Origin of the sequence: Rhodococcus sp. JVH1, from assembly GCF_000280725.2 — a bacterium.
Taxonomy (GTDB): Bacteria; Actinomycetota; Actinomycetes; order Mycobacteriales; family Mycobacteriaceae; genus Rhodococcus_F; species Rhodococcus_F jostii_A.
In genome coordinates this window covers 633064-863749 of record NZ_CP166289.1, presented here as the reverse complement: position 1 = coordinate 863749, position 230686 = coordinate 633064, and the positions used below count along the sequence as shown (strand labels likewise).

Below are 230686 nucleotides of genomic sequence, written 5' to 3'. Positions count from 1 at the left end.
ACGACGGCCCATTTGCCGTTGTCGACGCGCCGGGTCAGCAGCACCCGGCCGTCGGCGTCGCGCACCACGACACTGACCCCGGACAGCCACAGCGGCGCAGTGCCGACGTGGCCGCGCAGGGCGGTGACGAACTCGGGGACAGGCACCGGGCCTCCTAGCCGACGTAGCCGTTCAGCGTGTTCCGCAGGTCGGTGAGCATCGCGCGCGCGGCGACGACACCGTTTCCGCCCCACACGTCACCCTCCACAGCGAAGACCCGCTTGTCGGAGGCCGCCTCGAGGTCTTCCCATGCCTCACCGGACATGACGTCCTCCGCGTGCGCGGTGCCCTCCTCGCCGTGCAGGACGGCGTAGATGAGGTCGCCCTCGGCCTGGTCGATGTCGGATTCGGTGATCGGTTCGGTGACTGCGCCGTCGAGGTTCTGATAGGCGGGCCGCCGCACTCCGGCGTCGGTGAGCACCTGGCCGGCGAACGTGGCCGGACCCTCGACCTCCATGCTGTCGGCGTCGAATCGGACGACGGACGCCTGTGTCTGCGCGGCATCGATGTCGACGCCGAGCTGCTTGGCGTCCTGCTGGTACTGCTCGAGCGCGGCCGTCGCCGCGTCGGCCCGGCCCAGGGCGTTGCCGGCGAGAAGGAACTGGGCCTTCCAGTACACGGGGTCGGAGCCGACGAACACGGTGGGCGCGATGGGGGAGAGCGCGCCGTACAGCTGGTCGGACGCCGGACTCGATCCGAGGATCAGGTCCGGGTCCGCCTGCGCGATCTTGTTCACATCCGGGGCGTCGACGGATCCGACGCTCGGGATCTCGGAGATGCCCGTGCCGAGGTAGCCGGGCTGAGGCGAGTCCCCGTCGACGGTCGCCGCGCCGACCACGTTTTTCCACAGACCGAGTGCGCACACCGCGTCCAGTGCGGCGCTGTCGAGTACCACGATCCGCTGCGGATCGGACGGAACGTCGCTCTCGCCCTTCGTGTGGACCACCCGGTGCGTCGAGCCGGCCGCGAGTGCGGCGTCGACCGGGGCCGGCTCGGCGCAGGCGGTCGTGGTGTCCCGCTCGATGCCGACCACACCGGCTCCGGCGATCTGCGTGGTGGTCCGGACGATGGACGCTGCGGGATCGTCGTCGGACGGTTGAGAGCAGCCGGCGACTGCGAGCACAGCGACGGCGACGAGACCGGTGGACGCGCGGCGGGCGGAAAACCTACGAGGGGACAATTCGGCGACTTCCTGTGTGTGCGGGCGCGTTCAGGTTAGCCGCTGTGCTTGTCCACCCCGAACGTGTCCGACAGGTCGTCGAGGATGAGGTGCGCACCCTGGATGCTGACCGGCGACATCCAGCGGGCGTCGTCGACGTCGATCTTGCGTCCCTTCAGCGTCTGCCACAGCGGGCTCTCCAGGAACGGCTTCGCCGCTTCGGCGCTCTTGCCGGCCGGGTCCTGCCAGGTGCTGACGAAGATGGCGTCGCCCTCCGCCTCGCTGATCAGCTCGGGGCTGATGGCTTGCATGATGTTGTCGGGGTCGGCCGGATCGGGGCCCTGGCTCTGCGGACGAGCGAGCCCGGCGTCCGAGAGCACGATCCCGCTGAACGAGGTCGTGCGGTAGAGGCGTGCCGTCGGCTCGCCCGCGAACCGCACGACCGAGATCACCGGATTCGACGCCGTGTCGTTGATCTCCGCGCCGACGGCCGCGGCCCGCTCCTCGTAGGTGCCGATCTTCTGCTCCGCGAGTTCTTCCTTGCCCAGTGCCTTGCCGACGAGACGGATGTTGTCCTTCCACGTGGGCCCGGTCGTCTCGGTGAAGATGGTCGGCGCGATCGCGGACAGTTGCTCGTAGTTCTTTCCGTCGCGCACCTCGGCGGAGATGATCAGGTCGGGTTGCAGCGCGGCGATCTGCTCGAGGCTCGCGGTGCTGACCTTGCCCACCGACTCGGCTTCCGCCGCGAACTCGTTCCGCGAGGAGCCGAGGTAGTCGGGGAGGCCGGGTTCGCGGTAGTCGACGTATCCGACGAGTGGCGCTTCGAGGAGGAGGACGGCGTCGGTGAAACTGTTGTCGAGTGCCACGATGCGCTGCGGTGCGGCCGGGATCTCGGTGCTGCCGCGAAAGTGGTCGACGGTGCGGGGGAACTGCCCGGTCGACGACGTGGTGCCGGACGCGGCGGGGGAGTCGTCGCCGCTGGAGCAGGACGTGATCGAGAAAGTGGCTGCAGCGGCGAGTGCGACCGCGCCGGCGACTACCCGGCGTCGGGAGAGAACGTTCACATGGAGCTCCTGATCGAAAGTTAGGTGAGCGAAACCTTAGCACCGCGGTTGCGGCGTGTCGGAGCCTCCGTGGATCCGCATCGACCGGTCACGTGCGACACGCCGGACCGCGTGACAGTGAGCACTCCCCGGCGCGACAAACCGCAGGTCGCATCCGCCACAATTTGCTCTGAGTCCGGGTAAGTACGACAGTGGGTAGGACCCAGTCGGAGGCCGCTCAGGGCACGGTCTACGATTCGATGAGCGCAAGCCAGAGACCGTTCGCCTCGCAGCCCGGGGACGGACGCGCATTCAGGAGGATCAGTGACTGCCGTAGCGCCCCAGCCAGTCCCCGCGATAGCTGCAGCCAGGCCTTACCCGCCGCGGCAGGGACCCAAGGGCTCGTTCATCTTCAAAATGATTACGACCACCGACCCCAAGGTGCTCGGAATCATGTACTTGACGACCTCGATCGCGTTCTTCCTCATCGGTGGTCTCATGGCCCTGATGATGCGCGCCGAGCTCGCTGTGCCCGGTATGCAGTTCTTGTCGAACGAGCAGTTCAACCAGCTGTTCACGATGCACGGCACGATCATGCTGCTGCTGTACGCGACGCCGATCGTGTTCGGGTTCGCCAACTACATCCTGCCGCTGCAGATCGGCGCCCCCGACGTGGCGTTCCCGCGACTCAACGCGTTCAGCTACTGGCTGTACGTGTTCGGCGCGATCATCACCACCGCAGGCTTCATCACCCCCGGCGGTGCCGCGGACTTCGGCTGGACCGCCTACACGCCCCTGACGAGTGCACTGCACTCCCCGGGCGTCGGCGCCGACCTCTGGGTCATGGGCCTCGCGGTCGCCGGCCTCGGCACCATCCTCGGTGGTGTCAACATGATCACCACCGTCATCTGCCTGCGTGCCCCCGGCATGACCATGTTCCGCATGCCGATCTTCACGTGGAACATCTTCATCACCAGCATCCTGATTCTGCTGGCGTTCCCTCTGCTGACCGCTGCATTCATGGGCCTGTTCGTGGACCGTCACCTCGGTGGCCACATCTTCGACCCGGCCACCGGCGGTGTGCTGCTGTGGCAGCACTTGTTCTGGTTCTTCGGCCACCCCGAGGTGTACATCATCGCGCTGCCGTTCTTCGGCATCGTCTCGGAGATCTTCCCGGTCTTCAGCCGTAAGCCCGTGTTCGGATACAGCGGCCTGGTCTACGCGACCCTGGCGATCGCCGCGCTCTCCATCGCGGTGTGGGCGCACCACATGTACGCCACCGGCGCCGTGCTGCTCCCGTACTTCTCGTTCATGACGTTCCTGATCGCCGTTCCTACGGGTGTGAAGATCTTCAACTGGATCGGAACCATGTGGAAGGGGCAGTTGACGTTCGAATCGCCGATGCTGTTCTCCATCGGCTTCCTGATCACGTTCCTCTTCGGTGGTCTGTCCGGCGTCATCCTCGCGAGCCCGCCGCTGGACTTCCACGTCACGGACACCTACTTCGTGGTCGCCCACTTCCACTACGTGGTCTTCGGCACCGTCGTGTTCGCCACGTACGCGGGCATCTACTTCTGGTTCCCGAAGATGACCGGACGCATGATGGACGAGCGTCTCGGCAAGTGGCACTTCTGGACCACGTTCATCGGCTTCCACGGCACGTTCCTCGTCCAGCACTGGCTGGGTAACGAAGGTATGCCGCGTCGTTACGCCGACTACCTGCCCTCGGACGGCTTCACATTCCTGAACACCTTCTCGACGATCTTCGCGTTCGTCCTCGGTGCCTCGACGCTGCCGTTCATCTGGAACGTCTTCAAGAGCTACCGGTACGGCGAAGTCGTGACCGTCGACGACCCGTGGGGTTACGGCAACTCCCTCGAGTGGGCCACCAGCTGCCCGCCGCCGCGGCACAACTTCACCGAACTGCCGCGCATCCGCTCCGAGCGTCCCGCGTTCGAGCTGCACTACCCGCACATGGTCGAGCGGATGAAGGCCGAGGCGCACGTCGGACCGGGCCACGGTGGCAAGCAGGCCAGCACTGTGCTCGAGAAGGAACGCCACGAGCCGCTGACCGTCGGCGACGAAGGCGACCCCGGAACCGACACCGGCCGCTGACACATCAGTTTCGGAAAGGCCCCGCCCCCACACCGGGCGGGGCCTTTCGGTTGGCACAATGGGTGCCGGACAAGCCGCGCGAGCAACATGATCGGAGTACATCGGTGGGTGCAGCTGACACCACTGTTCTGGTGACCGTGACGGGCCCCGACCGACCCGGCGTCACCTCGGTGCTCTTCGGGTCGCTCTCCCGCCACGACGTGAGCCTTCTCGACGTGGAGCAGGTGGTGATTCGTGGGCGTCTGACCCTCGGTGTCCTGGTGGCCTGCCCCGAGAACGGGGAAGCGCTGCAGGAGGAACTCGAAGAGGCGATGGCCACCGTCGGGATGTCGGTGGACGTCGAGATCGGTGCCGATCCCGGCAGGCAGTCGCTGTCCACCCACGCCGTGGTCGTGCTCGGTAGTCCGGTGTCGGCTCGCGCACTGCGTTCGGTGGCGCGGGAGATGGCGACCCTCGGGGTCAACATCGACTCGATTCGCGGTGTCGCCGACTACCCGGTGACGGGCCTCGAACTTCTCGTGAGCGCTCCCGGCTCGGCGGAGGCGGACAAGAGTCTGCGCACCGTACTGGCAGAAGTGGCCGTGCGCGAGAACGTCGACATCGCCGTCGAGCGCGGGGGACTGGCCCGGCGCGCCAAACGGCTCATCGTGTTCGACGTCGACTCGACCCTCGTCCAGGGCGAGGTCATCGAGATGCTCGCCGCCCGGGCGGGCGTCGAGGACGAGGTCCGCGCCGTCACCGAAGCGGCGATGCGCGGCGAAATCGACTTCACCGAATCCCTGCATCAGCGGGTCGCAACGCTCGCCGGCCTCGACGCCTCCGTGATCGACGACGTCGCGGAAAACCTGGAACTGACACCGGGTGCCCGCACCACCATCCGGACGCTGCGCAGGCTCGGCTTCCACTGCGGCGTGGTGTCCGGCGGTTTCCGGCAGGTCATCGAGGGCCTGGCCCACGAACTGGAATTGGACTTCGTGCAGGCCAACACGCTGGAGATCGTGGACGGCAAGCTCACCGGCCGGGTGATCGGCGACATCGTGGACCGGGCCGCGAAGGCGACCGCACTGCGCAAGTTCGCCGCTCAGGTCGGGGTCCCGATGGAGCAGACGGTGGCGGTCGGCGACGGCGCCAACGACATCGACATGCTCAACGCGGCCGGACTGGGAATCGCGTTCAACGCCAAGCCCGCTCTGCGGGAGGTCGCGGACACCGCTCTGTCGCACCCCTTCCTCGACGCGGTGCTGTTCATCCTGGGGGTCACCCGAGACGAGATCGAGGCCGCCGACGCGGTGGACGGCGTGGTGCGGCGCGTCCCGCTGTCGTGACGGAATCGCGCCGCGACGCGGCCGCCGGGGAGACCGGTGACGACGCCCTGTGGGCGGCGCGTCACGCCGTCCTCGCGGCCGGATACGGCGGCCGGCCGGATCCGGACGACCCGGCGCAGGTTCTCGCCATGCCGATCGTGCTGCACATTCCGAAGGCCGACCCCCCGCCGCGTAGTGCTCTGCTCGAGGCTGCGGCGACCGCGGCGGTGGCGTTGTGCCTCGACTCTCGCGTCGGCCCCGACGAGACGGGCGCGCCCGGACCGTGGCAGGAGGATTACCGCGCCTGGATCGGGTCCCGGATCCGCAAGGTGTCGCGGCGTGCGCGGGGAGCGGGGTGGCGTGCGGCGCAGGAGGTCGACGGGATCACCGTCGACGTCGAAGGTGCGCAGGCCCGCGCACTCGTGCCCGTCGCCGTCGGCGCACTCGACCCCCGCATCCGGAAGTTGCAGATCGGCGGCACCGATCTCGATCACGACGACCCCGGGGAGATCCCGGACGGGATTCCGGTGCTGTGGATCAACTCCGCCCTGGACATGACGGTGGGGAAGGCCGCGGCGCAGGTCGGTCACGCGTCGATGCTGCTCGCCGGTGCGATGACCACGGAGCAGGCACGCGCGTGGGCGGCCACCGGCTACCGCTGCGCCGTGCGGGATGCCGACGTCGGACTGTGGGAAGAGCTGACCATCGAGGTGGTGCGGGGCAGGGCGGTCGCGGTGCGCGACGCCGGTTTCACCGAGGTGGCTCCCGGATCGATGACCGTGATCGCCTGCCCCTGAGCGTCGACGCCTCGTCGGTCCAGTGCCTGCGTGGTGGCTATGGGATGCGGCAGGTTTTCCCGGAACACTGACGGTCATGCTCGCTCGACGCCTGATCGCACTGTTCGCCGGACTGTGGCTGTACGGCTTCTCGATGGCCATGATGATCACCGCCGGTCTCGGCCTCGACCCCTGGGATGTGTTCCATCAGGGGGTCGCGGATCGCACGCCACTCAGTTTCGGTGTGGTGACCGCGCTGACCGGTGTCGTGGTACTCGCACTCTGGATCCCGATCCGTCAGAAACCGGGATTCGGCACGATCGCCAATGTCGTGGTCATCGCCGTCTCGGTGGACACGTCGCTCGCGTTCCTCGAACCCGCCGACTCCCTTTTCGTGCGGATCGTGGTGATGCTCGGTGGCGTGGTCCTCAACGCGCTCGCCACCGTGCTGTACATCGGTGCGGGGATGGGCCCCGGACCGAGGGACGGTCTCATGACCGGTCTGGTCGCGCGGACCGGGCTGTCGGTGCGTGTGATCCGCACGTCGATCGAGGTGACCGTGCTGGCCACCGGCTGGTTGCTCGGCGGCACCGTCGGGGTGGGCACCGTCGTCTACGCGCTGGGCATCGGCCCGCTCATCCAGCTGATGATGCGCTTCGGCGGCATCTACCCGACCGCACGGAAGACGAGCAGCGTCGGACCGGACAGTGCGATCGTGGAGTCTCCCGAGATCGGGCCGCCCGGCGCGGGTGCGCCGTCGGGCGATGTCGAGTCGAATTCGGCGAGCACTGTCCCGTAGAACCATTCGGGGCAGCCCAAAGTGATCACGGCGGGTCCGCCCGAGTGGAAGACGAGAAGCCAACTGTCGTCGGTGAGCTGGCGCCCGTCCTCGGTGTGGGAGCGGATGTCGGATCCGTCGATCCACGCCTGGAGGGTGCGCCTGGAGTCGTCGTACCACGCGGGGTCGTCCATCTCGGCGCCGTCGGCGCCGAACCACACGAGGTCGGGATGGCCGGTGGGTGTGCGCCTGCCCTCGAAGAATTCCGGCTGGCGCAGGGCAGGGGAGGCGCGACGGAGGTCGAGGGCGCGGGTGACGAACGCGGTGAGAGTCGTGTCCCCGGTGCTCCAGTCGAGCGGCCAGGAGTCTTCACGCGGGGTGTCCTCGGGGACGCAGTACGCGTTGTTGTTGCCGCCGAGGGTGTGACCGAATTCGTCGCCGGCGGTGAACATCGGCGTGCCGGTCGACAGCGCGAGCGTGGCCAGGAGCGCGCGGACGTGCCGGGACCGCGTCTCGATGATCGACGGATCGTCGGTGGGGCCTTCGACGCCGTGGTCGACGGAGTCGTTGTGATCGGCGCCGTCCCGGTTGTCCTCGCCGTTGGCCTCGTTGTGTTTACGGACATACGACACGAGGTCCGCGGCGGTGAACCCGTCATGCGCAGTCACGAAATTGACGGACGCCCACGGCCGCCGGTTTCCGAACAGATCCTCGGAACCCGCCACCCGGGAGGCGAGATCGCGCACCCCGGTGCCGCCGTTCCAGAAACGTCGAACGGTATTGCGGTACTTGTCGTTCCATTCCGACCACTGGACGCCGAAGTGCCCGACCCGGTATCCGTCCGACGTGGCATCCCACGGTTCGGCGATCAGTTTGCACCGGGAGAGAACGGGATCCGCCGTGATCGCGGAGAAGATCGAAGCGCGGGAATCGAATCGGCCGCCACCGGGCCGGCCGAGAGCGGACGCGAGGTCGAACCGGAAGCCGTCGACCCCCATCTCGTGCGCCCAGTAGCGCAGGCTGTCGCCGATCATCCGGACGACGACGGGCGACTGTGCGTCGACGGTGTTCCCGCAACCGGTGATATCGATGTCGCGACCGTCGGAGTCGAGTAGGTAGTAGCCGGGGGCGTCGAGGCCGCGCCAGCTGAGGCTGATGCCGTCGACACCCTGTTCGCAAGTGTGGTTGTACACCACGTCGAGGATGACCTCGATCCCCGCGGCGTGCAGAGCGTCGACCATCGTGTGGAATTCGGTGATCTCCTCACCGGGCACCACCGCATAGCCCGGGTGGGGGGCGAAGAACGCCGCGGTGGAGTACCCCCAGTGGTTGCGCATGCCCCGCGAGCGGACGGTGGCCTCGGAGACGTACGCCTGGACGGGAAGCAGTTCGACCGCGGTTACGCCGAGGCGGACGAGATGGCCGACGACGGCGGGTTCGGCGAGACCCAGATACGTTCCGCGGTACTGCGGAGGCACGTCGGGGTGCCGCGCGGTGAACGATCCCACGTGAAGTTCGTAGACAACGGTTTCCTCCCACGGCCTTTCGATCCGCGGTCCGCTCGTGCGGGCGTGGTCGGCCGTGACCACCGACAGCGGTGTGTGGCCCAGGCTGTCGACGCGTGACGGGCCGCCGAACGGGTCGCCGTCGTGGGAGACGAGTGCGTCGTGGTCGCCGAGTTTTCCCGTGATGCGGGTCGCCCACGGATCCAGAAGCAGCTTGGCGGGGTTGAGGCGCACGCCGCGTGCGGGGTCCCAGCGTCCGTGCGTGCGGTAGCCGTAGCGCTGTCCCGCGCCGACGCCCTCGACGATGCCGTGCCAGATGCCGTACGTCCGCTGGACCAGATCGATCCGCATCTCGTCGCCGTCCCCGGAAATCAGGCACACCTGTACCAGTTCGGCGTCGGGAGCGTGAACAGCGAACTGCGTTCCGGTGCCACGCACTTTCGCTCCCAGGGGAAACGGTGATCCGGGCAGCCGCAGACTCGGCGGGAGCGACGACATCTCGCCGGGGTGCGAATCGATGTGAGGCGACACGCAACTGATCCTGCCGTGAATGCTCGGAAGATGTGCGGGAAGATGGGTGCGTGCATGAACCTGATCCTGATCTCCTCATCGAATTCGACGACGTTCTCCTCCGCCGCGGGGGCAACACTCTGGTGGGCCCGGTCACCTGGAAGGTGGAACTCGACGAACGATGGGTCGTCCTCGGACCGAATGGGGCAGGAAAGACGTCGTTGCTCCGGATCGCGGCCGCCGAACTGCATCCCACGAGCGGAAGCGCCTACCTTCTCGGCGAACGGCTCGGCCGCGTCGACATCAACGAACTGCGACCGCGGATCGGACTGTCCTCCTCGGCGCTCGCCAACCGGGTGCCGTCCGAGGAGATCGTGACCGATCTCGTCGTCTCCGCCGGCTACGCGGTGCTCGGGCGCTGGCGTGAGCGCTACGACGACATGGACACCGACCGTGCCGTCGAGATGCTCGAGAGCCTCGGCGCCGAGCACCTCGCGAAGCGCACGTACGGCACCCTGTCCGAGGGGGAGCGCAAACGCGTCCTCATCGCCCGTGCGCTGATGACCGACCCGGAACTGCTGCTGCTCGACGAGCCCGCCGCCGGTCTCGATCTCGGCGGGCGCGAGGAACTCGTCGCGCGCCTCACCGACCTCGCCGCCGACCCCGACGCCCCCGCGACGGTCCTCATCACCCACCACGTCGAGGAGATCCCGCCGGGATTTACTCATGCACTGCTCCTCAAGGAGGGGGAGGTGGTCTCGCAGGGGCTCCTGGATCAGGTCATCACGGCCGAGAACCTCAGCGAGGCGTTCAGCCAGTCCATCAGCCTCGACAAGGTCGACGGCCGCTTCTTCGCGCGGCGGACCCGCGTCCCCGGCGCGCACCGGCGGGGCTGAGGACCGGCGGTCACTCCGGGGGACCGACTGCGACCCGCGTCACCCGGCGGCGTAGGTTCCGAGACATGGTCTCGAAGCAAGAGCAGGCGCCCCGCGACAGTACCGACGTGGCACCCAAGGACGCGTCCACGGTCATCCTCATCCGTGACGCCGCGGCAGACGCCGCGGCGCCCGGCATCGAGGTGTTCCTCCTCCGCCGGGTGAAGGGGATGGCGTTCGCCGGCGGCATGACCGTGTTCCCCGGTGGCGGCGTCGACCCGTCGGACGCCGACGCCGAGGTCGACTGGGCGGGACCGTCCGTCGACTGGTGGGCCGCGCGGTTCTCCACCGACGCTGCGCGCGCGAAGGCACTCGTGTGTGCGGCGGTGCGCGAGACGTTCGAGGAATGCGGCGTGCTCCTCGCGGGACCGAGCGCGGACACGGTCGTGGCGGACACGTCCCGTTACGCGCAGTCCCGCACACAACTCGAGAAGCGCGAACTGTCGTTCAGCGACTTCCTGAAGCGCGAGAACCTCGTCCTGCGCGCCGACCTGCTGCGCCCCTGGGCCAACTGGATCACCCCGGTCGGCGAGGGCCGCCGCTACGACACGCGGTTCTTCGTGGCCGCCGCACCGCACGGCCAGATCGCGGACGGTGCGACGTCCGAGGCCGAGGAGGTGCGGTGGCAGAGTCCGGCTGCGGCGCTCGCGCACTGGCAGGGCGGCGGAAGCATCCTGCTGCCGCCGACGTGGAGTCAGCTCACGGCGCTCAGCGCGTTCGGCTCGGTCGCGGAGGTGCTGGCCGCGGAGCCGGAGATCCCGGTGATCCTGCCGACCCTGATCACGGACGAGGAGCAACTCCGCGTGGAGTTCCCGGGGCAGGACGGCTACTACGAAGCCGGTCCGCACCCGTGGGCGTCCCGCGACTGATCGGGATGCGGCGGGCCGCGAAACCGGGTCGGAGGCAGACAAGTAGCCTTTTGCCTCATGGCTGAGTTTGTCACTCTCGAGGTATCCGAAGGCATCGGCACGATCCGGCTCGCGCGCCCCCCGATGAACGCCCTGAACCGTCAGGTTCAGCAGGAGTTGCGGGCAGCGGCGCGGGCGGCGACCGTCGACGCCGACGTGAAGGCCGTCATCGTCTACGGCGGCGAGAAGGTCTTCGCTGCGGGCGCGGACGTGAAGGAAATGTCCGAGATGACCTTCGGGCAGATGTCCGACGTGATCGGCGACCTGCAGTCGGATCTCGCGGCGGTCTCCGAGATCCCGAAGCCCACCGTCGCCGCCATCGCGGGGTACGCGCTCGGCGGCGGCCTGGAGGTCGCGCTGTCGGCGGACCGACGTATCGCGGGCGACAACGCCAAGCTCGGTGTGCCGGAGATCCTGCTCGGCGTCATTCCCGGCGGTGGCGGCACCCAGCGTCTGGCCCGGCTGATCGGACCGTCCAAGGCCAAGGATCTGCTGTTCACGGGCCGGTTCGTCGACGCCGAGGAGGCCCTCGCGATCGGGCTGGTCGACGAGGTCGTGGCGCCGGACGACGTGTACGAGGCTGCCCGTCGGTGGGCGTCGCAGTTCACGAAGGGTGCGGGCCGTGCCCTGGCCGCGGCGAAGGCCGCCGTCGACCGTGGGCTGGACGTCGACCTCACGACAGGGCTCGCGGTGGAGCGTCAGCTGTTCACCTCACTGTTCGCCACCCTGGACCGCAAGATCGGGATGGAATCGTTCATCGAGAACGGCCCAGGTAAGGCTCAGTTCACGGGCGAGTAGTCTGGAGCCCGAAACTAGAACCTGTTCACTCTTACCAGCGAGTAGGATTTGCCGCATGACTGCAAGCGCCCATGACGACCCAGCTCCTCATCCGCACGCCACCGCCGAAGAGGTAGAGGCCGCGCTGAAGGACACCAAACTCGCCCAGGTGCTCTACCACGACTGGGAAGCCGAGACGTACGACGAGAAGTGGTCGATCTCGTACGACGAACGGTGCATCGACTACGCGCGCGGACGTTTCGACGCCGTCGCGGGCGATCAGCCGCTGCCCTACGAGCGGGCGCTCGAACTGGGCTGCGGCACCGGATTCTTCCTCCTCAATCTCATGCAGGGTGGAGTCGCGAAGACCGGTTCGGTCACCGATCTGTCGCCCGGCATGGTGAAGGTCGCCCTCCGCAACGCCGAGGGCCTGGGATTGTCCGTCGACGGCCGCGTCGCCGACGCCGAAACCATCCCGTACGAGGACGACACGTTCGACCTCGTCGTGGGACACGCTGTCCTTCATCACATCCCGGACGTGGAGCAGTCGCTGCGCGAGGTCCTGCGCGTCCTGAAGCCGGGTGGGCGTTTCGTCTTCGCCGGTGAGCCGACCACGATCGGCAACTTCTACGCCCGCTGGCTGGGTCGCGCGACGTGGGAGGTCACCACCCGGGTCACCAAGTTGCCGTTCCTCGCCGACTGGCGTCGCCCGCAGGCGGAACTGGACGAGTCCTCCCGCGCGGCCGCGCTCGAGGCCGTCGTCGACCTCCACACGTTCGATCCGAGCGACCTCGAGAAGATCGCGAAGTCGGCAGGCGCCGAGCAGGTTCACGCGGCCACCGAGGAATTCGCCGCCGCCTTGCTCGGGTGGCCCGTCCGTACGTTCGAGGCTGCTGTCCCCCCGGAGAAGCTGGGCTGGGGCTGGGGGCGTTTCGCGTTCACCGGATGGAAGACCCTCAGCTGGGTCGACGAGAAGGTGCTCCGGCACGTGGTGCCGCGGGGATTCTTCTACAACGTCATGATCACCGGCGTGAAGCCCGGCAACTGAATTGGGTTATGCGTTCACTGCCGGGGACGTCGAGTTCCTGCAGAGCCCGGACGGGGCAGCCGCTCTCGCGGAAGTGGACCGCTTCGCACTGACCACGTCTACGCGCCTGGCCGACATCGGCCGGGCGCGTGCGCGTTTCGGCTTACACGTGGCGTTGCTGGTGGAGACCGTGCTGTTGCGGCGGAAGGCGGTCGCCAAACTTCCCGGCACCGAAAACTGGTTATTCACCGACGACGCCCTGCAACAGGCGACACCGCGTGCGGTCGCCGCGCATCGTGCGATCCGGTTGAGGGACCGGGACGTCCACGACGTCACGTGCTCCATCGGTGCCGAACTGGACGCGGTGGTCGGGACGGCCGCGACGGTGATCGGAAGCGACCTCGACCCGGTCCGGCTCCTGATGGCGCAGCACAACGTGCCCGGAGCGGCCGTTGTCCGCGCGGACGCGCTCGTCCCGTGCACCCGCGGCACCGTCGTGCTCGCGGACCCGGCGCGACGGTCCGGCGGCAGGCGAACACACGACCCGGCCGCGCTGGAACCGCCGCTGCCGGATCTGATCGACGCGTACCGCGGACGGGATCTCGCGGTGAAGTGCGCTCCCGGACTCGATTTCGACCGAGTCGGCTGGGACGGCGAGGTGGAGGTGGTGTCGCTCGACGGCGGCGTGCGGGAGGCGTGCCTGTGGTCGCCGGGACTGTCCGGAGCCGGTGTCACCCGGCGGGCGAGCGTCCTCGGCTCCGACGGCACCGCGTGGACGGTGACGGACGCCGAGGACGACGACATCCCCGAACGCGCACCGGGGGAATGGATCGTCGACCCGGACGGGGCTGTCGTGCGTGCGGGCCTGGTGCGGCACTACGCGGCCCGGCACGGACTGTGGCAGCTGGATCCCCGGATCGCCTATCTCACCGGCGATTCGGTTCCGGACGGTGTGCGGGGCTTCCGCATTCTCGAGCAGGTGAAGTATTCGGAGAAGTCGCTGCGGCAGGAGCTGGCGCGTCACGACTGCGGTGTGGCGGAAATCCTCGTGCGGGGCGTCGACGTCGATCCCGCGGTCCTGCGTCCGAAGCTGAAGCTGCGCGGAAGTCGTTCGCTCAGTGTGGTGATCACACGGATCGGCCGTGCAGGCGTCGCGTTCATCTGCGCTTCGCGCCCGTGAGTACTTGTTAACCGCCGGACGTTGACAAGTACTCACGGGTCAGCGGAGGACGAACAGCTCCCCGAGCAGTGTCGGCGTCAGGACTTCACCCTTCGGCCCGACGGACGTGCCGACCGTGAAGCCTTTCGCGCCGGGCAGGGTCTCCTGGTCGAGAGTTTCGCCGGTCCCGGTGTCGAACGTGAGCATCGCCAGCCCGTCCGTACCCTCGCGGACCACCGCGTAACCGGTCGACCCGGCTGTCTGCGCCGGGACGCCCAGCTGCAGCAGATCCTTCCGCTCCCAGACCAGTTCGGCGTGATCGCCCTTGTCCTGCAACGCCAGGAGGTGGCCGTCGAGTCCGCCCGCGGGGATGATCAGGCCGTCCGCGGACGTCGACGGGCTGCCGGCGGCGGCGTACCCGATGTCGTAGCTCCACTTCGGATCACCCGTCGCGGAATCGATCGCCCACAACGTGCCCCAGTTGTCGTTGGTGTAGACGACGGAGCCGTCGGCCGACAGGTCGGGGCTGGACGCGCTACCGCCCGGCAGCGCATCGCTGGACCACTCCTGGGTGATGGCGGGGTTGTCGCCGCCGGAGTACTTCATCGAGACGAGTTCCGCCGCGGGAGCGCCGGGCGCGAAGAACGTGAAGTAGAACTTGCCCGACTCGAGGTCGATGGCCGGCATGTTGGCCACCGGGCAGTCGGGTGCGCCGAAGAAGCAGCCGCTGAGGCCCTTGTCGTCGGGCAGGATGTCGACGTTCGCGCCCTCGGCGACGGACGGCGGTGGGACGAGATCGTACGGTGCCACGACTTTCTGGCCGGTCTGCGTGTCCACGACGTTGATCTGGCCGAGCTGGGTGATGAAGAGGAGATTGCCGTCGCCGGTGAACTGTGCCGACAGCGGCGTCCCGACCACCGGTGTGCGCCAACGCAGCTGGCCGTACTCGTTGAACGAGTTGATGGCGCCGTTCTCGCCCACGTACACGTTGGCGGCGCCGTCGACGATCGGCGTGGACGCCACGACACCCGGCGCGAGCTGGCGGCACCAGCGTTTGCGGCCGCTGTCCATCTGGTAGGAGAAGAGGTTGCAGCCCTTCTCGGTGCGGGCCGTGATGAAGATCTGGCCGCTGGCGGCCACGGATGCGTAATTCGCCACCGGACCGCCCAGCGGGCGCGACCAGGCGAAGGAGAGGTCGCGGGAACCGGTGACGGGGCTGGTGTCGCTGTTGCGGGCGTCGGCGTGCATGCCGGGCCACCCGCCTGCGGAGAAGATGTCGTCGACCTGCGTTCCGCTGCTGCAGCCGCTGAGGACGACAGCCGAGATCGTCGCCAGCGCCAGTACTGACGAACGTAGGACCCGCCGCATTACTTCTCCTCGTCTTCGATAACGCTCGGCCCAGAGACTATCCCGCCGAGGCTGCGCCGATCGGCACACCCCGATGCGGGTGTCGGAGTCCGGACACACCCGCACGAGGGCGCGAGCCGTGAACGTAGGCTGACAGGCTATGACGAGCATGTGGGGCGCACCGTTGCGTACGAGGTGGCGAGGATCCCGGCGGAGCGACAGCGAGCAGGCCCGCTTCCTGACACGCGACTCGCTGCGCTGGGTGCTGGCGAACAAGGCGTACACGCCGTGGTACCTGGTGCGGTACTACCGGCTCGCGAAGTTCAAGCTGGCCAACCCGCACGTGATCCTGCGCGGCATGGTGTTCCTCGGCAAGCGGGTGGAGATCCATTCGACCCCGGACCTGTCGCGGCTCGAGATCGGCCGCTGGGTACACATCGGCGACGGCAATGCGATCCGCTGCCACGAGGGTTCGCTGCGCATCGGCGACAAGGTGGTCTTCGGCAAGGACAACGTCGTCAACACGTACCTCGACATCGAGATCGGCGCGTCGACGCTCGTGGCGGACTGGTGTTACATCACCGACTTCGATCACCGCATGGACGACGTGAACGTCCCGATCAAGGATCAGGGCATCGTGAAGGGCCCGGTCCGCATCGGACCCGACACGTGGGTGGCGGCCAAGGTCACGGTCCTGCGCAATACACGGGTGGGGCGAGGCTGTGTCCTCGGCGCGCATGCCGTCGTGAAGGGTGACATCCCGGACTTCAGCATCGCCGTCGGTTCGCCGGCCAAGGCCGTGAAGAACCGCAAGGCCGAGTGGGAGGCGGGCGCGTCCGAACGCGCGAAGTACATCGCCGCCCTCGAGGACATCGCCCGGAAGAAGGCGGCGCAGGAGAACTGACCGCCGCGGTGGCATAGTCGGCGTCATGACCGTGTCGGACAGGGAACTCGAGGAGTGCATCCGGGCGCTCCTCGATGCCCGGGCCGACAGCGCGAGCATCTGCCCGTCGGACGTCGCGCGCGCCGTCGCCCCGGACGACTGGCGGCCCCTGATGGAACCGGTGCGGGAGGCCGCCGGGCGCCTGGCCGATGCCGGGGAGGTCGAGGTCACCCAGAAAGGTGCCGTGGTGGATCCGCGATCGGCACGGGGGCCGATCCGGATCCGGCGGACCCGCACGGACTGAGGGCCACGTCAGCGACCGGGCAGCGGACGCTCGGGAATCTCCGGCCTCGCCAACGGGTGCCGCACGCGACGCTTGGCGCCCGCGTAGACGTGGACGGTGTCCTCGGCCACCTTGTGCCAGTCGAAATCCGCGGTGAGACGGTCACGGGCGGCCACCGCGCGCTGCTGGGCCCCGGCCGGGTCGTCGAGGACCTCCCGGACCGCGGACGTGAGCCCGGTGACGTCGCCCGGCTGGAACGACATGCCGGTCTCCCCGTCGACGACCGCTTCACCGAGGCCGCCGGCGGTGGACGCCACGAGCGGGGTGCCGGAGGCCGCGGCCTCGAGTGCGATGATCCCGAACGGCTCGTAGCGGCTGGGCAGGACGATGGCGTCGGCGCCGTGCAGCCACCCGAGCAGTTCGAGGTGGTCGAGGTTGCCGAGGAAGTTCACGGCACGGGCGACGCGATGGGTGCGGGCCTGCTGGTAGAGCCAGGTGAACTGGGTGCCCTCCCCGGCGATCGACAGCGTGGTCCCGGGGTGGCTGCGGCGGATGCGGGGGAGCGCGGCGATGGCGTCCTGCACACCCTTCTCGTATTCGAGGCGGCCGACGAACAGGAGTTTCGGCGGTCCGGACCGCGGCGCGCGCTCGCGGAAGCTCCAGGTGGTGAGGTCGATTCCGTTGCGGATCACCGTGATCGGCGGAAGCTGCGGACCGTAGAGGGTGGTCACTTCGTTCTGCATCGACGCGGAACAGGTGATGAGCGCATCGGATTCGTTGGCCAGCCACCATTCCACCGAATGCACCTGCCGGTTGATCCGGCCGGACACCCAGCCGCTGTGCCGCCCGGCCTCGGTGGCGTGGAGCGTGGAAACCAAAGGGACGTCGTAGAATTCGGCCAGCGCGATGGCGGGATGCGCCACCAGCCAGTCGTGTGCGTGCACCACGTCCGGCTGCCAGCCCTCCCCGACACCCGGCTTGTGCAGGGCCACGCCGGCGCGCACCATCGCGTGCCCCATCGCGAGTGTCCACGCCAGCATGTCCTCGCCGAAGACGAAGTGCGCGGGGTCCTCGGCGACGGCGACCACCAGGACGCCGTCCTCGATGTGGGTGACGGTGGGATGGGTGGAGGCGTCGGTGCCCGACGGCCGCCGCGACAGCACCACCACTTCGTGTCCGGCTGCCGCGAGTTCGGTGGCCAGGTGGTGGACGTGTCGGCCGAGACCTCCGACCACGACGGGTGGGTATTCCCACGACACGATCAGGATCTTCACGACGCCCCTCCCTCGGTGCCCGTCAGCCGATGGTCCCTGCCGGGCAGACGCCGCGCGTCGAGTCCGGGGAACAGGCCGTCGGCGCGGTTCCATCCCTCTGCGAGCCGGTTCGCGGTCGCGTCCTTGCCCGCCGAGACCGCGGCGGCGATCTCGCGGGTGGCGTGCGCGTGCTTGTGCGCCCGGTCGCGGGCATATCCGGCGGCCGAATCCTTGCTGACCATGAACGCCCAGTCGCTCGACACCGTCATGAGTGCCTCCCGCAGGATCTGGTCGTTCACGCGGTTCCGGAGCGCGGGGCGTCCGGGGGCGGTGTCGGCGTCGTGGGTCTTGTCGACGGTGTCGAGGGCGGTCGCGACCACCTCGGCGTTGAGTTGCACCAGGTCCGAGACCTGATCGCCGGCCCACACCCGCCAATCCTTGCCGGATCCCCACGACGAGTTCTCGAGTTGGACGGGTTCGCCGACGTAACCCTGCCTGCGGGCGTCGTCGAGGGTGCCGACCCGAATTCCGGCCTCGGGCAGCGCTCGCAGCACCTTCTCGAGCCATTCGGGGCCCTCGTGCCACCAGTGCCCGAACAGTTCCGTGTCGAACGCGGCGACGACGAGCGCGGGCCGTCCGTTGCGCTGGGATTCGTCGCGCAGTCGCTTGCGCACGGTGGCAACGAAGTCGGCCACGTGCCGATCGACCGCGGCCGTCGCGAGAGCCGGGTCGTACGGCGCCTTGTCGGCCGAGTCGACGGTGCGTCCGGTGACCCGGGCCGGTTTGAGACCCGTGGCGTGGTCGTACGTGTGGAAATCGCGGTAGGCGCCGTGCCCGGGATAGCCCGACTTCGGCGACCACACCCGGTAACTCACCTGCAGGTCGCGTCCGAACGCGACCACGTCGGACTCACGGACCGGCCGGCCGAGCGACGTGTCGCCGCGCAGGGCGGGGCCGTCGACCATGAAATGTGTGACGCCCGCCCCGGCGTATCCGGTCTCCATGCCGGGGGTGTACCCGCATTCGGGTCCCCAGATACCTGTCGGTGTGCAGTTCCACCGTGCGGCGGCGTCGGCGAGCCCCTCGTGGAGGGAGAAGGCGCGCAACCGCGGGTCGAGCAGCGGCTGGAACGGGTGGGCCAGCGGCCCGCCGAGCAGTTCGAACGCCTCGCGGTCGAGAAGGTCGCGCAGTACCGGTGAGCCGCCGTGCCGCCAGCGCAGCTCGAAGTCGGCGAGTGCGGCGGCGGACGCGCGGTGCTCGCGGGCACCGAGATCGCGGTGCGCGTCGTCGGGCATGCCTGCCGCCTCGTGGGCACGGATCTGCCAGTTCCCCAGCCAGTGGTGCATTCCCGCCAGGCAGTGCGGATCATCGAGCTGAGCTGCGAGAACGGGGGTGATGCCGAGGGTCAGCAGATGCGAGCGACCCTCGTCGGACAGCCGCCGCAACATCGCGGTGAGGGGGAGGTACGACGCCGCCCACGACTGGTACAGCCACTCCTCGCCCACAGGCCACCGGCCGTGGTTGGCGAGCCAGGGCAGGTGGGAGTGCAGGACCAGGCAGAACATGCCCGGTTCCGTCGCGTCGCCCGCTCCGGTGCGGTTGTCGGATTCGGTCACCGAACAGGATCCTTCACCGCGACGGCCACCAGGTCGAGGCTGTCGTCGATGTCGCCCTCGTGCAGGGCGAAATCGTCGACGGTGATGCCCTCGACGTCGCGGGTCAGTTCGTCGGGCCAGGGTTCACCGGCCAGTGCGCGGTCGATCTGAGCGCCGATGAACGAGCCGCCGTGCTTCGCGTCGAGGGATTTCAGCCGGTCGCCGTGACGGACGCCGGTCATGAGGGCGACCCTGAAGCCGGCCTCTTCCAGGAGCTCGGTCAGCTCGGCCGCGTCGAGTTCGCGGGTGTGGAACGGATTGAGGGGTGTGTCGCGGCCCGGCGAGAAGGTGATGCGGTTGGGGGTGCTGACGAGCAGTTCTCCGCCGGGCGTCAGCACCCGGAAGCACTCGCGGAGGAATTGGGCCTGGTCCCAGAGGTGTTCGATCACCTGGAAATTGACGACGGTGTCGACGGATTCACCGTCGAGGGGAAGTTCCGCGAGGTTGCCGTGCAGCATCTCGACGCGGGGGTACCGCGCACGCACGTGCTCGACCGCGGAGATGTCGTAGTCGAGTCCGGTGACGGTCCGTGCCACATCGGCAATCATGTTGGCGCCGTAGCCTTCCCCGGATCCGGCCTCGAGAACCCGGCGTCCCGCGCAGCGGGGGAGGAGGTCGCGGTAAACCACCTCGTGACGCCGGAACCAGTAGTTCTCCTCGGGGATCCCGGGCACGGTCCGCTCGCCCGTGAGGGGCAGTTGCTCGTCTCCGGTCGATGGCAATTGCTCGTGACCGAGCGGGGGCAGCGGTGCGTCCTCGCGGTCGCCGACAAATGATTCGCTCACCGCAGCGAGGTTAGTGCCACCGGCAAGGTCGCTCGTCCAGGTGGTCTACATCACAGGGATGAAATGTACTTTCGGCCGTTATGGTGAACGAGACTTTCACGCAAGTTACCGACCGGTAACTTAACGTGGGGTAATCTGTCGCAGAGCCATCGTGCGACGAAATATCGACAACGAGAGCTCGGCCCACGCGGAGCAACTCACGATAACCACGCAAGAACACACAGGAGGTCGACGAAGACCCATGACGAACATCGTTGTTTTGATCAAGCAGGTCCCCGACACGTGGTCCGAGCGCAAGCTGACCGACGGTGACTACACGCTTGACCGCGAGGCCGCCGATGCAGTGCTCGACGAGATCAACGAGCGCGCCGTCGAGGAAGCGCTCCTGATCAAGGAGGCTCAGGGCGGCGAGGTGACCGTCCTCTCCGCAGGTCCGGACCGCGCCACCGACGCCATCCGCAAGGCCCTCTCCATGGGTGCCGACAAGGCAGTGCACATCAATGACCCGGCCCTCCACGGCTCCGACGCGGTGCAGACCGCATGGACCCTGGCCGCGGCACTCGGACAGATCACGTTCGAGAACGAAGAGCCTGCCGACCTGATCATCGCCGGTAACGAGGCCACCGACGGCCGCGTCGGCGCCGTCCCGGCCATCATCGCCGAGTACCTGGGCATCCCGCAGCTCACGCAGCTGCGCAAGCTCACGGTCGCCGACGGCACCGTCACCGGCGAGCGCGAGACCGACGAGGGCGTCTTCGGCCTCGAGGCGAGCCTGCCGGCCATCGTCAGCGTCACCGAGAAGATCAACGAGCCCCGCTTCCCCTCCTTCAAGGGCATCATGGCCGCGAAGAAGAAGGAAGTTCTCGTCTACACGCTGGCCGACCTCGGTGTCGACCCGGAGACCGTCGGTGTCGCCAACGCGGGCTCCACCGTCACCGCCTCCACCCCCAAGCCCCCGCGTACCGCTGGTGAGCGCATCGTCGACGAGGGCGACGGCGGCAGCAAGATCGCTGCCTACCTCGTGGGCCAGAAGATCATCTGATCGCGCCCCTCTACCGACCAGCAGACACATACAGGGAGAGTTAGACATGGCAGAAGTACTGGTGCTCGTCGAGCACGCAGAGGGTGCGCTGAAGAAGGTCAGCACCGAACTCATCACCGCCGCTCGCGCGCTCGGTGAGCCGGCCGCAGTGGTCACCGGTCCCGCCGGTACCGCCGACAAGCTGGCCGAGGGCCTCGCCGCCGCAGGCGCGGCCAAGATCTACGTCGCCGAGTCGGACGACATCGACGGCTACCTGGTCACCCCGAAGGTCGACGTGCTCGCGTCGCTCGTCGAGTCGGCCGCGCCGGCTGCGGTCATCACCGCCGCCAGCGTCGAGGGCAAGGAGGTCTCCGGACGTCTTGCTGCCCGCATCGGCTCCGGCCTGCTCGTCGACGTCGTCGACGTGAAGTCCGACGGCAGCGCCGTGCACTCCATCTTCGGTGGCGCGTTCACCGTCGACGCCAAGGCCAACGGCGACGTCCCGGTCATCTCGGTTCGTCCGGGTGCCATCGAGGCGAAGCCCGAAGCGGGCGCAGGCGAGAAGGTCTCCGTCGAGGTTCCGGCCCAGGAAGAGGGCGCCGTCAAGATCACCTCGCGTGATCCGATCGTCGGTGGCGACCGCCCCGAGCTCACCGAGGCGACCGTCGTCGTCTCCGGTGGCCGCGGTGTCGGCAGCGCCGACAAGTTCACCGTCGTCGAGGAACTCGCCGACTCGCTGGGTGCCGCTGTCGGTGCCTCGCGTGCCGCGGTCGACTCGGGCTACTACCCGGGCCAGTTCCAGGTCGGTCAGACCGGTAAGACGGTCTCCCCGCAGCTGTACATCGCGCTCGGCATCTCCGGTGCGATCCAGCACCGCGCCGGTATGCAGACGTCGAAGACCATCGTCGCGGTGAACAAGGACGAGGAAGCCCCGATCTTCGAGATCGCGGACTACGGCATCGTCGGCGACCTGTTCAACGTCGCGCCGCAGCTCACCGAGGCTGTCAAGGCCCACAAGGGCTGATTCTCGACCGACGGCGGCCCCGCTCCCTTCGAGGGAGCGGGGCCGCCGTCGTATCTTCCGTCGTTCATCCGGGCTGCATCGACACGACACCCGGGCGATGCCCTCACGCCGCCCCTGCTCGGTAAACCTGCGCCATGACAACTTCGTCAGTTCTCCGCGCACCGAGTGAGACCGCCGATTCTGTTGTAACCGCGCCCCGATACTCCCTGGTCGTCTCGTCCGACCGTGAACACCGCGTTGCGGCCCAGAGGCTGCGCTACCGCGTGTTCGCCTCCGAACCCGGATTCTCCGTCCCCGCGCACGCCGACGCCCTCGACGCCGACCGGTTCGACGACTTCTGCGACCACCTCCTGGTCCGCCACGAGGCGACCGGCGAGTTCGTCGGCTGCTACCGCATGCTCCCGCCCGACGCCGCTGCCCAGGCCGGCGGCTACTACACCGCCACCGAATTCGACATCTCCGCTCTGGACCCCGTCGGCAACCGCATCGTCGAGATGGGCCGGGCGTGCGTCGACCCCGACCACCGCTCCGGTTCGGTGCTGAGCCTGATGTGGGCAGGCATCCTCCACTACCTGCAGCTCACCGGATACGAGTGGGTCATGGGATGTGTCTCCGTGCCGATGCGGGAGCATCCGGACGCGGTGGCCGGTTCCAACGTCCGCGGGGTGCGCGACCTGCTGCTCCGCAAGTACGGCAACGACCCGGCCGCGCGGGCCGTGCCCAGGAACCCGGTGCGCGTCGACGGGCGGTCGCTCGACGAGATCGCGCCGCCCGCCCGCCCGACCCTGCCGCCGCTGCTCCGGGGCTACCTGCGCCTCGGGGCCAAGGTGTGCGGTGAGCCCGCGCACGATCCGGAGTTCGGTGTGGCCGATTTCGTCGCCCTGCAGGGACTGCACGGGGCCAACGAGCGGTACCTCGAACGCCTGCGGTCGGCGTCGGCCACTCTCGAGGCGGGGGCACAGGCATGAGCACGGCCCTGTCCGAGTCGACCGAGGTGACCGTGCACTCGTGGATGCCGTCGAGTCCGTGCGGCGCGGGGTGTCTGCCCGCGGAGGCGAACGGAGTGTCGATGCCGACCGTGGTCGTTCGGTGGTGCCTGGTGGTGTCGGCCCTGGCGACCGCGCCGCTCCTGACCGCCGGATGGTTGCTGCCCCGGTCGTGGCGGACCGGTCTGCAGCGGCGGTACGCGGCGATTCTGTTGCGCTGCGTGGGAATTCGCCTCCTCGTCGTCGATCATCGCGGAAAGCGGCGCCACACCGGCGGGATCCTGGTGGTGGCCGGCCACGTGTCGTGGACCGACGTGCTGGTGCTCAGCGCGCTCGCGCCGGCGAACTTCGTCGCCCGCGGGGATTTGCTGGACTGGCCGGTGCTGGGGTCGCTCGCGCGTCGGATGAGGGTCGTTCCGATCGAGCGGCAGAGCCTGCGGGCGCTCCCGGCGACGGTGGCGACGACAGCGGGCAGGCTGCGCGCCGGCGAACGAGTCGTGGCGTTCCCGGAGGGCACCACGTGGTGCGGACGGGCGTACGGGGGATTCCGGCCCGCGCTGTTCCAGGCCGCGATCGACGCGGAATGCCCGGTCCAGCCGATCTCGCTGCGGTACACCGGCCGGGGCGGGGAGCTGACGACCGGGCCCTGCTTCGTGGGCGAGGAGACGATCGGTCAGTCGGTCCGGCGCATCATCCGACAGAAGGGGGTCACCGCGGAGGTGCGGCTGGCGCCGATCGAGTATCCGGGGGAGTGCCGCCGCGATCTGGCGGCCCGGTGCGAGCGCGCCGCGCGAGGCGACGAACGGATCGATCTCGCAGCGCACGACATCCTCGATCCGCTGCAGGGTGTGGTCGGGACGGCGGCCGCGGGCATCGAGGCGGCGGAGCGTCTCGTCGCCTGAGCTATCCTGGTCACGTCATGACCTCTGCCCGCAGTGCCGATCACCCCGTCTACCTGGACCACGCAGCCACCACTCCCATGGTGCCCGCGGCCGTCCGGGCGATGACCGACATCTTCAGGACCGTGGGCAATGCGTCCTCGCTGCACGGTTCCGGGCGCGCCGCCCGCCGTCGCATCGAGGAGGCCCGCGAGTCCATCGCCGCCGACCTCGGTGCCAGGCCGTCCGAGGTCATCTTCACCTCCGGTGGCACCGAGAGCGACAACCTCGCCGTCAAGGGCATCTTCTGGGCCCGGCGCGACGCCGACCCGGGCCGGGTGCGGATTCTCGCCAGTTCCGTCGAGCACCATGCGGTCCTCGACGCGGTGGAGTGGCTCGAGAAGCACGAGGGTGCTCGGGTCACATGGCTGCCCGTCGACGAACTGGGCCGGGTGTCCCCGCAGACGCTGCGCGACGAACTCGCGGTCCACGCGGACGAGACGGCCCTGGTCACGATCATGTGGGCCAACAACGAGGTCGGCACGATCATGCCGATCACCGAACTCGCCGCCGTCGCGGCTGAGTTCGGTGTGCCGATGCACAGTGACGCCGTCCAGGCTGTCACGCACATCCCGGTGGACTTCGCTGCGAGCGGGCTGTCCGCGCTGAGCATCGCCGCGCACAAGGTCGGCGGACCGCAGGGCGTCGGTGCGCTGCTGCTCGGACGGCAGGTGCCGTGCGTGCCGCTGCTGCACGGCGGGGGACACGAACGCGACCTGCGTTCGGGTACCCCGGACACGGCGGGTGTCGTCGGTATGGCGGCCGCCCTGCGCGACACGACCGCCGACGTCGATGCCCGCGCGACGGAACTGGCCGTCCTGCGCGACCGCCTGATCGAGCGCGTGGGCGAGATCGTTCCCGACGCCGTGCTGAACGGGCCGGTGGGCAGCGCACGACTGCCGGGCAACGCCCACTTCACGTTCCCCGGCTGCGAGGGCGATTCACTGCTGATGTTGCTCGACGCCGCCGGGATCGAGTGTTCGACCGGCTCGGCGTGTACCGCCGGGGTCGCTCGTCCGAGCCACGTCCTGACCGCGATGGGCGTGGATTCCGCGACCGCGCGGGGGTCGTTGCGCTTCTCGTTCGGGCACACGTCGGCGATCGCGGACGTGGATGCAGTCATCGCGGCACTGCCGCAAGTTGTGGAGCGGGCCCGCGCCGCCGGGCTCGCCGGTGTCGGAGCGCGTGGAGGGGATCGTTGATGCGAGTACTGGCGGCCATGAGTGGCGGCGTGGATTCCGCGGTGGCGGCGGCACGGGCGGTCGCAGCCGGACACGACGTGGTGGGCGTGCATCTCGCGCTGTCCGCCGAGCCGGGCACGCTGCGGACCGGATCCCGGGGCTGCTGCTCCAAGGAGGACGCCGGTGATGCCAGGCGTGCCGCGGACGTACTCGGAATCCCTTTCTACGTCTGGGATTTCGCCGACCGCTTCAAGGAAGACGTGATCGACGACTTCGTGGCGTCGTATGCCGCGGGGGAGACCCCCAACCCGTGCCTGCGGTGCAACGAGAAGATCAAGTTCGCGGCGCTCGCGGACCGTGCGATCGCCCTCGGGTTCGACGCGGTGGCCACCGGCCACTACGCGCAACTCGAGAACGGCGTGCTGCGCCGTGCCGTCGACGCGGACAAGGATCAGTCGTACGTGCTCGGTGTGCTCACCGCCGAGCAGCTGTCGCGGGCGATGTTCCCGGTGGGTGACACCCCGAAGGACCGGATCCGGGAGGAGGCCGCCGAACGCGGCCTCGCCGTGGCGAACAAGCCCGACAGCCACGACATCTGCTTCATCCCGTCCGGCGACACCCGCGCATTCCTCGGCGCCCGCATCGGTGTCCGTCCGGGCAGTGTGGTCGACGCCGATTCGGGTGAGGTGCTGGCGGAACACGAAGGCGTGCACGGTTTCACGATCGGTCAGCGGAAGGGTCTCGGCGTCCAGGGTCCCGCCGCCGACGGGCAACCGCGGTACGTGACGTCGATCGAACCCGACACCGGCACCGTCCGTGTCGGTTCCGCCCGCAACCTCGAGGTGCACGCGATCACGGCGGACCGCGCCGTGTGGACGTCCGGGAGCACGCCGGTCGGACCGGTCGAATGCACCGTGCAGGTCCGGGCCCACGGCGGTCTCGCCGAGGCTGTCGCGGAAGCGGTCGACGGCGGCATCGCCATCTCCCTTCGAGAGCCGCTCACCGGTGTCGCGAAGGGGCAGGCCGTCGTCCTGTACCGGACCGATCCGGCAGGCGACGTCGTGCTGGGCAGCGGAACGATCTCGGGTACCGACGCACGTCCGAACACACAGTGACGCAGGGTATCTCACTGGCCGGTGCCGTCACCGGCGTCGGCTCGTGGCCGGGCACCGATCCGCGTGAAGCCGCCACGATTGTCCTCGGCGAACTCGGCAGGCTCCCGCACCTGGTCGAGTTGCCCGCCCGCGGGCTCGGCGCCGACATGATCGGCCGCGCCAGCGCTCTGCTCGTGGATCTGCAGCTGGACGTGTCCACGACGGCCTACCGGGTGGTGCAGCGTCGCGGTTCGGTCGCCAAGAGGGCGACCGACCTCCTGAACCAGGATCTGGACGCGCTCGAGGAGGCGTGGGACAGTGCGGGCCTCGTCGGCGCCGACCACGTGGTGAAGGTGCAGTCGGTGGGCCCACTCACGCTGGCGGCCGAGGTGGAACTCGGCACCGGCCGGCGTGTGCTCACCGACCCCGGTGCGGTGCGCGACTTCGCCGAATCGCTGGGCGAGGGGCTCGCGCGGCACGCCGCGGAGGTCACCCGACGTCTCGGCGCGCAGGTGTTGGTCCAGTTCGACGAGCCGCGTCTGCCCGCCGTGCTGGCGGGAACATTGTCCGGTCGATCGCGGCTCGAGACCGTGCGGGCGATGCCGGAACCGGAGGCTCTCGCCGTGCTCGAGGCCGCCCTCGCCGGCTGCGGCGCGGTGACCATGGTGCATTGCTGCTCCGCGGATCTGCCCACCGACCTTCTGCGACGCAGCAGTGCCCGCGCGGTCGGTCTGGACGTGTCACAGCTGGCGTCCACGGACCTGGACGGTATCGGCGAGTTGCTCGACGCGGGCAAGGAGCTCGCGCTCGGCCTCGTCCCGACCACCGTTCCCGCCGTGCCTGCCACGTGGCGCGACCTGGCTCGACCTGCGGTGACGCTGATCGACCGGCTCGGATTCGCCCGCACGACGCTGCGGACCCAGGTCGCGGTGACGCCCGCCTGCGGGCTCGCGGGCGCCGACGCGTCCTGGAGTCGGGAGGCGCTGAAGTTGTGCGCCGAGGTGAGCAGCGCGTTCACCGACGACCCCGAATCGCTCTGAGTCCGGCATTCGGTGTCGGCCGGACCGGTTAATCTTCGGTAGTGAGTGAATCGACCGAAGCCCCGACACCGGCCCCCGGACACGTCCGGGAGCATTGGAACGAGCTGGCCGAGGAAGTGCGGCAGCACCAGTTCCGCTATTACGTCCGCGACGCGCCCATCATCTCCGACGGCGAGTTCGACGTGCTGCTGGGCGAGCTGAACGACCTCGAAAACCAGTACCCCGACCTGCGGACGCCCGATTCGCCGACACAACTCGTCGGCGGCGGGTTCTCCACCGACTTCGCCTCCGCCGATCATCTCGAGCGGATGCTCAGCCTCGACAACGTCTTCGCCACCGACGAACTGCGCACCTGGACCAGCCGGGTGGAGCAGGAGACCGGGCCCGACCTGCACTACCTGTGCGAGGTGAAGATCGACGGGGTCGCGCTGAACCTGGTCTACGAGAACGGCCGGCTCGTCCGGGCCGCCACGCGCGGCGACGGCCGGACCGGTGAAGAAGTGACGCTCAATGCGCGGACCATCGACGACATTCCGGAAAAGCTCACCGGCACAGACGAATACCCCATCCCGGCACTCCTCGAGGTGCGCGGCGAGGTGTTCTTCCGGCTCGAGGACTTCGCCGCACTCAATGCGGCGCTCGTAGAGGAAGGCAAGGCGCCGTTCGCGAATCCCCGAAATTCCGCGGCCGGGTCGCTGCGGCAGAAGAATCCGGCCGTCACGGCCCGCAGGCGCCTCGGGATGATCTGCCACGGCCTCGGCCGGAGCGAAGGATTCGAGCCGGTCTCCCAGTACGACGCGTACACGGCTCTGGCGGCGTGGGGCCTGCCGGTGTCGACCCACACCGCCCGCGTCACGGGCGCGGACGCCGTCGTGGACAGGGTGCAGTACTGGGGCGAGCACCGGCACGACGTGGAGCACGAGATCGACGGTCTGGTGGTCAAGGTAGACGAGATGTCGCTGCAACGCCGGCTGGGGTCCACGTCGCGGGCGCCGCGCTGGGCGATCGCCTACAAGTACCCGCCGGAAGAGGCCACCACCAAGCTCCTCGACATCCGGGTCAACGTCGGTCGCACCGGCCGGGTCACCCCGTTCGCCTACATGGAACCGGTCACGGTCGCCGGCTCCACGGTCTCCCTCGCCACCCTGCACAACGGCTCCGAGGTCAAACGCAAGGGCGTGCTCATCGGCGACACGGTCGTGCTGCGCAAGGCCGGCGACGTCATCCCCGAGGTCCTCGGACCCGTGGTCGACGCCCGGACGGGCGACGAGTACGAGTTCGTGATGCCCACCCACTGCCCGGAGTGCGACACACCGCTGGCCCCCGCCAAAGAGGGGGACGCGGACATTCGCTGCCCCAACCAGCAGTACTGCCCCGCGCAACTCCGGGAACGCGTGTTCCACGTGGCGGGCCGCGGCGCATTCGACATCGAGGTCCTCGGTTACGAGGCCGCCACGAGCCTGCTCGAAGCCAAGGCGATCGGCGACGAGGGCGACCTGTTCTCGCTCACCGAGGACGATCTGCTCAAGACGTCGCTCTTCCGGACCAAGGCCGGCGGCCTGTCGGCCAACGGCCGCAGGCTGCTCGACAACCTCGATTCCGCCAAGGACAAGCCGCTGTGGCGGGTGCTGGTCGCGCTGTCCATCCGCCATGTCGGTCCCACGGCGGCGCGTGCGCTGGCCGGTGAATTCGGGTCGCTCGCGCGGATCCGGGAGAGCTCCGTCGAGGAACTCGCGGCGGTGGACGGGGTCGGCGGCACCATCGCCGCGGCTGTCGCCGAGTGGTTCGGCGTCGACTGGCACCAGCAGATCGTGGAGAAGTGGTCCGCGGCCGGGGTTCGCATGGAAGACGAACGCGACGAATCGATTCCGCGCAACCTCGAGGGACTGTCGATCGTCGTGACGGGGTCGCTGGAGACGTTCTCGCGCGACCAGGCGAAGGAGGCGATCCTCATCCGGGGCGGTAAGGCCGCGGGTTCGGTGTCGAAGAAGACGGCATTCGTGGTGGTCGGCGAATCGCCGGGCTCGAAGCACGACAAGGCCGTCGAACTCGGAGTGCCGGTCCTCGACGAGGACGGGTTCCGCCGACTGCTGGAGGGCGGACCGGACGCGGTCGCGGACTCCGGAGTGTGATCGGAACCTCACGCTCGCATTTTGGGCGGCGTGAGCAGTCCTGTCATAGTTCTGGACATGATCGAGATTCGGAATGCGACGCCGGACGACTACGAGGCCGTCGGTGACCTCACGGTGATCGCCTACGTGGGTGGCGGATTCGTCGAGGCGCACGATCCGTACACGAACCGGTTGCGCGACACCGCCGAGCGGGCGGAGAAGGCGGATGTGCGGGTGGCCGTGAAGGAGGGCCAGATCGTGGGTTCCGTTACGATCGCGGATCCGGCCTCGCCGTACGCCGACGTCGCGCAGCCGGGTGAGCTCGAATTCCGGATGCTCGCCGTGACACCCGACGCCCGCGGTTCCGGGGTCGGGTCGGCGCTCGTGCGGCACGTCCTGGACACGGCGTACGACCGCGGCGACCGCGCGGTCGTGATGTCCACCCAGCCGGACATGGAAGATGCCCGCCGGATCTACGACCGGAACGGTTTCGTGCCTGTGCCCGAACGCAATTGGGCGCCCGTTCCGGGTGTCGAGCTCACCGTCCTGGTCCGCGAGCTCGTCTGAGACGACCACCCCCGGACCTTTCGGCCCGGGACGGTGGTCAGCTCAGAACCGTCGCGATGATGCCGGCGAGGTAACCCAGCCGGGCGATCTCGGACGGACGGAACTCCGGGCCGCCGGGGCGGCCGAGCATCAGCACACGGCCGGTGGTCCCGAGGGGAGCCGCCGCGAGTGTGGTGTTCATGTCGCGCCACACCTGCGGCACCCAGTCGCCTTCGCCGTCGAGCGCCGTGGGCTTCTCCAGCGGCATCCACGGGATCTCGGTGGCATGGGTCTCGGGAGCTCCCGAGCTGCCGACCACACGGTATGCGCCGTGCGGGCCGAGGTCGGCCACCACGGACCAGCCGACCCGGAGCACGCGCGGCGCCCCGTCGACGAGGACCTGCAGTCGATCGTCCGCCGCGGTGGCGACCTGGTCGATGAGCTCGAGCTCGCGGTGGGTGTCGAGAATTCCGGCGTACGGCCGGATGGAGTCGACGGTGACGCCGGGCAGGTTCTCGGCGGCCGTGATGAGGGTGTCGGGGAGCGATCCCGGCTCGACATCGACCACGAGGTCGTCGATGGCGAATCCGGCACCCCGTTCCACCACGTCGAGCGACAGAATGTCAGCACCCACCGAGCCCAGGGCGACGGCGAGAGAGCCGAGGCTACCGGGACGGTCGGGGAGCTGGACGCGAAGCAGATACGACACGTGCGTCCCTTTCACCACGAGATAGACGCGGGAGTACCTGCGACCCCCGTCGCTCACCATCCTTGCACTTTCGTTCCCGAGTATGCGGTCCCCCCTGCGGCTTCGCCGGGGACGGGACGGGGACGTGCAGGTCGCGCTCGATTCGTGACACTGCCGATACGGATTCGCCTCGTCCGCGAAACACGACAGCCCAAACATGGGTGCATGAACACCACGGCAACGGGAGTGACGACGTCCGTCTCGCGGCGGGTGGCGGCGGGCCGGGAACAGGAATTCCTGCGCTGGACGGACGCCGGGATGGCAATGGCGGGCACGTTCCCGGGGTTCCTCGGCGGGGGATGGCTGCGCGCGGCGACCGACCCCGAGCAGTACCACGTGGTGTACCGGTTCGCGGACGAGGACACTCTCGACGCGTGGACGACGTCGCCCGCCAGGAAGGTGTGGGTGGGCAGGGGGACAGGTCTCGCGCAGGACACGGTCACGCACCGGCTGACCGGGGTGGAGGGCTGGTTCGAACCGCAGTCGACGCTCACGCACGCCGTTCGGGTCACGCCGCCACCGCCGCGGTGGAAGCAGGCGGTTACCATCTGGCTCGGCTTCTTCCCGATCTCATTTCTCATCGCGCTGTTCGTCACCCCTCGGCTCTCGGCCCTGGACGTGGTGACCCGCACCGTGGTGGCGTCGGTCGTCACGACTCCGGTGATGGTCTTCGTGGTTCTGCCGTTCCTGACGGGCAGGTTGCGGCGCTGGCTGCACGGCTGATCGGGCCACGCTCTAGGCTGGGACCCACTTGTGTACGTCCGAACCGAAAGGGGCCCCGCGGTGCCTGCCATCTCCCGTGACGAGGTCGCGCACCTCGCGCGGCTGTCTCGACTCGCCCTGACCGATGCCGAGCTCGACGAGTTCGCCGGTCAGCTGGACTCGATTCTCAGCCATGTGAAGGTGGTCACCGAGGTACCCGCCGAGGATGTTCCGCCGATGGCGAACCCGAACGCGGTCACCAACGTGACCCGTCCCGACGTGATCGTTCCCGGCCTGACTCCCGAGCAGGCGCTGTCCGGCGCACCGGCTGTCGAGCAGGGTCGCTTCGTTGTCCCGCAGATCCTTGGAGAGGGCGAATGAGCGCCGAACTGACCACTCTCGACGCCGCAGATCTCGCGTCGAAGATCCACAGCCGTGAGGTGTCGTCCGTCGAGGTCACCCAGGCGCACCTGGACCGCATCGCCGCGGTCGACGGTGACCTGAACGCCTTCCTGCACGTGGCAGGCGAGCAGGCCCTCGTGTCGGCGAAGGAAGTGGACAGCAGCCTCGCCGCAGGCAATGCGCCTGCCTCCCCGCTCGCGGGAGTTCCGTTGGCGCTCAAGGACATCTTCACCACCACGGACATGCCCACCACGTGCGCGTCGAAGATTCTCGAAGGCTGGATCGCACCGTACGACGCGACGCTCACGAAGAAACTGCGCGAGGCCGGCATCCCTATCCTGGGAAAGACCAACCTCGACGAGTTCGCGATGGGTTCGTCCACCGAGAACTCCGCCTACGGCCCCACCCGCAACCCGTGGGACACCACGCGCATCCCGGGCGGTTCGGGCGGCGGCAGTGCCGCGGCCCTCGCGTCCCGGCAGGCCCCGCTCGCGATCGGCACCGACACCGGCGGCTCGATCCGTCAGCCCGCCGCCGTCACGGCGACGGTCGGCACCAAGCCGACGTACGGCACGGTCTCCCGTTTCGGCCTGGTGGCCTGCGCGTCCTCGCTCGACCAGGGTGGTCCGTGCGGCCGCACGGTCCTCGACACGGCGCTGCTGCACGAGGTCATCGCCGGGCACGACCCGCGCGACTCCACGTCGATCGACGCGCCCGTGCGTCCCGTGGTGGCGGCTGCGCGTGAGGGTGCCGGTGGCAACCTGAAGGGCGTGAAGGTGGGTGTGGTCAAGGAACTGCACTCCGACAGCTACCAGCCCGGGGTCATCTCCTCGTTCGATGCCGCCGTCGCGCAACTCACCGAACTCGGTGCCGAGGTGGTCGAGGTGTCGTGCCCCAACTTCGAGTACGCGCTCGCGTCGTACTACCTGATCCTGCCGAGCGAGGTGTCGTCGAACCTCGCACGCTTCGACGGGATGCGGTACGGCCTGCGCATCGACGAGGGCGACATGAGCGCCGACCAGGTGATGGCCGCGACGCGCGCCGCCGGCTTCGGCCCGGAGGTCAAGCGCCGCATCATGATCGGTACCTACGCGCTGTCGTCCGGCTACTACGACGCATACTACGGTCAGGCGCTCAAGGTGCGGACGCTCATCGCCAGGGACTTCGAGAAGGCGTACGAGAAGGTGGACGTCCTGGTGTCGCCCACCAGCCCGTTCACTCCGTGGAAGCTGGGCGAGAAGGTCGGCGACCCGCTCGCGATGTACCTCTCGGATCTGTGCACGCTGCCCACCAACCTGGCGGGGCACTGCGCGATGTCGGTTCCGTCGGGACTGTCCGCTGACGACGGTCTGCCGGTGGGACTGCAGATCATGGCACCCGCGCTGGCCGATGAGCGGCTGTACCGCGTCGGCGCCGCCTACGAGGCCGCACGCGGTCCGATCGGCTCGCCGAACTAGGGCGTGTCTCCCAATGATTTGGGGTGTTGTGCTGCAGACTCTTCGCTGTGGCAGACGTTGTTAATCGGTTTGAGGTGTTGACGGACAAGCAGTGGGAGTTGCTTGCGCTGCTGTTGTCCAGTTCGGATGGGCTGCGGGGGCGGAAGTTCCAGAACAGCCGGCTCGTGGTGGAGGGGATGCTCTACCGGCTGCGTACCGGGCTCCCGTGGCGGGATCTACCTGCGCATTTCGGCCCCTGGAAGACGGTGTGGAAACGGCACCGACGCTACGCCGGGGATGGAACGTGGGATCGGGTACTCATAGCCCTGGCGGCGATGGCCGATGCCGGTGGCGACCTGGATTGGGCGGTGTCGGTGGATTCCACCGTGGTGCGGGTGCACCAGCACGGCGCCAACGCCGCGCGTGACACAGGGGGATCTACCGAATTACACGAATCTGCTTGACGAACCGGTCGATCACGGCATCGGCCGGTCCCGCGGCGGGCTGACCTGCAAAGTCCACCTGGCATGCGATGGCGACGGACGTCCCTTGTCGGTGCTGGTGGGTCCTGGCCAGGCAGGCGACAGCCCGATGTTCGGCCCGCTCCTGGAGGGCATCTGCGTGCCGCGCATCGGTGGCGGCGCACCCCGCACGCGCCCGGACGAGGTCCGTGCCGACAAGGCGTACACATCCAAGGCCAATCGAGAACTGCTACGCAGCAAGGGCATCAAGGCGGTCATTCCCGAGAAGTCCGATCAGGTGGCCAACCGCAAGAACAAGGGCAGCACGGGCGGTCGGCCACCGAACTTCGATGCCGAGTCGTACAAGGGCCGCAACGTGGTGGAAAGGGCCTTCAACAAGGCAAAACAGTGGCGAGCGGTGGCAACCCGGTATGACAAGCTTGCGCTGACTTACCAGGCTGGATTCCTTCTCGCCGGCATCGTCGAATGGCTCAAACTATTGGGAGACATGCCCTAGGAGCAGTCGGGCAGGGCGGTGCCCTGCTCGTTGCCGTAGCGGTGTCCGTGGCCGGCCGCGAAGTTCAGCGCGGACACCAGGTCGACACTCGTCTGCAGGAACGTGATGCCCGGAATCCATTGGGGTACCGGCGCATCGCGTACTGCGAGCGAGAGGTCGGGTCGGTGCACGATCAGGTCGGGGGACCACCACACCACCGGGTCGGACGTGTTCGCCAGCACCGTCGCCCCGTCGGTCAGGACGGAGCCGGCGGGCGGGCCGGCCCACAGTGCGCCGCAGACTTGCTCGCGCAGTTGGTCGGCGTCGGTGAAAATTGCACTGCCGCCGACGGATCCGAGGCTCTGGCCGTAGACGTACAGTGCCGGGCGCAGGAGGTCGGGGAGGTCGGCGATCCGCTCGGCGACGGCATCGAACAACGCGGCCGCCGATTCGTCTGCGGCGGAACGTCCGAACACGAACGTGATCCAGCTCGGCAGGTACGAGTACTGCATGCCGACGATGGCGACGTCGTCGGCGAAGCGTTCCTCGAATCCCTCGGCGGCGTTCTCGTCGATCCACCCCGAGCCGGTGGGCACCGTGACGACGATGGCGGCCCGGGTGAATCCGCCGGCTCGCTCGAGTTCCGAGACTGCCAGTGCTGCACGCGATTCGACGTCCGGCGCCGAATCCATCCCCACATAGGTACGGATGGCGGCCGACTGCTCGCCCGCCGCCACGAACCGTCGTCCCTGGCGACCGAGCGACTCCCAGCTGATCGCGGAGTCCGGGCTGCCGGACAATTCGGCGGACATCGGCCGGTGCAGAGACACGTCGACGAGCGCGTTGGAGTCGCTGTAGGAACGCGACATCATTCCCCACAACGCCGGTCCGGCAACCAGTTGCAGTGCGGTCGCGAGAACGACGGCGGTGGTGGGGCTGCCGATCCAGCCGAGACGGCGGGCGACCGTGCCGACGATGCTGCCGATGCCGGCGAACAGCAGGAACGTCAGCGCCGCCCCGATGATCGCCTGCATCCAGTGGTCCGGCCCGATGCCCGGCATGCCCATGGCGGCGCGCAGCGAATCCTGCCAGTGGTCGGCGAGCACGATCGCCCAGGTCACGACGATCATGGCGCCGATCAGCACCAGCAGACGCACCGAGTCCCGCGGAGGGTGGTGGCCGCGCGAACGGGTCGCGAGGTACCGCAGACGGCGGGCGAGGACGACGAACCCGAAACCGATCACGGCGAGGACTCCGGTGAACAGAGCCTGCGTCAGCGCACTCCGGGGGAGCAGTGAGGGAGCGAGAGACGCGAGTGTGACGGCGGTGACGACGATCGTGGAGGAGACGCGGGGGAGAGCGGAGACCGGGATCGTCGTGGCCAGTGTGCGGCGCAGGGCATTCGGCTTCGTGCGCGAGCGACAGTGCACCGTGCTCCGTCCGGGACCGGACAGAGCGGTGATGGTCATGCGACGGCTCCGACCGGATGCGGCCGGCGGCGGATCGACCAGGCCGCGCCTGCGAGGAGCGCGACACCGACACCGCCGGCCAGTGCGTACGGGAGCCCGGACTCGGTGACCGGTGCCGAATAGCCTTGGCGCCAGCTGTTTCCGGTGACGAAGGTGGTCGCGACGTTCGCCATCACGAAGCACTGCGCCCGTGCCTGCTCGTCGGCGCGGGTGTCGCATGCCGCGTGCATGCGTTGATCCAACTGCGCGTCGAGGCTCTGCCGCGCCCAGGGACCCAGGTCCTCGCCGGACCGTGACGCGTACCGCAGAAGGTCGTAACCGAGGTCGTGCGCCTTGCACGACGTGTCGAACTCGAGGGGCAGCGGCACGGGGGACGAGCAGTCCCCGCCGGGATTGGCGAGCATCCCGTCGATCGGCACGGGGGTGTACCCCATCACGTCGGCGAAGTCCGCGGGAATGGAGTCCTCGGAGATCGCGGCCGGTGCGGTGAGGGTGTGCACCGCGGCGGAGGCGGCGGCGTTCTCGTGCCGGGGCGTGCTCGCCGCGCCGGTGCCTGCGAATCCTGTCGTGGTCAGTAGTGCGGTTGCGGCGCACGCCACCGCGGCCCAGGTCGTCCTCCGTGTCCCCGTCTTTCGCATGACGAGAACGTTATGAATTCGTGTTGCGCAGCCACATCACCCCGGAGACCGGTTAGATCCCTGGCTTCGTGGTGCGAGGGAGCCCCGATCTCATACTGCGGGGCTACGCCGACATGGGACCGGGGTATGAGGACACTCCGTGACCACGGTTTCTACTGTCGACAGTGTGATGGCGAAGACGCGTATCCGGAGAGCCGCCGAGGGTCAGTGGTTGAACGTGGCAATCGTCGTGGTCACCGCGATCCTGTTCGCCGTGGCGTGGCCGACGCTGCAGCTGACCCACCAGGTCAGTCCTCCCATCCAGCCGTTCGTGGCGGCGCTCGCGACGTTCCCGTTTCTGCTCATCCGGTCGAATCCGGCGCTGGCCTGGGCTGTCTCCGCGATCTCGGCGCTGGTGATTCCGCGCGTCTTCGCACTGCAGGACGGCTACGACTACCCGTGGCAGGTGGTCCACATCCTCGTGATGCTCGCCCTGCTGGCCGCCGTCAGCATGCGGGCCGCGATTCCGGTCGTCGGTGTGGCATGGATCTCCACCGTCCTGCTGTTCCTCGCCGACACCCCGGGCACCAACGGCCGCGGGTGGGCGGTGGGTCTGACCGCGATCGTCGTCTTCGGCCTGCTGATCCGGTGGCTGGTGCTCTCTCGCAGGCAACTCGCACAGCAGGAGGAGCTGAGCGAGCTCGAGCGCACTCGCCGGACGATCCTCGAGGAGAAGGCACGCATCGCCCGGGACCTGCACGACGTCGTCGCGCACCACATGTCGATGGTCGTGGTGCAGGCGCAGAGCGCGCCGTACCGCATCGCCGACATGTCCGACGAGACGCGGGCCGAGTTCGAATCGATCGGAGCCGCCGGCCGCGCCGCGCTGAACGAGGTGCGCGGACTGCTCGGAGTGTTGCGCAGTGACGGCCAGGTGGCCGAGCACGCACCCCAGCCCGGGGTTCAGCAGATCAGCGAGCTGCTCGAGGGCAGCCGCAGGGCCGGCATGCCAGTCTCCTGGCATGTCGACGGCGACCCGACGCTCGTGTCGGAGTCGGTCGGGCTCGTGATGTACCGCATTCTGCAGGAATCCCTCGCCAACACGGCCCGCCACGCGGCGGGCGCCGCGGTGGAGGTGAAGATCGCGTACGAGTCGCCGATCGCGTCGGTGTCGATCGTGAACGGCCCGCCGAGGCGGAGTCTCGTCTCCGCCCTGACCAGGCACGAGTCGACCGGCGGCAACGGCATCATCGGTATGCGTGAGCGTGCGCAGGCAGTCGGGGGCATACTCACCACCCTCTTGCACGACAACGGCGGATTCGAGGTCCACGCCGAGTTCCCGCTCGCCTCCGCCTAGGCTGGCTGGGTGGCCATCACCGTGTTCATCGCCGACGACCAGGCTATGGTCCGGCAGGGCTTCGGAGCCCTGCTCGCCTCACAGCCCGACATCAGTGTCATCGGTGACGCTCCGGACGGGGTCGTGGCGGTGAGCGAGGTCCGGCGTCTGCGACCCGACGTGGTCCTGATGGACGTCCGTATGCCGGAGATGAACGGACTCGACGCGGCCCGCATCATCCTGTCGGCCGGTTTCGACCCGCCGGTGCGCGTGCTCATGCTCACCACGTTCGACGTCGACGACTACGTGTACGAGGCGCTGAGCATCGGGGCCAGCGGCTTCATGCTCAAGGACGCGCCCGCGGAGGAACTCATCCGTGCGGTGCGGGTGGTCGCGGACGGCGAGGCACTGCTCGCGCCGACCGTCACCCGGCGTCTCATCGCCGACGTGACCAGCCGCCGCAGCACGGCGCGCCGAAAACCGGCCGCGCTGTCGGCGCTGACGCCCCGCGAACGCGAGGTGCTCGAACTCATCGCCCGCGGCATGTCCAACACCGAGATCGCGGAGCGCCTGTTCGTTGCTGAGCAGACCGTCAAGACGCACGTCGGCAAGGTGCTGTCGAAACTGGATCTGCGCGACCGCGCTCAGGCAGTGGTCCTGGCGTACGAGAGCGGTCTCGTCACACCCGGGTGAGTGAACCGGCCGGTCCGAGGTGCTCGAACACGGTTCGAGCGGCAAGATGTGTAATGAGAACCACCATCACCACACGAGACGACGAGGGGTGCTTGGATGCGGATCGGAATGCTCACCGGAGGCGGCGACTGCCCCGGACTGAATGCGGTGATCAGGGCGGTGGTTCGGACCGCCGCCGGCCGATACGGCAGCTCGGTGGTGGGATTCCGTGACGGCTGGCGCGGCCTGCTCGAGGATCGCAAGGTCGTGCTGTCCAACGACGACCGGATCGATCGCATCCTCACCCGGGGCGGCACCATCCTCGGCACCGCGCGGGTCAACCCGGACAAGTTGAAGGCCGGTCTCGACCAGATCCGGCAGACTCTCGACGACAACGGCATCGACGCGCTCATCCCGATCGGCGGGGAGGGCACGCTCACGGCCGCGAGTTGGCTCGCCGAGAGCGGGGTGCCCGTGATCGGGGTTCCGAAGACGATCGACAACGACATCGACTGCACCGACGTGACGTTCGGTTTCGATACCGCGCTGTCCATCGCGACCGATGCGATCGACCGGCTGCACACCACCGCCGAATCCCACCAGCGGGTGATGCTCGTCGAGGTGATGGGCCGGCACGCGGGCTGGATCGCGTTGCACTCGGGGCTCGCGACCGGTGCGCATCTCACTCTCGTTCCCGAGGTCCCGTTCGACGTCGGCGAAGTCTGCTCCCTCGTGAAGAAGCGTTTCCAGCGCGGCGATTCGCATTTCATCTGCGTCGTCGCCGAAGGCGCCACTCCGACTCCGGAGTCGATGAGTCTGCGGGAGGGCGGTATCGACGAGTTCGGCCACAAACGATTTACCGGTGTCGCACAGCAGCTGGGCGACGAGATCGTCCGCCGCATCGGCAAGGAGGTGCGGACGACGGTGCTCGGGCACGTGCAGCGGGGCGGAACCCCGACGCCGTACGACCGGGTGCTCGCCACCCGCTTCGGGGTGCACGCCACCGACGCGGTCCACCGCGGCGACTTCGGCAACATGGTGGCCCTGCACGGCACGTCGATCGACCTCGTGCCCCTCGAGGAGGCGACCCGGCGCCTCAAGACGGTGCCGAGGGAGCGGTACGAGGAGGCGGCCGCATTTTTCGGTTGACCGCGTTTTTCGGCGAACGCCCGGACGCATAAACTCTGGGGCATGACTGCTGTCGATGCTCCGGACCTCCTCGACTACGACGATGTGCTCGCCAAGTACGAGCCTGTTCTCGGCATGGAGGTGCACGTCGAGCTCGGCACCGAAACGAAGATGTTCTGCCCGTGCCCCACCGAGTTCGGCGCCGAGCCGAACACGCAGGTGTGCCCGGTGTGCCTCGGCCTGCCCGGGTCGCTGCCCGTCGTGAACGAAGCGGCGGTCGAGTCCGCGATCCGGATCGGGCTCGCACTGAACTGTTCCATCACGCCGTGGGGCCGGTTCGCGCGGAAGAACTACTTCTACCCCGATCAGCCGAAGAACTACCAGATCTCCCAGTACGACGAGCCGATCGCCACCGACGGCCACCTCGACGTCGTTCTCGACGACGGCACCACGTGGCGCGTGGAGATCGAGCGCGCGCACATGGAAGAGGACACCGGAAAGTCGCTGCACGTCGGCGGCGCGACCGGGCGCATCCACGGTGCCAGCCACTCACTGCTCGACTACAACCGTGCCGGGGTCCCGCTGGTCGAGATCGTCACCAAGACCATCAGCGGTGCCGGTGCCCGCGCCCCCGAGGTGGCCCGCGCGTACGTCACCGCGCTCCGCGACCTGCTGAAGTCGCTGAACGTGTCCGATGTTCGCATGGACCAGGGTTCGATGCGCTGCGACGCCAACGTGTCGCTGATGCCGATCGGGGCGACCGAACTCGGCACCCGCACCGAGACGAAGAACGTCAACTCCCTCAAGAGCGTCGAGGTGGCGGTCCGGTACGAGATGCGCCGCCAGGCAGCTGTGCTGGAGGCCGGCGGTGAGGTGATCCAGGAGACCCGGCACTTCCAGGAGGCCGATGGGACCACGTCGCCGGGCCGCCGTAAGGAGACCGCCGAGGACTACCGCTACTTCCCGGAGCCCGATCTCGAGCCGGTCGCGCCCAGCGCGGAATGGATCGAGGAACTGCGTGGCACCCTGCCGGAGCTGCCGTGGGTCCGCCGTGCCCGGATCCAGGCCGACTGGGGCGTCTCCGACGAGGTCATGCGCGACCTCGTCAACGCCGGCGCCCTCGACCTCGTCATCGCCACCGTCGAGGCCGGCGCCTCCCCGGAGGCCGCGCGGTCCTGGTGGGTGTCATACCTGGCGCAGCAGGCCAACACCCGCGGGGTGGAACTCGCCGAGCTGCCGATCACCCCGGCTCAGGTCGCGCAGGTCGTCGCGCTGATCGACAGCGGGAAGCTCAACAACAAGGTGGCCCGCCAGGTGGTCGACCACGTCCTCGAGGGTGAGGGCGACCCCGAGCAGGTCGTCGCGAACCACCCCGAGCTCGTCGTCGAACGCGACGACACGAAGCTGAAGGCGGCTGTCGAGGAGGCTCTGGCCGCGAACCCCGACATCGCCGAGAAGATTCGTGGCGGCAAGGTCGCGGCCGCGGGCAAGATCGTCGGCGACGTGATGAAGGCCACGCGTGGTCAGGCTGACCCGGCCCGTGTCAAGGAGCTGGTCATCGAGGCCTGCGGCTGAATCCCTTCTGCACCAACGGGACGCTCGTTCGGTTGAACCGAACGAGCGTCCCGTTCGTTTCGACGGGGCGGGCGGTCAGTCGAATCCGCCGCCACCGGAGGGCAGGGGCATCTTGATCACACGGTCGTCGTTGGGTCCGGGCTGACCGGCCGTCTTGTTGACGGTGCTCACCCAGATGAGACCGTCGGGTCCGAGCGCGGCGCCGCCGAGTTGGCCGTACCGGTCCTGGACGATGACACCGGGGGCGGTGGTCACGGCTCCCGTGCCGGGGTCGGCAGCGAGTGCGGACATGGCCTTCGCGGTGCTCAGTGACACCGCCACGACGTCACCGGCGGCGACGCAGCCGCCGACGCCGGGGCGCTCCGGCCACGTCCACACCGGCGACGACACGGCTCCGTCGGCGCTGACCCGCAGCAGCCGATCCTCCAGCGGGGTGTGATCGGTGACCCACACGGCCACCCCGGGGTCGACGCACACCCCACCGGCGGTCCCGATGCCCGACAGCACGACCTGAGGGCGCGGCTGCGCCGGCGTCGGTGCGGGCGACAGGGCGGTGACCTTCAGCAGTTTCCCGGCGAGGGACGCCGGATCGGCGGCCGCGGCGGCGTTGCCCGCGTTGCCGGTCAGGACCATCAGTTCGTCGCCCGAGAATTCGAGCGATCCCGCATTGCCCGCGTCGCCGCGCGGGATCCCGCCGAGAACCTCCTTGGCGGAGTCACCCGGTGCGATCCGCACCACCCGGTTGTCGGTCGGGGTGGTGACGTAGGCGTAGATGAGGTTGTCCTCGACGAAACTCGGCGACAGCGCGATGTCGAGGAGTCCGCCGTCGGTGCTGCCGTCGACGTCGACGTGCGCGATCTCCTTGGGGGTTTGGCCCTGGGCGACCTGCAGGATGCGTCCGGTCCGGCGCTCGGCGACGAGGGCGGTGGCCCCGTCGGGGAGGACGACGAGTCCGCCGGTGGTGTCGAGGCAGGTGGCGATCACGCTGGGGTCGGGATCCTGGCACGGTCCCAGCGGACCGCTCGGTGGCGGGGTGGTCGTCGTGGACGGCGGCGGGTTCTCCGGTTCCACCTCGGCGCCCGAGGCACCGGTCGGCTCGGGTGTGAACGGGGAGGACGCGGAGTCGTCGAATTTCGCGCATCCGGCGGCGAGGACCGCCGTCACGCACAGTGCGGACATCGCCATCTTGCGGGACGCCGTGCGGCGCCGCCCACCCACCATCATGATGGAGACGTTACGGAAGAGTGCGAGGTCGCCGCCACGCCGGTTCCGCCTACCAGCGATGTCCGGCCGGTCGACCTAGGCTTGACGGTGTGACTGACATGCGGAAAGACCCCAGCGAGTCGTCGGACCAGGGTGCTGCGGACCAGAGCGCCTCACCCGGCTACGGCAAGGTCTCGAGCCCTTACGACCTTCCCACCGAGCGCTTTCCGTCGGCCACGCCGACGTCCGGTTCCGCGGGGCAGCGTCTGCCGCACACCGATGACGAACTCGACTACGGCGATGCGCGCGGCGGGGGTCTCCCCACCGAGCAGATCCCCGCGTACCGGCAGTCGGCGGCGTCCGAGATGTCGGACCAGCCGACCCAGGTGATTGGCGCGGGTTCCGGCGCGTCCCTCGGGGCGACGGCGGGTGATCCGTCGACCGACCAGATCGGCGAGGGCGACGTGAAGATCGGCCGCGGCACCCTGGACCTCGGACTGCTGGCCCTGCGACTCGCGGTCGGCGGAACGGCACTCGTGCACGGTCTGCAGAAGCTGACGGGGATGTGGAACGGTCCGGGACTGGACGGGTTCGAAGAGGTGCTCGTGAACTCGGGGTTCCAGCAGGCGAAACTGCTCGCGATTCTGGGTGCCATCGGTGAGGTCGCGGGCGGTGCACTGCTGATCCTCGGCCTCGTCACCCCGCTGGCCGCGGCCTCGGTGCTGGCCGTGATGATCAATGCGTGGGCGTTCCGGCAGATCGCGGAACCGGGGCTCGAGTACTTCGCGCCCGCAGGCACCGAGTACGAGACGCTGCTGGGTGTGTGCGCCGGCGTGATCATTCTTACCGGGCCGGGACGCATCTCGCTCGACGGTCGCCGGGGCTGGGCGACGCGCCCGTTCATCGGGTCGTTCGCGGCGCTGATCCTGGGCGTCGCCGCCGGTGTCTGCGTGTGGATCTTCCTGAACGGTGCCAACCCGCTCATCTGAGCGTCTTTTCCATACACGACTGCGCCGCACCCCCGGATCGGGAGTGCGGCGCAGTCGTTTTCGTTCGAGCTCAGCGTTGGACGAGTTCCGGGATGTTCTCCTCCTCGGGCGGGCCCGCCTGGGCGGCGAGCTTCTGTCCGAGGACCGACTTGCGCCGGCCGTAGGCGAGGTAGACGACGACACCGAGGGCCATCCACACGAGGAACCGGATCCAGGTCTCGACCGACAGGTTCAGCATCAGCCATCCGCAGGCCAGGACGGCGAGGATGGGGACGAGCGGGACCAGCGGAACGCGGAATCCGCGGGGCAGGTCGGGACGCGTGCGGCGGAGGATGATGACGCCGATGCAGACGAGGACGAACGCGAAGAGGGTGCCGATGTTCACCATCTCCTCGAGCGTGCCCATCGGGAAGAAGGCGGCGAGGAGTGCGACCACGGCGCCGACGAACAGGGTGATGCGGACCGGGCTGCCGTTCTTGCCGGTCTTGGCGAGACCGCGGGGCACGAGTCCGTCGCGGGACATGGCGAACAGGACGCGGGTCTGGCCGAGCATCATCACCATCACGACGGTGGTGAGGCCCGCGAGCCCGCCGAAGTTGATCGCGGTCTGGGCCCAGGTGATGCCGTGTGCCTCGAAGGCGGTGGCGAGGGTGGCGCTGCTGTCGCCGACGAGCGGGCTACCGGTCTTGAGGTCGGTGTACTTCACCATGCCGGTGAGCACGAGGGTGACGGCGACGTAGAGCACGGTGACGATGGCGAGCGAGCCGAGAATGCCGCGGGGGAGCGCCTTCTGCGGGTTCTTGGTCTCTTCGGCGGTGGTGGCGACGACGTCGAATCCGATGAAGGCGAAGAAGACGAGGCTCGCTGCGGCGAGGAGGCCGTACCAGCCGTAGCTGCTGCCGTCGGCTCCGGAGAGGAAGGAGAAGAGGGTCTGGTGCACACCCTGCGCGGCGCTCTCGTTGCTCTCGGCGGGCGGGATGTACGGGGCGTAGTTCTCCTTCTTGATGTAGAAGACGCCGACGGCGATGACGAGGAGGACGACGGCGATCTTGATGGCCGTGATGACGGCGGACACGCGCGAGGACACCTTGGTCCCGATGGCGAGCACGATCGTGATGCCGCCGACGATGATCAGCGAGCCCCAGTCGAAGTCGACGGGACCGAGATGGGCTGTGGTGGATCCGCTGAACCCGAGGACGTTGCCCAGATACAGCGACCAGCCCTTGGAGACGACGGCCGCTGCGAGGGCGAATTCGAGGATGAGGTCCCAGCCGATGATCCAGGCGACGAACTCGCCGAAGGTGGCGTAGGAGAATGTATACGCACTGCCCGCGACGGGGACGGTGGATGCGAACTCGGCGTAGCAGAGGGCGGCCAGGCCGCACGCGATGGCGGCGAGGACGAAGGCGAGCGAGATGGACGGCCCGGCGACGTTGCCTGCAGTCCGGGCGGTGAGCGTGAAGATGCCGGCGCCGATCACGACGGCGACACCGAAGACGGTGAGGTCCTTCGCGGTGAGTTCCCTCCGCAGCCGGGTGTCGGGTTCGTCGGTGTCCGCTATCGATTGCTCAACGGATTTCGTTCGCCAAATGCCGACTCCTGGCATGTGTCGCTCCTTGGTTGTGTTCCCGATGGCCTCGTGGGCCGGAGATGTTCCGGTGGTGCTGCCGATTGTGATGTAGGTCTCAACGGCCAACTGAGGGAACCACTACTGAGCGCCGTGTGCAAGAAGCGCGGGCTCAACTGATCAATTCGATCAGTAGAACCTGTTCTTGGGTGTCGTCGCCTGAGCGAGTTGATCACCCGTGAGCGCGGTCACATCCGCGGCGGAATTCTGTCGTCGCACCGACGACGGAAGCCGGGTGCCGCGGCAGGAAGCTCCTGCTGCGGCACCCGGCTGCGTGTCTGTTCGGTGCGCCCGGTACGAGTGCGTCAGGGGACCTGACGGACCGCGCCCTTGTCTGCGGACGTGGCCAGCGCGGCGTACGCCCGCAGGGCGGTGGTGACGGTGCGTTCGCGGTTCACCGGCTGCCACGGACGCTCGGACGACTCCATCTTCGCCCGGCGCTCGGCGAGCACCGCGTCGTCGACGAGGAGCTTCAGCGTGCGGGTCGCGATGTCGATGAGGATCTGGTCGCCGTCCTCCACCAGGCCGATGGCGCCGCCGCTGGCGGCCTCGGGGGAGATGTGGCCGATGGACAGTCCCGAGGAACCGCCGGAGAATCGGCCGTCGGTGATCAGCGCACACTTCTTTCCGAGGCCGGAGCCCTTGAGGAATGCGGTGGGGTGCAGCATCTCCTGCATGCCCGGTCCGCCTGCAGGACCCTCGTAACGCACGACGAGGACCTCACCGGGCTGGATCTTCTTCCCGAGGATCACCGACACCGCCTCTTCCTGAGACTCCACGACGCGCGCGGGTCCCTGGAAGTGGAACAGGTCTTCGTCGATGCCCGCCGTCTTGATGACGGCGCCGTCGACGGCGATGTTTCCGCGCAGCACGGCCAGGCCGCCTTCGACCGTGTGCTTGTGCTCGAAGTCGCGGATGCAACCGTTGGCGGCGTCCGTGTCGAGCGACGACCAGCGGTTGTTCGTCGAGAACGGTTCGGTGGTGCGGACACCGCCGGGTGCGGCGTGGAAGAGTTCGACTGCCTCGTCGGATGCCTTGCCGGACCGGATGTCCCACGTGTCGAGCCACTCGTCGAAGCTCTCGGTGTGCACGGTCGAGACGTCGCTCTCGAGCAGGCCGGCCCGGCGGAGTTCGCCGAGGATGGCGGGGATTCCGCCCGCCCGGTGCACGTCCTCCATGTGGTAGTCCGAGTTGGGGGAGACCTTCGACAGGCACGGCACCTTGCGGCTGATCTCGTCGATCTTGTCGAGGTCGAAGTCGTAGACCTCACCCTCCTGCGCGGCCGCGAGGGTGTGCAGGACCGTGTTGGTGGAACCGCCCATTGCGACGTCCAGTGCCATCGCGTTGCGGAATGCGGCGGGCGTCGCGATGTTACGGGGAAGGACGGAGTCGTCCTCGTCCCGGTAGTACCGCAGGGCGGCTTCGACGACGGTGGTGCCCGCGCGGGTGAACAGCGCGCGACGGGCCTCGTGGGTGGCCAGCGTGGAACCGTTGCCCGGCAACGCCAGACCGAGCGCCTCGGTGAGGCAGTTCATGGAGTTCGCGGTGAACATGCCCGAGCACGACCCGCACGTCGGGCAGGCGCTGCGCTCGACCTCGGACAGACCTTCCTCGTCGACCTCGTCGTTGGCGCTCGCCGAGATCGCCGTGATGAGGTCGGTCGGTGCCTGGGCGACACCGTTCACCACCACCGCCTTGCCGGCCTCCATCGGGCCGCCCGACACGAACACGGTCGGAACGTTCAAACGCAATGCGGCATTGAGCATTCCGGGAGTGATCTTGTCGCAGTTGGAGATGCAGACGAGTGCGTCGGCGGTGTGCGCGTTGACCATGTACTCGACGGAGTCGGCGATGATCTCGCGGCTGGGAAGGGAATACAGCATGCCGCCGTGTCCCATCGCGATGCCGTCGTCGACGGCGATCGTGTGGAACTCGCGAGGTACACCACCGGCGGCGCGGACGGCGTCGGCGACGATGTCGCCGACGTTCTTCAGGTGGACGTGCCCGGGAACGAACTGCGTGTACGAGTTCGCGATCGCGACGATCGGCTTCCCGAAGTCGGAGTCGGTCATTCCGGTGGCGCGCCACAGTGCGCGGGCGCCTGCGGCATTTCGTCCTGCGGTGGTGGTTCGGGACCTCAGCGGGGGCATGAGCGTATTCCTTAGTCAGCGTACGGAAGTACTGACAAACGCTACTCGCGCACTATTCCCCGTCTGTGTCCGGCCGGTTCTTCACCGGCTGCCCGCCGTTCGATCCCGCATCGGCGTGGTGGGCTGCTTCGTCCGCCGCGGCGGCTGCCGCGTAAGGGTCGGTGATGCGGCCGCCGCTCGCCTCGGCGATGTCGGGAAGCCGGTCGAACGTGACGACGGGAAGGGTCACCTCGCTCCCGTCCGTCAGCGTCGCCCGGGCCCAGCCGCGCTTGGGGAAGCGGAATCCCGTGATCTCGGACCACGCCAGCGAGCGGCCGCCGAACAGCCGGCGCACTTCGAGTCCATCGGGCGTGACGGTGGTGCGCACCCGCGCGACCCAGGCCACCGCGACGATCGGGGCGATCACGAGCCAGCCGAAGGCGGCGGGCCAGCCGAAGATGGGGAACGACACGGCGAACAGGAGGAAGGCGCATCCCAGATAGGCCAGGGGAGAAATCCGGATGACCTGCTTGGGCGGGTTCGTGGTGTGGGATGATGATTCTGGTGGCACGGGCTGCTGCGAGGTTGACACCTCTACATCTTCGCACCGCAGCCGATGTATCTCATATTCTGGGACGGCCGACTCACCAAGTTGACTGTTCACTATTAGCGCGCCTACCGTCGAGCGCGTGAAACAGAATGAGTTGCTCGTAATCGGCCGGCGCGTCGTCGCCTGAGTCGATTCCTTCAACTCGCCAGATAACGACGCGCCACCCTCGTACAGCATCAGCTGACGGGGGTTTTTTGTTGCCCGGAGCCAGAATCAGAGGATTTCCCAGTGAGCGCACCAACCGCACGGCCTCAACCCACGCCGCGCAAGTCGGGGGCAGCAAGCCCGACGACCGCGGCCGCCGCGACTCAGACCGGTAGCCGCCGCCAACTCGCCCCCGAGCGGGTCAGCGGCGCCCAGTCCGTGGTCCGAGCCCTCGAGGAGCTCGAGGTCGACACGGTATTCGGCATTCCGGGTGGTGCCGTTCTGCCTGTCTACGACCCGCTCTTCGACTCGAAGAAGGTCCGGCACGTGCTCGTCCGTCACGAGCAGGGCGCAGGCCACGCCGCCACCGGGTACGCCCAGGCGACCGGCAAGGTCGGCGTCTGTATGGCGACGTCCGGTCCCGGTGCGACCAACCTCGTGACGCCGCTCGCCGACGCGCAGATGGACTCCGTTCCGGTCGTGGCCATCACCGGCCAGGTCGGCCGCAGTCTCATCGGCACGGACGCGTTCCAGGAAGCCGACATCTCCGGCATCACGATGCCGATCACCAAGCACAACTTCCTCATCACCGACGGCGTCGACATCCCCCGGATCATCGCGGAGGCCTTCTACCTCGCCTCCAGCGGTCGTCCCGGCGCGGTGCTCGTCGACATCCCGAAGGACGTCCTCCAGGCGCAGACCACGTTCTCGTGGCCGCCGGAGATGCGGCTGCCCGGATACCGTCCCGTCACCAAGCCGCACGGCAAGCAGGTCCGCGAGGCGGCCCGCCTGATCGCCGACGCGAAGCACCCGGTGCTGTACGTCGGTGGCGGCGTCATCAAGTCGGAATCGTCTCCGGAACTGCTCGAACTGGCCGAGCTCACCGGCATTCCGGTGGTCACCACCCTCATGGCGCGCGGCGCGTTCCCGGACAGCCACACGCTGAACTGCGGCATGCCCGGCATGCACGGCACGGTCGCGGCGGTGGCGGCACTGCAGCGCAGCGACCTGCTGATCACGCTCGGTGCGCGCTTCGACGACCGCGTCACCGGTCAGCTCGATTCGTTCGCCCCCGATGCCAAGGTCATCCACGCCGACATCGACCCGGCGGAGATCGGCAAGAACCGGTACGCGGACGTCCCGATCGTCGGCGACTGCAAAGAGGTCATCGTCGAACTGATCGAGGCGATCAAGGCCGACCTGGCCACGGGAACCACGCTGGACCTCACCGAGTGGTGGGCGTACCTCGACGGAATTCGTCGCACGTACCCGCTCAGCTACGACCGTCCGTCCGACGGGGCGCTGTCCCCGGAGTACGTGATCCAGGCGGTCGGCAAGCTCGCCGGTGCCGACGCGATCTACTGCGCCGGCGTCGGACAGCACCAGATGTGGGCGGCGCAGTTCGTCAACTACGAAAAGCCGCGCACCTGGCTGAACTCCGGCGGTCTCGGCACGATGGGCTACGCCGTTCCCGCCGCGATGGGCGCCAAGATGGGCATGCCCGACACCGAGGTGTGGGCCATCGACGGTGACGGCTGCTTCCAGATGACCAATCAGGAACTCGCCACCTGCGCGCTCGAGGGCATCCCGATCAAGGTTGCGCTCATCAACAACGGCAACCTCGGCATGGTGCGCCAGTGGCAGACGCTGTTCTACGACGAGCGCTACTCCAACACCAACCTCGGCACGCATGGCGCAATCCGCATCCCCGACTTCGTCAAGCTGGCGGAGGCGTTGGGCTGCCACGGCATTCGCGTCGAGCGCGAAGAAGACGTCGAGGCGGCGATCCGTGAGGCGCAGGCCATCAACGACAAGCCGGTGGTGATCGACTTCATCGTCGGCGCCGACGCCCAGGTGTGGCCGATGGTCGCTGCGGGCACGAGCAACGACGAGATCATGGCGGCGCGGGGCATCCGTCCGCTGTTCGACGACGACGAGGCGGCCGCCGAGCCGGCCGTCATTCACGAGGCCATGGAGCGCGAGCAGCGTTCGGGCACGGCCGCAGCGGCCGGGGAGGAAGATCAGTGAGCACCAGCCACACCCTCAGTGTTCTCGTCGAGGACAAGCCGGGCGTGCTGGCCAGGGTGGCCGCGCTGTTCTCGCGTCGTGGGTTCAACATCGAGTCGCTCGCCGTCGGTGGCACCGAGCTTCCCGAGATCTCCCGCATGACCATCGTCGTGACCGTCGACGAGTTCCCGCTCGAGCAGGTGACCAAGCAGCTCAACAAGCTCATCAACGTCATCAAGATCGTCGAGCAGGACGGTGAGGCCTCCGTCGCCCGCGAGCTGGTGCTCATCAAGGTGCGAGCCGACGCCAGCGTGCGCACGCAGGTGATCGAGACGGTGAATCTGTTCCGCGCCAAGGTGATCGACGTCTCCCCGGAGTCGGTCACGATCGAGGCGACTGGAACGCGATCCAAGCTGGATGCGCTGCTGCGGATGCTTGATCCGTACGGTATCCGGGAGATCGTGCAGTCCGGGGTCGTGGCCGTGGGACGGGGGCCGAAGTCCATCACGGCCACTCGCTAGTACTTTAGATACGCAAATCCAAGAAAGAGGTTGAACTGTGGCAGTCGAGATGTTCTACGACGACGATGCCGATCTGTCGATCATCCAGGGCCGTAAGGTCGCTGTGATCGGTTACGGAAGCCAGGGCCACGCGCACTCGCTGAGCCTGCGCGACTCGGGCGTCGATGTGCGTATCGGCCTCAAGGAAGGCTCGAAGTCCCGCGCGAAGGCCGAGGAGCAGGGCCTGACCGTCGGTACCCCCGCCGAGGTCTCCGAGTGGGCCGACGTGATCATGGTGCTCGCACCCGACACCGCGCAGGCGTCGATCTTCACCAATGACATCGAGCCCAACCTGAAGGACGGCGACGCGCTGTTCTTCGGACACGGCCTCAACATCCACTTCGACCTGATCAAGGCTCCGGAGTTCGTCACCGTCGGCATGGTCGCCCCCAAGGGCCCCGGCCACCTGGTGCGGCGTCAGTTCGTCGACGGCAAGGGTGTTCCCGCGCTCATCGCGATCGACCAGGACCCGAAGGGTGAGGGCCAGGCCCTCGCGCTGTCCTACGCCAAGGGCATCGGCGGCACCCGCGCCGGCGTCATCAAGACCACGTTCAAGGAAGAGACCGAGACGGACCTCTTCGGCGAGCAGGCCGTGCTCTGTGGCGGCACCGAGGAACTGGTCAAGACCGGTTTCGAGGTCATGGTCGAGGCCGGCTACGCGCCCGAGATGGCGTACTTCGAGGTGCTGCACGAGCTCAAGCTCATCGTCGACCTCATGTACGAGGGTGGCATCGCCCGCATGAACTACTCGGTGTCCGACACCGCGGAGTTCGGTGGCTACCTCTCCGGCCCGCGCGTCATCGACGCCGGCACCAAGGAGCGCATGAAGGCGATCCTGGCCGACATCCAGTCGGGTGAGTTCACCCGCCGCCTCGTCGCCAACGTCGAGAACGGCAACACCGAGCTCGAGGGCCTGCGCAAGGCCAACGCCGAGCACCCCATCGAGGTCACCGGCAAGAAGCTGCGCGACCTGATGAGCTGGGTCGACCGGCCGATCACCGAAACCGCCTAGGTTTCACTGCTTTTCTGTTCCACCGAACCACCGGCCCGATGCCGCATCGGTCTCGTCAGAGGCCCCCGATGTGACATTGGGCCGGTGTTGTTTCGTGTCCGATTCCGTTGTTGCAGGCGTCCACTATGTGGTATTGCAGACCAGGATGCGGTTTCCCTGTCAGGGCGGACTAAGCTGTGTGTGGTTAAAACACCCCCACACCCACCTATTCAGGGAGTTTGCACGTGAGCCAGCCAGGCCGTCCTGTAGTTCTGATCGCCGACAAGCTCGCGCCGTCCACCGTCGAGGCATTGGGCGACGGTGTGGAGGTGCGATGGGTCGACGGACCTGATCGCCCGGCCCTGCTCGCGGCGGTGCCCGAGGCCGACGCGATCCTCGTCCGTTCCGCCACCACCGTGGACGCCGAGGTCCTGGCGGCCGGTACCAAGCTCAAGATCGTCGCCCGGGCCGGCGTCGGCCTCGACAACGTCGACGTGGCCGCCGCCACCGAGCGTGGTGTCATGGTCGTCAACGCGCCGACCTCCAACATCCACACGGCAGCCGAGCACGCCGTCGCACTGATGCTCGCCACCGCGCGCCAGATCCCCGCGGCCGACGCCACCCTGCGCGACCGTGAATGGAAGCGCAGCAAGTTCAACGGCGTCGAGATCTTCGGCAAGACCGTCGGCGTCGTCGGCCTCGGCCGCATCGGCCAGCTGTTCGCGCAGCGGCTCGCCGCGTTCGAGACGCACGTCATCGCGTACGACCCCTACGTGTCGGCCGCCCGTGCCGCGCAGCTCGGCATCGAGCTCGTCACCCTCGACGAACTGCTCGAGCGCGCCGACCTCATCTCTGTGCACCTCCCCAAGACTCCCGAGACCAAGGGACTGCTCGGCACGGAGAACCTGGCGAAGACCAAGAAGGGCGTCGTCATCGTCAACGCCGCCCGTGGCGGTCTGATCGACGAGGCAGCGCTGGCCGAGGCCATCAAGTCGGGTCACGTGCGCGCCGCGGGCCTCGACGTGTTCGAGACCGAGCCCTGCACCGACAGCCCGTTGTTCGACCTGCCCGAGGTCGTCGTGACGCCGCACCTCGGTGCCTCCACGAGCGAGGCTCAGGACCGCGCCGGAACCGACGTCGCGAAGTCCGTACTGCTCGCTCTCGCAGGCGATTTCGTTCCCGACGCCGTCAACGTGTCGGGTGGCGCCGTGGGCGAGGAAGTTGCCCCGTGGCTCGAGATCGTCCGCAAGCAGGGTGTGCTCATCGGGGCCCTGTCGGGTGAACTGCCCGTCAACCTCTCGGTCGACGTGCGCGGCGAGCTGGCCTCCGAGGACGTCGAGGTGCTCGCGCTCTCGGCTCTGCGCGGTGTGTTCTCCGCCGTCATCGAGGACGCGGTCACGTTCGTCAACGCTCCCGCACTCGCGGAAGAGCGCGGCGTCACGGCCGAGGTCACCAAGGCCGCCGAAAGCCCCAACCATCGCAGCGTGGTGGACCTGCGCGCCGTGTTCGGCGACGGCAGCGTCATCAACGTCTCGGGCACGCTGACAGGCCCGCAGCAGGTCGAGAAGATCGTCAACATCAACGGCCGCAACTTCGAACTGCGCGCCGAGGGTCTCAACCTGGTGGTGAACTACACCGATCAGCCCGGCGCGCTGGGCAAGATCGGCACGCAGCTCGGCAACGCCGGCATCGACATCCAGGCTGCGCAGCTCAGCCAGGACGCCGAGGGCGAGGGTGCGACCATCCTCCTCCGCGTCGACCGGGAGGTGCCGAGCGAGGTGCGGGACGCGATCTCCACCGCCGTCGGCGCCACCAAGATCGAGCTCGTCAACCTGGCCTAATCCCCACTGTGCGCGTGTCACGACCCCCGTTGTCGTGGCACGCGCACAGCTCTATGTGAAGTGAGGCGTTCATGAAGCTTGCGGTCATTCCGGGTGACGGCATCGGTGTCGAGGTCACGGCCGAGGCACTGAAGGTGCTGCGGAAGCTCGTACCCGATCTCGAGACCACCGAGTACGACCTCGGTGCCCGTCGATACAAAGCCACCGGGGAACTGCTCCCGGATGCCGATCTCGCGGCGATCCGCGAGCACGACGCGATTCTGCTGGGCGCCATCGGCGACCCGTCGGTGACGCCGGGTGTGCTCGAGCGGGGGCTGCTGCTGAACATGCGATTCGCGTTGGATCATCACGTGAATCTGCGTCCGTCGCAGCTCTATCCGGGGTCGAAGTCGCCGCTCGCGGCGCAGCCGGACATCGACTTCGTGGTCGTGCGCGAGGGCACCGAGGGTCCGTACACCGGCAACGGTGGCGCGATTCGCGTCGGCACCCCGCACGAGATCGCGACCGAGGTGTCGATCAACACGTGGTTCGGTGCCGAGCGGGTGGTGCGGTACGCGTTCGCGCTCGCGCAGACCCGGCGTAAGCACGTCACCCTGATCCACAAGACGAACGTCCTCTCCAACGCCGGTGCGATCTGGACGCGTGCCGTGGAGACGGTGTCGGCCGAATACCCGGACGTGGAGACGGCGTACTGCCACATCGACGCGGCCACCATCTACATGGTCACCGATCCGTCGCGATTCGACGTGATCGTCACGGACAACCTGTTCGGCGACATCATCACCGACCTCGCGGGTGCGGTCACGGGAGGCATCGGACTGGCGGCGTCGGGGAACATCGACGCGTCGGGGACGAACCCGTCGATGTTCGAGCCGGTGCACGGCAGCGCCCCGGACATCGCCGGCCAGGGGATCGCGGATCCCACGGCGGCCATCCTGTCCGCGGCGCTGCTGCTGCGTCACCTCGGCCGGGACGGCGATGCCGCGCGCATCGAAGCTGCCGTCGAGGCCGATCTGGCGTCCCGCGGCGACTCGCCGGTCGTCACGTCGGAGGTCGGCGACCGGATCGCCGCCGCCCTCTAGGACCGCGATTCGATCTTGTCTCCCTCGATCCCTGTGGCCCGGTCTTCGGACCGGGCCACGGGGATCAGTGGTATCGAGGCTGCCGGAAATGCCGCAGCTATGGCGAAAGTCACCGGGAAACCGACGATTCCGATCAGTGCGCCGAACACCGGGGGAACGATCGAGGCCGCGACGAACTGACCGGTGTTCTGGACACCGAGCGCGCGTCCGCCCCAGAACGGGCCCGCGATCTCGGCGACCGCGGTGAAGGCGAGGCCGTTCGGTGCCACCGTCGCGACCGACGCCGCGAGCAGCGCCACGATCGCCACCGGTGTATCCATCGCATCCGTCACGGCGAGCGCCACCATGGACACTCCGCCGGCGAGGGCGACCCAGCGAAGCGGACGCATACGACTGCCCACCACGTCGGACCAGAAACCGACTCCCATCCGGCCGAACGCGCCGAGGATCTGGGCGAACGTCACGATCAGGCCTGCCGCCGTTGCTTCCCAATGCCTTTCGGAGATCAGCCACACGAGCGCGTAGGTCCACACCGTGTACTGGGGCACGACGAGCAGCACCGAGACGGCGTGGATGCGCCACAGTGTGCTGCTGTCGCGATACGGATTCGCGAGCATGCCGAGATCCGCCGCGGCGCTTCGGCTCGGCCTGGGCGGATCGACAATCCAGAGTGCACAGGCCAGCGCGGCGGTCGCGCACAGGATGGCGGGCAGCGCGAGCGCCCATCCGATGCCGTGGTCGTGTGCGACCGAGGGCAGCGTCAGCGCAGCGCAGGCAATGCCGAGCGGCAGCGACATCTGCCGGATACCCATCGCCAGTCCGCGGCGCTCGGGCGGGAACCATCCGACGACGACGCGTCCGCTCGCGGCATTCGCCGAGGCGGCCGCCATGCCGCCGAGCAGCAGGAAGGCCGCGGTGGCCGTGAGTGATCCGGACAGGGCCGCGCCGATTCCCGCAGCCGCCGTGGCCGCCATCCCGGCGGCCAGCACTCGGCGTTCGCCGTAGCGATCGGCGAGGGCGCCCCACGCGATCAGCGTCAGCATGACTCCGAGGGTGGGTGCGGCGACGAGGAGTCCGGTGCGGGCGAGGCTGAGCCCGTGATTCTCCTGGAGTTCGGGGATCAGGAAGGCGACGCCGTTGACGAAGACCGCCTGTGCGGCCTGGGCGAACATCCCGAGGGTGAGCATCCACCATCTGCGGGCAGTTCCGACGGCGGACGGCGTGTCGATCGATGCAGTCATGTCATCTCAATATCTAGGATTGCAGTCTCATATATTGGGGAGCATACGGAGTCTATACCCCGCGTCCCCCGGCGTCCCGGCACGGCGGTGAACCCGGGCCGATAGACTCGGCGCCATGCGTCTTGGTCGAGTGGCAAGTCCCGATGGTGTTGCGTTCGTCAGTATCGAGGGGGACGAGGAGTCCCGGATCGCGAAGGAGATCGCCGAGCACCCGTTCGGCACCCCCACTTTCACCGGCCGGAGTTGGCCGCTCGCCGACGTGCGACTGCTGGCACCGATCCTCGCCAGCAAGGTCGTCGCGATCGGAAAGAACTACGCCGCCCACGCCGCCGAGATGGGGGGAGAGGCGCCGGCCGATCCTGTGATCTTCCTCAAGCCCAACACCTCGATCGTGGGCCCCGACGCCGCAATCGTCCTGCCGAAGTCCTCCAATGAAGTTCACTACGAAGGAGAACTCGCGGTCGTCATCGGGCGCCCCTGCAAGGATGTGCCCGCAGCCAAGGCCCTCGACGTGGTGCTCGGGTACACCGCCGCCAACGACGTGACGGCCCGTGACCACCAGCGCCACGACGGGCAGTGGACGAGAGCGAAGGGCCACGACACGTTCTGCCCACTGGGACCGTGGATCGAGACCCAGCTCGACGCGTCCGACGTCGACATCACCACCGAGGTGGACGGAGTGGTGAAGCAGCGGAGCAACACTTCGCTTCTGCTGCACGACATTCCGAAGATCATCGAATGGGTGTCGGCCGTCATGACGCTGCTCCCGGGCGACGTCATTCTCACGGGTACCCCGGAAGGCGTCGGTCCGATCGTGGACGGCCAGAGCGTGAGCGTGACCATCGGTGGCATCGGCACCCTCACCAATCCGGTGACCGCCAAGCGCTGACGGCTCTCGTGTCGACATCGGGAGCGGACTAGCCTGTAGGAGTCCGTTTTCCCAGCGTCGACCCAAGTGAGCCATGACCACAAGCGAAGTTCGCGTCCGTTTCTGCCCGTCGCCCACCGGAACCCCGCATGTGGGGCTCGTCCGAACCGCCCTGTTCAACTGGGCGTTCGCCCGTCACAACGGTGGGTCGTTCGTGTTCCGCATCGAGGACACCGATGCTGCCCGTGACAGCGAGGAGTCGTACCAGGCGATCCTGGACGCGCTGCGCTGGCTCGGATTGAACTGGGACGAGGGCCCCGAGGTCGGGGGACCGTACGAGCCCTACCGTCAGTCCCAGCGACGGGACCTGCATCTGGACGTCGTCGCGAAACTGCTCGCGGCGGGCGAGGCGTACGAGTCGTTCTCGACGCCCGAGGAGGTCGAGGAGCGGCACAAGGCGGCCGGCCGCGATCCCAAGCTCGGCTACGACAACTTCGATCGTGATCTGACGCCGGATCAGCGACAGGCGTTCCTCGACGAGGGCCGCAAGCCAGTGGTCCGGCTGCGGATGCCGGACCACGACCTGACGTGGGACGACCTCGTGCGCGGCGAGACGACGTTCAAGGCCGGAACCGTTCCCGACTTCGCCCTCACCCGCGGCAACGGGATTCCGCTGTACACGTTGGTCAACCCGGTCGACGACGCGTTGATGAAGATCACACACGTGCTGCGCGGCGAGGACCTGCTGTCGTCGACGCCGCGGCAGCTCGCCCTCTACGAGGCGATGCAGCGGATCGGCGTGGCCGATTTCACTCCGAGGTTCGGGCATCTGCCGTTCGTCATGGGGCAGGGCAACAAGAAACTGTCCAAGCGCGATCCCGAGTCGAACCTCTTCATCCATCGAGACCGCGGTTTCGTTCCGGAGGGATTGTTGAATTACCTGGCGCTGCTGGGCTGGGGCATTTCCGACGACCACGACGTGTTCTCGCTGGACGAGATGGTCGCCGCCTTCGATATCTCCAAGGTCAATTCCAATCCGGCCCGGTTCGACCAGAAAAAGGCCGACGCGATCAACGCCGAGCACATCCGGCTGCTCGAGCCCGCTGATTTCGCCGCGCGCCTGCGCGCGTTCCTGACGCTCCACGGTCATCTCGGGGAGACCGTGGACGAGTCCGTCTTCGCGACCGCCGCCGAACTGGTCCAGACGCGCATCGTGGTCCTGTCCGACGCCTGGGATCTGCTGAAGTTCCTGTTCGTCGACGAGGCCGACTTCGCGATCGACCCGGCCGCCGCTGCCAAGAACCTGGGCGCCGACTCCGCACCGGTTCTCGACGCCGCCCTCGCGTCGCTGGACGCAGTCGAGGCATGGGATGCGGCCTCACTGGAAGAGGCCCTCAAGACCGCTCTCGTGGACGAACTGGGCCTCAAGCCACGTAAGGCGTTCGCGCCGGTTCGGGTGGCCGTGACGGGCTCGCACATCAGCCCGCCGCTCTACGAATCGATGGAACTGCTCGGACGCGACGTGTCGCTGTCCCGGCTGCGCTCTGCGCGGGCCGGCGTCGCCGGCTAGGACGCCGCTCTCGGGCCGAAAAGGGTGTAAAAACAGCCTCTGACCAGACGATTTGGTAAATCCCGGCAGTAGGCTGGTAATCTCTTCTTCGGCCCGAGGCGGGCCGCAGAGCCCAGAAGCTCAGCGGTTCGAGAACGGCCATTGGGGTATGGTGTAATTGGCAACACAGCGGTTTCTGGTACCGCCATTCTAGGTTCGAGTCCTGGTACCCCAGCGGAAGTTCGGCCGATTTTGACTCCGAACTTCTGGAAGCTATGCTTGCTGAGCTTCCAAAGCAAGACAAAGTTCCTGGCCCCGTCGTCTAGCGGCCTAGGACGCCGCCCTCTCAAGGCGGTAGCGCGGGTTCGAATCCCGTCGGGGCTACAAAAAGAAACACCCTCCAAGAAATTGGAGGGTGTTTCTTTTTATCCGGACGATATGTCGTTTATCCCGTCTTGCGGCGGAATTCGCGTTTGTGGTCGGCAGGCCCATGCGCCTCGTGCGCCTTGGAATGTCCGTCCTTGTGATCGGTGGACAGTCCGGCCTGATGATTCTTCCGCTCGAGTGCTTCGCGGAATTTCTTTTTCGTGTCCTCGTTGCTGGCGTCGGTCATGGTGAACTCCCTCGGGTAGCCGGTTCACTCTGTGAAGCTACGCCGAGGGCACCGAGAATGCTCCCGTTTTTTCTGCGCGGCGTCAGGCGCGGCGGTCGGACGTCTCCAGGTACGCGGCCGTGGTCCCGCCCACCGGCATCGCGGGCAGGCCGAGCTTGGCGTGATCCCAGCTTCTGATGCGCTCGGGAACGATCCGCACGACAACCCGCTTGTGCAGCAGCTGATCGATGGCGGGACGCAGATCGTCGGTGTAGGGACCGGTGTACCGTTCCCACACGCTGACGCCGACCGCGAGCATCGCGTCCGGGTCCTCCACGATCTCCGCCCGGCCCTCGACGGAGATTCCGCGCAGGGTGTCGTACGTCTGGCCGTCCTCGATCAGGACGGTGACGCGGTCGTCACGGCGCAGGTTGACCGCCTTCTGCGATTTCGACTTCGTCTCGAACCAGATCTCGCCGTCGATCACGGCGTACCACATGGCGACCAGATGGGACCGGCCGTCCGCTGCCACCGTTGCGAGCGTGGCGATCCGGCTCCGATCCACGAATTCGGCGATCTCCGAATCCGTCATCGTGATCTGCGATCGTTGGTTCTTCCCCATCGGCTTCTCCTGTCGCGGTGAACGTCGGTCGTGGTCGATCAGAGCCTCTTGTGCAACGCCTCGGCGGCGGCGAGAAGGTCGGCCGCCCACCGGGCGCCGGGTCGCCTGCCCATTCTGTCGATGGGACCGGACACCGAAATTGCTGCGATGACAGCGCCGCCGGCATCCCGCACGGGTGCGGCGACACTGGCGACACCGGGTTCCCGCTCGGCGGCGCTCTGTGCCCAGCCGCGCCTGCGGACCTCGAGCAGCACGCGTTCGCCGAACGCCGCGTCGGGAAGAATCGCGCGCTGGGTCTGTGGGTCGGCCCAGGCGAGAAGGACCTTGGCGCCCGAGCCGGCGCTCATCGGCAGTCGTGCCCCGACGAGAACGGTGTCGCGGAGACCCGTGGGCGGCTCCATCGCCGCCACACAGATGCGCTGGGTGCCTTCCCGGCGGTACAACTGCACGCTCTCACCGGTGATCTCGCGCAGCCGCGGAAGGACGAGCGCCGCCGCCGAGACGAGCGGATCGTTAGCCGTTGCAGCGAGTTCGGCGAGGCCGGGACCGGGGCACCACAGCCCGTCGGAGTCGCGGGTCAAGAGGCGGTGGACCTCGAGCCCGACGGCCAGCCGGTGGGCGGTGGCGCGGGGGAGTCCGGTGCGCGAGCACAGTTCGGTGAGGCTGCAGGGCTTCTCGGCCACGGCATGCAGCACGCCCACCGCTTTGTCAAGGACTCCGATGCCGCTATGCTGTCTCATAGGTCGATACCACTTTCTCGCATACTGGGATCATAGCGCACCTTCGTCTCACGTCGAGTGCGTGTCCGGGAAGAGGGTAACGACATCAAGCGCACGGCGGACCGGCCCGAAGCCCGCGGTGCGAGAGGACACACAGAGGTGGAGAAGATGGCGGAGAAAGCACGCACCCTGGCAGAGAAGGTGTGGGACGACCACGTCGTGGTCCGGGGTGAGGGAGACAACCCCGACCTCATCTACATCGATCTGCATCTCGTTCACGAAGTGACGAGTCCGCAGGCATTCGACGGACTTCGGCTGGCGGGGCGCCCGCTGCGCCGGCCCGACCTGACGATTGCCACGGAGGACCACAACGTCCCCACCGTCGACATCGACAAGCCGATCGCCGACCCCGTCTCCAAGACTCAGGTGGACACGCTGCGGCGCAACTGTGAGGAATTCGGTGTCCGGCTGCACCCGATGGGAAACATCGACCAGGGCATCGTCCACGTCGTCGGACCCCAGCTGGGTCTCACCCAGCCCGGCATGACCGTGGTGTGCGGTGACAGCCACACGTCCACCCACGGCGCCTTCGGCGCGCTCGCGATGGGCATCGGCACCAGTGAGGTCGAACACGTCATGGCGACGCAGACGTTGTCGTTGCGTCCTTTCCGGACGATGGCGATCACCGTGGACGGCGAATTGCCCGACGGCGTGACGAGTAAAGATCTCATTTTGGCCGTCATCGCGAAGATCGGAACGGGCGGAGGCCAGGGCTACGTCCTGGAGTACCGCGGCGAAGCGATCCGGAAGATGTCGATGGAAGCGCGGATGACCGTCTGCAACATGTCCATCGAGGCGGGTGCGCGGGCAGGCATGATCGCCCCCGACGAGATCACCTACGAATTCATCAAGGGACGTCCCCACGCGCCGAAGGGCGCCGACTGGGACGCCGCGGTGGAGGCCTGGGAGCAGTTGAAGACCGACGAGGGTGCGGTTTTCGACAACGAGGTCCACATCGACGCGAGTTCCCTGACGCCGTTCGTGACCTGGGGCACCAACCCGGGGCAGGGGCTGCCGCTCGGCGAGGCCGTGCCGAATCCGGCCGAGATCGTGGACGAGAGCGAGCGTCACGCCGCGGAGAAGGCGTTGACCTACATGGGTCTCGAAGCCGGAACTCCGTTGCGTGAGGTGGCGATCGACACAGTTTTCGTGGGTTCGTGCACCAACGGTCGGATCGAGGATCTGCGGGCCGTGGCCGACGTGTTGCGTGGCCGCCACGTCGCCGACGGGGTCCGGATGCTGATCGTGCCGGGCTCGATGCGCGTTCGTGCGCAGGCCGAAAAGGAGGGTCTCGGCGAGATCTTCACCGCCGCGGGCGCCGAATGGCGGCAGGCGGGGTGCTCGATGTGCCTCGGGATGAACCCGGATCAGCTCGCGCCCGGCGAGCGTTCGGCCTCCACGTCCAACCGCAATTTCGAAGGCCGTCAAGGCAAGGGCGGCCGGACTCACCTGGTTTCGCCGCTGGTCGCCGCCGCGACCGCAGTCCGGGGAACACTGTCCGCGCCGACAGATCTGGCCTAGGACCCAAGGAATTTAGGAGATTTTTCGATGGAATCCTTTAGCACACACAAAGGTATCGGCGTTCCGCTGCGGCGATCCAACGTGGACACGGACCAGATCATTCCGGCGGTCTACCTGAAACGAGTGACCCGCACCGGTTTCGAGGACGGTCTGTTCGCCGCGTGGCGGAACGATCCGAACTTCGTTCTGAACGTCGCCCCATACGACAAGGGCAGCATTCTGGTGGCCGGGCCCGATTTCGGCACGGGCTCCTCCCGCGAGCACGCCGTGTGGGCGCTATCCGACTTCGGATTTCGGGTCGTGATCGCGTCTCGCTTCGCCGACATCTTCCGGGGGAACGCCGGCAAGGCCGGTCTGCTGGCCGCTCAGGTGGCCCAGTCGGACGTCGAACTGCTCTGGAAGTTGCTCGACGAGCAACCCGGTCTCGAATTGATTGTCGACCTCGAGAACAAGACTGTGACGGCCGGAACCACCGTGGTGCCCTTTGCGATTGATGACTACACGCGGTGGCGTCTGATCGAGGGTCTGGACGACATCGGATTGACATTACGGCAGGTAGAAGCCATTTCCGAGTTCGAAAAGTCAAGGCCTTCTTGGAAACCTGCGACTCTTCCGGAGCCCACTCCTGCCGACTGAAAGTTGGAATAGGAGCCCTGTCTGCCAGATAATAAGTTCCTGAGAATGGTGCCGCGTTGTATGAGAATTGGCGTGGCACATAGACTCCTGCGGTATTCAGGTTTACCGTAGTTCGTAGTCGGTCCGATGATGGACCATTAGTTCGCGGAGGAATTTCAATGAATAAGGCAGAGCTCATCGATGTTCTGACCGAGAAACTGGGCACGGACAGGCGCACGGCAACGGAAGCTGTCGAGCATGTCGTGGACACGATCGTCCGGGCAGTGCACCGCGGCGACAGCGTGACCATCACCGGTTTCGGCGTCTTCGAGCAGCGTCGTCGCGCAGCACGTGTCGCACGCAACCCGCGCACGGGTGAGACCGTCAAGGTCAAGCCGACGTCGGTGCCGGCGTTCCGTCCGGGCGCTCAGTTCAAGGCGGTTATCGCTGGCGGCCAGAAGCTTCCGGCCACCGGTCCGGCAGTCAAGCGCGGCGCAGCGGCGCCCGCCACCAAGGCTGCCGCCAAGAAGGCTGCTGCAAAGAAGACGGCTGCCAAGAAGACCGCAGCCAAGAAGGCGGCCCCGGCCAAGACCACAGCCGCGAAGAAGACCGCAGCCAAGAAGGCTCCGGCCAAGACCACGGCCGCGAAGAAGACCGTGGCGAAGAAGGTGGCTCCGGCCAAGACTGCAGCCAAGAAGACTGCAGCCAAGAAGGCTCCGGCCAAGACCACGGCTGCGAAGAAGACCGTGGCGAAGAAGGTGGCTCCGGCCAAGACTGCAGCCAAGAAGACTGCAGCCAAGAAGGCTCCGGCCAAGACCACGGCTGCCAAGAAGACCGCAGCAAAGAAGGCTCCCGCGAAGCGCGCCAAGTAATACAGCGCACACGGGACTGCCCGAACACTGACAGGCGCCGACCCTGGGGGTTGGCGCCTGTCAGTGTTCTCCTGGCCTCCCGGTGAACTCCGGCCGGTAGGGCTCAGTCCTTCCGAGTGGGAGGCAGCGGACTGTCGATGTGATCGGCGGCGATGAGTTTGCCGCCGGACAGCGAAAGCACCCAGGTGCTCGCCTTCCTGTTCCGCGCCGGGGGAAGTGTGATGCCGTCGTTCTCCGCCCACCAGTCGAGCAGATCGGGAATGACGCCTCCCTGACTGCAGATCACCTGAACTCCGCCGAGAGCGGCGATCTTACGGACCCTCGTGCGGGTGGCCACCGGGTCGGCGGTGTAACTCTCCTCGGACAGCAGCGGATCCAACCGGACGGTCGTGTCCAGCGCGCGCGCCAGCGGCTCGACCGTCTGTGTGCACCGCGTCCGGTCGGCGGACGTGATGACGGTGGCCCCGAACGCTTCGAGTTGCGGGACGAGCGCCTCGGCCTGGTGTAGGCCGTTCGTATCCAGGGGCCGGGTGGTGTCGTCGCCCTTGTACCGCTTCCGGCTTCCAGCCTTGGCGTGCCGGACCAGGAGCACGGTCGCGGTGTCGGGTGGCTGGGCCGTGAATCGGCGGAGCATCTTGCGATCCATGGGATACGACAGTTGATCGGCCACCTCGGATACGGGAAGCCACCGCATCTCGTCCACTTCGCTGTTGGAGACGAATTCACCGGCGCGGGCTTCTGCCGCCCAGTACTCGACTCGTTTCAATCGGCGGTGGCCCGGAATCGGATATGTCAACGCGCCCAGATGCCGGCCGAGGCGCCCGCGAATACCCGTCTCTTCTTCCACCTCACGCAGTGCGGCCACCACGGCGGTCTCTCCGGGGTCGAGCTTTCCCTTCGGAAATGACCAGTCCTCGTATTTGGGCCGGTGAATGAGCGCGATCTCGATCTCGTCGGGATTGCCGGGAGACTTTCGCCACAGCACTGCCCCAGCAGCGAAGATATTGGCTTTGACCGGTTTGCCGGGTGAACTGCTCACCGAGTTCCTTCCTTCTGCCGCGGACTCGCCGCGATCAGGATCCGGTGCCCATTCGTTTGCGCATCATGGCCTCCTGGTGGTCGCGAACCTCCTCGCCGCGGGCAGGCGACGGAACCCACCGGCCGTCGGACCCGAGCACCCAGCACCGCGTGACGGGATCGAGCGCGGAATCGACGATCTCGCCTATCTGAGCAGTGAGCCGAGGATCTTTCACCTGCGCCATGACCTCGACGCGTCGGTCGAGGTTGCGGTGCATCATGTCTGCGCTGCCGATCCAGTATTCGTCGGCGCCGCGGAAATGGAACACCCGGGAATGCTCGAGGAATCGTCCGAGAATCGACCGGACGTGGATGTTCTCACTCAGGCCGGGAACTCCGGGTTTGAGGGCGCAGATGCCACGCACGACGATTTCGACGGGCACACCGGCCCGGGACGCGCGGTAGAGCGAGTCGATCACCTGCTCGTCGACCAAGGCGTTGGCCTTCAGCAGGATTCCGGCGTCCTCGCCCCGCAGTTTGTGGGCGATTTCACCGTCGATCCGCTCGATGATTCCCCGGCGCACCCCGTACGGCGCGACGAGCAGGTTGCGATACTGCGTCTTCCGCGAGTAGCCGGTGAGGGAATTGAACAGGTCGGTGAGGTCCGCGCCGATCTCGGGTGCGGCGGTGAGGAGGCCGATGTCTTCGTACAGGCGGGCAGTCTTCGGGTTGTAGTTGCCGGTACCGATGTGGCAGTAACGCCGGATGGTGGACCCTTCGCGACGGACCACGAGACACGTCTTGCAGTGGGTCTTGAGCCCGACGAGTCCGTACACCACGTGCACACCCGCGTGTTCGAGCTTGCGGGCCCACTTGATGTTCGCCTGCTCGTCGAATCGCGCCTTGATCTCGACCAGTGCCACAACCTGTTTGCCCTCCTCAGCGGCGGTGATCAATGCATCGACGATGGGGGAGTCGCCCGAAGTGCGGTAGAGCGTCTGCTTGATCGCCAGAACCTGGGGGTCGGCCGCGGCCTGTTCGATGAAGCGCTGGACGCTCGTGGAGAACGAGTCGTACGGGTGGTGGACCAGGACGTCGCCGTCGCGGAGTGTGGAGAAGACGCTCTTGGGTGTTTCTCTCTCGCCGAACGCCGGATGCGTTGCCGGGACGAACGGTGCGTCCTTGAGGGCGGGTCGGTCGACCGCGTACACCTGCCACAGGCACGACAGATCCAGCAATCCGGGTACCTGGATGACGTCGCCGGGATCGACGTCGAGTTCGCGCAGGAGAAGTTCGAGCATGTGCTCGGTCATGTCGTCCGCGACCTCGAGCCGCACCGGTGAACCGAAGCGGCGGCGGGCCAACTCACGCTCGAGGGCCTGCAGAAGATCCTCGTCGCGGTCTTCCTCGACCTCGAAATCGGCGTTGCGCGTGATCCGGAACGCGTGGTGCTCCACGATCTCCATGCCCGGGAACAGCATGTCGAGGTGAGCGGAGATCAGATCTTCCAGGGGCAGGAACGCGTCGATGGAGGAGGGCGTTTCGTCGCGGCGGACGCGGACGAACCGGCCCACGTTGTCCGGAACCTTGACCCTCGCAAAGTGTTCGCCACCGGTCACCGCATCCTTCACCGTCACCGCGAGGTTGAGACTCAGCCCGCTGATGTACGGGAACGGGTGGGCATGGTCGACGGCGAGCGGAGTGAGCACGGGGAAGATCTGGTCCTGGAAATGCACCGACAAGCGCTCGCGGTCGTCGTCGGTGAGATCGTCCCATCCGATGATGGAGATCCCTTCGGCGGCAAGCGCGGGACGAACGGAGTCGAGGAAGACCCGTGCGGCCTTCTCCGAGATCTCCTGGGTCCGGGTCGCGATCAGCGAGAGCTGCTCGCGCGGGGAGAGACCGTCGGCGGACCGCACGGACAGCCCGGTCTCGTCGCGGCGCTTGAGTCCGGCCACGCGGACCATGAAGAACTCGTCGAGATTGGACGCGAAGATGGCGAGGAACTTGGCGCGCTCGAGCAACGGCAGCGACGTGTCCTCGGCGAGGGCGAGGACACGGGCATTGAAATCGAGCCAACTGAGTTCGCGGTTCAGGTAACGATCTTCGGGGAGTCCGTCGGTCAGCGCGCTGGTGAGGGCACTCGTCGCAGCGGGTGGCGCCATCGGAACGTTCGTGGGATTGGCCGTGACGATGCTGTCGCGGGTTCCGTTCTTTCCGTCGACGTCGGTCTGCTGGTCGAGTGCTTCTCGGTTACTCACTCCACGATCATCCCTCGAGAATTCGGCCGCCGACAATCGATGGGGCAAATTCACACGGCGCGCGCGGCCTACTCGTTTCCGCAGCGCGAGGGGGCGGTGTGTTCGAGAGCGTCGAGGGCGGCACGCGTCGCAGGTCCGACGCCGAGAGCCTGCGCGGCATCGAGATCGTCGGCGGTGTCGACGTCGGTTCGCAGACCGGGCCAGTGCCCGTCGAGGGGCCGCGCCCCGGACTCGAGATGCCGCTTCGCCGATCCCGGTCCGAACCGGGGATCGAGCGGAATCTCCGGGTCGCAGGAGAACAGTGCGGCGGTTCCGGTGCCGTGATGATCGACGACGACCGACCTGCCACCGGTTCTCGCCGCGGCGAGTGCTTCACCGAATTCGCCTCCGCGCAGAGACGGAAGGTCGGCCTGCAGTGCGACGACGTCGACTCCGCGCTCGTTGCGGCGGACGTGCTCGGCCGCCGCCGACAGCGCCGCATTGAGGCTGTGCTCGGTGCCGCCCTCGTCCGGCCGATCCTCGGCGGAAACGGGTGCGGGGTCGGCGTAGACGTGCGCGCCGACACTGCGCGCGAGCCGCGCCACCGCGGGATCCGGCGTGACCACGGTGACACCGACGACCGTCGCGACGTCGCTGACGACGGCCAGGGTGTCGCGCAGCATCGACAGGACCAGTCCGGTGCGGTCCGCCGTGTCGAAGACACTCGACAGCCGCGTCTTGGCCGCGTGGAGTTCCTTCACCGCGACGAGAACGTGCGCGCGCGGCGCCACGGATCGGGTCGCTGTGCTCATGCGGATATCTTGCCAGCCCGCGCGGGGCGGTGCTCCGGACGCCCGGTCGCGGCTGAGCAGCGAACGAGTTCGGTAGCGGGGCGGCGCCCGACCTCGGCATCGGCAATACTGTGGGCGACGCATCGGGTAACGAACGACGAGGGGGCTGTGTGAGCAAGGCTGCGGTACTGGGAGCGGGTTCATGGGGGACTGCATTTGCGAAGGTCCTGGCCGATGCCGGGACCGATGTCACCATGTGGGCGCGACGCGCTGAGGTCGCCGAATCGATCGTGTCGCGGCACGAGAACGCGGACTACCTGCCGGGCATCGCCCTGCCTCCGTCGTTGACCGCCACCGACGACGCGCGGGCCGCACTCGACGGCGCCGACATCGTCGTCCTCGCGGTGCCGTCGCAGTCCCTGCGCGACAATCTGCAGGTCTGGAGTCCGATGATCCCCGAGGACGCCACCCTGCTGAGCCTCGCCAAGGGCATCGAAACCGGCACCCTCATGCGGATGAGTCAGGTGATCATCCAGGTCACCGGCGCAGACCCGGGGCGTGTAGCCGTGCTGTCCGGGCCCAATCTGGCCCGGGAGATCGCGATCGGTCAACCGGCGGCGACGGTCGTCGCGTGCACGGATTCGACGCGGGCACTGGAACTGCAGAAGGCCTCGGCCACCGGATACTTCCGTCCGTACACGAATTCGGACGTCATCGGGTGTGAGATCGGTGGCGCCTGCAAGAACGTCATCGCCCTCGCCTGCGGTATGGCATCGGGAATCGGTCTGGGAGAGAACACGATTGCGAGCATCATCACTCGTGGTCTCGCCGAGATCATCCGGCTGGGAGTGGCCCTCGGTGCGAAACCTGCCACCCTCGCGGGTCTCGCGGGAGTGGGCGATCTGGTTGCGACGTGCACGTCGCCCCTGTCGCGCAATCGGTCGTTCGGTGAACGCCTCGGTCAGGGTGGTTCGATCGAGAGTGCCCAGGCGGCTACTCACGGTCAGGTCGCCGAGGGTGTGAAATCGTGCTCGTCCGTGCGGGCTCTCGCGGCCAGTTACGACGTCGAGATGCCGCTGACCGATGCCGTGCACCGGGTGTGCCACGAGGGCGTCGTGGTGCAGGACGCGATCGGTCAGCTGCTCGGCCGTCGCACGAAGCCGGAGTGAGCTCGTGAGTGGTGATTCCACCCGCTGCGTCAAAGCCGTTGCCGCAGAAAATGTTCCCGGCTCGCCGATGCAGAGGGGGCCGGTTTTCGCGGCGCCGTATCAGCTGAGCGCGGACGAGGGAACCGAGTCCGACACCTACGCGCGTGCCTCCAATCCGGGCTGGCGCGACCTCGAATCGGCGCTGGCGACGCTCGAAGGCGCCGCGGGCGCGCTCGTCGTCGGCTCCGGGATGTCGGCGGTCACCGTCGTGCTGAGGAGTCTGCTCACCGCCGGCGACACCGTGGTCGTTCCGTCCGACGGCTACTACCAGGTGCGCGCGTACGCGCGGGAGCGCCTGGAGCCGATGGGCATCACCGTGCACGAACTGAGGACCGCCGACATGGCCGGCGAGGCGGCCGCCGCACTGCTGGCGTCCGCCGAGGGGACGACGGTGGTGGTGGCCGAGACTCCGGCCAACCCCTCCCTCGACGTAGTGGATCTACGCGCCGTGTCCGAGCAGTGCGCGAACGCGGGCGCCGTTCTCGTGGTGGACAACACGACCGCCACCCCGCTCGGCCAGCAACCGCTCGAACTCGGTGCCGACGTGGTAGTCGCTAGTGGCACAAAGGCTTTGAGCGGTCACAGTGATCTCCTCATGGGATACATCGCCGCGTCGGACGCCGACTTCCTGGCCGGGATGGAACGCGAGAGGGCCCTGTCGGGCACGGTGCTGGGGCCGTTCGAGACGTGGCTCGCCCACCGGAGTCTCGGGACGGCCGGTCTGCGTTTCGAGCGTCAGTGCGCCAACGCCCTTGCCGTGGCGGTCCTGCTCGAGTCACACCCGGCGGCCCACCGCGTCCGGTATCCGGGTCTGCCCGGAGATCCTGCGCACGCCGTCGCCGCCGGTCAGATGCGTCGATTCGGCGGGCTGGTGAGCTTCGAGGCGGACTCCGCCGAACAGTTCCACCGACTCGTGGCCGGAAGTGAACTCCTCGTGCCCGCGACGAGCTTCGGTGGCATCCACACCAGCGCCGACCGCCGGGCCCGGTGGGGAGACCCGGTACCCGACGGGTTCGTGCGGATCTCGTGCGGAATCGAGGACACCGAAGACCTCGTCGCCGATCTCGAGCAGGCCCTGTCCGCATTGTGAGTGCAGGGCTCGACGTGTCGTGAGGTCGGCGAAGGAAATATGAGGAGAGGTGGGTGCGGTGAGCGTGTCGCGGCGACGGTACGGTTTGTGTCGTGAGTAAACCGCGTACCCGGGTAGCCGTCATCTTCGGTGGCCGCAGCAACGAGCATTCCGTGTCCTGTGTGTCGGCCGGAAGCGTCCTGAGGAACCTCGACCCGGAACGGTACGAGGTGGTGCCGATCGGCATCACCACGGAGGGCTCGTGGGTCCTCGGCTCCACCGACCCCGAAACGCTGTCCATCCGCGGCCGGGCACTGCCCAGCGTCGATGCCGACGGGTCCGCGCTGGCCCTCACCGCCGACCCGACACGGTCCGGCGACCTCGTCGCCCTCGACGACGGCGAAGCGGGCAAGATCCTGGCCTCGGTCGACGTCGTCTTTCCCGTCCTGCACGGCGCCTATGGCGAGGACGGCACGATCCAAGGCCTGCTCGAACTCGCAGGTGTCCCGTACGTCGGTCCCGGCGTACTCGCCAGCGCTGCCGGTATGGACAAGGAATTCACGAAGAAGCTGCTCGCCGCGGAAGGCCTGCCCATCGGGTTCCAGGTCGTCCTGCGACCGGGCACCGCCACACTGACCGACGAACAGAAGTCCCGCCTCCACCTCCCGGTGTTCGTGAAGCCGGCCCGTGGCGGATCGTCGATCGGTATCACCCGGGTGGCCGAGTGGGCCGCGCTCGACGACGCCATCGCCCACGCCCGCCTGCACGACCCCAAGGTGATCGTCGAATCGGGGATCATCGGCCGCGAGGTCGAGTGTGGAGTCCTCGAGTTCCCGGACGGTGACGTGCGGGCCAGCGTCATCGCCGAGATCCGGATGCCGGAAGGCGCTGGCGACGACGAGGCGTTCTACGACTTCGACAGCAAATACCTCGATGACGTGTGCGAGTTCGACGTGCCCGCGAAACTCGACGAATCGGTCAGCGACGAGATCCGCGAACTCGCGGTGCGCGCGTTCTCCGCGCTCGACTGCCAGGGTCTCGCGCGGGTCGACTTCTTCGTGACCGAGGACGGCCCGGTGATCAACGAGATCAACACGATGCCGGGATTCACGTCGATCTCGATGTACCCGCGCATGTGGGGCGCGGTGGGCGTCGACTACGGCACCCTCGTCTCGACCCTGGTCGACACCGCCCTCGCGCGCGGCATCGGTCTGCGCTAGAGAAACCGCGGTCCGGCGCTCAGGGATTCGCCACGGGCGCCGGATCGAGGGGCTTCTGCGGCAACGCCTGCGACACCGCGCCGGAAATGTCCTGAAGCGGCGTCGGTCCCACCCCGGTGGGAACCGTGAGTCCGATGTACACGCCGCGGTCGACGGCGAAATAGCTGCTCGCGTCGATTCCGGCGCTCGCACCCGAGATCTCGAACCACTGAACTCCGTCGATCACCTGCAGCGCCGAAGCCTGATCGAACTCCGCGGGACGGTCCAGACCGCAACGCAGGACGAGTGGTTCACCCTCGGCCGGCTGCCACGCCGCCGTCGCCTCGGGTGCGGGTTCGGTGAGCTCGGCGCGCGTGTAATCGCCCAGCGCGTCGGGGAGGCCCGCCATCAGGGTGGCGCACTCCGCGGAGCCGGATGCGGGTGCGGGCACGGGGCCCAGCGACACGGGTTCCTTCACCGGGTTCCGCCCGGCGAACACCGCCGCGACGACGATGCCGATGACCAGGGCCACGGGAAGCGCCACGGCCGTCGCGATGAGTGCGGGATTCCGCCGCTCCGCGGGGACCGGGTCGGAGTTGCCGGCGGGTGTGTTCTGTTCGGGTTCGAGGTCGGACATGCTCAGTTCTTGTTCGCAGACTTTTCGGGGACGTCGCAGGTGAGGGTGCGGGTGATGCCGGAGACCTGACGGATCTCCTTGACGACGGGAGCGACCTCGTCAGCGGACACCCGCACGATGACGTCGTACGGCCCGACCACGTCCTCGGCGGTCCGGACTCCGGTGATCTTCGCGATCTCGGTCGCGATCGCCGCAGCCTTGCCGACTTCGGTCTGGATCAGGATGAACGCTTGCACTCTCGCTACGGCCCTTCCCTGCTCCGCGCCGCATCGATCTCGGTAGAGTCGCGGGTGCTTCGGCGCGCTGATCGGTCACGTGCCGAGAAGTCCCGGCAACAGCTAAAAGGTACCGCAGTCGCACATTCCGTCGACCGGACCCACAGCCGCTGCACGGGCCACCCGACACTGGAGGCACACCATCACATCGACGGATTCCCCGGACCCGACCCCGCCCCTCACCGTCGCCGACGTCGGCGAGTTCGCCGTGATCGGCCGAGCGGTGCAGGGCCGGGTGCAGCCCCCGTCCACTCTGATCGGCCCCGGCGACGACGCCGCCCTGGTCCGAGCCGACGACGGCCGGGTGGCGGTGTCCGCCGACATGCTGGTGCAGGACAGGCACTTTCGGCTCGACTGGTCGTCCCCACGCGATGTGGGCCGCAAGGCGGTGGCACAGAATGCGGCCGACGTCGCGGCGATGGGGGCGCGGCCCACGGCCTTCCTGGTCTCCCTCGGTCTCCCGCCGGACACGTCGATCGACGTGGCGGACGGCATCTCGGCGGCAATCGGGGAAAGCGCCGAGGAACTCGGGGCCGGTGTCGTGGGCGGTGATCTCGTGCAGGCCGGACAGGTCGTGATTTCCGTCACCGTCCTCGGTGATCTGGGTGGCAGAAGCCCGATCCGGCGGTCGGGCGCGCGGCCCGGCGACGTCGTCGCGGTGGCCGGCGAACTCGGCCGGTCGGCGGCCGGTCTCGCGCTGCTGCTCGGCGGGTCCTCGGATTTCCCGGACCTGCTCACCGCGCATCGAGTCCCCACTCCGCCGTACTCCGCCGCCTGGGCCGCCGCGGACGGGGGCGCCCACGCGATGACCGACATCTCCGACGGGCTCCTCGCCGACCTCGGTCACATCTGTGACGCCTCCGGCGTCGGAATGTCCCTCACCCGATCCGACCTGGCCGTCTCACCCGAACTGGTGTCGGCGGCGAAGGTTCTCGGCGTCGACCACTGGGAATGGGTGCTCACCGGGGGAGAGGACCACGGTTTCGCCGCCACCTTCCCCGCCGCCGTCCCGCTCCCGGCGGGGTGGACCGCGATCGGCGCGGTGCACGACGGGTCCGGCATCTCGGTCGACGGCGAGACCTGGCCGGGGGCCGGCGGCTGGCAGAGTTTCTCGGTATAGGTTGCACGCATGGCTATCTACGCGCTCGGGGACCGCGAACCCGACATCCATCCGGACGCCTACGTCCATCCCGACGCCGTGGTGATCGGGAACGTGACCCTGGCGGCAGGCACCTCGGTGTGGCCGCAGGCCGTGCTCCGCGCCGACTACGGCACCATCACCGTCGGCGCCGACACGAACATCCAGGACGGCACCGTGATCCATTGCACGATGATCGATCCCACCGTCATCGGCTCGGGGTGCGTCGTCGGTCACGCGGCGCACATCGAGGGATCCACGATCGGCGACCACTGCCTGATCGCCTCCGGTTCGGTCGTTCTCAACGGTTCGGTCATCGGCGCCGGTTCGGTCGTCGGTGCCGGTGCCGTCGTTCCGTTCAAATTCGAGGTTCCGCCGCGGAGCATGGCGCTCGGCGTCCCCGCGAAGATCCGGCAGGGCTACGAGGTTCCCGAGGGGCACCTCGAGATGAACGTGAAGATGTACGCTGCGAACGCGGCCTACTACCGCGACTCGCTGCGCAGGCTCGACTGATGGCGGCGCCGCTGGCGGACCTCGTCGAGGCCGGATGGGCAGACGCACTCGAACCGGTGTCCGGACGGATCACGGAGATGGGCGAGTTCCTGCGCGCGGAAATCGCCGACGGGCGTGAGTACCTTCCCGCCGGAGAGAACGTCCTGAGGGCGTTCACCCACCCGTTCTCCGAGGTCAAGGTCCTGATCGTGGGTCAGGACCCGTACCCCACACCCGGTCACGCGGTCGGTCTCAGCTTCTCGGTGGCTCCGGACGTGCGCCCCGTGCCGCGCAGCCTCGGCAACATCTTCACCGAATACAGCAAGGACCTCGGCTACGAGACGCCCACCACCGGGGACCTCACCCCGTGGTCGCGTCAGGGAGTGCTTCTGCTGAACAGGGTTCTCACCGTGCAGCCCGGACTCCCGGCCTCACACCGGAAGAAGGGCTGGGAGGCGGTGACCGAGCAGGCCATTCGCGCTCTCGTGGCGCGCCCCGAACCCCTCGTCGCAATTCTGTGGGGCCGGGACGCATCCACGTTGAAACCGATGCTCGGCGACGTGCCGACGATCGAGTCAGCGCATCCCTCACCGCTGTCCGCGTCGCGCGGATTCTTCGGTTCGCGGCCGTTCAGCCGCGCGAACGAACTCCTCGACGGCCTGGGCGCCGAACCGGTGAACTGGCAGCTGCCGTAAACGGCGAATTTCCTTACTGCACAGACGAGAAGTCGGCACGCCGTTTCACTGCACAGACGAGAAATCGGCACGCCGTTTCTCGACGAAGGCGTCGACGCCCTCGCGTCCCACCGGGCTGTCGGCCGCGGTGGCGATCGACGCGGCCTCCGCGTCGAGTTGCTCGGCGAGCGTGCGATATCGGGAGGCGCGCACGAGCGTCTTGATCCCCGAGTAGGACGGCGTCGGGCCGGCCGCGAGGGTGCGGGCCAGCCGAAGCGCCTCGTCCTGGACGACGTCGTCGCCGACGAGGCGGCTGAGGATGCCCAGGCGGACGGCCTCGTCACCGCTGAGAACGGCATCGGTGATCAGAATCTCGCGCGCCCGGGCGTCGCCGACGATGCGCGGGAGGGTCCACGACATGCCGCCGTCCGGGGTGAAGCCGATGGAAGGGTAGGCCGGGCGCAGCTTGGTGCCCGGGCCGCCGATGGCGACATCCGTCAGGCACACGAGGCTCATGCCGGCGCCCGCTGCCCACCCGTGAACACCGGCGATCACCGGAACGGTCACGGCGTCGAGCGCACGAACGAATTCGTGGAACACGCGCGCCACCTCGGCGACGTATTCGCTTCGCACCGGTGCGGACGCGAAGGCGTGCACGTTGCCGCCCGCGCAGAAGTTCGGGCCCTCCCCGACGAGAAGGACGCTGCCGATTCGGTCACCGACTGCTTCGAGTGCCCGGGCACCCTGCACCATGCCCTCGCCGTCCAGCGAGGTGCCGTTCTCCGCCGTCGCGATCGTGATGCGCAGGACGCCGTCTTCGAGCTGTACTTTGCTGAGTCCATCGAGAGAAGTCACCGTTGCACCTTACGTGGGCCCCCGCCGGGGCCCGACGTGCCCCGATGCGCTGCGACGACGCCGAATCGGACAGGTGTGGCGACATAAAAAAACTGCGCCCCCGACACCGAAGTGTCGGGGGCGCAGTGACATCGCACGCAGCGTCGGGTCAGCCCCGAGCAACCTTTCCAGCCTTCAGGCAGGAAGTGCAGACGTTGACCTTCCGGGTGTTTCCGGGGGCAACCTCGGCACGAACAGTCTGAATGTTCGGGTTCCAGCGACGGTTGGTACGCCGGTGCGAGTGCGAGACCGACTTACCGAAGCCGGGCCCCTTGGCGCATACGTCGCAGACGGCAGCCATAGTCGCGAACTCCTTCAAGATAGTGAACTGTGAAATTTGCTGGCCTCGTGGAGACAGGACACAGCAAGCGCGCCCTGTACGAGGCAACCGTGCAAGAGTAGCCGCTCGAGTGCGGATTGGCCAAACCCGGTCCCGAAGCGCTCGGACCGCGGGCCCGATCATCGTCCCCCGACTAGTCTGACGGCACCTTCCCATTCCCTGGCCGGAGAGGATGACAGTGGCCCCTGAGCTCCCGATGGACGGGCGAGTCCTCGAATCGTGGGCGCGGACCGCCGTCGCGGGTCTGGAAAAGCGGTGCGAGGAGATCAACAGCCTCAACGTCTTTCCGATCCCGGACTCCGACACGGGCACCAATCTGCTGTTCACGATGCGTGCGGCGCTGGGTGCGATCGACGAGTTCGCGGGCAGCGGCACCAAGGACGTCCGGCAGGTGGCCATCGCCCTGGCTCGGGGCGCGGTCGCCGGCGCGCGCGGGAACTCCGGGGTGATCCTGTCCCAGGTGCTGCGAGGGATTGCGGAAGCAGCCGTTACCCCCGCCGTCGACACCAGGACCGTCCGGACCGGGCTGCTGATGGCCACCAACCTGGTGACGGACGCGGTGAGCTACCTGGTGGAGGGGACCATCGTCACCGTGCTGCGCTGCGCCGCCGACGCCGCGGCGGAGTATCCGGACGAGGCGCCGATCGCGGTCACGGCCCGCGCAGCCGCGGATGCGGCGGCGTCCGCGCTCACCAGGACGCCGTCGCAACTCGAGGTGCTCGGCACCGCAGGCGTCGTCGATGCGGGAGGACTCGGCCTCGTCGTGATCCTCGACGCTCTCGTCACAGCGGTGACGGGGGCACCGCCCGATCGCGCACCGATCGCGCTCCACGTTCCGCGCCGCACCCCGTCCAGGCATCGCGCAGAGCTCGTCCCCGTTTCCGCGCCGCCCGCGTCGCAGGGCCCGCACGCGCATCCGGGACCCGGACCCGACTGCGACGAGGGTTCGGATCAGGATTTCGAGGTGATGTACCTGGTCGCGGAGTCCGACGAGGACCGCATGGCGGAGTTGCGCACCACGCTGAACGCCCTCGGGGACTCGATCGTGATCGTCGGCGACGGCGGCGGAGGCTGGTCGGTGCACGTGCACTGCACGGACGCGGGCGCAGCCGTGGAGGCCGGCCTCTCGGCGGGACGCATCCACGGAATCCGGGTCAGCAGCTTCCTCGTGGATGCGCGGGACCAGGGGTTGCTCGTTCCACCGGTCCGGACCCGGCCGGATCAGGGGGAGCGGGGAATCGTCGCCGTCGTGGCCGGTGACGGTGCCGCCGAACTATTCGCCAGCGAGGGCGCGACAGTCCTCCGATGCGACGACGCCCCCGTCACCCGGGCCCAGCTCCTCGGCATCATCAGGCAGATGGGACGCACCGAGGTGCTCGTCCTCCCCAACGGCGCGCTGACGGCGCAGGAACTCGTCGCGGTCAGTGCCGCGGCGAGGGACGCCCGGCACGAGGTCCTGCTGCTCGCGACGTCCGCGATGGTGCAGGGACTCGCGTCCCTGGCGGTGCACGACCCCGAGCGTGAGGCGGTGGACGATGCCTTCGCGATGTCGGAGGCCGCCGCCGCCACCCGCTGGGGATCGCTGCGCATCGCCAGGGAACGGGCCCTCACCTATGTGGGCACGTGCGAACCGGGCGACGGCATCGGACTGATGGGTCACGAGGTGATCGTCATCGAACCGGACGCGGTCGCGGCCGGACGACGACTCGTCGACCTCGTCCTCGGCGCGGGTGGCGAACTGGTGACGCTCCTGATGGGGTCGGAGGCGCCGGACGGGCTGGACACGGAACTGGCCGATCACATCTCGCAGCGGCACCCCGGCGTCGAGGTGATGATCTACCACGGTGGACAGCCTGGAGATCTGTTGCAACTCGGGGTGGAATGAGGAATTCGATGGCCACATTGTCCGACCGGCTCGATCATCTGCTGGGGAAGAAGACCGCCGACGCGCTCGAGGAGGCGTTCGACATCCGCACGGTCGAGGACCTGCTGCGGCACTACCCGCACCGGTACGCCTCGCAGGGCCGCGAGCTCGCGGAGAAGGACCCGCCGGAGGGCGAGCACATCACGATCATCGCCCGGGTCACGTCCGCGGCCGTCGTGAAGATGAAGAACCGGCCGGGCAGCATGCTCAAGGTGGTCCTGTCCACCGATACCCAGAACGTGGACGTCACCTTCTTCAGCCCGCAGAAGGTCAAGCACGTGATCAAGCCGGGTGTGCGCGCGATGTTCTCGGGAACGGTCAAGTACTTCCGCCAGAAGTGGAGCCTCACCCACCCGAGCTACCTCATCCTTCCCGAGCCGCGGGCCGGCAGCGAGGACCCCGTCGTGAACGTCGGCCGGATCCGCGGCGCCGGGGATCTCGCAGGAATCGCCCGGGCGTCGCAGGAAGCCGGTGCCGGGGTCGACATGTCCGTGTTCGACCGGGCGCTGATCCCGCTCTATCCGGCCACGCGGGACGTCGAGAGCTGGACGATCATGAAATGCGTCCGCCAGATCCTGGACCAGCTCGATCACGTCGACGACCCCCTGCCGGAGAACATCCGGGCCGAACGCGACCTGATCGGCCTCGACGACGCCCTCCGGTCGGTCCACCTGCCCGACACCCGCGAGGACGTGGAGAACGCCCACGACCGTCTGCGGTTCGACGAGGCGACGGCGCTGCAACTGGTTCTCGCCCGTCGCCGCCACGACAACGCCGAGCGAGTCGCGCCCGAGTGCCCGCCCGTGCCCGGCGGGATCGCCGACGTGTTCGAGAAGATGCTTCCATTCCAGCTCACCGACGGTCAGCACGCGGTCGCCGACGAGATCTCCGCCGACCTGGCGCGGCCGCACCCGATGAGCAGGCTCCTGCAGGGTGAGGTGGGTTCGGGTAAGACGATCGTGGCCCTGCGCGCCATGCTCCAGGTGGTCGACGCCGGCTACCAGTGCGCCCTGCTCGCCCCGACCGAGGTGCTCGCGACGCAGCACGCCCGGTCGCTGCGGGCGATGCTCGGCTCCCTCGCGACCGCCGGGGAACTCGGGGCGCACGAAAAGGCCACACGGGTGGCGCTGCTGACGGGGTCGATGCCGGTCGCCGCCAAACGCACGGCTCTGAACGAGGCGATCACCGGCGACGCCGGGATCGTCATCGGCACGCACGCCCTCATCCAGGACAACGTCGAGTTCTTCAACCTCGGGATGGTGGTGGTCGACGAGCAGCACCGGTTCGGAGTCGAGCAGCGCGACCGGTTGCGGTCGAGGGCGCGGGAGGGGCTGAGCCCGCACCTGCTGGTGATGACGGCGACGCCGATTCCCCGCACCATCGCGATGACGGTGCTCGGCGATCTCGAGGTGTCGACGCTGCGGCAGCTGCCGAAGGGCAGGTCGCCGATCAAGAGCAGTGTGGTACCCGCGTCCCAGAAGCCGCAGTGGGTCGCGCGCGCGTGGGAACGGATCCGCGAGGACGTGGCCGAGGGGAGGCAGGCCTACGTCGTGTGCTCGCGCATCGGCGACGGCGAGAAGGGTGACGGCGAGGACGCGTTCGACGAGAAGGCGCCCGAGACGAAGTCCGCCGTCGAGGTGTTCGAGGAGTTGAGTGGCAGCATCATGCCCGACCTGCGGGTGGGTCTGCTGCACGGCCGTCTTCCCGCGGACGAGAAGGACGCGGTGATGCGCGACTTCACGGCCGGCGACATCGACGTCCTGGTGTGTACCACGGTCGTCGAGGTCGGCGTCGACGTCCCGAACGCGACGATCATGGTGATCGTCGACGCGGACCGTTTCGGTGTGAGTCAGCTGCACCAGCTGCGCGGACGCGTCGGCCGTGGCAGACACCAGGGCCTGTGCATTCTCGTCACGGAGATGAATCCGGGCGGTCCCGCCTACGAGCGTCTGTCGAACGTGGCGTCGACCAACGACGGTTTCGAGCTCGCGCAACTCGACCTCGCCACCCGCCGCGAGGGCGACATTCTCGGCGCGGCGCAGTCGGGCACGACGTCCACGTTGCGGCTGTTGTCGTTGCTCGGCCACGAGGACGTCATCGCTGCGGCGTCCGAGTTCGCGCGTTCGGTGATCGCGGACGATCCGCGCCTCGACAACCATCCCGGGCTGTCCGCGATGGTGACCTCGGCGCTCGACGCGGACCGCATCGAGTATCTGGAGAAAACGTGAGAACTTACTTCGCTTCACGTAAATCTTCGCTCGTCTGTTTCGGGTCTGTTGCAGAATTCGCACACGTCAGGGGGGTCTTTGTGAAGTTTGTGGAGGATCCTGAAATGTGGGATGCCACTTCTCCGCGGCCGTCCGCGGCGGGGTAGTTTGCTCCAATGTTCTCCAAAGTCCTGGTCGCCAACCGTGGCGAAATTGCGATCCGCGCTTTCCGTGCCGCCTACGAACTAGGTGCTGGAACGGTCGCGGTGTTCCCGTACGAGGATCGGAACTCGATCCACCGTCTGAAGGCTGATGAGAGTTATCAGATCGGCGAGGAGGGACACCCGGTTCGGGCGTACCTCTCCGTCGACGAGATCGTCTCCGCGGCCAAGCAGGCAGGCGCCGACGCCATCTACCCCGGCTACGGCTTCCTTTCCGAGAACCCGGATCTCGCCGCCGCGTGCGCCGAGGCGGGCATCACGTTCGTGGGTCCCTCCGCCGAGGTGCTCGAGCTCACCGGCAACAAGGCGCGTGCAATCGCCGCGGCGAAGGCCGCCGGTCTGCCGGTGCTGGCGTCGTCGGAGCCGTCCGCCGATGTGGACGAGTTGCTGGCCGCGGCCGAGACCATGCAGTTCCCGCTGTTCGTGAAGGCCGTCGCCGGCGGCGGTGGCCGCGGCATGCGCCGCGTCGCCGAGCGGGCTCAGCTCAAGGAGTCCATCGAGGCCGCCGCGCGTGAGGCCGAGTCGGCCTTCGGCGACCCGACGGTATTCCTCGAACAGGCCGTCGTCGACCCGCGTCACATCGAGGTCCAGATCCTGGCCGACGGTCAGGGCAACGTCATCCACCTGTTCGAGCGGGACTGCTCGCTGCAGCGCCGCCACCAGAAGGTGATCGAGCTCGCGCCGGCCCCGAACCTTTCGGAAGAGCTGCGGGCGAAGATTTGCGCGGACGCAGTGGCGTTCGCGAAGGAGATCAACTACTCCTGCGCGGGCACCGTCGAATTCCTCCTCGACACCCGCGGCAACCACGTCTTCATCGAGATGAACCCCCGCATCCAGGTCGAGCACACCGTCACCGAAGAGGTCACGGACGTCGACCTCGTGCAGTCGCAGCTGCGGATCGCGTCGGGGGAGACCCTCGCGGACCTGGGCCTGAGCCAGGACAAGATCACGCTGCGCGGTGCGGCTCTGCAGTGCCGCATCACCACCGAGGACCCCGCCAACGGGTTCCGCCCGGACACCGGCCGGATCACCGGGTACCGCACCCCGGGTGGTGCCGGCATCCGCCTCGACGGCGGGACGTCGGTCGGCGCGGAGGTTTCCGCGTACTTCGATTCGATGCTCGTCAAGCTGACGTGCCGCGGCCGCGACTTCGAGACCGCCGTCGCCCGGGCCCGCCGCGCGGTCACCGAGTTCCGCATTCGCGGTGTGTCGACGAACATCCCGTTCCTGCAGGCGGTGCTCGACGACCCCGATTTCAAGGCCGGCCGGGTCACCACGTCGTTCATCGAGGAGCGCCCCCAGCTGCTCACGCTGCGCAGCTCCGCCGACCGTGGCACCAAGATCCTCACCTACCTCGCCGACGTGACGGTCAACAAGCCGCACGGCGAGCGGCCGTCGGCGGTGTACCCGCGCGACAAGCTGCCCCAGATCGACCTGTCCACCCCGCCGCCGGACGGCAGCCGTCAGAAGCTGCTCGCCCTCGGGCCGGAGGGATTCGCCAAGGCACTGCGGGAGCAGAAGGCCCTCGCCGTCACCGAGACCACGTTCCGTGACGCACACCAGTCGCTGCTCGCGACCCGCGTGCGGACCAGCGGTCTGCTCGACGTCGCCGGGCACGTCGCCCGGCTGACCCCCGAGCTGCTGTCCATCGAGGCGTGGGGTGGTGCGACCTACGACGTGGCGCTGCGGTTCCTGCACGAGGACCCCTGGTACCGGCTGGCCGCTCTGCGCGAGGCCGTGCCGAACATCTGTTTGCAGATGCTGCTGCGCGGACGGAACACCGTCGGCTACACCCCGTACCCGGAGAAGGTGACGCGGGCGTTCGTCGAGGAGGCCACCAACAGCGGCATCGACATCTTCCGCATCTTCGACGCCCTCAACAACGTCGACCAGATGCGACCGGCCATCGACGCCGTCCGCGAGACCGGCACCGCTCTCGCCGAGGTCGCCCTGTCCTACACCGGCGACCTGTCGAACCCGGACGAGAAGCTGTACACCCTCGACTACTACCTGCGCCTGGCGGAGGAGATCGTCGAGGCCGGTGCGCACATCATCGCGATCAAGGACATGGCCGGACTGCTCCGCGCCCCCGCCGCCACGACCCTGGTGACGGCGCTGCGCGAGAACTTCGACCTGCCCGTGCACGTGCACACCCACGACACCCCGGGTGGTCAGCTCGCGACGTACCTGGCCGCATGGCAGGCAGGCGCGGATGCGGTCGACGGTGCCTCGGCCGCGATGGCGGGCACCACCAGCCAGCCGGCGTTGTCGGCGATCGTGGCCGCGGCCGCGCACTCCGAGTACGACACCGGCCTGGACCTGCAGGCCGTGTGCGACCTCGAGCCGTACTGGGAAGCGCTGCGCAAGGTGTACAAGCCGTTCGAGTCCGGGCTGCCGGCCCCGACCGGACGCGTCTACACGCACGAGATCCCCGGCGGCCAGCTGTCGAACCTGCGCACCCAGGCCGTTGCGCTCGGTCTCGGTGACAAGTTCGAGGAGGTCGAGGCCAAGTACGCGGCCGCCGACCGGATGCTCGGGCGCCTCGTCAAGGTCACCCCGTCGTCGAAGGTGGTCGGCGACCTCGCCCTGCACCTCGTCGGATCCGGAGCGTCCACCGAGGAATTCAAGGAGAACCCGGCGAAGTTCGACATCCCCGATTCGGTGGTCGGGTTCCTGCGCGGCGAACTGGGCACCCCGCCCGGCGGCTGGCCCGAACCGTTCCGTACCCGGGCCCTCGAAGGTCGCGGAGCCGCCAAGCCCGAGGTGGCTCTGTCCGCGGACGACGAGAAGGCACTCGCGGGCACGTCCGCGGAACGTCGGGCGACGCTCAACCGGTTGCTGTTCCCCGGCCCGACGAAGGAATTCCTCGAGCACCGGGACAAGTACGGCGACACGTCGCAGCTCTCGGCGAACCAGTTCTTCTACGGCCTGCGCCGCGGCGACGAGCACCGGGTCCGCCTCGCACCGGGTGTCGAGCTGATCATCGGGCTCGAGGCCATTTCTGAACCCGACGAGCGGGGATACCGCACCGTCATGTGCATCCTCAACGGTCAGCTGCGTCCGGTGTCGGTGCGCGACCGGTCCATTTCCAGTGAGCTCCCGGCCGCCGAGAAGGCCGACAAGAACAACCCCGGCCATGTGCCGGCGCCGTTCGCCGGTGTGGTGACCCTCGCCGTGACCGAGGGCCAGCACATCGCCGCCGGCGACACGATCGCGACCATCGAGGCCATGAAGATGGAAGCGGCCATCACCGCCCCGCGAAGTGGCACGGTCTCCCGGCTGGCCATCGGATCGGTCCAGCAGGTGGAGGGCGGCGACCTCCTCGCCGTCGTGTCGACGGGGGAGTCCGCGAGCGAGTGACTCGGATCATCGCGGGACTCGCGGGCGGTCGACGCCTGCGAGTCCCGCCGAGCGGGACCCGGCCCACCTCGGACCGGGTCCGCGAGGCATTGTTCAGCGCCCTGCACAGCCGGATGGATCTCGAAGGCGCGTCCGTCCTCGACCTCTACGCGGGGTCGGGGGCGCTCGGCCTGGAGGCGCTCTCCCGGGGTGCGGACCGCGTCGTCCTCGTCGAGTCCGACTCGAAAGCGGCGGGCATCATCAAGCACAACGTGACGACGGTCGGTCTGCCGGGAGCGGAAGTGCGCGGCGCTCCGGTGGCGGCGGTGCTCGCGGGCACCGCCGACCGGCCGTACGACCTGGTGATGGCGGATCCGCCGTACGCCGTCGACGACGAGGCGGTACAGACGGTGCTCGGCCACCTCCGGGTCAACGGCTGGGTCGGCGACGGCTCGATCGTGGTGCTCGAGCGGTCGTCGAGGTCACCCGAGACAGCCTGGCCCGAGGGCTTCGCGCCCGTCAAGGCGAAGAAGTACGGCGAGGCGAGAATCGAATTGGCGACCTGCTACGGTCTGGACTCATGACTGGCGCTGTCTGCCCCGGATCCTTCGACCCCGTGACCAATGGCCACCTTGACGTGATCGGCAGAGCTGCCGCGCAGTTCGACGAGGTCATCGTGACGGTCATGGTCAACAAGAGCAAGCGTGGCCTGTTCACCGTCGAAGAGCGCATCGAGATGCTCGAAGACTCGACCAGTGAGCTGCCCAACGTGCGAGTGTCCTCGTGGCACGGCCTGCTGGTGGATTACGCCAAGCAGCAAGGGATCACAGCGATCGTCAAGGGCCTGCGCGGCGCCAACGACTTCGACTACGAGCTGCAGATGGCGCAGATGAACCAGAAGCTCAGTGGCGTCGACACCCTCTTCATCCCGACCAACCCCACCTACAGCTACCTGTCGAGTTCGCTCGTGAAGGAAGTGGCCACGTTCGGCGGCGACGTCTCCGACATGCTGCCCGAGAAGGTGCACGCCCGCCTTCTCGCGAGGATCGCCGAGCGCGCCGCCGAGAGCAGCTGATACCCGACACACCGGCTGCCACGACACACCCGCGGCGTCCGGTCGGGCAGACTTGCACGAAGAAGGCTGCGCCGACCTGCTGAGGGTCATGGATGATTGGGGTTGCTTGTGTACCGGGTATTCGAGGCGCTCGACGAACTTGTCGCGATTGTCGAAGAGGCACGCGGCGTACCGATGACCGCCGGCTGCGTGGTTCCGCGCGGCGACGTCCTCGAACTGCTCGACGACGTGCGCGATGCCATTCCCGGTGAACTCGACGACGCCCAGGACGTCCTGGACCACAAGGACAAACTGGTGGGGGACGCCCGGTCCAACGCGGAGAAGACCATCTCCAGCGCCAACGCCGAGGCGAACTCCACCATCGAAAACGCGCGAGACGACGCCGACCGCATTCTGGCGGACGCGAAGGCGCAGGCCGACCGGATGGTCGCCGAGGCCCGCGCGCACGCCGAGCAGTTGGTCACCGACGCGCGCGCCGAGGCCGAGTCGTCCGTCGCGGAAGGCCAGCGCGAGTACGACGCACTGACGGGTCGTGCGCGCTCCGAAGCCGATCGCATGATCGAGTCGGGCAAGGCGTCGTACGAGAGGTCCGTTGCGGAGGGTAAAGCCGAGCAGGCACGCCTCGTCTCGCAGACGGAAGTCGTCCAGGCGGCGCACACCGAGTCGGCCCGGGTGATCGACTCCGCGCACGCCGAATCGGATCGTCTCCGCTCGGACTGCGATCTGTACGTCGACACGAAGCTCGCGGAGTTCGAGGACTTCCTGAACGGCACCGTCCGGTCCGTGGGCCGGGGACGTCAGCAGTTGCGGACCGGTTCGGGTGTCCCCGACTACGCCTCGGACTACGACGTCGACGACCGACGGGCGGAGCGTCGCCGCTGAGCGACCGTCAGGCCGGCGCTCTCGACCGAATTTGGCTCCACCGCGCAGATTGCGTATCGTGGAGTGGTTGCCCTTTGTCGTTTCCCTTTTCTCGAAAGTGAAGTTTGTTGTCATCCCATCGCCACAGCTCATCGCGTTCCCGGCGGGACGCGGACTTCGTGCTGGACACGGTCAAACTCGGCCGTCGTCCCGGTTCGATGCGCACCGTGGAACGGGTGGTGACGGCGCCACAGCGCATCGGTCTCGACCTGATCGCCATCGAGGAAGGATCGGAGATCGATCTCGATCTCCGGTTGGAGGCCGTATCCGAGGGGGTTCTGGTCACCGGTTCGTTGCGAGCCGACACCGTGGGGGAGTGTTCGAGATGCCTCGAGCCGTTCTCCGACACGGTGGACCTGACTCTCACGGAGCTGTTCGCTTACCCGGACAGCGCCACGGAAGAGACCACGGAGGAGGGGGAGGTCTATCACGTCGTCGACGACGAGATCGACCTCGAACCCGTCGTGATCGATGCCGTCGGCCTCGCACTGCCGTTGCAGCCGCTCTGCAGTGACGACTGCCAAGGATTGTGCCCAGAATGTGGCGTTCGCCTGGCGATTGCCGAATCTGGCCATGGGCATGACATACTTGATCCTCGCTGGGCTGGTCTTGCAGCCAAATTTGGCGTGGAATCAGAACCCAGCAAGAATCTTGTGAACACCGAAGCCGAGGAGAAGTAGAAGTGGCTGTCCCCAAGCGCAGAATGTCGCGATCCAACACGAGGTCGCGTCGCAGCCAGTGGAAGACCACTGTGCCTACCCTCGTCACCTGCCCCAACCGTGGCTGCGGCGAGAAGACGCTGCCCCACGTCGCGTGCCCGTCGTGTGGCACATACAAGGGCCGCCAGGTCACTGCCGCCGTCTAGTTCTCCGCGGAGAGGCGTTGTGACGAGCGACATCAGTAATACACCCGCCGGCGGCGAGGAGGATCATGCTTCCCTCCTCGCCGCCCTCGGCGTAGAAATCGAGCCTTCGCTGCTCACCCTGGCGTTGACGCACCGCTCGTATGCGTACGAAAACGGTGGTCTGCCCACCAACGAGCGTCTCGAATTTCTCGGTGACTCCGTGCTCGGAGTCACCGTCACCGAGAAGCTGTACCTTGCGCATCCGGACAAGTCCGAGGGTGACCTCGCGAAGATCCGGGCGAGCATCGTCAACATGCACGCGCTCGCGGAGGTGGCCCGCACTCTCGGTGAGGGCGGCCTCGGTGCCCATCTTCTGCTCGGCAAGGGCGAGGAGATGACCGGTGGCCGTGACAAGCCGAGCATCCTGGCCGACGGCATGGAGTCGATTCTCGGCGCCATCCACCTCGAGCACGGCATCGACACGGCGCGGCGCGTCGTACTCGACCTCTTCAGCGACCTCCTCCAGCGAGCCCCCCGCCTCGGCGCGGGCCTGGACTGGAAGACGAGTCTGCAGGAGTTGACGGCGGAGCGTGGCGTCGGTGTCCCGGCGTACGAGATCACCGCGACCGGCCCGGACCACGACAAGGAATTCACCGCCACCGTGATCGTCGGCGGCAAGCCCCTCGGCGTCGGTATCGGCCGCTCCAAGAAAGAGGCCGAGCAGAAGGCTGCGAGCACGGCGTGGAATGCGTTGTCCGACGCAGGCCCGGACGTAGCGGCCGACGACGTCAGTGCCTGAACTACCCGAAGTCGAGGTGGTCCGGCGCGGACTCGAACGCCACATCGTGGGGGCGTCGATCGATTCCGTCGACATCCTGCACCCACGGGCGATCAGGCGTCATCTGCCCGGCGCCGCCGACCTCGCCGGACAGCTCACCGGCGAACGCATCGCGAGCGCCGACCGTCGTGGAAAGTATCTGTGGCTGGTCCTCGAACCCAGCACGGTCGCTCTCGTGGTGCATCTCGGCATGAGTGGTCAAATGCTCGTGCAGCCACCGGAATTGCCGACCGAGAAGCATCTGCGGATCCGGGCCCGGCTCGATTCCGGTCTCGACCTCCGGTTCGTCGACCAGCGGACGTTCGGGGGCTGGGCGCTGGCGCCGCTCGTCGACGTCGACGGCTCGCTCATCCCGGACTCGGTGGCGCACATCGCCCGCGACCCACTGGATCCGCGTTTCGACCTCGCGGCCACCGTGAAGGTCGTGCGCGGCAAGCACACCGAGGTCAAACGTGCGCTTCTGGACCAGACCGTCGTCTCCGGCATCGGCAACATCTATGCGGACGAGGCGCTGTGGCGCGCACGGATCCACGGAAATCGGCTCACCGACAGGCTGAGTGGTCCCAAGGTCCGGGAAGTGCTCACGGCCGCGCAGGAGGTCATGCGTGAGGCACTCACCCAGGGCGGCACGTCCTTCGACGCGCTCTACGTGAACGTCAACGGCGAGTCGGGCTATTTCGACCGTTCGCTGTCCGCCTACGGTCAGGAGGATCGCCCGTGCCCGCGGTGCGGCACCGCGATCAGGCGAGAGAAATTCATGAACCGCTCGTCGTTCAGTTGCCCGAAGTGCCAGCCGGCACCACGGAGAAGCCTGGCGAAATCGTCTGTGTGAGTTCGGCGGTCGCGGGCTCCTCGGAGAGCTGCCCGTCGGTGTCGTGGCGCGGTGTCGCCTTGGCGTCGAAGTAGTCGCCGCCCTTGCGTTTCACGTCGTCGGTGCCCCACTCGCGGTGGCGGGGAACCGGTGCCATTCTCGGAATGTGCTTGCGGCAGTGGATGTATGCTTCCTCCACGTCCACGACCACCCAGCGTTCCGGGATCCGGCCGTTCGTGTGGTCCGCAGGCAGATCCGCGATCTCGGAGCGCAGGACGGGGTCTTCGACGATCCGGGCCGAGCCGTTCACGTGCAGTCCGATGAGGTCCTGCACGAAGTCCACGAGAATGATTCCGACGTGCGGGTTTTCCCGGATGTTGCCGAGGCTCGCCATGACTCCGTTGCCGCGGTACTCGGGGTACGCGAGGGTCTTCGAGTCGATGACGTGCATGAATCCCGGTGTCCCGGCGCGCAGACTGTTGTCGCATTCGCCGGACGCGTCGGCGGTGGCGATGAAGGCGATCTCCTGGCGGCCGACGAAGTCGATCATCGTCGGATTGAGATGGTCCAGCATCTGATCCGAGTAGAACTTGGCGGCACGATCCTCGGTTCCGTACTCGGACTGAAGCCCGCGCTCTCCCACACTACCGATCTGGCCCATCTGCATTCCCCGCTACGTCTCGGCGTCATTGGTCGGTTCACCCTACGGCCCGCCGGTTCCCTCTGCTGAGAATCGTCGTTCACAATTGCGTGGAAACCACTGCCGCCCACCCACCTACCTGGCGTTGCGCCGATCGGTGGCAGGATTGAGCGCATGGCAGAACAGACTTCCGACACGACGGCGCCCACCTCACTGTGGGTCGAGCGAACGGGCACCCGGCGATACACCGGCCGCAGCTCGCGCGGCGCCGAGGTCCTGATCGGCTCCGAGGGCGTGGAGGGCGTGTTCACTCCCGGGGAACTCCTGAAGATCGCACTCGCCGCGTGCAGTGGGATGAGCTCGGACTTCCCGCTGTCGCGGCGACTGGGTGACAACTACGACGCCACCATCCGGGTGTCCGGTGCCGCCGACCGGGAGAACGAGGTGTACCCGCAGCTGGACGAGGTGCTGGAACTGGATCTCAGCGAGCTCGACGCCGACGCGCAGGAGCGTCTGGTGGCGCTCGTGGAACGATCCGTCGACAAGGTCTGCACGGTCGGGCGGACGCTGAAGGCCGGGACGACGGTGACGTTGACCGTCCAGAGGGAAGCATGATGCGTCGTGAGCTGGCCGCGCTCGCGGGCGGGACGGCGCTCTGCGCGGGTCTGCTCGTGGTCGCGCCCGCGGCCGCCGGGCCCGCGTTCGCGCCCCCCGGCGGTGCGTGCACCCCGTGGTCGGTGTCGGAGGTGACGTCCGGGGCGGGTGTTCTCGAGAACCTGGCGTTCGACGGCGCGGGCACCATGCTGGTGTCGCGGACAGGCCTGGTCGGCGGCGGAGCCCTCGACGGGGTCGCCCCCGACGGCACCGTCACCCCGATCGTGCCCGACGTCGAGTCTCCCGGTGGAATCGCCGTGGACGGCACCGACGCGTACTTCGCCACGGGGAATTCCTTCGCCGCCGGGGTCACCGGCTCGGCGAGCGGCACGATCGACGTCGTGAACCTCGACACCGGTGACACACGCACCGTGGCCGAGGGGCTGGTCATGCCGAACGGGCTGGTCCGGCTGAGCAACGGAGACATCCTCACCGCCCGGAATCTGGGCTCCGGGGCGGGACTGATCCGCGTCCCGGCGGCGGATCCCCACACCCCGGAGATCGTCCGCACCGATCTCGGAACCGTGGACGGTCTCGCCGCGCACGACGGCAACGTCTATACGGTGACGACATTCGACACGACCACTACGCTGCGCATCCTCCGCGAAGACGACCTGGATGGCCCCGTCGTCTCGGTCGAGCTGCCCGGCTCCGGGCCCCTCAACGCGGCCGACGACCTCACCGTCGGACCGGACGGCATCGTCTACGTCGCCTACAACGGCGGCGGCAAGGTGGTGCGGGTCGATCCCGCGACAGGGGAGAGCTGCGCCCTGGCGTCCGGGCTGCCGCTCGTGTCCTCGGTGCGGTTCGGCGCAGGACCGGGCTGGGATCCGGACGCGCTCTACGCCACCAGTTTCACCGGGAAGATCTACAAGCTCGAACGGTCGTGACGGACATGGAGAGAATGACCGCGTGGGTGCACGGATTCGTGCAGGGTGTGGGATTCCGGTGGTGGACCCGCGCCCGCGCGCTGGAACTCGGCCTCGTCGGATACGCGGCCAACCAGAAGGACGGCCGCGTGCTCGTCATCGCCGAGGGACCTCGGGACAAGCTGGAAACCCTGCTGACGCTGCTGCGGTCGGGAGACACACCGGGCGCGGTGGATCTCGTCGTGGAGCAATGGGATTCCGCCCGCGGCGACCTCACCGGGTTCGTGGAACGGTGAACCGCAGGTAAAGTTCTCCGTCATGCATCTGAAGAGTCTGACGCTGAAGGGATTCAAATCCTTTGCGTCCGCAACGACTCTGCGATTCGAGCCGGGAATCACCTGTGTCGTAGGACCCAACGGGTCGGGTAAATCCAACGTCGTCGACGCTCTCACCTGGGTGATGGGGGAGCAGGGAGCGAAGGCCCTGCGCGGCGGCAAGATGGAAGACGTCATCTTCGCAGGCACCGCCGGGCGGGCGCCCCTCGGACGCGCCGAGGTCACGCTGACCATCGACAACTCCGACGGCGCCCTGCCGATCGACTACTCCGAGGTGTCGATCACCCGGCGCATGTTCCGCGACGGCGCCGGAGAATACGAGATCAACGGCAGCTCCTGCCGGCTGATGGACGTGCAGGAACTGCTCAGCGACTCCGGCATCGGCCGGGAGATGCACGTGATCGTCGGTCAGGGCCGCCTCGCCGCCATCCTCGAATCCCGTCCGGAGGATCGGCGCGCATTCATCGAGGAAGCAGCCGGCGTTCTCAAGCACCGCAAGCGCAAGGAAAAGGCGGTTCGCAAACTCGACGCCATGCAGGCCAACCTGGCGCGCCTGAACGACCTCACGGCGGAACTGCGGCGCCAGCTCAAACCGCTCGGCCGGCAGGCCGAGGTGGCGCGCCGCGCCCAGACGGTGCAGGCCGACCTCCGCGACGCGAAGCTGCGGCTCGCCGCGGACGACCTGGTCACGCGCCGTGAGGAGCTGGCCGACCAGGCTCAGGACGAGAAGGTGGCGCGCGAGCAGCACGACCAGGTCACCGAGGCGCTCGACGAGGCCAATCTGGAGCTGGGACGGCACGAACAGGAACTGTCGAGACTCACACCGGGTGCGGAAGCGGCCGCGCAGACGTGGTTCCAGCTGTCGGCACTCGCGGAGCGCGTCAATGCGACCATTCGCATCGCCCGCGAACGGGCGCGCCACCTCGACTCCGAGCCCTCCGCGAACCGCGGTCAGGATCCGGACGAGATGGAGGCCCGCGCCGACCGGATCGCCGCGGAGGAGATGGAGCTCGTCGAAGCCGTCGAGATGGCGCGCGCGGCGCTGGACGCCGCCAAGGAGCAGCTGGCACTGGGGGAGGAGACCGCCGCCGAGGCGGAACGCGCTCACATGGCGGCGGTCCGGGCGATCGCCGACCGCCGAGAAGGCCTGGCCCGGTTGTCCGGGCAGGTCGACACGCTGCGCACCCGCGCCGACTCCGTCGACGCCGAAGTGTCCCGGCTGACCGTCGCAATCGAAGAGGCCCGGCAGCGCGGCGACGCGGCACAGTCCGAATTCGAGGTCGTCCAGGACGAGATCGGTGACCTCGACGCCGGCGAGCTGGGGCTGGATTCCCACCACGAGCGTGCCGTCGAGGCACTGCGCCTGATCACCGAACGCGTCACGGAACTCCAGGCCGAGGAGCGCGCCGCCGGACAGGAAGTGGCATCCCTGCGTGCCCGGATCGACGCGCTGTCGATGGGCCTCGAACGCAAGGACGGCGCCGGCTGGCTCGTCGAGAATCGGGCGCAGCACGGCATCCGGGGACCGATCGGTGGACTCATCACAGTCGAGAAGGGGTACGAGGGTGCCGTCGCCGCGGCGATGGGCCCCGCCGCGGACGCCGTCGTCGCCGAATCCCTCGACGCCGCCCGCAGCGCAGTCGGTGCGCTGAAGGAAACGGACAGCGGACGGGCGTCCCTGTTCATCGGCTCCGATCACGTCGCACGTGACGGCGGGCACCTGGACTCCGGCGCCCGGTGGGCCGTCGACGTCATCGACTGCCCCGCCGAACTGCGGACCGGGCTCGCAGCGCTCCTGGGCGGGGTGGTCGTGGTCGATTCCCTCGACGACGCCGTCGAGACCGTCCGGCGCAGGCCCGACGTGCGCGCCGTCACCCGAGACGGAGATCTCCTCGGAGCGGGCTGGATGAGCGGCGGCTCGGACCGTCAGCCGAGCACCCTCGAGGTCCAGGCCGCCATCGACAACTCGGTGCAGGATCTGGCCCGCGCCGAACGTCGCGCCGAGGAACTGTCCGCGGCACTGTCCGGCGCGGTCGCGGAACAGGCCGACCGTCAGGAGAACACCGAGCAGGCACTGGCCGCGCTGAACGAGTCCGACGCCGCGATGTCCGCCATCTACGAGCGCCTCGGCCGCCTCGGCCAGGCCGCGCGGGCCGCGCGCGCCGAATCCGATCGGCTCATGGCGCAGCGGGACAAGGCCGAGAGCGGTCGGGAGGACACGCTGACCGCGCTCGCCGAACTCGAGGAACGGCTGCGCCTGGCGGAACAGGACGGGTCGTCCTCCGGTGCCGACACGGGTGGATCCGACACGACGAGCATCGATCGTGAGATGGCGGCCGCGGCGCTGGCCGAAGTGCGGGCCGTGGAGGTGGAAGCCCGACTGTCGGTGCGGACGGCCGAGGAGCGCGCCGAATCGGTGCGCGGCAAGGCGGATTCCCTGCGCCGCGCCGCACAGGTGGAACGCGACGCGCGCGCCCGGGCCGAACGTGCGATGAAGGCGCGCCAGAACGCGGCCGCGGTCGCGGCGGCGGTCGCCGAGTCCGGGCAGCGGGTGGCCGAGCACCTCGGTGACGTCGTCGACGCCGCGATGGCTCACCGCGACGAACTCGCGCGGGCCCGCACCGAGCGGACCACCCAACTCGAACAGGTGAAGGAAAGGGTGCGTCAGCTGAGCGGACAGCTGGCGTCGCTCACCGACGCCGTGCACCGCGACGAGGTGGCTCGCGCCCAGGCCGCGCTGCGCATCGAGCAGCTCGAGGAGGCGATCCTCGAACAGCACGGCATCGGTCTGGACGACCTGATCGCCGAATACGGCCCCGACGTAGCGCTGCCGCCGTCCGCACTCGAGATGGAGGAGTACGAGCAGGCGAAGGAGCGCGGCGAGCAGGTCACGATGCCCGCACCGATTCCGTACGACCGCGCCACGCAGGAGCGTCGCGCGAAACGTGCCGAGAAGGACCTGGCGACGCTCGGCAAGGTCAACCCGCTGGCACTCGAGGAGTTCGCCGCGCTCGAGGAGCGCTACAACTTCCTCTCGACACAGCTCGAGGACGTGAAGACCGCCCGCAAGGATCTCCTCGGGGTGGTGGCCGACGTCGATGCCCGCATCCTGCAGGTGTTCACCGAGGCCTACTCGGACGTCGAACGCGAATTCGTGCAGGTGTTCGCGAAACTGTTCCCCGGCGGTGAAGGCAGGTTGGTGCTCACCGACCCGTCGGACATGCTGACCACCGGCATCGAGGTGGAGGCCCGGCCGCCCGGCAAGAAGGTCAAACGGCTGTCGCTGCTGTCCGGTGGCGAGAAGTCGCTGACGGCGGTGGCGATGCTCGTGGCGATCTTCCGAGCCAGGCCGTCCCCCTTCTACGTGATGGACGAGGTGGAGGCCGCGCTGGACGACACGAACCTGCGTCGTCTGATCGGGTTGTTCGAGCAGTTGCGGGAGAAGTCGCAGCTGATCGTCATCACCCACCAGAAGCCGACGATGGAGGTCGCCGACGCGCTCTACGGCGTCAGCATGCGCGGCGACGGCATCACCACCGTCATCTCCCAGCGGCTCCGTGGCCAGGACATGGCGGCCGCGGACGCCTGATTCCGGTCCGAGCCGGGACTGTGCGCGTGGGAAGGCAGTGCGCAACGAAATCCGGAGCCTGAAACAATGGGCGGCGTGACTACCGGAGCTTGGATTGCCATCGCGGCCGCACTGGCCGTACTTCTCGTCGTTCTCGTCGTCGGGTCCCTGCTGTATCGGCGTCGCCGAATCTCCCTGAAGGCGCCGGACACCCCGCAGGTCACCACGGCGGAAAAGGACCGTTCGGGCAGTTACCGCGCGGACGGCGGGTTCAACTTCAGCCAGGGGTCGACGGCGACGGCGCCGCCACGTCCGCCTGCGCCCGAGCCGGTTCTGCCGAAGCCGGTGCCCGAACCCGAGGTCGTCGCACCCGAACCCGAGGTCGTCGCACCCCCGGCACCGGAGAAGGCCCCCGAGCCGGAGAAGGCCCCGGAGAAGCCGACGGTCCCGCCGGAGCCGGTCACGTACGAACCGGTCGTCGCGCCCGAGGTCGAACCGGAACCCGAGGTCGCGCCCGCGCCCGAACCCGAAGCCGAAGCCGCACCGGCCCCCGCCGCGCCGGTGCTCGACGTCATCGCTCCCACGGAGGGGCGGCTCGACCGTCTGCGTGGGCGGTTATCCCGTTCCCAGTCCGCGGTGGGCAAGAGCCTGCTCGGACTGCTCGGCGGCGGCGATCTCGACGAGGACTCCTGGGAAGAGGTGGAGGACACACTCCTCATCGCCGACCTGGGCTCGGCGACCACCACGAAGATCGTCACGTCGCTGCGTGAGCAGATGGCGTCGCGCAGCGTCCGCACCGAGGCCGATGCCCGTGCGCTGCTCCGCGAAGTCCTGGTCGCCGAACTCCGGCCGGAACTCGATCGCTCGATCCGTGCCCTGCCGCACGACGACCACCCGGCGGTCCTGCTGGTCGTCGGTGTGAACGGCACCGGCAAGACCACGACCACCGGCAAGCTCGCGCGTGTTCTCGTGGCCGACGGCAGGCGCGTCCTGCTCGGTGCCGCCGACACGTTCCGTGCTGCCGCCGCGGACCAGCTGCAGACGTGGGCCGAGCGGGTGGGCGCCGAGGTGGTGCGCGGGAAGGAAGCCGCAGATCCGGCGGCCGTCGCGTTCGATGCCGTGGCCAAGGGAATCGACAACGGCGTCGACGTCGTGCTGATCGACACGGCTGGCCGGCTCCACACGAAGACCGGACTGATGGACGAGCTGGGCAAGGTGAAGCGGGTCATCGAGAAGAAGGCGTCGGTGGACGACGTCCTCCTCGTCCTCGACGCGACCATCGGCCAGAACGGCCTCGCGCAGGCGCGGGTGTTCGCCGAGGTCGTCGATATCACCGGTGTGGTGCTCACCAAGCTCGACGGCACCGCCAAGGGCGGCATCGTGTTCCAGGTTCAGCACGAACTCGGGGTTCCCGTGAAGCTCGTCGGACTCGGTGAGGGCGCCGACGATCTGGCGCCGTTCGAGCCGGGCGCCTTCGTCGACGCGTTGCTCGGCTGACGCAGCGATTCAGGGTCGTCTCGGGCTCCCGGACCGCTCAGGCGGGCTGAAACCGACCGCAAATCGCCTGGCGAAACCTGCACGCAACAAAATAGGCCGATGCGTTCACGCGCGCGAAACAGTGCAGTGGCACAGCCGAAACACCAACTGAGCACCCTTCTTCTCAGGTCGTCAGCCGCTACCGGCTGGGCAGAGAAGGAGGAGGCTCAAGGTGGATTTCCCCACTATCGGTGCACCGGACACCGGGGACACAGCGTGGATGCTGACCAGCGCCGCGCTCGTGTTGCTCATGACTCCGGGTCTTGCGTTCTTCTACGGCGGCATGGTGCGGGCCAAGAGCGTGCTGAACATGCTCATGATGAGCATCAGCGCGATGGGTGTCGTCGGCATCCTGTGGGTTCTCTACGGCTACTCCATGGCCTTCGGCGAGGACAAGGGAAACCTTGTCGGTGATCCGTTCCAGTACTTCGGGCTCAAAGGACTGATCGGCGGGTCGTACCTCGCCGAGACCGACGATGCCGGTTCGGTGATCGCCGATTCCGCGATCCCGCTCGTCGGCACCATCCCCGCGACGGTCTTCGTCGCGTTCCAGGCCATGTTCGCGATCATCACCGTGGCCCTCATCTCGGGTGCCGTGGCGGATCGCCTGCGCTTCGGTTCCTGGCTGCTGTTCGCCGGCCTCTGGGCGACGGTCGTGTACTTCCCCGTGGCGCACTGGGTCTTCGCCTTCGACGGCGTCACCGCCGAGACCGGTGGCTGGATCGCCAACAAGCTCGCCGCGGTCGACTTCGCGGGTGGTACCGCGGTGCACATCAACGCCGGCGCCGCCGGCCTCGTCCTCGCGATCATCCTCGGCAAGCGCAAGGGATGGCCGGGCACCCCGTTCCGTCCGCACAACCTGCCCTTCGTGATGCTCGGCGCCGGCCTCCTCTGGTTCGGCTGGTTCGGTTTCAACGCCGGTTCGGCCGTCGGTTCCAACGGCATCGCCGGAGCAACCTTCATCACCACGGTCATCGGAACGTGCGCGGCCATGCTCGCCTGGCTCCTGGTCGAGCGGATTCGCGACGGCCACGCCACCACACTCGGTGCGGCGTCCGGAATCGTGGCCGGCCTGGTTGCCATCACGCCTTCCTGCTCCTCGGTGAACGTCCTCGGCGCGCTCGCCATCGGCGTCGTCGCAGGCGCACTCTGCGCGCTCGCGGTCGGACTCAAGTTCCGCTTCGGGTTCGACGACTCGCTCGACGTCGTCGGTGTCCACCTCGTCGGCGGCATCGTCGGAACGCTGATGGTCGGCCTGGTCGCAACGGCTGAGGCGCCCGCGGGTGTTGTCGGACTGTTCTATGGTGGAGGCCTCGACCAACTCTGGCGTCAGGCAGTGGGCGCCGGAGCAGTACTGCTTTACTCGCTCGTCGGTACGGCCGTCGTCGCGTTGATCGTGAAGTTCACGATCGGTCTGCGGCTCAGCGACGAGGGTGAATCACTTGGAGTGGACGAGTCGGAACACGCAGAAACTGGCTACGATTTCGCCGCTCTCGGCGGAAACTCGGCGACTGCTCGTGTATCCGGCAAGGAGGGATGAGGAAATGAAGCTGATCACAGCAATTGTCAAGCCGTTCACTCTGGAGGACGTGAAGACGGGACTCGAGCAGGCGGGCGTCCTGGGGATGACCGTCAGCGAGGTCCAGGGGTACGGCCGGCAGAAGGGCCACACCGAGGTCTACCGAGGTGCCGAGTACTCGGTCGATTTCGTTCCGAAGGTCCGGGTCGAGGTCGTCGTGGACGACGCTGCTGTGGACAAGGTCGTCGAGGTGATCGTCGAGGCGGCACGCACGGGCAAGATCGGTGACGGCAAGGTCTGGGTCTCACCGGTCGAGTCGGTCATCCGGGTGCGTACCGGGGAACGCGGCGCGGATGCACTCTGACCCCAACGGGTCCGGTAAGACCGGCCCTGGTCCCGTCGCCAAGGCGACGGAACCAGGGCCGGTTGCGTCAGGCGGATCGGACGAAGCAGCGGACCTGGCCCGCGCACGTAGGCAACTGCTCACCGGTGGCTCCGAGACCGGCCCCGGCGCAAGGAATCCCGCAGGTCACGGGCGCCGGCTCGACGCCGCCGCGCTCCGTCACGCGCTCGTCGACCTGCACGAGTTCTGGTTGACCACAAAGGGAGCCGAGCTGGGCATCAAGCCCGACAGCGGTTTTGCGCTCGTCGCGGTCGGTGGGCTCGGACGGCGGGAACTCCTGCCGTACTCGGATCTCGACCTCCTCCTCCTTCACGACGACATGGATCCGGCGGTCGTCGCGCAGGTGGCCGACCAACTCTGGTATCCGTTGTGGGACGCGCACATCAAGCTCGACCACAGCGTCCGCACCATCCCTCAGGCACTGCAGGTGGCGGACACGGACATCACCGCGGCTCTGGGAATGCTCGAGGCGCGTCACATCGTCGGCGACGTCGAGCTGACCAATCTGCTCATCAGCGGGGTCCGCAGGCAGTGGCGCACCGACATCCGCAACCGTTTCGACGGACTCATCGAGCAGACGCGGTCGCGCTGGGAACGCAGCGGCGAGATCGCCCACCGCGCAGAGCCCGACCTGAAGAGCGGTCGCGGTGGACTGCGGGACGTACAGTTGCTCAACGCGCTGTCCATCGCGCAGCTCACCGACGGCATGCCCGGGCTCGGTCCCGAGTCGCCCGGCGGGGGACTGGCACTCGCACATCGGCGGCTCCTCGACGTCCGCACCGAACTGCACCGGGTCGCGGGCCGCTCCCGCGATCAGTTGCGGGCGCAGGATGCCGACGAGATCGGCGCCGCACTGCGGATCGGCGATCGATTCGACCTCGCGCGCATGCTCAGTGATGCCGCGCGCACCATCAGCTATTCCGTCGACGTCGGTGTGCGGACGGCCGGACACGCCCTGCCGCGGCGCGGCCTGGCGCGGTTGCGCCGACCACCGGTGCGACGGCCCCTCGACGAGGGTGTCGTCGAGCACGCCGGTGAAGTGGTGCTGGCGCGCGACGCCCGGCCGGCGAAGGACCCGGGCCTCGTGCTGCGGGTCGCGTCGGCGTCGGCGACGACGGGAATGCCGATGTCGGCGTCCACTCTGAATCGCCTGGCCGACAACGCCCCCGAGCTGCGCGAGCCGTGGCCGAAGGAGGCGCTGAACGATCTGCTGGTGATGCTGGGCTCGGGTAGCCGTGCCGTCGCGGCGATCGAGGCTCTCGATCGGACCGGCCTGTGGGGCAGGCTTCTTCCCGAGTGGGGTGCCGTCCGGGACCTGCCGCCGCGGGACGCGGTGCACACGTGGACGGTGGATCGGCATCTCGTCGAGACCGCTGCCTATGCCAGTGGGTTCACCACCCGCGTGGCCCGCCCGGACCTGCTGATGCTCGGTGCGTTGCTGCACGACATCGGCAAGGGCCGCGGCGGCGACCACAGCGTGGTCGGCGCCGAACTGGCCACCCAGATCGGCAGGCGCCTCGGATTGTGGCCGTCGGACGTTGCGCTGCTGACGGCGATCGTGCGCCACCACCTGCTGCTGCCGCACACCGCGACGAGGCGCGACCTCGACGATCCCGAGACGGTCGAGCGGGTGGTGGAAGCGATCGGCGGCGACGGAGTCCTGCTGGAGTTGCTGCATGCGCTGGCGGAGGCCGATTCGCTGGCGACGGGTCCCGGTGTGTGGGGCGACTGGAAGTCGTCGCTGATCGGCGAACTCGTGCGCCGCTGCCGCCTGGTCATGGCGGGAGAGGTGCTTCCCGCACCCGATCCGCTCGATCCGGAACACGTCGCGCTGGCGGCGTCGGGTGGCGTGCACGTCGCGCTGGTCCCCGCCGACAGTCCCCACACGTATGTGGTGACGGTGATCGCGCCCGATCAGCGGGGTCTGCTGTCGAAGGCGGCGGGCGTGCTCGCGCTGCACTCCCTGCGGGTCTACTCCGCGTCCCTGGGCAGCGCCGAGGGGTCGGCGGTCAACTCGTTCGTCGTGTCCCCGAGGTTCGGGGCGCCGCCGCAGGCGGGTCTGCTGCGGCAGGAGCTGATCCGCGCGCTGGCGGGGGAGCTGAACCTGCTGGAGATGCTCACGGCCAAGGAAGAGGAGGCTCGCGAGAGCCAGCGCGTCGCCGCGGTGGAGGAACGGGGCGAAGCCGCGGTTCCGGTGCAGTACGCGCAGGCGCCGCCGCGGGTCATCTGGTTCGACACCGCATCGCCCGGCGAGGTCATCCTGGAACTGAGGGCCGAGGACCGGCTGGGGCTGCTGTCCCGGCTCGCCGACGCGTTCGACACGTGCGGCGCGGACGTCCGCTGGGCGCGGGTGACCACCCTGGGTTCGTCGGTGATCGACTCGTTCTGCCTCGATCTCGGCGGCGGGGACACCCGGGCGAGCCGGGAGCAGGTCGAGAGCGCGATCCTCGGCGTCGTTCCGCTCACGAAGCCGAAGAAGCAGGAGGGCAGCGGGGGAGAATGAACGACGGGACGTGAGCGGCTAGGCTGGGGCCGAGAATATCCACCGCACACTCGCATGACTTCAGGAGCGCACTCGGTGTTCGAATCCCTTTCCGACAGGTTGACCGGAGCCCTCAAGGATCTGCGTGGCAAGGGTCGCCTTTCCGGAGCCGACATCGATGCCACCTGCCGTGAGATCCGGTTGGCCCTGCTCGAGGCAGACGTCGCGCTGCCCGTCGTCCGCTCGTTCATCGCCAAGATCAAGGAACGCGCCAAGGGCGTCGAGGTCTCGGCGGCGCTGAACCCGGCGCAGCAGGTCGTCAAGATCGTCAACGAGGAACTCGTCGAGATCCTCGGTGGCGAGACCCGCCGGCTGGCGTTCGCCAAGACGCCGCCGACGGTCATCATGCTCGCCGGTCTCCAAGGTTCCGGTAAGACGACCCTCGCAGGCAAGCTCGCGAAGTGGCTGCGCGACCAGGGACACACGCCGCTGCTCGTGGCCTGTGACCTGCAGCGTCCCGGCGCCGTCACCCAGCTGCAGATCGTCGGCGAGCGCGCGGGAGCCACGGTGTTCGCACCGCACCCCGGCACATCCATCGGCGGCGGCGACAACGAGCTGGGCGTCACCGCGGCCGACCCGGTCGAGGTGGCCCGGGCAGGTGTGGAGGAAGCCCGCAACAAGCAGTTCGACGTGGTGATCGTCGACACCGCGGGCCGGCTGGGTATCGACGCCGACCTGATGGCGCAGGCGGCGGGTATCCGCGACGCCGTGAACCCGGACGAGACGATCTTCGTCCTCGACGCGATGATCGGTCAGGACGCGGTCAGCACCGCCGAGGCCTTCCGTGAGGGTGTCGGATTCACCGGTGTCGTGCTCACGAAGCTCGACGGTGACGCCCGCGGTGGTGCGGCGCTCAGCGTCCGCGAGGTCACCGGGCAGCCCATCCTGTTCGCGTCCACGGGTGAGAAGCTCGAGGACTTCGACGTCTTCCACCCCGACCGCATGGCCAGCCGCATTCTCGGCATGGGTGACGTCCTCAGCCTGATCGAGGCGGCCGAGCAGCACTTCGACGCCGAGCAGGCCGAAGCCACAGCCCAGAAGATCGGTTCGGGACAGCTCACGCTGGAGGACTTCCTCGAGCAGATGATGGCTGTTCGCAAGATGGGCCCCATCGGCAACCTCCTGGGCATGCTCCCGGGTGCGGGGCAGATGAAGGACGCGCTCGCGAACGTCGACGAGAAGCAGCTCGACCGGGTGCAGGCCATCATCCGCGGCATGACCCCCGCCGAGCGTGACGATCCCAAGATCATCAACGCGTCCCGCAGGCTGCGGATCGCCAACGGTTCGGGTGTCAAGGTCTCCGACGTCAACCAGCTCGTCGACCGTTTCTTCGAGGCCCGCAAGATGATGGCCGCGATGGCCGGTCGTATGGGCATGCCCGGTTCGCGGAAGCCGCAGCGCAGCAAGAAGGGCAAGAAGGGCAAGAAGGGCGGCAAGGGGCCGACGCCGCCGAAGGTGCGCGGCGGATTCCCCGGCGGCCTGCCCGGCGGGTTCCCGGGTATGCCGCCCGGAGGTCTCCCCGCGGGGATGCCCGACCTGTCGAACATGCCGAAGGGCCTCGACGAATTGCCGCCCGGACTCGAGGGCATCGACCTGTCCCAGCTGAAGCTGCCGAAGAAGTAGCCGATGGGCGCGCTGCACTTCCGGGGCACCGGTCTGCCCGACGAACAGCCGGTCGAACTCTGGGTCGACAACGGTGTGATCTCGACGGAACCGGTTCCCGGCGCCGAGACCGTCTGCGAATCCGGGTGGATCGTTCCCGGACTCGTCGATGCCCACTGCCACGTCGGCATCAGGTTCGGCGGCGGTGGCGAGAGCGTCGACGGGTTGATCGCGCAGGCGGAGACCGAGCGCGACTGCGGGGTCCTGCTGATTCGGGACGCCGGTTCGCCGGTCGACACCCGGTTCGTCGACGACCGCCCCGACCTGCCGAGGATCATCCGCGCCGGACAGCACATCGCCGCCCCCAAGCGCTACATCCGCGGACTGCCGGTCGATCTGGAGGACGAGTCCCAGCTGCCGGACGAGGTGGTGCGCCAGGCCCGGGCCGGCGACGGGTGGGTCAAGCTCGTCGGCGACTGGATCGACCGCTCCGCGGGTGACCTCGCGCCGTTGTGGAGCGACGACATCCTCGTCGAGGCGATCGCGGCCGCGCACCGGGAAGGGGCTCGCGTCACCGCGCACGTCTTCGCCGAGGATGCGCTTCCGGGCCTGATCAACGCCGGAATCGACTGCATCGAGCACGGCACCGGGCTCACCGACGAGACGATCGAGCTGATGGTCTCGCACGGAACCGCGCTCGTCCCGACGCTGATCAACATCGCGACGTTCCCCGATATTGCCGAGTCCGCCTCGCGGTTCCCGATCTACGCCGCGCACATGCGTGACCTGCACTCACGGGTGAAGGACACGATCGGTGCCGCTCACGACGCGGGGATCCCGATCTACGCCGGCACCGACGCGGGAGGATCGATCGTCCACGGACGCATCGCCGACGAGGTCGAGGAACTGAAGGCGGTCGGACTGAGCCCGGCGGAGGCCCTCGGCGCCGCGTGCTGGGACGCGCGGACGTGGCTCGGACATCCGGGTGTGGAAGCGGGTGCGCCCGCGGATCTGCTGGTCTTCCGGAACGACCCGCGGGCGAGCAGCGACGCCCTCGCCGCGCCCGATGTCGTGGTGCTGCGGGGCAACGTCGTGAAGACCCGATGACCTGGTTTTCCCCTGACGGTGTTCGTCTGGCAGAATGAACCGCTGTTCGTCGCATCCGGTCACGCACCGCGCGGCGGTCACAGGTTAGAGGCAAAACCGGGCGCGCTATTCCTGCGCGTCGCCGAATTGCACGTGACACGTGGGCACACTCGTGTGCGCACTGAAGGAGAAGTACAGCAGTGGCTGTCAAGATCAAGCTCACCCGGCTCGGCAAGATCCGGAACCCGCAGTACCGCATCGTCGTCGCCGACTCCCGCACCCGCCGCAACGGCCGGGCGATCGAGACCATCGGCAAGTACCACCCCAAGGAAGAGCCCTCGCTGATCGAGGTCGATTCCGAGCGCGCTCAGTACTGGCTCGGCGTCGGCGCCCAGCCCACCGAGCCCGTCGAGGCCATCCTCAAGATCACCGGTGACTGGCAGAAGTTCAAGGGCCTGCCGGGCGCCGAGGGCACCCTCCGCGTCAAGGAAGCCAAGCCCTCCAAGCTGGAGCTGTTCCAGGCTGCGCTCGCGCAGGCCGAGAACGAGCCCGTCGGCGAGGCCATCACGCCCAAGAAGAAGAAGGCGAAGGCCGAGGACGCCGAGGCTGCTGCCGACGCTCCCGCCGAGGCTGCTGCAGAGTCCGAGGCTGCTGACAAGTGAGTGCCGTCGTCGCCGATGCCGTGGAGCACCTCGTTCGTGGCATCGTCGCCAACCCCGACGACGTTCGTGTCGAGCTGATCACCGGGCGTCGGGGGCGCACTGTCGAGGTGCACGTCAACCCTGACGATCTCGGCAAGGTCATCGGCCGCGGTGGTCGTACCGCGACCGCTCTGCGCACGCTGGTCTCCGGTATCGGTGGCCGCGGGATCCGTGTCGACGTCGTCGACACCGATCAGTAGAGGCCTTACAGCAGTGGAGCTCGTCGTCGGCCGTGTCGCCAAGTCGCACGGCATCAAGGGTGAGATCGTGGTCGAGGTTCGCACCGACGAACCCGAGGATCGATTCGCCGTGGGTGCCGTGCTGCGGGGACACAAGCCGCGCGAGCAGACTGTGAGCACATACACGGTGGAAGCCGCCCGGGACCATTCCGGGCGGCTTCTGCTGCGCCTCGAGGGTGTGTCGGATCGCACCGCGGCGGATGCCCTGCGGGGCACGCTGTTCGTCATCGACAGCGCCGAACTCGAGCCGTCCGACGACCCCGACGAGTTCTACGATCACGAACTCGAGGGACTGTCGGTGCGCCTCGCGGACGGCACCGAGGTGGGAACCGTCATCGAGGTATTGCATTCCGCGGCAGGCGAATTGCTCTCGATCCGCCGGGCCGGCGACCAGTCCGGAGAACTTCTCGTCCCGTTCGTGGCCGCGATCGTCACGTCGGTGTCCGTCGCGGACGGTGTCGCCCTGATCGATCCGCCGGAAGGGTTGCTCGATCCCGACTTCGGTGAATCCTCCGACGGGAAGTGAGTCGGTAGCCATGCGTCTCGACGTGGTCACCATCTTCCCCGAGTACCTCGAACCGCTGCGAGCGGCGTTGCTCGGCAAGGCCATCGACAAGGGCCTCATCTCCGTCGAGGTGCACGATCTGCGGGACTGGACGCACGACGTCCACAAGGCCGTCGACGATTCGCCGTACGGCGGCGGGCCGGGGATGGTCATGAAACCCACCGTGTGGGGTCCCGCCCTCGACGACGTCCTCGCCGCGGGCGACGGCGACACGGACACTCTGCTGGTCGTCCCCACCCCGGCCGGTGTTCCTTTCACGCAGGCTACCGCCGAGCGCTGGGCGGGGGAGAAGCGCATCGTCTTCGCCTGCGGACGTTACGAAGGCATCGATCAGCGTGTGTTCGACGACGCCGCCCGCCGGGTGCGCGTCGAAGAAGTGAGCATAGGCGACTACGTCCTCATCGGGGGCGAGGCGGCCGTGCTGGTGATGACCGAGGCGTTCGTGCGCCTGATTCCCGGAGTTCTCGGCAATCAGCAGTCGCACCAAGAGGATTCGTTTTCCGATGGCCTACTCGAAGGTCCCAGCTACACGCGGCCGGCAACGTGGCGCGGACTCGACGTCCCGCCGGTCCTGCTGTCGGGTGATCACGCGAAGGTGGCTGCCTGGCGGCGGGAGCAGTCGCTGCAACGCACCGCCGAACGCCGCCCGGACCTGTTGCCCTGAACCGGTTTCCGGGCCTGCCCGGGCGCTAACCCTGAGGCTGCGCCCAGTCGTCGACGACACCGTTCGGGAACAGGGACTTCACGAACCCGGTCATCGTGTCCCGCGCATGCCGGGCGCTGGAATCCTCGGTGACATCCGTGACAGCGGTGTCCGGGTACGACTCCTCGTCGTCCTCGTACCGGATGTCCTCCCGCGACGCGACGGCCACGATGTAGCGGTTGTCCTCACCGATCAGGCCGGTCGACACGTGGATCCACCGATCTCCCACACAGCACATCCAACCCTGCTTCACCCCGACGACGATCTCGCCGGGCAACCCGTCGGGGATGCCGAACCGCTGGTCGTAACCGTCGATCGCCTCGGGTGTCGACGAGCGCAGGTAGCCGACGAATTCGGCGATGCGATCCGCGCCCAGGCCGTCGCGGTCGTCGAGGAGCCCGGCATAGAACGTCACGAGGTCGGCGGCGGTCGTCTCGGTGTTCCACCACAACCCGTCCCAGGGCGGGGTGGTCGCGGCGAGTCCGTACCGCCCGGCGACGTCGACGACGACATCGGAGCCGCCGAGATCGTCCCAGAGAGTGTTGGCCGCGTCGTCGTCGGACGATTCGAGCATCCGCTTCAGGAGGACATTGTCGAAGTCGGACAGCGGCCGCTCACCGAGCGCGTCGAGGTGATACATCTGGGCGGCGACGAACAGCTTGGCCAACGACGCCGTTTCGACGGGTTCGGCGGCGGCGCCCTCCAGATAGCTGCCGGTGGCGCGGTCCAGAACGGCGATCGACATGTCGGCGCCGCGTTCGGCGGACGCCGTCGCGACCGCCGCCGAGATGCGTTCGGCGAGGGGTGCGGAAACGGGAACTCGCGCGGAGGGGAACGGCTCCGGGCTCACGGTCACGCCGTCACCCGCCGGCCGGTCGTCGGCCGGGAGGAGATCGGGGGTCGCGACGGCCGGTGACGTCGCCGGGATGTCGACCACGGAGTTCGTCCCGGTCGGAATGGTGCAGGCCGGCGCAACCAGCACGAAGACCATGACCGTCAGGCATACGATCAGCCTGGACATGAAATTCTCCCGAGATTTCCGCGACGGCCTCACCGCCGACGATATTGTCTCAGAGTAGCGGTAGGGTCCATTTCCGTGACTCTCAAGACCGTGAACCAGCGCATTGCCGAGGAGCTCGACGTCCGGGAGGGACAGGTCGCGGCCGCCGTGGACCTCCTCGACGGTGGAGCCACCGTGCCCTTCATCGCCCGGTACCGCAAGGAAGTCACCGGAACGCTCGACGACGCTCAGCTCCGCCAGCTCGAGGAACGCCTGCGGTACCTGCGGGAACTGGACGAGCGCCGGGTCGCCGTGCTCGAGTCGATCGACTCGCAGGGCAAGCTCGACGACCAGCTGCGTGGGCAGATCATGACCGCCGACACGAAGGCGCGCCTCGAGGACATCTACCTGCCGTTCAAGCCGAAGCGGCGCACCAAGGCGCAGATCGCCCGCGAGGCCGGTCACGAACCCGTCGCCGACGCACTGATCACCGATCCCTCCACCGATCCGGCGTCCTACACGGCCGAACAGCTCGAGGGTGCGCGCGCGATCCTCGTCGAGCGTTTCGCCGAAGACGCAGACCTGGTGGGTGAGCTCCGCGAGCTGATGTGGACCCGCGGGCAGCTGGTGTCCGCGGTCCGTAAGGGCAAGGAGACCGAGGGTGCGAAGTTCGCCGACTACTTCGAGTTCTCCGAGCCGTTCGGCAAGCTTCCTTCGCACCGGATCCTGGCGGTGCTGCGCGGCGAGAAGGAAGAGGTACTCACGCTCACGCTGGCACCCGACACGGAGGAGCCCGTCCCCGGCGAGCCCACCGTCTACGAGGGCCGGATCGCAGGCCGGTTCGGCATCGCCGACCGCGGCAGGCCCGCCGACCGGTGGCTGCTCGACACCGTGCGGTGGGCGTGGCGCACCAAGATGATCGTGACGCTGGGCATCGACACCAGGATGCGCCTGCGACAGTCGGCGGAGAAGGACGCCGTCGACGTGTTCGCCAACAACCTGCGGGACCTGCTGCTGGCAGCGCCTGCCGGGACCCGCGCCACGATGGGCCTCGACCCCGGCTTCCGGACCGGGACGAAGGTCGCGGTCGTGGACGCGACCGGCAAGGTGGTGGCCCACGACACGATCTATCCGCATCAGCCCCAGAACAAGTGGGACGCCTCCCTGGCCACTCTCGCCGGTCTCGTCGCCAAGCACGGCGTGGAGCTCATCGCCATCGGGAACGGCACGGCCTCCCGCGAGACGGATGCGCTCGCGACCGAGCTGATCGCCAAGTCGGGTGCCACCAACCTGACGAAGATCGTGGTGTCCGAGGCCGGCGCGTCCGTGTACTCGGCGTCCGCGTACGCCTCGGCGGAGCTGCCCGATCTCGACGTGTCGATCCGCGGAGCAGTCTCCATTGCGCGACGTCTGCAGGACCCGCTCGCCGAACTGGTGAAGATCGACCCGAAGTCGATCGGCGTCGGGCAGTACCAGCACGATGTGTCGGAGACGCTGCTCGCGCGGTCGCTCGGTGCCGTCGTCGAGGACGCGGTGAACGCGGTCGGCGTCGACGTGAACACCGCGTCGGTGCCGCTGCTGTCCCGCGTGTCGGGTATCGCCGGTTCGCTCGCGGAGAGCATCGTCGCGCACCGGGACCAGAACGGCCCGTTCCGCAGCCGCAAGGGGCTCAAGGACGTCGCGCGACTCGGTCCGAAGGCGTTCGAGCAGTGCGCCGGCTTCCTGCGCATCCCCAACGGGGACGACCCGCTCGACGCGTCCAGCGTCCACCCCGAGGCCTACCCGGTGGTGCGCAAGATCGTCGGCGCGAGCGGCACCGGCGTGCGCGAGATCATCGGCAACACGTCCGCGCTCCGCAGCCTGAACCCGGCAGACTTCGTCGACGACCGGTTCGGTCTGCCCACGGTCACCGACATCATCGGTGAGCTCGAGAAGCCCGGCCGCGACCCCCGCCCGGAGTTCAAGACGGCCACGTTCGCCGCCGGCATCGAGAAGGTGTCGCACCTGAAGCCGGGGATGACGCTCGAGGGCGTCGTCACGAACGTGGCGGCGTTCGGCGCGTTCGTCGACATCGGCGTTCACCAGGATGGCCTCGTTCACGTGTCCGCGATGTCCCACAACTTCGTCAAGGACCCGCGGGACGTCGTGAAGTCGGGTGACGTCGTGAAGGTGAAGGTCCTCGAGGTGGACGAGGCCCGTCAGCGCATCGGACTGACTTTGCGGCTCGACGACGAGGTCGGGGCCGGCCGCAAGAACGACGGTCCCCGCGGCGGTGGGCAGCGGCAGGACCGGCGGGGCGGCGGTCAGCCGCAGGACCGGCGCGGCGGCAAGCCGCAGCAGCAGCAGGGTGGACGCGATCGCGGGCGTGACTCCCGCCCGGCGCCCGGCGGTTCGATGGCCGACGCGCTGCGGAAGGCGGGATTCGGCAAGTAAAGAGGTCACCATCCCGACACGAGCCTCCACTTTTCGATGGAGTGACTAGTTCTTTACTGGGATAGTGGATGCCGATGTACGAATGGCTGGATCGGGAAATCGTCGGGCACGGGCGCCTGCCTCTGCTCTTTTTCCTGCTCGGGTTTCTCGCGGCTTTCCTGTTCATCCGGTTGAGCGTGCGGATGATCCGCGCCGAGGTGTCGTGGTGGCCGGGCAACGTGAAACCCGGCGGGCATCACGTTCACCACGTGGTGTTCGGCGTCGTGACGATGCTCGTCTCGGGGGTCTCCCTCATCGCCGTGTACGAGGACGGCACCCAGACCACCGGCGCCGTCCTCGCCACGTTCTTCGGGGTCGGCGCCGCGCTCGTGCTGGACGAGTTCGCGCTGATCTTCTACCTGCAGGACGTGTATTGGGCGGATGAGGGCCGGACGTCGGTCGATGCCGTGTTCGTGGCGATCGCGGTGACGGGTCTGCTGCTCCTCGGCCTCCGGCCGCTCGAACTGATCAACGTCACCGACTTCCGGGACTCGCCGGATCCCTGGGTGCGGATCGCGATCGCGTTCTCGTCCGTGATCAACCTGCTCATCGCGGCGGTGGTGCTGCTGAAGGGGAAGATCTGGACGGGGTTGCTCGGCCTGTTCATCTTTCCGATCCTGCTGATCGGGGCGCTCCGATTGAGCCGGCCGAGCGCACCGTGGGCCCGGTGGCGCTACACCTCCAAGCCGAAGCGGATGCTCCGGGCCCTCGAGCGGGAGCGGAAGTGGCGTCGGCCGGTCATCCGGGCCAAGATCTTCGTGCAGGATTTCATCGCCGGGACTCCCAGCGCAGTGCACGTGAAGGAAGCCGCGGAACATGCCAGGGTGGCGGCGGAGGTCGAACTCGACCACGTGGTGCATGCGGCGCCGCCGCCGATTTCTCTTCACCCGGTGGCGTCTGGCACAATGGACGGGTTGCCTGGACCAGGCAGCAGTACTTGATCTGGGCACGAACCAGACGAGCACCGGTGTTCTTCGAACGTCCGGGTGCCGCTCGGTTCCTCTGCTCCTGCGAAAACGCAAGGATGGAACACCGATGAACACTCTCGATTTCCTGGACAAGAAGTCCCTCCGCGACGACATTCCCGAGTTCCGTCCCGGCGACACCCTCAACGTGCACGTCAAGGTCATCGAAGGCTCGAAGGAGCGCGTGCAGGTCTTCAAGGGCGTCGTGATCCGCCGTCAAGGCGGCGGCGTCCGCGAGACCTTCACCGTCCGCAAGGTCTCCTTCGGTGTCGGCGTCGAGCGCACCTTCCCGGTCCACAGCCCCAACCTGGCGCAGATCGAGGTCGTCACCCGCGGTGACGTCCGCCGCGCCAAGCTGTACTACCTCCGCGATCTGCGTGGCAAGGCCGCCAAGATCAAGGAAAAGCGCTGACCTTTCCGATGAGCCCGGCACTGCGTAGTCGCAGTGCCGGGCTAATCTGATTTCGTGACAGATTCTTCGAAGGAGCGGGCATTGTCGTCGGAATCCGAGACCACCGGCGATTCGGCCGCCACCTCCGCCGTGAACGGCGGAACGGCGGAGCCCGAGAAGAAGCCCCGCTCCTTCCTCCGTGAGTTGCCGATCCTGATTCTGGTCGCGCTCGTTCTGAGTTTCCTGTTGCAGACGTTCGTCGCCCGGGTGTATCTCATTCCGTCCGAATCGATGGAACCGACGCTGCACGGGTGCGCGGGCTGCACCGGCGACCGCATCGTGGTCGAGAAGATCGGTTACCGCTTCGGTGAACCGCAACCGGGTGACGTCATCGTGTTCCGTGGCCCCGATTCGTGGTCGCAGGATTTCGTCTCCACCCGGTCCTCCAACGTGGTGATCCGCGGTGCGCAGGAACTCGGTTCCCTCGTCGGACTCGTCCCCCCGGACGAGAACGACCTCGTCAAGCGTGTGATCGCCACCGGCGGTCAGACCGTCGAATGCTGCGACGACCAGGGCCGGATCCTGGTCGACGGCAAGCCGCTCGACGAGCCCTACGTCGTCATGGATTTCCCGTTCGTCCCCGGCTCCCAGACCTGCGACACGGCACTGAAGTCGGCGCGCTGCTTCGGCCCGGTCACCGTGCCCGACGGGCACCTGTGGGTGATGGGTGACAATCGCAGCAACTCCGCGGACTCGCGGTACCACGTGGGCGACGACATACAAGGCACCATCCCGCTCGACAACGTGATCGGTAAGGCCGTCTTCATCGCGTTGCCGCCGTCGCGGATGGGCACGATCAGTTCACCCGATATCCAGGGCAAGTGACTTCCTGGCCTCCACGCATCGTCATTCGCAGGTCGTCCGGTCTGCGGACGATGGAGTCGGCGCTGGTCCGTAGCGGCCTCGGTCCGGTGGCCGGTGTCGACGAAGCAGGCCGGGGCGCGTGTGCGGGGCCGCTCGTCGTGGCGGCCTGCGTGCTCGCACCGAAGCCGTATCCGGCGCTGGCGCGCCTCGACGATTCGAAGAAGCTCACCGAACGCACGCGCGAAGAGTTGTTCCCGGCCATCACCCGGCTCGCGGTGGCGTGGAGCGTCGTGTCTTTTCCGGCCGAGGAAGTCGACCGGATGGGTGTGCACGTAGCCAACATCGAGGGCATGCGACGTGCCGTTGCCGGGCTCTCGACCACCCCGGGTTACGTTCTCACCGACGGCTTCCGCGTCCCGGGCCTGCCGGCCCCGTCGCTGCCGGTGATCGGCGGCGACGCCGCGGCGGCATGCATCGCGGCGGCGAGTGTGCTGGCCAAGGTCTCTCGCGACCGGGTGATGGTCGCAATGGACGAGACACATCCCGGTTACGGTTTCGCGATCCACAAGGGGTACAACACGCCCGCGCACCTGACGGCTCTCGAGAAGCTGGGCCCGTGCCCGGAGCACCGCCGCTCGTGGTCGAACGTCGCCGCGCTGATACACCGAGTGGATAACAGTTCCGGAAGTGCGAGATGATGACAATTCACACCAGAGCAGGAGGACTCCGAGACCGATGAGTGCCGAGGATCTCGAGAAGTACGAAACCGAGATGGAGCTGTCGCTCTACCGCGAGTACCGGGACATCGTCGGTCAGTTCTCCTATGTCGTGGAGACCGAGCGCCGGTTCTATCTGGCGAACTCGGTGGAGTTGCTGCCGCACAACGCGGACGGAGAGATCTACTTCGAGCTGCGGATGTCCGATGCGTGGGTGTGGGACATGTACCGTCCCGCGCGTTTCGTGAAGTATGTCCGCGTCATCACGTTCAAGGACGTGAACATCGAGGAACTCGACAAGCCGGACCTGCGGCTCCCCGACAACGGTCTGTCCTGACGATCCGGAGTTCTCGTCCGCGTACGATCGTCCGATGACCGGACCGAGGCGTGTCGCGCTGGCTCTGGGGAGCGGCGGTGCGCGGGGGTACGCCCACATCGGAGCGATCCAGGTGCTCGAGGAGCGCGGATTCGAGATCGTCGGTGTCGCGGGCTCGTCGATGGGGGCCCTGGTGGGAGGACTCCACGCAGCGGGCACGCTCGACGACTTCACCCGGTGGGCGATCGGCCTGACCCAGCTCGACGTCGTGCGTCTTCTCGACCTGTCGGTGTCCGCCCCCGGAGCCATCCACGCCGAGAAGATCCTGCAACGGGTCAGGGAGATACTCGGCGAGATCCGCATCGAAGACCTTCCGATTCCGTATACGGCCGTGGCCACCGATCTCGCTGCGGGCCGGTCGGTGTGGTTCCAGCGAGGGCCCGTCGACGCGGCGATCCGTGCGTCGATCGCCATCCCCGGCGTCATCACGCCGTATGTGCTCAACGGCCGGGTGCTCGCCGACGGTGGGGTGCTCGACCCTTTGCCGATGGCGCCGCTCGTCTCCGTGAGCGCCGACCTGACCGTCGGGATCAGCCTGAGCGCCGAGGATCGGGACGGGCGCTCGCTGGCCCCGGAGAACGTCAGCGCGGATTCGCGGCCGGTGGACGAATGGGTGGCGCGCTTCCGCCGGAGCGCCGCGCAGCTGCGTGACCTGGACATCGTGCGGTCGGTCGTGGGGCGATTCGGCGCTGCGCACACCGACCCGGATCCGACGGACGAGCAGGACGGCCAGGTGATCGGCGATCAGACCGTGGTCGAGGGCGACGCCGTGGCCGTCCCGAAGTTCAGCCGGTTCGCGGTGATGAACCGTTCGCTCGACGTGATGCAGGCAACGTTGGCTCGCTATCAGCTCGCCGCGTACCCACCGGACGTGCACGTTCGGGTGCCCCGGAACGCGTGCCGCAGTCTCGATTACCATCGTGCCGCCGAGATGATCGAACTGGGTCGGGTTCTCACTGGGCGTGCGCTCGACGACGCCGGTCTCGTCTCGCCGGCAGCCGCTGTGTCTCCGGCAGATTCGGACGGCGAGCCCACCTGACAGGTGGCAGGGCCGGTGCTGCGCACGCAGCACCGGCCCTGCCACTCACGGGGATGTCAGCTCGAGGCCCGAGCCCGGGCGGCGCCTAGGTCGCCCACCGATTCGTCGGACTCGCCGTCGACGTGATCGACGTGCTGCGGCGCCACGGGCAGGCAGAGAATGCTGACCGCGCACATTCCGATCAGGAGGCCGATCACCGGCCACACGCTGCCGGTGGCCTGGTACATGAGCGTGGACACCAACGGCGACAGTCCACCGAAGATCGCGCCGGCGCCCTGGTAGGCGAGCGAGATGCTGGTGTACCGGGCCTGCGGCCGGAACATCTGCGACAGCACCGCCGCGATCGGACCGTACGTCGCGGCCAGGACGAGCCGCATGACGGCGAAGGTCAGGAAGATCAGGACCACCGACCCGGACGTCAGGACCAGGAACTGTGGCGCGGCGAGCACCGCGACGGCCAGCAGTCCGTAGATCACCACGCGGATCCGGCCGACCTTGTCGCCGAGCCACGCCACTCCGAGCGTGGCGATCAATTCCACCACCGCGGCAACGCTGAGCGCGTTGAGGACGAGTGTCTCGGACAGCCCGACGTCCGGGTCGGTGGCGTACGCCGTGATGAACGTCGTCACGAGGTAGTAGCCGCCCACCGCGACGGGCAGGATGCCCATGCCGAGCAGGATCGGGCGCCAGTTGGTGACGATGGCGTACTTCAGCGGCAGCGCTTCGGGTTCGGTCGCCGTCTGCACCTCGGACTCGAAGACGGGGGATTCCTCCACCTTCAGTCGCACCAGCAACCCCACGCCGATCAGCAGCGCCGAGCACAGGAACGGCAGCCGCCACGCCCAGTCCCGCAGGGCGTCGTCGCCGAAGGTCGAGAGGACACTGAAGAACCCGGTGGCGAGCAGCGCGCCTGCGGGGTTGCCCAGCTGTGCGAATCCGCCGTAGAACGTCTTCTTGTCCTCGGGCGCGTGTTCGACGGCCATCAGCACGGCGCCACCCCATTCGCCGCCCACCGCGAAACCCTGCACGAAACGCAGCATCACGAGCAGCAGCGGCGCCCAGAACCCGATCTGCGCGTATGTCGGCAGCGCACCGATCAGGAACGTGCCCGCGCCCATCAGGGTGAGTGTCACGACGAGCGCCGTCCGCCGGCCGACCCGGTCGCCGACGTGTCCGAAGACGATGCCGCCGAGCGGGCGGGCGAAGAAGCCCACCGCGTAGGTGGCGAACGCGGCGGCGATGCCGGTCAGGCGGTCGGTGTCGGAGGGGAAGAAGATCTCACCGAACACCAGGGCCGCCGCCGTGGCGTACACGTAGAAGTCGTACCACTCGATGGTGGTGCCGACGAAGGCCGCGAAACCCGCCTTGCGGGCCTTGGCGATCTGAGTGTCGTGACTCATGACTGATCCTCGGTGGTTGCAGTGGTCGAGAGTAGGTCGCTGCGGGTGGAATGCGCCAATTCGCCGTCGATCCACGTTTCACGGACCTCGATGTCGGCAATGGTGTGCGGGTCGACGGTGAGAGGGTCGGCGCCGAGGACCACGAAATCGGCGCGCTTGCCGGGGGAGATGCTGCCGAGTTCGGATTCCCGTCCGAGCGCGCGGGCCCCGTTCAGCGTGTGCGCGGTGAGGGCCTGGGCGGCGGTCAGTCGCAATGCGTTCGAGCCGAGTTGATGTCCCTGCCGGGTGATGCGGGTGACGGCGGCCTGGATCGCCTCGAGTGGTTTGGGCTCGGCGACGGGTGCGTCGGAACTGATCGTGACCGGTACGTCGGCTTCGACGAATTCGCCCAGGGGATTGAAACGCTCACCCGGGGTGCCGATGGCCGCGGTCACGCCCTCGCCCCAGTTGTAGTAGTGCTGCGGCTGGTTGACGGGGTACACACCGAGTGCGTGCATCCGCGTGATCTGCTCGGGGGTCGGCAACCCGCAGTGCTCGATGCGGTGACGGGCATCGGCGTCGGGATGCGCCTTCTGCGCGGCCTCGATCGCGTCGAGGACCATGTCGATCGCGGTCGGCGACTGCGCATGCGTCGCAGTCTGCAGGCCGACGGCGTGTGCCTTCGCGATCAGCGCCGCATAGTCGGCGGGCTCGTGATAGAGCTGTCCGGTCCGGCACGGGTCGCCCACGTACCCATCAGGGAAGTAGGCGGTCCAACCGCCGAGAGTGCCGTCGGCGTAGAACTTGATCCCGCCGAACGCGAGACGTGAGTTGCCGAACGCACCGTGCAGCCCGGTGTCGAGCGCGTGATCGAGCAGGTGGCTGAGCAGGTACATGCTCACCCGGGTCTCGAGCCGGCCCTGCTCCGCCAGTCGCAGGTACATGTCGAACTCGCGCCGCGTCACCTGGCAGTCGCCGATCGTGGTGACGCCGCCCTCGAGGAACTTCTCCTGCGCCACGGAGAGCTGCCGCAGATGCTCCTCGGGTTCGTCCTCGAGGTGGAAGTTCGGGCCGTGATGACCGACCTTGACGCCGTTCACGCCGGTGAGGATGTTGGAGGCGGCATCGGACAGTTCGCCGGTCAGCTCGCCGTCCGCGTCGCGGAAGAACTCGCCGCCGGGCGGATTCGGGGTGTCACGGGTGACGCCGTGGAGTTCGAGGGTGAAAGTGTTGACGACGCCGCCGTGGCCGCTGGCGTTCATCAGGTAGACCTCGCGGTCGGTACCGACCTGATCGAGTTCCTCCTTCGTGGGATGACGGCCCTCGACGAGGTTGCGGTGCTCGTAGCCGTACCCACGCACCGGGATCCCGGCAGGCTGGTTCCCCGCCGCCTCCCGGAGCAGTGCGACGATCTCGGGAATGGTGCGTGCCTTCTCGGGGCCGCAGTCCACCCAGCTGAGCATCTGGCCGTACATCAGGGGGTGGGCGTGCGGATCGACGAACCCGGGTACGACGGTCGCCCCGGCGAGATCGATGACGTCCGTCGTCCGGGTGCCGATCCTCCGCGCTTCCTCACGACATTCCGCAGCGGTGCCGACCGCGGCGAAGCGATTGCCGTAGACGAGGAAGGCCTCGGCGCCCTCGGTGTCTGCGTCCACGGTGCGGAGCGTGCCACCGGTGAAGACGGTGGCGGTGGCGTCGAGGGGGGACGCCTCGTGGTGAAACAGCTTGCGCATGGTGATCCTTCGAGATGGTGGTGTGGGTCACGTTCCGGTTGGGAGGGAAATTACGCCCTGACCAGCGGCTACGCAATACATCAAAGTTTCGGAGCGATCGTTCGACGACGAATGTGTTCAGTAGTTGGAGCAGAATTGCACCGATTCGCAGAATATTGGGATCTGTGCGATTCTTCTTGTCTGTCGGGAATGCAGAAAGAAATCGAGAAATCTCGGGGCATCATGACTGTCGAACTGGATTCCAAGCTCATCGCGGCGTTGCAGTCGAACGGTCGCGCAACCTATCGAGAGCTCGCCGCGACCGTGGGCGCACCCCGCGCCGCGGTGTCCACGCGCGTCCAGACGCTGCTCGACACGGGCACGGTGAGTGTCGTTGCCGTCGCACACCCCGAGTTGCTGGGCCTCAAGGCGATGGCACACGTGTCCGTCGCCGTGTCGGGGCCGGTGGGTCCCGTCGCCGAGGCACTCTGCGCGTCGGAGGCGGCCGTCTACATTTCCGCTGTGAGCGGGCAGTACAACATCATCGCCGAACTGCGCGTCCCCAACCAGCGGGACCTCTACGACGCCATCGCCGCGATCCGTGCGGAACCCGGTGTCCGCACCGTCAACACGCTGTTCTACGCCGATGTCATCAAGGGAATCTTCATGCCCAAGAGCGCATTACGGGCCGACGTCCGACTGGACGCGAAAGACGTCGCGCTCATCGAGTTACTGGAACGGAACGGGCGGATGCCGTTTCTGGAACTGGCCGAACGCACCGGGCTCTCACCGAGTGCGGCGCGGAATCGCGTGAACCATCTGATCGACAGCACCGCGTTGCGCGTCGGAGCCGTCGTGAGGCGCCGCGGTGGCGGCAGAACCCTCGCCATGGGCATCGGTGTCAGCCTCGGATCGCGGGACCGGGAGGCGTGCGCGCAGATCGAGGACCTGCCGGGTATCGAGTTCCTGGCGCGGACACTCGGCAGATTCGACCTGATCGGCACGGTCGCCGCCGACTCGTCGGGTGACCTCTACGCCCTTGCCGAACACATCCGGACGATCGACGGTGTGATGGCCCTGGAGACCTGGACGCATCTCGAGGTGTTCAAGGAGCACTACGCCCGTAGCCTCGACGTCCGCGGATAGAAGCGTCCCGGAAGCGAGTCACTTCGGCCGGGTAACTGTGAGACGATCGGCCAATGCGCCTCGGGTTGCACGCACTCGGGATCGGCACCGGCGCTCGTCGCGCGGTGATCGACTCGGTCGCGGTTGCCGCCGAGAACAGCGGATTCGCCACGCTGTGGGCAGGCGAGCACGTCGTGATGGTGGACCGGTCGGAGTCGCGGTATCCGTACGCGGACGACGGCCGGATCGCGGTCCCCGCCGTCGCGGATTGGCTCGACCCGATGATCGGGCTGAGTTTCGCCGCCGCTGCCACCCACACGATCGGCGTTGCCACCGGAGTGTTGCTACTGCCCGAACACAATCCCGTCCTCATGGCCAAGCAGGCCGCGACGTTGGATCTGATGAGTGGGGGCCGGCTGACGCTCGGCGTGGGCATCGGATGGTCCCGGGAAGAATTCGCTGCGCTCGGCATTCCGTTCGAGGGACGTGGCGAGCGCGCCGCCGAATACGTTGCGGCGATGCGCACGCTGTGGCGTGACGACGTCGCGACGTTCGAGGGTGAGTTCGTCCGCGTCGATTCGGTGCGGGTCAATCCGAAACCCGTGCGTGATCGCCGGATTCCGGTCGTGCTCGGCGGCAACAGTGACGCGGCACTCCGCCGGGTCGCGGCGTGGGGTGACGGCTGGTACGGGTTCAGCCTGGACGGCGTCGACGCCGTCACCGAACGAATCCGGACGATCCACGCACTGTGCCGGGACGCAGGGCGCGACGCCGAGGAGTTGCGCCTGGCCGTAGCCTTGCGGGAAGTGGACCCCTCCGACGTCGATGCGCTGGCCGAGGCGGGAGTCGACGAACTCGTCCTCGTCGAGTCGCCACCCGGGGATCCCGGCGCGGCCGCCGACTGGGTGGCATCGCTCGCGCGCCGATGGATGCCCGCGCTCGGCTGACCGTTCGATTACCGGCTTGACAGCCCTGGCCTGGGTCTTTGGGGTGAACACTTGCCGCGCAGTGCCGAGTTGTCCACAACGTGCACTTCATACACAGCCCAATTCGTTCGCCAGTTCGGGCACCTCTTCCCGGAATGCGGGTCGGGCACGGTGGTGCGAGAGACGCGGTTTGCATCGGTGGGCCGCCGGGGGACGGGGTGGAGGCTGCTGTGGCGCACAATCTCGCGCTTGGTGCACATGGGGAGGATCTGGCCGCCCGGTATCTCACCGAGGCGGGCATGGAGATCGTCGACCGGAACTGGCGATCCCGATACGGGGAAGTCGATCTCATTGCGGCAGAGGGAGACTGGCTCGTGTTCGTGGAGGTGAAGACACGGCGCGGCCTGGGATACGGCAGTCCGGCCGAGGCGGTGACGTTCTCGAAACAGCGCAGGATCCGCCTGTTGGCCGTGGAGTGGCTGCGGGACTCGGGCCGGCACTGGTCGCGGGTGCGGTTCGACGTGGTCGCGATCATGATCGGGCACGGTCCGCAGCCCCAGATCGAACACGTCCGGGATGCGTTCTGATGGCACTGGGGCGAGCACACTCGGTGGCCGTGACCGGGGTCGACGGTCAACTGGTCGAGATCGAGGCCGATATCGGCCGCGGACTCCCCGCGGTGCATCTGGTCGGGCTGCCGGACACCGCGCTGCAGGAGGCTCGGGACCGGATCAGGGCCGCGGTGGCGAACTCGGGCGAGGAGTGGCCGGATTCGAAGGTGATCCTCGCGCTGTCGCCGGCGACGCTGCCGAAGGTCGGCTCGGTCTACGATCTCGCCCTCGTCGCTGCCGTGCTGGACGCGGCCAAGCAGGTGAAGCGGCAGCGGCTGCGCGAGACCGTTCTGCTCGGAGAACTCGCGCTGGACGGGCGGCTCCGGTCGGTGCGCGGGATTCTGCCTGCGGTGCTCGCGGCGAAGAATGCGGGGTGGGCGACGGTGGTCGTCCCGGTGCAGTCGCTGCCCGAGGCAGGGCTGGTCGGTGGTGTCGAGGTGCTCGGCGCGCACGACCTGCGGGCGGCGATCGCGTGGCTGCGGGAGGAGCGGGATCTCGAGTATCCGGAGCCGGCGCAGTGGGTTGCGCAACCGGTGCGCGCCGATCTGAGCGAGGTGGTGGGTCAGGCAGAGGCGCGCTGGGCCATCGAGGTGGCGGCGGCGGGAGCGCACCACCTGATGCTCACCGGCCCACCCGGCGTGGGGAAGACGATGCTGGCGCAACGACTTCCCGGGGTTCTGCCCCCGCTCACCGAGAGTGAATCGCTCGAGGTGACAGCAATCCACTCCGTGGCCGGGCTCCTGCCGCCCGAGCGTCCCCTCATCGACGTGCCGCCGTTCATCGCACCCCACCACACCGCGTCCGTGAGCGCACTCGTCGGCGGGGGAAGCGGGGTCGCGAAGCCCGGCGCGGTCAGTCGCGCCCACCGAGGGGTGCTGTTTCTCGACGAGTGCGCCGAGATCGGAACCAAGGTCCTCGAAGCTCTGCGGACCCCGCTCGAGGACGGGGAGGTGCGAATCGCGCGCCGGGACGGGGTCGCCCGCTATCCGGCGCTCTTCCAGCTGATCCTCGCGGCCAATCCGTGCCCGTGCGCGCCCGCGCGGGAAGCCGACTGCGTGTGCGCACCGACTGCCCGGCGACGCTACCTCGGGAAGCTGTCGGGACCGCTGATGGATCGGGTGGATCTGCGGGTGCGGATGCAGGCCGTCGCGACCGGAGCGTTCATCGACGAGGTCGGGGAGAGCACCGAGGACGTCCGCCAGCGGGTGGCGGAGGCGCGGGCGGCCGCCGGCGAGCGGTGGAGCGACTACGGCTGGCGCACCAACGCGGAGGTGCCCGGACCGGCCCTGCGGCAGAAGTTCCGGTTGGCACGGCCCGCGCTGGCGCCGGTGGAGCGTGCGCTACGGAAGGGACTGATCACGGCCCGGGCGCCGATCGGGCGTTGCGAGTGGCCTGGACCGTGAGGATCTGGCGGGACTCGACATGCCGGGCCCGGAGCAGGTGGTCACCGCGTTGGGGTTTCGTGATCGGAGCTTTCAGTGACAGTGGAAAGTCGAAGTGGTGCAAGCGGTCTGAATGTGGTCCAGGATCCGCGGCGGTTGGCGTGGGCGTATCTGTCGAAGGTGGTGCAGGGGCCGAGCCCGGCGCTGTCGCGGCTCGTGGAGGAGGTGGGTCCGGAGGAGGCTGCGCGGGCCGTGCGGGAGCGGGACCTGTCGGAGATGCTGGGGGAGCGGACCGTTGCCCGGGCGCATGTGGATACCGCCGCGCACGATCTCGCACTGGTGGCGGGGATGGGTGGCCGGCTCGTGACGCCGGACGACGACGAGTGGCCGCAGTGGCGGCTCCTCGGCTTCGGGAATCTGTCCCGATCGCGGGACGAGGGCCCGCCGTTGGCGCTGTGGGTGCTCGGTTCGCGGCCGGTGGCCGAACTGACCGATCGGGCGATCTCGATCGTGGGGACGCGGGCGGCGAGTGCCTACGGCGAGCACGTGACTGCCGAGATTTCCGGTGATCTCGCCGTCGACGGGTGGACGATCGTGTCGGGTGCGGCGTTCGGGGTCGATGGTGCCGCGCATCGGGCAGCGCTGGGTGTCGGGGGCCTGACGGTGGCGGTGCTCGCGTGTGGTGTGGATCGTGCGTATCCGGCGGGGCATGCGCGCATGTTGCGGCAGATCGCGCAGAACGGTGCGGTGGTCAGTGAGTACGCACCGGGCACGACACCGGCGAAGCATCGGTTCCTGGCGCGGAATCGGTTGGTGGCGAGCCTGTCCGACGGGGTGGTCGTGGTGGAGGCAGGGTGGCGCAGCGGTGCGCGGAACACGGCGAGTTGGGCGCGCAAGTTGGGGCGTCCGGTGATGGCCGTGCCGGGCCCGGTGACGTCGGCGTCGTCGACGGGGTGCAATCGGATGATTCGGGAGGGGGAGGCGCGGTTGGTCGCGAATGCCGGTGACGTGGTGGAGGAGGCCGGGCCGATCGGGCTGCGGGAAGGCCCGGACGTGGTCCGCGATCTGGATGCGCTGTCGGGGGACGCCCTGCTGGTGTACGAGGCGTTGCCCGCGGTCGGGCCGCGTGGGGTCCGGGAGTTGTCCGAACTGTCCGGGGTCGCGGTGGAGCAGGTTCGGGCTGTGCTGCCGCTTCTGGAGATGGAGGGCTTCGTCGGCTCCGACGACACGGGGTGGTCGCGGCAGAGGTGAGGGGTGACGAGCCAGTCGGGAGTCCGCTCGGCGCGCACTTCATCGTGCTCGGTTGCCCCTAATGCGAGTCGAAGCGACTGATCGACGTCACGTTGGGGTAGAAACGTTCATATCGCACCTCACAACCGCACGAAGGAGTGAGATATGGGGTCAGCCGAGGACTTGTGGCGGAACTTCGTCGCGCAGGTGTTGAGCCTGTTGATCGCCTCCGGCTCGTAGCGGAGCTAGCTGCCGGTTGCCTGAGGGCACGCCCCGGGCCGACATCGCGCCCCGGGGCGATCGAGTCTGTGAAGTCCTCGCAGCGCTCCGGTCGACGGTTTCCACTCCACCCAGCGTTGTGCCGGAGGGGTAGTTGCGCCCGTCGTGGGTACTTGGAGTCCAGTCGGCTCACCCACAGCGTCCGGTCGGTGCACATACGGTGTCCGATGAGGCAACTACCGGCGGTCCGGGAGTGCAGTCCGCTCGCGGGTGCGTCTCGAGGAGGAATCTCACATGACCAGGACCACGGCGGAACTGCTCGCCGATCTCGAGGATCGGCTCGAGCAGTCGCTGAATCCGGGGAGCCCGAGGGCGATCGCGCGGCGCAAGCAGAAAGGTCTGCCCGGACCCCGCGAACGGATCCGGATGCTGCTCGATTCCGGCAGCTTCATCGAGGTCGGACAGATGGCGAAGAACCCGGGAGCCCCCGACAACCCCTACGGTGACGGCGTCGTCACCGGCCACGGAACCGTCGACGGACGTCCGGTGGCGGTGTTCTCGCACGACCACACCGTGTTCGGTGGCAGCGTGGGGGAGATGTTCGGTCGCAAGGTCGCATCGATCATCGAATTCGCCGGACGGATCGGCTGCCCCTGCGTGGGCATCAACGACTCCGGCGGCGCACGCGTACAGGACGCCGTCACGTCGCTCGCCTGGTACGCCGAAATGGGCCGCCGCCAGATCCCGCTGTCGGGAGTGTGCCCGCAGGTCTCGATCCTCCTCGGCAAATGCGCGGGCGGCGGGGCGTACGCGCCGATCAACACAGACCTCGTTGTCGCCGTGGACGAGCAGGCGTACATGTTCGTCACCGGTCCCGGAGTCATCAAATCCGTCACCGGCGAGGACGTCACCCTCGACGAACTCGGCGGCGCCCGCGCCCAGGCCGAGAACGGGAACGTCCACCACGTCGCGCCAAGCGAGGAAGCGGCGTTCGCCTGGGTGCGTGATTATCTCGGCTTCCTCCCGTCCAGCAGGCACGAAGAGGCGCCCATCGTGAACCCGGGACTCGAACCCGAGATCACCGACAACGATCTGGCGTTGAACGAGTTCATGCCGGACGCCGACAATGCCGCCTACGACATGCACGACCTGCTGCTGAACATCTTCGACGACGGAGACTTCCACGAACTCGCCGCGCAAACGGCACCGAACGTGATCACCGGATTCTCCCGGGTGGACGGACGATCCGTCGGAGTGGTGGCCAACCAGCCGCAATTCCTCAGTGGAGCACTGGATCAGGTCGGTGCCGCCAAGGCAGCCCGCTTCGTGCGGATCTGCGACGCCTACGAGATTCCGCTCGTGTTCGTCGTCGACACGCCGGGCTTCCTACCCGGGCTGGAACAGGAGCGGAACGGCGTGCTCCGCAGCGGCGGCCGCTTCCTGCAGGCGTTCGCGGCGGCCACGGTGCCGAAAGTGACTGTTGTGGTCCGTAAGTCCTACGGCGGCGGATACGCGGTGATGGGGTGCAAGCAACTCGGTGCCGACGTGAACTTCGCCTGGCCGACCGCACGCATCGCGGTCATGGGCGCCGAGGCCGCGATCAGTCTCCTCTACCACCGCGAACTCGAAGCTGCCGGCGAGGAACAGGAGGCGATGCGGCAGCAACTCGTCGACGCCTACAACGAGAACGTCGCGACACCGTATTCGGCCGCCGAGCGCGGCTACATCGACGCGGTGATCGAACCGTCCGCCACCCGGCTCGAGATCCGGCGGGCGTTGACGTTGCTCCGCGACAAGCGCTCCGCCCGCGGCGAGCAGAAGCACCACCTGATTCCGCTCTGACCGCCGTCGCCAGTCACTCCTGTACCGTAGTTAGGTAACACTAACCAACTTGAGTTCATTGGAGAGATGCCTGTGGCAAAGCCGACTGCGACACTGACCGTGCTCCGGACCGAATGGCTGACCCCGCACATGGTGCGGGTATTCCTCGGCGACCCGGGATTCGACAGCTTCGTTCCAAATTCCTACACCGATGCGTACGCGAAACTCGAATTCGGGAGCCCCGACGAGCCCGTCCTGCGCACGTACACGATCCGGTCGGTGGATTCGGTGAAGCGAGAGATCGCCATCGATTTCGTGGTGCACGGCGACGCCGGCGTCGCCGGACCGTGGGCGGCATCCGCGGCGGCCGGTGACGTCCTCCGGTTGCGCGGCCCCAGCGGCGCGTTCGCGCCGGACCCGGCAGCCGACTGGTACCTGCTCGCCGGCGACGAGACCGCAATTCCCGCCATCTCGGCGTCCGTCGAGAAGCTGGACGCGTCGGCTGTCGGACGGGTCATCATCGAGGTCGCCGGCCCGGAGGACGAAATCGTCTTCGACTCGCCCGCCGGCGTCGACGTCACCTGGATTCACCGCGGCGACACGTCGGACCGGATCGGTGAAGAGGCGTCCGGGGACAACGCACCCCTCGTCGCGGCAGTGCGCGATACCGCATGGCTGCCCGGAACGGCGCAGGTCTTCATTCACGGTGAGGCGCAGGCCGTCATGCACAACCTGCGCTCCTACGTGCGTAAGGAACGAGGCGTCCCCGCGTCGGCCGCGTCCATCTCCGGCTACTGGCGTCGCGGTCGCACCGAGGAGGGCTTCCGCGTGTGGAAGTCCGAGCTCGCCGCGAGCGAGGGTGCCTCCCGCTGACCCGGTGCGGTGGACGCGCTACGAGAGGTGCGTCCGCCGCGTCAGCACCACCAGCGACAGCATCGCCACGGCGCCCGCGGTCGGGATCGCGACGGCCATCGGCACTGCGGTGTCGGGGCCGGCGATGCCGACGAGCGGCGAGACCACCGCGGCGAGGCCGAACTGGCCGGCGCCGAGGAGCGCTGACCCGGTGCCGGACGCCTTGGTCACCTCGCCCTGGGCCAGCGCCGTCGCATTGCCCATCACGAACCCGATGCTCGACACCGAGACGAACAACGGAATCAGGATCGCCCACCACGGCGGCGAATCGATCAGCACCGCGGCGAGAAGCAGCACGACGCCCGCTGCCAGGAGCAGCGTGACCCCGAACCCCAGCAGTTGCCGGGCATGGAATGTGCCCACGAGCCGCGTGTTCACGATCGCGGCGCTCACCATGCCCGCCGCGTTCACCGCGAACACCATGGAGAACTGCACCGGGCTGAGCCCGAGGACGTTCTGCACGACGAAAGGGGATGCGGAGATGTACGAGAAGAGCGCGACGAACCCGAACATGAACGTGAACGCGTAACCCAGGTAGACACGGTTGCCGACGACGTAACGCAGATTCCGGACCAGTGCAGTGAGCCCGCCGCCGTGCCGGTTCTCCTCGGGAAGCGTCTCCGGGACGAGGATCAGCACTCCCGCGAACATCACCACACCAGCGACGGTGAGCACCCAGAAGATCCCTCGCCAGCCGACCGGTCCGAGCAGTGCGCCGCCCATCAACGGTGCGACGACCGGCGCAACCCCGCCAATGATCATCATGATGCTGAAGAGCCGGGCGGCGTTGTCTCCACGGGCCCGGTCGGCGATGCAGGCGCGTGCGAGCACGATCGCCGCGCCACCACTCAGCCCCTGGAAAAGTCTTGCAGCGATGAGGGTTTCCACGGTGGGCGCGAGAGCGCACGCCATCGCGGCGAGGGTCGTCACGACGGTGGCGCCGATCAGCAGACGACGGCGTCCGAGGCCGTCCGACAGCGGTCCGACGACGAGCTGCCCGATTCCGAGCCCTGCCATGAACGTGGTCAATGTCAACTGCACGCTCGGCGCCGACGTGTTCAGGCTCTCAGTCATCAGGGGGAGACCGGGGAGATACATGTCGGTAGCCAGCGGCGCGATCGCGGACAGTAACGCCAGGACACACAACATGGGAATGGAGATCGTTCGCTGCACAAAAGAACTCTAGCGGCGCGGCTGCTTGATTTATCTCCCGCCCGAGTCGACTGTTGCCACCATGATCAGCGACCTACCGGCACCGTTGGAGCTGGTACTCGAGGAGTACGCGCGGCATCTCGGGCTCGAACGCGGCCGATCGCAGCACACCGTGAAGGCGTACGTCGCGGACGCGAGTCGCTACTGCGGTACTGGTTGTCGACGTCACCGGAGGCACACCTCGGCGAGCTCGACATCCAGGTGCTGCGGTCGTGGCTCGCGGGCAGGCTGCGGCCAGCATCGCCCCGGAGGTGCGCAACTTCACAGCGTCTACGTAGATCTCGGACTGTCTGCCACTGGTGTGGCGGGCGCCTGAGATGGACGTGTGTCACGGCTACCCGCGTCACCGTGCGGTGGTGTGGGTTGGACCGTGTCCCACACCGACGCTTGTGGTGCAGGAACATGCTGTTTCGGATTCACCCCCAACCGCCGTGGTGCGGTGGGCAGGCTGCGGCGGACCCGGCGATGCCGGGGCCTGCTCGGGGTGGGACCGGTTTTGTCGCGGCACCTGCGTATCGGCGCGTGCTCGGCGACCCGGACCGCGGGGAGCTGCCCACGTCGACGGGTGACCTTGCCTTTGCCGAGCAGTGCGCGTTTGGCCAGGTTCACCCCCGCGAGGTGGTCGCGGTTGCCGCCGACCCGGCAGCCCGGGCACCACGCGGTGTGGTACCCGCCGGGACGGGCAAGTGGTTCGTCGCAGCCCGGACACCATGCGGACGATCCTCGGGCGGGCACCGAGACCACCGTGATGCCGGCACCGGTGGCGGTGTGCGCGAGGGCGGCGACCGCTTGGCGGCGGGCGGACTGCGCGGCCCGGTTGTTGTTGACCCGGCCGTGTCCGCGGGTCTCGAGGGTGGTGAGATCTTCCACCGCGATCACCTGCGCTCCGGCGGTGGTGGCGTAGTCGGTGACCTGGCGGGCGAAGTGGAACGCGAGTTCCCGGTTGATCTTCCCCCGCTTGGCACCCACCGCGGTGCGGTGTTCGTCGAGGACGGCGATCTTCGCCTCCAGCTGGGCGCGGACCTCCGGTGGGGCGGTGGCGGCCAGCCGGGTCAGCCGGGCGGCCTTGGCGTGCAGCAGCTGCCCCTCGGCCTGCAGGCGCGCCAGTTTGATTCCGAGGCCGCGGTCGTCGTAGGTGAAGCCCCGGTAATCCGACACCAGCCTCTCCGGGCTGTCGGTGGTGAGGGCGGCGGCACCGAGCGTGGACGGGGACCAATCCACGCCCACCGCGACCGCGGCCGAGTCCAGGTCATCTGCCGGGACGAGTTCGGTCGCGGCGCACCGCCACAACAGACCCCGGTGGTCGAGGACCAGGGTCGGCAGATGCCAATCGATGACAGGCCGGCCGCACAGGTGCGCGGGGATGGCCGCGGTCAGCCGCACCCGCCGCCACTGCGCCCGCCCCACCGGCGCGGGACAGGTCGGCAGCTTCACCGTCAACACCAGCTCATGCTCTGCGACGGTGACGGCAAGCTGCGCGAGCTGCCGATCGGCGGCCGACAGTCGGGCCATCGACGCGATCTGCGGTGGTCCCTGCAGGTCGGTGATCCGCAACCGGCCGGCCGGTGCCCCGCCACTGGAGCGGGCGCGTGCGGCGAGCTGGCGCCGCACACCCCGAGCGAAACCCGAGGGCACAGAGTCGCCCGGCTCGGTGGGTGCGGTCAGACGACCGGTGGCCGGGTCGAATCGGGTCGACAGTGCCGCGATCGCGGTGTCCCGGTAGGCCAGGGTCCGCAGGGTCGCCAGCACCTGCGCGGTCACCACCCGGCTCACCCGCGACGGCACATAGACCCCGTCCGGATAGAACGGATCCCAGCCGAGCCGCGCCGCGGCGACATGACCCTGTGTGGGCAGCCTGCGGTCCTGGCGGTCACGGCCGGCGGCGAGCACGTCGAACGTCGCCGGCCGCCACAGCCGCGACACCAACTCGGCGCCAGCACCTGCAATCAGATCGAGCAGCCACCCCACCCGGGTGTCGACGTCATCGAGGCCGATCCGCTCACCGGTCGCGTCGTCGACCGCCACGTGGGCGCGGGTGGTGAACGAGAACTGCCGCGGCGTCGTGGAGACCCCGTCGTCGATACTGTGGCGACCAGAGCGCCCAGAAACCACGCCGGACAACGATGCCGGCACCGCCGTTACGTCATCCATCAACCCTCCCGCCAGTACATGTGGCAACCGGGTGCGTACGACCTCGACAGTAACGCCGACCTCCGACATTTAGCCTCGGGGGGAGTCCGCAGGCGGGCCGAACGTCCGACCGGGACACCTGGTGATCCCTGGCTTTTTGAGTGGTCGTCTGCGGGCTCGGTGTCTGGTCGAGCGGTGTCCTTGTTCGGGAACTGGGAGCCGGCCGGTAGGCGTGGACTCCTGCTTAGAGAATGTCTGGGCCGTGGCCGCGAGCGACACCGCGGCCGATCAGTGGGGCAGCAATCCTGGGACGGTCCCGCCCTGGAGCCAACCGGCATCAGGTGACCAGTCAGGATCTGGTGGCGGATGCGCTCCTCGAACGGGCACGCAAGGCGCCGAGCCGAGGGTGGCGGCGCGGACTGCACCGGCTCACCAGGGGATCGGTGAATCCGGGAGCGTCGGCAGGTGAGACGGGCGAAGCGGTACTGCTCGACCGCATCCGGCAGCCGATCCAGGGGGACTATCGAATTGCCTTCCTGTCCTTGAAGGGCGGCATCGGCAAGATGACGACCACGATCGGGCTGGGATCGACGTTCGCGTCATTGCGCGGCGACTGCGTGATCGCCGTCGACGCCAACCCCGACTTCGGGACGCTCTCGCAATGTGTGCTCCTGCAGACGCATTCGACCGTCCGTGATCCCATCGCGGCGCAGTCGACCATCCGGCGTTACTCAGATGTGCGGGGCCCACACGTCGTAGGCGCCGAGCCGTCTCGAGGTGCTCGCGAGCGAACAGGACCCGGCGATCTCCGACGACGACTACCGGCGGGTGATCGACACTGCAGGTGCACTACAACATCATCCTCACCGACTGCGGCACCGGCATCATGCATTCGGCGATGAACGGCGTTCTGCAACTCGCCAATTCCCTATGGTGCTGGTGAGCTCGCCGGCCGTCGACGGAGCCCGCAGTGCCGCCGCTCCGCTGGACTGGTTGCAGCACCACGGTTACGGGCACCTGGTCTCGCGGACGGTCGTCAAGATCAGCGCCGCCCGGCCCGGCTCGGGCACGATCGACATGACGGAACTGACCAATCACTTCCTGCTCCGGTGCCGCGCCGTGAAGGTGGTGCCGTTCGACGGGCACCTCGCCGAGGGGTCGGTGGTGGATCTGGACCTGCTGCGTCCGGCGACGAGGAAGGCGTTCGTCGAACTCGCGGCGATGGTCGCGGACGACTTCCCGGAGTCGGCAGGCAGGCACGCCGTCGCGGAGTGGCGCGAGCCACCGCGGTCGGGGGCCCCGACGGGTAGCGCCGCACCGGCGCCACGCGGACGAGCCCGAGCGGGTCGAGGTACTCACGGTCGCGGCGAAGACCCCAGTGCAGGCACGCGGCGACCAAGGTGATGCAGCGCGGGTGCCCGGGTTCGAGCGTGCCGAGGACGGTGCCACGGCCCACGCGCTGCCCGGGGGTGACCCGGGCGGTCACCGGCTCGTACGTTGTGCGGAGCCCACCCGGGTGGTCGACGGAGACGACGGGTTTGCCCGCCACCGTGCCGGCGAACACCACCACACCCGCACCTGCGGACAGGACGGCCTCGTCGGGCACGCCGCCCAGATCCACGCCGCGATGGCCGGGAAGCCAGTCGCGCTCGGGGTTGTCGAACGCCCGGACCACCCGGGGTCGTGGGTGCAGCGGCCAGTCGAATTCACCGGTCGGCGCGGCGTCGGCGGGCGGGGCGAAGAGCGCAGCGGCGGTCAGCAGCGTGGACGCCGTGGCCGCCGCCGTGAGCGCCCGCACGATCGCCCCGAATGTCGTCATGGATGGACGATCCCGCACGTCCGGGCCGATGAAGGGGTAGCGGACGAGAATGTGGATCGACTACGTTTTGTCCACAGATCCTGCGAAACCCTTGCACGCGCGGCCGCGGTGTGGCAGGGGCGGTTAGGGCGTTCGGCGTGGAGGCCGTACACTGATCGAGCGGTCTGTGCTCCCACAGTCCGACTTCGCGCGCCCGCGCAGGTTATCGGCCATCGGCTGGTCTCGCACCTCGGTGTGAGTCCGATGGTCTGCGGGCGCCAGGGTGGAGCGTCTCGAGATGCTCTGCATCAACCGGCAATGAAAGAGAGATACACAGCCATGGCTGTCGTAACAATGAAGCAGCTGCTCGACAGCGGCACGCACTTCGGTCACCAGACCCGTCGTTGGAACCCGAAGATGAAGCGTTTCATCTTCACCGACCGCAACGGCATCTACATCATCGACTTGCAGCAGACGCTGACGTACATCGACAAGGCGTACGAGTTCGTCAAGGAGACCGTTGCCCACGGCGGCACCGTCCTCTTCGTCGGCACCAAGAAGCAGGCCCAGGAATCCATCGCGGCCGAGGCCACTCGCGTCGGGATGCCCTACGTCAACCAGCGTTGGCTCGGCGGCATGCTCACCAACTTCACCACCGTCCACAAGCGTCTTCTCCGCCTCAAGGAGCTCGAGGCAATGGAGCAGACCGGTGGCTTCGAGGGTCGCACCAAGAAGGAAATCCTCATGCTCACGCGTGAGATGACCAAGCTGGACCGCACTCTCGGTGGTATCCGCGACATGGCCAAGGTCCCCTCCGCGGTGTGGGTCGTCGACACCAACAAGGAGCACCTGGCCGTTGCCGAGGCTCGCAAGCTGAACATCCCGGTCATCGCGATCCTGGACACCAACTGCGACCCCGACCTCGTCGACTACCCGATCCCGGGCAACGACGACGCCATCCGCAGCGCCGCCCTGCTCACCAAGGTCGTCGCATCCGCAGTGGCCGAGGGCGTGCAGGCCCGTGCCGGACTGAGCGCCGACAAGGACGCGAAGCCCGAGGCCGGCGCCGGCGAACCCCTCGCCGAGTGGGAGCAGGAACTGCTCTCGCAGGCCGCGCCCGCCGCTGAGGCCGCGCCCGCCGCTGAGGCAGCGCCCGCCGCAGAGGCCGCTCCCGCAGCTGAGGCACAGGCGGCTCCGGCTGCCGAGGCCCCCGCAGCAGAGGCACCCTCCACCGAGGCCTGATCCGATGCACACGGCCCTGACCAGAGATCTTTTGGTCAGGGCCGTTTCACGGTCTGGTCCGAGTACTACCCTGACTTACGTCCCGACAGACATATGAGGAGGCTCGCTCACCATGGCGAACTACACCGCCGCTGACGTCAAGCGGCTCCGCGAGCTCACCGGCTCCGGAATGATGGCCTGCAAGAACGCTCTCGCTGAGGCCGAGGGTGACTTCGACAAGGCTGTGGAGCAGCTGCGCATCAAGGGCGCCAAGGACGTGGGCAAGCGTGCCGAGCGCACCACGGCCGAGGGCCTGGTCGTTTCCAAGGACGGCGTCCTGCTCGAGCTCGACTGCGAGACGGACTTCGTCGCGAAGAACGAGGACTTCCTGAAGCTCGCCGAGTCGATCGTCACGGTCGCCGCGGCAGCGAAGCCCGCCGACGTCGACGCGCTCAAGGCGCTCGACCTCGACGGCAAGACGGTCGATACCGTCATCCAGGAGCAGTCCGCGAAGATCGGCGAGAAGCTCGTCCTGAGCAAGATCGCCTCGTTCGACGGACCGGTCGCGGTCTACCTGCACAAGCGCAGCGCCGACCTGCCGCCCGCCGTCGGCGTCCTCGTCGAGTACACCGGTGAGGGTGACGCTGCTGCGGAGGCCGCTCGCGGTGCCGCCATGCAGGTCGCGGCGCTCAAGGCCAAGTACGTCACGCGCGACGAGGTCCCCGAGGACATCGTCGCCAACGAGCGTCACATCGCCGAGGAGACCGCTCGCGCCGAGGGCAAGCCGGAACAGGCTCTGCCGAAGATCATCGAAGGCCGCGTCAACGGCTACTTCAAGGACGTCGTGCTGACCGAGCAGTCCTCGGTGCAGGACTCCAAGAAGTCCGTCAAGGCGATCCTCGACGAGGCCGGCGTCACCATCAAGCGCTTCGTTCGCTTCGAGGTCGGTGCTTCGAGCTAGTCGTGTGAGTCGTATGGCCCCGTCGGACGAGTGCGCTCGCCCGGCGGGGCCTACGTATACCGCCACCGTCCTGATGAGGCAGGATGAAGATGGCCGTCTGAATGGGTCGAGTAGGCGCGTGGGTGCGCTCGGCCGCTGTCGAAATCGACGAGTGCTGTGGAACTGAGGAGAGCAATGTCCGAACCAGCCAACGAACGTACGGGATTCCATCGAGTCCTTCTCAAACTCGGCGGAGAAATGTTCGGTGGTGGCAAGGTCGGCCTCGACCCCGACGTCGTGACCAAGGTCGCGGAACAGATCGCCGAGGTCGTACGGTCTGGGGTGCAGGTGGCGGTCGTCATCGGCGGCGGCAACTTCTTCCGTGGTGCGGAACTGCAGCAGCGAGGTTTGGACCGCGCGCGGTCCGACTACATGGGCATGCTCGGCACCGTGATGAATTGCCTTGCTCTGCAGGACTTCCTGGAGAAAGAGGGCATCGACAGCCGCGTGCAGACGGCGATCACGATGGGGCAGGTGGCGGAGCCCTACATTCCGCTGCGCGCCCAGCGGCACCTCGAGAAGGGCCGCGTCGTGATCTTCGGCGCCGGCATGGGCATGCCCTACTTCTCGACCGACACGACCGCCGCGCAGCGCGCACTCGAGATCGGCGCCGAGGTCGTCTTGATGGCCAAGGCCGTCGACGGCGTGTTCACCGCGGACCCGAACCTCGACCCGACCGCGACGATGTACGCGCAGATCACGCACCGTGAGGTCATCGAACAGGGACTCAAGGTCGCCGACGCGACGGCGTTCAGTCTCTGTATGGACAACGAGATGCCGATCATGGTGTTCAATCTGCTGACCGAGGGGAATATCGCTCGGGCAGTGTCCGGTGAGAAGATCGGAACGCTCGTCAAGTCATGACGCGAGTGACACGCTCGACACCGGGTTTTCTCGAAATAGAGGCAGTGACGAATCGATGCAGAACGACATGGAGGAACAGCCGTGATTGATGAAGCTCTCTTCGAAGCCGAGGAGAAGATGGAGAAGGCTGTCACGGTGGCCAAGGACGATCTCGGATCGATCCGCACGGGTCGCGCGAATCCTGGCATGTTCAATCGCATCGGAATCGACTACTACGGCGCGTTCACCCCGATCACGCAGCTCGCCAGCATCAACGTGCCGGAAGCGCGACTGGTCGTCGTCAAGCCGTACGAGGCCTCGCAGCTCGGCGCCATCGAGACGGCGATCCGGAACTCCGACCTGGGCGTGAACCCGTCCAACGACGGAAACCTGATCCGCATCTCCGTTCCCCAGCTCACCGAGGAACGCCGCCGCGAACTGGTCAAGCAGGCCAAGTCCAAGGGCGAGGACGCGAAGGTGTCCGTGCGCAACGTGCGGCGCAAGGCGATGGACGAGCTGTCCCGGATCCAGAAGGACGGCGAGGCCGGCGAGGACGAGGTCGGTCGGGCCGAGAAGGAACTCGACAAGACGACCGCCCGGTACGTCGCGCAGGTCGACGAACTGGTGAAGCACAAGGAAGCCGAGTTACTGGAAGTTTAGTCACGAGACGAGGAGTGGATCGGGGACAGTGACCGTGCCAGCAGAACACGGGACCCCAGGGGGACCCATCTCCGAGGGTGACCCCTCGGAACCGGTCTCCGAGGGTGCGCCGGAGGCGGCCCCGGCCGCGAAGTCGAAGGCCGGGCGTAACCTTCCTGCCGCGATCGGCGTGGGCGTCGGTCTCGGCGTCGCGCTGATCCTGATCCTCGTCTACGTGCCGCTGGTATGGATCGGCGTGGTGGCCGTCGCGATGGCAGTCGCCACGTGGGAGGTCACCAAGCGCCTGCGTGAGACCGGGATCAGCGCCCCCCGGATCCCGCTGCTCGCCGGCGGCCAGGCGATCCTGTGGCTGGGGTGGCCGTTCGGCCCGGTCGGGGTGCTCAGCGCCTTCGCGGGGACGGTGCTGGTCTGCATGGTCTGGCGCCTGTTCGACCACGGGCTGAAGGCGACACCCCAGAATTTCCTCCGGGACACCGCGATCACCGTGTTCGTCGCCTCCTGGATTCCGCTGCTGGCGTCGTTCGCCGTGCTGATGGTGTTGCAGGACGACGGCGCCGGGCGCGTGTTGTGCCTGATGATCGGTGTGGTCTGCTCCGATGTGGGCGGCTACGCGGCGGGTGTGCTGTTCGGCAAGCATCCGATGGTGCCGGCGATCAGCCCCAAGAAGTCGTGGGAAGGGTTCTTCGGTTCGCTGCTGTTCTGCGTCATCGGCAGCCTGCTCACGGTCACCCTGATCCTCGACGAGAACTCGATGATCGGCGTGCTCCTCGGTGTGGTCCTTGTGGTCACCGCCACGCTCGGCGATCTGATCGAATCCCAGGTCAAGCGAGAGCTTCGCATCAAGGACATGGGCACCCTGCTCCCCGGGCACGGTGGGATCATGGACCGTCTCGATTCCCTGCTGCCGTCGGCGTTCGTGACGTGGCTGGTGCTCACGGTCCTCGTCTGACCGCCCTGCCGTGACCATCCCCAGCCCGAACATCTGGCACTGGCCGGAGTGGTACGAGGTCGAGAATCGCGCCCAGGACGTGGACGGTGCGATCTTCCGTCACCTGCGTGGGGCCGTGGACTGGGCGGGCGGCACCGTCGCCGACGTGGGCTGCGGGTCCGGCTTCCATCTCCCGGTCTTCGCCGAGTCCGCGTCCGCGGTCTACGGAATCGAACCGCATCCGCCGCTGCTGGAGCGTGCCCGCACCCGCGTGGGGCACCTGCCGAACGTCCGCGTGATCGAGGGCTCGGCCGAGGGCATACCCCTGGGCGACGCGAGCGTGGACGTCGTGCACGCGCGGACCGCCTATTTCTTCGGTCCCGGCTGCGGCCGCGGAATCTGTGAGGCGATGCGGGTGCTGCGCCCGGGCGGCGCGCTCGTGGTGGTCGATCTCGACGCCACGGCCCATCCCTACGGCGAATGGATGCGGGCAGACCTGCCGCAGTACAACCCGGCGACCGTCGAGGCCTTCTTCGCGGCGCAGGGGTTCGACATGGTGCGCGTGGAGACGCAATGGCGATTCCCGGATCGGGAATCGCTGCGCGGAGTCCTCGGTATCGAGTTCACCGTGAAGACGGCGTCGAAGGCGTTCGCGCAGACACCCGGCGTGGCTCTCGACGTGCGTTACCGCGTGCACGTCCGCCGAAAGCCCGCCGGGCTGCAGATTCTCTGACCGGCGTTGTCTACCGCGGCGCGATGTGGAACAGCTTCGCGAGCGCGTTGATCTTCTTGGCTTTCGCCAGCTTGGGGAGGTCGCTGCCGTCCCGGACACGGGAGCCGTCCTCGCCGAGGTCCGCGATCACGTCGAGCGCCCATTCGGCCTCGGCCGGGGACGGGCTCAGTGCGTCGTTGACCGGCGCCGTCTGCGCGATGGTCATGCACAGCTTCCCGGTCATGCCCATCGACAAGGTCAGCGCCGACGCCCGGACCAGGGCGTCGACGTCGGTGCCGAGGGTGGGGCCGTCGATCGGCGGTGCGATCCGGGCCGCCCGGCTGGCGACCGTCAGCCGGGAGCGGGGGTAGGCCATCGCCAGCGGCGAATCGTCCATCCCGGTGTCGCGGCGGAAGTCGCCGCTGCCGAACGCGAGCCGGAACGTGGCCTCCGTCCGGGCGATCTCGGGCGCGGCCTCGAGTCCCATCGCGGATTCGACGAGGGCGAGCACCTTCGTGCCCTCGGGGAGCCGCTCGGCGGTGGCGTCGACCTGGATTCCACTCTCGGTCTTGGCGAGCATGACGCCCTCGAGCCCGGGAACACCGTTCAGGGCGGCCAGGTCGTCCGCCCAGTAGGGGGTGGTCGCGTCGTTGATCCGCACCCACGCGCGCCGGTGCTCGCCGAGCCAGGCGACGACGTCGGCGCGGGCCCGGGGTTTGAGGTCGGGGGTGACGGCGTCTTCGAGGTCGAGAATCACGGCGTCGGCGGCGCTGGCACGGGCCGCCTCGAAACCCTCGGGTTTGCCGGCGGGAACCAGCAGCCAGGATCGTGCTTGTTCAGCCGTGATACGCGGTGCCACAGTCGTCTCCATGTCGGCCTTCACAGTCGTGCCGTTCCGGTGATATCCACGACAGTAATTCTGCTCGCTCAGCGTCTGCGCAATCCACTTGCGTAACTATTGTTCAGTTAGAAATTACTGTTCAGGCGCCGCTGCCGGTTCGCGGCCCGGCGGATCTGGATGATGCGGACACCGCCCGCGAGGGCCATGATCACCGCGCCGGCGATCGCCGCGAACAACAGTGTGACCCCCAGTGGGAGGGTGAATTCCCAGACGAACATTTCGAGGGTCACGCTGTCGAGGTTCTGCAGGATGAACACGAGAAGCAGTACCAGAACGACGATTCCGATCACCAGACCGGTCCACGTGGCGCCCACCCGCGTGTGCTTGATGCCCTTGCGGCGTGCGACGTCGGGATGCTCGGTGCCCTCCGGTGCGGTGTCGGGGTGCGGCGGGTCGGTGGGCGCCGGACCGGTGCCGGGGCCGCGGCCGACGGGGACGTCCGGAGGGAAGTTCGTGGGGTCGTCCGGTGTTGTCGACATAAGTTGATCTTCACCCACCTGGGCGGGATCTGCATGCGCATCGGGCGGCGAAACGACGTCGATCAGGCATCCGCGCGACAACGACCCTCGAATCAATGGGACAATGGAGAAACTATGGCTGTCTCGCTTCCCCTCGTTTTCACCGCGCCCCGGCGTGGGATGCCGCCCAAGCATCTCGCGGACCTCGACTCCGCCGAGCGGCGGGAGGCCGTCAAGGAGCTGGGTCTGCCCGGGTTCCGGGCCGACCAGCTGGCCCGGCAGTACTACGCGCGGCTCGAGGCGGATCCGGAGAAGATGACCGATCTTCCCGCCGCCGTGCGCGAGCAGGTGGGCGCGGCCCTGTTCCCGACGCTGCTGACCCCGGTCAAGCACCTGGCTTGCGACGGCGGCGACACCCGCAAGACGCTCTGGAAGGCGAACGACGGGACGCTGCTCGAAAGCGTCCTCATGCGCTATCCCGACCGCGCGACGCTATGCATCTCCAGCCAGGCGGGGTGCGGAATGGCGTGCCCGTTCTGCGCGACCGGTCAGGGCGGTTTGCAACGCAACCTGTCGACTGCCGAGATCGTCGACCAGGTGCGTGCCGCCGCGGCCGCTCTGCGCGACGGCGACGTCCACGGCGGTCCGGGCAGGTTGTCGAACGTCGTCTTCATGGGGATGGGGGAGCCGCTCGCCAACTACAAGCGAGTGGTCGCCGCCGTCCGTCGCATCACCTCACCCGCCCCCGACGGCCTCGGGTTGTCGCAGCGCTCCGTGACGGTGTCGACGGTGGGTCTGGCGCCCGCGATCCGCAAGCTCGCCGACGAGGACCTCAGCGTCACGCTGGCCGTGTCTCTGCACACCCCGGACGACGAACTGCGCGACACCCTGGTCCCCGTGAACAACCGCTGGTCGGTCGCGGAGGTCCTCGACGCCGCCCGCTACTACGCGGACAAGTCCGGCCGCCGCGTCTCGATCGAGTACGCGCTGATCCGGGACGTGAACGATCAGCCGTGGCGCGCCGACCTGCTGGGCAAGAAGCTGCGCAAGGCGCTCGGGCCGCTGGTGCACGTGAATCTGATCCCGCTGAACCCCACGCCGGGCAGTGAATGGGATGCGAGCCCGAAGCCGGTGGAGAAGGAATTCGTCCGGCGCGTGCTGGCGCAGGGTGTGTCCTGCACCGTCCGGGACACCCGCGGCCAGGAGATCGCCGCCGCCTGCGGGCAGCTCGCCGCCGAGAACTGAGCTCCCACCGAACAGGCCGAAACGACGAAACCCCTCGTTCCCGAGTGATCGGGGCGAGGGGTTCGTTCGTGGTTCGGTGTTACCGGGGCTTACGCCGCAGGACGATGTCGCGAACGAGGATCGCGACCATCAGGGCCGCGCAGCCGATCAGCCACAGGTCCTCGACCAGGCCGGTGTGGTTGCCGATGATCATGAGCAGCAGGAACACGGCGAAGAACCATCCGAAGAACCGGAACGTCTTCGGCGCCTCACCGCTCCAGCCCCATGCTGCCGACGGGACCTCCGCGGTGTCGACGTGTGCGGCCACGATGGGGTCGCTGGACGAGGGCTCCAACTGGGTACCGGCCACGATCGATCCTCCTGCAGATTCGGTTGCGCTACTCGACATATCGTGACATACGACCGCCCGTCGTATGTAGCGGGGCCATCCATGGCGGGCGGTCCGCATTTCATCAGGAAGAATGGGTGGGTGGATGAAAACAGGCCCACTCGCGTCCTGCTGCTCGGCAGCACAGGTTCGATCGGTACCCAGGCGTTGGAGGTGGTGGCCGCCAACCCGGACAAGTTCACGGTGGTGGGACTCGCGGCCGGTGGCGCAAACGTCGAACTGCTGGACCGGCAGATTCGTGAGACGGGTGTGTCCTCCGTCGCAGTCGCGGATCCGTCGGCGGCCGCATCGCTGGCTCGGCCCGGCGTGCTGAGCGGACCGGACGCCGTCACCGAACTGGTGCGGACCACCGAAGCGGACGTCGTGCTCAACGCTCTCGTCGGTTCGCTGGGACTGGAGCCGACCCTGGCCGCGCTCGAGTCCGGTGCGCGGCTCGCCCTCGCCAACAAGGAGTCGCTCGTCGCCGGCGGGCCCCTCGTGACAGCAGCGGCGGCTCCGGGGCAGATCGTGCCGGTGGACTCCGAGCACTCCGCGCTGGCCCAGTGTCTGCGGGGCGGCAGCGCGGACGAGGTGGACCGGCTGGTTCTCACCGCCTCGGGTGGACCGTTCCGCGGCTGGACGGCCGATCGGCTCGAATCGGTGACACCCGAGCAGGCCGGTGCCCACCCGACGTGGTCGATGGGGCCGATGAACACGCTGAACTCCGCGACACTCGTCAACAAGGGGCTCGAACTGATCGAGACCCACCTGCTGTTCGGCGTCGACTACGACCGGATCGACGTCACCGTTCACCCGCAGTCCATCGTGCACTCGATGGTCACGTTCACCGACGGGTCGACGCTGGCGCAGGCCAGCCCACCCGACATGAAACTTCCGATCGCCCTGGCGCTGGGCTGGCCGCACCGCATCGCAGGCGCCGCCGCGGCCTGCGACTTCAGCACGGCGTCTACCTGGGACTTCGAGCCTCTCGACTCGCAGGTTTTCCCCGCCGTCGACCTCGCCCGCGAGGCAGGCAAGGGTGGGGGATGCCTCACCGCGGTCTACAACGCTGCGAACGAAGTCGCGGCTCAGGCATTCTTGGACGGGATCATCCGGTTCCCGCGCATCGTCCGCACCGTCGCCTCCGTGCTGTCCGAGGCGGACGAGTGGTCGGCGCCACCGGCTACCGTGGAAGACGTACTGGCCGCCGACGGCTGGGCACGTGAGCGAGCACGTCAGCTCGTGAAGCAGGAAGGCTAGAACTGCATGGTGTTCGCAGTGGGCGTTGTTCTCTTCGCCCTCGGGATCGCGCTGTCGATCGCACTTCACGAAGCGGGGCACATGTGGGTGGCGCAGGCCACCGGCATGAAGGTCCGCCGATACTTCATCGGTTTCGGACCCAAGGTCTTCTCCTTCCGGCGCGGTGAGACCGAGTACGGGCTCAAGGCGCTCCCGCTCGGCGGGTTCTGCGACATCGCCGGGATGACGGCGCTGGACGAACTCGAACCGGACGAAGAAGACCGGGCCATGTACAAGAAGCCGACGTGGAAGCGCCTCGCGGTGATGTCCGGCGGCATCGGCATGAACTTCGTCCTCGGGCTCGTGCTGGTCTACGTCCTCGCCGTCGGGTGGGGGCTGCCCGACCTCAACCGGTCCACCGACGCGGTCGTCGGCTCGGTCGGGTGCGCGGCGCCCACCCAGGGGCCCGGCCCCGACTACGCCCTGTCCGAGTGCACCGGTCCGGGCCCCGCCGAGCAGGCGGGCATCCGGACCGGCGACGTCATCACCGCGGTCGACGGCAAGGACACGCCCACGTTCGCCGACGTGGCCGCCGCCACGCGTTCGCTGTCCGGTCCGGTGGACTTCACGATCGAGCGGGACGGCGAAGAGCAGACGATCGTCGTCCCGGTCCAGCAGGTGCAGCGCTGGGTCCAGGAGGAGGGGGAGACCGAACCTCACGAGGCGACCGTCGGCGCGATCGGCGTCGGCGCGACACCGAGCGTCGTCGAGCACTCGGCCCTCTCGGCGGTGCCCGCTTCGCTCGAGTTCACCGGTGACATGTTCGTGATGACCGCCGAGCGGCTGGTGCAGATGCCGAGCAAGGCCGTCGACCTGTGGCACGCGGTGACGGGCGGAGAACGCGACCCGGAGACCCCGATCTCCGTGTACGGCGCCAGCGTCATCGGCGGCCAGATCGCCGAACAAGGCATCTGGGAAGCGTTCGTGCTGCTGCTCGCGAGCCTGAACTTCTTCCTCGGGATGTTCAACCTCCTGCCCCTGCTGCCGCTCGACGGCGGGCACATGGCGGTCACCGTGTACGAGCGGGTCCGGGACTGGTTCCGCAGCAGGCGCGGACTGCCCAGCGGGGGACCCGTCGACTACATGAAACTTCTGCCCGTCACCTATGTGGTGATCGTCATAGGCGGCGCATACATGCTCCTCACCCTGACCGCCGACATCGTCAACCCGATCAAGCTCTTCCAGTGATCGCTAAACTCGGACTTGAAGCTACGAAAGAAGGCACCCACGTGACCAGCCCTGTCGGATTGGGTATGCCCGAAGGCCCGGCCGCCGTTCTCGCACCCCGCCGCAAGACTCGCCAGCTCCAGGTCGGAACTGTCGGTGTCGGCAGCGACTTCCCGGTATCCGTGCAGTCGATGTGCACCACCAAGACCCACGACGTCAACGCCACCCTGCAGCAGATCGCCGAACTCACGGCGTCCGGTTGCGACATCGTCCGCGTCGCCTGCCCGCGGCAGGAGGACGCCGACGCGCTCGCGACCATCGCGAAGAAGAGCCAGATCCCGGTCATCGCCGACATCCACTTCCAGCCCCGGTACATCTTCGCCGCCATCGAGGCGGGTTGCGCCGCCGTGCGCGTGAACCCCGGCAACATCAAGGAGTTCGACGGACGCGTCAAGGAGGTCGCGAAGGCCGCGGGCGACGCCGGTATCCCGATCCGCATCGGCGTCAACGCCGGTTCCCTCGACCCGCGGCTGATGCAGAAGTACGGCAAGGCCACGCCGGAGGCGCTCGTCGAGTCCGCCCTGTGGGAGGCGGGACTGTTCGAGGAACACGGGTTCGGCGACATCAAGATTTCGGTGAAGCACAACGACCCGGTGATCATGGTCGAGGCCTATCGGCAGCTGGCGGCGCAGTGCAACTACCCGCTGCACCTCGGGGTGACCGAGGCCGGTCCGGCGTTCCAGGGCACGATCAAGTCGGCGGTGGCGTTCGGCGCGCTGCTGGCCGACGGCATCGGCGACACCATCCGGGTGTCGCTGTCCGCCCCGCCCGCCGAGGAGATCAAGGTCGGCACGCAGATCCTGCAGTCGCTGAACCTGCGGCCCCGCAAGCTCGAGATCGTGTCCTGCCCGTCGTGCGGGCGCGCGCAGGTCGACGTGTACACGCTCGCCGACGAGGTCACCGCCGGTCTCGAGGGCATGGAGATCCCGCTGCGCGTGGCCGTCATGGGGTGCGTCGTCAACGGTCCCGGTGAGGCCCGCGAGGCCGACCTGGGTGTCGCGTCCGGCAACGGCAAGGGGCAGATCTTCGTCAAGGGCAAGGTCATCAAGACCGTGCCGGAGGCGCAGATCGTCGAAACCCTCATCGAGGAAGCGATGCGGATCGCCGAGGAGATGGAGGGTGATGCGACGTCCGGATCACCCGTCGTGACGGTCAGCTGAGTCGGCGCAGGCAGCGGGCAACGAAACGTCTCCCGTTTCCGGCGAGTTCATGGCAATCTGGTGGGCAGGTCCACTAGCTGACAAGGTTGGGTAGATGCTCAAGCTCCTCGGTGCCAAACAGTTGAGCAGTCGGGACGCAGCACACGTGCTCCGCGTTCTCGACGCCGATCCTGTCGCCGCCTGCATGGTTGCCGCTCGCGTAGAAGAGGGCGGCGTCGATCCCCGGATGATCCACGGAGAGTTGTGGAGTCGGGGCGGGCCGCTCGAATCGTTGTGCTTCTCGGGCGCGAATTTCGTGCCGCTGCGCGGCAGCATCGACGACATGCGGGCGTTCGCCGACCGAGCCTGTCGCACCCCGCGCATGTGTTCGTCGCTGGTCGGCCGGGCCGAACTGACGTTGCCGCTGTGGGAGATGCTCGAGATGGATTGGGGGCCTGCCCGCGAGGTCCGGCCCGACCAGCCGCTGCTGGCGCTGGCGAGTACCCCGCAGTGCCGCCCGGATCCATTGGTCCGGCAGGTGCGGATGCACGAACTCGAGCAGTACCTGCCTGCCGCGGTCGCGATGTTCATCGAAGAGGTCGGCATCGACCCCCGCGCCAACGACGGCGGACGAGGGTACCGGCGCCGCGTCGCCAATCTCATCGCCGCCGGCCGGGCGTGGGCCAGATTCGACGACGGTCAGGTGGTGTTCAAGGCCGAGGTCGGATCGGTGTCCTCGCGGGTGGGGCAGATCCAGGGCGTCTGGGTGCATCCGATGTATCGCGGGCACGGGTTCGGGGCGGCGGGTACCGCGACGGTCGCGGAGGCCGTCATCGCCGAGGGCCGCATCGCCAGCCTCTACGTCAACAGCTTCAACACGGTGGCCCGCAGCGCGTACGCGCGCATCGGCTTCAGCCAGGTCGCGACGTTCGCCACAATTCTCCTGGACTGACTCGCTGTCCGCCTACCGTGTCGGCGGTGTCCGCCGACATACCATGGGCGGCGATGAACCTGCGGCCATATTCTCGCTTACGCGTCGTCCAGTCGATCGCCCTGTGCGGCGCCGCGGTGCTGACGGTGGGTCTCACGGCGTGTACGCCGAGACCGGACGGTCCGGAACCGGCCGCGCAGGCGTTTCTGACGGCCTTCGCCGAGCAGGACTCGGAGCAGGCCGCCGATCTGTCGGACCGCCCCGACGTCGCCCGCCAGGCCCTCGAGTCCGCGTGGACATCGCTGCAGGCCGAGTCTCTCGACGCCCGGACGACGGACGTCCACGTCAGCGGTGACACGGCCACCGTCGGGTACACGTACGAATGGCATCTGCCGAAGGACCGGGTATGGACGTATTCGGGTGAACTCCAGATGGGGCGGCGCGGCGGCGACTGGGCCGTGCGGTGGAGTTCCACCAACGTCCATCCCCGGCTGGGTGATCGGCAGACGATGTCGCTGCGGTCCACTGCCGCGCCGCGGGCGCGGGTCAACGAGCATTCCGGGTCGGACGTCCTGGTGCCCGGAGTGGTGTACCGCGTGAAGTTCGATGCGGCGCAGTCGGGCAACGTGATCGGCAGTGCCCAGTCCCTGGCGTCGGCGCTCGCCACGTTCGACAACACGCTCACTGCGCAGTCGATCGCCGAATCGGCGACGGCGGTGAAGGGCGACTACCTCGTCACGAGGCTGCGGTCGGACGACTACGAACAGGTCGCCGGCGTGCTCGGCGCCATTCCCGGGGTGAGCGTGTCCGACGAGGCGGATCTCGTGGCCACCGACCGGAACTTCGCACCCGATCTGGTCGGTCAGGTGAAGAAGACCGTGATCGACGAGGTCGACGGCAAGGCCGGCTGGAGTGTGGTGACGGTCAACCAGAACGGGGTGGACACGGACGTGCTCACCGAGACGGCGCCGCAGACCTCCCCGTCGTTCTCGATCAGCCTCGACCGTCCCATTCAGATCGCGGCGCAGAACGCCGTCAATGCTCGCACCGATCAGACGATGATGGTCGTCATCCAGCCGTCGACCGGCGACGTCCTGGCCGTAGCGCAGAACAAGGCCGCGGACAGGGACGGACCGGTCGCGCTCACCGGCCTGTATCCGCCCGGTTCGACGTTCAAGATCATCACCGCAGGCGCCGCGATCTCCTCGGGCATCGCGACCCCCCACACGATGGTGCCGTGTCCGGGACGCATCGAGATCGGTGAGCGCAGCGTCCCGAACTACAACGAATTCGCGCTCGGCACCGTGCCGATGGCGACGGCGTTCGCCCGATCGTGCAACACGTCGTTCGCGAAACTCGCCAGCGAGATGCGGCCCGACGCACTGACGGTCGCGGCGTCGCAGTACGGAATCGGGCCCGACTACGAAGTGGTGGGCCTGCCGACCGACTCGGGTTCGGTGCCGCCGGCGGAGGACCTGGTGCAGCGAACCGAGGACGGGTTCGGGCAGGGCAAGGTGGTGGTCAGCCCGTTCGGGATGGCGTTGGCCGCCGCGACCATCGCACACGGTTCGACGCCCGTGCCGCGGTTGATCGCCGGACGGGAAACCACGATCGACGGCGAGCATCCTCAGATCAGCCCGGAGATGGTCGACGGGCTGCGCGGCATGATGCGTCTCGTGGTGACGAGCGGTACGGCGGAGCGGATCGAAGACCAGGGCGAGGTGTACGGCAAGACGGGTGAGGCGGAGGTCGAGGGCGGTTCGCACGCCTGGTTCGTCGGTTACCGCGGCGACCTCGCGTTCGCGACGCTGGTGGTGCGCGGTGGCAGTTCCGACAACGCCGTCGCCGTCACCCGCGACATGTTCGCCGCGCTGCCCGAGGGGTACTGACACCGACGCTGTCCACCGATCGGGGGACGCGGAATTCATCCTGTTCAGGGGCTGATCGGTGGACAGACGCTGCCGCCGGGGCGGTCCATAGTTGGTTGCAGACGAAAGAACCCGCACAGCCGGGATCGAAAAGCCAACGTGGACAGGAAGTCGGACCATGACCATCAGTGCGGAAATGAACCGCGTGGAGACAGCGAACGGCGCCCGGAGGGTGTTGTTCGTCGGGCGCCCGGGCGCCGGCACCGAGCTGACGCGGTGGGTTGCATTGCGGCAGTGGGCTTCCGACCGCGGAATGGAATCGATCAGCGAATGTGAGGGCGACGTCGTCTGCGCGATCGCGACCGAGGACGTCCTGGACGGACTCTGTTCGCCATCCGATGCGATGGCGATGCAGCTGGCGCGGGCTCGAGGGGTGCCCTGCGTCGGCGTTCGCGACGCACACGTTCTCGAGGATGCGATCTGACATGGGGTTCGAGATCATCGAACGCGGCGAGACCCTGGTGGCCGGTCTGCCCGTGCGAAGCCCCCAGCGGGCGTTGGGGAAATTGAGCGACCCTCGCCTGGACCGCGCATGGACGCGGGTGCTCCACCACGAGGTCCGGGGACCGCTCGCGTCCACCTACATCGACTTCGCTCCCGACGTCGAGTCCTATTACACCCAGATCGTCGGGTACGAGTGCGCGACGGTGGACGACGCCACACGGGGTCACGTCATTTCGCGGATACCGCCCGGCACGTACGCCAAGTTCTCTTCGCGGGGAATGTTTCCCGACGTGATGCTGCGGCTGTGGGCGCAGGTCAGCGAGGCGGAGACGAACAGCGACATCGAGCGGACGTACACCGGCGACCTCGAAGCGTATCCCCACGCCTATGCCGTGGATCTGTACATTCCGATCCACGTGTACGAGTCCGGGGCGCCGTCGAGCGTAATGGGGTCGAGTGCGATGGGTGAGAAGCGATGATCGAGATCGTCAAGAGGCAGGCCGAATCGTTTGTGGGCCTGACCATTCCCGAAGGCAAACCCGGACGTCCCGGGCCGGGCCGGGAACTCGTCGACTACACGCTGGAGCGGATCAGGGATCGGGGGAGCTCCGAGATCTTCGTCGTCTACGCGGCGTCCCCGCCGCCGCGCACGTTCACGGTCGTCGTCGGATACCCGTGCGATTCGACCGACAAGATGGAGCCCGGCGACGTCCTGGTCGGCGTGCGTTCCGGCTATTTCGCCCGATTCTGTTGCGAGGACGAATCGGAACCGGACGCGCTCGCCGAGACGTGGAGCGTCGCCGACTACGCGGCGGCGCGCGGCCGGATCGAACGCGCCTTCGCGGAAGACCTCGAGGTGCATCATCCGGACGGGTCCGTCGAACTGTTCCTCTCGCTGTACTGAGCGGCGAGAGGGCGGGTCACTCGTGCTCGGCGAGTTTCTCGGGGTCGATCTGGGGCCCGCCCTTGCCGAGCCTCTTGTTCACGAGGACGGTCCCGGCCCACAGCACGACACCGATTCCGAGGAGTACGCCCGCGATCTGGTATTGCACCGCGGGGCGGTCGGCGAAAGGAGTGACGAGGAAGCCGCACGTGAGTGCGCCGATGATCGGCAGGATGGTCGGTACCCGGAAATGCTTGTGCTCCACCGGTTGCTTGCGCAGGACGAGCACGGTGATGTTGACGATGGTGAACACGCCCAGCAGGAGCAGCGCGGTGGTGCCGCCGAGTTCGGGGACTTCGCCGACGAACGTGATGAGGCCGAAGGCGAGGATCGTGGTGAAGACGATGGCAACGTACGGTGTGCGCCGCGTGGCGTGAACCTTGCCGAGCGGGGGAGGCAGGACGCCCTCGCGGCTCATGCCGTACAGCAACCGGCTCGCCATCAGCATGTTGATCAGCGCCGTGTTGGCGACAGCGAACATGGTGATGAATGCGAAGATCCCGATCGGGAATCCGGGCGCCCCGGCCTCAACGACCTTCAGCAGCGGGGTGTCACCCTCGCCGAGTTCGCTCACGGGCACGAGAGCGATCGCGGTGATCGACACGAACACGTAGATGCAGCCGGTGATGATCAGGCCGGTCAGCAGGACCTTGGGGAAGATGCGGCTCGGTTCCTTACATTCCTCGGCCATGTTGACCGAGTCCTCGAACCCGACCATCGCGAAGAAGGCGAGGGCGGTGCCCGCGACGACCGCGCCGAGAGCGGATCGGTCGCCGGTGTCGAACGTGGCCACCCGGGAGAAGTCGCCGTCTCCGACGCCGAGGGCCCACAGCCCGATCATGATGATGATCAGGAGACCGGACAGCTCGACGCAGGTGAGCACGACGTTGGTCTTGACGCTCTCGCTGACGCCGCGGAAGTTGACGAGACCCACCAGCGTCATGAAGCCGAGACCGAGCAGGGTGATGCCGATCCCGGTGGAGAAGTCGAGGTCGAACGCCTCGACGAAATTGGCGGCGAACGCCCGCGACGCCGTCGATGCGGACGTGATTCCCGAGCACATCACCGCGAACGCGACCATGTAGGTGAGGAAGTGCACCCCGAACGCCTTGTGCGTGTACAGCGCGGCGCCTGCGGCCTTCGGGAACTTGGTGACCAGCTCCAGATAACTGAATGCGGTGATGATCGCGACGACGAACGCCACCAGGAACGGCAGCCACACCGCGCCCCCGACCTGATTGGCCACCTTTCCGGTGAGCGCGTAGATGCCGGTGCCGAGGATGTCTCCGACGATGAACAGCAGGAGCAGCCCCGGGCCCATCACCCGCTTGAGGCTCGGCTGTTCGGGCGAATTCGAATCCGGTGCGTTCGAACTCGTGGCGTCCGCTGTCGATCCCATGATCCACCGCCTTTCGCTACCGCCTGCGTCCCTCGTTCGAGAGGACTGTGTTCGCTAGGGGAGCAGCCCGAGCCTGCGCGCGGTGACCACCGCCTCGTGCCGCGACCGTGCGTCGAGCTTGCTCATGGCACTGCGCAGGTAACTCTTCACCGTCTCGGGTCCCACCGAGAGGCGCTGTGCTGCTTCACTGTTGGTGCATCCCAGGGCCACGTGGGACAGGACGTCGATCTCGCGTGGCGTGAGGTGGACGCCGGGGTCCTCGTCGGCACTGTCGGCGTCCGGCCGCAGAATGCCCGCCAGTCGCTGCGACAGCCCGCGGAGGCGGGCCTGCAACGACGTGTCGGTGACGGTCTGCGCGACACTCCGCAGCTCCGCGTGGATGTCGCGGAGTTCCTCGGTGGTCGCGCCGCCGGCACCGCTCACGTCGAGCGTCTTCATCATCTCGAGGCGGCGATCGACCTCGTCCCGGATGGCGATCTCGGTGCCGAGGCGCCGGGACGCCGCGACGACGATGTCGGCGGTGCGGTCGCCGATCGGTGCGCAGTCGCGGATGGCGGCGTAGAGCACGGCGCGCGAGCTGCCGCGCACCATGACCGGCACCGCGAGGATGGACCGGAGCCCCTCACTGAGGACGGGCCGGTCGTAGTGGTGCGTGATGGTCGAGGAGCGGCCGTAGTCGTTGACCGCCACGGGCGTGCGCTGGGCGACGACGCGGCCGCCGAGACCGGAACGCGGCGGGATCGCGAGGCCCTTGAGGTTGTTGGTTCGGGTGCCGACGAACTCGCTCAGGTGCAGTGTGCCGTCCTGGACCTCGCCGCCGAACAGGACCGGCGCAACGCCGTGAGCTGCGATGGAGCGCAGCTCACCGCGAAGCGCGTCCCCGTCCCGAGGGCGCAGCAGCGACGGTGCACGAGCAACCAAGTCGGTCACCCCTTTCCGGGGGTAGTCACAGCGGTCTGTGAGCTAGATCATAACCGTAGTGAGTTCGGGCGACGGCCCGACTATCTGTCACGGGCCATGAGAGCACAAGGAGTACCGCATGACCACCGATCCCACCGCACGCGTGCGTGAGCTGCTGGACCAGTACGACACGCCGACGGCGTCCGCCGCGGAACTGCTGTGTGATCGACACCCCGCAGACGACGTGGCGTTCACCGTCGTCGAATCGGACCTGTCGTCGACCGACCTGACCTACGGCTACCTGCGCGAGCAGTCGACCCGATTCGCCGCCGCACTCGCCGACCTCGGCGTCGAGCCGGGCGATCACGTCGCGACGCTGATGGGCAAGTCGGCCGAACTGGTCGTCGCGCTGCTCGGCATCTGGCGCCGGGGCGCCGTCCACGTTCCCCTGTTCACCGCGTTCGCGCCGCCGGCGATCGCGTTCCGGCTGGGTGCCAGCGGAGCCAAGGTCGTCGTCTCCGACGCCGGCCAGCTCGACAAGCTGACCCCCGGCGAGGACATCCCCGCGGACGCGTCCTGGCAGGTCGTCGTCGTGGGCGGGGCCGACTCCGGTGCTCTCGACTTCGGGGCGCTCGTGGAGTCGCACGACGCCGCGGATGTGAAGGGCGCGGCCGTCACGGTCGGCGGCGACGGCCCCCTCGTCCAGTTGTTCACCAGCGGCACGACCGGAACACCGAAGGGGGTGCCGGTGCCGCTGCGGGCGCTCGCGTCGTTCCACGCCTACCAGGAGTTCGGCCTCGACGTCCGCAGGGACGACGTGTTCTGGAACGCCGCCGACCCCGGCTGGGCGTACGGCCTGTACTACGCGCTGCTCGGGCCCCTCGCCGCGGGCACTCGCAGCATCCTGCTGCACGCCGGGTTCTCCGCGCCCCTCACCTGGCAGGTGATGGAGCGTTTCGGCGTCACCAACTTCGCCGCCGCGCCCACGGTCTACCGCAGCCTGCGGGCCGACCCCACGCCGATCCCCGAGACGGTGAAACTGCGGCGCGCGTCGTCTGCGGGTGAACCGCTCACCCCCGACGTGATCTCGTGGGCCGAGGCCAACCTGGACGTGTTCGTCCGCGACCACTACGGCCAGACCGAGCACGGCATGTTCATCGCCAACTCCTGGGCCGACGGACTGCGGAACGAGGTGCGCGACGGGTCCATGGGCAAACCGCTGCCGGGGTGGGCGTGCGCCGTTCTCGAGGACGACTCCGACGCGATCGCGCCGCCGCGCACCCCGGGTCGCGTCGCGATCGACACGCACAGCAGCCCGCTGATGTGGTTCACCGGCTACGTCGACGCTCCGGAGAAGACCGCGCAGCGGTTCACCGCCGACGGTCGCTGGTACCTCACCGGCGACGCGGGGCAGACCGACGAGGACGGTTTCTTCTTCTTCTCCGCCCGCGACGACGACGTGATCATCATGGCCGGCTACCGGATCGGGCCCTTCGACGTCGAGAGTGTGCTCGTCATGCACGACGAGGTCGTCGAGGCTGCGGTCGTCGGGATGCCCGACGAGTTGCGCGGTGAGGTGCTCGAGGCGTTCGTCGTCCTGCGCGACGGCGTCGACGGGACCGACGAACTGGAGGTCGAACTGCAGACGCTGGTGAAGAAGAAGTTCGCGGCGCACGCCTACCCGCGCACCGTGCACTTCGTCCCCAACCTGCCGAAGACCCCCAGCGGCAAGGTACAGCGGTACCTGCTCCGCCAGAAGTAGGCGGCTCCGCCGCCCGTGCGTGGTTGAGGAGTGTCAGGACTCGTCAACCACGCACGGGTGCGTCAGCGCCGGCGGATGCGGCCGACGACCAGCAGGGCGAGGAGGGTGACCGCCAGCAGGAGGGTGGTGTCGGCCGCGGCGAGGAAGACCCGACCGCGGTCGGTGAGCCCGAAGATGCTCACCGGCAACGTCTTCCAGGTCGCTGGATACACCATCACGGTGGCGCCCAGTTCGCCCATCGACAGCGCGATCGACAGGCCCGCGGCGGCGCCGAGTGCAGGCAGCAGGAGCGGCAGCGTGATCCGAAGCAGGACCCGGGTGGGACCGGCGCCGAGGGATTCGGCGGCCTGCCGGTAGGCCGGATCGAGCCGGTCCAGTGCCGCCGAGACGGCACTGAACGTGAACGCCAGGACGAGGATCGTGTGCGCCAGGAGGACGATCCACTTGGTTCCGCCGAGTAGGAGCGGCCGCGAGTTGAACGCGATCAGCAGACCCAGACCGATCGCCACGGACGGGATCGCGATCGGCAGGTGAAAGGCCGCGTCGGTGATGCGGCGCAACCACGCCGGCGCCTCACGCGCTGCCAGTGCCGCCCACGTCCCGACCACCAGTGCCAGTGCGCCCGCGACGAACGCCGTCTGCAGGCTGACAGTGAGACTGGCGAAATTCTCGTCGGACAGTGCCGTCGTGAAGTTCCGGCCGCCGAGGTCCGACGGCAGCGGGCCCGTCCAGGACCCGGCCAGCGCGGCCGCGACCACGGTGGCGATCGGTGCCACGAACACGACGGTCACGACGACCGCGAACACGCCCACGATCAGGGCTCTAGACCTTCTCGTCCACAGCAGCACGGCTGCCTCCCGTCAGCGTGGCGAACACGAATCGGTATGTGCAGTACAGGGTCAGCGACAGCGCCACCTGGACGGTGGCGATCACGGCGGCGCCCGGCAGGTCGAACGTGACGATGCCGCGCGTGTAGATCAGGACGGGCAACGTCACCACGTCCTTGGCACCCGTGAACAGGACGATGCCGAACTCGTTGAGGGTGAGCAGCAGCACCAGCGATCCACCCGCCAGCAGTGCGGGCCATGCCTCGGGCATCACCACGGTCCGGAGCACCCGCAGCGGCGACGCCCCGAGACTGGCGGCGACGTCGAGTTGTTCGCGGGGGATCTGGGTGAACGCGGCGAGCAGGGGGCGGACGACGAACGGGGTGAAGAACGTGACCTCCGCGGCGATCACCCCGAGTGGGGTGCCGAGGAAGTTCAGCGGTCCGTCGGCGGCGCCGGTGATCCGCGCGATCAGCGCGTTCACTGCCCCGGCGGTGCCGTAGAGGAACGTGAACGCCAGCGTGATCAGGAACGACGGAAGCGACAGCACCGCGTCGATCAGCCGTCCCACGACCTTCGATCCCGTGAACGGGACGAACGCCAGGACGAGCGCGAGGAACGTGCCGAGGATCAGGCAGCCGAGGGTGGAGAGGGCGGCGATCTGCACCGTCCGCCACAGGGCTGTGCGGAACAGTTCCGAGCCGAGCACCGCGGACCAGTTGTCCAGACCGGACCCGGTCTCGGAGGCGAGGGATTCGGTGAGTACCCGGGCCATCGGGTAGACGGCGAATCCGAGTACGAGCAGCAGGGGTGGGAGCGTCCACGCGATGCCTCGCCACCGGAACGGTTCGCGGGAGAGCGGTGCCGTCGCGGCGGGCGGACGCTCGAGGGTCGCGGTCACGTCGCCGGCACCAGGACGCTGCCGTCGGACGGGAACTGCACGCCGACGACGGTGCCCGGACCACGCTGGTCGTGGCCGGAGACGTCCGCGTGCACCTGCACTCCCTCGAAGTCGTCGACGGCGAGCGTGATCCGCGTGGTCGATCCCCGCCACACCGTCGAGACGATCCGCGCCGAGAACGAACCCCGCGTGCCGGGCGCCGTCAGTGTCACCGCGTGCGGGCGGACACACAGGAACGCGGGCAGGTCCGACTCCCACTCCACGTGTCCGATGTCGGGTTGCGGGGCGGTGGCGGTGACGGGCACGCCGCCGATCGACACGAGCGCAGACGTCCCGATCACCCGGGTGACGGTGCACGGCAGCAGGTTCGCGCCGCCGAGGAATTCCGCGGTGAAACTGCTCGGCGGCCGCTTCCAGAGGTTCTCGGCGGTGTCGATGTCGGCGAGCCGGGAGTTCCGCATGACGGCGATCCGGTCGGCCAGCGCCAGCGCTTCGCTCTGATCGTGCGTGACGTAGAGCATCGCGGTGTCGGGCAGCGCCGCCCGCAGCCGCGAGAGCTCACCGAGCATGCTCTCGCGCAGTTGCGCGTCGAGTGCGGCGAGTGGTTCGTCGAGCAGCAGAACCGAAGGCCGGATCGCCAGGGCTCGCGCGATCGCGATCCGCTGCTGCTGTCCGCCCGACAACTCGCGGGGCAGGCGCTTGCCATAGGCGGCCATGCCGACCATGTCGAGGGCCTCGGCCACCCGCGCGCCGATCTCCGCGCGCGGCACCCGATGGGAGCGGAGGCCGAACGCGACGTTGTCGGCCACCCGCATGTGCGGGAACAGCGCGTACGACTGCACCACGACGCCGATTCCCCGTTTCGCGGGCGGTAGGTCGGTGACGTCGCGGGATCCGAGCCGCACGGAACCCGAAGTGGGGCGGACGAATCCCGCGAGCGCCTTGAGCGCGGTCGACTTCCCGGACCCGCTGGGGCCGAGGAGGGCCACCGTCTCACCGCGGCCGACGCGCAGGTTGAAGTCGATCAGGGCATGGGTGACGCCCTTGCCGCGGCCGTAGCCGACGGTGACGCGGTCGAACGTGATGGCCGGCGCGGAGAAATCGGTGGCTCCGCGAACCGCGGTGGTGTACGACGGGTCTGCCCGCCTGGCTGGAAGTCCCGACACGATCAGCTCCCGGTGGCCTTCTGGTACGCGGCGACGTCCGAATCGAGTTCGGTGAGTACGTCGTTCCAGTTCGGCGACCACACCTGCACCCCCTGCAGTGCCCGCGCCGGGGCGCTCTCGCCCGCGGCGGCGCGCACGTCCTCGCGGACCGACATGCCGAGCGCATCGTCGGCGACGGTCTTCTGCGACTCCTCGGAGAGCAGGAACTCCATCAATTGCTTGCCCTGCTCGCTGCGCGGCGCCCCCTTGGTCAGACCCATCACGTACGGCAGGGCAACGGTGGTTCGGGTGCCGTCGGCGGCAGCGGGAAAGAAGAGGTCGAATGTCGAGCCGTCCTCGGCGATGGACGTGAGGTTCATCTGGACGTCACCGTTGGCCGCGAGCAGTTCGCCGTTGCTGACCTTCGGCTGTAGCTTGCCGGTCGAGGACGACGGTCCCACGTTGTTGACCTGCAGCTTGGTGAGATAGTCGAGTGCGCCGTCCTTGCCCATCAGGTGCTGCAGGAGCAGCAGCACCGCGGTGCCGTCGCCGGCCTGGCCGGGGGTCGAGTACTGGATCTTGCCCTTGAACTGGTCGGACAGCAGGTCGTCCCAGGTGCGGGGAGCAGGCGAGGCCGCCGGGTTGGCGATGAAGGACAGGTAGTTCTCGACGACGGGAACGTGGTGACCGGCCGCGTCCTTCTCCGCCGCGGGAACCGCGGAGGTGTCGACACCGCTCGGAACGAGCAGCCCCTGGGAGTCGGCCTTCTGGATGAACGGCGGCAGCGTGACGACGACGTCGGCCTGCGGGTTCGACTGTTCCTTCTCGAGACGAGAGACGACTTCGCCGGATCCGGCCTCGACGAGGTTCACCGCGATCCCGGTCCGTGCGGTGAAGGCGTCGAAACGCGATTGGTACCAACCGGAGAGCCCGTCGGCGCTGTAGACGGTGACGGTGTCGGTGCCTGAATCGGCGGCGGTACCGGTTCCGCCGCAGGCGGTTCCGAGGGTGAGGACGGTCGCGGCCAGGGCGGCCGCGGCGATCCGGGGGCGAAGACGCATGACGGGTTCCTAACGATGAGGGAGACTGTGAAACGGAGCTTGCCGTTTGGTCTAGACCAGTGGGCCACTGTGAAGGGAACGGCAGGTGAACAATTGGTATAGACCATTTTCCGGGTATGCTCGGCCGCATGAACGACGACGGCAGCGCGTCCGGAGAGTCCGTGCTGATCGGCACCGTCACGCGATGACGGCAACGCCGAACGTCCCCAAGTACTACCGGGTCCGCACCGAACTCGAGTCGATCCTCACCGAGCTCGAGGTGGGGGACGCGGTGCCTGCGGAGCGGGAACTGGCCCTGCGGTTCACGGTGTCCCGCGAGACGGTGCGGCAGGCCATCCACGAACTGCTGGTCGAGGGTCGCGTCGAACGTCGCGGCCGCGGCACCGTCGTCGCCAGCCCGAAGCTCGTGCAGCCGCTGTCGTTGCGTTCCTACACCGAGGGTGCGGTCAGCCAGGGCCGGGTGCCCGGGCGCGAACTGGTGACCTTCGAGGAACTCGGTGCCGACGCGGACCTCGCCGAGGCGCTCGGTCTGGCGTTCGGCGCGCCGGTGATCCACCTCGAACGCGTCCTCCTAGCGGACGACGAGAAGATCGGGCTCGAAAGCACCCATCTGCCGGCAGACCGGTTCGGGGAGATGGCGCGCACGTTCGACCCGGGTACCTCGCTGTACGCGGCGATCCGCGAGACCGGCGTGGTGTTCGCGTCGGCGACCGAGCGGATCGAGACGGTGCTGGCCTCCCCGCGGGAGGCCGCGCTGCTCGACTCGACCACCGCGATGCCGATGCTGCGGCTCCATCGTGTCTCGCTCGACACCGACGGCGTCCCGATCGAACAAGTGCGTTCCCTCTACCGCGGCGACCGTATCGCCTTCCTCACCACACTGCGGGAGTGATGTCGACGCGCACGACGGGTCCGGGGGCGTCCGGGTCGTGCTCGGGGCTAACCTGGTACCCATGTCTGTCCGCACAGCACTGAGCCCCGGAACCGTGTCGCCCGTCCGCGCCGTACCGGCGGGGATCGAGCGTCCCGAGTACGCGTGGAAGCCCACGGCGAAGGAAGGCAACGAGCCGTGGGTGCAGACCCCGGAGACCATCGAGGCCATGCGGGTGGCGAGCAAGATCGCGGCGCAGGCCCTGCGGGAGGCCGGTAAGGCGGTGGCGCCGGGTGTCACCACCGACGAGCTCGACCGCATCGCGCACGAGTACATGATCGATCACGGCGCCTACCCGTCGACGCTCGGCTACAAGGGTTTCCCCAAGTCGTGCTGCACGTCGCTGAACGAGGTGATCTGCCATGGCATCCCCGACTCGACGGTGATCCAGGACGGCGACATCGTCAACATCGACGTCACCGCGTACATCGGCGGCGTGCACGGGGACACGAACGCCACGTTCCTCGCCGGGGACGTCGCCGAGGAGAACCGGTTGCTGGTGGAGCGGACCCACGAGGCGACGATGCGCGCCATCAAAGCGGTCAAGCCGGGCCGCGCGCTCAACGTCATCGGCCGCGTCATCGAGTCGTACGCGCACCGCTTCGGCTACGGCGTGGTCCGCGACTTCACCGGACACGGCATCGGCACCACTTTCCACAACGGCCTCGTCATCCTCCACTACGACGAGCCCTCCGTGGACACGGTCATCGAACCCGGCATGGTGTTCACGATCGAACCGATGATCAACCTCGGCGACATCGGCTGGGAGATCTGGGACGACGACTGGACCGTCGTCACCAAGGATCGCAAGTGGACGGCTCAGTTCGAGCACACCATCGTGGTCACCGAGACCGGCAACGAGATCCTCACCCTGCCTTGAGCGAGAGCAGGTGGAAGGGCGCCCTGCTCGTCGCCGGCACCACGTCCGACGCGGGCAAGAGTGTGCTCGTCGCGGGACTGTGCCGGATGCTCGCGCGGCGAGGTGTCCGGGTGGCGCCGTTCAAGGCGCAGAACATGTCGAACAATTCCGTCGTCACGCTGGACGGCGGCGAGATCGGCCGGGCGCAGGCTCTGCAGGCCGCGGCCTGCGGACTCGAGCCGAGTGTCCGCTTCAACCCCGTCCTGCTGAAACCGGGGAGCGACCGCACGTCGCAACTGGTGGTGCGCGGCCGCGCGGTCACGTCCGTCGGCGCCCGCGACTACATCGAGCATCGGCAGCACCTGCGTGCGGTGGTGGCCGAGGAACTGGCGTCGCTGCGCGCCGACTACGACGTCGTGATCTGTGAGGGCGCGGGGTCACCCGCCGAGATCAACCTGCGAGCCACCGACCTCGCCAACATGGGGCTCGCCCGGGCCGCCGGCCTGCCGGTGATCGTCGTCGGCGACATCGACCGCGGTGGAGTGCTCGCCCACCTGTTCGGCACCGTGGCGGTCCTCGGACCGGACGACCAGGCGTTGATCGCGGGATTCGTGATCAACAAGTTCCGCGGCGACGTGTCGTTGCTGGGGCCGGGCCTCGAGCAGCTGACGGCCGTGACGGGACGCCCGACGCTCGGGGTGATTCCCTTCGCCGAGGACCTGTGGCTCGACGCGGAGGATTCGCTCGGTGTCGTGGGGGACGCCCCGGTCGGACGTCCGGCGCCACCGATCGGCGACGACTGGCTGCGGGTGGCTGCGATCCGCCTGCCCCGCATCTCCAATTCGACGGACGTCGAGGCGCTCGCGTGCGAACCCGGGGTGTCGGTGCGCTGGATCACCGATCCGTCGCGGCTGCAGGACACCGACCTGATCGTCCTGCCCGGGAGCAAGTCGACCGTGTCGGATCTGGAGTGGTTGCGCCGCAACGGCATCGCGGATGCGATCGCAGCGCATGCGAAACGCGGCGGTCCGGTGCTCGGCGTGTGTGGCGGCTACCAGATGCTCGGGTCCGTGATCGTCGACGACGTCGAATCCGGCCGGGGTGCGGTGCCCGGTCTCGGACTGCTCGACCTCGAGGTGGAGTTCGCCCCGGACAAGGTGCTCGCGCAGGTGCGCGGCAACGCCCACGGAGTTCCGGTGTCCGGGTACGAGATCCATCACGGCCGGGTGCGGCGCAACGGCGACCAGCCCCTGCTCCACGCGAGCAGCGGCGCCGCGGAAGGCAGTATCCGCGGCGCCGTCTACGGCACGCACTGGCACGGACTGCTCGAGACCGACCGTTTCCGCCGCCTCCTGCTGGACGATGTGGCCGAACACGCGGGGAGAACCGGTTTCGTCACCGCACCCGACACGGATGTCGCCGCGATCCGGACCGCTCAACTCGATCTGTTGGCGGATCTGGTGGAGCAGAACCTCGATCTCCGCGCCCTGGAGGACCTCCTCGGCGCAGGCGCCCCGGAAGGCCTCCCGGCCATCGCGTCGACCCTGGTGAGTTAGGCCGTCGCGCGGCGGACGAGCGCCCACGCCGCGACGATCCCCGCCGCCGCGACCAGTGCCGGCAGCCACACCATCGGCACTGACCGGGGCGCGTCGGCGAACCAGTGGCCGATGTCCGGCCACCACTTCTGCCAGGTGATCACGAACGCGGCGACGCCTGCGGCGAGGAGGGTGCCGACGCCGAGCGTGAAGAGCCCCACCACCCGCCACCGGTGATGCAGTGCGCCCAGGAACATTCCCGCCGCCGCGGTCAGTGACAGGAAGGCGAAGTAGGCGGCCAGCTGGATGGCCGGGTCGGACGTGAAGTAGTTGGGTATCGCGAACATCCGCATCCCCACACCCCAGCCGCCGGTGGCCTCCTCGATCAGCGACAGTCCGTAGAGCATCACCCCGAACACGAACACCTGGACGGCGGCGACGATCAGGGTGGCCGCGAAATAGTCGCGCCGGGTGACGCTCATCCCCAGAGCGAACGGGAACGTCTGTGTCATGGCCTGCAGGTAGAACGCGAGGGCGATCCCGAACAGGGAGAAGGCGCCGCCGGTGAAGTTGGTATCGCTGCCGGTGTCGCCGACCATCGCGAAGATGGCTGCACCGATCGTGAACGACGCGACCAGCACGCCCAGTGGCCACGCGACGAGCACGGGCCAGGCGACGGTGTGGATGCGGGAGACGGTCAGGACCCGGTTCGTCATCGTGCGTCCTCCTTGGTGGCCGTGGTGCTGCGGACCACGAGTTGTTGAAGGCTGAGCGGCTCGAAATGCAGGCCGTCGTCCACCGCCCGGTCCCGTTCGGAGTCCGACAGGGTGGTCTGCACGGTTGCCCGTTCGTGATTACCCAGCGATTCACGGTGCAGGACAGTCTTGTTCGAGGTGAAGTCGGCGACGAGCGAAGCCAGGCCGGAGACGACGACGGCGCCTTCGCGTAGCGCGTCGGTGTCCTCGTCGAGGACGATCCGTCCCTTGTCGATCAGGATCACGTGTTCGATCAGGTCGCTGACCTCGTCGATGAGGTGTGTGGAGAGCACGACCGTGCGCGGGTGTTCGGCGTAGTCGGCGAGAAGCCGGTCGTAGAAGAGGTGCCGTGCCACCGCGTCGAGGCCTTGCCGGCGCCGTTGCGGCCGAGGAGGCCGTAGATCTTGTTCTCCTGCAAGGAGAAGTCGATCCCGTCGAGTGCGACGAAGTCGCCGAATCGCTTGCCGAGGCCCCGCGCCGAGGCGACCGTCTTCGTGTCGAATGCTGTGCCGATCATCGTGCTCCCTCCCGTTGGTCGAGCATGGCCTCGAGTTCGGCGATGCTGACGCCGAGTTTGTCCGCTTCGGTGACGAGCGGGTCGATGAACTGGCGCGCGAACCGCTCGCGTCGCCGGAAGCGCAGCGCGTTCCGGGCACCGGAGGTGACGAACATTCCGATTCCCCTCTTCTTGTAGAGGATCCCGTAGGCGACGAGCTGATTCAGTCCCTTGGCTGCGGTCGGCGGGTTGATCCCGTGGAATGCGGCGAGCTCGTTCGTGGACGGCACCTGGCCTTCCTCGGGGAAGGGTTCCGTCGATGATCGAGTTCTCGATGAGTTCTGCGATCTGGTGGAACAGCGGTCTGCCGTTGTCGATCATCGACGCCCGCCTCGTCGGTTGATCGGTTCATTACTCATGTAATGAACCATGGAACCATGGAGGTCCGAGCGCAAGACGTCCCCGATCGCGTAGTTTTTAGCCCATGGAACTGACGCACGTGGCGGTGGGAAATGGAACCTGCACGGTCCGCATCGACGGACCGGAGAGCAAACACACCGTTCTCCTACTGCCGGGGGCCGGCGACGGACCGGATGTCTACGACGGCGTCTGCGAGCGCCTGCACAATTCCGATCTGCGCACGATCGTGCCCGAGGACATCACCGGTCTCGACGAGACGACGATCATGGCTCTCCTCGACGAACTGAAGGTCGGGTGGGTCAACCTCGTCGGCAGCCGGGAAGGAGCCGAACTGGCGTGGTCGCTGGCGGCTCGCCAGTTCGGACGCTTCGCCAGCCTCGTGGTGGCCGACCGGGGGCATCCGGCGGCACCCGACTCCGCGGGTGCGGTGCGCGGATCCGACTGCCCGCCGGTCGAACTCCCCACGACCGTGATGGTCGGCAGCCCCGACCGGCGTGCCGAGGCGGACGCGAGCGGCCGCTTCGTCTACTCCGACTTCCGCGTCGTACAACTCGACGACGTCACCAACGTCCCGGCCGCGGCGGCGGCGGAGCTGGCCACCGAGATCGTTCTCCGTACCAGCCCCTGGTAGATGCCGGCCCCACGCCGAGCGCGACCGTGCTCAGCGTGGGGCGTACATGATGACGGCCATGCCCAGGAGACAGATAAGGGCGCCCGAGACGTCCCAGCGGTCCGGGCGGAAACCGTCCGCCACCATGCCCCAGATCAGCGAGCCCGCGACGAACACCCCGCCGTACGCGGCGAGGATGCGGCCGAAGTGGGCGTCCGGCTGCAGCGTCGCGACGAACCCGTACGCACCGAGCGCCGCCACACCGGCGCCGATCCAGATCCAGCCCCGGTGCTCGCGGACGCCCTGCCACACCAGCCACGCACCGCCGATCTCGAACAGCGCCGCGACGGCGAACAGTGCGACGGACTTGGCGACCGTCACTCGGCCGGTAGGTCGAGGCCGAGGAGAGCGTTCTCGACGACTTCGGGCAGCGCCGGGTGGATCCAGTACTGCCCCCGCGCCATCTGCTGCGCCGTCAGCCCGAAGCTCATTGCCTGGATCAGCGGCTGGATCACCGTGGGCGCCTGCGCGCCGATCACGTGCGCACCGAGCAGACGACCGGTGCCGCGTTCGGCGATGACCTTGCACAACCCCTCGTCGTCCTCCATCGCCCACCCGTAGGCGACGTCGCCGTACGCCTGCACCTTCACCGTGATGTCCCAGCCTGCCTCCCGGGCCTCGGCCTCGGTCAGCCCGACGTGCGCGATCTGCGGGTCGGTGAACACGGCGGCGGGTACGAACCGATGGTCCGAGGCGCGCAGACCCGACGTGTCCGTCCACGCGTCCTGCAGGAGATTGTGCTGAACCACTCGCGCCTCGTGGTTGGCGACGTGCTTGAGCTGGTACGGCGAGGAGACGTCACCGAGCGCGAAAACGCCTTCGGCACTGGTTCGTTGGTAGTCATCGACCACGACGCGTCCTTCGTCGTCGAGGTCGATGCCGCCGGCGGCGGCCCCGATGGCGTCCCCGTTCGACTGCCGCCCGGTCGCGACCAGGAGAACGTCACCCGAGACGACGGTGCCGTCCTCGAGTTCGACCACGACGCCGTCACCGTCGCGGCGCACGGCAGCGACGGTGCTGCCGCGGTGCACGTCCCATTTCTTCTGGGCGAGATCCGTGAACCGGCGGGAGACGTCCTCGTCGAGATGCCGCAGCAGGTGGGAGCTGCGCGCGATCAGCGACACCCGGGTGCCGAGCGCGGAGAACACGTGCGCGAACTCGGCGGCGATGTATCCCGCACCGATGATCACCATGCGCTCGGGCAGCTCGGGCAACCGCATGATGTCGTCGTTCGTGTAGTACCGCACACCGGATTCCCGGACCACGTCGGGAATGATCGGCCGGGACCCGGCCGCGATCACCACCTGGTCGGCGGTGACGACCTCCCCGGTTCCGGTGTCGAGGGTCCGTGGGCCCACGAACGTCGCGTGCCCGCGGAACAGCGTGGTGTTCGGGCTGTCCTCGGCGCGGTAGCGTTCCCCGCCTGCCGAGATCGGGTCGATGCGGCCGAAGACCCGTTTGACGATGTCCGGCCAGCGCACCCCCTCGAGCTCTGCGTCGACGCCGTACTTCGCGGAATTGCCGACCGTGCGGGCCACCTCCGCGGCATAGACGAACATCTTCGTCGGGATGCAACCCACGTTCAGGCACGTCCCGCCGAACGTGCCCTTCTCCATGATCGCGATCGTCTTGTCGGCGAACCGTTCGTCGGGCAGCGAGTTTCCGGACCCCGAACCGATGATCGCCAGATCGAAATGTGTCATCGATTGGCCTCCGCAGCGTTGTGGCCGTGCAACCAGTCGAGCCAGAGGTCCACTTCAGCGAACGCCTCCGCCCGGGGCTGGTCGGCGGACAGGAACACGTCGTGCCGGGCGCCCGCGATGGGCACGATCGTGGTGCGGTCACCGAGGCACCCCGCCCAGCGGGCGATCTGCCGGACGTCGAGGACGGCGTCGGCCGTGTCCACCCTGGGGTCGTACCGCGGCGCGAAGTACGACGCCTTGGACCGGAGGATCAGGGCGGGAACCCCGATGTCGAGACCGCGGTGCAGCTGGGCGTGCCCGCGGCGCACCGCACGCAGCCACCCGAACGTCACCGGGAAACCGCTCAGCGGCTTCCAGTCGAGGTTGTAGTTCCAGATGCCGTTGCCCTCCACGTGCAGGCTCACGCCGTACGTGTCGAGCCCGGTCTTCGGGATGATCGACTTGCGTTTGACGCGCCCGACCGCGTCGACGGCCACCGTTCCCACGTTCCGCAGATACGACGGTCCCTGCAGGTCGAACCACGGGCTGTTGAGGATGACCCCGCTGATGCCGAGTGCGGCGGTGCCGCCCGACCTGCGCTGCAGGCGGTGCAGCCACAGCGGCAGTACCAGACCGCCCGTCGAATGCGCGACCAGCAGGACCTCCCCGTCACCGGTCTGTTCTCGGACCTGGCGCAACGCCTCGTTCAGCTCGGCGTCGTACAGCGTCAGATCGGAGACGAAGTGCGGCGTCTGGCCGGGTTCGAGCGAGCGGCCGCACTTGCGCAGATCGAGCGCGAAGAAGGCGTAACCCTGTTCGGCGAAGTGCTCGGCCAGGTGCTTCTGGAAGAAGTAGTCGGTGAACCCGTGGACGTAGAGCACGGCGCGGCCGGTCTTCTTCGTCTCCTGCGCGGGCTGGTAGCGGATCAGCGTCGCCTTCACCTCCCCCTCGCCGTCCGGGTCGGTGCCGAGAGGAATGGTCAGCTGCTGATATCCGTCGCCGAGAACGTCGGGAGCCCATGTAGTCACAGATCACAATCTAATGTGCGATTCGGGGGCGCGGGGAGGCGCACAATTGGGGCAGGTGATTCTCGCTCATACGCGCGGGTAACCTATCCGGCGAACACGGCAGGCGTATGCGCGTACGGCTATGGACAAGGAAGTCGATACTCCAGTGTCAGATCAGAATGCGGTAGAGACGAAAACGGATGTAGTGCTGGTTGGCGCGGGCATCATGAGCGCGACGCTGGGAGCGATCCTGCGTCAGGTGCAGCCCGATTGGTCGATCACCACATTCGAGCGGCTCGACGCAGTAGCCGCCGAGAGCAGCGACCCGTGGAACAACGCGGGCACCGGCCACTCCGCGCTGTGTGAGCTCAATTACACCCCGCAGAACGCCGACGGCACCGTGGACATCACGAAGGCCGTCAACGTGAACGAGCAGTTCCAGGTGTCGCGGCAGTTCTGGGCGCACGGTGTCGAGAGCGGTGTGCTGACGCAGCCCAAGGAGTTCATCAACCCCATCCCGCACGTGAGCTTCGTGCACGGCGAGGCCAACGCGAAGTACCTGCGGGCCCGCTACGACGCCCTCGCCGGTCACCCCCTGTTCGCGGGCATGGAGTACATCGACGCACCCGACGAGTTCACCCGTCGCCTGCCGCTGATGGCGAAGGGCCGCGACTTCAGCGATCCCGTCGCCCTCAACTGGACCCAGGACGGCACCGACGTCGACTTCGGCGCCCTGACCAAGCAGCTCCTCGGTTACGTCGGCGCGTCCGGCGGCGTCGTCCACTTCGGGCACGAGGTCACCGACCTCACCAAACAGTCCGACGGCAGCTGGGTGGTCAAGGTCACCAACCGCCGCAACGGTGTGAAGAAGGTCGTGCGCGCCAAGTTCGTGTTCGTCGGCGCCGGCGGCGGTGCGCTGCACCTGCTGCAGAAGTCCGGGATCGAGGAGGCCAAGGGCTTCGGCGGGTTCCCCGTCAGCGGCGCCTTCCTGCGCTGCACCAACCCGGAGCTCATCGACCAGCACCGCGCCAAGGTCTACGGCAAGGCCGCCGTCGGCGCACCGCCCATGTCGGTTCCGCACCTCGACACCCGCGTGATCGGCAACAAGCCCGGACTGCTGTTCGGGCCGTACGCCGGGTGGTCGCCCAAGTTCCTCAAGCAGGGCCGCATCACCGACCTGCCCAGCTCGGTCAAGCCGGACAACCTGCTCTCGATGCTCGGTGTCGGCGTCAGCGAACTCGGTCTCGTCAAGTACCTGATCAGTGAGCTCGCGATGTCCGAGGCCGGCCGGATCGAGACCCTGCGGGAGTTCGTCCCGAAGGCGCTCGGCAAGGACTGGGAACTGATCACCGCGGGCCAGCGCGTCCAGGTCATCCGTCGAGCCAAGGGCAAGGGCGGCGTTCTCGAATTCGGCACCGCCGTCGTCAACGCCGCCGACGGCACCATCGCGGGCCTGCTCGGCGCGTCGCCGGGTGCGTCGACCGCGGTGCCCGCCATGCTCGACGTGCTGCAGCGCTGCTTCCCGGCCCAGTACGAGTCGTGGAAGCCGAAGCTCCAGGAAATGGTTCCGTCGCTGGGCGTCAAACTCTCCGACGACACCGCGCTGTTCTCGCAGGTGTGGGACTGGACGTCGAAGGTGCTCCAGCTCGACACCAGCAAGGTGGAGGACGCGTCGGTCGCGGTCTGACGCACGGCCCGGGCCGGGTCCACGGGCGCGCGCACTTGACGGCGCTGTGCGATAGTTGCCTGTCATGACGGCAACTGCAGCACTCAAGCGTTCGTGGGCACTCGATCTCGACAACAAGACTCTCTACGAGTTGCTCAAGCTTCGCGTAGAGGTCTTCGTCGTCGAGCAGGCGTGCCCGTACCCGGAACTCGACGGCCGCGATCTGCTGGCCGAGACCCGCCACTTCTGGCTGGAACAGGACGGCCAGGTGGTCTGTACTCTCCGCCTCCTCGAGGAGCACGCCGACGGCACCACGTCGTTCCGCATCGGTCGGCTGTGCACATCGCGGCCTGCGCGCGGTCAGGGGCACACGACGCGTCTGCTGCGCGCCGCGCTCGCCGAGGTAGGCGACGCGCCGTGCCGCATCAACGCGCAGACTTATCTGGTGGACATGTACGCCAAGCACGGTTTCAAGCCGGACGGCGAAGAGTTCGTCGAGGACGGCATCCCGCACGTCCCCATGCGGCGCGGCGGCGGCGCCGCCTTCGGCGCCGGCAGTGCCGCGCACGAGGTCGCGGAGACGGCCCCGTCGAGCGCCGGGCAGTAGGCCCCGACTAGGGTCGTCAGGTGAATGTCCGCGGGGAAGTCCTGTTCGAATCAGGCGCGGTCCCGCCACTGTGACGGATCTCTGACCGGCTGCCACCACCCTGGTTGCCGATCCGGTCTCCCAGCCAGATTGCCGCGGCGTTCGTACCGGCCAAAGCTCTCGGCGAGGAAACCGGGACGTGAAGGGATGCAGCGTGCGTACGGATCGTGAAGTGAACCAGGTTCGACCCGACTTTTCGTGGGGATTCCCGTTCAGCGCGGTAGTCGGTCAGGACCGGTTGCGCCTCGCCCTCATCCTCTGCGCAGTCCACCCCGGTATCGGCGGCGTCCTCGTCCGCGGTGAGAAGGGGACGGCCAAGTCGACGGTGGTCCGCGCTCTCACCGCACTGCTGCCCGCGGTGCACGACGAGAACGGGACGCGCCCGGCGCGACTGATCGAACTGCCGGTCGGAGCAACGGAGGACCGCGTCGTCGGTTCCCTCGACCTCGAGAAGGTCCTGCGCGACGGTGAGCGCGCGTTCCAGCCCGGGCTGCTGTCGGCCGCCCATCAGGGTGTTCTCTACGTCGACGAGGTCAATCTTCTGCACGACCATCTGGTCGACGTGCTCCTCGACGCGGCGGCGATGGGTCGCGTCCACATAGAGCGTGACGGCATCTCGCACTCGCACGCCGCCCGGTTCGTGCTGGTCGGCACGATGAACCCGGAGGAAGGCGAGCTCCGGCCGCAGCTCCTCGACCGGTTCGGGCTGGCCGTCGACGTCGCCGCGTCGCGGGAGGTGGACGTGCGCATGGAGGTGGTCCGGCGGCGCCTGGACTTCGAGCGTGACCCGGCACGGTTCGCCGAGCGCTACGCCGAGCAGGACGCGGCCTTGGCGGCCGCCATCCTCGAGGCCCGCGACCGGCTCGACTCCGTCGAGCTCGACGACGTCGAGTTGCGCCGAATCTCTTCTCTCTGTGCGTCGTTCGACGTGGACGGCATGCGCGCCGATCTCGTCCTCGCCCGGACCGCGACCGCGCACGCCGCATGGCGGGGCGCCGGGGCCGTCACGGCGGAGGACGTGCGGGTCGCCGCCGAGCTGACCTTGCCGCACCGCCGTCGCCGGGATCCGTTCGACGAACCCGGCCTCGATGAACAGCAGCTCGACGACGCGCTCCGCCAGGCCGACGAGGACGCCAGGTCCGGTGCCGAGGAACCGCCGGAGCAGGCGCCGGGAACTCCGCCCGGCACCCCGCCCGGACCGGACGGCAGGGACACCGACCCCGAGGGGCCCGACGATCCCGACGGACCCGGAGGTGGGGCTCCGGCACCCCCGGAACGCCCGGCGGGGCCGACCGGCACCCAGTTCACCACCAAGCTCCTCGAGGTACCCGGAGTCGGCGAGGGCGCGCCGGGCCGGCGTTCCCGTTCGCGCTCGTCCCGCGGTCGCGCGGTGCGCTCCACCGCCGAACAGGGGCACGGACTCCATCTGGTGGGCACGCTGTTCGCCGCCGCTGAGCGGCAGGTCGCCCGCGGCCGGAGCACGGGCCGGATGATCCTGGACTCGGCCGATCTGCGCGGGGCGATTCGCGAGGGGCGCGAGGGCAACCTCGTGGTGTTCGTCGTGGACGCGTCCGGGTCGATGGCGGCCCGTGACCGATTGTCGGCCGTGACCGGTGCCGTCGTCTCACTGCTGCGCGACGCCTACCAGCGCCGCGACAAGGTGGCGGTGATCACAGTTCGTGGACGAGCCGCGGAACTGGTCCTGCCGCCCACGTCTTCGGTGGACATCGCCGTCCGCCGCCTGCGCGGAATGAAGACGGGCGGCAAATCCCCACTGGCAGAAGGATTCCTGCGCGCGCGTGAGGTCGTGCTGCGGGAACGTCTCCGCGATCCGCAGCGCCGCGCCCTCGTCGTCGCACTGACCGACGGGCGGGCGACGGGCGGCAAGGACGCACTGCACCGGGCCAAGGTGGCCGCGGGGCTGCTCGCCGACAGCTCGGTCGCGTCGGTGGTCGTCGACTGCGAGACCGGCATGGTCCGGCTCGGGCTGGCCGCGGAGCTGGCCCGCCGGCTGCGGGGCGGCTACGTGCGCCTCGGTGAATTGTCCGCGCAGCAGGTCGCGGGCGTCGTCCGCGCCGCGGCGTGATCCGGATGCGGCGGTAGGGGAGAGAGAAGACACATGCCCAAGGGTGTTCCCGAGAACGTTCCGAACGACGGCCTCACCACACGTCAACGACGCAACGCTCCCGTGCTCGCGGTCCACACCGGACCGGGCAAGGGGAAGTCGACGGCGGCATTCGGCATGGCGCTGCGTGCCTGGAATCAGGGATTCGACGTCGGGGTGTTCCAGTTCGTCAAGAGTGCCAAATGGAAGGTGGGGGAGGAAGCAGCCTTCCGAGCCCTCGGTCAGCTGCACGAGGACACCGGTGTCGGTGGGTCGGTGCAGTGGCACAAGATGGGCGAGGGCTGGTCGTGGACGCGTAAGCACGGCAGCGAGGAAGACCACGCCGCCGCGGCCGCCGAGGGTTGGCGCGAGATCGCCCGCCGGCTGGGGGCGGAAGAACACCGGTTCTACGTTCTGGACGAGTTCACCTATCCCCTGAAGTGGGGGTGGGTGGACGTCGACGAGGTAGTCGAGGTCCTGCAGAACCGGCCCGGCAACCAGCACGTGGTGATCACGGGCCGCGACGCCCCGCAGGCACTGATCGACGCCGCGGATCTGGTGACGGAGATGACCAAGATCAAGCACCCGATGGACGCCGGCCGGAAGGGCCAGCGGGGCATCGAGTGGTGACCACGCTCCCCGCGGCGCCGGCGGTGGTCATCGCCGCTCCCGCATCGGGCAGCGGAAAGACCACTGTCGCAACCGGTTTAGTGGGAGCGCTCCGTGCGTCGGGCTGCACGGTGGCACCGTTCAAGGTCGGCCCCGACTACATCGACCCCGGATACCACGGGCTCGCGGCCGGACGTCCGGGACGCAATCTCGACCCGGTCATGGTGGGCGCGCAGCGGATCGGCCCGCTGTACCGGCACGGCAGTTCGGGGTGTGACCTCGCGGTCGTCGAGGGCGTCATGGGCCTGTTCGACGGCAAGATCGACGCGGCGTCGCAGGAGCCGTCGGCCGAGGGATCGACGGCCCAGGTGGCGGCACTGCTCGGCGCCCCGGTCGTGCTCGTGGTCGACGCCCGCGGCCACAGTCAGAGTCTGGCTGCGATCCTGCACGGCTTCTCCACCTATGACTCCGGGGTCCGCATCGGCGGGGTGATCCTCAACCGGGTGGGAAGCCCGCGGCACGAACAGGTGCTGCGGCAGGCATGCGAGCGCGTCGGGCTCCCCGTGCTCGGCGCCGTGCCGCGGATGGCCGAATTGGAGGTCCCGTCCCGCCACCTCGGGCTGATCCCGGCGGCGGAGCACGGGGCCGACGCGGTGGATGCCGTCGACGCGATGACCCGATTGGCCGCCCGCCACCTCGACCTGCCTGCCATCCGCGCGCTCGCGTCGTCGGCGGTCGACGGGCCGGTGTGGGACCCCGCCGCCGAGGCCGGGCCGATTCTCCCCGGCCCTCGCCCGGTCGTGGCGATCGCCGGGGGCCGGGCATTTACGTTCGGGTACGCCGAACACCGCGAACTCCTCGGCGCCGCCGGTGCGGACGTGATCACGTTCGACCCCCTGCACGACGCGTTGCCGCCCGGCACCAGCGGCGTGGTGCTGCCCGGTGGCTTCCCCGAGGAGCACGCCGTCGCGCTCGCGGAAAACTCCGTGCTCCTGACGCAGATCCGCGAACTCGCCACCGCGGGGGCGCCGATCCATGCGGAGTGCGCCGGTCTGCTCTACCTCGCCCGCAGTCTCGACGGGCACGCGATGGCCTCCGTGGTCGGGGTCGACGCTTCGTTCGGGTCCCGTCTCACGCTCGGGTACCGCGAGGCGGTGGCGGTCACGGACTCCGTCCTCTTCGCGGCAGGTGAGCGGGTGGTCGGCCACGAGTTCCATCGCACGTCGCTCGCCGCGGCCGAGGCGGACGGCTTCGCGCCGGCCTGGGGCTGGCGGCCCTGGGACGGCCACCCTGCGCGCGAGGGTTTCGTCCGCGGCGGCGTGCACGCCTCGTACCTGCACACGCACCCTGCGGGTCATCCGGAGGCGATCACCCGTTTCCTGGCCGCGGCCCGCACCTTCGCCGCGCATGGGTGACGTCTGCGTCGGCGTCGGGTTCCGCGCGGCAACGAGCAGCACGGACATCCTCGCCGCCGTCCGGCACGCGCTGACGTCCGCGAACCCGGGTTCGGACGCGACCCTGGACTGCCTGTGCACCCTCGACCGGAAGGCCGCGGAGCCGGCTGTCCGGGATGCGGCAGCGGCGTTGGGTGTCGCCGTCCGCGGATTCGCCGCGGGGGAGCTGGCCGCCGTCGAGGTGGCGAACCCGTCGGACCGCGTGCACTCGGCGACGGGATCGCCGAGCGTCGCGGAAGCGGCGGCGGTGCTCGGAGCGGGCGGCGGGCCCTTGATCGTGACCAAGTGGTCCGCGAATGGCGTCGTCGTCGCGGCAGCCCGTAAAGTTTCGTAGGTTCGAGACGAGACGTGCAGGATTTTCTGGAGAAACGGGGAGAGCGCGTGACTGCTGCCACCGGAGACGAGACCAACTACCTGGTCGGACTCAATTTGGCCGATCGTCGTGTGGTCGTGGTCGGTGGCGGAACAGTGGCACAGCGCAGGCTCGGGCTCCTGATCGCATCGGGTGCGCGGGTGCACCTGATCAGCCGCGCGGTCACGCCGGCGGTCGAGGGAATGGCCACCGCGGGACAGATCACACTGGAACTTCGCGAATACCGGGACGGCGATCTGGCCGACGCCTGGTACGCCATCGCGTGCACGGACGAACCGGACACCAACGCGGCGATCGTCGCCGAGGCCGAGCGGAATCGTGTCTTCTGCGTCCGCGCCGACAACGCCCGCTACGGCACCGCCGTCACACCGGCGAGCGCAAGCTACGACGGGATGAGCATCGGCGTGCTGGCGGGCGGCGACCACCGCCGGTCCGCCGCAGTGCGCACCGCCCTCGTCGAGGGCCTGCAATCCGGTGCGGTCGCCGACACCGCCGACCACCCGGCGGCCGGTGTCGCACTGGTGGGCGGCGGCCCGGGCGACCCCGATCTCATCACCGTGCGCGGCCGGCGACTGCTCGCCCGCGCCGACGTGGTGGTCGCCGACCGCCTCGCCCCGCCGGAACTGCTCGCCGAACTCGGCTCCGACGTCGAGGTCATCGACGCCGCGAAGATTCCCTACGGCCGTGCGATGGCGCAGGAGGCGATCAACGCCGCCCTCATCGACGGTGCGAAGGCAGGCAAGTTCGTGGTGCGGCTCAAGGGCGGCGACCCGTACGTGTTCGGGCGCGGCTACGAGGAACTCGAGGCGTGCGCCGCGGCGGGTGTGCCCGTGACGGTCGTCCCCGGCATCACCAGTGCCATCTCGGTGCCGTCGGCCGCCGGCATCCCGGTCACTCATCGAGGCGTCACCCACGAGTTCGTCGTCGTCAGCGGTCACGTCGCCCCCGACCACCCGGATTCGCTCGTCGACTGGTCGGCGCTCGCCCGGTTGAAGGGCACGATCGTGTTGCTGATGGCCGTCGAGCGCATCGAGGCGTTCGCGACGGTCCTCATGGAAGGTGGGCGTCCGGTGGACACCCCGGTCACGGTCATCCAGGAGGGGACGCTGCGCACGCAGCGCACGGTGCGGACCGATCTCCAGACCGTTGCCGCCCGGGTGAAGGAAGAGCAGATCCGGCCGCCCGCCATCGTGGTCATCGGGCCGGTGGCCGGGTTTTCTGTGGACGCTGGGTAACGTGAACCCTCGTGTCTGAATCCCGAGTACCCGAAGGCGCGTCGGCGTCGAACAAGTCTGCGGCGAGAGCCACGGTGAATCCGCCCGCTGCCACCCGCGTGATGGGGCTTGCGATCATCGTGCTCAGCGGGCTGCAGATGATGGTGGTCCTCGACGGCACCGTCGCCAACCTGGCGCTCGCACCGCTGCAGGCCGATCTCGGTCTCAGCGACAGCGGCCGCAACTGGGTGCTGACGTCGTACGCGCTGGCGTTCGGTGGCCTCATGCTCCTCGGCGGACGGCTCGGCGACGCGTTCGGCCGGAAGAAGATGTTCGTCGGCGGTGTCGCCCTGTTCACCGTCGCCTCGCTGCTGTGCGGTCTCGCGGTGGGCGAGTTCATGCTGATCGCCGCCCGGTTCCTGCAGGGTGTCGGCGCCGCGGTGGCGTCCCCGACGGCGCTGGCCCTGGTCGCGACCACGTTCGCGGCCGGACCTGCGCGTAACCAGGCCATCGCGATCTTCGCGGCCATGACGGGCATCGGGTCGATCGCGGGCCTGATCATCGGCGGCGCCCTCACCGAGGTGTCGTGGCGACTGATCTTCCTCATCAACGTGCCCATCGGCGTCGTCATCGTGGGGTGCGCGTTCGTCGCATTGAAGGAGACCGCGGGTGAGCGCCTGGCCCTCGACGTTCCCGGGGCGGTTCTCGCCACGGTCGCGGCGACGGGCGTGGTGTTCGCGCTCACCGAAGGTCCGGAACTGGGCTGGGGGAGCCCGTACGTGATCGGTGCGCTCGTCGCCGGTCTGTTGCTGTTCTGCGCGTTCCTGTACGTCGAACGGACCGCCGACAACCCGCTGCTGCCGTTCTCCCTCTTCCGCGACAAGAACCGGGTGGCGACGCTCGTCGCGATCTTCTTCGCCGGTGCCGTGATGTTCACGGTCGCCGCCTTCGTCGCGTTGTTCGTCCAGGACATCCTCGGCTACAGCCCCCTCGAGGCCGGCCTCGCGTTCATCCCGTTCGCGTTCGGCCTCGGCGGCGCGGCCGCGGTGGCGTCCAAGCTCGCCGTGCGGATCCAGCCCCGGTGGCTCGTGATCGCCGGCGCGGCGATCATGGTGGTCGGGCTGCTGTACGGCTCGACCCTCGACAGCTCCGCCACCTACCTCGGCAACCTGTTCGTGCCGGTCATCGGTATCGGATTCGGTGTCGGACTCGCCGTCGTCCCGCTCCCGCTGTGCGCCATCGCCGGTGTGTCGGAGACGGAGATCGGTCCGCTCGCCGCCATCGCCCAGGTGGCGCAGACCCTGGGTGGACCCCTCGCCCTGGCGGTCATCGGGGCGATGGCCACCTCGCGAACGCTGTCCCTCGGCGGCATCTCCGGCAAGGTCGCCGACATGAATCCGACGCAACTCGAGGCGCTCGGAAACGGGTACACGTTCGCCCTCGTCGGCAGTGCCGGGTGCGCCCTCATCGCGGGACTGGCCGCGCTGTTCATCCGCTTCACCCCGCAACAGGTCGCGCAGGCCCAAGCCGCCGAGAAGGCCGCGCAGCAGGCGTGAACGCGGTCCGGTCCGGTTTCGGCCCGGTTGACGTAGTCCGTCTATAGCATCCGGTCATGGACTACAAAATCGAGCTGATCATTCTGCCGGTGTCCGACGTGGACCGGGCCAAGGCGTTCTACGCCGACCAGGTCGGCTTCGTCGTCGACCACGACCACCGCGTGAACGAGAACGTCCGGTTCGTCCAGCTCACGCCGCCCGGGTCGGCGTGCTCGATCGCTGTCGGCGAGGGCCTGGTCGACACGCCGCCCGGCTCGGTGCACGGGTTGCAGATCGTCATCGACGACGCCGACGCCGCCCACGCCGAGCTGTCCGCCCGTGGCGTTCCCGTCAGCGACGTACAGGACCTGGCGTGGGGGCGCTTCGTGTACTTCGCCGATCCCGACGGCAACGAGTGGGCGCTGCAGCAGCTTCCGCCGCGGACCTGACGTGGCGGCCGGTAGCGGAAAATCGGCCTGCCCTCGCGCGATGAGCGGAGCATGATGGTCCTGTGGTCACGCCCTCCCGCACGTCCGTCACGGGGGCAGCCGCGGTGGGCCTGCTCCTCGCTGCCTGCGTAGCAGGGGGATCGGCCGCCGCCGCGCCTGCCGCCGCAGCCCCGGATCCTCGCGTCGGTCCGCTGTTCCTGGCCGGCACGCCCATCCACGTCTGCACCGGATCGGTTCTGGACAGCGCGGACGGCGACCTCGTCCTCACCGCCGCGCACTGCATCGCGGGGGCCGGCGGCGCGCTGTCGTTCGCGCCCGGATTCGACCGCGGCGTGGCCCCGTTCGGACTGTGGACGGTGTCCCAGATCTATGTCGACCCCGCATGGCTGGAGTCGCAGGACCCGCAGCACGACTTCGCCGTGCTCCGGGTGGCCCCGAGCGGAACCACCGTGCCGGCATCCGTCGAATCGGTGGTCGGTGGGGGATTCGAGTTGGCGTCCGCGCCGGAACCCGCGACCACCGTGGCCGTGACCGGCTATCCGACCCTCGGGGACGGTCCGGTGTCGTGCACCGCCGCGACCACGTCGACGGACAGCTATCCCACGGTGGTCTGCGACGGTCTCGGTGAGGGAACGAGCGGCGGCCCGTGGATCACGGGTTCGCGGGTCGTCGCCCTCGTCGGCGGCCTCGACCACGGCGGGTGCACCGACTCGGTGTCCTACTCGCCGACGTTCGGTTCCGGAACGCTCGCCCTGCTGGATCGCGCGGAGCGTCGCGATGCAGGCGACGCGACACCGTTCGCCCTCGCCGGCGCCTGCACCCGATCCTGACGAACCGGGTCAGCGCGGGGCAGGCCGATATCGGCGGACTGGCCTGCCGGCGCCCCCGTATTCGAGCCGGACCTCCAGCAGTCCCTCGGACAGGTAGTGCTCGAGATACCGGCGCACACTGACCCGGGACAGTCCGGCGAGTTCGGCGCATTCGGTCGACGACAGCTCGCCCTTCGACCGCAGGATGTCGAGCACCAGGCGCCCGGTTTCGGCGCTGAGCCCCTTCGGGAGCCGGCTCGGCTCCGGATTCTTGCCCTTGCCGCCGAACAGGGAGTCGATCAGGGATTGGTCTGCGCCGGACTGTGATTCGAGGGCACGGGCACGGCGGCGGAAGTTCTCGAGTTTCTCCTGCAGCTGCGTGTAGTCGAACGGCTTGACCAGATAATCGGAGGCGCCGCCGTGCAGTGCGCGGCTGACGGTGTCGATCTCCCTGGCGGCGGTGATCATGATGACCCCGACGGCGTTGCCCTCCGCACGTAGTCGCTGCAGGACGTCGAGGCCGGACATGTCCGGCAGGTACACGTCGAGGAGCACGAGGTCGGGGTGTGTGGTGCGCACCGATTCGAGGGCCTCGGCGGCGGTCCGCGCCACCCCGACGGTGGTGAACCCCGGTGTCTTGTCGACGAATCGGCGGTGGATCTCCGCGACCATGAAGTCGTCGTCGACGACCAGGACCTCATACATCGCCACGCCGTCCCGTCATGATCGGAGAGTCTAGCTACGCGGCACGTGGACGGTGAACAACGCACCGCCGGTGCCGGGTGCGTCCGAGACGGCCGCGGACCCGCCGTGCTGGGAGCTGACGAGACGGACCAGGGCGAGCCCGATCCCGCGGCCGCCGGGGGTGCCCGGCTTCGAGGTGACCCCGCGCGAGAAGATCTCCTCCCGCATCGACTCGGGAACTCCGGGCCCGGAATCGGCGACCTCGATGAGGATGCCGTCGTCGTCGGTGATCCGGATCGAGATCCGCGCGTCCCGGCCGCCCTCGGACACGTCGACGGCATTGTCGATGAGGTTGCCGAGGACGGTGATCACGTCGGTGGCGAGTTCGGGGTCGAGGGCGTGCAGGTGCGAGTCGGGTTCCAATGTCAGTGACACCCCGGTCTCGGCGGCGAGCGACGTCTTCGCGATCAGCAGCGCGGCGACAGCCGGATCTGAGATACGTTGCGTGACAGCATCACTGATCTCCGCTCGGCGGCGGGTGAGGGTGCCGACGAAGTCGGTGACGGCGTCGTAGTCGCCGAGCTGCGTCAGACCCGAGATCGTGTGCAGCTGGTTGGCGAACTCGTGCGTCTGCGCCCGCAGGGTGTCGGTGACACTCTTGTGCGAGGACAGCTGGCTCTGCATTGATGCCAGTTCGGTGCTGTCGCGCATCGTGGTGACGGTGCCGATCTTGTGTCCCTGGCTGGTGGCCGCGCGCCGGCTCAGCGCGAGCATGCGCGACGACGTCGACAGCACCACGTCGCGGCCGTCCTCCCCGTTGAGGAGGTACTGCCGGACGGCGGGGTCGAGCGCGACGTCGTCGACGTGTCGGCCGACGGCGTCGTCGGTGAGGTCGAGCAGTTCCTGTGCGCTGTCGTTGAGCACGGTGATCACCCCGTCGGGGTTCACCGCGACCACACCCTCGCGGATGCTGTGCAAGAGGGCCTCGCGATGGTCGGCAAGGCTTGCGATCTCGGCGATTTCGAGTCCACGGGTGTGGGTCTTGATCCGGCGGGACAGCAGCCACGAGCCGAGAAGCCCGAGACCGGCGCCGATTCCGAGATACAGGAGCAGGCGCGCCCCCGCGCTGCTGAGCAGGTCCCAGACGGACGGGTAGTCGTCGCTGACGGTCACGACCGCGAGGACGTCCCCGGTGGCGGACAGGATCGGGACGTGTCCGACGATGGCGCGGCGTCCGTCGACGTCCACGTCGCCCGACCAGGCCCGCCCGGTCATCACATCGCTGGCGCCGAGTTCGGCGGGCACCCCGAGCCGCGTCGGATCGGACGACACGGTCACCGCCCCGTTCGGTGCGACGATCTCGGCGAGTGTGGCGCCCGACAGGTTGACGGCACGGTCGACTTCGGGGGCCAGCACGCGCTCGACCGAGCGGTCCGACAGCTGATCGCGCACCACCGGCGTCGACGCCACGTTCTCGGCCACCGCGATCATGCGCTGCCCCTGGAGGTCGCGGAACTCCACGGTCGACTGGTGGACCGACACGGCGGCCACCGCGAGCAGTACGACGCCGACGACGACGAGCTGGAGGAGCAGGACCTGGCCCGCGAGGCTACGCACGCGGGGATGAAGTGGTGACCACAATGAACTTAAGTTCCATTTCGTTCGCATAGGTGACGTGCATCACCCCTGGGGTTCAGTATTGCGGAAGATCACATTCATGGCGAAATGAGGAACGATGTCGAGAACAGGTAGCGGGAGCAGGGTACGCGCGCTGCTCCTGCTCGCGCTCGTAGGCCTCCTCGCGGCCGGCTGCGGGGTCACCCGCGGCGAGGACGAGGGTTTGCACAGAGTGCGGATGATGGTTCCGAACAGTCCGGGCGGCGGCTACGACCTCACGGCGCGGACCGCGGTGAAGATCATGGAAGACGAGGGCATCACCGGCCGCGTCGAGGTCTTCAACGTGATCGGCGCAGGTGGAACGGTCGCGATGGCCAGGCTGATGAACGAGGCCGGCAACGACGACCTCATGATGATGATGGGTCTGGGTGTGGTCGGCGCCGGCTACACCAACGGATCCACCGCACGGGTCTCCGAGGCCACCGCGCTGGCCAAGGTGGTCGAGGAGCAGGAGGGCATCCTCGTGCCCGCGGATTCACCGTTGCAGACCATCGATGACTTCGTGGCCGCATGGCGCGCCGACCCGGCGTCGATCACCATCGGCGGCGGTTCCTCGCCCGGCGGCCCGGACCACCTGTTCCCGATGGAGACGGCGCGGGCGGTCGGAGTGGACCCGAACGCGGTGAACTACGTGTCCTACGACGGCGGCGGCGACCTGTTGACGGCCCTTCTCGGCCAGAAGATCACCGCAGGCACGTCGGGACTCGGCGAGTACGTCGACCAGATCGAGGCCGGCCAGGTCCGGGTCCTCGCGGTGTCGGGGAACGAGCGGGTCGAGGGTATCGACGCGCCGACGCTCACGGAGGCCGGCGTGAACCTGACCTTCACCAACTGGCGGGGAATCCTGGCGCCGCCCGGACTGTCCGACGGCGCCAAGGCCGACATGGTCGAGGCGCTCCAAAAGTTGCACGACACACCGGAATGGAAGGAGGCCCTGGTGAAGAACGGTTGGAGTGACGCCTTCACGACGGGACCGGAGTTCGAGCAGTTCCTCCGGGACCAGGACGAGCGGGTCTCGTCCACCCTGGCCGAATTGGGGCTGACATGACCGCGCCCGCAGAACCGTCCGCAGTCTCCGCGGACACGGCCCCGGCGCCGAAGCGGCGGGACTACGCACAGTTCATCGTCTGCGCGGTGATGGCCGTGGTCGGGGTCTTCCTCATCGTCGACGCACTGTCGCTCAGCGACGGTTTCGCGAAGGTCGACCCGGTGGGTCCGCGACTGTTCCCGCTCGTCGTCGGCGGGGGACTCCTGGTCTTCGCCGTGATGCTCGCCGTCGCGATCCTGAGGGGCTCCACCGGGGAAGCCGACAGCGGCGAGGACGTCGATCCGGACTCGCCGGGTGACTGGAAGACGGTGGGCCTGCTCGTCGGGTTGTTCGTGGTGACCATCGCACTCGTCGACTTCCTGGGCTGGGCGATCATCGGCACCGTCCTGTTCGCCGGGGCCGCAACCATTCTGGGCAGCCGGCACTGGGTGCGCAACATCGCGATCGGGGCCGTGCTCGGATTCGGTAGCTTCTACGCGTTCTACGTCGGGCTCGGAATACCGCTGCCCGCAGGCATTCTGGACGGAATTCTCTGACATGGACAATCTGAACTGGCTGCTGCAGGGTTTCGAGCAAGCAGCCACCCCCATGAATCTGCTGTACGCGTGCATCGGCGTCCTCCTCGGCACGGCGGTCGGCGTCCTCCCGGGCATCGGACCGGCCATGACCGTGGCCCTCCTGCTGCCCGTCACCTACAACGTCAGCCCGAGCGCCGCGTTCATCATGTTCGCCGGCATCTACTACGGCGGCATGTACGGCGGGTCGACGACGTCGATCCTGCTGAACACACCGGGGGAGTCGTCGTCGGTGATCACGGCGATCGAGGGCAACAAGATGGCGAAGGCCGGCAGGGCCGCGCAGGCCCTGGCGACCGCCGCGATCGGGTCGTTCGTCGCCGGGTCGATCGGCACGATGCTCCTGGTGCTGTTCGCTCCCATGGTGTCGAGTTTCGCGGTCACCCTCGGAGCCCCGTCCTACCTCGCGATCATGCTGCTCGCCCTTGTCGCCGTCACGGCCGTCCTCGGAACCTCGAAGCTCCGCGGATGCATCTCCCTTCTGCTCGGTCTCGCGATCGGATTGGTCGGCATCGACTTCCTCACCGGCCAGCCGCGTGCCACGTTCGGCATCCCGCAACTGTCCGACGGGATCGACATCGTCGTCGTCGCGGTCGCCGTGTTCGCACTCGGTGAGGCCCTCTGGGTGGCCGCTCACCTCCGCCGCAAGCCGGCCGAGGTCATTCCCGTGGGCAGGCCGTGGATGGGGAAGAAGGACTGGAAGCGTTCGTGGAAACCGTGGCTGCGGGGTACCGCGTACGGATTCCCGTTCGGCGCACTACCCGCGGGCGGTGCCGAACTACCCACCTTCCTCTCGTACATCACCGAAAAGAAACTGTCCAAGCACAAGGACGAATTCGGCAAGGGCGCCATCGAAGGTGTCGCCGGGCCGGAGGCCGCCAACAATGCCTCGGCGGCAGGCACACTCGTGCCGATGCTGTCGCTGGGTCTGCCGACCAACGCCACGGCCGCGGTCATGCTGACGGCCTTCGTGTCGTACGGAATCCAGCCGGGCCCGACACTGTTCGAGAAGGAACCGCTGCTGATCTGGACTCTGATCGCGAGCCTGTTCATCGGCAACTTCCTGCTCTTGGTACTCAACCTTCCGCTCGCACCGCTGTGGGCGAAGCTGCTCCGCACACCGCGGCCCTACCTCTACGCAGGCATCCTGTTCTTCGCCGCGCTGGGTGCGTTCGCCGTCAACCTCCAGTGGCTCGATCTCGCGCTGCTGCTGACGTTCGGCCTGATGGGTCTGATGATGCGGAGGTTCGGGCTGCCTGTGCTGCCGTTGATCATCGGCGTCATCCTCGGCCCGCGCATCGAACGGCAACTGCGGCAGAGCCTGCAGCTCGGTGGCGGTGACTGGGGCAGCCTGTTCACCGAACCCGTCGCGATCATCGTCTATATCGTGATCGCAGTGCTCCTCATCGCACCCCTCGTCGCCAAGGTCGTCCGCGCGCACTACCCGGTCGCGGCGCCCGATTTCCCCGACGGACCGGCCGGTGGCGACTCCACCGACACCAGAGAGAAGGCACACGCATGATCGTCGTCGGATACACCCCCGACCAGTTCGGAGGGGCCGCCCTCGAGCACGGCGTCGCGGAGGCGCAGCTGCGCGGGACGTCGCTGCTCGTGATCAACACGTCGAAGGGCGACTCCCTCGCCGACCAGTCGTTCGCCGACAACGCGCACCTCCAGGAACTCGAAGGCAAGCTGGCCGCGAGCGGGGTCGACCACGAGATCCGGCAGATCGTGGGGGACGAGACCGTCGACGTGATTCTCGAGGCCATGACGGCGCCCAGCGCGGAACTGCTCGTGATCGGCATCCGCGACCGCACCCCGGTCGGGAAGCTCCTGATGGGCAGCACCGCCCAGCGCCTGCTGCTGTCCTGCCGCAAACCGGTCCTGGCCGTCAAGCCCGAATAGAGCTGCTGTGAGTACTTATCAACCGCCGGCGGTTGATAAGTACTCACAGGTCAGTCGGTGAGGATGATCAGCTCGCGGTCCGACGCCACCTCGACGCGCAGGCCGGCCTTCGACGCCACCCGCGCCACCCCGCGCACGTCCTGGGGTTCGGCGCGGGAGACTGTGAGCGCGTGTGCCAGCAGACCCTTGTGGTGCTTGTTGAAATGACTGACGACGGTGCGGGTGCCGTCCGGCTTCTCGGTGAGGACGGTGGCGATCACGGCCTCGGGGATCGGTCCGAGTTGCTGGTATGTCCCCGACCGCAGGTCGACGACGAGGCCGTCCGCTTCCGCGGCGATCGCCCGGCTCAGTTCCGGCTTCCACAACGCGCGGAGAGTGCCCAGTCCGGGAAGCTTCGACCCGCCCGACAGTCGGTAGGCGGGGATCAGGTCGCCCGCGCGCACCGCACCGAACAGCGCGGATCCCATCGCCAGCCGCGCCAGCGCCTTGGACTTCTGGGCCTTGGTGAACGACTTCGCGTCGAGCGCGTCGAACAGCACACCGGTGTAGCGCTCGAGTGCGGGCCGGGTGGGGGAGACCCACAGTTTGGCGTTCCGCTCGATCTCGTCGGCCTGGGTGGGGCCGAGGCCGAGCGCGAGCTGCGACGCCTCCCCGTCCGCTGCCAGCGCGACCAGCGCCTGGACCAGCACTTCGCGGGTTTCGGTGAGCTGCGGCATCGACAGCTCGGCCAGGTCGAGGGGCGCGTCGGCGCCGCCGTCGGACTTGGTTTCGGAGGGAGGAAGTAGCACCAGCACGCACGAAACCCTACCGACGCGCCCGGCCCCGTCCCAGCCGACTATTCTGGTATCCCGTGATTACCCGCCTGTCCCACCTGTTCCTCCGCACTCTGCGCGACGACCCCGCCGACGCCGAGGTCCCCAGCCACAAGCTGCTGGTCCGCGCCGGTTACGTGCGTCGCATCGCGCCCGGCGTCTACTCGTGGTTGCCGCTGGGTCTGCGCGTGTTGCGCGAGGTCGAGCGGGTGGTGCGGGAAGAGATGAACGGCATCGGTGCCCAGGAGATCTCCCTGCCCGCGCTCCTGCCGCGCGAACCGTACGAGGCGTCCAACCGCTGGACCGAGTACGGCGACGGACTGTTCCGACTGAAGGACCGCAAGGGCGGCGACTACCTGCTCGGCCCCACCCACGAGGAACTGTTCGCGCTCACCGTCAAGGGTGAGTACAACTCGTACAAGGATTTCCCGGTCACCCTGTACCAGGTGCAGACCAAGTACCGCGACGAGGAGCGCCCGCGGGCCGGCATTCTCCGTGGCCGCGAGTTCGTCATGAAGGACTCGTACTCTTTCGATCTCACCGACGAAGGACTGACCGCGTCGTACCGCGCGCACCGCGACGCCTACGAGCGGATCTTCAGCCGCCTCGGCGTCAAGTACGTGATCGTGTCGGCGACGTCCGGTGCGATGGGTGGCAGCGCGTCGGAGGAGTTCCTCGCCGAGAGCGAGATCGGTGAGGACACGTACGTCCGCTGCCTCGAGTCCGGTTACGCCGCCAACGTCGAGGCCGTGAAGACGCTGGCTCCCGAGGCCGTCCCGTTCGACGGACTGCCCGCCGCGAAGGTGCACGACACACCGGACACCCCCACGATCGCGACGCTCGTCGACTGGGCCAACGGCGCCGACCTGGGCTGGACCGTCACCGCCGCGGACACCCTGAAGAACATCCTGGTCAAGACCCGGCAGCCCGGTGGCAAGTGGGAACTGCTCGGCATCGGTGTTCCCGGCGACCGCGAGGTGGACGACAAGCGTCTCGGTGCTTCCCTCGAGCCCGCGGAGTTCGAGTTGCTCACCGAGGCCGACTTCGCGGCCAACCCCTTCCTGGTGAAGGGCTACATCGGGCCGAAGGCGCTGCAAGCCAACGGTGTTCGTTACCTCGTCGACCCGCGGATCGTCGACGGCACCAGCTGGATCACCGGAGCCGACGAGCCGGGCAAGCACGTGGTGGGGCTCGTCGCGGGCCGAGACTTCACCCCGGACGGCACCATCGAGGCCGCCGAGGTTCGCGACGGCGACCCGTCACCCGACGGAGCCGGTGCGCTCGTCGCGGCCCGGGGCATCGAGATCGGTCACGTCTTCCAGCTCGGCCGCAAGTACACCGACGTGTTCTCCGTGGACGTGCTCGGCGAGAACGGCAAGCCCGTCCGCCCGACCATGGGCTCCTACGGGGTGGGCGTCTCCCGCCTCGTCGCCGTGATCGCGGAACAGCACCACGACGAGAAGGGGCTCCGCTGGCCGGCCGAGGTGTCGCCCGCGGACGTGCATGTGGTGATCGCCAACAAGGATGAGACCGCCCGGGAAGGCGCCGAGGGACTCGCCGCCGAACTCGACAAGGCCGGTCTCGAGGTGATCCTCGACGATCGCAAGGCGTCGCCCGGCGTGAAGTTCAAGGACTCCGAACTGCTCGGTGTCCCGCTCGTCGTGGTTGTCGGCCGCGGCTGGGGCGAGGGCAAGGTGGAGGTCCGCGACCGCTTCACCGGCGAGAGCCGCGAGGTGGCCGCCGAGTCGGCGCTGAGCGAGATCGTCAAGGCCGTCAGGGGCTGATCAAACCGCCCCACGCCTTTCGTCCGGACTGTTAGCTTGGCCTGACACGTCCGGACGAAAGGCTTGCTGTGACGAATTCCCTGCTGTTCGATCCGACCTCCTACGATCCCGAGCATTTCGATCCGGAGACGCGCAGACTGCTGCGGGCGCTGATCGAGTGGTTCGAGTCGCGGGGCAAGAAGCGGCTGCTCGAGGACGATCTCGAGGCCGTGTGGCCCGAGGACTTCCTGGAGTTCGTGAAACGGGAGAAGCTGTTCGCGAAGTTCCTCACCCCAGCCGACCTGGCGGGCGGCGACCCGGACAAGCGCTGGGACGCCGCACGCAACGCCGCCCTCAGTGAAATCTTCGGTTTCTACGGTCTGGCGTACTGGTACGCGTGGCAGGTGACCATCCTGGGTCTCGGCCCCATCTGGATGAGCGGGAACCGTGCCGCGAAGGAACGGGCCGCGACGCTCCTCGACGACGGCGGGGTGCTGGCGTTCGGGCTGTCGGAGAAGGAACACGGCGCGGACGTCTACTCGACGGACATGCTGCTGACCCCTGCGGAGAACGACCCGGGCCTCGCGTTCACCGCGAGCGGCGACAAGTACTACATCGGCAACGGCAACGTCGCGGGCATGGTGTCGGTGTTCGGGAGGCGCACCGATGTGGAGGGCAGCGACGGGTACGTCTTCTTCGTCGCGGACAGCCGCCACCCGGCATACCACCTGCAGGGCAATGTGGTGCACGGCCAGATGTACGTCAGCACGTTCCGGCTCGAGGACTACCCGGTGCGGGAAGAAGACATCCTCCACACCGGGGTCGCCGCGTTCGAGGCGGCGCTGAACACGGTCAACGTCGGCAAGTTCAACCTGTGCACGGGATCCATCGGGATCTCCGAGCACGCCTTCTACGAGTCGATCACCCACGCGCACAACAGGATTCTGTACGGAAACCCCGTCACCGATTTCGCGCACGTGCGCGGAAACTTCGTCGACGCCTACAGCCGGCTGATCGCGATGAAGCTGTTCAGCGCACGCTCTGTCGACTACTTCCGCAGCGCGAGCCTCGACGACCGCCGGTACCTGCTGTTCAACCCGATGACGAAGGCGAAGGTCACCTCCGAAGGGGAGAAGGTGATCGCGCTCCTGCACGACGTGATCGCGGCGAAGGGCTACGAGAAGAACACTTACTTCCGCGAGGCCGCCCAGCTGATCGGCACTCTGCCGAAGCTCGAGGGCACGGTGCACGTCAACGTCGGCCTCATCCTCAAGTTCATGCCGAACTACCTGCTCAACCCGGCGGAGTACCCGGAGATCGGCCCCCGGCTCGACGCTGCCGACGATGCCTTCTTCTGGGCCCAGGGCCCGACCCGCGGTGCCGGCAGGATTCAGTTCCACGACTGGACGAAGACCTACGAGGCGCACTCGGACGTCCCCAACGTGGCCCGGTTCCACGAGCAGGCGACCGCGCTGAGGGAACTGCTCACCACCGCCCCGCCCGACGCTGCCCAGCAGAAGGATCTCGACTTCCTGCTCGACCTCGGGCACCTGTTCTCGCTCGTGGTCTACGGGCACCTGATTCTCGAGCAGGCCGCGATCGCCGGCATCGACCGTGATCTGATCGACCAGATCTTCGACTTCCAGATCCGCGATTTCTCCCGTTATGCCGTTGCGCTGCACGGTAAATCGTCCGCCACCGAGGCGCAGCAGAAGTGGGCGCTCGGTGCGATTCGCCGCCCCGCGGTGGACGCGGAGCGGTTCGCTCGGGTGTGGGCACAGGTGGAGAACTACGACGGCGCCTACGAAATGCGGCCGTAGACAGGGCTCTACGGGGGTGGGGTGGCGTCATCCCTCGGGGTGCCGGTTGCGCCCCCTGGGGTGCCTGTTCCGGTGGGTGCGATCGGCGCATTCTTATGTGGCAAGCAAAACCTCACCCCCACAGAAAGATCCACACATGGCACACACCCTCAAGCGCACCCTTTCCGCTCTCGCCATCGCGGGCTTCGCCCTCACAGCCGGAGCGGGAATCGCCTCGGCTGATCCGGGTGGCAACGGCGGCACGGCGCCGGGCGGCACCTCGCAGGGCGGTAACGGTGGCACCTCTCAGGGCGGCGCCGGCGGCGCAGGTGGCAACGGCTCCGGTGGGAACGTCGTCCTCGGCGGTCCGGTCATCGGCAGCCCGGGCACTACCACCGGACCCCAGAACGCCGGCAACGGCGGTAACGGCGGTAACGGCGGGAACGCCGGAGATGCCAACGGAGGGAACGCCGGGGATGCGAATGGGGGCGCCGCGAACGGAGGCGCAGGTGCCGGCGACACGACGACCACGGACAACACCCAGAACTGCGGGTTCGTCTTCTGCTGGTGACCGAGTCGTGATCGCTCGATCTTGCTGAACAGCCCGAGGGGCCGTCACCGCCAGGTGCCGGCCCCTCGGCGCCACGCCTGTACCACCTTCCCGCCTCCCCGGCGCCACGCACTGCGAAAGGTTCTTCCCATGTCGACTTCCTTCGGCTTCTCCACTGTCCTCACGCGCACGGGTGCCACCGTCGCGGCCGCGTTCTTCGTCCTCGCGGCGGGCGCCGGCATTGCCTCGGCGGCCCCGGACTCCCCGTCCGATGACCCCTCCGTCAGCACCGTTGCCCCCGGACAGAACGCCCAGGGCGGCAACGTCGACATCGGCGGCCCGCATGTCGGGCCGATCGCCGTGGACGGTATCAAGGCCGGCCCCGGCGGGGCGAACGTCGGCGGATACGACTTCGGCGGCGGCCAAGGGCAACTCTGGGGGTGACCGGATTCGCACCCCAGGGTGTCTGGTTGCGCCGACCCCGGGTGCCGCATCCTGAAGTGGCAGTAGAGAATACCCTCCCGTCGCGAGCGGACCGGACAGGTTGATTCGTCGCGGCGTGGACCCCGAAGCCGGAACTCACGAGGCGAAGATTTCGGGGTCCTCTCGATCTGGCACTCTCGGGTGCTGAGTGCTAAATTAGCGATGCACAGTGAATCTGGCTGCCCGTCGGGGTGGCGGGCGCCTCGAGTGATGTGGGAGGTGTGTTGCTGTGCTTCGCTTCGATCCTTTCAACGACCTCGAATCCATGACCAAGAGTCTGCTCGGCACGGAAACTGGAACCGCACGGGTACCGCGATTCATGCCGATGGATCTGTACAAGGTCGACGACCACTACGTCCTGCACGCCGACCTGCCGGGCGTCGATCCGGGTTCCGTCGACGTCAGTGTCGACAACGGCACGCTCACCCTGACGGCTCATCGCAGCGCGCCGTCCGAGGAGAACGTGCAATGGATCGCGTCCGAGCGGTTCAGTGGAACGTTCCGTCGGCAGCTGTCGCTCGGCGACGGCGTCGACCCGGACCGCATTTCGGCGTCCTACGAGAACGGTGTCCTGAGCGTGACCATCCCGCTCGCCGAACGGGCGAAGCCGCGGCGGATCGAGGTCTCCAGCCTCGGAAGCGGTGAGCATCGCACGATCGAGGCGGGTCCCGCGAGCGAGACGGACTGACGCTGCAGCGGAAACATCTGCTGTGTCGAAGCCCCCTCGACGAGGGGGCTTCGGCGTGCCCCCGTCCACCCACCCCAGGGGTGGAAAGGGCAACACCTCCGGGTGCACCGGCCACCACTGGGGGTCCTGGTCGGGTCGGACCGTGCGCGGCACAGTAGAGAACAAGCAAGAACGTAACGCTTCACCAGCCGCGAGCGAAGAAACCGAGGAGGCCATCATGACGAACACCCCGGTTGCACACGAGCACGAAGGCCGTCGCCTCACGGTCAGGACCGACGACGGGATCGCACTCGCGGTTCGCGAGTTCGGTTCGCCCGACGCAGCCACCACCGTGGTGTTCGTTCACGGTCACTGCCTGCGCACCGAGTCCTGGTGGGCACTGCGCAAGCAGCTGGTCCGCTTCTGGCGCAACGACGTTCGCATGGTCTTCTACGATCACCGCGGACACGGAGAGTCCGGGGAGGCGCCGGCAGCCACCTACACGATCGATCAGCTCGGCCGCGACCTCGGCTCCGTGCTCGACGCCGTCGCACCGCACGGTCCGGTCGTCCTCGTCGGCCACTCGATGGGCGGGATGACCGCGCTGTCCTACACAAGGCAGAACCCGCACACGATCGGTTCGCGGATCGTCGGCATGGCCCTGATCTCCACCGCGGCGTGCGATCTCGCCGAGGCCGGTCTCGGACGACACCTGCGCAGCCCCGCGGTGTCGCTGTTCCGCACCGCGGTGCGCCGGGCACCCCGGGTCGTGCACGGATCGAAGCGGGTGGGACGCACCGTCTGCACGGCGATCGCCCGCGCGGCAGGCGCCCGCAACCGAGTCGTCGATCCTCGCCTGGCGGCGCTGGTCTCCGCCATGGCCAACACCACGTCCGTCGTCACCATGTCAAGCTTCCTCGAATCCCTGCTCGGGTTCGACGAGCGGCACTCCCTCGCCGCGCTCGCTCACATTCCGTCGCTGATCCTGTGCGGCTCGGTGGACATGCTCACCCCGCTCCAGCATTCCGTCGCGATGGCCTCGAAGCTCCCCGCCTCGGAACTCGTGAGCGTCGACGGGGCCGGCCACTCGGTGATCCTCGAGCGCGCCGCCGACGTCGCACTCGCGATCATCGGCCTCGTCGAGCGGATCGCACACGGTGAGACCGCCGCTTTCGACCGCGAACTGATGGCCGTCGGCTGATCAGAGATCGCGCTCGTTGATGATGCCGCTGCGCATGGCCCGCTCGGCCAGGCTGACCCGCTTCTGATTCTGCGGGAGATCGCCGACGCCGAACTTCGCGAACAACGCCCGAAGGTGAGTCTTGATCGCATCGACACTGAGAAACAGTTCCTGGGCGATCTGCTGATTCGACGCCGGATTCGCGAACGCGGCGCCGTGCTTGTACGGCCGGCACAGTGCCGTGAGGACCGCCCGCTGGGTATCGGTGAGGGACCGGACGTCGGGCATGTCGGTGCCCATCCGGGTGGCCTCGTCGAGAGAGCCGCCGAATTCCAGGTACCGGATCTTCGTTCCGCCGATGCGGATGCTGTCGCCCTGGCGGAGCCGCCGGCGCCCCGCGAGACGCTCGCCGTTGACGAAGGTGCCGTTGCGGGAGAGCCCGTCGTCGAGGATGGTCCAGTGCGAGCCGACGCATTCGAGGACGGCATGGAGACGTGAGACCTCGTCGTCCTCGGTGAGGAGCAAATCGGAACCGGGCGACCGTCCGATCGTGACGCGCGCGGAAGTGGGGGAGAGGTCCACGGTGTGGTGGTGACCCTCCCGGTCGGAATAGCTCAGTCGAGACTCAACGGCTCGGTCCACGGCGACACCCCTTCGGCACGCTTCCATCGTGCCCCGCCACGTGTCCTCTGAGCAAGATCAAGAGCGGAAATCGCCGTTCACGGATCAGTTCTCGGAGCCCGCGGCGTCCAGGGTGCTGCCGAACGCGCACACGGCGAGCTCCTCGAGCGCCGGATCCTGCCCGGCATGCTCGGGTACCTGCATGGCGAGCAGGGTGTTGAGGAGCATTCCGTTGGCGATGAAGGTGCGGGCCCGTTCCGGGCTGCACCCGGTGCGCGTGCGGATCTGCGTGTAGAGCCGGGACATCCAGTCGCGGGCCAGCGCGCCGATCTCCGGGTTCGCGCCCGACGTGAAGCCGTGCATCATCACGAGCAGGAGGTCGCGGTCCTCGAGCAGTTCGGCGTATGCGATGCCCATCGGGAGCCACGACTCGTCGTTCTCCGGGTTTGCGGCGACATCGTCGAAGTACGGCTCGAAGGTGTCCATGATCCGACGCATCGCGCGGTCGAAGACGTCGGCGAACAGCCGCGACTTCGAGCCGAACATGCGAACCACGTAGGGCTGGGACACGCCCGCCTCGCGTGCGACGGCGTCGGTGCTGGTGCCGTGATAGCCGTCCCTGGCGAACGCGCGGGAGGCGGCGGCCAGGACGAGTTCGCGACGTTCGGTCGCGCTCATGCGGGTCTGTTTCACGGGCGATGCCATGTTGACATGTTATCAGTCGATTACTAGTCTTCGAATTAAGTAATCATCTGATGCTTACAACTCCCTTCTTCCCGTACTCACGACTCGAATACGAGGACCCGTCATGACGACACTCTCCGAACGCCTGGAACACGAATCGGCGGCGCCTCCCTCGGGACGGGGCCACGGCCGGCTGGTGCCGGTATGGCTGGCGATCGTCGCCGCCTCGATACCGATGTTCATGGCCACACTCGACAACCTGGTGATGACCAGCGCCCTGCCGGTGATCCAGCGCGACCTCGGTGCGTCGGTCGGGCAGTTGCAGTGGTTCATGAACGCGTACACGCTCGCCTTCGCGACGTTGATGCTGACGCTGTCGGCACTGGGGGACCGCCTCGGCCGTCGCCGTGTATTCCTCTGGGGCATAGTGCTATTCGCACTCGCGTCGATTGCATCGGCCCTGTCGACCACCTCCGAGATGCTGATCGCCGCGCGCGCCGTCCAGGGCGTCGGCGCGGCCGCGATCATGCCGCTCTCTCTCACCCTGCTGGCCGGTGCCGTACCGCTCGCCAAGCGCGCCCTCGCCATCGGGATCTGGGGTGGCGTCTCGGGACTGGGCGTCGCCCTCGGCCCCGTGGTCGGCGGCGCCGTCGTCGACGGGGTGTCGTGGCAGGCCGTGTTCTGGATCAACGTTCCCGTCGCTGCAGTCGCGATTCCGTTGGCGCTGTACGCGCTCGGCGAGTCGAAGGGAAAGCGGCAGCCGCTGGATCCGCTCGGCGTCGTCCTGGCCGGAGCCGCCGTGTTCCTCGGAGTCTGGGGCATCGTGCACGGCAACGACGACGGCTGGACCAGTGCCACGGTGCTCGGTGCTCTTGTTGCAGCGGCGGTGTTGCTCGCGGCGTTCGTGGTGCGCGAGTTGCGCACACCCTTCCCCGTGATGCCGCTGCGGCTTTTCCGGTCCCGGCAGTTCTCCCTGGCCAACGTGATCGGGCTGACGTTCACGCTGGGAATGATGGGCGCCGTCTTCCTCCTGTCGCAGTACCTCCAGATCGTCATGGGATACTCCCCGTTCGAGGCCGGCCTGCGAACCCTGCCGTGGACCGCCGCACCCATGCTGGTGGCGCCGATCGCAGGCCTGCTCGCGCCGCGGCTGGGAGTCCGGACCCTCCTCGTCACCGGACTGGTCCTGCAGGGGTTGTCGCTGCTGTGGATGGCGTCGCTCATCGTCCCCGGCGCCACGTACGGCAGCATGGTTCCGGCGTTCGTGATGGCAGGCGCAGGAATGGGTCTGACGTTCGCTCCCAACGCGACCGCCGTCCTCGCCGACATGCCCGAGGCCGACCACGGCACGGCCAGTTCGACCAACGCGACACTCCGTGAGATCGGAGTCGCGCTGGGGATCGCGCTCCTGACCGCGGTGTTCCTCGGTGCGGGCGGCAGCCTGACCCCGACGGGATACATCGACGCCCTCGCACCCGCTCTGTACGTGGGAGCCGGATTCGTGGCGGTCGCGGTCGTTGCCGCGGCCCTCATGCCGGGACGATCCAAGGCCGTCCTGGCATCGACGTGACCCTCCCGGAGTGCGGGCGGGCCCGGATCGTGAGGTCCGGGCCCGCATCAGTTCCAGGGCGGGGAGGAACGCATCGGAGAGTTCGCCGGGAAAGGCATACTCGTCCATCCCGTGCCGCCGACTTCAACGGTCGATCAGCACCTGCGCAGCCTGGCTACATCGCACGGCGGAAATCCGTCTGGCTCGTCCCCAGGCGCGACGTGACCTGAGCCTGCGGCTCAGAACAGCGGGCCGCCGCCGAACGGTTCCCGGTGCGACGGCGGGGTCTGGCCCTGGGTGTCGGTGATGCCGTACTCGACGGCCAGCTCCGCCGTGACGAAGGTGTGGCCGCTGCGCTGAGGGAGGGTGGGATCTGCGGTCAGGGCGCAGATCACCTCGCCGATGAACTCGGGGGACTCGGCGTCCGCGACGGAAAAGCCGGCGATGGTCTCGAGGCCGCTGGCGACGATCATCTCCGTCCGGACGATGCCCGGCCACAGCGAGACCGCGCGCACGTCGTGCGGAGCCAGCTCCGCCGCCATGTCGCTGGCCATCTTGTCCAGCCCGGCCTTGGACATGCCGTACAGCACCGAGTGCAGATGCCCGCGGGTCCCGAACGACGAGATGTTCGCGATCAACCCGGAGCGGCGGGGCACCATCAACCGCGCAGCCTCCACGGACGCGACGTAATGGGCGCGCAGTCCGACACCGATCAGCGAGTCCCAGTCGTCCAGTGGCCGCTCCCAGAACGGGGTGCTGAACCCGCCGAATCCCTTGGGGGCCGCCCACACGTTGTTGACCAGCAGATCGAGTCGGCCGGCCTGCTCGTCCGAGATCCGGGCGAACAGCGCACGCACATCTGCGTCTTCGCGGTGATCGCAGGCCACCGCGATGCCGGTCCCACCGGCGCCGGTGACCGTTCGCGCCGACGCCGACAGCGGGCAGTCCTCCGTCATCGGGCCGCGCCCGGTGACGTAGACGGTCCACCCGGCGGCGCCCAGCGCCGTCGCCACGCCCTTGCCGACGCCGCGGCTCCCACCGGTGACCAGAGCTACCCCGGCGCTCACTGGACCACCACCGTGTCCTGGGTGAGCGGACGGGTGATCGACCAACGAGTGGTGAAGTGGCATCGCGACATTCGCCAGACGCCGTCCTCGAGACGGTAAGCGTCGTCGTATTCGCCGGAGGACGCGGTCTCCGTCCGCTTCAGCAGATCGACCTGGCGAAACTTCAGCGTCCACGCGCCCGACGCCTCGGTGTCGCTGTGCAGCACGATGTCCGGATGGAAGCCGTGGTGCATGTCAAGGATCACGTGCTTGCCGTCCACTTCGTGGAGCGCGATCCTGCTGAAGATGTCCGTGAGTCGGTCGGCGTCGTCGAACCGGCCGAGTGGACCGAAGTCGATCGACGCCCCGGACGAGACGAAGCAGGCACGGAACGCGTCCGGATCCTTGCCGTCGCACGCTCGCCAGTAGCGGTACTTGAGCGCCTTGATCGCGTCGATCCGCTCCAGGTCCGCCAGACGCTGCTCCACCGAGCGTTCGTCCACGCTGCCGTCCTCCCGTTGCCGTTCACCGTGTCGGGAGAGACGCTAGGCCGGGAACGCGCCGCGTGGACGCAGAATCCCGGTGGGCGGGAACCTGCCCGTCGTCAGGGCCCGCCGGGGAACGGGTCGGTCACCGGATCGGTCCCGAGCGCCACTCGCCAGGTGGCCTCCCGGACGGCCGCCTCGGTCAGCGCGGTGACGCCGAGCGTGCGGGTGTCCTCCGTCTCACCGTGTTCGACGACCGCCCGCCACGCGACGGCGGTGTCGGCCTCGACCTGGGCCGCCAGCTGCGCGGCCGTGATCGGATCGGTGACCGGGAACGGCAGGGTGTAGCCCGCCTCGGCGGCCGGAGCCGTCAGTCCTGCCGCGGTCAGCGTGTCCAGGAGGCCGTCCCGGCGCGCTCGGTGGGCCGCGGCGGCGGTGGCCACCTGGGTGGCCCGGGTGGGATTCGAGAATGCGGCGACCACGCCGTAGGCGAACACCGCGGAATGTTCGGCGGTCAGCGCGTCGGCGAGGCTCTTACCCTCGGCTTCGGTGGGTGTCGTCACGGCAGCACCACCGCCAGATACGTACCGCACGCGGCGCTGATCGACGCGCAGAGCCCCGCCCGGTAGGCGGTCAGTGTGCGCGCCGAATCGGCTGCGCTGCGCTGCGACTCGGCCAGGTCGGCCCGCAATTGATCGAGACCGGGCGGCGGCGCCGGTGCGGTCGGTGTCGTCGCCGGGGGAGCGGACGTGGTCGGTGCGGTACCGTCCGGATAAGTTCCTGCAGCCCTGGCGATTTCGGCGTCCAGTGCGTCGGCGTGTGCGGTGCGCTGGGCGCGGACGAGTTCGAGTGCCGCACCGCGATCGGGGAGCAGCGCGATTGTGGCCGCCGCGCCGGCGGCGTCACGACGAGCCAGACGCGACTGTGCGACGAGTGAATCGACCTCGGTGCCGGAGTCCGCGTCGTCGGCGCACCCCGCCAGCAGGGAGACACTCGCGACGCCGAACGCCGACGCTGCTGCGAACCGGAGAGCGGTGCGCCGGGACACGGCCGGACCGGATGTCGGGGGCCGGGAGACGGTGGGCATGAGCACCGGTCCATGGTGCCAGGTCGGGCCGCGATCGCGGGAATCGAGCACCGGGGCTGGTCACGGACGCCTCGAATCGGCGTTACTCTTAGATGCTCGAACCCGTCCCGGCGGGTTCGAGGTGCTGCGTGCGCGGCACGATGACCTGCCCGACCACGAAGACAACTGAAACGAGGAGCTTCCCCGATGCCGGTTCCATCCAAGGAGAGGGTGACGGAGCTCATCTCCGATCTGGTGCAACGCCAAGGTTACGACTTGGAGGACGTTGCAGTCACCCTCGCGGGTCGGCACAGCGCAGTCCGGATCATGGTGGACAGCGACGCCGGACTCGAACTCGACGCGGTCGCGAACCTGAGCCACGAGATCTCCGAGGTCTTCGATTCGGTGTCCGATTTCGGGGAGTCGCCGTACACGCTCGAGGTCACGTCTCCCGGTATCGGCCGGCCGCTCACGCACGAGCGGCACTGGCGTCGTGCCCGCGGCCGCAGGGCGCGTATCGATCTCGCGCACGAGACCGTCGTGGGTCGGATCGGCCTCCTTGACGGCGACTCGGTCGCGGTGGTGATCGGCTCGCGCACGGGCCCGGAGGTTCGGCGTGTCGCGCTCCCGGACATTCAGAAAGCTGTTGTGCAGGTGGAATTCTCGAAACCCGACCCGCGGGAGCTGGAACTCGCCGGCGGGATTCCCGAGGGTCGAGTGGCACCCGCGGACGCAGACGCGTCGGAAGATGAAGAAGTAGTAGAGGGGTTGGACAAGTGAATATCGACATTGCGGCGTTGCGCGCCATCGAGGCCGACAAGGGCATCTCGATCGAGACCGTCATCTCGACCATTCAGACCGCGTTGCTCACCGCCTATCGGCACACCGAGGGGCATCAGCAGCACGCACGGATCGACGTCGACACCAAGAGCGGCATCGTGCGGGTGATGGCGCACGACGTAGACGCCGACGGCAACATGGTCGGCGAGGAATGGGACGACACCCCGGAAGGTTTCGGCCGGATCGCCGCGACCACCGCCCGCCAGGTCATCCTCCAGCGGCTGCGGGACGCCGAGCACGAGCGGAGCTTCGGCGAGTACTCCACCCACGAGGGCGAGATCGTCGGCGGCGTGATCCAGCGCGACACCCGCGCGAACTCCCGCGGCATGGTCGTCGTGCGGATCGGCAGCGAGGCCAGCGGCGCCGAGGGCCTGATCCCGCCCGCCGAGCAGGTGCCCGGCGAGAACTACGAGCACGGCGAGCGGCTCAAGTGCTACGTCGTCGGTGTGGCCCGTGGGCAGCGCGGACCTCAGATCACGCTGTCGCGCACCCACCCGAACCTCGTCCGCAAGCTGTTCGCGCTCGAGGTTCCGGAAATCGCGGACGGTTCGGTCGAGATCATCGCCGTCGCCCGGGAGGCCGGGCACCGGTCGAAGATCGCCGTCCAGTCACGGGTGCAGGGACTGAACGCCAAGGGTGCGTGCATCGGGCCGATGGGCCAGCGGGTGCGCAACGTGATGAGCGAACTCGCCGGCGAGAAGATCGACATCATCGACTTCGACGAAGACCCGGCCCGGTTCGTCGGCAACGCGCTGTCGCCGTCGAAAGTGGTCTCCGTCACTGTCGTGGACCCCGATGCGCGGGCCGCGCGTGTCGTCGTCCCCGACTTCCAGCTGTCCCTCGCCATCGGCAAGGAAGGGCAAAATGCCCGTCTTGCTGCGCGCTTGACCGGGTGGCGAATCGACATCCGCAGTGATGCCGCACCCGCCCCCGAGTCGGCAGGCGGACCCGCCGCGACCAGTCGTTGAGCCGGGAATGCGGAGATCGGGGCGAGTCGGCGGTAGAGTGGTCAATGGTTCAGCATGAGCATCCCGATTCTGCGCGCGTTCCTACCGGTTCACCGGTCCGAACATGCATAGGATGTAGGGAGCGCGCGCTGGCTGTCGATCTGCTCAGGGTTGTGGTTAGTGAGAGTGGGCCGCAAGGTCATGTTCTCGCCCCGGACCCGAGGCACAGGCTTCCCGGTCGAGGTGCGTGGCTGCACCCCGCCGAGGCTTGCCTGAGTCTCGCGGAACGACGCCGAGCATTCGGCAGAGCACTGCGAGTAACCGGAAGTGTCGACACGTCAGAAGTCGACCACTGGGTACGAGCAGGGCACCCACCCAGAGCAGTACCTCTCGAACAGAACAGGCACAAGCACTCATGAGCACACCGTGAAGCACCAGCGATGATCGTCCATCGGAGATAACCCGAGGTCGTGCGGGCCCCTCTCAGGGGAGCCTCCTGCTCGACCTCATCAGTGAGGAGAGCAGTGGCAGGCAAGGCCCGCGTGCACGAGTTGGCTAAAGAACTCGGTGTCACAAGTAAAGAACTACTCGCAACGCTCAAGGAGCAGGGCGAGTTCGTGAAGTCGGCGTCCTCCACAGTGGAGGCGCCCGTCGCCAGGCGTCTGCGGGAATCCTTCCCGTCGGCGAAGTCCGCCGATTCCGCAGCCCGTCCGGCTGCCAAGCCCGGCGCACCCGCGCCGAGCACCCCGGCGACCGCTGCGAAGCCGGGCGGTCCCCGTCCCGGCCCGAAGCCGGCAGCTCCGGCTCCGGCTCCGGTCGCACCCGCTGCGGCAGCCCCCGCGGCCACCCCCGAGGCGCAGGCCCCGGCTCCGGCCGCACCCGCAGCAAGAGCAGCCACCCCGGCTGCCCCGGCGACCAATGCTCCCAAGCCCGGTCGCCCCACACCGGCTGCCCCGGCTCCGGCCGCACCCGCACCCGCAGCTCCGGCCGCACCCGCAGCCCCGGCTGCCAGTGCCCCCGCGGCTCCGTCCACGGGCGCCAAGCCCGGCGGACCCCGTCCCGGCCCGAAGCCCCCGCGTGTCGGTAACAACCCGTACTCCTCGGCTCCCGCCGAGCGTCCGGCACCCCGCCCCGCTCCCGGCGCACCGCGTCCGGGTGCACCCCGTCCGGCTCCCGGTCAGGGCGGACCTCGTCCGGCTCCCGGTCAGGGCGGTCCCCGTCCGGCACCGGGTCAGGGCGGACCTCGTCCGGCACCGGGTCAGGGCGGTCCCCGTCCGGCTCCCGGTCAGGGCGGACCCCGTCCCAGCCCCGGCTCGATGCCTCCTCGCCCGAACCCGGGCGCGATGCCTGCACGTTCCGCACGTCCCGCCCCCGGCGGTCGTCCCGGCCGTCCCGGCGGAGCCCCCGGCGGTCGTCCCGGTGGCGGCGGCGGTGGATACCGCGGTGGCGGAGCCCCCGGTGCCGGCGCAGGTGCGCCCGGTGGCGGAGCGCCCGCAGGTGGTTTCCGCGGTCGTCCCGGTGGCGGTGGACGCCCCGGTCAGCGCGGTGCGGCAGCAGGTGCGTTCGGTCGCCCCGGTGGTGCCCCGCGTCGTGGTCGCAAGTCGAAGCGGCAGAAGCGCCAGGAATACGATTCGATGCAGGCGCCCGCCGTCGGCGGCGTGCGGTTGCCCCGTGGCAACGGCGAGACCATTCGCCTCGCCCGCGGTGCATCCCTGTCGGACTTCGCGGAGAAGATCGACGCGAACCCCGCAGCGTTGGTGCAGGCACTGTTCAACCTCGGCGAGATGGTGACAGCGACCCAGTCGGTCAACGACGAGACGCTGGAACTGCTCGGCGGCGAGATGAATTACGTCGTCCAGGTCGTCAGCCCGGAGGACGAGGACCGCGAGCTGCTCGACAGCTTCGACCTCACCTACGGCGAAGACGAAGGTGGCGAAGAGGACCTCGAGTCCCGTCCGCCGGTGGTCACCGTCATGGGCCACGTCGACCACGGTAAGACCCGACTGCTCGACACGATCCGTAAGGCCAACGTCCGCGAGGGCGAGGCCGGCGGCATCACGCAGCACATCGGTGCCTACCAGGTGCTGACCGAGCTCGACGGCAACGAGCGTCTCGTGACGTTCATCGACACCCCCGGTCACGAGGCCTTCACGGCCATGCGTGCCCGTGGTGCCAAGGCCACCGACCTCGCGATCCTGGTCGTCGCCGCCGACGACGGCGTCATGCCGCAGACGGTGGAAGCGATCAACCACGCCCAGGCGGCCGACGTGCCGATCGTGGTCGCGGTGAACAAGATCGACAAGGAAGGCGCGAACCCGGACAAGATCCGGCAGCAGCTCACCGAGTACGGACTGGTCGCCGAGGAATACGGCGGAGACACCATGTTCGTCGACATCTCGGCGAAGCTGGGCACCAACATCGACGCACTGCTCGAAGCCGTGCTGTTGACGGCGGACGCTGCCCTGGACCTGCGGGCCAACCCGGACATGGACGCTCAGGGTGTCGCCATCGAGGCGCACCTCGACCGTGGACGCGGCCCCGTCGCGACCGTGCTCATCCAGCGCGGAACGCTGCGGGTCGGCGACTCGATCGTGGCCGGCGACGCATACGGACGTGTGCGCCGCATGGTCGACGAGCACGGCGACGACGTGCTCGAGGCCCTGCCTTCGCGTCCCGTCCAGGTGGTCGGATTCACGTCGGTCCCCGGTGCAGGCGACAACCTGCTCGTGGTCGACGAGGACCGCATCGCCCGTCAGATCGCCGACCGGCGCAATGCGCGTAAGCGCAACGCACTGGCCGCGAAGAGCCGCAAGCGCATCAGCCTCGAGGACCTGGATTCGGCTCTCAAGGAGACGTCGCAGCTCAACCTCATCCTCAAGGGCGACAACTCGGGAACCGTGGAGGCCTTGGAAGAGGCCCTGCACGGCATCGAAATCGACGACGAGGTGCAGTTGCGGGTCATCGACCGTGGTGTCGGTGGCGTCACCGAGACCAACGTCAACCTGGCCGCTGCGTCGAACGCGATCATCATCGGGTTCAACGTCCGCGCCGAGGGCAAGGCGACCGAGTTGGCGAACCGCGAGGGCGTCGACATCCGGTACTACTCGGTGATCTACCAGGCCATCGACGAGGTCGAGAAGGCTCTCAAGGGCATGCTCAAGCCGATCTACGAAGAGGTCGAGCTGGGCAAGGCGGAGATCCGCGCGATGTTCCGTTCGTCCAAGGTCGGCAACATTGCCGGTTGCCTCGTCACCTCGGGTACCATCCGTCGCAATGCGAAGGCCCGGCTGCTGCGTGACAACACGGTTGTCGCCGAGACCGTCACCATCTCCTCGCTGAAGCGGGAGAAGGAGGATGTTGTCGAGGTACGCGAGGGTTACGAGTGCGGTTTGACGGTCACCTACTCCGACATCAAGGTCGGTGACGTCATCGAGGCCTACGAGCTTCGGGAAAAGCCGCGCGACTAGTCACCATCCGTTTGGGGTGACGCAGCAGCGTCATCCGGCGTGCGCTTCCCTGGCCGATCGACTCGGCCGGGGGAGCGCACGTCTCCCCGAAGGAGGAAAGTTTGTACGTCGGTGCGCTCGAGCTCGACATCTTGCTCGGTGACGTGCGATCTCTGAAAGAGAAGCGTGCAATGGTCAAACCGGTTCTGGCGGAGCTGCGACGTTACGGCGTCTCGGCGGCGGAGACCGGGGAACAGGATCGGTACCGCCGGTCGATGCTCGGTGTCACGATGGCGAGTTCGGCGGTCGATCACGTACACGAGGTACTCGACACGTGCGAACGGCACGTCGCCGAGCTGCCGGAACTGCAACTCCTTGCAGTCCGGCGACGGATTTTCGGCCCCGAGGACTGACTCGGAGTGCCCTGCCCGCCCCGCCGCATCTGCGGCCCGGCGTGCAGAATGAACTACAGCTACACACGCAACTTCACAACTTATTCAGCGGCCAGGGAGAGGAGTCTGATTGTCATGGTGGATCCCGCCCGGGCACGCAAACTCGCCAAGCGCATCGGCACGATCGTCGCGACAGCGATCGACCACGAAATCAAGGACCCTCGCCTGGCGTTCGTCACGGTCACCGATACCAAGGTGACGGCCGACCTCCACGACGCCACCGTGTACTACACCGTCATGGGCGCCGACCTCGAGTCCGAACCGGACCTCGCCGCCGCAGCCGCGGGGCTGGAGAAGGCGAAGGGCGTTCTGCGCTCGAAGGTGGGCGCAGGCACTGGAGTCCGGTTCACTCCGACGCTGACGTTCGTCGCGGACACCGTCCCCGACACCGCACGGCACATGGAGGAACTCCTCGCCCGCGCTCGCGCCGCCGACGACGAGGTCGCGCGTGTCGCGGCCGGTGCGTCCCCGGCCGGTGACCCCGACCCGTACAAGGAGCCCCGAGCCGAGGACGCGGACGACGCGGAAGTCGACGAGCCCTCCGGTTCCCGCCAGGCGGACTGACACGAACCGACATGACCCACACTCAGGAGACGTCCCTGTCTGATCTCGATCGTCGCGAGGTGTTTCTGCCGCAGGCGGTCGCCGTTCTCGAGAACGCGACGTCGGTGACGATTCTGTGTCACGTCCAACCCGATGCCGACACGATCGGCAGTGGACTCGCCCTGGCGTTGGTGCTCGAGCGCAAAGGGATTCCGGTACAGGTAGCGTTCGGCGCGCCCGACGAATTGCCGGTGTCGATGCGGGAACTGCCGGGCACCCACCTGCTGGTGCCTGCGGATCAGGTGCGCCGCAACGTCGACCTGCTCGTGACCGTCGACTGCGGCAGTGCCGGGCGTCTCGGGAAGCTCGCCGACCGGCTCGCGAACGCGGGCAACACCCTCGTCATCGATCACCACCGGTCCAACACCCGTTTCGGTCGCATGAACCTGATCGACGAGTCCGCGGAATCGACGACCGCTGTCGTGGCGCAGATGTTCGACCTGTGGGGTGTGGACATCGACGCCGACCTCGCGCACTGCCTGTATGCGGGACTCGTGACCGACACCGGTTCGTTCCGCTGGGTGCAGCCCGGCACCCACACGCTCGCCGAGAGGCTGCTCGCCACCGGAATCGACGGAGCCCGCATCGCGCGGCGCCTGCTCGACACCCACCCGTTCGGCTGGCTGCCCATGCTGTCCTCGGTGCTCGGATCGGCGACGCTCGTCCCCGACGCAGCGGGAGGGCGGGGACTGGTGTACGCCGTCATCCGGCAGGCCTACATCGGAGACCTCCGCTCGGAGGAGGTCGAAAGCGTCATCGACATCGTCCGGACGACGTCCGAGGCCGAGGTCGCCGCAGTCCTCAAGGAGGCGGTGGACGGCACCTGGTCGGTGTCGCTGCGATCGAAGTCCGACGTGGACGTGTCGGTCGTCGCCGGGTATCTCGGCGGCGGCGGTCATCGGTTCGCCGCCGGTTACACGGCCGAGTGCTCTGCGGACGAGATCGTGACCTCGCTCGTCGAATCGCTCGGCTGAGGTCCGAATTCGTTGGCTGACATCTCGGAAGTCACGGGCGACGCGACCGCCCGGACGGTGTTCGGGCTGGCGCTGCCCGCGCTCGGTGTCCTCGCTGCCGAACCGATCTATCTGCTCTTCGACATCGCCGTCGTCGGTCGGCTGGGCGCTCTGGCGCTCGCGGGTCTCGCCGTCGGCGGTCTCATCCTCGCGCAGGTCAGCACGCAGCTGACGTTCCTGTCCTACGGCACGACGGCGCGCGCGTCCCGCATGCACGGTGCCGGCGACGAGCGCGGCGCGGTCCGGGAGGGCGTGCAGGCCACGTGGCTGGCACTGGGCATCGGCGCGCTCGTGATCGCGCTGGTCCACCTGTTCGCGCGGCCGGTCACCTCGGCGATCGCCGGCGGCTCCGACATCGCGGCGGCCGCCGAGAGCTGGCTGCGGATCGCGGTGTTCGGGGCCCCGCTGATCCTCGTCGCGATGGCGGGCAACGGGTGGATGCGTGGCGTGCAGAACACGGTGCGGCCCCTCCGTTTCGTGATCGCCGGTCTCGTCGTGTCGGCCGTGGCCTGCCCGGTGCTGGTGCACGGATTGTGGGGCGCGCCGCGGCTGGAACTCGAGGGTTCGGCGGTCGCGAACGTTATCGGTCAGGCGCTGTCCGCGAGCCTGTTCGTCGGAGCGCTGGTGGTCGAGCGGGTGCCGTTACGTCCGCGATGGAGCGTCATGCGCGCCCAGATGGTGCTCGGCCGAGACCTGATCCTCCGGAGCCTGGCCTTCCAGGCGTGCTTCCTCTCGGCTGCGGCCGTCGCGTCCCGGTTCGGTGCGGCGGCGGTCGCCGCCCACCAGGTGGTGCTGCAGCTGTGGAACCTCGTCGCCCTCACCCTCGACTCCCTGGCGATCGCCGCACAGGCGTTGGTCGGTGCCGCGCTGGGCGCCGGACACGCCAAGGGCGCCACGCGACTGTCGTGGCGCATCACCCGATGGTCCACGGTCTTCGCGACAGGGCTCGCCCTGATCTTCGCCCTCGGCCACGGGGTGATCCCCGAACTGTTCACCTCCGATCAGGCCGTGCTCGACGAGATGGCGGTGGCTTGGTGGTTCTTCGTCGCGATCATGCCGGTCGCCGGAGTGGTGTTCGCCCTCGACGGCGTACTGCTCGGGGCCGGCGACGTCGCCTTCCTCCGGAATGCCACGCTGTCCTGCGCGTTGGTCGGATTCCTTCCACTGATCTGGCTGTCGATGCTGCACGACTGGGGTCTTGCGGGAATCTGGACGGGACTCACGGTGTTCATAATTCTTCGGATGCTCGCGGTCGTATGGCGCGTCGGAACGGGCCGGTGGGCAGTGGTCGGGGCCGACCTGCAGACACGACACGGATCGGACAGCGATCCCGCGGCGGAACACGATCGGAAAGGTGGTTGACGTGGCACCCAAACTGATGGCGGTGAGCGACGTCCATGTGGGGCACCGGGGAAACCGCCCGATCACCGAGGACATCTATCCCGACTCGCCCGAGGACTGGCTGATCGTCGCGGGCGACGTCTCGGAGAAGACCGACGACATCCGGTGGGCGCTGAAACTCCTGCGCAGTCGTTTCGCCGAGGTCATCTGGGTTCCCGGCAACCACGAACTGTGGACGACGGCGAAGGATCCGGTGCAGATCCACGGCGCCGCCCGCTACGACTACCTGGTCACCATGTGCCGGGAGATCGGCGTCATCACCCCCGAGGATCCATTCCCGGTGTGGGAGGCCGAGGACGGCCCGATCACCCTGGTCCCGATGTTCCTGCTGTACGACTACACGTTCCTGCCCGACGGTGCCACCACCAAGGAGGAAGGTCTCGCGATCGCGCGCGAGAAGAACGTGGTGGCCACGGACGAGTTCCTGCTGTCGAGCGAACCGTACGGAACCCGGGATGCCTGGTGTCGCAGCCGCGTCGAGACGACGAAGGCCCGGTTGGACGCCCTGCCCGCGGGCACCCGCACCGTGCTGATCAACCACTTTCCGTTGGTGCGTCAACCGACGCAGGTGCTGTGGTACCCGGAGTTCTCCCTGTGGTGCGGTACCGAACTGACCGCGGACTGGCACACCCGGTACAACGCCGTCTGCGCCGTGTACGGGCATCTGCACATTCCGCGCACCACCTACTACGACGGGGTGCGGTTCGAAGAGGTGTCGCTCGGCTACCCGCGGGAGTGGCAGCGGCGGGGACTCCCGGACCGCCTCCTGCGGCAGATCCTCCCGGTGCCGGAGTACCCGCCGGGAACGCTGAACAAGTGGGGAGGCCACTTCAAGGTCACCCCCGAACAGGAAGCCGAAGTGGAGAAGATGCGGGCGAGGGGGGCCCTGTGATCGAGAGAATTCTGCCTGCCGGTGTGGTGTCGTCGGAACTGTTCGAAGATCCGCCGGGCCTGCGTCCGCACCCGCAGGAGGAGGCGCTCATCGGCAGGGCGGTGGAGAAGCGGCGCCGCGAGTTCACCACCGCACGTCATTGCGCCCGCCTGGCGATGACGAAGCTGGGCGTGGACCAGGCCCCTGTTCTGCGGGGCGACAAGGGCTCCCCCGTGTGGCCGCGCGGCGTGGTCGGAAGCCTCACCCACTGCGACGGTTACCGCGGCGCGGTGCTCGGCTACGCCATGCAGGTGCGGTCCGTGGGGATCGACGCCGAACCGCACGAGGCGCTGCCCGACGGTGTGCTGGACGCGGTGAGCCTGCCCGCCGAACGCGACTGGCTGTCGGGCGCGGCGGACTCCGGGCAGTGGCGCTCCGCCACCGGCGGTCCGGTGCACCGGGACAGGCTGCTGTTCTGCGCCAAGGAGGCCACGTACAAGGCGTGGTTCCCGCTCACCGCCCGGTGGCTCGGGTTCGAGGACGCGCACATCACGTTCGAGGCGTCCGGGGACGGCACGGGCACGTTCCATTCGGATCTCCTGATCTCCGGAGAGACCGTCGACGGCCCACCGCTGGCGTCGTTCGACGGACGGTGGATGGTGTCCGACGGCCTGATCATCACCGCCATTGCGGTGCACTGATTTCGGTACTGTGCGGTGCACTGATTTCGGTGCGGTGACGTCGGCTGGCAGAATCGGACCTCGTGTCTGCACGTGAAAAGCCCTCTTCCGGTCTCGTCGGCGCCGGACTGCTCATCGTCGACAAGGATGCGGGCGTCACCAGCCACGACGTGGTGGCCCGGTGCCGCAAGCTGCTCGGCACTCGGAAGGTCGGGCATGCGGGCACTCTCGACCCGATGGCCACCGGGGTGCTGGTGCTCGGTGTGGAGCGGGCGACGAAGCTGCTGGGGCTCCTCGCGTTGACCACCAAGGCGTACACGGCCACGATCCGGCTGGGTCAGGCCACCACGACCGACGACGCCGAGGGCGAGGTCGTGGCGTCGGCCGATGCGTCCGGCGTGACGGACGAGGAGATCGCCGCGCAGGTGCACACCCTCACCGGAGACATCCAGCAGATCCCGTCGAGCGTCAGCGCCATCAAGGTGGACGGCAGGCGGGCGCATGCACTCATCCGTGCGGGCGAGGAGTTCGAACTCGCTCCCCGTTCGGTCACGGTGTCCCGGTTCGAGGTCGTCGCGAGGCGAACCGAGGGCGCGTTCGTCGACCTCGACGTCGAGGTGGAATGTTCCTCCGGCACGTACGTCCGGGCGCTCGCGCGTGATCTGGGGATCGCGCTGATCGGCGTCGGCGGGCATCTCACCTCGCTGCGACGGACCCGGGTGGGACCGTTCACGCTCGAGCACGCGCGCACGCTGGAACAGCTCGCCGAGGAGCCGGGGGTCAGCCTCGACATCGACGCCGCCGCGCAGACCGCGTTCCCGCACCGGCAGGTCGACGCGGACGAGGCCGAATCGATCAGTCAGGGCCGGTGGCTCGAGCCGATCGGAATCAAGGGCGTCTACGCCGCCATCGATCCGAGCGGGCACACGATCGCGCTGCTCCAGGAACGTGGACGGCGGGCCAGTTCGGTGATGGTGGTCCGCCCCGCGACCCTGAGGTAGCGGTTCACACCAGCCAGATGGCCTGGGCTGCGGGATTTCCGAGCTCGACGGAGTCGTCGTGCGAGCCGAGCCGGATCGAGACGGTTCCGGCGTAGTCGCGTCGCTCCAGCACGGTGATCGTGACGTCCAGCGCAACCCCGACCGAGTCGAAGTACCGCAGCATCGCCGGGTCGGAGTCCGAGATCCGGGCGATGCGGCCGCTCTCGCCGTTGACGAAGTCGCTGAGCTGGCGTGCCGGGGGAGTGGGCACCGAGCCGTCGACCGCGGGAATCGGATCGCCGTGCGGATCGCGCTCGGGATGGCCGAGCTTGGCGTCCATCCGGGAGATCATCAGATCCGAGACGGCGTGTTCGAGTACCTCCGCCTCGTCGTGCACCTCGTCCCAGCCGTATCCCAATTCGTGCACCAGGTACGTCTCGATGAGGCGGTGCCTGCGGACCATTCCGACGGCGGCGACGCGCCCCGCCTCGGTGAGGGCGATGGACCCGTACCGGGCGTGATCGACGAGACCCTGGTCCGACAGTTTCCGGATGGCCTCCGACACGGTGGACGCCGACACCCCGATCTTCTCGGAGAGCAATTTCGTGGACACCCGCTCCTGCGACCACTCCTGAACGGTCCAGATGACCTTGAGGTAGTCCTGCGCCACTGCCGAGAGAGCCCCGGTCTCGGAGGTCGAGTCCTCGGTCACGCTCTGGTCATTCTTGTTCACGGCCACGCCATCGAGCTTAGGCAAGTCTTACCGGCGAGACACATCGACACACCTGATCCGTCTCCGGGGGACGGCCCGGGTGACCGCGAACCGCGAGGTCGTGGCGCTTCGCCGACGCGCGGGGCGGCCGGACACCCGGTCCGGAGATGAACATCGGCGCGCGGCACCGTAGGCTGCCACTCGTGCTGAGATGGCGTGGTCTCGACGAGGTTCCTGCCGACTGGGGTCGTTGTGTTCTCACGATCGGCGTATTCGATGGCGTGCACCGAGGTCACGCCCAACTGATCAGTCGAGCGGTGGCGGCTGCCCGCACGCGTGGAATACCCAGCGTGCTCATGACTTTCGATCCTCATCCGATGGAAGTGGTTCGTCCGGGCAGTCATCCCGCCCAGCTCACGACGCTCGCCCGCCGGGCGGAGCTCGCGGAGGAGCTGGGGATCGACGTGTTCTGTGTCATGCCGTTCACCGCCGAATTCATGAAGCTGACGCCGGAGCGATACGCCCATGAGATCCTCGTGGAGCGCCTGCACGTGGCGGATGTCGTCGTCGGTGAGAACTTCACGTTCGGCAAGAAGGCTGCGGGCAACGTCGACCTGCTGCGTCAGATCGGCGACCGGTTCGGGTTCGCGGTCGACGGTGTGACGTTGCTCGCAGAGCACGCGGTCACGTTCTCGTCCACCTACATCCGGTCGTGCGTGGACGCCGGCGACATGGCCGCCGCGACGGAGGCCCTCGGCCGTCCGCACCGCGTCGAGGGTGTCGTCGTTCACGGCGACGGTCGTGGACGGCAGCTCGGCTATCCGACCGCGAACGTCGCGCCGCCCATGTATGCCGCGATTCCCGCGGACGGCGTGTACGCCGCCTGGTTCACCGTGCTCGGACACGGAGTCGATCTCGGCACGGTCACCTCCGGCGAGCGGTACATGGCCGCCGTGTCGGTGGGCACCAATCCCACGTTCTCCGGGCGGACGCGCACGGTGGAGGCCTTCGTCCTCGACCGGGAAGCCGACCTGTACGGCCAGCACGTGGCCGTCGATCTGGTGGAGCGGCTCCGCGGGATGGAGAAATTCGATTCGGTCGACGACCTGATCGTCGCGATGGGCAAGGACGCCGAGCGTGCGCGTGCGATCCTGGCGGCGTCGGAGGACGTGCGGTAAAGCCGGCCCGTTTCAGCTGGTAAAGTAGACGGCTGGCGTGCGCTGCGGTTCGCGGTGGCCGCGCCGAGTTTCGATCCTTGCACGCGAACGTCATCACCAGGAGTGAACCAGTGGCATTGACCACCGAAGAAAAGAAGCAGGTTCTGAGCGAGTACGGCCTGCACGAGACCGACACCGGTTCGCCGGAGGCGCAGGTGGCCATGCTCACCAAGCGCATCGTCGATCTCACCGAACACCTCAAGATGCACAAGCACGACCACCACTCCCGCCGCGGCCTCCTGCTGCTGGTCGGACGCCGTCGTCGTCTGCTCAAGTACGTCCAGAAGGTCGACATCGAGCGTTACCGCTCGCTGATCGAGCGTCTCGGCCTGCGTCGCTGAGTTTCGTACACAGCGGTCATTTCGATCGCAAATCACTCCGGTAGCCGGCGGGGCCTTGCTTAGACTGGGCCTCGCTGGCTATCGGCGTTAGCTGCCGAGGGCAGCACTACCGTATGCACCCGAGAATGTGGTGTCGGTCTTCGGTAGTGGTCTTCCGGACACGGTCCGGGGGACTTCGATCGACGGCCGCCTCCGCACAGCGACATCCCGAGAACTCGAGAGGGGGATGTCCCTCAGGTGCGCAGTTCTCGCCAGGAGGGTGAGAACGCCCCCGCGGGTACGGCGAAGACGAGAGGGAAGTGAAAAGAAGAGATGACAGAGAATTCCGCAGTAGAGGTCGATGAGGGCGTGTTCGAATCCACCGCCGTGATCGACAACGGGTCCTTCGGAACCCGCACCATTCGTTTCGAGACCGGTCGCCTCGCGCAGCAGGCAGCCGGCGCCGTCGTCGCCTACCTGGACGACGAGACGATGCTGCTGTCCGCGACGAGCGCCAGCAAGCACCCCAAGGAGCACTTCGACTTCTTCCCCCTGACGGTGGACGTCGAGGAGCGCATGTACGCGGCGGGCCGTATCCCTGGCTCCTTCTTCCGTCGTGAGGGCCGTCCCTCCACGGACGCGATCCTGACCTGCCGCCTGATCGACCGCCCGCTGCGCCCGTCGTTCGTCGACGGTCTGCGCAACGAGATCCAGGTCGTCGTCACGGTGATGAGCCTGAACCCGCAGGACCTGTACGACGTGGTCGCGATCAACGCCGCGTCCGCTTCCACCCAGATCGCCGGACTGCCGTTCTCCGGACCCGTCGGCGGTGTGCGCGTCGCGCTCATCACCTCGGACGAGAACAAGGCCGGCCAGTGGGTCGCATTCCCTACCGTCGAGCAGCTCGAGAACGCCGTCTTCGACATGGTCGTCGCCGGCCGCATCGTCTCCGGCAGCGGCGACGACGCCGACGTCGCGATCATGATGGTGGAGGCCGAGGCCACCGACAACGTGATCTCCCTGATCGACGGTGGCGCACAGGCTCCCACCGAGGCGATCGTGGCCGAGGGCCTCGAGGCCGCCAAGCCGTTCATCGCCCGCCTTTGCACCGCGCAGCAGCAGCTCGCGGCCAAGGCCTCCAAGCCCACCGGTGACTTCCCCGTCTTCCCGGCGTACCAGGACGACGTGTTCGCAGCCGTCGAGGCCGCCGCAGCGGAGAAGCTCAGCGCGGCACTGACCATCGCGGGCAAGCAGGAGCGCGACGACAAGACCGACGAGGTCAAGGTCGAGGTTCTCGAGCAGGTCGCCCCGAACTTCGAGGGTCGCGAGAAGGAACTCGGCGCGGCATTCCGTTCGCTGACGAAGAAGCTGGTCCGTCAGCGCATCCTGCGCGACCAGTTCCGCATCGACGGCCGTGGCATCACGGACATCCGTTCGCTGTCGGCCGAGGTCGCGATCGTTCCGCGTGCACACGGTTCCGCTCTGTTCGAGCGCGGCGAGACCCAGATCCTGGGTGTCACCACCCTCGACATGGTGAAGATGGCGCAGCAGGTCGATTCCCTCGGACCCGAGACGACCAAGCGGTACATGCACCACTACAACTTCCCGCCGTACTCCACCGGTGAGACGGGACGCGTCGGTTCGCCGAAGCGCCGCGAGATCGGTCACGGCGCGCTGGCGGAGCGGGCTCTCATGCCCGTGCTGCCCAGCGTCGAGGAATTCCCGTACGCCATCCGTCAGGTCTCGGAGGCGCTCAGCTCCAACGGCTCCACCTCGATGGGTTCCGTGTGCGCGTCGACGCTCGCACTGCTCAACGCCGGTGTGCCGCTGAAGGCTCCGGTCGCCGGTATCGCCATGGGCCTCGTCTCCGACCAGGTCGACGGTGAGACCCGCTACGTTGCGCTCACCGACATCCTCGGTGCCGAGGATGCGTTCGGCGACATGGACTTCAAGGTCGCGGGCACGAAGGACTTCGTCACGGCCCTGCAGCTCGACACCAAGCTCGACGGCATCCCGTCCAAGGTCCTCGCCGGCGCGCTGTCGCAGGCCAAGGATGCGCGTGCGACGATCCTCGAGGTCATGGCCGAGGCTATCGACACCCCCGACGAGATGAGCCCGTTCGCCCCGCGCGTCACGGCCATCAAGGTCCCCGTCGACAAGATCGGTGAGGTCATCGGCCCCAAGGGCAAGATGATCAACTCCATCACCGAGCAGACCGGCGCAAACATCTCCATCGAAGATGACGGCACCGTGTTCGTCGGTGCGACGGACGGCCCGTCCGCGCAGGCCGCGATCGACATGATCAACGCCATCGCCAACCCGCAGCTGCCGAAGGTCGGCGAGCGCTTCCTGGGCACGGTCGTCAAGACCACCGCCTTCGGTGCGTTCGTGTCGCTCCTTCCCGGCCGCGACGGATTGGTGCACATCTCGAAGCTGGGCAGCGGCAAGCGCATTGCCAAGGTCGAGGACGTCGTGAGCGTCGGCTCGAAGTTGCGTGTCGAGATCGCCGACATCGACAACCGCGGCAAGATCTCGCTGATCCCCGTCGAAGAAGACGGTGCTGCGGCTCCGGCCGAGCAGAGCGAAGAGGCGGCTGCCGAGAAGTAGCCTTCTCCCGGTCCTCACGCCGGCGGCCCCGCACGAATCTCGTGCGGGGCCGTCGGCGTCTTCGTGTGGGGTGGGTCAGGAGGTCGGTGCCGCGGTGAACCGTCCGACATACCGACGCTGCCACGGTGTCTCGACCGCGTGACGCTGGTAGTGCTGCCGGACGTACGCGACGGCGTCCCGCGCCGCGACCCCGTCGAGCACGGCGATGCAGGCGAGGGCTGTGCCCGTCCGGCCGCGACCGCCCCCGCATGCCACCTCCACCCGTTCCGTCGGGGCGCGGCGCCACACCTCACCCAGCGCATCGAGGGTGTCGTCGCGGTCCCGCGGCAACGCGAAATCGGGCCAGCGGACCCACCGTGAGTCCCACTGCACCGGCGGCGGTGTCCGCCCCAGCAGGTAGACGGCGAAATCGGGGAGGGGACCGTCGGGGAGTGGTCGCCTCAGCCCCCGGCCGCGGACCAGGCGCCCGGACGGCAGGCGGAGGACTCCAGGAGCGTCGGCGTCCCAGGTATCGAACATGGCGCTCACTCTATTGCGCAGCCGCTCGGAAGACGCGATCTTCGAGGACCGCGACGGCGGTGCTCCGGTCCACCTCGGCGGCGATTGCGACGTCCTGCGGGTATCCCGAGGCGCGCAACTCCCGTCCCGACGCACACGCCGCGAGGGACTGCGGGAGGGTGTCCGCGACACCGCGCCAGGCGGTCATGGCCGCTAGCGCTTCCGGCGAAGCGTCTGCGCCCCGACCGATCGCCGTCAGAGCGGACAGCACTGCGCCCGCGCCCCACAGATCCTCGATCGCCGGCCGGAGTTCGCCGGCCGGCCACTTCTCCCCGGCGGCGATCACCGACACCACCGACGTCGAGGTGTGGTGCCGGGCGATCCAGCCGGCGACCGCGGTCGCATTCCGTAGGGACGCTCCGACGCACACGCCGGTTCCGGCGCCGAGTTCGAAGCTGATGGTCGACCCGTTCGGCGAGGGAAGCACCAACCTGCGCGGCGCGTCGGATCGCCGAATCATATTCGGCGACAAGCTGATCTGCCCGTTCGTGGCCCGGCCGCGTCCGACGGCGAGGACCGCGTCCGAGGCACGGGCGTAGCGTTCGGCGGAATCGTCGTTCCACCGGTAGGGGAGGACGTCGACGCCGGCGTCGAGCGCAACGGTGAGGGTGGTGGTGAACGACAGGACGTCCACCACGACCGCGATGTCGGCGTCTGCGCCGATGGCTTTCGCCCCCGGCAGGCCCCAGTCGAAGCGGAGGCCGTAATCGAGCTGGAGATGTTCGCGGTTCACGTCGTCTCCCTGTGCTCCGTCGACGTGAGCGTCGTGAGGGCAGCGATAACCGTGGTGACCGCGGCGCTCGGGGGACCGGGTAGGCGCGCGGCACCGATGTCGCGGAAGGCTCGGGGATCGTCGAGGCGAATCTGCGCGCACCCGGGTGGGGGAGTGTCCGTGGCCGGCACGATGCCCACACCCAAGCCGGATGCGACCAGGCCGTGCACGGTGCGCACGTCCTCTCCTTCGAACGCGATCGTGGGTAGGGCACCGGCTCGCGCGAACAGGTCGTCGAGCGATCCCCGCAGCCCGTAGCCCGGCTTGAGGGTGACGATCGGCTCGGAGGCGAGGTCACGGATCGTCATCGAGGTCGAGGTGGCCCGCGGGTGCTCGGAGGGCACCAGGACGACGAGCGGCTGTTCGAACAGCGGCGTGACCGTGAGGCCCGCGGGCGGTGGGGTGAGACGGGAGGCGAGCGCGATGTCGGCCTCACGGTTGAGGAGGGCGTCCAGGCACGTACGGCGCGCGCCCTGACTGAGGACGAACCGGATCGTCGGATCCGTCGCGCGGACGGTGCGAATCAACTCGGGCACGAGGTGCTCGCCGAGCGTCATCTGAAAGGCGACGCGAACGGTGGCCCGCGCCTGTCGGTCTTCGGACTGCACGGCGTCGAGGCCGTCGACCACCGCCGCGAGTGCGCGTTGCGCGTAAGGCACCAGTGTCCGGCCGGCATCGGTCAGGCGCACGCCGCGGCCGTCCGGTTCCAGGAGTGGGATGTCGAGTTGCTTTTCGAGTCGGCGGATTATCCGGCTGACCGTGGGCTGGGGCATCCCGAGCATCGCGGCAGCGATAGTGACGTGTTCGACTTCGCCGAGGGCGACGAGGACGGGGAGGTGCGGCAACAGCGCCTTGACGGTCTCGCTATTCATGACTCAACTGTATGAGTGGATGGATGGTTCTGCATTGGATTCATCAGTTCTTCGGATCTAACGTCGACTTCATGTCCGCCACAGACCTCACGAGGAAGGCCACCCGCGCAGCGGCTGCCCTGCGGAACACGCCGCCGACGGGCAATCCGGACCGCCGACTCTCGGCGGCCCTGTGGTGTGCCGGCGTGGCGACCTTTGCCCTGATGTACGCCCCTCAGGGGCTCCTCACACAGATCGGGCACGACGCGTCCGTGAGCCCGGCGCAGGCTTCCCTCCTGGTATCGGCGGCCACGCTCGGACTGGCGTTGTCGGTTCTGCCGTGGGCCCGGTTCTCGGATCGGGTGGGGCGCCCCACCGCGATGCGGTACGCGGCGGCAACCGCGGGACTGCTCGCCGTGGCCGTCCCCTGGCTCCCGACGTTCGACGCCCTGGTGGCGGGACGATTCGTCCAAGGGGTGGCGCTCGGGGGACTCCCGGCGCTGGCGATGACACTTCTCCACGAGGTCGCGGCCCGGGCGCGGACCGCAGCATTGGCCGGTTCCTACGTGGCAGCAACATCTTTGGGTGGTTTGAGCGGTCGACTTCTGGTAGTCCCGGTCGCCGATCACCTCGGGTGGCGCCCGGCACTGGCGATCCTCGGGGTAGGTCTCGCGATCCTCATGGCGATCCTGATCGCGCTGCTACCCGCTGGACGGGGGCGGCGAGCGCCCGTCCCGTCCACCGGGATCCTTGCCATCCACCTGCGGGACACCCGCCTGCTGGCATTGTTCGGCATCGGTGCGCTACTCGTCGGCGGCATGGTGGCCGTCTTCAACTACCTTCCCTTCCGGCTCGAGGCCGCTCCGTACCACCTCGCGCCCACGGTGGTGTCGCTGATCTTTCTCGCCTACCTGGCGGGCACGGCCGGCTCTCGCGCCGCCGGCTGGTTGGTGGGCCGGTTCGGTCACCGAACCGTGCTCGTGTCGGCCTGCGCCTTCATGGCGGGCGGGGCGATGCTCAGCGTCGCCGGACCGCTGGTCCTGATCCTCCTCGGCGTGGCCGCGATCACCGGCGGACTCTTCGTCGGCCATGCCGTCGCATCCGGGATGGTCGCCCACGCGAAAACGGGTCGCGCACAGGCGACGGCGCTGTACAACGTCTCCTACTACGCCGGCTCCAGCCTGTTCGGCTGGGTCGGAGGAATCGCCTGGGCGAACGGACAATGGCTTTACGTGGCCGTCCTGGTCCTCGTCCTGACGGTGCTGGCCCTCGTCCTCGCGCTCCTCCCGTCGACAACCGCGCGTCGCGTCGTTGCCGTCGAATCCTGCTGAAGCGGGAGTCGCGATCTCTGCGGCAGGCCGGAGCCCGAGCTCGAAAGGGGGCCGAGTGCGTACAAACTATGAGTGACACGCGGCGGTAGCAGCTGTGTGACCCTCTTTGGCGGTCGGTCGGGGTCCCGACGATCTCCCGCAGCTCAACAAGGACGGCGGCCCTGCACACCCAGCACTCGTCGTCGATCCGCCGCCCGGCCCGAGGTCAAGTCCGGGGCATGGTGTACGAGGTCGTCGCGTGACTCCCTCGTGGGGTTATGCGGTGAGGTCCGCGGGTGTCACCTCCTGCTCGGGTTCTGTAGTGGGTGTTGTCACCGCGGGAACGGGCGAGCACGTCGAGACCGAGAGCGTCGCCCTTCGATCCACTCGTCGTGTTGCTCGGCGAGGACGGCTCCGACCAGGCGAATCAAGGCAGTACGATCCGGGAAGATCCCGACCACATCGGTTCTCCGTCGGATCTCTTTATTGAGGCTCTCCTGCGGATTGTTGCTCCAGATCTGTTCCCAGATCTGCTTGGGAAATGCGGTGAACGCGAGGAGGTCCGACCGTGCGGCGTCGAGGTGGTCGGCAACCTTCGGCAGTTTCTCGGCGAGTGCATTTATGATCCGATCGTATTGGGCATGAACGGAATCGGCGTCAGGTTGGTCGAAGACCGAGTGCAGCAGCGTCTTCACCCAAGGCCACGACGCCTTCGGGGTCACCGCCATGAGGTTCGTCGAGTAATGGGTTCGGCACCTCTGCCATGATGCGCCCGGAAGGGTCGCGCCGATCGCCGACACCAGCCCGCCGTGCTCGGCGCGCCATCCATGTGCCAATTTCAAATGCATTCTGCTGACGGTTAATACGATTGTCGATACCGGTTGGGGCGGCATCCGGTCGAAACCCGATACGTTGTCCTTTGCTTCGGGGGCAGTCACCATGGAGTCCGCGTAAGGCAGATCGCCAGGACCAACTCACAGGGCGGTGCCAGTCGTGGTGCTCGCAGGTAATCAGTCTGTTGACATTGGTATGTACGAACGACGCCGTGCAGGTGACATTTCGGTAAATAAACCGGGTGAGCTCCAATGCCTAATAGAGGCAACATATTCCGAAGGATTCGCCGAATGAGAGTCGCGAGCAAGTGTCTCTCTCGACGGTTCCCCTTTCTCTTATCGCACGGATAGGCTGTGGGGAGAGCTCCGCCAGTCTCGGCCCAACGCTTGATCGACCATTACACCCAGCAGTCGCCCGCTTTCGAAGTCCACCTGGGAGTCATCGTGTCGTCCACCTCCATGCGCCTTGCTTCGTTCAATGTCGAGAATCTGTTCTCCCGTCCACGTGCGATGGGGAGTGCACCAGATGACGTCGGGCGGGAGATCCTCGATCGCTCAGAAGACCTACACCGACGGTGATAAGAAGCTAATCCTTGATCTAATCGTTGCTCTTTATCTCGACCGATCCGACACCGCCGCCTACGCGGTGCTGCGGCAGGTCCGCGGCCGCCTGGTCAAACGCTCGAAGGGCGTGATCACGGTCGTTGCCGGTGGTCGTGGCGATTGGGTGGGGTGGGTCGACCTGGTAAAGGAACGCGTCGACGCGCCCCCGACAGCGACCCTCTCGCGCCGTTGCTCGCCGATCCCGACCTACGGGATGTGGCAGAGGTGGACGGGTTCGACGACGGGGGCCGGCCCGGCACCTACGCCAACGGCACCGCAAGCAACAAGATCGACTACCTGCTTCGCTCACCCGCACTGTTCGACCGCGCCACCGGCGGGGCGATCGTCCGCAAGGGCGTGTGGGGCGGGAGGAATGGAACGTTGTTCGAGCACTTCCCAACTATGACCTCCCCGGTCCACGCAGCCTCCGATCACGCCGCGATCTACGCCGACATCGACATCAGTTGACCGCTTGAACTGCGACGGAGTGGCGAGGTGCAATCGGACCTGCGCGCGCCGATCACCGCGACGAGTGGGTATCCCAGTGAGCGGTCCGCTGAAGCGGGGTGAATTGTCAGGTCCACGTTCTTGATACGTTCCCGTGGACGGGTGCGGAAGTCATCCGTTGCCCCGGATCCGCGACGCTGGGGTGGTCAGGTGACAGGGCGGTAAGCCCCTAAATCGGACACTGTTGTCTCGCCGGACGTGAGGTCGACGGCACTCAGAATCCGATGGCTTCGCGGATGAGAACGACGGTTCCGCGACCGGGGACTAATTCACGTCCGTTGATCAGGATCTTCGAGATCGTGCTGCGCACGCCGTAGGCATGCTGGGCGCGGACATCTTCCTTGGGATAGGAATACGTCTCGATGCGGTGCAGAGCGGCGGCCAGATCGGGCACGACCTTTTGGGCTCCGATCACCCATACCGCACGCGCGGCACCGGATGCGTAGGGGGCAAGTTGGCTGCCGCTCGCCGACGCGGTCACGAGCTTTCCGTCTTCGGTAACGGCGTGGACGCTCCCGATCACCACCTCCGGTGCCGAGCGGGTGACGCGCACGTCATCATGTCGTGCGCTTAGGTCCCAGTCGGACTGCTCGGCGCGGAGGCTGCGAAACGTGCCGGAGGAGTTGATGGTTTCCTCCAGGCCGGAGAGTCTGAGCGTCTCGCTAGTGGCGGTGAAGATTGTCTTGTCGGTCGGAAGCAGTTCGGATACGAGGGTGCGCGCGTCTTCGGCGGTGTCGACGATGTGCGCGGTGAACCCATTGCGGCGAAGACTGTCCGCTGCCCGCTCTACCTGATCGGGCGCGGCGGGTAGTGCGAATGACTCGTCCACTGCGAGTTCGACGATCGGATCAGTCATGATGGAACCCTTCAGTTGTGGTGGTCGGCGGATCGGCGGTAGCGGGGAGCAACGCCCGCGCTCTTCTCCTACCGGCGGGCGTCGTCCCAATTCTCCCGCAATCGACCTTGCCGGATTTTCCGGTCGCCGGAGGTGCCCGGAGGGTCAGCAAAAATACCCCGTCATCGACCGTTTTACGGGCTGAGGACGCGGGGCCGATCGCAGGGGGGTGGGGTGCCAAGCTGGTGCCGCGGCTCGGACGCAGATAGTCCCGCCTTGCCGGGGCGCCCCGCACGCAGCATCGTGAATGGATAGATCGGACGTTCTCTGCGCGGAACGGCCAACGTTCCGGAAACCGCGAAGCCAACTGGTGAGCTCCGAAATGGGGACTCGCGAGAACCTGGGAGACTTCGGTGCCCGGTAGGGGAGAGCTGACAGGCTGGCCGATATATTGCAGCTGTGGTTGGCGGGAACCGATGAAGTTCGACTGCCTGACCGATCCGAAGCTCACACAAGGCATTTTGCGTGGTAACCCGGCTCGTGTGCCGGGGTCTAATCATTCGGTGCGAGTACAACCGCACCGAACCAGTGGCAGACCAGCAATGCGATTTCGACATCCAGGCGGTCGTCGGCAATGGGGCGACCGCGGCGTTCGATCGCACGCTGGACCCGATACTTCACCGAGTTGAAGTGCAGATGGAGTTCCTCGGCGGCGGACTTGTAGCTCGAACCGTGTCCCAGAAAAGTGCGCAGCGTCTCGCGCAGCCGCGCATCGTTCTCGGTGTCCGCGGCGAGGGGTCCGAGGGTCTCGTGCACCCATCTTCGTGCCTCTGGGAGATTCTCGCCGAGGAGGGCTGCGGCACCGAGTCCCGGTTCGTCTGCCGTGGTGATACGCCGCGTGAGGCCCTCCGCGGCGAGCGCGACGTTGCGCGCGTTCTGCGCCTGGCGATGTGATCGCCGGAAGCCATCGACACCGGGTAAGGGTGCACCGATCGCGATGTACGGTGGGTCGGGCAGCTCCGCGACGGTCCGTCGGAGTGCGGCGACCGCGCTCTCGACGTCGTCGGGACGGAGAGAGACCCATCCCCAGCCGGTCATCCGATCCGCCGCCACAAACAGCGCGTTGCCGGGGGCGTCGATCGATTGGGCGAGGTGGCGGACAGTCCGCTCCAGCCGTCCGAGTTCGGTGGGGGAACCTTCGGCGTCGTCGAACCATAGGACCAGCGCCAGGTGGGTCCGCCGCAGTGGATACCCGATCGCGGCGGTGACCGCGTCCACGTCGATGTCGGCGGCCTCGAGGACCTCGTGGACGCGGACCGCGCGCACGCTACTGCGGTTCTCCAGCCAGTGGTCGCGTTCGGCCTCGTAGATCTGAACGACTTGTTGGGAGATCCAGTCGATGTAGCGGAACGTCACCGTTGCAATTCGGTCGTACACGTCGAGTCGGAGACCGGGATCGAGGTCGGCCCGCCGGATCGCGTCCAGGATTGTGCCGAGCAGGGCCTGCTGACCGAGCCGGTAGGCGCGCACGAGTGCGTTCGCGGGCACTCCGCGTTGTGCGAGACGCCGTGCATACTCGAGTGCCGCGGTCGGGGGCTCGACCCGGTCGATCGGGATGTCGTACTGGACGGCGTCGAATACCGTTTCGACGTTTCCCTCGACGCTGGCGCCGAGTAGATCCAGAATCTGGGGGTCGTTGCGAAGCTCGATTATCTCCGTGGCCAGCCGCCGCTGGATCGAGCGTGACACTTGCGGCAGTCGAGCGCCGAGGCTTCCGATGATCGCCGCGGCGGCGTCACCGACTGCGGCGTCGCGGTCGCGTTGGCGATCTGTCATGAACAGAAACGGTAGATCGCAGCGGGCGTTGATGTGCACGCTTTCCAGGTGGTGTTGTTTCCGGGAAACAAGAGCGTCGGGAAATGTCGTCGATTCGCGACGGTGTGGGGTTGTCCCTCGAATTTTACGTTTGTGTGGCCCCGCACATCGAGCGCCAGGAATGCCCATGAATCTCTCGTCTTTGCCCGATCTCCGCGCCGCGCAGAACCCGACGGCACCATGCATTTGCGACGACGCCGGCGACCTGAACAACGCACAGTTCCTGCAGGCGGTGCAGCGCGCCGCCGCGACGTTGCAGGCGAGCGGGATCGCGGTGGGAGACGTGGTTGCAGTCATGCTTCCCAACACCTCCAGTCTGGTCGTATCACTGTTTGCTGCATGGCGTTTGGGTGCGACGGCAACTCCGATCAACCCTTCCCTCGCCGACGCCGAGGCGGCCTTCCAGATCCAGGATGCGCGCGCGAAGGTGTTGATCATCGACCGGCCGATCGACCTCGACGGAGTCACGGTGGTCTCACCAATTGCTCTCACGTCTCGGGTCCCGGTGACCGTGACCGATCCACCGCAGCGCGACGACCTGCTGGCATTGCTGATCTACACCAGCGGAACCACGGGACGTCCGAAGGGTGTGATGCTCGATCACGCCAATATTCGTGCGATGTGCCAGATGGTCATCGACGCGTTCACCCTGACCTGCGCCGACCACAGCCTGCTGATCCTGCCCCTGTTTCACGTCAACGGAATCATCCTCGGCGCCCTGTCACCGCTGCTGGCGGGCGGGCGCGCGACGATCGCGGGCCGCTTCAGCCCGAAGACATTCTTCGACCGGATCGAGCAGAGCGGAGCGACCTATTTCTCGGCGGTCCCCACCATCTACACGATGCTGGCCGACCTGCCCGCGGATGTTCGACCGGCTACATCGTCGGTGCGTTTCGCGGTATGCGGGGCAGCCCCGGCCAGTGTCGAGCTGCTCGAGAAGTTCGAAACCCGCTACGCAATCCCGATCGTCGAGGGATACGGACTGTCCGAGGGGGCGTGCGCGAGCACGGTGAACCCACTTACCGGCATACGCAAATCAGGCACGGTCGGCCTGCCGTTGCCGGGCCAGCGGATCCGGATCGCCGACCCGAACGGTAGCCCGGTCGCCGAGGGGCAGACCGGGGAGGTGCTCATCGCGGGCCCGAACGTCATGCGTGGCTATCTGAACCGCCCCGAGGAAACGGCGACGACGCTCGCCGGTGGGTGGCTGCACACCGGCGATATCGGCCGGCTCGACGAGGACGGGTACCTCGTCCTCGTCGACCGCGCCAAGGACATGATCATCCGCGGCGGCGAGAACATCTACCCGAAAGAGATCGAGAACGTCGTCTACCAGCTTCCGGAGGTCGCCGAGGCCGCCGTCGTCGGACGCGCCGATCCGGTCTACGGCGAGGAGCCGGTGCTGTTCGTCTCTCTGAACTCCGGCGCCAGCCTCGAGCCGGGCCGAATCCACGCGCACACTCGCCACCAATTGTCGAAATACAAACTGCCCGTGGAGATCACCGTACTCGATCAACTTCCAAGAAACGCCATCGGAAAGATCGACAAACCCGCGCTGCGGGCGTCGCTCCCCGGCCACCACCAGACCACCTGACCCCACCACCGAACATCCCACCGAAACAGGAGCGATCACCATGAGCTTCACGAAACCGGATCTGCCCCCGGTCGATCCGGACACCTTCCTGACGAAGCCGCTGATGGAGCGGATGCGGATTCTCGCCCTCGATTGGGCCGAGAACGGCTTCGGTTCACCCCGGATGGTGCACACAATCTACATCGCCAAACTCATATTCCTCTACGCAATCGGCGGCATCACGATCGCCACGATGACCTCGGGCCTGCCCGCCTTCTGGCACGTGAGCGAGTGGTGGAACCAGCCGATCGTGTACCAGAAGGCGGTCCTGTGGACGGTGCTGCTCGAGACCATCGGGGTCGCCGGGTCCTGGGGTCCGCTGGCCGGCAAGGTCAAGCCGATGACCGGCGGCATCCTGTTCTGGGCGCGGCCCGGGACCATCCGGCTGCGGCCGTGGCGGTGGGTGCCGTTCACCGCCGGTGACCGGCGCACCTGGGGAGACGTCGTACTCTACGTCGGCCTGCTGGTCAGCCTGGCCATCGCCTTGTTTTCGCCGGGGGTGCACAGCGATTCGTTGTCGGCGGTGATGCCCGGCAACACCTCCGGTCTGGTGCGCCCCGCCCTGATCGTCGCGCCCATCGCGCTGCTCGTGCTGGTGGGCCTGCGAGACAAGACGATCTTCCTGGCCGCCCGCGGCGAACAGTACCTGCCGGCATTGGTATTTTTCGCCGCACTGCCGTTCGCCAACATGATCATCGCGCTGAAACTGCTGATCGTCGTGGTGTGGGTCGGTGCCGGGTTCTCCAAGTTCGGAAAGCATTTTTCCAACGTCGTCCCGCCGATGGTCAGCAACAGCCCGTTCGTTCCGTCCAAGTGGTTCAAGCGGGCGCAGTACCGCGATTTCCCCAAGGATCTGCGGCCGTCGCGAGTGGCGGACTTCATGGCGCACGGCAACGGCACCGTCGTCGAGATCGTGGTCCCGCTGATCCTGCTGTTCTCGACGAACATGTGGGTCACCCTCGCCGCCGCCCTGATCATGGTCGGGTTCCACCTGTTCATCGTCTCGACGTTCCCGCTCGCGGTCCCGCTGGAATGGAACGTGCTGTTCGCCTACGCCACGGTGTTCCTGTTCCTCGGTTTCCCGAACTGGGACGGATACGCACCGTGGGAAATGTCCCCACCCTGGCTGGCCCTGATTATCGTCGCTGCGCTGTTGTTCTTCCCGATCCTGGGGAACCTGCGGCCGGACAAGGTCTCCTTCCTGCCGTCGATGCGGCAGTACGCGGGCAACTGGGCGTCGGCGGTGTGGGCGTTCGCGCCCGGCGCCGAAACGAAGCTGAACCAGGTCACACGATCGGCGGGCAATCAGATCGATCAGTTCGTCGCGTTCGGCTACGAGCCGCAGTGGGCGGAGATCACTCTGCAGAAGACGATCGCGTGGCGGAGCATGCACAGCCAGGGCCGCGGCATGTTCTCGCTGCTGCTGACAAATCTCCCCGACATCGACACCCGCACCGTGCGCGAGGGCGAGTTCCTGTGCAACTCGCTGATCGGGTTCAACTTCGGTGACGGCCACCTGCACAACGAGGACCTGATCCGGGCGGTGCAGAGCCAAGCCCACTTCGAACCCGGCGAAGCGGTCATTGCCTGGGTGGAATCGGAGGCATTCGGGAGCGGGGTTCAGCACTACAAGCTGATTGACGCCGCACTCGGGGTGATCGAGCGCGGCACCTGGAAGGTTGCCGACGCCGTTTCCGAGCAGCCGTGGCTGCCCAACGGACCGATTCCGCTGCAGGTGACCTGGACGTTGGCTTCGGACCAGAACGCGGACCGGGACCAGCAGGACCGCGGCCACGGAGCGCTGGCGTGAGCACCGCAGTGGTGGTTGGAAGCGGCCCCAACGGGCTCGCCGCCGCCGTCGCCCTCGCCCGCCGCGGGGTGCAGGTCACGGTCTTCGAGGCTGCCGACGAGATCGGCGGCGGCACCCGATCCAGTGAGGCGCTGGTGCCGGGGTTGCTGCACGATCACTGCTCGGCGGCCCACCCGATGGCCGCCGGATCCCCGTTCCTGCAGACCCTGGACCTCGAACGCTACGGATTGAGATGGCTGCAACCCGGCATCGACTGCGTGCACCCACTCGACGACGGGTCCGCGGGGGTGCTGCACCGATCCGTCGAGGACACCGCCGCCGGACTCGGTCGCGACGGTGGCCGGTGGCGGCGGCTGTTCGACCGGTCGTCGACCAGGTTCGATGTGCTGTCGCAAGACATCATGCGTCCCTTGCTGCGAGTCCCCGAGCACCCGCTCACCCTGGCACGGTTCGGCGGCCCCACAGTCCTGCCGGCGTCCCTGCTCGCTCGGCACTTCCGCACCGAACAGGCCCGAGCCCTGTTCGGTGGAGTAGCCGCCCACGCTTTCCGGCCAATGCACTACCCGCTGACCTCGGCGATCGGTCTGGGCATCATCACCGCCGGTCACCGCCACGGCTGGGCGGTCGCCGCCGGTGGGTCGCGGTCGATCACCAACGCCCTGGCGTCGTTGCTGGTCGACCTCGGGGGAAAGATCGAGACCGGAACCCGGATCGACGCGGTCTCCCAACTACCGGTCACGGATGTGACAATGTTCGACCTGGCGCCGAGTGCGGTCGCCGACCTCCTCGGGGACCGCCTGCCGGCTCGGGTGGCCAGGGCCTTCCGACGCTTCCGGCACGGCCCCGGCGCGTTCAAAGTCGACTTCGCGATCGACGGCGGCGCCCCGTGGACCAACCCGCACGCACACCGCGCCGGCACGGTGCACCTCGGCGGCCACTACGCCGAGGTCGCGGCGAGCGAGCGGGCGATCCACGACGGGCGGATGCCCCAGCGGCCATTCGTCCTGGTCGGGCAGCAGTACCTGGCCGATCCGGGACGATCCGCCGGCAACATCCACCCGCTGTGGACGTACGCACACGTCCCGAACGGGTACACCGGCGACGCCACCGAGGCGATCATCGCCCAGATCGAACGATTCGCTCCCGGCTTCCGTGACCGCATCACCGCCCACAGCGCACGATCGACCACGCAGATGGCCACCTACAACCCCAACTACATCGGCGGCGACATCCTCACCGGTTCCAAGGACATCCGCCAACTCGTGCTCGGCCCGCGAACAACATTGTCGCCGTACCGAACCGGGGTTCCGGGCATGTACCTGTGCTCCGCCGCCACGCCACCGGGCCCCGGCGCCCACGGCATGTGCGGCGCCAACGCCGCAGACGACGCCCTCGCACACCTCAACCACTGACCCCTCAATCCCACGCCGCCACCGCAGAAAGATCCACCATGAACACTCTCGCCACACAGGAAACAGCCGCCGCCACAACATCGGCCGACAAATTGGCCGGTCGGGTCGCTTTCGTCACCGGCGGAACTCGCGGCATCGGCGGCGCAATCGCCCACAGTCTGGCAAGCCAGGGCGCGACCGTTGCTGTCGGCTACAGCCGCGACCAACGTAGCGCCGAACAGTTCGTCGCCGATCTGGACCAAACCTGCCGACAGCACGCCGCGTCCGCGTCGATGCATCAGGGCAACGTCGGCTCCGCCGCGGATTGCCGGCGCACCATCGCCGAAGTGATCGACGCCCATGGACGACTGGATATTCTGGTCAACAACGCCGGGATCACTATCGACAAGACAATCGCCGAACTGACCGACGAGGACTGGTCGACGGTCCTCGCGGTCAACCTCTCCGGCGCCTTCTTCCTCTCTCAGGCTGCGCTCGCCCACATGCTCGAGCGTGGAACCGGGCGAATCGTGAACGTCTCCTCGGTCGTCGGCGAAACCGGCAACATCGGCCAGGCCAACTACGCTGCCTCGAAGTCCGGATTGTTCGGGCTGACCAAGACGCTCGCGAAGGAAGCCGCATTCCAGCTCGCCAAGTCGGGCAGACGGACCGTTGACGGCCTCGGCATCACCGTCAACGCCGTGACGCCCGGGTTGATCGACACCGAAATGACCGCGGCGATCCCCGAAAAGGTCCTCACCCGGCTCACCGGCCAAATTCCGGCAGGGCGGGCAGGCAAACCCGAGGAGATCGCGCGTGTCGTCCATTTCCTCGCCGCGGACGCGTCCTCCTACATCACCGGGCAAGTCTGGAGCGTCAACGGCGGCATGGACATGTGAAGACCCACCAGTCACCCGACAGCCAGAACGTCTGGGCCCATTGGCCGTGCATCGGTGCCGCACGGTCACAGCGTCACTGCCCCCATCGCATTCACCCTCGCACCGACTGATAATCCCGAAGGACCAACCATGACCGACTCGACCGTCGTCGACACCGAAGCCGCCGCAGAGGAGCTCGCCGCGCCGCTGGACCTACTACTGACCGACTCGGCACTCGGGATCACCCGCCGAATGCTGCCCAACCGCTCCTGGCTGCGACTGGGCGCGGGCCTGGCCGGGGCTCCGCACTTCCTCCTCGGCCGTGGCCGCAGCCTGGCCGTGGAACTCGCGGACATCGCGCGCGGCACCTCGACCCGGTCCCCGGCGCGGGCCGACAAACGTTTCACCGACCCCGCCTGGTCGGGAAACCCACTCCTGCGGCGGATCCTGCAGACCTACCTCGCCGCCGCGGAGACCGCCGACAAACTGCTGGCCGACGCCAACGTGGACTGGCGGGACCGCGAACGCCTGCAATTCGCTCTCGAAAACATCGTCGAGGCCGCGTCCCCAAGCAACAACCCGCTGCTCAACCCACTCGGATACAAGGCGGTCATCGACACCGGCGGCGCCTCGGTCGTGCGCGGGATGAGCAATCTTGTTCGCGACCTCGCGACGACACCACGAGTGCCCGCGATGGTGGACCCGGACGCGTTCGTCGTCGGCGGCAGCGTCGCCGCTACACCCGGCTCGGTGATCTTCCAGAACCGGGTGATGGAGGTCATCCAGTACACCCCCCGCACCCCGACCGTGCGCACCACACCGGTGCTGATCGTGCCGCCGGTGATCAACAAGTTCTACATCGTCGACATCTCACCACGCCGCAGCATGGTCGAGCACTTCCTCGACCAGGGCCAGCAGGTGTTCACTATCTCCTGGCGTAACCCCAAGGCCCGCCACCGCACCTGGGGATTCGACACCTATGGGCAAGGGATCCTCGACGCAGTGGACGCGGTGGAGAGGATCACCGGGGCAGAGCAGACCCACCTGTTCGCGACCTGCTCGGGCGGAATGCTGGCGGCGATGACCGCGGCCCATCTCACTGACATCGGGCAGGACGACCGCCTCGCGAGTTTGACGCTGGGGGTCACCGTGCTGGACCAGAGCCGAGCCGGCTTCCCCGCCGCCGCCCTCGACCCGACCACCGCCCAGGCCGCTGTCCGTATCTCCGCGGCCCGCGGGTATCTCGACGGCCGCTCACTGGCCGAGGTATTCGCCTGGCTGCGCCCGACCGACCTGATTTGGCGGTACTGGGTCAACAACTACATCCAGGGCCGCACGCCGCCGCCGTTCGACGTGCTCTTCTGGAACGCCGACACCACCCGCATGGCCGCCAGCCTCCACAAGGAGATGGTGCAGATGGGCCTGAGCAACGCGCTGACCATCCCCGGCGCCGTGAGCATGCTCGGCACCCCGGTCGACCTGACCAAGATCACCGTCGACACCTACGTGATCGCCGGCGTCTCCGACCACATCAGCCCCTGGCAGGCCTGCTACCGCAGCGCGCGCCTCCTCGGCAGCGACAACCTCCGGTTCGTTCTCTCGACCAGCGGGCACATCGCCGCGCTGGTCAACCCGCCCGGCAACCCCCGCGCCTCCTACCGAGTTGCCTCACCTGACACCGAGAACCCCGACGAGTGGCTCGAAATTGCCGACCAGAAACCCGACTCTTGGTGGCCTGACTACACCACTTGGCTGGCCGAGCGCAGCGGACCGGACAAGACCGCACCGGCGATGCTCGGCGCCCCGGACCTGCCGCCGCTGATGCCCGCTCCCGGCTCGTATGTCCGTGAGCGATGAACCGCCGCAAGAATTGTGAGGATCACCCATGACCACCCGCGTAGCGCACCCGAGAGAGTTCCTCGACCTGGTCGGCGAGCCGATCGGCACCACCGACTGGTACGAGATCACCTACGAGCAGGTCAACCTGTTCGCCGACGCCACCGGCGACTACCGGACCATCCCCACCCACCTGCAGCAGACCGCCGGCATGCTCCTCGCGAATCCGATCACCCCCGCCTACCTGACCCTGGCACTGCTCCCGCGGGCCCTCGACGACCTGGTCTCCATCGACAGCGCCCCCACCACCCTCGACCACGGACTCGGCACCGTCCATTTTCCCGCACCCGCGGCCGCCGATGCCAAGGTCCGCTGCACCGGCCGGATCCTGGCCGCGCAGCGCCGCCGAACCGGCATCGAAGTCGTCTTCGGCATCACCATCGAAGCCGACGCCGCGCCGCAACCCGTATGCGTCGCCGAACCGATACGCATCTACCGATGACTACCCCCGCGGTGAACCCGGCAGACGAATCCCGAATGGTGCGCGTCTGCGGGCAGCACCTGCGAGTGTCCATCAAACACGGCGACGGCGTGCCGGTGGTGCTGTGCAACGGAATCGGCGCCAGCCTCGAGGTCCTCGACCCCCTGGTCGAGCAGCTCGGCGTGAAGCGCACCGTGATTCGGTTCGATGCACCCGGAGCCGGAGCATCACCGAATTCACGCTGGCCATACGGTATTCCGTACCTTGCGGGCGTCGTCGGGCGGATGCTGGACACCCTCGGCTACGAACGGGTCGACATGCTGGGCTATTCGTGGGGCGGTGCCCTGGCCCAGCAATTCGCCTTCCAGAACCCGCGTCGGTGCCGGCGACTGGTCCTCGCCGCCACCGCAACCGGTGTCCTCATGGTGCCCGCCCGGCCGTCGGTCCTGACGAAGATGATCACCCCCCGCCGATTCGTCGACCGCGACTACCTGGCCTCGATCGCCGCGACCATCTACGGCGGCAGCGCCGATTTCGGCAACGCCGACATCACCCAGATCGTCGGCCATCAACTGGCCGCCGGATCCCGCCGCGGCTATCTGTACCAGCTGCTCGCCGGGTCGGTGTGGTCGAGCCTTCCCGCCCTCCCCGCGATCCGCCAACCCACCCTCATCATCGCTGGTACCGACGACCCGATTATTCCGATCATCAACGCGCGCATCATGCACCGGCTGTTGCCGCACGCTACCCTCTATTCGCACCCAGGCGGGCACGTCGACCTGCTCACCAACGCCGCGACACTAGGCCCGATCATCGTGAAATTCCTCGACGCCCGAAACCCGACGCGGTCGGACCCTTGCCTATACCGATCGGGGCAACGTGGCTGGAGCCGGTGACCACGGCAGTATCCATCCAGATGACAGATTCCTTTCGCGCCTCTGTGAATCGCGTCGACACATGGGTCCACGAGTAACTATTCCTCGACGGCAGATGCTGCCTGCCGGATGACATCTGCGACGACGTCGGGTCGCGAAACGTACACGGCGTGGCTTCCGGGTGTCTCGATCACGGTCGCTCCGATCCGCTTGGCCATCGAATCCTGTGCAGTGGGCGGAATCCTGCCGTAACCGAATGTCCTTGTTGCTGGCGTCCATCTACACACTCCCGTCAATTGCCATCGTCCCTACGCGCTAACTGGAAGAGCGGGCGATCCGGCTCCCCCGGACGGTCGGGCGGCATGGGTTGGCGTGACTGAACGCCGGCCGGACCATGACGACCACGGCGGGTCGAGGGCGGTGCTCTGCCGCCGAAGTGTGTGGCCCTCGACAATGGGTGACGAGCGTTCGGGCGGCTCGCCGAACCCGGTTGTGGGAAGCCTCGGTGCAAAGATTCGGTAGGCCGCAACGGGCAGCGGCGCCCAACCACGAGAATGGGGCAGTGTGCTGGGGTTTCAGTATTTGCCGTCTCGTCGTCGCAGGTGGACCGTTTCCCCTCGACGGCGAATCGGCGCATTCAGGCTTCGCTGTGGCGCCACTGCATGCTGGCAGGTAAACAGTTATTCCGGCTGGTGGGGAGCAGTAATGGGTGTCAGCGGTGACGACAGGTGCTTGCTGTAGCGCGACGCTGGAAAGTGTTCAGGCGGACTACCGAGGGAGAGCCACCATGCGAATCAAACTGACTTACATCACACCGGTTGTGGTGGCGGGCGCTGCCGCGGTAGCCATCGCCGCCGCCCCGACGGCGGCGGCCGATCCACTGCCCGTTCAGCCGGCAGTGGTAGCCACTGCGCCGACGGCCGTGGCCGGCCATTTCGACCAGGCCCGCTTCGACGGCTGGGGGCATCACGGCGGATGGGGCGATCACGGGGGTTGGGACCGGGGGCCGGCCTGGGGCGGAAACTGGGGTACCGGGAGCTGGTAACTGCGTACCAGCGGCCTGGTGCGCCATGGGTCAACTACCGTGGCCGTTTCGCTGTCCCGCCGTGCCGCGCGTCCTCGCTGCACGGCGGGACTGCCGTCCTACACCTCGCCGGCGGCGCTCCTCGAATATTCGTCGCCGTGTTCACACAGCAACCATTCACCAAGTCTCCGAGATAGTTTCAGGAGAAGTAACATGTCCACCTCCCCACCGATCGACGGAGGCACTCTCCTGCCAAGTGCGATGAAGAACGCCGTCGAGTCGTCGGTGTTCTTTCTGGTATTCGTCGTCGCGTCCCTGTTGGCCCGACTGGTTACCGTCCTGTCGATTCGTCGTCATCCACGGAGCGGTCTCCGCCCATTCAATTTCCGCAAACGGTCTCAACAGAGCCGCACTACCTCGATTCAACCGGAAGGACAGTCATGGTCGAGTCAGACGCAACGAACCCAACGTTGCAAGTGGTGATCGCCAGCACCCGTCCCGGACGGATCGGCGGCCCCGTCGCGCAGTGGTTCACCTCATGAGCGGTCGAGCACGGCGGGTTCACGGTGGAGTTGGTCGACTTGGGCGAGGTGAACCTTCCGATGATGGACGAACCGAATCATCCACGGCTTCGCCAGTACGTCCACCAGCACACGAAGGACTGGAGTGCGACCATCGACCGTGCGGATGTGTTCGTGTTCGTCACTCCCGAGTACAACCACGGATTCAACGGGGTCCTGAAGAACGCGCTGGACTACCTGAACACCGAGTGGGCGTACAAGCCTGTCGGATTCGTCAGCTACGGCGGTGTCTCCGCCGGTACCAGGGCAGTGCAGATGATCAAGGAGGTCGTCGCAACCTTGAAGATGGTGCCGATTCCCGAAGCGGTGGATATCCCGTTCGTTACAAGTTTCCTCGACGCCGATGGGGACGTCGAGCCGAACGAAATCATGGAAAGCGCCGCAAAAGCAATGCTGGACGAACTTGCGCGCTTCGCTGATGCTCTCGGCCCACTGCGGATCCGCTGATCAAACAAGAGCAGAGCCAAGTGGGCCGAACAAGTCGTGCCGAAGCGCGCGAAACTCATTGGTCGGCCGCACCCCGCGCGAACCTGCCAGTTGCAAATTCCTGTGGCCGGGCGACCGTGGCTGTTGTAGCCCGGCTTTTCGGGCGTTGGACAGCAACTTTTGGGAGTGTCCGCGGTGGCTGCCAGATTCACCGGGCCGCAGGACATCTTTGACAGGAGAAACCTATGTCCGACCATTCTGGTAGCAACCACCGTGTTGCAGTCGCAGCTCCACACGGCGTCGCGGTCGATGCCGCCCGTACCGTACGCGAGGCAGGTGGCAACGCCGTCGATGCGGCTGTGGCTGCAGCCGCTGCGCTGACCGTGGTGTACCCCCATACGGTACGCAGGTCTGCATCAATTCCTCAGGCGCCTGCGGATCCGCCGCTCCGGCTGAGCTTTTGCGTCGATGAGATCGATGCCGATCACAGGTCCGCTGAGGGTGTCCGTGCCAGGCGCGGTGTCCGGATGGCTGCTCTCCTCGAGGCGGGCGGGCTCCCTACCCGCGGCAACGGTGCTCGCATCGGCGATTGGACTGGCCCGCGAGTATAGCCCGCACCCTCGAAGATTTGGCCGGCGAGGGTCTCGATTCGTTCTACCGTGGCCGGACAGCCGCCCGACTGGCGACCGGTCTCTGGACGCCGGGGCAGATCCACGCAAAGACTGCGCAGCGCTGGTATTCGAGGGATCGTCGAGGAATCGGTTTCTCTCAAAGCCGCCAGACCGCACAACCTGATTTGCCCCTTCCCGAAGGAATCGCCGAGCACTGTCACACCAGCACCTAGGGCGGGGGCGAATCCGCTGCCGTTGGCGGAAGGCCGGTCGTCGGTGATGATGTGCCAGGGTGGGCAGGATCTCTCCGAACATGCCGTCAGAGGGGCTGGCTGGCATCCAGCAGCGTGAGTCCACGAGTCTCTATTCCTACCGGAACATGACAGTGCCCGTGTCTCAGTAGCTTTCGCTAGCCATCATTCGTGTGCCAGTCTGGTCGCCTCGGGTTTGCTCACACCGTGTGCGTGGCGGCCGACAGTCGGTCGATCTCGGCGGGTGTCAGGGCCAGGGTGGCGGCGGGGAGGATCTGCGCGAGCTGCTCGGTGGTGCGCGCGCTGGCGATCGGGGCGACGACCCGCGGGCGGGTGAGCAGCCAGGCGAGTGCGACGGCGGGCACCGTGGTGTCGTGGGCGGCGGCGATCTCGTCGAGTGCCGCAAGCACCGCGGTACCACCCTGGTCGAGGTATGCGCGCGCACCCTCGGCGCGCGGGGAGTCGATGACCTCGCTGACAGGCCGGTACTTGCCGGTCAAGAAGCCCTTCGCCAGTGCATAGTAGGGCAGTACGGCGAGGTCCCAGGCGTCGGCGACGGGCAGTAGCGTGCGCTCGAAGTCCCGTTCGACGAGGTTGTAGTGCGGCTGCAGGACGGTGAACTCGGCGAGCCCGTGTGTGCGCTGCAGATCGAGGGCGGAGTTGAGCCGTTCCGGCGTGTAGTTGGAGGCGCCGAGGTGGCGCACCGTGCCCTCTTGGACGAGCGCGTCGAAGGCGTGCAGGGTTTCATCGAGCGGCGTCTCTTCGTCGTCGAAGTGTGCATAGTAGAGGTCGATGTGGTCGGTCTGCAGGCGCTCGAGCGAGGCGTGTGCCTCGCGTTTGATCGTCTCCGGGCGCAGGTTGCGGACCGGTGCGCGGCCGCCGCCGACCTTGGTGGCCACGACGATGCGGTCGTGGTTGCCTCGGTCGGTCAGCCAGCGTCCGATGATCGTTTCGGAGCGGCCGTGCTCGATGAGGTAGGAGTTCGAGGTGTCGATGAAGTTGCCGCCCGCTGCGGTGTATGTGTCGAGGACGGCGCGGGATTGCGGCTCGTCCGCCGTCCACCCGAACACGTTGCCGCCGAGGCAGATGGGAAAGACGTCGAGGTCGGTGCTTCCGAGAGTAACCATGCCATCCGACGTTAGCGGTGGTCGGCTGTCGCCGCGTCCCGGCCAGCGGGTGGCCGGGGTTCCAGGTAGCTGGAAGGATGAAAGGCGCTCGCCATCGCAATCCGCTAGCTGCGTGGCGCACCGACGGTGCGGTGGGACGTGGCAGTTTGCCATGAGCCGCGCCGACGAACCTGCGCACGTGGCCAGAGGAGATCACCGACCGGGGCGGCACGGTCGGCTTCGGTAAGCACGCGAATCTTTGGTCGCTGGTGCGGACCGAAGCGATCCTGCGGCATTCGCCACCGACCGCAGAATCAGTTGGGTTGCCGCGGAGCTGCATGCTGCCTGGTACTTACCGATTCCCGCTGGTGGGAAGCAGTGATGGGTATCAGCGGTGACGACAGGGGCTCGCTGCAGCGCCATGCTGAAATGCGTTCAGTTGGAGCCATCGAAGGAGAACCACCATGCGAATCAAACTGACCTACATCACTCCGGTATTGGTGGCGGGCGCTGCCGCAGTCGCCATCGCCGCCGCACCGACGGCCGCGGCGGATCCCCTTCCCGTTCAGCCGGCGGTGATCGCGACCGCGCCGACGGACGTGGCCGGTCATTTCGACCACGCCCGCTACGGGGGTTGGGGCGGGGGTCATCCCGGCGGCTGGGGCGGGGGCGATCGCGGCGGCTGGGGCGGGGGCTGGAACCCGGGCTTCGGCGGAGGTTGGGGCACCGGCAGCTTGTAAGGGCGGGTCCGATCCCCAAACGGCACCGGGCGCACGAACACCTCGGGCGTGCAGATCGGCCTCGATGCTGATGACGGGCTCGTCGGACTCGGCGGCGATGTGCTCGTGACACGCAGCGAAGGAGAGTCCTGCCGACTGACCGCGGTATCGACTGTGTCGGCGTTGCCGCCCCTGGTGCGCACGGGGAGCCTTTGCTGCGTCCGCACGATGGGTGAGTCTCCTCGTGGGGGAGGGGTTTTGGGCTGCCGGTGTACCCATCGACGAAAGGATCGACTTGATGAGTCAAGTGGTTGGACGATCGGAACGACCCCGACGGGTTGCTGCGAAAGCGTCGACCGAGGATCGGGCGCTCCCAGTGGACTTCCCTCGCGCAGCGGCCGATGCCGGGCGGTGGCGGGCGCTGGCGGTCACTCAGTTCGGCGGCGTTCATGATTCTCCTCGACGTCAGTATCGTGAATGTTGCACTGCCGTCTATCGAGCACGGGCTGGCCGTAGCGCCACAGACCGCGCAGTGGGTGGTGTCCGGGTACACGCTCAGCCTGGGGCTGACGTTGGTGTCCGCGGGCCGGCTCGGCGATTCCCTCGGCCGGCGTCGCATGTTCCTCGTTGCGCTTACTGCATTCGTGGTGACCAGTGCACTGACCGGCGCAGCACCGACCGCGGGGCTGCTGATCGCCGCGCGGCTGCTCCAAGGGGTCGCCGGCGGCATGCTCATCCCGCAGAACTCCGGGCTGATCCAGGAACTGTTCCAGGGCGCCGAGCGCGGCCGTGCGTTCGGGGTACTCGGCGCGACGATCGGGCTGGCGACCGCGGCCGGGCCGGTGATCGGCGGGCTGATCCTGTCGTTGGTCAGCGGCAGCCAAGGGGCGCCAACCGCTGCTGGACCCGCGGCTCCTGCGCACCTCCGGCTACGCCTCCGGAACCGGTACCGCCCTCGTTTACTTCGTCGGGTTCACCGGCATCTGGCTGGTGTTGGCCCTGTACTTCCAAGAGGGGCTGGGGTACTCGCCGCTGCGCTCGGGTCTGACCGTGACACCGTTCGCGATCGGGGTCGCCGTCTCCGCGTTGATCGCGGGCCGACTCGTGTCCCGGTTCGGACGCTGGGTCACTCTCTGCGGGCTCACCGCGACGGTCCTCGGGCTGATCGCAACCGCGCTCGTGCTCCGCGACGCCACCGGAGATCCTCCGGCGTGGGCAATCGTTGGGCCACTGCTCGTGGCCGGGCTCGGCCGCTTCCCGGTGCCCGAGCGGCGGGCCGTGGCTCGCGCCGTTCAATGGGACGGCAGCGAATGGGGCAGTGAGTGGAAGAAGTGAGACCTTCGTAGCATCAGGCGGAAACTGCCCTTCGACATGCACTCGTCTCAAATTGATGACCCTTCTTCGTTCTGCCGCTCCAGATTTGTGGCGGCGCCGACAAGGTAGGGCGATTGGCATCACCACCTGTAACGCCCCCTTGACCGCGTCCGGTGCTCTTCGCACACCGGTCGCCCTGGTTCTCGAGTCGTCGCTGGTGTCGGCGAGGTGGGCAGGGTCGGTAGCGCCAGTGGCCGTGGAGCAGACCGCAGGCGACCGCACCGAAGACCGCTGTGCGGTCGGCGGGTGCGCAGATGGAGAGCTGGTTGCCCTAGCGTCGAGGCGACCGTAGTGCGGAGGCGCGTGCAATTGCCTTCGTCGCCAGTGCCAGGGGGTCCTCACCGCAGAGTGCGTGCGTCGGCAGGAAGCCGTGGTCGAGTAGTAGGGATCCAAGAGCTTCGAATAGTGTTGCCATGCCCTCGATCACGTCGCTGCGGATGAGCGGGTACCGGGTGCCTGCGGGCGTCGAGGCCGGGAGCGGGTCCACGGTGATTGCCTTGCTCAGTTCCTGCACCGTGGTGATGTAGATGTTCGCGAGGTCGGTGAAGGGGAGTGCGGCGGGCAGAGCGCCGGCCGCGTGGGCCTCCAGCATGACCATCATCGACCGGGACAGTTTCTCGAGTAGGTCACCCGTTGAGGTCAGTGTGAACGCGTAGTAGTCACGATCTGCGGCGCCGTCAGGCATCGACTGGCGAACGCGATCGACCAGGTCGTTCGCCTCCTGCTCGAGCCGTTCATCGGTACAGCGAAGTTGATTGTTCTCGGACACGGCACCGTCGAGGGCACAGAGATATGCGAGGGCCACCTCTTCGTCGAAGATGAGGCGGTGCTTCGCGAGGGCCGCGACGAAGGCCCGCACCTGCGAGGTGCCGGGACCGGGGTGGTGCTGGCCGGCGAAGGTGACCGCGGTGATACCGATTTGAATGATGTCACCCGATCGGAG

At 68.0% G+C, this 230686-nt stretch carries 210 protein-coding genes, 2 tRNA genes and 8 pseudogenes (2 of these 220 running past the window's edge); 154 read left to right on the top strand and 66 right to left on the bottom strand.

What is annotated here, in order from left to right:
- The 3 genes in view from JVH1_RS04070 to JVH1_RS04060 are tightly spaced (at most 35 nt apart) and all read right to left on the bottom strand, a layout consistent with a single transcriptional unit that may run on beyond the window.
- Positions 1-146, bottom strand: the 5' end (the start) of a protein-coding gene (locus JVH1_RS04070) for an NUDIX domain-containing protein (protein ID WP_009479637.1). 328 nt of this gene lie to the left of the window's left edge; 146 of the gene's 474 nt are visible here — the first part of the coding sequence; the start codon lies at positions 144-146; the stop codon falls past the left edge of the window.
- A gap of 8 nt (positions 147-154) precedes the next feature.
- Positions 155-1219, bottom strand: a complete 1065-nt coding sequence (locus tag JVH1_RS04065) for an iron-siderophore ABC transporter substrate-binding protein (protein ID WP_009479638.1) — start codon at positions 1217-1219, stop codon at positions 155-157.
- 35 nt (positions 1220-1254) lie between these two features.
- The gene (locus JVH1_RS04060) at positions 1255-2262 is read right to left on the bottom strand and encodes an ABC transporter substrate-binding protein (RefSeq protein ID WP_009479639.1); all 1008 of its coding nucleotides are present in this window, start codon (positions 2260-2262) and stop codon (positions 1255-1257) included.
- A gap of 303 nt (positions 2263-2565) precedes the next feature.
- On the opposite strand from JVH1_RS04060, the gene ctaD reads away from it, so the two are divergent.
- From ctaD to JVH1_RS04045, 3 genes are all read left to right on the top strand, one after another.
- Positions 2566-4356: a cytochrome c oxidase subunit I gene (gene ctaD, locus JVH1_RS04055; protein WP_083849889.1), complete on the top strand. Its 1791-nt coding sequence runs from the start codon at positions 2566-2568 to the stop codon at positions 4354-4356.
- A gap of 104 nt (positions 4357-4460) precedes the next feature.
- Complete coding sequence (gene serB, locus JVH1_RS04050; protein ID WP_009479641.1) at positions 4461-5681, top strand: phosphoserine phosphatase SerB; 1221 nt, start codon at positions 4461-4463, stop codon at positions 5679-5681.
- Positions 5678-6457 carry an aminoacyl-tRNA hydrolase gene (locus tag JVH1_RS04045; RefSeq protein WP_009479642.1) on the top strand — a complete coding sequence of 260 codons (780 nt, stop codon included), beginning with the start codon at positions 5678-5680 and terminating at the stop codon, positions 6455-6457. The genes serB and JVH1_RS04045 overlap by 4 nt, the downstream gene beginning before the upstream one ends.
- Before the next feature lie 645 nt (positions 6458-7102).
- Here the strand turns inward: JVH1_RS04045 and glgX are convergent.
- Positions 7103-9250: a glycogen debranching protein GlgX gene (gene glgX, locus JVH1_RS04040; RefSeq protein ID WP_009479644.1), complete on the bottom strand. Its 2148-nt coding sequence runs from the start codon at positions 9248-9250 to the stop codon at positions 7103-7105.
- Between the two features lie 50 nt (positions 9251-9300).
- Between glgX and JVH1_RS04035 the strand changes: the two genes are divergently transcribed.
- From JVH1_RS04035 to JVH1_RS04015, 5 genes are all read left to right on the top strand, one after another.
- On the top strand, positions 9301-10125 hold the full coding sequence (locus JVH1_RS04035; RefSeq protein ID WP_009479645.1) for an ABC transporter ATP-binding protein: 825 nt from the start codon (positions 9301-9303) through the stop codon (positions 10123-10125).
- A 65-nt stretch (positions 10126-10190) separates the two neighbouring features.
- A complete protein-coding gene (locus JVH1_RS04030; RefSeq protein WP_009479646.1) occupies positions 10191-11033 on the top strand; it encodes an NUDIX domain-containing protein in 843 nt (280 codons plus the stop codon).
- A 57-nt stretch (positions 11034-11090) separates the two neighbouring features.
- On the top strand, positions 11091-11870 hold the full coding sequence (locus tag JVH1_RS04025) for an enoyl-CoA hydratase/isomerase family protein (protein ID WP_009479647.1): 780 nt from the start codon (positions 11091-11093) through the stop codon (positions 11868-11870).
- A gap of 55 nt (positions 11871-11925) precedes the next feature.
- Complete coding sequence (locus JVH1_RS04020; RefSeq protein WP_007296833.1) at positions 11926-12897, top strand: class I SAM-dependent methyltransferase; 972 nt, start codon at positions 11926-11928, stop codon at positions 12895-12897.
- 1 nt (position 12898) lies between these two features.
- Complete coding sequence (locus JVH1_RS04015; protein WP_009479648.1) at positions 12899-14056, top strand: hypothetical protein; 1158 nt, start codon at positions 12899-12901, stop codon at positions 14054-14056.
- A gap of 39 nt (positions 14057-14095) precedes the next feature.
- Here JVH1_RS04015 and JVH1_RS04010 read toward each other — a convergent pair whose 3' ends face one another.
- Positions 14096-15403: a PQQ-binding-like beta-propeller repeat protein gene (locus JVH1_RS04010; RefSeq protein WP_009479649.1), complete on the bottom strand. Its 1308-nt coding sequence runs from the start codon at positions 15401-15403 to the stop codon at positions 14096-14098.
- 139 nt (positions 15404-15542) lie between these two features.
- On the opposite strand from JVH1_RS04010, the gene JVH1_RS04005 reads away from it, so the two are divergent.
- Both JVH1_RS04005 and JVH1_RS04000 read left to right on the top strand, forming a co-directional pair.
- Positions 15543-16286: an acyltransferase gene (locus JVH1_RS04005; RefSeq protein WP_009479650.1), complete on the top strand. Its 744-nt coding sequence runs from the start codon at positions 15543-15545 to the stop codon at positions 16284-16286.
- 25 nt (positions 16287-16311) lie between these two features.
- Entirely contained in the window at positions 16312-16569 is a 258-nt protein-coding gene (locus JVH1_RS04000; RefSeq protein ID WP_009479651.1) for a DUF3253 domain-containing protein, read from the top strand.
- Positions 16570-16577: 8 nt separating this feature from the next.
- On the opposite strand, the gene JVH1_RS03995 is transcribed toward JVH1_RS04000, so the two are convergent.
- The 3 genes from JVH1_RS03995 to JVH1_RS03985 are packed head-to-tail and all read right to left on the bottom strand — an operon-like array spanning position 16578 to position 20241.
- Positions 16578-17822 (bottom strand): glycosyltransferase family 4 protein, encoded by a 1245-nt coding sequence (locus JVH1_RS03995; protein ID WP_009479652.1) that lies wholly within the window; start codon positions 17820-17822, stop codon positions 16578-16580.
- A complete protein-coding gene (locus tag JVH1_RS03990) occupies positions 17819-19417 on the bottom strand; it encodes a glycoside hydrolase family 57 protein (protein ID WP_009479653.1) in 1599 nt (532 codons plus the stop codon). Before JVH1_RS03990 ends, JVH1_RS03995 begins: the two co-directional genes overlap by 4 nt.
- A complete protein-coding gene (locus tag JVH1_RS03985; RefSeq protein WP_009479654.1) occupies positions 19414-20241 on the bottom strand; it encodes a bifunctional 2-polyprenyl-6-hydroxyphenol methylase/3-demethylubiquinol 3-O-methyltransferase UbiG in 828 nt (275 codons plus the stop codon). Before JVH1_RS03985 ends, JVH1_RS03990 begins: the two co-directional genes overlap by 4 nt.
- Positions 20242-20482: 241 nt before the next feature.
- Between JVH1_RS03985 and JVH1_RS03980 the strand changes: the two genes are divergently transcribed.
- From JVH1_RS03980 to JVH1_RS03940, 9 genes are all read left to right on the top strand, one after another.
- On the top strand, positions 20483-21283 hold the full coding sequence (locus JVH1_RS03980) for an electron transfer flavoprotein subunit beta/FixA family protein (protein WP_009479655.1): 801 nt from the start codon (positions 20483-20485) through the stop codon (positions 21281-21283).
- Positions 21284-21329: 46 nt separating this feature from the next.
- Positions 21330-22286 carry an electron transfer flavoprotein subunit alpha/FixB family protein gene (locus JVH1_RS03975; protein ID WP_005259533.1) on the top strand — a complete coding sequence of 319 codons (957 nt, stop codon included), beginning with the start codon at positions 21330-21332 and terminating at the stop codon, positions 22284-22286.
- A gap of 134 nt (positions 22287-22420) precedes the next feature.
- On the top strand, positions 22421-23254 hold the full coding sequence (locus JVH1_RS03970; protein ID WP_011598359.1) for a GNAT family N-acetyltransferase: 834 nt from the start codon (positions 22421-22423) through the stop codon (positions 23252-23254).
- Positions 23251-24174, top strand: coding sequence for a 1-acyl-sn-glycerol-3-phosphate acyltransferase (locus JVH1_RS03965; RefSeq protein WP_009479657.1), 924 nt, complete (start codon positions 23251-23253; stop codon positions 24172-24174). Before JVH1_RS03970 ends, JVH1_RS03965 begins: the two co-directional genes overlap by 4 nt.
- 17 nt (positions 24175-24191) lie before the next feature.
- Positions 24192-25412 (top strand): cysteine desulfurase family protein, encoded by a 1221-nt coding sequence (locus JVH1_RS03960; protein WP_009479658.1) that lies wholly within the window; start codon positions 24192-24194, stop codon positions 25410-25412.
- On the top strand, positions 25412-26506 hold the full coding sequence (mnmA, locus tag JVH1_RS03955; protein WP_009479659.1) for a tRNA 2-thiouridine(34) synthase MnmA: 1095 nt from the start codon (positions 25412-25414) through the stop codon (positions 26504-26506). The genes JVH1_RS03960 and mnmA overlap by 1 nt, the downstream gene beginning before the upstream one ends.
- A complete protein-coding gene (locus JVH1_RS03950; protein ID WP_009479660.1) occupies positions 26503-27525 on the top strand; it encodes a methionine synthase in 1023 nt (340 codons plus the stop codon). Before mnmA ends, JVH1_RS03950 begins: the two co-directional genes overlap by 4 nt.
- A 41-nt stretch (positions 27526-27566) precedes the next feature.
- Positions 27567-29657 (top strand): NAD-dependent DNA ligase LigA, encoded by a 2091-nt coding sequence (gene ligA / locus JVH1_RS03945; RefSeq protein WP_009479661.1) that lies wholly within the window; start codon positions 27567-27569, stop codon positions 29655-29657.
- A 57-nt stretch (positions 29658-29714) separates the two neighbouring features.
- Positions 29715-30203: a GNAT family N-acetyltransferase gene (locus JVH1_RS03940; protein ID WP_011598364.1), complete on the top strand. Its 489-nt coding sequence runs from the start codon at positions 29715-29717 to the stop codon at positions 30201-30203.
- 37 nt (positions 30204-30240) lie between these two features.
- On the opposite strand, the gene JVH1_RS03935 is transcribed toward JVH1_RS03940, so the two are convergent.
- Positions 30241-30891 (bottom strand): amino acid-binding protein, encoded by a 651-nt coding sequence (locus JVH1_RS03935; RefSeq protein ID WP_025432327.1) that lies wholly within the window; start codon positions 30889-30891, stop codon positions 30241-30243.
- Positions 30892-31095: 204 nt separating this feature from the next.
- Here JVH1_RS03935 and JVH1_RS03930 point away from each other — a divergent pair, with 204 nt between their 5' ends.
- The 4 genes from JVH1_RS03930 (at position 31096) to JVH1_RS03915 (ending at position 34448) form a co-directional block, all read left to right on the top strand.
- Positions 31096-31653, top strand: a complete 558-nt coding sequence (locus JVH1_RS03930; protein WP_009479663.1) for an antibiotic biosynthesis monooxygenase — start codon at positions 31096-31098, stop codon at positions 31651-31653.
- Between the two features lie 60 nt (positions 31654-31713).
- Positions 31714-32013, top strand: coding sequence for an Asp-tRNA(Asn)/Glu-tRNA(Gln) amidotransferase subunit GatC (gatC, locus tag JVH1_RS03925; RefSeq protein WP_009479664.1), 300 nt, complete (start codon positions 31714-31716; stop codon positions 32011-32013).
- Positions 32010-33491 carry an Asp-tRNA(Asn)/Glu-tRNA(Gln) amidotransferase subunit GatA gene (gatA, locus tag JVH1_RS03920; protein WP_009479665.1) on the top strand — a complete coding sequence of 494 codons (1482 nt, stop codon included), beginning with the start codon at positions 32010-32012 and terminating at the stop codon, positions 33489-33491. Before gatC ends, gatA begins: the two co-directional genes overlap by 4 nt.
- 47 nt (positions 33492-33538) lie before the next feature.
- A protein-coding gene (locus JVH1_RS03915) for an IS5 family transposase (protein WP_371112938.1) occupies positions 33539-34448 on the top strand; the annotation gives its coding sequence in 2 pieces (ribosomal slippage) (positions 33539-33889 and positions 33891-34448; 909 coding nt in all).
- Here JVH1_RS03915 and JVH1_RS03910 read toward each other — a convergent pair.
- Together JVH1_RS03910 and JVH1_RS03905 are read right to left on the bottom strand one after the other, a co-directional pair.
- Entirely contained in the window at positions 34445-35896 is a 1452-nt protein-coding gene (locus tag JVH1_RS03910; RefSeq protein ID WP_009479666.1) for an alpha/beta-hydrolase family protein, read from the bottom strand. The two genes, JVH1_RS03915 and JVH1_RS03910, sit on opposite strands and share 4 nt — an antisense overlap.
- The gene (locus JVH1_RS03905) at positions 35893-36534 is read right to left on the bottom strand and encodes a hypothetical protein (RefSeq protein WP_011598367.1); all 642 of its coding nucleotides are present in this window, start codon (positions 36532-36534) and stop codon (positions 35893-35895) included. The genes JVH1_RS03910 and JVH1_RS03905 overlap by 4 nt, the downstream gene beginning before the upstream one ends.
- A gap of 139 nt (positions 36535-36673) precedes the next feature.
- On the opposite strand from JVH1_RS03905, the gene JVH1_RS03900 reads away from it, so the two are divergent.
- The 4 genes from JVH1_RS03900 to gatB all read left to right on the top strand — a co-directional run bounded on the left by JVH1_RS03900 (position 36674) and on the right by gatB (position 41224).
- The gene (locus JVH1_RS03900) at positions 36674-37870 is read left to right on the top strand and encodes a sensor histidine kinase (RefSeq protein ID WP_009479668.1); all 1197 of its coding nucleotides are present in this window, start codon (positions 36674-36676) and stop codon (positions 37868-37870) included.
- A 9-nt stretch (positions 37871-37879) separates the two neighbouring features.
- A complete protein-coding gene (locus tag JVH1_RS03895; RefSeq protein WP_009479669.1) occupies positions 37880-38542 on the top strand; it encodes a response regulator transcription factor in 663 nt (220 codons plus the stop codon).
- Positions 38543-38638: 96 nt separating this feature from the next.
- Positions 38639-39670, top strand: a complete 1032-nt coding sequence (locus JVH1_RS03890) for an ATP-dependent 6-phosphofructokinase (RefSeq protein WP_009479670.1) — start codon at positions 38639-38641, stop codon at positions 39668-39670.
- Between the two features lie 42 nt (positions 39671-39712).
- On the top strand, positions 39713-41224 hold the full coding sequence (gene gatB / locus JVH1_RS03885) for an Asp-tRNA(Asn)/Glu-tRNA(Gln) amidotransferase subunit GatB (protein ID WP_009479671.1): 1512 nt from the start codon (positions 39713-39715) through the stop codon (positions 41222-41224).
- Positions 41225-41299: 75 nt separating this feature from the next.
- Here gatB and JVH1_RS03880 read toward each other — a convergent pair whose 3' ends face one another.
- Positions 41300-42448 (bottom strand): sorbosone dehydrogenase family protein, encoded by a 1149-nt coding sequence (locus tag JVH1_RS03880; protein ID WP_009479672.1) that lies wholly within the window; start codon positions 42446-42448, stop codon positions 41300-41302.
- A 98-nt stretch (positions 42449-42546) separates the two neighbouring features.
- Here JVH1_RS03880 and JVH1_RS03875 point away from each other — a divergent pair, with 98 nt between their 5' ends.
- Entirely contained in the window at positions 42547-43416 is an 870-nt protein-coding gene (locus JVH1_RS03875) for a DoxX family protein (RefSeq protein ID WP_009479673.1), read from the top strand.
- A 70-nt stretch (positions 43417-43486) separates the two neighbouring features.
- Here the strand turns inward: JVH1_RS03875 and JVH1_RS03870 are convergent, their stop codons facing one another.
- The 3 genes from JVH1_RS03870 to JVH1_RS03860 all read right to left on the bottom strand — a co-directional run bounded on the left by JVH1_RS03870 (position 43487) and on the right by JVH1_RS03860 (position 47743).
- Positions 43487-45022 carry an amino acid permease gene (locus JVH1_RS03870; RefSeq protein WP_005259496.1) on the bottom strand — a complete coding sequence of 512 codons (1536 nt, stop codon included), beginning with the start codon at positions 45020-45022 and terminating at the stop codon, positions 43487-43489.
- A gap of 326 nt (positions 45023-45348) precedes the next feature.
- Positions 45349-47193 (bottom strand): dihydroxy-acid dehydratase, encoded by a 1845-nt coding sequence (gene ilvD / locus JVH1_RS03865; protein ID WP_005240376.1) that lies wholly within the window; start codon positions 47191-47193, stop codon positions 45349-45351.
- Between the two features lie 52 nt (positions 47194-47245).
- Positions 47246-47743, bottom strand: a complete 498-nt coding sequence (locus tag JVH1_RS03860) for a PH domain-containing protein (protein ID WP_009479675.1) — start codon at positions 47741-47743, stop codon at positions 47246-47248.
- 267 nt (positions 47744-48010) lie between these two features.
- Between JVH1_RS03860 and JVH1_RS03855 the strand changes: the two genes are divergently transcribed.
- The 5 genes from JVH1_RS03855 (at position 48011) to JVH1_RS03835 (ending at position 54407) form a co-directional block, all read left to right on the top strand.
- On the top strand, positions 48011-49954 hold the full coding sequence (locus tag JVH1_RS03855; protein ID WP_009479676.1) for an acetolactate synthase large subunit: 1944 nt from the start codon (positions 48011-48013) through the stop codon (positions 49952-49954).
- On the top strand, positions 49951-50454 hold the full coding sequence (gene ilvN, locus JVH1_RS03850) for an acetolactate synthase small subunit (RefSeq protein ID WP_005240383.1): 504 nt from the start codon (positions 49951-49953) through the stop codon (positions 50452-50454). The genes JVH1_RS03855 and ilvN overlap by 4 nt, the downstream gene beginning before the upstream one ends.
- A 49-nt stretch (positions 50455-50503) precedes the next feature.
- Positions 50504-51505 (top strand): ketol-acid reductoisomerase, encoded by a 1002-nt coding sequence (gene ilvC / locus JVH1_RS03845; protein WP_061700158.1) that lies wholly within the window; start codon positions 50504-50506, stop codon positions 51503-51505.
- Between the two features lie 224 nt (positions 51506-51729).
- A complete protein-coding gene (serA, locus tag JVH1_RS03840) occupies positions 51730-53325 on the top strand; it encodes a phosphoglycerate dehydrogenase (protein ID WP_009479678.1) in 1596 nt (531 codons plus the stop codon).
- 71 nt (positions 53326-53396) lie between these two features.
- Positions 53397-54407: a 3-isopropylmalate dehydrogenase gene (locus JVH1_RS03835; RefSeq protein ID WP_009479679.1), complete on the top strand. Its 1011-nt coding sequence runs from the start codon at positions 53397-53399 to the stop codon at positions 54405-54407.
- Here the strand turns inward: JVH1_RS03835 and JVH1_RS03830 are convergent.
- On the bottom strand, positions 54404-55648 hold the full coding sequence (locus JVH1_RS03830) for an MFS transporter (protein WP_009479680.1): 1245 nt from the start codon (positions 55646-55648) through the stop codon (positions 54404-54406). The genes JVH1_RS03835 and JVH1_RS03830 overlap by 4 nt on opposite strands.
- Positions 55649-55763: 115 nt before the next feature.
- Here JVH1_RS03830 and JVH1_RS03825 point away from each other — a divergent pair, with 115 nt between their 5' ends.
- The 4 genes from JVH1_RS03825 to JVH1_RS03810 all read left to right on the top strand — a co-directional run bounded on the left by JVH1_RS03825 (position 55764) and on the right by JVH1_RS03810 (position 58449).
- Positions 55764-56537 (top strand): fumarylacetoacetate hydrolase family protein, encoded by a 774-nt coding sequence (locus JVH1_RS03825; RefSeq protein ID WP_009479681.1) that lies wholly within the window; start codon positions 55764-55766, stop codon positions 56535-56537.
- Between the two features lie 73 nt (positions 56538-56610).
- Positions 56611-58086: a glutamate--tRNA ligase gene (gene gltX / locus JVH1_RS03820; RefSeq protein ID WP_011598377.1), complete on the top strand. Its 1476-nt coding sequence runs from the start codon at positions 56611-56613 to the stop codon at positions 58084-58086.
- Between the two features lie 142 nt (positions 58087-58228).
- Positions 58229-58300, top strand: a tRNA-Gln gene (locus tag JVH1_RS03815).
- 76 nt (positions 58301-58376) lie between these two features.
- Positions 58377-58449: transfer RNA gene (locus JVH1_RS03810), tRNA-Glu, on the top strand.
- A gap of 61 nt (positions 58450-58510) precedes the next feature.
- Here the strand turns inward: JVH1_RS03810 and JVH1_RS03805 are convergent.
- The 3 genes from JVH1_RS03805 to JVH1_RS03795 all read right to left on the bottom strand — a co-directional run bounded on the left by JVH1_RS03805 (position 58511) and on the right by JVH1_RS03795 (position 60019).
- Positions 58511-58678, bottom strand: coding sequence for a DUF5302 domain-containing protein (locus JVH1_RS03805; protein WP_005240394.1), 168 nt, complete (start codon positions 58676-58678; stop codon positions 58511-58513).
- A gap of 82 nt (positions 58679-58760) precedes the next feature.
- Positions 58761-59279, bottom strand: coding sequence for a pyridoxamine 5'-phosphate oxidase family protein (locus JVH1_RS03800; protein WP_009479683.1), 519 nt, complete (start codon positions 59277-59279; stop codon positions 58761-58763).
- 38 nt (positions 59280-59317) lie between these two features.
- On the bottom strand, positions 59318-60019 hold the full coding sequence (locus tag JVH1_RS03795) for an IclR family transcriptional regulator (RefSeq protein ID WP_005240398.1): 702 nt from the start codon (positions 60017-60019) through the stop codon (positions 59318-59320).
- A 138-nt stretch (positions 60020-60157) separates the two neighbouring features.
- Between JVH1_RS03795 and leuC the strand changes: the two genes are divergently transcribed.
- From leuC to JVH1_RS03780, 3 genes are all read left to right on the top strand, one after another.
- On the top strand, positions 60158-61579 hold the full coding sequence (leuC, locus tag JVH1_RS03790; protein ID WP_009479685.1) for a 3-isopropylmalate dehydratase large subunit: 1422 nt from the start codon (positions 60158-60160) through the stop codon (positions 61577-61579).
- A gap of 27 nt (positions 61580-61606) precedes the next feature.
- Positions 61607-62215: a 3-isopropylmalate dehydratase small subunit gene (gene leuD, locus JVH1_RS03785; RefSeq protein ID WP_009479686.1), complete on the top strand. Its 609-nt coding sequence runs from the start codon at positions 61607-61609 to the stop codon at positions 62213-62215.
- A gap of 158 nt (positions 62216-62373) precedes the next feature.
- Positions 62374-63066, top strand: a complete 693-nt coding sequence (locus JVH1_RS03780) for an HU family DNA-binding protein (RefSeq protein WP_011598380.1) — start codon at positions 62374-62376, stop codon at positions 63064-63066.
- 103 nt (positions 63067-63169) lie between these two features.
- Here JVH1_RS03780 and JVH1_RS03775 read toward each other — a convergent pair whose 3' ends face one another.
- The 3 genes from JVH1_RS03775 to cofC form a co-directional block, all read right to left on the bottom strand.
- Positions 63170-64105 carry an NUDIX hydrolase gene (locus JVH1_RS03775; protein WP_009479688.1) on the bottom strand — a complete coding sequence of 312 codons (936 nt, stop codon included), beginning with the start codon at positions 64103-64105 and terminating at the stop codon, positions 63170-63172.
- A gap of 34 nt (positions 64106-64139) precedes the next feature.
- A complete protein-coding gene (locus tag JVH1_RS03770) occupies positions 64140-66344 on the bottom strand; it encodes an RNA degradosome polyphosphate kinase (protein ID WP_009479689.1) in 2205 nt (734 codons plus the stop codon).
- Positions 66345-66412: 68 nt separating this feature from the next.
- Positions 66413-67135, bottom strand: a complete 723-nt coding sequence (gene cofC / locus JVH1_RS03765; RefSeq protein WP_043782267.1) for a 2-phospho-L-lactate guanylyltransferase — start codon at positions 67133-67135, stop codon at positions 66413-66415.
- Positions 67136-67284: 149 nt separating this feature from the next.
- Here cofC and JVH1_RS03760 point away from each other — a divergent pair, with 149 nt between their 5' ends.
- The 3 genes from JVH1_RS03760 (at position 67285) to JVH1_RS03750 (ending at position 70611) form a co-directional block, all read left to right on the top strand.
- On the top strand, positions 67285-68283 hold the full coding sequence (locus JVH1_RS03760; RefSeq protein WP_009479691.1) for an NAD(P)H-dependent glycerol-3-phosphate dehydrogenase: 999 nt from the start codon (positions 67285-67287) through the stop codon (positions 68281-68283).
- Between the two features lie 4 nt (positions 68284-68287).
- Positions 68288-69412, top strand: a complete 1125-nt coding sequence (locus JVH1_RS03755; RefSeq protein WP_009479692.1) for a cystathionine gamma-lyase — start codon at positions 68288-68290, stop codon at positions 69410-69412.
- A 92-nt stretch (positions 69413-69504) separates the two neighbouring features.
- A complete protein-coding gene (locus tag JVH1_RS03750) occupies positions 69505-70611 on the top strand; it encodes a D-alanine--D-alanine ligase family protein (protein ID WP_009479693.1) in 1107 nt (368 codons plus the stop codon).
- Between the two features lie 19 nt (positions 70612-70630).
- Here JVH1_RS03750 and JVH1_RS03745 read toward each other — a convergent pair whose 3' ends face one another.
- Positions 70631-71227, bottom strand: a complete 597-nt coding sequence (locus tag JVH1_RS03745) for a DUF3515 domain-containing protein (RefSeq protein WP_009479694.1) — start codon at positions 71225-71227, stop codon at positions 70631-70633.
- A gap of 2 nt (positions 71228-71229) precedes the next feature.
- Entirely contained in the window at positions 71230-71463 is a 234-nt protein-coding gene (locus JVH1_RS03740) for an Lrp/AsnC ligand binding domain-containing protein (RefSeq protein WP_009479695.1), read from the bottom strand.
- A 247-nt stretch (positions 71464-71710) separates the two neighbouring features.
- Between JVH1_RS03740 and JVH1_RS03735 the strand changes: the two genes are divergently transcribed.
- The 3 genes from JVH1_RS03735 to JVH1_RS03725 are packed head-to-tail and all read left to right on the top strand — an operon-like array spanning position 71711 to position 73827.
- Positions 71711-72622 carry a thiamine-phosphate kinase gene (locus tag JVH1_RS03735; protein WP_009479696.1) on the top strand — a complete coding sequence of 304 codons (912 nt, stop codon included), beginning with the start codon at positions 71711-71713 and terminating at the stop codon, positions 72620-72622.
- A 9-nt stretch (positions 72623-72631) separates the two neighbouring features.
- Entirely contained in the window at positions 72632-73153 is a 522-nt protein-coding gene (locus JVH1_RS03730) for a gamma carbonic anhydrase family protein (protein WP_009479697.1), read from the top strand.
- Positions 73153-73827 (top strand): uracil-DNA glycosylase, encoded by a 675-nt coding sequence (locus tag JVH1_RS03725; protein WP_009479698.1) that lies wholly within the window; start codon positions 73153-73155, stop codon positions 73825-73827. The genes JVH1_RS03730 and JVH1_RS03725 overlap by 1 nt, the downstream gene beginning before the upstream one ends.
- Positions 73828-73872: 45 nt before the next feature.
- Here JVH1_RS03725 and JVH1_RS03720 read toward each other — a convergent pair whose 3' ends face one another.
- A complete protein-coding gene (locus JVH1_RS03720; protein WP_009479699.1) occupies positions 73873-74661 on the bottom strand; it encodes an enoyl-CoA hydratase/isomerase family protein in 789 nt (262 codons plus the stop codon).
- A 148-nt stretch (positions 74662-74809) separates the two neighbouring features.
- The gene (rpmB, locus tag JVH1_RS03715) at positions 74810-75001 is read right to left on the bottom strand and encodes a 50S ribosomal protein L28 (protein WP_005240429.1); all 192 of its coding nucleotides are present in this window, start codon (positions 74999-75001) and stop codon (positions 74810-74812) included.
- Positions 75002-75236: 235 nt separating this feature from the next.
- Between rpmB and JVH1_RS03710 the strand changes: the two genes are divergently transcribed.
- The 10 genes from JVH1_RS03710 (at position 75237) to mutM (ending at position 87241) form a co-directional block, all read left to right on the top strand.
- Positions 75237-76925 (top strand): DAK2 domain-containing protein, encoded by a 1689-nt coding sequence (locus tag JVH1_RS03710; RefSeq protein ID WP_081437492.1) that lies wholly within the window; start codon positions 75237-75239, stop codon positions 76923-76925.
- Positions 76926-76933: 8 nt separating this feature from the next.
- Positions 76934-79192 (top strand): ATP-dependent DNA helicase RecG, encoded by a 2259-nt coding sequence (gene recG / locus JVH1_RS03705; protein WP_009479701.1) that lies wholly within the window; start codon positions 76934-76936, stop codon positions 79190-79192.
- Between the two features lie 155 nt (positions 79193-79347).
- Positions 79348-82752 (top strand): pyruvate carboxylase, encoded by a 3405-nt coding sequence (locus JVH1_RS03700; protein WP_009479702.1) that lies wholly within the window; start codon positions 79348-79350, stop codon positions 82750-82752.
- Positions 82749-83315 (top strand): 16S rRNA (guanine(966)-N(2))-methyltransferase RsmD, encoded by a 567-nt coding sequence (rsmD, locus tag JVH1_RS03695; protein WP_009479703.1) that lies wholly within the window; start codon positions 82749-82751, stop codon positions 83313-83315. Before JVH1_RS03700 ends, rsmD begins: the two co-directional genes overlap by 4 nt.
- Positions 83312-83806 carry a pantetheine-phosphate adenylyltransferase gene (coaD, locus tag JVH1_RS03690; protein WP_005240440.1) on the top strand — a complete coding sequence of 165 codons (495 nt, stop codon included), beginning with the start codon at positions 83312-83314 and terminating at the stop codon, positions 83804-83806. The genes rsmD and coaD overlap by 4 nt, the downstream gene beginning before the upstream one ends.
- A gap of 108 nt (positions 83807-83914) precedes the next feature.
- Positions 83915-84688: a DivIVA domain-containing protein gene (locus JVH1_RS03685; protein ID WP_009479705.1), complete on the top strand. Its 774-nt coding sequence runs from the start codon at positions 83915-83917 to the stop codon at positions 84686-84688.
- A gap of 158 nt (positions 84689-84846) precedes the next feature.
- Complete coding sequence (locus JVH1_RS03680; protein WP_009479706.1) at positions 84847-85407, top strand: DUF177 domain-containing protein; 561 nt, start codon at positions 84847-84849, stop codon at positions 85405-85407.
- A gap of 2 nt (positions 85408-85409) precedes the next feature.
- Positions 85410-85592: a 50S ribosomal protein L32 gene (gene rpmF / locus JVH1_RS03675; protein ID WP_005240446.1), complete on the top strand. Its 183-nt coding sequence runs from the start codon at positions 85410-85412 to the stop codon at positions 85590-85592.
- Positions 85593-85611: 19 nt separating this feature from the next.
- Positions 85612-86370 (top strand): ribonuclease III, encoded by a 759-nt coding sequence (rnc, locus tag JVH1_RS03670; RefSeq protein ID WP_009479707.1) that lies wholly within the window; start codon positions 85612-85614, stop codon positions 86368-86370.
- Positions 86363-87241: a bifunctional DNA-formamidopyrimidine glycosylase/DNA-(apurinic or apyrimidinic site) lyase gene (mutM, locus tag JVH1_RS03665; protein ID WP_009479708.1), complete on the top strand. Its 879-nt coding sequence runs from the start codon at positions 86363-86365 to the stop codon at positions 87239-87241. The genes rnc and mutM overlap by 8 nt, the downstream gene beginning before the upstream one ends.
- Here mutM and JVH1_RS03660 read toward each other — a convergent pair.
- Entirely contained in the window at positions 87183-87887 is a 705-nt protein-coding gene (locus tag JVH1_RS03660) for a pyridoxamine 5'-phosphate oxidase family protein (protein WP_043782273.1), read from the bottom strand. The two genes, mutM and JVH1_RS03660, sit on opposite strands and share 59 nt — an antisense overlap.
- Before the next feature lie 147 nt (positions 87888-88034).
- Between JVH1_RS03660 and JVH1_RS03655 the strand changes: the two genes are divergently transcribed.
- The 14 genes from JVH1_RS03655 (at position 88035) to trmD (ending at position 104143) form a co-directional block, all read left to right on the top strand.
- Complete coding sequence (locus JVH1_RS03655) at positions 88035-88475, top strand: OsmC family protein (protein WP_009479711.1); 441 nt, start codon at positions 88035-88037, stop codon at positions 88473-88475.
- Entirely contained in the window at positions 88475-89404 is a 930-nt protein-coding gene (locus JVH1_RS03650; protein WP_009479712.1) for a hypothetical protein, read from the top strand. Before JVH1_RS03655 ends, JVH1_RS03650 begins: the two co-directional genes overlap by 1 nt.
- A 5-nt stretch (positions 89405-89409) precedes the next feature.
- The gene (locus JVH1_RS03645; protein ID WP_011598391.1) at positions 89410-89679 is read left to right on the top strand and encodes an acylphosphatase; all 270 of its coding nucleotides are present in this window, start codon (positions 89410-89412) and stop codon (positions 89677-89679) included.
- A 22-nt stretch (positions 89680-89701) separates the two neighbouring features.
- Positions 89702-93307, top strand: a complete 3606-nt coding sequence (gene smc / locus JVH1_RS03640; protein WP_009479713.1) for a chromosome segregation protein SMC — start codon at positions 89702-89704, stop codon at positions 93305-93307.
- A 66-nt stretch (positions 93308-93373) separates the two neighbouring features.
- A complete protein-coding gene (gene ftsY, locus JVH1_RS03635) occupies positions 93374-94783 on the top strand; it encodes a signal recognition particle-docking protein FtsY (protein WP_009479714.1) in 1410 nt (469 codons plus the stop codon).
- 259 nt (positions 94784-95042) lie between these two features.
- Positions 95043-96362 carry an ammonium transporter gene (locus JVH1_RS03630; RefSeq protein ID WP_371113085.1) on the top strand — a complete coding sequence of 440 codons (1320 nt, stop codon included), beginning with the start codon at positions 95043-95045 and terminating at the stop codon, positions 96360-96362.
- 4 nt (positions 96363-96366) lie between these two features.
- Positions 96367-96705 (top strand): P-II family nitrogen regulator, encoded by a 339-nt coding sequence (locus JVH1_RS03625; protein WP_005240467.1) that lies wholly within the window; start codon positions 96367-96369, stop codon positions 96703-96705.
- Entirely contained in the window at positions 96695-99247 is a 2553-nt protein-coding gene (locus tag JVH1_RS03620) for a [protein-PII] uridylyltransferase (RefSeq protein WP_009479716.1), read from the top strand. The genes JVH1_RS03625 and JVH1_RS03620 overlap by 11 nt, the downstream gene beginning before the upstream one ends.
- A gap of 75 nt (positions 99248-99322) precedes the next feature.
- Positions 99323-100909: a signal recognition particle protein gene (gene ffh / locus JVH1_RS03615; protein WP_009479717.1), complete on the top strand. Its 1587-nt coding sequence runs from the start codon at positions 99323-99325 to the stop codon at positions 100907-100909.
- A 3-nt stretch (positions 100910-100912) separates the two neighbouring features.
- Positions 100913-101995, top strand: a complete 1083-nt coding sequence (locus JVH1_RS03610; protein WP_009479718.1) for an amidohydrolase family protein — start codon at positions 100913-100915, stop codon at positions 101993-101995.
- 179 nt (positions 101996-102174) lie between these two features.
- Positions 102175-102636 carry a 30S ribosomal protein S16 gene (gene rpsP, locus JVH1_RS03605; protein WP_005240477.1) on the top strand — a complete coding sequence of 154 codons (462 nt, stop codon included), beginning with the start codon at positions 102175-102177 and terminating at the stop codon, positions 102634-102636.
- Positions 102633-102875 (top strand): RNA-binding protein, encoded by a 243-nt coding sequence (locus tag JVH1_RS03600; RefSeq protein WP_005240479.1) that lies wholly within the window; start codon positions 102633-102635, stop codon positions 102873-102875. The genes rpsP and JVH1_RS03600 overlap by 4 nt, the downstream gene beginning before the upstream one ends.
- A 13-nt stretch (positions 102876-102888) precedes the next feature.
- Positions 102889-103440: a ribosome maturation factor RimM gene (gene rimM / locus JVH1_RS03595; RefSeq protein WP_043782283.1), complete on the top strand. Its 552-nt coding sequence runs from the start codon at positions 102889-102891 to the stop codon at positions 103438-103440.
- 10 nt (positions 103441-103450) lie between these two features.
- Complete coding sequence (trmD, locus tag JVH1_RS03590; protein ID WP_009479720.1) at positions 103451-104143, top strand: tRNA (guanosine(37)-N1)-methyltransferase TrmD; 693 nt, start codon at positions 103451-103453, stop codon at positions 104141-104143.
- A gap of 25 nt (positions 104144-104168) precedes the next feature.
- On the opposite strand, the gene JVH1_RS03585 is transcribed toward trmD, so the two are convergent.
- Entirely contained in the window at positions 104169-105203 is a 1035-nt protein-coding gene (locus JVH1_RS03585) for a serine hydrolase (protein WP_009479721.1), read from the bottom strand.
- A gap of 75 nt (positions 105204-105278) precedes the next feature.
- Here JVH1_RS03585 and JVH1_RS03580 point away from each other — a divergent pair, with 75 nt between their 5' ends.
- From JVH1_RS03580 to JVH1_RS03550, 7 genes are all read left to right on the top strand, one after another.
- A complete protein-coding gene (locus JVH1_RS03580; RefSeq protein ID WP_009479722.1) occupies positions 105279-107615 on the top strand; it encodes a Tex family protein in 2337 nt (778 codons plus the stop codon).
- Positions 107616-107689: 74 nt separating this feature from the next.
- Positions 107690-108595, top strand: coding sequence for a hypothetical protein (locus JVH1_RS03575; RefSeq protein WP_009479723.1), 906 nt, complete (start codon positions 107690-107692; stop codon positions 108593-108595).
- Between the two features lie 94 nt (positions 108596-108689).
- Positions 108690-109031: a 50S ribosomal protein L19 gene (gene rplS, locus JVH1_RS03570; protein WP_005240490.1), complete on the top strand. Its 342-nt coding sequence runs from the start codon at positions 108690-108692 to the stop codon at positions 109029-109031.
- An 81-nt stretch (positions 109032-109112) separates the two neighbouring features.
- Positions 109113-109895 (top strand): signal peptidase I, encoded by a 783-nt coding sequence (lepB, locus tag JVH1_RS03565; RefSeq protein ID WP_009479724.1) that lies wholly within the window; start codon positions 109113-109115, stop codon positions 109893-109895.
- Positions 109892-110572 (top strand): ribonuclease HII, encoded by a 681-nt coding sequence (locus tag JVH1_RS03560; RefSeq protein WP_005240494.1) that lies wholly within the window; start codon positions 109892-109894, stop codon positions 110570-110572. Before lepB ends, JVH1_RS03560 begins: the two co-directional genes overlap by 4 nt.
- 37 nt (positions 110573-110609) lie before the next feature.
- The gene (locus JVH1_RS03555; RefSeq protein ID WP_005240496.1) at positions 110610-110927 is read left to right on the top strand and encodes a DUF2469 domain-containing protein; all 318 of its coding nucleotides are present in this window, start codon (positions 110610-110612) and stop codon (positions 110925-110927) included.
- Positions 110928-110961: 34 nt separating this feature from the next.
- Positions 110962-112005 carry a patatin-like phospholipase family protein gene (locus tag JVH1_RS03550; RefSeq protein ID WP_009479726.1) on the top strand — a complete coding sequence of 348 codons (1044 nt, stop codon included), beginning with the start codon at positions 110962-110964 and terminating at the stop codon, positions 112003-112005.
- Positions 112006-112061: 56 nt separating this feature from the next.
- On the opposite strand, the gene JVH1_RS03545 is transcribed toward JVH1_RS03550, so the two are convergent.
- Both JVH1_RS03545 and JVH1_RS03540 read right to left on the bottom strand, forming a co-directional pair.
- Positions 112062-113405, bottom strand: a complete 1344-nt coding sequence (locus tag JVH1_RS03545) for an MFS transporter (RefSeq protein ID WP_009479727.1) — start codon at positions 113403-113405, stop codon at positions 112062-112064.
- Positions 113402-115120 (bottom strand): amidohydrolase, encoded by a 1719-nt coding sequence (locus tag JVH1_RS03540; RefSeq protein WP_009479728.1) that lies wholly within the window; start codon positions 115118-115120, stop codon positions 113402-113404. Before JVH1_RS03540 ends, JVH1_RS03545 begins: the two co-directional genes overlap by 4 nt.
- Before the next feature lie 222 nt (positions 115121-115342).
- On the opposite strand from JVH1_RS03540, the gene JVH1_RS03535 reads away from it, so the two are divergent.
- From JVH1_RS03535 to JVH1_RS03505, 7 genes and pseudogenes are all read left to right on the top strand, one after another.
- Entirely contained in the window at positions 115343-116245 is a 903-nt protein-coding gene (locus tag JVH1_RS03535) for an Lrp/AsnC family transcriptional regulator (RefSeq protein ID WP_029539446.1), read from the top strand.
- 53 nt (positions 116246-116298) lie between these two features.
- The gene (locus JVH1_RS03530; protein ID WP_009479730.1) at positions 116299-117171 is read left to right on the top strand and encodes an LLM class F420-dependent oxidoreductase; all 873 of its coding nucleotides are present in this window, start codon (positions 116299-116301) and stop codon (positions 117169-117171) included.
- Positions 117172-117380: 209 nt separating this feature from the next.
- Entirely contained in the window at positions 117381-117737 is a 357-nt protein-coding gene (locus tag JVH1_RS03525) for a YraN family protein (protein ID WP_005259362.1), read from the top strand.
- Positions 117737-119243: pseudogene (locus tag JVH1_RS03520) on the top strand (YifB family Mg chelatase-like AAA ATPase). The gene JVH1_RS03525 and the pseudogene JVH1_RS03520 overlap by 1 nt, the downstream one beginning before the upstream one ends.
- On the top strand, positions 119240-120394 hold the full coding sequence (gene dprA / locus JVH1_RS03515; RefSeq protein WP_009479733.1) for a DNA-processing protein DprA: 1155 nt from the start codon (positions 119240-119242) through the stop codon (positions 120392-120394). Before JVH1_RS03520 ends, dprA begins: the two are co-directional and overlap by 4 nt.
- 492 nt (positions 120395-120886) lie before the next feature.
- Positions 120887-122434: an acyl-CoA carboxylase subunit beta gene (locus tag JVH1_RS03510; RefSeq protein WP_009479734.1), complete on the top strand. Its 1548-nt coding sequence runs from the start codon at positions 120887-120889 to the stop codon at positions 122432-122434.
- 72 nt (positions 122435-122506) lie between these two features.
- Positions 122507-123286: a siderophore-interacting protein gene (locus JVH1_RS03505; RefSeq protein ID WP_009479735.1), complete on the top strand. Its 780-nt coding sequence runs from the start codon at positions 122507-122509 to the stop codon at positions 123284-123286.
- Between the two features lie 18 nt (positions 123287-123304).
- Here the strand turns inward: JVH1_RS03505 and JVH1_RS03500 are convergent, their stop codons facing one another.
- Both JVH1_RS03500 and JVH1_RS03495 read right to left on the bottom strand, forming a co-directional pair.
- Complete coding sequence (locus JVH1_RS03500; RefSeq protein WP_009479736.1) at positions 123305-124474, bottom strand: multidrug effflux MFS transporter; 1170 nt, start codon at positions 124472-124474, stop codon at positions 123305-123307.
- Between the two features lie 333 nt (positions 124475-124807).
- On the bottom strand, positions 124808-126688 hold the full coding sequence (locus JVH1_RS03495; protein WP_371112936.1) for a zinc ribbon domain-containing protein: 1881 nt from the start codon (positions 126686-126688) through the stop codon (positions 124808-124810).
- Between the two features lie 311 nt (positions 126689-126999).
- Between JVH1_RS03495 and JVH1_RS03490 the strand changes: the two are divergent.
- Positions 127000-127930, top strand: a pseudogene (locus JVH1_RS03490) (MinD/ParA family protein); the annotation flags it as partial.
- A gap of 34 nt (positions 127931-127964) precedes the next feature.
- Here the strand turns inward: JVH1_RS03490 and JVH1_RS03485 are convergent.
- A pseudogene (locus JVH1_RS03485) lies at positions 127965-128486 on the bottom strand (M23 family metallopeptidase); the annotation flags it as partial.
- 318 nt (positions 128487-128804) lie between these two features.
- On the opposite strand from JVH1_RS03485, the gene rpsB reads away from it, so the two are divergent.
- From rpsB to JVH1_RS03455, 6 genes are all read left to right on the top strand, one after another.
- Entirely contained in the window at positions 128805-129707 is a 903-nt protein-coding gene (gene rpsB / locus JVH1_RS03480) for a 30S ribosomal protein S2 (RefSeq protein WP_011598428.1), read from the top strand.
- A 112-nt stretch (positions 129708-129819) separates the two neighbouring features.
- Positions 129820-130647, top strand: coding sequence for a translation elongation factor Ts (gene tsf / locus JVH1_RS03475; protein ID WP_005240533.1), 828 nt, complete (start codon positions 129820-129822; stop codon positions 130645-130647).
- A gap of 174 nt (positions 130648-130821) precedes the next feature.
- Positions 130822-131550, top strand: a complete 729-nt coding sequence (gene pyrH, locus JVH1_RS03470) for a UMP kinase (RefSeq protein WP_009479740.1) — start codon at positions 130822-130824, stop codon at positions 131548-131550.
- Positions 131551-131631: 81 nt separating this feature from the next.
- On the top strand, positions 131632-132189 hold the full coding sequence (gene frr, locus JVH1_RS03465) for a ribosome recycling factor (RefSeq protein WP_005240537.1): 558 nt from the start codon (positions 131632-131634) through the stop codon (positions 132187-132189).
- 28 nt (positions 132190-132217) lie between these two features.
- The gene (locus JVH1_RS03460; protein WP_009479741.1) at positions 132218-133138 is read left to right on the top strand and encodes a phosphatidate cytidylyltransferase; all 921 of its coding nucleotides are present in this window, start codon (positions 132218-132220) and stop codon (positions 133136-133138) included.
- Positions 133139-133148: 10 nt separating this feature from the next.
- Complete coding sequence (locus tag JVH1_RS03455) at positions 133149-133850, top strand: class I SAM-dependent methyltransferase (protein WP_009479742.1); 702 nt, start codon at positions 133149-133151, stop codon at positions 133848-133850.
- Between the two features lie 10 nt (positions 133851-133860).
- On the opposite strand, the gene JVH1_RS03450 is transcribed toward JVH1_RS03455, so the two are convergent.
- Positions 133861-134712, bottom strand: a complete 852-nt coding sequence (locus JVH1_RS03450; RefSeq protein WP_009479743.1) for a CoA ester lyase — start codon at positions 134710-134712, stop codon at positions 133861-133863.
- Between the two features lie 83 nt (positions 134713-134795).
- Complete coding sequence (locus tag JVH1_RS03445; protein ID WP_009479744.1) at positions 134796-135209, bottom strand: lipopolysaccharide assembly LapA domain-containing protein; 414 nt, start codon at positions 135207-135209, stop codon at positions 134796-134798.
- 114 nt (positions 135210-135323) lie between these two features.
- Between JVH1_RS03445 and rlmN the strand changes: the two genes are divergently transcribed.
- Positions 135324-136433 (top strand): 23S rRNA (adenine(2503)-C(2))-methyltransferase RlmN, encoded by a 1110-nt coding sequence (rlmN, locus tag JVH1_RS03440; RefSeq protein WP_005240549.1) that lies wholly within the window; start codon positions 135324-135326, stop codon positions 136431-136433.
- A 79-nt stretch (positions 136434-136512) separates the two neighbouring features.
- On the opposite strand, the gene JVH1_RS03435 is transcribed toward rlmN, so the two are convergent.
- The gene (locus JVH1_RS03435) at positions 136513-136782 is read right to left on the bottom strand and encodes a DUF2631 domain-containing protein (RefSeq protein WP_009479745.1); all 270 of its coding nucleotides are present in this window, start codon (positions 136780-136782) and stop codon (positions 136513-136515) included.
- Between the two features lie 81 nt (positions 136783-136863).
- On the opposite strand from JVH1_RS03435, the gene dxr reads away from it, so the two are divergent.
- The 8 genes from dxr (at position 136864) to JVH1_RS03395 (ending at position 144672) form a co-directional block, all read left to right on the top strand.
- The gene (gene dxr, locus JVH1_RS03430) at positions 136864-138060 is read left to right on the top strand and encodes a 1-deoxy-D-xylulose-5-phosphate reductoisomerase (RefSeq protein WP_011598434.1); all 1197 of its coding nucleotides are present in this window, start codon (positions 136864-136866) and stop codon (positions 138058-138060) included.
- A 6-nt stretch (positions 138061-138066) separates the two neighbouring features.
- Positions 138067-139287 (top strand): RIP metalloprotease, encoded by a 1221-nt coding sequence (locus JVH1_RS03425; protein WP_016880164.1) that lies wholly within the window; start codon positions 138067-138069, stop codon positions 139285-139287.
- Positions 139288-139328: 41 nt separating this feature from the next.
- On the top strand, positions 139329-140486 hold the full coding sequence (gene ispG, locus JVH1_RS03420; protein ID WP_005259330.1) for a flavodoxin-dependent (E)-4-hydroxy-3-methylbut-2-enyl-diphosphate synthase: 1158 nt from the start codon (positions 139329-139331) through the stop codon (positions 140484-140486).
- 94 nt (positions 140487-140580) lie between these two features.
- On the top strand, positions 140581-141417 hold the full coding sequence (locus JVH1_RS03415; protein WP_009479750.1) for a GNAT family N-acetyltransferase: 837 nt from the start codon (positions 140581-140583) through the stop codon (positions 141415-141417).
- Positions 141418-141470: 53 nt separating this feature from the next.
- Positions 141471-143285 (top strand): penicillin-binding transpeptidase domain-containing protein, encoded by a 1815-nt coding sequence (locus JVH1_RS03410; RefSeq protein WP_192817883.1) that lies wholly within the window; start codon positions 141471-141473, stop codon positions 143283-143285.
- Positions 143286-143442: 157 nt separating this feature from the next.
- On the top strand, positions 143443-143748 hold the full coding sequence (locus JVH1_RS03405; RefSeq protein ID WP_009479752.1) for a hypothetical protein: 306 nt from the start codon (positions 143443-143445) through the stop codon (positions 143746-143748).
- Position 143749: 1 nt separating this feature from the next.
- Positions 143750-144247, top strand: a complete 498-nt coding sequence (locus tag JVH1_RS03400; RefSeq protein ID WP_009479753.1) for a GyrI-like domain-containing protein — start codon at positions 143750-143752, stop codon at positions 144245-144247.
- Positions 144244-144672 carry a hypothetical protein gene (locus JVH1_RS03395; protein WP_009479754.1) on the top strand — a complete coding sequence of 143 codons (429 nt, stop codon included), beginning with the start codon at positions 144244-144246 and terminating at the stop codon, positions 144670-144672. Before JVH1_RS03400 ends, JVH1_RS03395 begins: the two co-directional genes overlap by 4 nt.
- 16 nt (positions 144673-144688) lie before the next feature.
- On the opposite strand, the gene JVH1_RS03390 is transcribed toward JVH1_RS03395, so the two are convergent.
- Together JVH1_RS03390 and JVH1_RS03385 are read right to left on the bottom strand one after the other, a co-directional pair.
- On the bottom strand, positions 144689-146110 hold the full coding sequence (locus JVH1_RS03390; protein WP_009479755.1) for an APC family permease: 1422 nt from the start codon (positions 146108-146110) through the stop codon (positions 144689-144691).
- A gap of 54 nt (positions 146111-146164) precedes the next feature.
- On the bottom strand, positions 146165-147040 hold the full coding sequence (locus tag JVH1_RS03385; RefSeq protein ID WP_009479756.1) for a LuxR C-terminal-related transcriptional regulator: 876 nt from the start codon (positions 147038-147040) through the stop codon (positions 146165-146167).
- 109 nt (positions 147041-147149) lie between these two features.
- On the opposite strand from JVH1_RS03385, the gene JVH1_RS03380 reads away from it, so the two are divergent.
- Positions 147150-148772 (top strand): AMP-binding protein, encoded by a 1623-nt coding sequence (locus JVH1_RS03380; RefSeq protein ID WP_009479757.1) that lies wholly within the window; start codon positions 147150-147152, stop codon positions 148770-148772.
- A 62-nt stretch (positions 148773-148834) separates the two neighbouring features.
- Here the strand turns inward: JVH1_RS03380 and JVH1_RS03375 are convergent, their stop codons facing one another.
- The 4 genes from JVH1_RS03375 to JVH1_RS03360 are packed head-to-tail and all read right to left on the bottom strand — an operon-like array spanning position 148835 to position 152706.
- A complete protein-coding gene (locus JVH1_RS03375; RefSeq protein ID WP_037195581.1) occupies positions 148835-149620 on the bottom strand; it encodes an ABC transporter permease in 786 nt (261 codons plus the stop codon).
- Positions 149595-150500 (bottom strand): 2-aminoethylphosphonate ABC transporter permease subunit, encoded by a 906-nt coding sequence (locus tag JVH1_RS03370; RefSeq protein WP_009479759.1) that lies wholly within the window; start codon positions 150498-150500, stop codon positions 149595-149597. The genes JVH1_RS03375 and JVH1_RS03370 overlap by 26 nt, the downstream gene beginning before the upstream one ends.
- Complete coding sequence (locus tag JVH1_RS03365; RefSeq protein WP_009479760.1) at positions 150497-151666, bottom strand: ABC transporter ATP-binding protein; 1170 nt, start codon at positions 151664-151666, stop codon at positions 150497-150499. The genes JVH1_RS03370 and JVH1_RS03365 overlap by 4 nt, the downstream gene beginning before the upstream one ends.
- Positions 151667-151668: 2 nt before the next feature.
- A complete protein-coding gene (locus JVH1_RS03360) occupies positions 151669-152706 on the bottom strand; it encodes a 2-aminoethylphosphonate ABC transporter substrate-binding protein (RefSeq protein WP_009479761.1) in 1038 nt (345 codons plus the stop codon).
- A 184-nt stretch (positions 152707-152890) separates the two neighbouring features.
- Here JVH1_RS03360 and JVH1_RS03355 point away from each other — a divergent pair, with 184 nt between their 5' ends.
- From JVH1_RS03355 to JVH1_RS03345, 3 genes are all read left to right on the top strand, one after another.
- The gene (locus tag JVH1_RS03355; protein ID WP_009479762.1) at positions 152891-153598 is read left to right on the top strand and encodes a GntR family transcriptional regulator; all 708 of its coding nucleotides are present in this window, start codon (positions 152891-152893) and stop codon (positions 153596-153598) included.
- 61 nt (positions 153599-153659) lie between these two features.
- Complete coding sequence (gene map, locus JVH1_RS03350; RefSeq protein ID WP_043782312.1) at positions 153660-154517, top strand: type I methionyl aminopeptidase; 858 nt, start codon at positions 153660-153662, stop codon at positions 154515-154517.
- On the top strand, positions 154514-156052 hold the full coding sequence (locus JVH1_RS03345; RefSeq protein WP_009479764.1) for a cobyric acid synthase: 1539 nt from the start codon (positions 154514-154516) through the stop codon (positions 156050-156052). The genes map and JVH1_RS03345 overlap by 4 nt, the downstream gene beginning before the upstream one ends.
- Here the strand turns inward: JVH1_RS03345 and JVH1_RS03340 are convergent.
- The 3 genes and pseudogenes from JVH1_RS03340 to JVH1_RS03330 form a co-directional block, all read right to left on the bottom strand.
- Positions 156049-156747 carry a hypothetical protein gene (locus JVH1_RS03340; protein WP_009479765.1) on the bottom strand — a complete coding sequence of 233 codons (699 nt, stop codon included), beginning with the start codon at positions 156745-156747 and terminating at the stop codon, positions 156049-156051. The genes JVH1_RS03345 and JVH1_RS03340 overlap by 4 nt on opposite strands.
- A pseudogene (locus JVH1_RS03335) lies at positions 156744-157303 on the bottom strand (hypothetical protein). The gene JVH1_RS03340 and the pseudogene JVH1_RS03335 overlap by 4 nt, the downstream one beginning before the upstream one ends.
- Positions 157300-157663: pseudogene (locus JVH1_RS03330) on the bottom strand (GntR family transcriptional regulator). The pseudogenes JVH1_RS03335 and JVH1_RS03330 overlap by 4 nt, the downstream one beginning before the upstream one ends.
- A gap of 103 nt (positions 157664-157766) precedes the next feature.
- On the opposite strand from JVH1_RS03330, the gene JVH1_RS03325 reads away from it, so the two are divergent.
- A complete protein-coding gene (locus JVH1_RS03325; RefSeq protein WP_011598449.1) occupies positions 157767-158333 on the top strand; it encodes an alpha/beta fold hydrolase in 567 nt (188 codons plus the stop codon).
- Positions 158334-158363: 30 nt separating this feature from the next.
- On the opposite strand, the gene JVH1_RS03320 is transcribed toward JVH1_RS03325, so the two are convergent.
- From JVH1_RS03320 to JVH1_RS03310, 3 genes are read right to left on the bottom strand one after another with little or no spacing between them, the layout of a single operon-like run.
- Positions 158364-158693 (bottom strand): YnfA family protein, encoded by a 330-nt coding sequence (locus JVH1_RS03320; RefSeq protein WP_009479771.1) that lies wholly within the window; start codon positions 158691-158693, stop codon positions 158364-158366.
- Entirely contained in the window at positions 158690-160075 is a 1386-nt protein-coding gene (gene mtr, locus JVH1_RS03315; RefSeq protein WP_009479772.1) for a mycothione reductase, read from the bottom strand. The genes JVH1_RS03320 and mtr overlap by 4 nt, the downstream gene beginning before the upstream one ends.
- Positions 160072-161082, bottom strand: a complete 1011-nt coding sequence (locus JVH1_RS03310) for an alpha/beta hydrolase (protein ID WP_009479773.1) — start codon at positions 161080-161082, stop codon at positions 160072-160074. Before JVH1_RS03310 ends, mtr begins: the two co-directional genes overlap by 4 nt.
- 121 nt (positions 161083-161203) lie before the next feature.
- Between JVH1_RS03310 and mqo the strand changes: the two genes are divergently transcribed.
- The 10 genes from mqo (at position 161204) to JVH1_RS03260 (ending at position 171941) form a co-directional block, all read left to right on the top strand.
- Positions 161204-162748, top strand: coding sequence for a malate dehydrogenase (quinone) (mqo, locus tag JVH1_RS03305; RefSeq protein ID WP_009479774.1), 1545 nt, complete (start codon positions 161204-161206; stop codon positions 162746-162748).
- A gap of 64 nt (positions 162749-162812) precedes the next feature.
- Positions 162813-163334: a GNAT family N-acetyltransferase gene (locus JVH1_RS03300; protein ID WP_009479775.1), complete on the top strand. Its 522-nt coding sequence runs from the start codon at positions 162813-162815 to the stop codon at positions 163332-163334.
- A 211-nt stretch (positions 163335-163545) separates the two neighbouring features.
- Positions 163546-165459 carry a magnesium chelatase subunit D family protein gene (locus JVH1_RS03295; RefSeq protein WP_029537585.1) on the top strand — a complete coding sequence of 638 codons (1914 nt, stop codon included), beginning with the start codon at positions 163546-163548 and terminating at the stop codon, positions 165457-165459.
- 33 nt (positions 165460-165492) lie between these two features.
- Positions 165493-166107, top strand: coding sequence for a cob(I)yrinic acid a,c-diamide adenosyltransferase (gene cobO, locus JVH1_RS03290; protein WP_009479778.1), 615 nt, complete (start codon positions 165493-165495; stop codon positions 166105-166107).
- Positions 166101-167501 (top strand): cobyrinate a,c-diamide synthase, encoded by a 1401-nt coding sequence (locus JVH1_RS03285; protein ID WP_043782317.1) that lies wholly within the window; start codon positions 166101-166103, stop codon positions 167499-167501. The genes cobO and JVH1_RS03285 overlap by 7 nt, the downstream gene beginning before the upstream one ends.
- Positions 167494-167874, top strand: coding sequence for a cobalamin biosynthesis protein (locus JVH1_RS03280; protein WP_009479780.1), 381 nt, complete (start codon positions 167494-167496; stop codon positions 167872-167874). Before JVH1_RS03285 ends, JVH1_RS03280 begins: the two co-directional genes overlap by 8 nt.
- A 47-nt stretch (positions 167875-167921) precedes the next feature.
- Positions 167922-169148: a uroporphyrinogen-III C-methyltransferase gene (gene cobA / locus JVH1_RS03275; protein ID WP_009479781.1), complete on the top strand. Its 1227-nt coding sequence runs from the start codon at positions 167922-167924 to the stop codon at positions 169146-169148.
- Positions 169149-169249: 101 nt separating this feature from the next.
- The gene (locus JVH1_RS03270; protein WP_050787539.1) at positions 169250-170683 is read left to right on the top strand and encodes an MFS transporter; all 1434 of its coding nucleotides are present in this window, start codon (positions 169250-169252) and stop codon (positions 170681-170683) included.
- A gap of 56 nt (positions 170684-170739) precedes the next feature.
- The gene (locus JVH1_RS03265) at positions 170740-171111 is read left to right on the top strand and encodes a glyoxalase superfamily protein (RefSeq protein WP_009479783.1); all 372 of its coding nucleotides are present in this window, start codon (positions 170740-170742) and stop codon (positions 171109-171111) included.
- Between the two features lie 62 nt (positions 171112-171173).
- The gene (locus JVH1_RS03260; RefSeq protein WP_009479784.1) at positions 171174-171941 is read left to right on the top strand and encodes a serine protease; all 768 of its coding nucleotides are present in this window, start codon (positions 171174-171176) and stop codon (positions 171939-171941) included.
- Positions 171942-171950: 9 nt separating this feature from the next.
- Here JVH1_RS03260 and JVH1_RS03255 read toward each other — a convergent pair whose 3' ends face one another.
- Together JVH1_RS03255 and JVH1_RS03250 are read right to left on the bottom strand one after the other, a co-directional pair.
- Complete coding sequence (locus tag JVH1_RS03255) at positions 171951-172625, bottom strand: response regulator (RefSeq protein ID WP_043782347.1); 675 nt, start codon at positions 172623-172625, stop codon at positions 171951-171953.
- Positions 172626-172655: 30 nt separating this feature from the next.
- A complete protein-coding gene (locus JVH1_RS03250) occupies positions 172656-174272 on the bottom strand; it encodes an ATP-binding protein (protein ID WP_011598460.1) in 1617 nt (538 codons plus the stop codon).
- Positions 174273-174339: 67 nt separating this feature from the next.
- Between JVH1_RS03250 and JVH1_RS03245 the strand changes: the two genes are divergently transcribed.
- Genes JVH1_RS03245 through JVH1_RS03230 form a run of 4 tightly spaced genes read left to right on the top strand, consistent with a single transcriptional unit; the run spans position 174340 to position 177809 of the window.
- The gene (locus JVH1_RS03245; protein ID WP_009479787.1) at positions 174340-175329 is read left to right on the top strand and encodes a tripartite tricarboxylate transporter substrate binding protein; all 990 of its coding nucleotides are present in this window, start codon (positions 174340-174342) and stop codon (positions 175327-175329) included.
- Complete coding sequence (locus JVH1_RS03240; RefSeq protein ID WP_009479788.1) at positions 175326-175865, top strand: tripartite tricarboxylate transporter TctB family protein; 540 nt, start codon at positions 175326-175328, stop codon at positions 175863-175865. Before JVH1_RS03245 ends, JVH1_RS03240 begins: the two co-directional genes overlap by 4 nt.
- 1 nt (position 175866) lies before the next feature.
- Positions 175867-177426, top strand: coding sequence for a tripartite tricarboxylate transporter permease (locus JVH1_RS03235; RefSeq protein WP_009479789.1), 1560 nt, complete (start codon positions 175867-175869; stop codon positions 177424-177426).
- The gene (locus tag JVH1_RS03230) at positions 177423-177809 is read left to right on the top strand and encodes a universal stress protein (RefSeq protein WP_009479790.1); all 387 of its coding nucleotides are present in this window, start codon (positions 177423-177425) and stop codon (positions 177807-177809) included. Before JVH1_RS03235 ends, JVH1_RS03230 begins: the two co-directional genes overlap by 4 nt.
- Before the next feature lie 50 nt (positions 177810-177859).
- Here the strand turns inward: JVH1_RS03230 and yaaA are convergent, their stop codons facing one another.
- On the bottom strand, positions 177860-178603 hold the full coding sequence (gene yaaA / locus JVH1_RS03225; RefSeq protein ID WP_009479791.1) for a peroxide stress protein YaaA: 744 nt from the start codon (positions 178601-178603) through the stop codon (positions 177860-177862).
- A 56-nt stretch (positions 178604-178659) separates the two neighbouring features.
- On the opposite strand from yaaA, the gene JVH1_RS03220 reads away from it, so the two are divergent.
- From JVH1_RS03220 to JVH1_RS03195, 6 genes are all read left to right on the top strand, one after another.
- Positions 178660-180405: a proline--tRNA ligase gene (locus tag JVH1_RS03220; RefSeq protein WP_009479792.1), complete on the top strand. Its 1746-nt coding sequence runs from the start codon at positions 178660-178662 to the stop codon at positions 180403-180405.
- A gap of 68 nt (positions 180406-180473) precedes the next feature.
- On the top strand, positions 180474-182204 hold the full coding sequence (locus JVH1_RS03215) for an acyl-CoA dehydrogenase family protein (protein WP_009479793.1): 1731 nt from the start codon (positions 180474-180476) through the stop codon (positions 182202-182204).
- 136 nt (positions 182205-182340) lie between these two features.
- Entirely contained in the window at positions 182341-182754 is a 414-nt protein-coding gene (locus JVH1_RS03210) for a hypothetical protein (RefSeq protein ID WP_009479794.1), read from the top strand.
- Between the two features lie 129 nt (positions 182755-182883).
- Positions 182884-183177, top strand: a complete 294-nt coding sequence (locus tag JVH1_RS03205; protein ID WP_009479795.1) for a hypothetical protein — start codon at positions 182884-182886, stop codon at positions 183175-183177.
- A gap of 268 nt (positions 183178-183445) precedes the next feature.
- Positions 183446-183904, top strand: coding sequence for an Hsp20/alpha crystallin family protein (locus tag JVH1_RS03200; RefSeq protein WP_009479796.1), 459 nt, complete (start codon positions 183446-183448; stop codon positions 183902-183904).
- 217 nt (positions 183905-184121) lie between these two features.
- Positions 184122-185084, top strand: coding sequence for an alpha/beta fold hydrolase (locus JVH1_RS03195; protein ID WP_009479797.1), 963 nt, complete (start codon positions 184122-184124; stop codon positions 185082-185084).
- Here the strand turns inward: JVH1_RS03195 and JVH1_RS03190 are convergent, their stop codons facing one another.
- Together JVH1_RS03190 and JVH1_RS03185 are read right to left on the bottom strand one after the other, a co-directional pair.
- Entirely contained in the window at positions 185085-185732 is a 648-nt protein-coding gene (locus tag JVH1_RS03190; RefSeq protein ID WP_011598466.1) for an FHA domain-containing protein, read from the bottom strand.
- A 57-nt stretch (positions 185733-185789) separates the two neighbouring features.
- Entirely contained in the window at positions 185790-186389 is a 600-nt protein-coding gene (locus tag JVH1_RS03185; protein ID WP_011598467.1) for a TetR/AcrR family transcriptional regulator, read from the bottom strand.
- A gap of 103 nt (positions 186390-186492) precedes the next feature.
- Here JVH1_RS03185 and JVH1_RS03180 point away from each other — a divergent pair, with 103 nt between their 5' ends.
- Positions 186493-187938, top strand: coding sequence for an MFS transporter (locus JVH1_RS03180; RefSeq protein ID WP_009479800.1), 1446 nt, complete (start codon positions 186493-186495; stop codon positions 187936-187938).
- Between the two features lie 218 nt (positions 187939-188156).
- Here the strand turns inward: JVH1_RS03180 and JVH1_RS03175 are convergent, their stop codons facing one another.
- The 4 genes from JVH1_RS03175 to JVH1_RS03160 form a co-directional block, all read right to left on the bottom strand.
- On the bottom strand, positions 188157-188984 hold the full coding sequence (locus JVH1_RS03175; protein WP_009479801.1) for an SDR family NAD(P)-dependent oxidoreductase: 828 nt from the start codon (positions 188982-188984) through the stop codon (positions 188157-188159).
- The gene (locus JVH1_RS03170) at positions 188981-189466 is read right to left on the bottom strand and encodes a nuclear transport factor 2 family protein (protein WP_009479802.1); all 486 of its coding nucleotides are present in this window, start codon (positions 189464-189466) and stop codon (positions 188981-188983) included. The genes JVH1_RS03175 and JVH1_RS03170 overlap by 4 nt, the downstream gene beginning before the upstream one ends.
- Positions 189467-189567: 101 nt before the next feature.
- Positions 189568-190011 carry a ferritin-like domain-containing protein gene (locus JVH1_RS03165; protein ID WP_009479803.1) on the bottom strand — a complete coding sequence of 148 codons (444 nt, stop codon included), beginning with the start codon at positions 190009-190011 and terminating at the stop codon, positions 189568-189570.
- Complete coding sequence (locus JVH1_RS03160) at positions 190008-190535, bottom strand: hypothetical protein (RefSeq protein ID WP_009479804.1); 528 nt, start codon at positions 190533-190535, stop codon at positions 190008-190010. The genes JVH1_RS03165 and JVH1_RS03160 overlap by 4 nt, the downstream gene beginning before the upstream one ends.
- Positions 190536-190721: 186 nt before the next feature.
- Here JVH1_RS03160 and rimP point away from each other — a divergent pair, with 186 nt between their 5' ends.
- The 11 genes from rimP (at position 190722) to truB (ending at position 201768) form a co-directional block, all read left to right on the top strand.
- Positions 190722-191294 carry a ribosome maturation factor RimP gene (gene rimP / locus JVH1_RS03155; RefSeq protein WP_043782319.1) on the top strand — a complete coding sequence of 191 codons (573 nt, stop codon included), beginning with the start codon at positions 190722-190724 and terminating at the stop codon, positions 191292-191294.
- Positions 191291-192322 carry a transcription termination factor NusA gene (gene nusA, locus JVH1_RS03150; RefSeq protein WP_009479806.1) on the top strand — a complete coding sequence of 344 codons (1032 nt, stop codon included), beginning with the start codon at positions 191291-191293 and terminating at the stop codon, positions 192320-192322. Before rimP ends, nusA begins: the two co-directional genes overlap by 4 nt.
- Positions 192323-192366: 44 nt before the next feature.
- The gene (locus JVH1_RS03145) at positions 192367-192720 is read left to right on the top strand and encodes a YlxR family protein (protein ID WP_011598472.1); all 354 of its coding nucleotides are present in this window, start codon (positions 192367-192369) and stop codon (positions 192718-192720) included.
- Positions 192721-192825: 105 nt separating this feature from the next.
- Complete coding sequence (infB, locus tag JVH1_RS03140) at positions 192826-195768, top strand: translation initiation factor IF-2 (protein WP_083849892.1); 2943 nt, start codon at positions 192826-192828, stop codon at positions 195766-195768.
- Positions 195769-195869: 101 nt separating this feature from the next.
- The gene (locus JVH1_RS03135; RefSeq protein ID WP_005240674.1) at positions 195870-196160 is read left to right on the top strand and encodes a DUF503 domain-containing protein; all 291 of its coding nucleotides are present in this window, start codon (positions 195870-195872) and stop codon (positions 196158-196160) included.
- 114 nt (positions 196161-196274) lie between these two features.
- Positions 196275-196763 carry a 30S ribosome-binding factor RbfA gene (gene rbfA / locus JVH1_RS03130; protein WP_009479808.1) on the top strand — a complete coding sequence of 163 codons (489 nt, stop codon included), beginning with the start codon at positions 196275-196277 and terminating at the stop codon, positions 196761-196763.
- Positions 196764-196774: 11 nt separating this feature from the next.
- A complete protein-coding gene (locus JVH1_RS03125) occupies positions 196775-197776 on the top strand; it encodes a bifunctional oligoribonuclease/PAP phosphatase NrnA (protein ID WP_009479809.1) in 1002 nt (333 codons plus the stop codon).
- A 12-nt stretch (positions 197777-197788) separates the two neighbouring features.
- Positions 197789-199177, top strand: a complete 1389-nt coding sequence (locus tag JVH1_RS03120; RefSeq protein WP_009479810.1) for an MATE family efflux transporter — start codon at positions 197789-197791, stop codon at positions 199175-199177.
- A gap of 1 nt (position 199178) precedes the next feature.
- Positions 199179-200108, top strand: a complete 930-nt coding sequence (locus tag JVH1_RS03115; protein WP_009479811.1) for a metallophosphoesterase — start codon at positions 199179-199181, stop codon at positions 200106-200108.
- On the top strand, positions 200105-200788 hold the full coding sequence (gene npt, locus JVH1_RS03110) for a 4'-phosphopantetheinyl transferase Npt (protein WP_009479812.1): 684 nt from the start codon (positions 200105-200107) through the stop codon (positions 200786-200788). Before JVH1_RS03115 ends, npt begins: the two co-directional genes overlap by 4 nt.
- 62 nt (positions 200789-200850) lie before the next feature.
- Positions 200851-201768, top strand: a complete 918-nt coding sequence (gene truB, locus JVH1_RS03105; protein WP_009479813.1) for a tRNA pseudouridine(55) synthase TruB — start codon at positions 200851-200853, stop codon at positions 201766-201768.
- Between the two features lie 4 nt (positions 201769-201772).
- On the opposite strand, the gene JVH1_RS03100 is transcribed toward truB, so the two are convergent.
- A complete protein-coding gene (locus JVH1_RS03100; RefSeq protein WP_029539443.1) occupies positions 201773-202486 on the bottom strand; it encodes a metal-dependent transcriptional regulator in 714 nt (237 codons plus the stop codon).
- Positions 202487-202662: 176 nt separating this feature from the next.
- Here JVH1_RS03100 and JVH1_RS03095 point away from each other — a divergent pair, with 176 nt between their 5' ends.
- The 3 genes from JVH1_RS03095 to JVH1_RS03085 all read left to right on the top strand — a co-directional run bounded on the left by JVH1_RS03095 (position 202663) and on the right by JVH1_RS03085 (position 206603).
- Complete coding sequence (locus tag JVH1_RS03095) at positions 202663-203637, top strand: bifunctional riboflavin kinase/FAD synthetase (RefSeq protein WP_025432373.1); 975 nt, start codon at positions 202663-202665, stop codon at positions 203635-203637.
- A 110-nt stretch (positions 203638-203747) separates the two neighbouring features.
- Positions 203748-204017: a 30S ribosomal protein S15 gene (gene rpsO, locus JVH1_RS03090; protein ID WP_005240682.1), complete on the top strand. Its 270-nt coding sequence runs from the start codon at positions 203748-203750 to the stop codon at positions 204015-204017.
- Positions 204018-204329: 312 nt separating this feature from the next.
- A complete protein-coding gene (locus JVH1_RS03085) occupies positions 204330-206603 on the top strand; it encodes a polyribonucleotide nucleotidyltransferase (RefSeq protein WP_005240683.1) in 2274 nt (757 codons plus the stop codon).
- 75 nt (positions 206604-206678) lie between these two features.
- Here the strand turns inward: JVH1_RS03085 and JVH1_RS03080 are convergent, their stop codons facing one another.
- Genes JVH1_RS03080 through JVH1_RS03070 form a run of 3 tightly spaced genes read right to left on the bottom strand, consistent with a single transcriptional unit; the run spans position 206679 to position 208805 of the window.
- A complete protein-coding gene (locus JVH1_RS03080; protein ID WP_009479817.1) occupies positions 206679-207122 on the bottom strand; it encodes a protein-tyrosine phosphatase family protein in 444 nt (147 codons plus the stop codon).
- Positions 207123-207132: 10 nt separating this feature from the next.
- The gene (locus JVH1_RS03075; protein WP_009479818.1) at positions 207133-207894 is read right to left on the bottom strand and encodes a 2-phosphosulfolactate phosphatase; all 762 of its coding nucleotides are present in this window, start codon (positions 207892-207894) and stop codon (positions 207133-207135) included.
- Positions 207891-208805, bottom strand: coding sequence for a LysR family transcriptional regulator (locus JVH1_RS03070; RefSeq protein ID WP_009479819.1), 915 nt, complete (start codon positions 208803-208805; stop codon positions 207891-207893). The genes JVH1_RS03075 and JVH1_RS03070 overlap by 4 nt, the downstream gene beginning before the upstream one ends.
- 11 nt (positions 208806-208816) lie before the next feature.
- On the opposite strand from JVH1_RS03070, the gene JVH1_RS03065 reads away from it, so the two are divergent.
- Positions 208817-210115, top strand: coding sequence for an MFS transporter (locus JVH1_RS03065; protein WP_043782321.1), 1299 nt, complete (start codon positions 208817-208819; stop codon positions 210113-210115).
- A gap of 255 nt (positions 210116-210370) precedes the next feature.
- Here the strand turns inward: JVH1_RS03065 and JVH1_RS03060 are convergent.
- Positions 210371-210906: pseudogene (locus JVH1_RS03060) on the bottom strand (transposase); the annotation flags it as partial.
- Between the two features lie 849 nt (positions 210907-211755).
- Here JVH1_RS03060 and JVH1_RS03055 point away from each other — a divergent pair.
- Positions 211756-211998 (top strand): hypothetical protein, encoded by a 243-nt coding sequence (locus tag JVH1_RS03055; RefSeq protein WP_202803508.1) that lies wholly within the window; start codon positions 211756-211758, stop codon positions 211996-211998.
- A gap of 253 nt (positions 211999-212251) precedes the next feature.
- Here the strand turns inward: JVH1_RS03055 and JVH1_RS03050 are convergent, their stop codons facing one another.
- Together JVH1_RS03050 and JVH1_RS03045 are read right to left on the bottom strand one after the other, a co-directional pair.
- Positions 212252-212893, bottom strand: a complete 642-nt coding sequence (locus JVH1_RS03050) for an LUD domain-containing protein (RefSeq protein ID WP_009479824.1) — start codon at positions 212891-212893, stop codon at positions 212252-212254.
- A gap of 531 nt (positions 212894-213424) precedes the next feature.
- Positions 213425-214708 carry a CdaR family transcriptional regulator gene (locus JVH1_RS03045; RefSeq protein ID WP_043782352.1) on the bottom strand — a complete coding sequence of 428 codons (1284 nt, stop codon included), beginning with the start codon at positions 214706-214708 and terminating at the stop codon, positions 213425-213427.
- Positions 214709-214874: 166 nt separating this feature from the next.
- Here JVH1_RS03045 and JVH1_RS03040 point away from each other — a divergent pair, with 166 nt between their 5' ends.
- The 9 genes and pseudogenes from JVH1_RS03040 to JVH1_RS03000 form a co-directional block, all read left to right on the top strand.
- Positions 214875-216341 carry a class I adenylate-forming enzyme family protein gene (locus tag JVH1_RS03040; RefSeq protein ID WP_009479826.1) on the top strand — a complete coding sequence of 489 codons (1467 nt, stop codon included), beginning with the start codon at positions 214875-214877 and terminating at the stop codon, positions 216339-216341.
- Positions 216342-216381: 40 nt separating this feature from the next.
- On the top strand, positions 216382-218190 hold the full coding sequence (locus tag JVH1_RS03035) for a DUF3556 domain-containing protein (RefSeq protein ID WP_009479827.1): 1809 nt from the start codon (positions 216382-216384) through the stop codon (positions 218188-218190).
- Positions 218187-219602: an NAD(P)/FAD-dependent oxidoreductase gene (locus JVH1_RS03030; RefSeq protein ID WP_009479828.1), complete on the top strand. Its 1416-nt coding sequence runs from the start codon at positions 218187-218189 to the stop codon at positions 219600-219602. The genes JVH1_RS03035 and JVH1_RS03030 overlap by 4 nt, the downstream gene beginning before the upstream one ends.
- A 38-nt stretch (positions 219603-219640) precedes the next feature.
- Positions 219641-220480 (top strand): 3-oxoacyl-ACP reductase family protein, encoded by an 840-nt coding sequence (locus JVH1_RS03025; RefSeq protein ID WP_009479829.1) that lies wholly within the window; start codon positions 219641-219643, stop codon positions 220478-220480.
- 129 nt (positions 220481-220609) lie between these two features.
- Positions 220610-222316 (top strand): alpha/beta hydrolase, encoded by a 1707-nt coding sequence (locus tag JVH1_RS03020; protein ID WP_009479830.1) that lies wholly within the window; start codon positions 220610-220612, stop codon positions 222314-222316.
- Positions 222317-222344: 28 nt separating this feature from the next.
- Positions 222345-222797, top strand: a complete 453-nt coding sequence (locus JVH1_RS03015; protein ID WP_009479831.1) for a MaoC/PaaZ C-terminal domain-containing protein — start codon at positions 222345-222347, stop codon at positions 222795-222797.
- Positions 222794-223672, top strand: a complete 879-nt coding sequence (locus JVH1_RS03010; protein ID WP_043782323.1) for an alpha/beta fold hydrolase — start codon at positions 222794-222796, stop codon at positions 223670-223672. Before JVH1_RS03015 ends, JVH1_RS03010 begins: the two co-directional genes overlap by 4 nt.
- 766 nt (positions 223673-224438) lie before the next feature.
- Entirely contained in the window at positions 224439-224696 is a 258-nt protein-coding gene (locus tag JVH1_RS03005; protein ID WP_009479834.1) for a hypothetical protein, read from the top strand.
- 539 nt (positions 224697-225235) lie between these two features.
- Positions 225236-225703: pseudogene (locus tag JVH1_RS03000) on the top strand (NADPH-dependent FMN reductase); the annotation flags it as partial.
- Positions 225704-226744: 1041 nt separating this feature from the next.
- Here the strand turns inward: JVH1_RS03000 and JVH1_RS02995 are convergent.
- A complete protein-coding gene (locus JVH1_RS02995; protein WP_009479838.1) occupies positions 226745-227671 on the bottom strand; it encodes an aldo/keto reductase in 927 nt (308 codons plus the stop codon).
- 443 nt (positions 227672-228114) lie between these two features.
- On the opposite strand from JVH1_RS02995, the gene JVH1_RS02990 reads away from it, so the two are divergent.
- The 3 genes and pseudogenes from JVH1_RS02990 to JVH1_RS02980 all read left to right on the top strand — a co-directional run bounded on the left by JVH1_RS02990 (position 228115) and on the right by JVH1_RS02980 (position 229704).
- Positions 228115-228390 carry a hypothetical protein gene (locus JVH1_RS02990; protein WP_009479839.1) on the top strand — a complete coding sequence of 92 codons (276 nt, stop codon included), beginning with the start codon at positions 228115-228117 and terminating at the stop codon, positions 228388-228390.
- Positions 228391-228770: 380 nt separating this feature from the next.
- Positions 228771-229184: pseudogene (locus tag JVH1_RS02985) on the top strand (MFS transporter); the annotation flags it as partial.
- 175 nt (positions 229185-229359) lie between these two features.
- Positions 229360-229704: an MFS transporter gene (locus JVH1_RS02980; RefSeq protein WP_009479840.1), complete on the top strand. Its 345-nt coding sequence runs from the start codon at positions 229360-229362 to the stop codon at positions 229702-229704.
- A gap of 310 nt (positions 229705-230014) precedes the next feature.
- Here JVH1_RS02980 and JVH1_RS02975 read toward each other — a convergent pair whose 3' ends face one another.
- On the bottom strand, positions 230015-230686 hold the 3' portion of the coding sequence (locus tag JVH1_RS02975; RefSeq protein ID WP_009479841.1) for an FHA domain-containing protein. The gene runs 258 nt beyond the window's last position; 672 of the gene's 930 nt are visible here — the last part of the coding sequence; the start codon falls outside the window, past its right edge — the gene reads right to left on this strand; it ends in the stop codon at positions 230015-230017.

Excerpts from the sequence above, each read along its gene's own strand:
- JVH1_RS04030 (WP_009479646.1), top strand. The coding sequence starts at position 10,191 with ATGGTCTCGAAGCAAGAGCAGGCGCCCCGCGACAGTACCGACGTGGCA.
- JVH1_RS04025 (WP_009479647.1), top strand. The coding sequence starts at position 11,091 with ATGGCTGAGTTTGTCACTCTCGAGGTATCCGAAGGCATCGGCACGATC.
- JVH1_RS04020 (WP_007296833.1), top strand. The coding sequence starts at position 11,926 with ATGACTGCAAGCGCCCATGACGACCCAGCTCCTCATCCGCACGCCACC.
- JVH1_RS04010 (WP_009479649.1), bottom strand. The coding sequence starts at position 15,403 with ATGCGGCGGGTCCTACGTTCGTCAGTACTGGCGCTGGCGACGATCTCG.
- JVH1_RS04005 (WP_009479650.1), top strand. The coding sequence starts at position 15,543 with ATGACGAGCATGTGGGGCGCACCGTTGCGTACGAGGTGGCGAGGATCC.
- JVH1_RS04000 (WP_009479651.1), top strand. The coding sequence starts at position 16,312 with ATGACCGTGTCGGACAGGGAACTCGAGGAGTGCATCCGGGCGCTCCTC.
- JVH1_RS03980 (WP_009479655.1), top strand. The coding sequence starts at position 20,483 with ATGACGAACATCGTTGTTTTGATCAAGCAGGTCCCCGACACGTGGTCC.
- JVH1_RS03975 (WP_005259533.1), top strand. The coding sequence starts at position 21,330 with ATGGCAGAAGTACTGGTGCTCGTCGAGCACGCAGAGGGTGCGCTGAAG.
- JVH1_RS03970 (WP_011598359.1), top strand. The coding sequence starts at position 22,421 with ATGACAACTTCGTCAGTTCTCCGCGCACCGAGTGAGACCGCCGATTCT.
- JVH1_RS03965 (WP_009479657.1), top strand. The coding sequence starts at position 23,251 with ATGAGCACGGCCCTGTCCGAGTCGACCGAGGTGACCGTGCACTCGTGG.
- JVH1_RS03960 (WP_009479658.1), top strand. The coding sequence starts at position 24,192 with ATGACCTCTGCCCGCAGTGCCGATCACCCCGTCTACCTGGACCACGCA.
- mnmA (WP_009479659.1), top strand. The coding sequence starts at position 25,412 with ATGCGAGTACTGGCGGCCATGAGTGGCGGCGTGGATTCCGCGGTGGCG.
- JVH1_RS03940 (WP_011598364.1), top strand. The coding sequence starts at position 29,715 with ATGATCGAGATTCGGAATGCGACGCCGGACGACTACGAGGCCGTCGGT.
- JVH1_RS03930 (WP_009479663.1), top strand. The coding sequence starts at position 31,096 with ATGAACACCACGGCAACGGGAGTGACGACGTCCGTCTCGCGGCGGGTG.
- gatA (WP_009479665.1), top strand. The coding sequence starts at position 32,010 with ATGAGCGCCGAACTGACCACTCTCGACGCCGCAGATCTCGCGTCGAAG.
- JVH1_RS03910 (WP_009479666.1), bottom strand. The coding sequence starts at position 35,896 with ATGACCATCACCGCTCTGTCCGGTCCCGGACGGAGCACGGTGCACTGT.
- JVH1_RS03905 (WP_011598367.1), bottom strand. The coding sequence starts at position 36,534 with ATGCGAAAGACGGGGACACGGAGGACGACCTGGGCCGCGGTGGCGTGC.
- JVH1_RS03890 (WP_009479670.1), top strand. The coding sequence starts at position 38,639 with ATGCGGATCGGAATGCTCACCGGAGGCGGCGACTGCCCCGGACTGAAT.
- gatB (WP_009479671.1), top strand. The coding sequence starts at position 39,713 with ATGACTGCTGTCGATGCTCCGGACCTCCTCGACTACGACGATGTGCTC.
- JVH1_RS03880 (WP_009479672.1), bottom strand. The coding sequence starts at position 42,448 with ATGATGGTGGGTGGGCGGCGCCGCACGGCGTCCCGCAAGATGGCGATG.
- JVH1_RS03875 (WP_009479673.1), top strand. The coding sequence starts at position 42,547 with ATGCGGAAAGACCCCAGCGAGTCGTCGGACCAGGGTGCTGCGGACCAG.
- JVH1_RS03870 (WP_005259496.1), bottom strand. The coding sequence starts at position 45,022 with ATGCCAGGAGTCGGCATTTGGCGAACGAAATCCGTTGAGCAATCGATA.
- ilvD (WP_005240376.1), bottom strand. The coding sequence starts at position 47,193 with ATGCCCCCGCTGAGGTCCCGAACCACCACCGCAGGACGAAATGCCGCA.
- ilvC (WP_061700158.1), top strand. The coding sequence starts at position 50,504 with ATGTTCTACGACGACGATGCCGATCTGTCGATCATCCAGGGCCGTAAG.
- JVH1_RS03835 (WP_009479679.1), top strand. The coding sequence starts at position 53,397 with ATGAAGCTTGCGGTCATTCCGGGTGACGGCATCGGTGTCGAGGTCACG.
- JVH1_RS03830 (WP_009479680.1), bottom strand. The coding sequence starts at position 55,648 with ATGACTGCATCGATCGACACGCCGTCCGCCGTCGGAACTGCCCGCAGA.
- JVH1_RS03825 (WP_009479681.1), top strand. The coding sequence starts at position 55,764 with ATGCGTCTTGGTCGAGTGGCAAGTCCCGATGGTGTTGCGTTCGTCAGT.
- gltX (WP_011598377.1), top strand. The coding sequence starts at position 56,611 with ATGACCACAAGCGAAGTTCGCGTCCGTTTCTGCCCGTCGCCCACCGGA.
- JVH1_RS03805 (WP_005240394.1), bottom strand. The coding sequence starts at position 58,678 with ATGACCGACGCCAGCAACGAGGACACGAAAAAGAAATTCCGCGAAGCA.
- JVH1_RS03800 (WP_009479683.1), bottom strand. The coding sequence starts at position 59,279 with ATGGGGAAGAACCAACGATCGCAGATCACGATGACGGATTCGGAGATC.
- JVH1_RS03795 (WP_005240398.1), bottom strand. The coding sequence starts at position 60,019 with ATGAGACAGCATAGCGGCATCGGAGTCCTTGACAAAGCGGTGGGCGTG.
- leuD (WP_009479686.1), top strand. The coding sequence starts at position 61,607 with ATGGAATCCTTTAGCACACACAAAGGTATCGGCGTTCCGCTGCGGCGA.
- JVH1_RS03780 (WP_011598380.1), top strand. The coding sequence starts at position 62,374 with ATGAATAAGGCAGAGCTCATCGATGTTCTGACCGAGAAACTGGGCACG.
- cofC (WP_043782267.1), bottom strand. The coding sequence starts at position 67,135 with ATGAGCACAGCGACCCGATCCGTGGCGCCGCGCGCGCACGTTCTCGTC.
- JVH1_RS03745 (WP_009479694.1), bottom strand. The coding sequence starts at position 71,227 with ATGTCCGACCTCGAACCCGAACAGAACACACCCGCCGGCAACTCCGAC.
- JVH1_RS03730 (WP_009479697.1), top strand. The coding sequence starts at position 72,632 with ATGGCTATCTACGCGCTCGGGGACCGCGAACCCGACATCCATCCGGAC.
- JVH1_RS03725 (WP_009479698.1), top strand. The coding sequence starts at position 73,153 with ATGGCGGCGCCGCTGGCGGACCTCGTCGAGGCCGGATGGGCAGACGCA.
- rpmB (WP_005240429.1), bottom strand. The coding sequence starts at position 75,001 with ATGGCTGCCGTCTGCGACGTATGCGCCAAGGGGCCCGGCTTCGGTAAG.
- JVH1_RS03710 (WP_081437492.1), top strand. The coding sequence starts at position 75,237 with ATGGACGGGCGAGTCCTCGAATCGTGGGCGCGGACCGCCGTCGCGGGT.
- recG (WP_009479701.1), top strand. The coding sequence starts at position 76,934 with ATGGCCACATTGTCCGACCGGCTCGATCATCTGCTGGGGAAGAAGACC.
- JVH1_RS03700 (WP_009479702.1), top strand. The coding sequence starts at position 79,348 with ATGTTCTCCAAAGTCCTGGTCGCCAACCGTGGCGAAATTGCGATCCGC.
- coaD (WP_005240440.1), top strand. The coding sequence starts at position 83,312 with ATGACTGGCGCTGTCTGCCCCGGATCCTTCGACCCCGTGACCAATGGC.
- JVH1_RS03660 (WP_043782273.1), bottom strand. The coding sequence starts at position 87,887 with ATGCAGATGGGCCAGATCGGTAGTGTGGGAGAGCGCGGGCTTCAGTCC.
- JVH1_RS03655 (WP_009479711.1), top strand. The coding sequence starts at position 88,035 with ATGGCAGAACAGACTTCCGACACGACGGCGCCCACCTCACTGTGGGTC.
- JVH1_RS03650 (WP_009479712.1), top strand. The coding sequence starts at position 88,475 with ATGCGTCGTGAGCTGGCCGCGCTCGCGGGCGGGACGGCGCTCTGCGCG.
- JVH1_RS03645 (WP_011598391.1), top strand. The coding sequence starts at position 89,410 with ATGGAGAGAATGACCGCGTGGGTGCACGGATTCGTGCAGGGTGTGGGA.
- smc (WP_009479713.1), top strand. The coding sequence starts at position 89,702 with ATGCATCTGAAGAGTCTGACGCTGAAGGGATTCAAATCCTTTGCGTCC.
- ftsY (WP_009479714.1), top strand. The coding sequence starts at position 93,374 with ATGGGCGGCGTGACTACCGGAGCTTGGATTGCCATCGCGGCCGCACTG.
- JVH1_RS03630 (WP_371113085.1), top strand. The coding sequence starts at position 95,043 with ATGCTGACCAGCGCCGCGCTCGTGTTGCTCATGACTCCGGGTCTTGCG.
- JVH1_RS03625 (WP_005240467.1), top strand. The coding sequence starts at position 96,367 with ATGAAGCTGATCACAGCAATTGTCAAGCCGTTCACTCTGGAGGACGTG.
- JVH1_RS03620 (WP_009479716.1), top strand. The coding sequence starts at position 96,695 with ATGCACTCTGACCCCAACGGGTCCGGTAAGACCGGCCCTGGTCCCGTC.
- JVH1_RS03610 (WP_009479718.1), top strand. The coding sequence starts at position 100,913 with ATGGGCGCGCTGCACTTCCGGGGCACCGGTCTGCCCGACGAACAGCCG.
- trmD (WP_009479720.1), top strand. The coding sequence starts at position 103,451 with ATGCGTCTCGACGTGGTCACCATCTTCCCCGAGTACCTCGAACCGCTG.
- JVH1_RS03585 (WP_009479721.1), bottom strand. The coding sequence starts at position 105,203 with ATGTCCAGGCTGATCGTATGCCTGACGGTCATGGTCTTCGTGCTGGTT.
- JVH1_RS03575 (WP_009479723.1), top strand. The coding sequence starts at position 107,690 with ATGTACGAATGGCTGGATCGGGAAATCGTCGGGCACGGGCGCCTGCCT.
- rplS (WP_005240490.1), top strand. The coding sequence starts at position 108,690 with ATGAACACTCTCGATTTCCTGGACAAGAAGTCCCTCCGCGACGACATT.
- JVH1_RS03555 (WP_005240496.1), top strand. The coding sequence starts at position 110,610 with ATGAGTGCCGAGGATCTCGAGAAGTACGAAACCGAGATGGAGCTGTCG.
- JVH1_RS03550 (WP_009479726.1), top strand. The coding sequence starts at position 110,962 with ATGACCGGACCGAGGCGTGTCGCGCTGGCTCTGGGGAGCGGCGGTGCG.
- JVH1_RS03545 (WP_009479727.1), bottom strand. The coding sequence starts at position 113,405 with ATGAGTCACGACACTCAGATCGCCAAGGCCCGCAAGGCGGGTTTCGCG.
- JVH1_RS03540 (WP_009479728.1), bottom strand. The coding sequence starts at position 115,120 with ATGCGCAAGCTGTTTCACCACGAGGCGTCCCCCCTCGACGCCACCGCC.
- JVH1_RS03535 (WP_029539446.1), top strand. The coding sequence starts at position 115,343 with ATGACTGTCGAACTGGATTCCAAGCTCATCGCGGCGTTGCAGTCGAAC.
- JVH1_RS03530 (WP_009479730.1), top strand. The coding sequence starts at position 116,299 with ATGCGCCTCGGGTTGCACGCACTCGGGATCGGCACCGGCGCTCGTCGC.
- JVH1_RS03510 (WP_009479734.1), top strand. The coding sequence starts at position 120,887 with ATGACCAGGACCACGGCGGAACTGCTCGCCGATCTCGAGGATCGGCTC.
- JVH1_RS03500 (WP_009479736.1), bottom strand. The coding sequence starts at position 124,474 with ATGTTGTGTGTCCTGGCGTTACTGTCCGCGATCGCGCCGCTGGCTACC.
- JVH1_RS03495 (WP_371112936.1), bottom strand. The coding sequence starts at position 126,688 with ATGGATGACGTAACGGCGGTGCCGGCATCGTTGTCCGGCGTGGTTTCT.
- rpsB (WP_011598428.1), top strand. The coding sequence starts at position 128,805 with ATGGCTGTCGTAACAATGAAGCAGCTGCTCGACAGCGGCACGCACTTC.
- tsf (WP_005240533.1), top strand. The coding sequence starts at position 129,820 with ATGGCGAACTACACCGCCGCTGACGTCAAGCGGCTCCGCGAGCTCACC.
- pyrH (WP_009479740.1), top strand. The coding sequence starts at position 130,822 with ATGTCCGAACCAGCCAACGAACGTACGGGATTCCATCGAGTCCTTCTC.
- JVH1_RS03445 (WP_009479744.1), bottom strand. The coding sequence starts at position 135,209 with ATGTCGACAACACCGGACGACCCCACGAACTTCCCTCCGGACGTCCCC.
- rlmN (WP_005240549.1), top strand. The coding sequence starts at position 135,324 with ATGGCTGTCTCGCTTCCCCTCGTTTTCACCGCGCCCCGGCGTGGGATG.
- dxr (WP_011598434.1), top strand. The coding sequence starts at position 136,864 with ATGGCGGGCGGTCCGCATTTCATCAGGAAGAATGGGTGGGTGGATGAA.
- JVH1_RS03425 (WP_016880164.1), top strand. The coding sequence starts at position 138,067 with ATGGTGTTCGCAGTGGGCGTTGTTCTCTTCGCCCTCGGGATCGCGCTG.
- JVH1_RS03415 (WP_009479750.1), top strand. The coding sequence starts at position 140,581 with ATGCTCAAGCTCCTCGGTGCCAAACAGTTGAGCAGTCGGGACGCAGCA.
- JVH1_RS03410 (WP_192817883.1), top strand. The coding sequence starts at position 141,471 with ATGAACCTGCGGCCATATTCTCGCTTACGCGTCGTCCAGTCGATCGCC.
- JVH1_RS03405 (WP_009479752.1), top strand. The coding sequence starts at position 143,443 with ATGACCATCAGTGCGGAAATGAACCGCGTGGAGACAGCGAACGGCGCC.
- JVH1_RS03400 (WP_009479753.1), top strand. The coding sequence starts at position 143,750 with ATGGGGTTCGAGATCATCGAACGCGGCGAGACCCTGGTGGCCGGTCTG.
- JVH1_RS03395 (WP_009479754.1), top strand. The coding sequence starts at position 144,244 with ATGATCGAGATCGTCAAGAGGCAGGCCGAATCGTTTGTGGGCCTGACC.
- JVH1_RS03390 (WP_009479755.1), bottom strand. The coding sequence starts at position 146,110 with ATGGGATCGACAGCGGACGCCACGAGTTCGAACGCACCGGATTCGAAT.
- JVH1_RS03380 (WP_009479757.1), top strand. The coding sequence starts at position 147,150 with ATGACCACCGATCCCACCGCACGCGTGCGTGAGCTGCTGGACCAGTAC.
- JVH1_RS03360 (WP_009479761.1), bottom strand. The coding sequence starts at position 152,706 with ATGCGTCTTCGCCCCCGGATCGCCGCGGCCGCCCTGGCCGCGACCGTC.
- JVH1_RS03355 (WP_009479762.1), top strand. The coding sequence starts at position 152,891 with ATGACGGCAACGCCGAACGTCCCCAAGTACTACCGGGTCCGCACCGAA.
- map (WP_043782312.1), top strand. The coding sequence starts at position 153,660 with ATGTCTGTCCGCACAGCACTGAGCCCCGGAACCGTGTCGCCCGTCCGC.
- JVH1_RS03340 (WP_009479765.1), bottom strand. The coding sequence starts at position 156,747 with ATGACGAACCGGGTCCTGACCGTCTCCCGCATCCACACCGTCGCCTGG.
- JVH1_RS03325 (WP_011598449.1), top strand. The coding sequence starts at position 157,767 with ATGGAACTGACGCACGTGGCGGTGGGAAATGGAACCTGCACGGTCCGC.
- mtr (WP_009479772.1), bottom strand. The coding sequence starts at position 160,075 with ATGACACATTTCGATCTGGCGATCATCGGTTCGGGGTCCGGAAACTCG.
- mqo (WP_009479774.1), top strand. The coding sequence starts at position 161,204 with ATGGACAAGGAAGTCGATACTCCAGTGTCAGATCAGAATGCGGTAGAG.
- JVH1_RS03300 (WP_009479775.1), top strand. The coding sequence starts at position 162,813 with ATGACGGCAACTGCAGCACTCAAGCGTTCGTGGGCACTCGATCTCGAC.
- cobO (WP_009479778.1), top strand. The coding sequence starts at position 165,493 with ATGCCCAAGGGTGTTCCCGAGAACGTTCCGAACGACGGCCTCACCACA.
- JVH1_RS03280 (WP_009479780.1), top strand. The coding sequence starts at position 167,494 with ATGGGTGACGTCTGCGTCGGCGTCGGGTTCCGCGCGGCAACGAGCAGC.
- JVH1_RS03270 (WP_050787539.1), top strand. The coding sequence starts at position 169,250 with ATGGGGCTTGCGATCATCGTGCTCAGCGGGCTGCAGATGATGGTGGTC.
- JVH1_RS03265 (WP_009479783.1), top strand. The coding sequence starts at position 170,740 with ATGGACTACAAAATCGAGCTGATCATTCTGCCGGTGTCCGACGTGGAC.
- JVH1_RS03255 (WP_043782347.1), bottom strand. The coding sequence starts at position 172,625 with ATGTATGAGGTCCTGGTCGTCGACGACGACTTCATGGTCGCGGAGATC.
- JVH1_RS03250 (WP_011598460.1), bottom strand. The coding sequence starts at position 174,272 with ATGCGAACGAAATGGAACTTAAGTTCATTGTGGTCACCACTTCATCCC.
- JVH1_RS03245 (WP_009479787.1), top strand. The coding sequence starts at position 174,340 with ATGTCGAGAACAGGTAGCGGGAGCAGGGTACGCGCGCTGCTCCTGCTC.
- JVH1_RS03240 (WP_009479788.1), top strand. The coding sequence starts at position 175,326 with ATGACCGCGCCCGCAGAACCGTCCGCAGTCTCCGCGGACACGGCCCCG.
- JVH1_RS03235 (WP_009479789.1), top strand. The coding sequence starts at position 175,867 with ATGGACAATCTGAACTGGCTGCTGCAGGGTTTCGAGCAAGCAGCCACC.
- JVH1_RS03230 (WP_009479790.1), top strand. The coding sequence starts at position 177,423 with ATGATCGTCGTCGGATACACCCCCGACCAGTTCGGAGGGGCCGCCCTC.
- JVH1_RS03210 (WP_009479794.1), top strand. The coding sequence starts at position 182,341 with ATGGCACACACCCTCAAGCGCACCCTTTCCGCTCTCGCCATCGCGGGC.
- JVH1_RS03205 (WP_009479795.1), top strand. The coding sequence starts at position 182,884 with ATGTCGACTTCCTTCGGCTTCTCCACTGTCCTCACGCGCACGGGTGCC.
- JVH1_RS03195 (WP_009479797.1), top strand. The coding sequence starts at position 184,122 with ATGACGAACACCCCGGTTGCACACGAGCACGAAGGCCGTCGCCTCACG.
- JVH1_RS03190 (WP_011598466.1), bottom strand. The coding sequence starts at position 185,732 with ATGGAAGCGTGCCGAAGGGGTGTCGCCGTGGACCGAGCCGTTGAGTCT.
- JVH1_RS03185 (WP_011598467.1), bottom strand. The coding sequence starts at position 186,389 with ATGGCATCGCCCGTGAAACAGACCCGCATGAGCGCGACCGAACGTCGC.
- JVH1_RS03180 (WP_009479800.1), top strand. The coding sequence starts at position 186,493 with ATGACGACACTCTCCGAACGCCTGGAACACGAATCGGCGGCGCCTCCC.
- JVH1_RS03160 (WP_009479804.1), bottom strand. The coding sequence starts at position 190,535 with ATGCCCACCGTCTCCCGGCCCCCGACATCCGGTCCGGCCGTGTCCCGG.
- rimP (WP_043782319.1), top strand. The coding sequence starts at position 190,722 with ATGCCGGTTCCATCCAAGGAGAGGGTGACGGAGCTCATCTCCGATCTG.
- JVH1_RS03145 (WP_011598472.1), top strand. The coding sequence starts at position 192,367 with ATGGTTCAGCATGAGCATCCCGATTCTGCGCGCGTTCCTACCGGTTCA.
- rbfA (WP_009479808.1), top strand. The coding sequence starts at position 196,275 with ATGGTGGATCCCGCCCGGGCACGCAAACTCGCCAAGCGCATCGGCACG.
- JVH1_RS03125 (WP_009479809.1), top strand. The coding sequence starts at position 196,775 with ATGACCCACACTCAGGAGACGTCCCTGTCTGATCTCGATCGTCGCGAG.
- JVH1_RS03085 (WP_005240683.1), top strand. The coding sequence starts at position 204,330 with ATGACAGAGAATTCCGCAGTAGAGGTCGATGAGGGCGTGTTCGAATCC.
- JVH1_RS03080 (WP_009479817.1), bottom strand. The coding sequence starts at position 207,122 with ATGTTCGATACCTGGGACGCCGACGCTCCTGGAGTCCTCCGCCTGCCG.
- JVH1_RS03070 (WP_009479819.1), bottom strand. The coding sequence starts at position 208,805 with ATGAATAGCGAGACCGTCAAGGCGCTGTTGCCGCACCTCCCCGTCCTC.
- JVH1_RS03065 (WP_043782321.1), top strand. The coding sequence starts at position 208,817 with ATGAGTGGATGGATGGTTCTGCATTGGATTCATCAGTTCTTCGGATCT.
- JVH1_RS03050 (WP_009479824.1), bottom strand. The coding sequence starts at position 212,893 with ATGACTGATCCGATCGTCGAACTCGCAGTGGACGAGTCATTCGCACTA.
- JVH1_RS03045 (WP_043782352.1), bottom strand. The coding sequence starts at position 214,708 with ATGACAGATCGCCAACGCGACCGCGACGCCGCAGTCGGTGACGCCGCC.
- JVH1_RS03040 (WP_009479826.1), top strand. The coding sequence starts at position 214,875 with ATGAATCTCTCGTCTTTGCCCGATCTCCGCGCCGCGCAGAACCCGACG.
- JVH1_RS03035 (WP_009479827.1), top strand. The coding sequence starts at position 216,382 with ATGAGCTTCACGAAACCGGATCTGCCCCCGGTCGATCCGGACACCTTC.
- JVH1_RS03025 (WP_009479829.1), top strand. The coding sequence starts at position 219,641 with ATGAACACTCTCGCCACACAGGAAACAGCCGCCGCCACAACATCGGCC.
- JVH1_RS03020 (WP_009479830.1), top strand. The coding sequence starts at position 220,610 with ATGACCGACTCGACCGTCGTCGACACCGAAGCCGCCGCAGAGGAGCTC.
- JVH1_RS03015 (WP_009479831.1), top strand. The coding sequence starts at position 222,345 with ATGACCACCCGCGTAGCGCACCCGAGAGAGTTCCTCGACCTGGTCGGC.
- JVH1_RS03010 (WP_043782323.1), top strand. The coding sequence starts at position 222,794 with ATGACTACCCCCGCGGTGAACCCGGCAGACGAATCCCGAATGGTGCGC.
- JVH1_RS03005 (WP_009479834.1), top strand. The coding sequence starts at position 224,439 with ATGCGAATCAAACTGACTTACATCACACCGGTTGTGGTGGCGGGCGCT.
- JVH1_RS02995 (WP_009479838.1), bottom strand. The coding sequence starts at position 227,671 with ATGGTTACTCTCGGAAGCACCGACCTCGACGTCTTTCCCATCTGCCTC.
- JVH1_RS02990 (WP_009479839.1), top strand. The coding sequence starts at position 228,115 with ATGCGAATCAAACTGACCTACATCACTCCGGTATTGGTGGCGGGCGCT.